188 protein-coding genes, 4 tRNA genes and 2 pseudogenes (1 of these 194 cut by a window edge) are annotated in these 230,686 nt (G+C 44.3%); 91 read left to right on the top strand and 103 right to left on the bottom strand.

Annotated features, from left to right (window positions below):
- The 3 genes in view from LZG73_RS15725 to LZG73_RS15715 are tightly spaced (at most 45 nt apart) and all read left to right on the top strand, a layout consistent with a single transcriptional unit that may run on beyond the window.
- Positions 1 to 641, top strand: the 3' portion of a protein-coding gene (locus tag LZG73_RS15725; protein WP_233851724.1) for a sensor histidine kinase. It extends 427 nt beyond the left edge of the window; 641 of the gene's 1,068 nt are visible here — the last part of the coding sequence; its start codon lies off the left edge, out of view; the stop codon is at positions 639 to 641.
- A gap of 45 nt (positions 642 to 686) precedes the next feature.
- Entirely contained in the window at positions 687 to 1,421 is a 735-nt protein-coding gene (locus LZG73_RS15720; protein ID WP_233851722.1) for a LytTR family DNA-binding domain-containing protein, read from the top strand.
- A 30-nt stretch (positions 1,422 to 1,451) separates the two neighbouring features.
- Positions 1,452 to 2,264 carry a DUF3298 and DUF4163 domain-containing protein gene (locus LZG73_RS15715; RefSeq protein ID WP_233851720.1) on the top strand — a complete coding sequence of 271 codons (813 nt, stop codon included), beginning with the start codon at positions 1,452 to 1,454 and terminating at the stop codon, positions 2,262 to 2,264.
- Here the strand turns inward: LZG73_RS15715 and radC are convergent, their stop codons facing one another.
- The 4 genes from radC to LZG73_RS15695 form a co-directional block, all read right to left on the bottom strand.
- Positions 2,265 to 2,969 carry a RadC family protein gene (radC, locus tag LZG73_RS15710; RefSeq protein WP_233851718.1) on the bottom strand — a complete coding sequence of 235 codons (705 nt, stop codon included), beginning with the start codon at positions 2,967 to 2,969 and terminating at the stop codon, positions 2,265 to 2,267.
- Positions 2,970 to 3,028: 59 nt separating this feature from the next.
- Positions 3,029 to 4,561, bottom strand: a complete 1,533-nt coding sequence (locus LZG73_RS15705; protein ID WP_233851716.1) for a hypothetical protein — start codon at positions 4,559 to 4,561, stop codon at positions 3,029 to 3,031.
- Positions 4,562 to 4,628: 67 nt separating this feature from the next.
- Positions 4,629 to 5,375 (bottom strand): zinc ribbon domain-containing protein, encoded by a 747-nt coding sequence (locus tag LZG73_RS15700; protein WP_233851712.1) that lies wholly within the window; start codon positions 5,373 to 5,375, stop codon positions 4,629 to 4,631.
- Between the two features lie 96 nt (positions 5,376 to 5,471).
- On the bottom strand, positions 5,472 to 6,572 hold the full coding sequence (locus LZG73_RS15695) for a Nif3-like dinuclear metal center hexameric protein (protein WP_233851697.1): 1,101 nt from the start codon (positions 6,570 to 6,572) through the stop codon (positions 5,472 to 5,474).
- A 162-nt stretch (positions 6,573 to 6,734) separates the two neighbouring features.
- On the opposite strand from LZG73_RS15695, the gene LZG73_RS15690 reads away from it, so the two are divergent.
- Both LZG73_RS15690 and LZG73_RS15685 read left to right on the top strand, forming a co-directional pair.
- Positions 6,735 to 6,811, top strand: a tRNA-Asp gene (locus LZG73_RS15690).
- A 33-nt stretch (positions 6,812 to 6,844) separates the two neighbouring features.
- Positions 6,845 to 6,918, top strand: a tRNA-Asp gene (locus tag LZG73_RS15685).
- A gap of 253 nt (positions 6,919 to 7,171) precedes the next feature.
- Here the strand turns inward: LZG73_RS15685 and LZG73_RS15680 are convergent.
- Entirely contained in the window at positions 7,172 to 8,881 is a 1,710-nt protein-coding gene (locus LZG73_RS15680; RefSeq protein ID WP_233851688.1) for an arylsulfatase, read from the bottom strand.
- A gap of 99 nt (positions 8,882 to 8,980) precedes the next feature.
- Here LZG73_RS15680 and LZG73_RS15675 point away from each other — a divergent pair, with 99 nt between their 5' ends.
- From LZG73_RS15675 to LZG73_RS15635, 9 genes are all read left to right on the top strand, one after another.
- Positions 8,981 to 9,340 (top strand): iron chaperone, encoded by a 360-nt coding sequence (locus tag LZG73_RS15675; RefSeq protein ID WP_233851686.1) that lies wholly within the window; start codon positions 8,981 to 8,983, stop codon positions 9,338 to 9,340.
- Positions 9,341 to 9,423: 83 nt separating this feature from the next.
- Entirely contained in the window at positions 9,424 to 12,306 is a 2,883-nt protein-coding gene (locus tag LZG73_RS15670) for a PVC-type heme-binding CxxCH protein (RefSeq protein ID WP_233851684.1), read from the top strand.
- Positions 12,307 to 12,331: 25 nt separating this feature from the next.
- On the top strand, positions 12,332 to 12,472 hold the full coding sequence (locus LZG73_RS15665) for a hypothetical protein (protein ID WP_233851682.1): 141 nt from the start codon (positions 12,332 to 12,334) through the stop codon (positions 12,470 to 12,472).
- A gap of 374 nt (positions 12,473 to 12,846) precedes the next feature.
- Positions 12,847 to 13,317: an Lrp/AsnC ligand binding domain-containing protein gene (locus LZG73_RS15660; protein WP_026630987.1), complete on the top strand. Its 471-nt coding sequence runs from the start codon at positions 12,847 to 12,849 to the stop codon at positions 13,315 to 13,317.
- A 98-nt stretch (positions 13,318 to 13,415) separates the two neighbouring features.
- Positions 13,416 to 13,769, top strand: coding sequence for a PadR family transcriptional regulator (locus LZG73_RS15655; protein ID WP_233851674.1), 354 nt, complete (start codon positions 13,416 to 13,418; stop codon positions 13,767 to 13,769).
- Between the two features lie 37 nt (positions 13,770 to 13,806).
- Positions 13,807 to 14,829 carry an energy transducer TonB gene (locus LZG73_RS15650; RefSeq protein WP_233851672.1) on the top strand — a complete coding sequence of 341 codons (1,023 nt, stop codon included), beginning with the start codon at positions 13,807 to 13,809 and terminating at the stop codon, positions 14,827 to 14,829.
- 111 nt (positions 14,830 to 14,940) lie between these two features.
- Positions 14,941 to 15,474, top strand: coding sequence for a PolC-type DNA polymerase III (locus tag LZG73_RS15645; RefSeq protein ID WP_233851670.1), 534 nt, complete (start codon positions 14,941 to 14,943; stop codon positions 15,472 to 15,474).
- A gap of 64 nt (positions 15,475 to 15,538) precedes the next feature.
- The gene (locus LZG73_RS15640) at positions 15,539 to 15,715 is read left to right on the top strand and encodes a hypothetical protein (protein WP_233851668.1); all 177 of its coding nucleotides are present in this window, start codon (positions 15,539 to 15,541) and stop codon (positions 15,713 to 15,715) included.
- Positions 15,716 to 15,839: 124 nt separating this feature from the next.
- Positions 15,840 to 15,913, top strand: a tRNA-Ala gene (locus tag LZG73_RS15635).
- Positions 15,914 to 15,998: 85 nt separating this feature from the next.
- Here the strand turns inward: LZG73_RS15635 and LZG73_RS15630 are convergent.
- The 4 genes from LZG73_RS15630 to LZG73_RS15615 all read right to left on the bottom strand — a co-directional run bounded on the left by LZG73_RS15630 (position 15,999) and on the right by LZG73_RS15615 (position 19,659).
- A complete protein-coding gene (locus LZG73_RS15630) occupies positions 15,999 to 17,870 on the bottom strand; it encodes a cbb3-type cytochrome c oxidase subunit I (RefSeq protein WP_233851666.1) in 1,872 nt (623 codons plus the stop codon).
- Positions 17,871 to 18,282: 412 nt separating this feature from the next.
- A complete protein-coding gene (locus LZG73_RS15625; protein ID WP_233851657.1) occupies positions 18,283 to 18,696 on the bottom strand; it encodes an arsenate reductase ArsC in 414 nt (137 codons plus the stop codon).
- A gap of 19 nt (positions 18,697 to 18,715) precedes the next feature.
- Entirely contained in the window at positions 18,716 to 19,276 is a 561-nt protein-coding gene (locus LZG73_RS15620) for a DUF6428 family protein (RefSeq protein WP_233851655.1), read from the bottom strand.
- Between the two features lie 53 nt (positions 19,277 to 19,329).
- Positions 19,330 to 19,659 (bottom strand): helix-turn-helix transcriptional regulator, encoded by a 330-nt coding sequence (locus tag LZG73_RS15615; RefSeq protein WP_233851653.1) that lies wholly within the window; start codon positions 19,657 to 19,659, stop codon positions 19,330 to 19,332.
- Positions 19,660 to 19,901: 242 nt separating this feature from the next.
- On the opposite strand from LZG73_RS15615, the gene gndA reads away from it, so the two are divergent.
- The 5 genes from gndA (at position 19,902) to LZG73_RS15590 (ending at position 24,741) form a co-directional block, all read left to right on the top strand.
- Positions 19,902 to 21,317 carry an NADP-dependent phosphogluconate dehydrogenase gene (gndA, locus tag LZG73_RS15610; RefSeq protein WP_233851644.1) on the top strand — a complete coding sequence of 472 codons (1,416 nt, stop codon included), beginning with the start codon at positions 19,902 to 19,904 and terminating at the stop codon, positions 21,315 to 21,317.
- Positions 21,318 to 21,329: 12 nt separating this feature from the next.
- On the top strand, positions 21,330 to 22,841 hold the full coding sequence (gene zwf, locus LZG73_RS15605) for a glucose-6-phosphate dehydrogenase (protein WP_233851642.1): 1,512 nt from the start codon (positions 21,330 to 21,332) through the stop codon (positions 22,839 to 22,841).
- A 2-nt stretch (positions 22,842 to 22,843) separates the two neighbouring features.
- Positions 22,844 to 23,563, top strand: a complete 720-nt coding sequence (gene pgl, locus LZG73_RS15600) for a 6-phosphogluconolactonase (RefSeq protein ID WP_233851640.1) — start codon at positions 22,844 to 22,846, stop codon at positions 23,561 to 23,563.
- Between the two features lie 162 nt (positions 23,564 to 23,725).
- Positions 23,726 to 23,902, top strand: coding sequence for a hypothetical protein (locus tag LZG73_RS15595; RefSeq protein ID WP_233851631.1), 177 nt, complete (start codon positions 23,726 to 23,728; stop codon positions 23,900 to 23,902).
- Complete coding sequence (locus LZG73_RS15590) at positions 23,899 to 24,741, top strand: SPFH domain-containing protein (protein ID WP_233851629.1); 843 nt, start codon at positions 23,899 to 23,901, stop codon at positions 24,739 to 24,741. Before LZG73_RS15595 ends, LZG73_RS15590 begins: the two co-directional genes overlap by 4 nt.
- Before the next feature lie 410 nt (positions 24,742 to 25,151).
- Here LZG73_RS15590 and LZG73_RS15585 read toward each other — a convergent pair whose 3' ends face one another.
- From LZG73_RS15585 to LZG73_RS15555, 7 genes are all read right to left on the bottom strand, one after another.
- Positions 25,152 to 25,823 (bottom strand): hypothetical protein, encoded by a 672-nt coding sequence (locus tag LZG73_RS15585; RefSeq protein ID WP_233851627.1) that lies wholly within the window; start codon positions 25,821 to 25,823, stop codon positions 25,152 to 25,154.
- Positions 25,824 to 25,835: 12 nt separating this feature from the next.
- Complete coding sequence (locus LZG73_RS15580) at positions 25,836 to 26,216, bottom strand: GntR family transcriptional regulator (RefSeq protein WP_233851625.1); 381 nt, start codon at positions 26,214 to 26,216, stop codon at positions 25,836 to 25,838.
- Positions 26,217 to 26,228: 12 nt separating this feature from the next.
- Positions 26,229 to 27,041 (bottom strand): hypothetical protein, encoded by an 813-nt coding sequence (locus LZG73_RS15575; RefSeq protein WP_233851616.1) that lies wholly within the window; start codon positions 27,039 to 27,041, stop codon positions 26,229 to 26,231.
- A 97-nt stretch (positions 27,042 to 27,138) separates the two neighbouring features.
- Positions 27,139 to 27,981, bottom strand: a complete 843-nt coding sequence (locus LZG73_RS15570; protein WP_233851614.1) for an ATP-binding cassette domain-containing protein — start codon at positions 27,979 to 27,981, stop codon at positions 27,139 to 27,141.
- Positions 27,982 to 28,094: 113 nt separating this feature from the next.
- Positions 28,095 to 28,694 carry an NTP transferase domain-containing protein gene (locus tag LZG73_RS15565; RefSeq protein ID WP_233851612.1) on the bottom strand — a complete coding sequence of 200 codons (600 nt, stop codon included), beginning with the start codon at positions 28,692 to 28,694 and terminating at the stop codon, positions 28,095 to 28,097.
- A 3-nt stretch (positions 28,695 to 28,697) separates the two neighbouring features.
- Positions 28,698 to 29,900 carry an XdhC family protein gene (locus LZG73_RS25590; protein ID WP_233851610.1) on the bottom strand — a complete coding sequence of 401 codons (1,203 nt, stop codon included), beginning with the start codon at positions 29,898 to 29,900 and terminating at the stop codon, positions 28,698 to 28,700.
- A complete protein-coding gene (locus LZG73_RS15555) occupies positions 29,866 to 31,044 on the bottom strand; it encodes a cysteine desulfurase family protein (RefSeq protein ID WP_233852442.1) in 1,179 nt (392 codons plus the stop codon). Before LZG73_RS15555 ends, LZG73_RS25590 begins: the two co-directional genes overlap by 35 nt.
- Positions 31,045 to 31,514: 470 nt before the next feature.
- Between LZG73_RS15555 and LZG73_RS15550 the strand changes: the two genes are divergently transcribed.
- Positions 31,515 to 32,150 carry a peroxiredoxin gene (locus LZG73_RS15550; RefSeq protein WP_233851608.1) on the top strand — a complete coding sequence of 212 codons (636 nt, stop codon included), beginning with the start codon at positions 31,515 to 31,517 and terminating at the stop codon, positions 32,148 to 32,150.
- Positions 32,151 to 32,221: 71 nt separating this feature from the next.
- Here LZG73_RS15550 and LZG73_RS15545 read toward each other — a convergent pair whose 3' ends face one another.
- Complete coding sequence (locus tag LZG73_RS15545; RefSeq protein ID WP_233851606.1) at positions 32,222 to 32,950, bottom strand: DUF6962 family protein; 729 nt, start codon at positions 32,948 to 32,950, stop codon at positions 32,222 to 32,224.
- Positions 32,951 to 33,230: 280 nt separating this feature from the next.
- Between LZG73_RS15545 and LZG73_RS15540 the strand changes: the two genes are divergently transcribed.
- Positions 33,231 to 33,932, top strand: coding sequence for an MCP four helix bundle domain-containing protein (locus LZG73_RS15540; protein WP_233851604.1), 702 nt, complete (start codon positions 33,231 to 33,233; stop codon positions 33,930 to 33,932).
- Positions 33,933 to 33,986: 54 nt separating this feature from the next.
- On the opposite strand, the gene LZG73_RS15535 is transcribed toward LZG73_RS15540, so the two are convergent.
- The gene (locus LZG73_RS15535; RefSeq protein ID WP_233851594.1) at positions 33,987 to 34,472 is read right to left on the bottom strand and encodes a hypothetical protein; all 486 of its coding nucleotides are present in this window, start codon (positions 34,470 to 34,472) and stop codon (positions 33,987 to 33,989) included.
- 308 nt (positions 34,473 to 34,780) lie between these two features.
- Here LZG73_RS15535 and htpG point away from each other — a divergent pair, with 308 nt between their 5' ends.
- On the top strand, positions 34,781 to 36,619 hold the full coding sequence (gene htpG / locus LZG73_RS15530; protein WP_233851592.1) for a molecular chaperone HtpG: 1,839 nt from the start codon (positions 34,781 to 34,783) through the stop codon (positions 36,617 to 36,619).
- 97 nt (positions 36,620 to 36,716) lie between these two features.
- Here the strand turns inward: htpG and LZG73_RS15525 are convergent, their stop codons facing one another.
- Positions 36,717 to 36,974, bottom strand: a complete 258-nt coding sequence (locus tag LZG73_RS15525; protein ID WP_233851590.1) for a hypothetical protein — start codon at positions 36,972 to 36,974, stop codon at positions 36,717 to 36,719.
- 12 nt (positions 36,975 to 36,986) lie between these two features.
- Positions 36,987 to 38,804, bottom strand: coding sequence for a transcription termination factor Rho (gene rho, locus LZG73_RS15520; protein ID WP_233851581.1), 1,818 nt, complete (start codon positions 38,802 to 38,804; stop codon positions 36,987 to 36,989).
- Positions 38,805 to 39,289: 485 nt separating this feature from the next.
- Here rho and LZG73_RS15515 point away from each other — a divergent pair, with 485 nt between their 5' ends.
- The 3 genes from LZG73_RS15515 (at position 39,290) to lptC (ending at position 41,907) form a co-directional block, all read left to right on the top strand.
- Positions 39,290 to 40,012 carry a type III pantothenate kinase gene (locus LZG73_RS15515; protein WP_233851573.1) on the top strand — a complete coding sequence of 241 codons (723 nt, stop codon included), beginning with the start codon at positions 39,290 to 39,292 and terminating at the stop codon, positions 40,010 to 40,012.
- Positions 40,013 to 40,118: 106 nt separating this feature from the next.
- Positions 40,119 to 41,318, top strand: coding sequence for a hypothetical protein (locus tag LZG73_RS15510; protein ID WP_233851556.1), 1,200 nt, complete (start codon positions 40,119 to 40,121; stop codon positions 41,316 to 41,318).
- A gap of 76 nt (positions 41,319 to 41,394) precedes the next feature.
- The gene (gene lptC / locus LZG73_RS15505; protein WP_233851554.1) at positions 41,395 to 41,907 is read left to right on the top strand and encodes an LPS export ABC transporter periplasmic protein LptC; all 513 of its coding nucleotides are present in this window, start codon (positions 41,395 to 41,397) and stop codon (positions 41,905 to 41,907) included.
- Here the strand turns inward: lptC and LZG73_RS15500 are convergent.
- From LZG73_RS15500 to LZG73_RS15450, 11 genes are all read right to left on the bottom strand, one after another.
- On the bottom strand, positions 41,901 to 42,314 hold the full coding sequence (locus LZG73_RS15500) for a cytochrome c (RefSeq protein WP_233851552.1): 414 nt from the start codon (positions 42,312 to 42,314) through the stop codon (positions 41,901 to 41,903). The two genes, lptC and LZG73_RS15500, sit on opposite strands and share 7 nt — an antisense overlap.
- 15 nt (positions 42,315 to 42,329) lie before the next feature.
- Positions 42,330 to 42,944 (bottom strand): SCO family protein, encoded by a 615-nt coding sequence (locus tag LZG73_RS15495; RefSeq protein ID WP_233851550.1) that lies wholly within the window; start codon positions 42,942 to 42,944, stop codon positions 42,330 to 42,332.
- A 50-nt stretch (positions 42,945 to 42,994) separates the two neighbouring features.
- A complete protein-coding gene (locus LZG73_RS15490; RefSeq protein ID WP_233851548.1) occupies positions 42,995 to 43,432 on the bottom strand; it encodes a viral A-type inclusion protein in 438 nt (145 codons plus the stop codon).
- A 42-nt stretch (positions 43,433 to 43,474) separates the two neighbouring features.
- A complete protein-coding gene (gene recN, locus LZG73_RS15485; protein WP_233851546.1) occupies positions 43,475 to 45,136 on the bottom strand; it encodes a DNA repair protein RecN in 1,662 nt (553 codons plus the stop codon).
- 70 nt (positions 45,137 to 45,206) lie between these two features.
- Positions 45,207 to 45,431 (bottom strand): hypothetical protein, encoded by a 225-nt coding sequence (locus LZG73_RS15480; RefSeq protein WP_233851544.1) that lies wholly within the window; start codon positions 45,429 to 45,431, stop codon positions 45,207 to 45,209.
- A 36-nt stretch (positions 45,432 to 45,467) separates the two neighbouring features.
- On the bottom strand, positions 45,468 to 46,379 hold the full coding sequence (locus tag LZG73_RS15475) for a DUF4835 family protein (protein WP_233851542.1): 912 nt from the start codon (positions 46,377 to 46,379) through the stop codon (positions 45,468 to 45,470).
- Entirely contained in the window at positions 46,376 to 47,632 is a 1,257-nt protein-coding gene (coaBC, locus tag LZG73_RS15470; protein WP_409014342.1) for a bifunctional phosphopantothenoylcysteine decarboxylase/phosphopantothenate--cysteine ligase CoaBC, read from the bottom strand. Before coaBC ends, LZG73_RS15475 begins: the two co-directional genes overlap by 4 nt.
- A gap of 103 nt (positions 47,633 to 47,735) precedes the next feature.
- Entirely contained in the window at positions 47,736 to 48,047 is a 312-nt protein-coding gene (locus tag LZG73_RS15465; RefSeq protein WP_233851540.1) for a DNA-directed RNA polymerase subunit omega, read from the bottom strand.
- A gap of 46 nt (positions 48,048 to 48,093) precedes the next feature.
- On the bottom strand, positions 48,094 to 49,017 hold the full coding sequence (locus LZG73_RS15460; protein WP_233851538.1) for an outer membrane protein assembly factor BamD: 924 nt from the start codon (positions 49,015 to 49,017) through the stop codon (positions 48,094 to 48,096).
- A gap of 74 nt (positions 49,018 to 49,091) precedes the next feature.
- On the bottom strand, positions 49,092 to 49,706 hold the full coding sequence (locus tag LZG73_RS15455) for a T9SS type A sorting domain-containing protein (protein WP_233851530.1): 615 nt from the start codon (positions 49,704 to 49,706) through the stop codon (positions 49,092 to 49,094).
- Positions 49,707 to 49,889: 183 nt separating this feature from the next.
- Positions 49,890 to 51,500, bottom strand: coding sequence for an OstA-like protein (locus LZG73_RS15450; RefSeq protein WP_233851528.1), 1,611 nt, complete (start codon positions 51,498 to 51,500; stop codon positions 49,890 to 49,892).
- 105 nt (positions 51,501 to 51,605) lie between these two features.
- Between LZG73_RS15450 and tilS the strand changes: the two genes are divergently transcribed.
- The 16 genes from tilS (at position 51,606) to LZG73_RS15375 (ending at position 72,472) form a co-directional block, all read left to right on the top strand.
- The gene (gene tilS / locus LZG73_RS15445) at positions 51,606 to 52,940 is read left to right on the top strand and encodes a tRNA lysidine(34) synthetase TilS (RefSeq protein WP_233851507.1); all 1,335 of its coding nucleotides are present in this window, start codon (positions 51,606 to 51,608) and stop codon (positions 52,938 to 52,940) included.
- Between the two features lie 215 nt (positions 52,941 to 53,155).
- Positions 53,156 to 53,833: a hypothetical protein gene (locus LZG73_RS15440; protein WP_233851499.1), complete on the top strand. Its 678-nt coding sequence runs from the start codon at positions 53,156 to 53,158 to the stop codon at positions 53,831 to 53,833.
- Positions 53,834 to 53,916: 83 nt separating this feature from the next.
- A tRNA-Ser gene (locus LZG73_RS15435) sits at positions 53,917 to 54,001 on the top strand.
- Positions 54,002 to 54,250: 249 nt separating this feature from the next.
- Positions 54,251 to 55,471: a site-specific integrase gene (locus LZG73_RS15430; protein WP_233851497.1), complete on the top strand. Its 1,221-nt coding sequence runs from the start codon at positions 54,251 to 54,253 to the stop codon at positions 55,469 to 55,471.
- Positions 55,472 to 55,759: 288 nt separating this feature from the next.
- A complete protein-coding gene (locus LZG73_RS15425) occupies positions 55,760 to 56,692 on the top strand; it encodes a hypothetical protein (protein WP_233851495.1) in 933 nt (310 codons plus the stop codon).
- A gap of 142 nt (positions 56,693 to 56,834) precedes the next feature.
- The gene (locus LZG73_RS15420) at positions 56,835 to 57,224 is read left to right on the top strand and encodes a hypothetical protein (protein ID WP_233851493.1); all 390 of its coding nucleotides are present in this window, start codon (positions 56,835 to 56,837) and stop codon (positions 57,222 to 57,224) included.
- Positions 57,225 to 57,472: 248 nt separating this feature from the next.
- Positions 57,473 to 58,075 (top strand): hypothetical protein, encoded by a 603-nt coding sequence (locus LZG73_RS15415; protein ID WP_233851491.1) that lies wholly within the window; start codon positions 57,473 to 57,475, stop codon positions 58,073 to 58,075.
- Between the two features lie 12 nt (positions 58,076 to 58,087).
- On the top strand, positions 58,088 to 58,666 hold the full coding sequence (locus tag LZG73_RS15410) for a Mu transposase domain-containing protein (protein WP_233851489.1): 579 nt from the start codon (positions 58,088 to 58,090) through the stop codon (positions 58,664 to 58,666).
- A 4-nt stretch (positions 58,667 to 58,670) separates the two neighbouring features.
- Complete coding sequence (locus LZG73_RS15405) at positions 58,671 to 59,018, top strand: hypothetical protein (RefSeq protein WP_233851487.1); 348 nt, start codon at positions 58,671 to 58,673, stop codon at positions 59,016 to 59,018.
- Positions 59,019 to 59,066: 48 nt separating this feature from the next.
- Positions 59,067 to 59,525, top strand: coding sequence for an ATP-binding protein (locus LZG73_RS15400; protein ID WP_233851485.1), 459 nt, complete (start codon positions 59,067 to 59,069; stop codon positions 59,523 to 59,525).
- Positions 59,482 to 59,805, top strand: a complete 324-nt coding sequence (locus LZG73_RS25685; protein ID WP_409014341.1) for an ATP-binding protein — start codon at positions 59,482 to 59,484, stop codon at positions 59,803 to 59,805. The genes LZG73_RS15400 and LZG73_RS25685 overlap by 44 nt, the downstream gene beginning before the upstream one ends.
- Before the next feature lie 978 nt (positions 59,806 to 60,783).
- The gene (locus LZG73_RS15395) at positions 60,784 to 63,591 is read left to right on the top strand and encodes a hypothetical protein (protein ID WP_233851483.1); all 2,808 of its coding nucleotides are present in this window, start codon (positions 60,784 to 60,786) and stop codon (positions 63,589 to 63,591) included.
- Positions 63,592 to 63,594: 3 nt separating this feature from the next.
- Entirely contained in the window at positions 63,595 to 69,717 is a 6,123-nt protein-coding gene (locus LZG73_RS15390) for a DEAD/DEAH box helicase (protein ID WP_233851481.1), read from the top strand.
- Positions 69,714 to 70,790 (top strand): PD-(D/E)XK nuclease family protein, encoded by a 1,077-nt coding sequence (locus LZG73_RS15385; RefSeq protein WP_233851472.1) that lies wholly within the window; start codon positions 69,714 to 69,716, stop codon positions 70,788 to 70,790. Before LZG73_RS15390 ends, LZG73_RS15385 begins: the two co-directional genes overlap by 4 nt.
- Positions 70,783 to 71,337: a hypothetical protein gene (locus LZG73_RS15380; protein WP_233851469.1), complete on the top strand. Its 555-nt coding sequence runs from the start codon at positions 70,783 to 70,785 to the stop codon at positions 71,335 to 71,337. Before LZG73_RS15385 ends, LZG73_RS15380 begins: the two co-directional genes overlap by 8 nt.
- Before the next feature lies 1 nt (position 71,338).
- Positions 71,339 to 72,472, top strand: coding sequence for a DNA cytosine methyltransferase (locus tag LZG73_RS15375; RefSeq protein ID WP_233851467.1), 1,134 nt, complete (start codon positions 71,339 to 71,341; stop codon positions 72,470 to 72,472).
- A 440-nt stretch (positions 72,473 to 72,912) separates the two neighbouring features.
- On the opposite strand, the gene LZG73_RS15370 is transcribed toward LZG73_RS15375, so the two are convergent.
- A complete protein-coding gene (locus LZG73_RS15370; RefSeq protein ID WP_233851465.1) occupies positions 72,913 to 73,824 on the bottom strand; it encodes an IS3 family transposase in 912 nt (303 codons plus the stop codon).
- A gap of 11 nt (positions 73,825 to 73,835) precedes the next feature.
- Positions 73,836 to 74,102: a transposase gene (locus tag LZG73_RS15365; RefSeq protein WP_233851463.1), complete on the bottom strand. Its 267-nt coding sequence runs from the start codon at positions 74,100 to 74,102 to the stop codon at positions 73,836 to 73,838.
- Positions 74,103 to 74,520: 418 nt separating this feature from the next.
- Here LZG73_RS15365 and LZG73_RS15360 point away from each other — a divergent pair, with 418 nt between their 5' ends.
- The 6 genes from LZG73_RS15360 (at position 74,521) to LZG73_RS15335 (ending at position 78,664) form a co-directional block, all read left to right on the top strand.
- Positions 74,521 to 74,922 (top strand): hypothetical protein, encoded by a 402-nt coding sequence (locus tag LZG73_RS15360; protein ID WP_233851452.1) that lies wholly within the window; start codon positions 74,521 to 74,523, stop codon positions 74,920 to 74,922.
- Positions 74,912 to 75,610 (top strand): hypothetical protein, encoded by a 699-nt coding sequence (locus LZG73_RS15355; protein ID WP_233851450.1) that lies wholly within the window; start codon positions 74,912 to 74,914, stop codon positions 75,608 to 75,610. The genes LZG73_RS15360 and LZG73_RS15355 overlap by 11 nt, the downstream gene beginning before the upstream one ends.
- Complete coding sequence (locus LZG73_RS15350; protein ID WP_233851449.1) at positions 75,603 to 76,121, top strand: hypothetical protein; 519 nt, start codon at positions 75,603 to 75,605, stop codon at positions 76,119 to 76,121. Before LZG73_RS15355 ends, LZG73_RS15350 begins: the two co-directional genes overlap by 8 nt.
- A gap of 202 nt (positions 76,122 to 76,323) precedes the next feature.
- Positions 76,324 to 76,986 carry a plasmid mobilization protein gene (locus LZG73_RS15345; RefSeq protein WP_233851447.1) on the top strand — a complete coding sequence of 221 codons (663 nt, stop codon included), beginning with the start codon at positions 76,324 to 76,326 and terminating at the stop codon, positions 76,984 to 76,986.
- Positions 76,983 to 77,828: a relaxase/mobilization nuclease domain-containing protein gene (locus tag LZG73_RS15340; RefSeq protein ID WP_233851446.1), complete on the top strand. Its 846-nt coding sequence runs from the start codon at positions 76,983 to 76,985 to the stop codon at positions 77,826 to 77,828. Before LZG73_RS15345 ends, LZG73_RS15340 begins: the two co-directional genes overlap by 4 nt.
- A gap of 278 nt (positions 77,829 to 78,106) precedes the next feature.
- Complete coding sequence (locus LZG73_RS15335; RefSeq protein WP_233851444.1) at positions 78,107 to 78,664, top strand: antirestriction protein ArdA; 558 nt, start codon at positions 78,107 to 78,109, stop codon at positions 78,662 to 78,664.
- Between the two features lie 863 nt (positions 78,665 to 79,527).
- Here LZG73_RS15335 and LZG73_RS15330 read toward each other — a convergent pair.
- The 4 genes from LZG73_RS15330 to LZG73_RS15315 form a co-directional block, all read right to left on the bottom strand.
- Positions 79,528 to 81,387 carry a hypothetical protein gene (locus tag LZG73_RS15330; protein WP_233851442.1) on the bottom strand — a complete coding sequence of 620 codons (1,860 nt, stop codon included), beginning with the start codon at positions 81,385 to 81,387 and terminating at the stop codon, positions 79,528 to 79,530.
- A 737-nt stretch (positions 81,388 to 82,124) separates the two neighbouring features.
- Positions 82,125 to 83,669 (bottom strand): SIR2 family protein, encoded by a 1,545-nt coding sequence (locus LZG73_RS15325; protein ID WP_233851433.1) that lies wholly within the window; start codon positions 83,667 to 83,669, stop codon positions 82,125 to 82,127.
- A 55-nt stretch (positions 83,670 to 83,724) separates the two neighbouring features.
- Complete coding sequence (locus LZG73_RS15320; protein WP_233851431.1) at positions 83,725 to 84,840, bottom strand: hypothetical protein; 1,116 nt, start codon at positions 84,838 to 84,840, stop codon at positions 83,725 to 83,727.
- A gap of 1 nt (position 84,841) precedes the next feature.
- The gene (locus tag LZG73_RS15315) at positions 84,842 to 85,225 is read right to left on the bottom strand and encodes an acyl carrier protein (RefSeq protein ID WP_233851429.1); all 384 of its coding nucleotides are present in this window, start codon (positions 85,223 to 85,225) and stop codon (positions 84,842 to 84,844) included.
- A 557-nt stretch (positions 85,226 to 85,782) separates the two neighbouring features.
- On the opposite strand from LZG73_RS15315, the gene rhuM reads away from it, so the two are divergent.
- The 4 genes and pseudogenes from rhuM to LZG73_RS15300 all read left to right on the top strand — a co-directional run.
- Entirely contained in the window at positions 85,783 to 86,091 is a 309-nt protein-coding gene (gene rhuM, locus LZG73_RS25680; RefSeq protein ID WP_409014340.1) for a RhuM family protein, read from the top strand.
- 497 nt (positions 86,092 to 86,588) lie between these two features.
- Positions 86,589 to 88,121: a tyrosinase family protein gene (locus LZG73_RS15310; protein ID WP_233851427.1), complete on the top strand. Its 1,533-nt coding sequence runs from the start codon at positions 86,589 to 86,591 to the stop codon at positions 88,119 to 88,121.
- Positions 88,122 to 88,141: 20 nt separating this feature from the next.
- Positions 88,142 to 88,888 carry a DUF2182 domain-containing protein gene (locus tag LZG73_RS15305; protein WP_233851424.1) on the top strand — a complete coding sequence of 249 codons (747 nt, stop codon included), beginning with the start codon at positions 88,142 to 88,144 and terminating at the stop codon, positions 88,886 to 88,888.
- Between the two features lie 426 nt (positions 88,889 to 89,314).
- A pseudogene (locus LZG73_RS15300) lies at positions 89,315 to 89,974 on the top strand (S8 family serine peptidase); the annotation flags it as partial.
- 744 nt (positions 89,975 to 90,718) lie between these two features.
- Here the strand turns inward: LZG73_RS15300 and LZG73_RS15295 are convergent.
- The 10 genes from LZG73_RS15295 to LZG73_RS15250 form a co-directional block, all read right to left on the bottom strand.
- Positions 90,719 to 91,252: a hypothetical protein gene (locus LZG73_RS15295; protein ID WP_233851422.1), complete on the bottom strand. Its 534-nt coding sequence runs from the start codon at positions 91,250 to 91,252 to the stop codon at positions 90,719 to 90,721.
- A 529-nt stretch (positions 91,253 to 91,781) separates the two neighbouring features.
- A complete protein-coding gene (locus tag LZG73_RS15290; RefSeq protein ID WP_233851420.1) occupies positions 91,782 to 92,813 on the bottom strand; it encodes a hypothetical protein in 1,032 nt (343 codons plus the stop codon).
- 66 nt (positions 92,814 to 92,879) lie between these two features.
- Positions 92,880 to 93,908, bottom strand: coding sequence for a ferritin-like protein (locus LZG73_RS15285; protein WP_233851418.1), 1,029 nt, complete (start codon positions 93,906 to 93,908; stop codon positions 92,880 to 92,882).
- 447 nt (positions 93,909 to 94,355) lie between these two features.
- Positions 94,356 to 95,384: a hypothetical protein gene (locus tag LZG73_RS15280; RefSeq protein ID WP_233851416.1), complete on the bottom strand. Its 1,029-nt coding sequence runs from the start codon at positions 95,382 to 95,384 to the stop codon at positions 94,356 to 94,358.
- A gap of 13 nt (positions 95,385 to 95,397) precedes the next feature.
- A complete protein-coding gene (locus LZG73_RS15275; RefSeq protein WP_233851414.1) occupies positions 95,398 to 98,727 on the bottom strand; it encodes an esterase-like activity of phytase family protein in 3,330 nt (1,109 codons plus the stop codon).
- 155 nt (positions 98,728 to 98,882) lie between these two features.
- On the bottom strand, positions 98,883 to 99,686 hold the full coding sequence (locus LZG73_RS15270) for a sensor histidine kinase (RefSeq protein ID WP_233851412.1): 804 nt from the start codon (positions 99,684 to 99,686) through the stop codon (positions 98,883 to 98,885).
- Positions 99,650 to 100,300 (bottom strand): hypothetical protein, encoded by a 651-nt coding sequence (locus LZG73_RS15265; protein WP_233851403.1) that lies wholly within the window; start codon positions 100,298 to 100,300, stop codon positions 99,650 to 99,652. The genes LZG73_RS15270 and LZG73_RS15265 overlap by 37 nt, the downstream gene beginning before the upstream one ends.
- A gap of 60 nt (positions 100,301 to 100,360) precedes the next feature.
- A complete protein-coding gene (locus LZG73_RS15260; protein ID WP_233851401.1) occupies positions 100,361 to 100,828 on the bottom strand; it encodes a hypothetical protein in 468 nt (155 codons plus the stop codon).
- Between the two features lie 62 nt (positions 100,829 to 100,890).
- Positions 100,891 to 102,456, bottom strand: a complete 1,566-nt coding sequence (locus LZG73_RS15255) for a DUF6734 family protein (RefSeq protein ID WP_233851399.1) — start codon at positions 102,454 to 102,456, stop codon at positions 100,891 to 100,893.
- A 224-nt stretch (positions 102,457 to 102,680) separates the two neighbouring features.
- A complete protein-coding gene (locus tag LZG73_RS15250) occupies positions 102,681 to 103,337 on the bottom strand; it encodes a response regulator transcription factor (protein ID WP_233851397.1) in 657 nt (218 codons plus the stop codon).
- A gap of 295 nt (positions 103,338 to 103,632) precedes the next feature.
- Between LZG73_RS15250 and LZG73_RS15245 the strand changes: the two genes are divergently transcribed.
- From LZG73_RS15245 to LZG73_RS15220, 6 genes are all read left to right on the top strand, one after another.
- The gene (locus LZG73_RS15245; protein ID WP_233851395.1) at positions 103,633 to 104,214 is read left to right on the top strand and encodes a hypothetical protein; all 582 of its coding nucleotides are present in this window, start codon (positions 103,633 to 103,635) and stop codon (positions 104,212 to 104,214) included.
- Between the two features lie 7 nt (positions 104,215 to 104,221).
- Positions 104,222 to 105,244, top strand: coding sequence for a serine protease (locus LZG73_RS15240; protein ID WP_233851393.1), 1,023 nt, complete (start codon positions 104,222 to 104,224; stop codon positions 105,242 to 105,244).
- Positions 105,245 to 106,203: 959 nt separating this feature from the next.
- Positions 106,204 to 107,691, top strand: coding sequence for an alpha-amylase (locus tag LZG73_RS15235; RefSeq protein ID WP_233851391.1), 1,488 nt, complete (start codon positions 106,204 to 106,206; stop codon positions 107,689 to 107,691).
- 41 nt (positions 107,692 to 107,732) lie between these two features.
- Entirely contained in the window at positions 107,733 to 107,993 is a 261-nt protein-coding gene (locus LZG73_RS15230) for a hypothetical protein (protein WP_233851389.1), read from the top strand.
- A 413-nt stretch (positions 107,994 to 108,406) separates the two neighbouring features.
- Complete coding sequence (locus LZG73_RS15225; RefSeq protein ID WP_233851387.1) at positions 108,407 to 109,429, top strand: hypothetical protein; 1,023 nt, start codon at positions 108,407 to 108,409, stop codon at positions 109,427 to 109,429.
- Positions 109,430 to 109,493: 64 nt separating this feature from the next.
- A complete protein-coding gene (locus LZG73_RS15220) occupies positions 109,494 to 109,838 on the top strand; it encodes a hypothetical protein (protein WP_233851385.1) in 345 nt (114 codons plus the stop codon).
- A gap of 12 nt (positions 109,839 to 109,850) precedes the next feature.
- Here the strand turns inward: LZG73_RS15220 and LZG73_RS15215 are convergent, their stop codons facing one another.
- On the bottom strand, positions 109,851 to 110,687 hold the full coding sequence (locus LZG73_RS15215) for an AraC family transcriptional regulator (protein ID WP_233851383.1): 837 nt from the start codon (positions 110,685 to 110,687) through the stop codon (positions 109,851 to 109,853).
- A 119-nt stretch (positions 110,688 to 110,806) separates the two neighbouring features.
- Between LZG73_RS15215 and LZG73_RS15210 the strand changes: the two genes are divergently transcribed.
- The 3 genes from LZG73_RS15210 to LZG73_RS15200 all read left to right on the top strand — a co-directional run bounded on the left by LZG73_RS15210 (position 110,807) and on the right by LZG73_RS15200 (position 113,695).
- Positions 110,807 to 111,676: a DUF1080 domain-containing protein gene (locus LZG73_RS15210; RefSeq protein WP_233851381.1), complete on the top strand. Its 870-nt coding sequence runs from the start codon at positions 110,807 to 110,809 to the stop codon at positions 111,674 to 111,676.
- A 31-nt stretch (positions 111,677 to 111,707) separates the two neighbouring features.
- Positions 111,708 to 112,106: a Dabb family protein gene (locus LZG73_RS15205; RefSeq protein ID WP_233851379.1), complete on the top strand. Its 399-nt coding sequence runs from the start codon at positions 111,708 to 111,710 to the stop codon at positions 112,104 to 112,106.
- A 116-nt stretch (positions 112,107 to 112,222) separates the two neighbouring features.
- Entirely contained in the window at positions 112,223 to 113,695 is a 1,473-nt protein-coding gene (locus tag LZG73_RS15200; protein WP_233851377.1) for a PQQ-dependent sugar dehydrogenase, read from the top strand.
- 13 nt (positions 113,696 to 113,708) lie between these two features.
- On the opposite strand, the gene LZG73_RS15195 is transcribed toward LZG73_RS15200, so the two are convergent.
- The 4 genes from LZG73_RS15195 to LZG73_RS15180 all read right to left on the bottom strand — a co-directional run bounded on the left by LZG73_RS15195 (position 113,709) and on the right by LZG73_RS15180 (position 119,005).
- Positions 113,709 to 113,915: a hypothetical protein gene (locus LZG73_RS15195; RefSeq protein WP_233851367.1), complete on the bottom strand. Its 207-nt coding sequence runs from the start codon at positions 113,913 to 113,915 to the stop codon at positions 113,709 to 113,711.
- A gap of 9 nt (positions 113,916 to 113,924) precedes the next feature.
- Positions 113,925 to 114,182: a hypothetical protein gene (locus tag LZG73_RS15190; RefSeq protein ID WP_233851365.1), complete on the bottom strand. Its 258-nt coding sequence runs from the start codon at positions 114,180 to 114,182 to the stop codon at positions 113,925 to 113,927.
- A 294-nt stretch (positions 114,183 to 114,476) separates the two neighbouring features.
- Positions 114,477 to 115,907, bottom strand: coding sequence for a RagB/SusD family nutrient uptake outer membrane protein (locus LZG73_RS15185; RefSeq protein ID WP_233851363.1), 1,431 nt, complete (start codon positions 115,905 to 115,907; stop codon positions 114,477 to 114,479).
- Positions 115,908 to 115,927: 20 nt separating this feature from the next.
- The gene (locus LZG73_RS15180) at positions 115,928 to 119,005 is read right to left on the bottom strand and encodes a TonB-dependent receptor (RefSeq protein WP_233851361.1); all 3,078 of its coding nucleotides are present in this window, start codon (positions 119,003 to 119,005) and stop codon (positions 115,928 to 115,930) included.
- 200 nt (positions 119,006 to 119,205) lie between these two features.
- Here LZG73_RS15180 and LZG73_RS15175 point away from each other — a divergent pair, with 200 nt between their 5' ends.
- From LZG73_RS15175 to LZG73_RS15125, 11 genes are all read left to right on the top strand, one after another.
- Positions 119,206 to 120,624 carry a sulfatase gene (locus LZG73_RS15175; RefSeq protein WP_233851359.1) on the top strand — a complete coding sequence of 473 codons (1,419 nt, stop codon included), beginning with the start codon at positions 119,206 to 119,208 and terminating at the stop codon, positions 120,622 to 120,624.
- A gap of 1 nt (position 120,625) precedes the next feature.
- On the top strand, positions 120,626 to 122,374 hold the full coding sequence (locus LZG73_RS15170) for an arylsulfatase (protein ID WP_233851357.1): 1,749 nt from the start codon (positions 120,626 to 120,628) through the stop codon (positions 122,372 to 122,374).
- A 36-nt stretch (positions 122,375 to 122,410) separates the two neighbouring features.
- A complete protein-coding gene (locus LZG73_RS15165; RefSeq protein WP_233851355.1) occupies positions 122,411 to 123,844 on the top strand; it encodes a sulfatase in 1,434 nt (477 codons plus the stop codon).
- Positions 123,845 to 123,857: 13 nt separating this feature from the next.
- Positions 123,858 to 125,123, top strand: coding sequence for a mandelate racemase/muconate lactonizing enzyme family protein (locus LZG73_RS15160; RefSeq protein ID WP_233851353.1), 1,266 nt, complete (start codon positions 123,858 to 123,860; stop codon positions 125,121 to 125,123).
- Between the two features lie 12 nt (positions 125,124 to 125,135).
- Entirely contained in the window at positions 125,136 to 126,533 is a 1,398-nt protein-coding gene (locus tag LZG73_RS15155) for a sulfatase (protein WP_233851351.1), read from the top strand.
- Complete coding sequence (locus LZG73_RS15150) at positions 126,530 to 128,005, top strand: sulfatase-like hydrolase/transferase (RefSeq protein ID WP_233851349.1); 1,476 nt, start codon at positions 126,530 to 126,532, stop codon at positions 128,003 to 128,005. Before LZG73_RS15155 ends, LZG73_RS15150 begins: the two co-directional genes overlap by 4 nt.
- A gap of 280 nt (positions 128,006 to 128,285) precedes the next feature.
- Positions 128,286 to 129,008 (top strand): thioredoxin domain-containing protein, encoded by a 723-nt coding sequence (locus tag LZG73_RS15145; RefSeq protein WP_233851339.1) that lies wholly within the window; start codon positions 128,286 to 128,288, stop codon positions 129,006 to 129,008.
- Positions 129,009 to 129,075: 67 nt separating this feature from the next.
- Entirely contained in the window at positions 129,076 to 130,722 is a 1,647-nt protein-coding gene (locus LZG73_RS15140) for an arylsulfatase (RefSeq protein WP_233851337.1), read from the top strand.
- A gap of 21 nt (positions 130,723 to 130,743) precedes the next feature.
- The gene (locus LZG73_RS15135; RefSeq protein WP_233851335.1) at positions 130,744 to 131,043 is read left to right on the top strand and encodes a sulfatase; all 300 of its coding nucleotides are present in this window, start codon (positions 130,744 to 130,746) and stop codon (positions 131,041 to 131,043) included.
- Positions 130,968 to 132,065, top strand: a complete 1,098-nt coding sequence (locus LZG73_RS15130; protein ID WP_233851324.1) for a sulfatase-like hydrolase/transferase — start codon at positions 130,968 to 130,970, stop codon at positions 132,063 to 132,065. The genes LZG73_RS15135 and LZG73_RS15130 overlap by 76 nt, the downstream gene beginning before the upstream one ends.
- A 29-nt stretch (positions 132,066 to 132,094) precedes the next feature.
- Entirely contained in the window at positions 132,095 to 133,567 is a 1,473-nt protein-coding gene (locus LZG73_RS15125; protein ID WP_233851315.1) for a sulfatase, read from the top strand.
- A gap of 15 nt (positions 133,568 to 133,582) precedes the next feature.
- Here LZG73_RS15125 and LZG73_RS15120 read toward each other — a convergent pair whose 3' ends face one another.
- The gene (locus tag LZG73_RS15120; RefSeq protein ID WP_233851313.1) at positions 133,583 to 134,884 is read right to left on the bottom strand and encodes a Gfo/Idh/MocA family protein; all 1,302 of its coding nucleotides are present in this window, start codon (positions 134,882 to 134,884) and stop codon (positions 133,583 to 133,585) included.
- A 355-nt stretch (positions 134,885 to 135,239) separates the two neighbouring features.
- On the opposite strand from LZG73_RS15120, the gene LZG73_RS15115 reads away from it, so the two are divergent.
- From LZG73_RS15115 to LZG73_RS15100, 4 genes are read left to right on the top strand one after another with little or no spacing between them, the layout of a single operon-like run.
- Positions 135,240 to 137,609, top strand: coding sequence for a TonB-dependent receptor (locus LZG73_RS15115; protein WP_233851311.1), 2,370 nt, complete (start codon positions 135,240 to 135,242; stop codon positions 137,607 to 137,609).
- 33 nt (positions 137,610 to 137,642) lie between these two features.
- Positions 137,643 to 138,887 (top strand): DUF4374 domain-containing protein, encoded by a 1,245-nt coding sequence (locus LZG73_RS15110; protein ID WP_233851302.1) that lies wholly within the window; start codon positions 137,643 to 137,645, stop codon positions 138,885 to 138,887.
- Positions 138,888 to 138,932: 45 nt separating this feature from the next.
- The gene (locus LZG73_RS15105) at positions 138,933 to 140,240 is read left to right on the top strand and encodes a PepSY domain-containing protein (protein ID WP_233851300.1); all 1,308 of its coding nucleotides are present in this window, start codon (positions 138,933 to 138,935) and stop codon (positions 140,238 to 140,240) included.
- Positions 140,241 to 140,272: 32 nt separating this feature from the next.
- Positions 140,273 to 140,989, top strand: coding sequence for a DUF4198 domain-containing protein (locus LZG73_RS15100; RefSeq protein WP_233851298.1), 717 nt, complete (start codon positions 140,273 to 140,275; stop codon positions 140,987 to 140,989).
- A gap of 53 nt (positions 140,990 to 141,042) precedes the next feature.
- Here LZG73_RS15100 and LZG73_RS15095 read toward each other — a convergent pair whose 3' ends face one another.
- Entirely contained in the window at positions 141,043 to 143,400 is a 2,358-nt protein-coding gene (locus tag LZG73_RS15095; protein WP_233851296.1) for an ABC transporter permease, read from the bottom strand.
- A 174-nt stretch (positions 143,401 to 143,574) separates the two neighbouring features.
- Between LZG73_RS15095 and LZG73_RS15090 the strand changes: the two genes are divergently transcribed.
- Positions 143,575 to 147,738 carry a two-component regulator propeller domain-containing protein gene (locus LZG73_RS15090; protein WP_233851287.1) on the top strand — a complete coding sequence of 1,388 codons (4,164 nt, stop codon included), beginning with the start codon at positions 143,575 to 143,577 and terminating at the stop codon, positions 147,736 to 147,738.
- Between the two features lie 10 nt (positions 147,739 to 147,748).
- Here the strand turns inward: LZG73_RS15090 and LZG73_RS15085 are convergent, their stop codons facing one another.
- Entirely contained in the window at positions 147,749 to 149,674 is a 1,926-nt protein-coding gene (locus LZG73_RS15085; protein WP_233851278.1) for a sulfatase, read from the bottom strand.
- Positions 149,675 to 149,692: 18 nt separating this feature from the next.
- Complete coding sequence (locus LZG73_RS15080; RefSeq protein ID WP_233851276.1) at positions 149,693 to 150,304, bottom strand: redoxin domain-containing protein; 612 nt, start codon at positions 150,302 to 150,304, stop codon at positions 149,693 to 149,695.
- Between the two features lie 131 nt (positions 150,305 to 150,435).
- On the opposite strand from LZG73_RS15080, the gene LZG73_RS15075 reads away from it, so the two are divergent.
- Positions 150,436 to 153,003, top strand: coding sequence for a TonB-dependent receptor (locus tag LZG73_RS15075; protein WP_233851265.1), 2,568 nt, complete (start codon positions 150,436 to 150,438; stop codon positions 153,001 to 153,003).
- Between the two features lie 82 nt (positions 153,004 to 153,085).
- Here the strand turns inward: LZG73_RS15075 and LZG73_RS15070 are convergent, their stop codons facing one another.
- Together LZG73_RS15070 and LZG73_RS15065 are read right to left on the bottom strand one after the other, a co-directional pair.
- Positions 153,086 to 153,910 carry a 5'-methylthioadenosine/adenosylhomocysteine nucleosidase gene (locus tag LZG73_RS15070; RefSeq protein ID WP_233851263.1) on the bottom strand — a complete coding sequence of 275 codons (825 nt, stop codon included), beginning with the start codon at positions 153,908 to 153,910 and terminating at the stop codon, positions 153,086 to 153,088.
- Positions 153,911 to 153,915: 5 nt separating this feature from the next.
- The gene (locus LZG73_RS15065) at positions 153,916 to 155,214 is read right to left on the bottom strand and encodes an NCS2 family permease (RefSeq protein ID WP_233851261.1); all 1,299 of its coding nucleotides are present in this window, start codon (positions 155,212 to 155,214) and stop codon (positions 153,916 to 153,918) included.
- Positions 155,215 to 155,278: 64 nt separating this feature from the next.
- Between LZG73_RS15065 and LZG73_RS15060 the strand changes: the two genes are divergently transcribed.
- Both LZG73_RS15060 and LZG73_RS15055 read left to right on the top strand, forming a co-directional pair.
- On the top strand, positions 155,279 to 155,746 hold the full coding sequence (locus LZG73_RS15060) for a GNAT family N-acetyltransferase (protein ID WP_233851259.1): 468 nt from the start codon (positions 155,279 to 155,281) through the stop codon (positions 155,744 to 155,746).
- A gap of 9 nt (positions 155,747 to 155,755) precedes the next feature.
- Entirely contained in the window at positions 155,756 to 156,586 is an 831-nt protein-coding gene (locus tag LZG73_RS15055) for a GNAT family N-acetyltransferase (protein WP_233851257.1), read from the top strand.
- On the opposite strand, the gene LZG73_RS15050 is transcribed toward LZG73_RS15055, so the two are convergent.
- The 3 genes from LZG73_RS15050 to LZG73_RS15040 form a co-directional block, all read right to left on the bottom strand.
- A complete protein-coding gene (locus LZG73_RS15050; RefSeq protein WP_233851255.1) occupies positions 156,568 to 158,436 on the bottom strand; it encodes a gamma-glutamyltransferase family protein in 1,869 nt (622 codons plus the stop codon). The genes LZG73_RS15055 and LZG73_RS15050 overlap by 19 nt on opposite strands.
- A 279-nt stretch (positions 158,437 to 158,715) precedes the next feature.
- Complete coding sequence (locus tag LZG73_RS15045; protein WP_233851253.1) at positions 158,716 to 159,363, bottom strand: 2'-5' RNA ligase family protein; 648 nt, start codon at positions 159,361 to 159,363, stop codon at positions 158,716 to 158,718.
- A gap of 200 nt (positions 159,364 to 159,563) precedes the next feature.
- Complete coding sequence (locus LZG73_RS15040) at positions 159,564 to 160,409, bottom strand: AraC family transcriptional regulator (protein WP_233851251.1); 846 nt, start codon at positions 160,407 to 160,409, stop codon at positions 159,564 to 159,566.
- 146 nt (positions 160,410 to 160,555) lie between these two features.
- Here LZG73_RS15040 and LZG73_RS15035 point away from each other — a divergent pair, with 146 nt between their 5' ends.
- Both LZG73_RS15035 and LZG73_RS15030 read left to right on the top strand, forming a co-directional pair.
- Positions 160,556 to 161,515 (top strand): phytanoyl-CoA dioxygenase family protein, encoded by a 960-nt coding sequence (locus LZG73_RS15035; protein ID WP_233851249.1) that lies wholly within the window; start codon positions 160,556 to 160,558, stop codon positions 161,513 to 161,515.
- Between the two features lie 134 nt (positions 161,516 to 161,649).
- Positions 161,650 to 162,264, top strand: coding sequence for an START domain-containing protein (locus LZG73_RS15030; protein ID WP_233851247.1), 615 nt, complete (start codon positions 161,650 to 161,652; stop codon positions 162,262 to 162,264).
- Positions 162,265 to 162,298: 34 nt separating this feature from the next.
- Here the strand turns inward: LZG73_RS15030 and LZG73_RS15025 are convergent, their stop codons facing one another.
- From LZG73_RS15025 to LZG73_RS15015, 3 genes are read right to left on the bottom strand one after another with little or no spacing between them, the layout of a single operon-like run.
- Entirely contained in the window at positions 162,299 to 163,306 is a 1,008-nt protein-coding gene (locus LZG73_RS15025) for a T9SS type A sorting domain-containing protein (RefSeq protein ID WP_233851238.1), read from the bottom strand.
- A 40-nt stretch (positions 163,307 to 163,346) separates the two neighbouring features.
- Positions 163,347 to 164,402, bottom strand: a complete 1,056-nt coding sequence (locus LZG73_RS15020; RefSeq protein WP_233851236.1) for a complement C1q domain-containing protein — start codon at positions 164,400 to 164,402, stop codon at positions 163,347 to 163,349.
- Between the two features lie 24 nt (positions 164,403 to 164,426).
- Positions 164,427 to 165,521 carry a hypothetical protein gene (locus LZG73_RS15015; protein ID WP_233851227.1) on the bottom strand — a complete coding sequence of 365 codons (1,095 nt, stop codon included), beginning with the start codon at positions 165,519 to 165,521 and terminating at the stop codon, positions 164,427 to 164,429.
- Between the two features lie 80 nt (positions 165,522 to 165,601).
- Here LZG73_RS15015 and LZG73_RS15010 point away from each other — a divergent pair, with 80 nt between their 5' ends.
- Positions 165,602 to 168,574 carry a DUF6797 domain-containing protein gene (locus tag LZG73_RS15010; protein ID WP_233851225.1) on the top strand — a complete coding sequence of 991 codons (2,973 nt, stop codon included), beginning with the start codon at positions 165,602 to 165,604 and terminating at the stop codon, positions 168,572 to 168,574.
- 63 nt (positions 168,575 to 168,637) lie between these two features.
- Positions 168,638 to 169,561, top strand: coding sequence for an NmrA family NAD(P)-binding protein (locus LZG73_RS15005; protein ID WP_233851223.1), 924 nt, complete (start codon positions 168,638 to 168,640; stop codon positions 169,559 to 169,561).
- Between the two features lie 10 nt (positions 169,562 to 169,571).
- Here LZG73_RS15005 and LZG73_RS15000 read toward each other — a convergent pair whose 3' ends face one another.
- Complete coding sequence (locus tag LZG73_RS15000; RefSeq protein ID WP_233851215.1) at positions 169,572 to 171,056, bottom strand: glycosyltransferase family 39 protein; 1,485 nt, start codon at positions 171,054 to 171,056, stop codon at positions 169,572 to 169,574.
- A 130-nt stretch (positions 171,057 to 171,186) separates the two neighbouring features.
- Between LZG73_RS15000 and LZG73_RS14995 the strand changes: the two genes are divergently transcribed.
- Entirely contained in the window at positions 171,187 to 173,361 is a 2,175-nt protein-coding gene (locus tag LZG73_RS14995; protein ID WP_233851213.1) for a xanthine dehydrogenase family protein molybdopterin-binding subunit, read from the top strand.
- A gap of 9 nt (positions 173,362 to 173,370) precedes the next feature.
- Here LZG73_RS14995 and LZG73_RS14990 read toward each other — a convergent pair whose 3' ends face one another.
- The 5 genes from LZG73_RS14990 to LZG73_RS14970 form a co-directional block, all read right to left on the bottom strand.
- Complete coding sequence (locus tag LZG73_RS14990) at positions 173,371 to 174,105, bottom strand: SDR family oxidoreductase (protein WP_233851211.1); 735 nt, start codon at positions 174,103 to 174,105, stop codon at positions 173,371 to 173,373.
- A 73-nt stretch (positions 174,106 to 174,178) separates the two neighbouring features.
- Positions 174,179 to 175,069, bottom strand: a complete 891-nt coding sequence (locus tag LZG73_RS14985) for an AraC family transcriptional regulator (RefSeq protein WP_233851209.1) — start codon at positions 175,067 to 175,069, stop codon at positions 174,179 to 174,181.
- A 96-nt stretch (positions 175,070 to 175,165) separates the two neighbouring features.
- The gene (locus LZG73_RS14980; RefSeq protein ID WP_233851193.1) at positions 175,166 to 176,347 is read right to left on the bottom strand and encodes a polysaccharide lyase; all 1,182 of its coding nucleotides are present in this window, start codon (positions 176,345 to 176,347) and stop codon (positions 175,166 to 175,168) included.
- A gap of 252 nt (positions 176,348 to 176,599) precedes the next feature.
- Complete coding sequence (locus tag LZG73_RS14975) at positions 176,600 to 177,967, bottom strand: exopolysaccharide biosynthesis polyprenyl glycosylphosphotransferase (protein ID WP_233851191.1); 1,368 nt, start codon at positions 177,965 to 177,967, stop codon at positions 176,600 to 176,602.
- 100 nt (positions 177,968 to 178,067) lie between these two features.
- Positions 178,068 to 179,003 carry a hypothetical protein gene (locus tag LZG73_RS14970; RefSeq protein WP_233851183.1) on the bottom strand — a complete coding sequence of 312 codons (936 nt, stop codon included), beginning with the start codon at positions 179,001 to 179,003 and terminating at the stop codon, positions 178,068 to 178,070.
- Positions 179,004 to 179,804: 801 nt separating this feature from the next.
- Between LZG73_RS14970 and LZG73_RS14965 the strand changes: the two genes are divergently transcribed.
- The 3 genes from LZG73_RS14965 to LZG73_RS14955 all read left to right on the top strand — a co-directional run bounded on the left by LZG73_RS14965 (position 179,805) and on the right by LZG73_RS14955 (position 181,688).
- A complete protein-coding gene (locus LZG73_RS14965; RefSeq protein WP_233851181.1) occupies positions 179,805 to 180,248 on the top strand; it encodes an oligosaccharide biosynthesis protein Alg14 in 444 nt (147 codons plus the stop codon).
- Positions 180,245 to 180,727, top strand: a complete 483-nt coding sequence (locus LZG73_RS14960; protein WP_233851179.1) for a glycosyltransferase — start codon at positions 180,245 to 180,247, stop codon at positions 180,725 to 180,727. Before LZG73_RS14965 ends, LZG73_RS14960 begins: the two co-directional genes overlap by 4 nt.
- A gap of 184 nt (positions 180,728 to 180,911) precedes the next feature.
- Positions 180,912 to 181,688, top strand: coding sequence for a polysaccharide lyase (locus LZG73_RS14955; protein ID WP_233851177.1), 777 nt, complete (start codon positions 180,912 to 180,914; stop codon positions 181,686 to 181,688).
- Positions 181,689 to 181,920: 232 nt separating this feature from the next.
- Here the strand turns inward: LZG73_RS14955 and asnB are convergent, their stop codons facing one another.
- From asnB to LZG73_RS14865, 18 genes are all read right to left on the bottom strand, one after another.
- Positions 181,921 to 183,816, bottom strand: coding sequence for an asparagine synthase (glutamine-hydrolyzing) (gene asnB / locus LZG73_RS14950; RefSeq protein ID WP_233851175.1), 1,896 nt, complete (start codon positions 183,814 to 183,816; stop codon positions 181,921 to 181,923).
- A 73-nt stretch (positions 183,817 to 183,889) separates the two neighbouring features.
- The gene (locus tag LZG73_RS14945; protein WP_233851166.1) at positions 183,890 to 184,966 is read right to left on the bottom strand and encodes a glycosyltransferase family 4 protein; all 1,077 of its coding nucleotides are present in this window, start codon (positions 184,964 to 184,966) and stop codon (positions 183,890 to 183,892) included.
- Positions 184,967 to 185,038: 72 nt separating this feature from the next.
- Entirely contained in the window at positions 185,039 to 186,037 is a 999-nt protein-coding gene (locus tag LZG73_RS14940; protein ID WP_233851164.1) for a glycosyltransferase, read from the bottom strand.
- 32 nt (positions 186,038 to 186,069) lie between these two features.
- Entirely contained in the window at positions 186,070 to 187,032 is a 963-nt protein-coding gene (locus LZG73_RS14935; RefSeq protein ID WP_233851162.1) for a glycosyltransferase, read from the bottom strand.
- Complete coding sequence (locus LZG73_RS14930; protein ID WP_233851160.1) at positions 187,029 to 188,258, bottom strand: hypothetical protein; 1,230 nt, start codon at positions 188,256 to 188,258, stop codon at positions 187,029 to 187,031. The genes LZG73_RS14935 and LZG73_RS14930 overlap by 4 nt, the downstream gene beginning before the upstream one ends.
- A gap of 18 nt (positions 188,259 to 188,276) precedes the next feature.
- Positions 188,277 to 189,503: an acyltransferase gene (locus LZG73_RS14925; RefSeq protein WP_233851158.1), complete on the bottom strand. Its 1,227-nt coding sequence runs from the start codon at positions 189,501 to 189,503 to the stop codon at positions 188,277 to 188,279.
- Positions 189,504 to 189,548: 45 nt separating this feature from the next.
- Positions 189,549 to 190,502: a glycosyltransferase family 2 protein gene (locus tag LZG73_RS14920; RefSeq protein WP_233851156.1), complete on the bottom strand. Its 954-nt coding sequence runs from the start codon at positions 190,500 to 190,502 to the stop codon at positions 189,549 to 189,551.
- Positions 190,502 to 191,608: an acyltransferase gene (locus LZG73_RS14915; protein ID WP_233851154.1), complete on the bottom strand. Its 1,107-nt coding sequence runs from the start codon at positions 191,606 to 191,608 to the stop codon at positions 190,502 to 190,504. Before LZG73_RS14915 ends, LZG73_RS14920 begins: the two co-directional genes overlap by 1 nt.
- Positions 191,609 to 191,627: 19 nt before the next feature.
- Positions 191,628 to 192,956 carry a flippase gene (locus LZG73_RS14910; protein WP_233851152.1) on the bottom strand — a complete coding sequence of 443 codons (1,329 nt, stop codon included), beginning with the start codon at positions 192,954 to 192,956 and terminating at the stop codon, positions 191,628 to 191,630.
- Positions 192,957 to 192,967: 11 nt separating this feature from the next.
- Positions 192,968 to 193,558 (bottom strand): serine O-acetyltransferase, encoded by a 591-nt coding sequence (locus LZG73_RS14905; protein ID WP_233851150.1) that lies wholly within the window; start codon positions 193,556 to 193,558, stop codon positions 192,968 to 192,970.
- A gap of 41 nt (positions 193,559 to 193,599) precedes the next feature.
- Positions 193,600 to 195,963, bottom strand: coding sequence for a tyrosine-protein kinase family protein (locus LZG73_RS14900; RefSeq protein WP_233851148.1), 2,364 nt, complete (start codon positions 195,961 to 195,963; stop codon positions 193,600 to 193,602).
- Positions 195,964 to 195,970: 7 nt separating this feature from the next.
- Complete coding sequence (locus LZG73_RS14895; RefSeq protein WP_233851139.1) at positions 195,971 to 196,747, bottom strand: polysaccharide biosynthesis/export family protein; 777 nt, start codon at positions 196,745 to 196,747, stop codon at positions 195,971 to 195,973.
- Positions 196,748 to 197,047: 300 nt separating this feature from the next.
- Entirely contained in the window at positions 197,048 to 197,950 is a 903-nt protein-coding gene (locus LZG73_RS14890) for a bestrophin family protein (RefSeq protein ID WP_233851129.1), read from the bottom strand.
- A 94-nt stretch (positions 197,951 to 198,044) separates the two neighbouring features.
- Complete coding sequence (locus LZG73_RS14885) at positions 198,045 to 201,212, bottom strand: efflux RND transporter permease subunit (RefSeq protein ID WP_233851127.1); 3,168 nt, start codon at positions 201,210 to 201,212, stop codon at positions 198,045 to 198,047.
- A 36-nt stretch (positions 201,213 to 201,248) separates the two neighbouring features.
- Complete coding sequence (locus LZG73_RS14880; RefSeq protein ID WP_233851125.1) at positions 201,249 to 202,355, bottom strand: efflux RND transporter periplasmic adaptor subunit; 1,107 nt, start codon at positions 202,353 to 202,355, stop codon at positions 201,249 to 201,251.
- A 51-nt stretch (positions 202,356 to 202,406) separates the two neighbouring features.
- Positions 202,407 to 203,768, bottom strand: a complete 1,362-nt coding sequence (locus LZG73_RS14875; RefSeq protein WP_233851123.1) for a TolC family protein — start codon at positions 203,766 to 203,768, stop codon at positions 202,407 to 202,409.
- 302 nt (positions 203,769 to 204,070) lie between these two features.
- Positions 204,071 to 205,774, bottom strand: a complete 1,704-nt coding sequence (locus tag LZG73_RS14870; RefSeq protein ID WP_233851121.1) for a sodium:solute symporter — start codon at positions 205,772 to 205,774, stop codon at positions 204,071 to 204,073.
- Positions 205,771 to 206,016 carry a hypothetical protein gene (locus LZG73_RS14865; protein ID WP_233851119.1) on the bottom strand — a complete coding sequence of 82 codons (246 nt, stop codon included), beginning with the start codon at positions 206,014 to 206,016 and terminating at the stop codon, positions 205,771 to 205,773. The genes LZG73_RS14870 and LZG73_RS14865 overlap by 4 nt, the downstream gene beginning before the upstream one ends.
- A 136-nt stretch (positions 206,017 to 206,152) precedes the next feature.
- On the opposite strand from LZG73_RS14865, the gene LZG73_RS14860 reads away from it, so the two are divergent.
- Positions 206,153 to 207,631, top strand: a complete 1,479-nt coding sequence (locus LZG73_RS14860) for a capsule assembly Wzi family protein (protein WP_233851117.1) — start codon at positions 206,153 to 206,155, stop codon at positions 207,629 to 207,631.
- A gap of 3 nt (positions 207,632 to 207,634) precedes the next feature.
- On the opposite strand, the gene rfbD is transcribed toward LZG73_RS14860, so the two are convergent.
- From rfbD to LZG73_RS14785, 15 genes are all read right to left on the bottom strand, one after another.
- Positions 207,635 to 208,498: a dTDP-4-dehydrorhamnose reductase gene (gene rfbD / locus LZG73_RS14855; protein ID WP_233851115.1), complete on the bottom strand. Its 864-nt coding sequence runs from the start codon at positions 208,496 to 208,498 to the stop codon at positions 207,635 to 207,637.
- 106 nt (positions 208,499 to 208,604) lie between these two features.
- Positions 208,605 to 209,972, bottom strand: coding sequence for a sugar transferase (locus LZG73_RS14850; protein ID WP_233851113.1), 1,368 nt, complete (start codon positions 209,970 to 209,972; stop codon positions 208,605 to 208,607).
- Positions 209,973 to 210,221: 249 nt separating this feature from the next.
- Positions 210,222 to 211,082: a glucose-1-phosphate thymidylyltransferase RfbA gene (rfbA, locus tag LZG73_RS14845; RefSeq protein WP_233851111.1), complete on the bottom strand. Its 861-nt coding sequence runs from the start codon at positions 211,080 to 211,082 to the stop codon at positions 210,222 to 210,224.
- A gap of 45 nt (positions 211,083 to 211,127) precedes the next feature.
- Positions 211,128 to 212,183 carry a dTDP-glucose 4,6-dehydratase gene (rfbB, locus tag LZG73_RS14840; RefSeq protein ID WP_233851101.1) on the bottom strand — a complete coding sequence of 352 codons (1,056 nt, stop codon included), beginning with the start codon at positions 212,181 to 212,183 and terminating at the stop codon, positions 211,128 to 211,130.
- 31 nt (positions 212,184 to 212,214) lie between these two features.
- Complete coding sequence (gene rfbC, locus LZG73_RS14835; RefSeq protein WP_233851098.1) at positions 212,215 to 212,754, bottom strand: dTDP-4-dehydrorhamnose 3,5-epimerase; 540 nt, start codon at positions 212,752 to 212,754, stop codon at positions 212,215 to 212,217.
- Positions 212,690 to 213,850, bottom strand: a complete 1,161-nt coding sequence (locus LZG73_RS14830; RefSeq protein ID WP_233851097.1) for a DUF1972 domain-containing protein — start codon at positions 213,848 to 213,850, stop codon at positions 212,690 to 212,692. The genes rfbC and LZG73_RS14830 overlap by 65 nt, the downstream gene beginning before the upstream one ends.
- A gap of 21 nt (positions 213,851 to 213,871) precedes the next feature.
- Complete coding sequence (locus tag LZG73_RS14825; protein ID WP_233851095.1) at positions 213,872 to 214,966, bottom strand: glycoside hydrolase family 99-like domain-containing protein; 1,095 nt, start codon at positions 214,964 to 214,966, stop codon at positions 213,872 to 213,874.
- A gap of 54 nt (positions 214,967 to 215,020) precedes the next feature.
- Entirely contained in the window at positions 215,021 to 216,190 is a 1,170-nt protein-coding gene (locus LZG73_RS14820; RefSeq protein ID WP_233851086.1) for a hypothetical protein, read from the bottom strand.
- Positions 216,191 to 216,221: 31 nt separating this feature from the next.
- The gene (locus LZG73_RS14815) at positions 216,222 to 217,058 is read right to left on the bottom strand and encodes a hypothetical protein (protein WP_233851084.1); all 837 of its coding nucleotides are present in this window, start codon (positions 217,056 to 217,058) and stop codon (positions 216,222 to 216,224) included.
- A gap of 27 nt (positions 217,059 to 217,085) precedes the next feature.
- Complete coding sequence (locus LZG73_RS14810) at positions 217,086 to 218,477, bottom strand: O-antigen ligase (protein ID WP_233851082.1); 1,392 nt, start codon at positions 218,475 to 218,477, stop codon at positions 217,086 to 217,088.
- Between the two features lie 33 nt (positions 218,478 to 218,510).
- Positions 218,511 to 219,977, bottom strand: coding sequence for a flippase (locus LZG73_RS14805; protein WP_233851072.1), 1,467 nt, complete (start codon positions 219,975 to 219,977; stop codon positions 218,511 to 218,513).
- 70 nt (positions 219,978 to 220,047) lie between these two features.
- Positions 220,048 to 222,438 (bottom strand): tyrosine-protein kinase, encoded by a 2,391-nt coding sequence (locus tag LZG73_RS14800; protein ID WP_233851070.1) that lies wholly within the window; start codon positions 222,436 to 222,438, stop codon positions 220,048 to 220,050.
- A 26-nt stretch (positions 222,439 to 222,464) separates the two neighbouring features.
- Positions 222,465 to 223,298, bottom strand: a complete 834-nt coding sequence (locus LZG73_RS14795; RefSeq protein ID WP_233851053.1) for a polysaccharide biosynthesis/export family protein — start codon at positions 223,296 to 223,298, stop codon at positions 222,465 to 222,467.
- 217 nt (positions 223,299 to 223,515) lie between these two features.
- The gene (locus tag LZG73_RS14790) at positions 223,516 to 224,256 is read right to left on the bottom strand and encodes a tyrosine-protein phosphatase (RefSeq protein ID WP_233851051.1); all 741 of its coding nucleotides are present in this window, start codon (positions 224,254 to 224,256) and stop codon (positions 223,516 to 223,518) included.
- A gap of 2 nt (positions 224,257 to 224,258) precedes the next feature.
- A complete protein-coding gene (locus LZG73_RS14785) occupies positions 224,259 to 225,707 on the bottom strand; it encodes a capsule assembly Wzi family protein (protein ID WP_233851049.1) in 1,449 nt (482 codons plus the stop codon).
- A gap of 390 nt (positions 225,708 to 226,097) precedes the next feature.
- Here LZG73_RS14785 and LZG73_RS14780 point away from each other — a divergent pair, with 390 nt between their 5' ends.
- The 3 genes and pseudogenes from LZG73_RS14780 to LZG73_RS14770 all read left to right on the top strand — a co-directional run.
- On the top strand, positions 226,098 to 227,735 hold the full coding sequence (locus tag LZG73_RS14780; RefSeq protein WP_233851047.1) for a DUF1800 family protein: 1,638 nt from the start codon (positions 226,098 to 226,100) through the stop codon (positions 227,733 to 227,735).
- A gap of 14 nt (positions 227,736 to 227,749) precedes the next feature.
- On the top strand, positions 227,750 to 229,279 hold the full coding sequence (locus tag LZG73_RS14775; RefSeq protein WP_233852430.1) for a DUF1501 domain-containing protein: 1,530 nt from the start codon (positions 227,750 to 227,752) through the stop codon (positions 229,277 to 229,279).
- A gap of 4 nt (positions 229,280 to 229,283) precedes the next feature.
- A pseudogene (locus LZG73_RS14770) lies at positions 229,284 to 230,686 on the top strand (T9SS C-terminal target domain-containing protein); the annotation flags it as partial.

The raw sequence follows: 230,686 nt of genomic DNA, 5'->3' as shown, positions 1-230,686 counted from the left end.
AGATTATGCTTAAAATGTCGATGCGGGAGGCTGAGGCGAAGGTTTTGCGTTCACAGCTTAATCCGCATTTCACATTCAATGCACTGAACAGCATTCGCGCGCTTGTGTTTGAAGATCCCAAAAAAGCACAGCTCAGCATAACGCAATTGTCCAATATTTTGAGAAATTCATTGCTGGCCGACAGACGGAAAACGGTTGATTTGCAGGAAGAGCTCAGAACGGTTGAGGATTATCTCGAACTCGAAAAAGTGCGTTACGAAGACCGCTTGCGCTATTCCATAACAACCGATACACAAGCCATTTACTGGCAAGTTCCGCCGATGATGCTGCAAACATTGGTTGAAAACGGCATTAAGCATGGCGTTTCCAAGGAAATGGGAGGCGGCTTTATCAATGTAAAATCAGAAATTAACAACGAATTACTGATCATCACCATTCTGAACTCGGGTAATCTTGGCGACACAGATTCGGGTGGTGTAGGGTTAAAAAATACTGCTGAGCGGCTTTCAATTTTATATGGAAAAGCCGCCACTTTCCGCATTTTTCAGGAAAAGCCTGATGTCGTTTGTTCAGAAGTAAGAATTCCAATGTTATCGGAAGGCGTGATGATGGTAGGAGAGGAGACGGGAAAAGTAGCCTGACAAGTTTTATCAATTTTAAACTTATTTATTCCTAACTATTTAGCTATGAGGACTCTGATTGTCGACGACGAACGCCTTGCAAGAAATGAATTGAAAAGATTGTTGGAGCCTTACACCAAAATCGACATTGTAGGCGAGGCCGCCAATGCTGAGGAAGCGCTGGTTATGATTGAGGAATTGCAGCCGGAGCTGCTTTTTCTGGACATTCAAATGCCTGGCAAAAATGGTTTTGAATTACTTTCATCAATTGAGGGAAAAAGCCCGGAAGTCATTTTTACAACGGCTTATGACGAATATGCGATCAAGGCTTTTGAATTCAATGCATTGGATTATTTGCTAAAACCAATTGATTCAGAAAGACTTAAAGATACAATTCACCGTATTGAAGAGAATCAGGCACAGCCAGAAACGCCTGCTCACGCGCACGAGCGTGCTGAAAAAGTGCTTGGCGAAAATGATCAGGTTTTTGTTAAAGACGGCGAGAAATGCTGGTTTGTCAAATTAGGCAAAATCAGGCTTTTCGAGTCGATGGGCAATTACGTTCGTCTGCATTTTGACGACCAGAAACCATTGGTTTTGAAATCGCTTAATAATTTAGAAGAGCGCTTGGAGCCGAACACTTATTTCCGCGCAAATCGCAAGCATATTATTAATTTGCATTGGATCGAAAAAATTGAACCCTGGTTTAGCGGCGGATTGCTGGTAACCTTGCAAGGAGGCGACAAAATCGAAATTTCACGTCGCCAGGCCATTAGGTTCAAGGAGCTTATGAGTTTGTAAGCCATCTTTTTCACTCGATCTCAACGTCATATGCGCTTAACTGCAATTTGCCTATCCCTTTTTGTCATCCTATTCATTGCCGGTTGCAACCGCTCCGGCGAGCAAAGTGGCGAATCCACAAAAAATATGCTGAGCGGAGCGCCCCGAAAAAGTGAATTCGGGGGTTGCGACAGCACAAAGAATCAGGGGATCTCGATCCGACTCAATCTGTGGGAACCAGCCGATTCTGGAAAAGTAGGCACGGCGATCAGGGACATTCTGACCACAAAATCCATTCAAAGGATCAATTCATACGGAGATTCGGCTAGCATTGCGGCCAATCCGGGAGCAAGCCGAAGCATTAAGGATGCGTATGAAGTCTTCGAGAAAAATTACAATGGCTTCAAAAAGGATTTCCCGGAAGCGCCGGGTTGCTGGGCAGTCGAGCTGAAAGGTGACACGGTTTTTTCCACGCCCAAAACGCTGTTTTATCAATTGGATCATTACGCATTCACGGGCGGTGCGCACCCCAACAGCTTTCGTTCTTATCACGCCTTCGATTTGAAAACGGGCGGCGAACTGCAATTGAAGAGCTTTGTTTCTGATTCCGTTGCCTTGACCAATCTGGTAGAAAAATATTTTAGGCAAACTGAGAAAATTGCTCCCGAAATTAACCTGGAAGAAGAAGGGTATTTCTTACTCAACAATCAGTTCGCCATTCCCGTCAGCTGGGTTTTCACGCCGAAAGGAATTTTATTTTACTATAACCCATACGAAATTGCTCCCTACGCGAGAGGCGCAATTCAATTTACGATCCCATACGCCCAGCTTGAAGGCATTATTGATAGAGAAAAGGTTTTTTAATTACATCTGACCTTCGTCTTTAAAGCTGTAATAACCATTGTCGGCAAAAATCATGTGATCCAAAACGGGCATGTCAAGCAATTGGCCTGCCTCTTTTATTTGGCGCGTGAGCTGCGCATCCGCTATGCTCGGCATCAACTGCCCGGAAGGATGGTTATGAACCAGGATCACGGAACTCGCCAGATTTTCAATGGCAAGCTTAAAAATCACCTTAATGTCCACAACAGTGCCCGAAATGCCTCCTATGCTGATTTGGAGCGTGTGCATGACATCATTTGCGCGATTTAGCAGCAATATCCAAAATTCTTCATTGGGCTTATCCAGCAGATATTGCTTCATTTCTTCATAGACGGACTTGGAATCGATGATTTTCCGTTTCTGCTTTTCGACCAGATCATCACGTCGTCTTCCGAGTTCCAGCGCGGCGAGGATTGTAATTGCCTTCGCTTCCCCAATTCCCGGATGCTTTTTAAGATCATTGACGCTCACCCGAGCCAGCTTATTAATGTTGTTGCCGACGGTTTTCATAATGATTTTCGCAAGATCGACTGCGGACATTTCTGTTGTCCCGGAGCCGATTAAAATCGCAATCAGCTCCGCGTCTGACAATGCCGTGCGGCCTTTTAATATGAATTTTTCACGTGGCCGGTCTTCTTCTGACCAGGCCAGAATCCTTCTTGGGTTTTTGTAAGCAACTTTTGTCATAATGGATTTTATAGGTTAAAATCCTTTGACGTAAATATCGAAAAAAGTAACGTTGACTTTTATTGACCCAATGTGGTCAGAGCGGCGCGGGCTTTGTTGTCAATGCTGTTTTTGTACTCGTGCTTTTTGAACGACATTGCTTTTTTGAAATAGGGGATCGCACCGGCTTTGTCATCCTTTTCGAGCAAAATGTAGCCTAATTGCAGCGCAGACGCGGCTCCAAAGCCAGCTGCCTCCGTTTTTGCCAATGTTAGCGCACGATTATAATATGGAATGGAGCGCTCACTCGACCCAGATTTTTGCAAAATGCGTCCTTTGCGATAATTGAATTCGGCTTTTTCTTCGGTTGATATAAATGATTTTTCGGTTACTGTTTCCGTAAGCTCCAATGCCGTTTTCAAGTAACCTCCGTCCGTTGCGTAACGGGCTTTGTAGAGCATTTTCTGCTGAGGGCCAATTTTTCCGGATGCGAATTCAGTCGCGATCCGCTCGGCAAACTGATCGGCTTCAATGATCGTGCTGCCGTTTATTTTCACCTTTTCAATATACACACGCGCCTGCTCATCGTCGTTGGCGAGCCAATGGCACATGAACAGTTTCAAGTTGCTGTCTTTGATGTAATTGAAACCCGTATAACTTTTCAAGAAACGCTGATAATGATCACTTGCTTTGTCATAAAGACCTTTTTGTAAATTGATTTCTCCTTTCAAATATTCAAGAAAAGGAAATGCTATGTAAGATGGGCCTGAGGGTGCGCTGTTCACGTAAAATTCAGCTTCTTCACTTTTTCCCTCCTTCATCAAAACAGTGGTTGCGAAGAAATGCAGCAGTAAATTATCCGGCTGCTCTTTCGGCCATTGTCTGATCCGCTGCTGCTGAGGGGGCGAAAGTTGCAATGTATAAGCGTGCAGCAAGAGATCGATCAATTCCGCTTCCTGCCTGAAAAGTGAAGATTCTTTTGCCGCCACACGCAGTTCTTTGATTCCGTTTTGAATATTGCCTTTCAAACCCAGCATGCGCGCAACCCAGCCATAATTTTCGGGAATGGAGCCTATCAGCACATGCAAAAGTCCCAGCGATTTCAATGTCGGAGCGAACTCGGGAAAGAGCTTTTTATTTTCTTCCAAAAGTTTGTAAGCTTTGATGATTTCCCAAGACCCGCTGATTTCGTTGCCGAATTTTAGCTTGGCAAATGCCCAATGTAAGCGGATTTCAGCCTGGAAAAAACGTTTGTAAGGTGAGTTGTCGGGCAATTTACCGACCAACTCGAGCCGAGAATCTTCCTGCTGCGAAAGCAGTTTGTAAGCTTTCTTATCTTCCGAAATCAATAAATAATGCAGATCCGCATAATTGTCGAGATAGGGCAAAAATGCATTGTTGCTTTGCGCATTTCTTTCCGAATCGAGCAGGGAGCGGGCAGCTGGTAACCGAAGCTTCTGAATTTCAAAATATGCCTTTTGGAGTTTTGGCGAAAAAGTCACTCCATATTGCAGATCATCACTTTTTACAGGATAAACAAGTGTCATCAGCAGCAACAGCGGCCCGAGCCTGAACGCGGTAAAACTATGTCGCAGTTGCATTTTAATGGTCATATTCAATATTAAAGCATAAAAAAAGGTTGCCTTTGTGAAGACAACCTTTCAATTATTATTGTAATTTCTATCGGCGTTGGTGAACCGGTTCTACGCTTTCCACATCCGCAAGGATACGTCCGCAATGTTCACAAACGATCAGTTTTTTACGTTCGCGAATGTCAGCCTGACGTTGTGGCGGAACGATGCTGAAACAGCCACCGCAAGCTCCACGCGAAACATGCACAACAGCTAGACCATTCATTGAGTTATCGCGAATTTTCTGATAAGATTTCAACAGACGATCCTCGATTTTCTTGATATGCTTTTCTCTTTCTGCAATCAGCCCTTTTTCTTCGGCCTCGCTTTCGCTCGTGATTACATTCAGTTCGCCTTTTTTCGCTTTAAGATCTTCGTTTCTTTCATTCAAAACAGACTCTGCGCGATTTGCATCGTCTTCGATCAACCGGATACGCGCTTTGGCTTCATTGATTTTTTTGTCAGCCAATTGCATATCAAGCTCTTGCAATTCTATTTCTTTGGTGATCGCATCATATTCGCGGTTATTGCGAACATTCATTTGCTGATCTTTATATTTCTTAATCAGCTTTTCACCTTCTTTCTGAGCATTTTTGAAATTGTCAATCTCGGTGTTCAGGTTCGCAATTTCACTTTTAAACTTGCTTAAACGTGTTTCAAAGCCAATAATCTCATCTTCCAGATCCCGGACTTCCTCAGGAAGATCACCACGCGTTTTTAATATTTCGTCAAGGCTTGAATCAATTTCCTGCAATTTCAGGAGAGCGTCTAATTTTTGTGCGATTGTGTTTTCCATGTATGTCTTTAATGGACTTGTTTCAATGCGTAATAAGTGAAGATAGTCAGTCGTATATTTTAACAGGAATTAGATACTAGTTGAGGAAATTACTTTCTAAACAAAATATCGTACCGGATTGGTATTGACTTCTGACAAACAGAGTGCAAAATTACTAAATTTTCCCGATAAATAGTTATACAGCAAATTTTTCGTGAAGACTTCACTCTCATAATGCCCGATATCGCAGATCATAATGCGGTCCTCAGCGTCGAAAAACTCGTGATATTTGTAATCGGCGGTTACAAATACATCGGCCTTACTCTGCAACGCGTTGGCTAACAGAAAACTGCCTGCTCCACCGCAAACCGCGACCCGCTGAACAGTTTGGGAATGCGGCGCAGTGTGCTTGATCACTTGCAGATTCATTTTTTCTTTTAACAAATGCAGAAACGCATCTGTTTCCAAGGGTTCCTGCAATTCACCATATGCGCCAGCACCGACTTCCTGGTTCTCATTTTCAAGAGAATTAATGTAGTAAGCAACTTCTTCGTAAGGATGAGCCCGTCTCAATGCTGTCATAACCGCTGATTCGAGGTAAGACGGGAAAATCAGTTCCGCTCTATGTTCCTTGACTTCCTCTTGTGCACCGTTCTTGCCAATGACGGGATTAGCGGCGTCATTTGGCATAAATGTGCCCGTTCCTTCCGTCCGGAAACTGCAATTGGAATAATTGCCAATGTTTCCTGCTCCCGCTTCATGGAGCGCTGCGAGGATGGCTTGGGTGTTTGCTATGGGCGAAAAGAAGGTGAGTTTGGAAAGGGCTTGCTTTTTCGGTGCGAGAATGCGAACGTTCTGTAATCCCAAGATTTGGGCGATGTGCCAGTTTACGCCATTGGTAACGTGATCCAGGTTTGTATGGGTGGCATAAATGGCAATGTCGTTTTTAATCGCTTTCAAGACCGTTCTTTCAACGTAATTCTTTCCATTCAGCTTTTTGAGGCCTTTGAAGACAATAGGGTGATGCGCTACAATGAGGTTGCAATTTCTATTAATGGCCTCTGCGACAACATCTTCGGTTACGTCCAGCGTCAAAAGCACTCCTGTGACTTCCTCTTGCCCTGTGCCAACAATAAGTCCTGCATTATCGTAGCTTTCCTGATATGATGGAGGAGCCAGTTGTTCCAATGCGTTGATAACTTCCTTTATAAATGTCATTTTTATGATTGGTACAACTGTTTCACTTTCAGATTCTTCATCATTTTGGCATTATTATTTTGCAAATAAAATAACTAAATTGGTGTCCCAAGTATTGCAATGGAAAATAATAATACTAGTTTTGCACCACGTTTTACAGAAAAGTGCTGTGAAATTTAAGCTGGTTTGGTAGTTCAGTTGGTTAGAATACATGCCTGTCACGCATGGGGTCGCGGGTTCGAGTCCCGTCCAGACCGCCAGTATATAAGTTAGTTTGAAGTTCTTTATTTTTTGGTTTGGTAGTTCAGTTGGTTAGAATACATGCCTGTCACGCATGGGGTCGCGGGTTCGAGTCCCGTCCAGACCGCAGAAAGCTCAGAGAAATCTGGGCTTTTTTCGTTTTCCGATAGTTCAGTTGGCTAGAATACATGCCACGCTACGGTGGCCCGGCCTGCGCAAGGTGTCACGCATGGGCGGGCCGCGTAGGCTCTCGGGCGGACGCCGCGCGGTTCGAGTCCCGCCGGGAGGCCGGCCCCGCCAGACCGCAGAAAGCTCAGAGAAATCTGGGCTTTCTGCGTTTTATTTTGCCACGGATGCACGGATTTGCACGAATGGGAATTTTATTTTTCTGGCTTGGGGAAGACTTGGTGGTTTTTGGCCCACTGGCTCCATAATGTTGAGAGTTGCTTCACTTTGTCTGGATATTTCGTTGCCAAGTTTATTGTCTCGGAATGATCGTTTGCCAGATCATACAACTGCCAGGTGGTGTCCTTGGCCAGTGAAACGAGTTTCCAGTTGCCTTTTCTCGCGGACCTTGCTCCGAAATGTTCGTTGAACAGTTCATCGTGGCCCTTAGATGGGCTTTTACCAAATGAGGTCACCAGACTTTTTCCGGTTGTCGGCGTGATCTTGTATCCGTTGAATTGTTGCGGATAATGTGCACCTGCAACTTCGCAAAATGTGCTCATCAAATCCATTACGTGACCAGTGTGGTCGCTGAAACTTCCTTTTTTTGCACTGATCCCTTTGGGCCAGAATGCAATCATTGGTGAGTTTGTGCCGCCTTCTGTCGACTCAGCTTTCCAATATCGATAAGGCGTGTTCGAGACCATTGCCCAATGCGGGCCGATGGATGCGTAACTCGTCTGCGGACCGGGTAACACTTGTTTGTCGGTTGCATACACGATTTTTCGGCCGTCGCGTGTTTCATCAGGACGATCAAATCCTGGTCCGTAATTCGCACAAACTTCAGGACTGGCGCCGTTGTCGGTTAAAAATAGAATCAATGTATTATCGAGAGTTCCGTTTTGTTTCAAAGCACTGATAATGCGTCCGATGCCTTGATCCATGCGATCGATCATGGCTGCATGGACGGCCATGGCGCGGGCGTCAAATTCTTTCGTCTTGTTATCTTCCCACCGCTCGAAATTTTTCGGGTTTTCCGGTAATTTAGTTTTGGCAGGATCGATAAGGCCGATTCTTATCATTCTCTTGTATCTGGCTTCGCGGATTGCGTCCCAGCCTACTTTGTAAGTCTCTTCATATTTTGCAATGTCCTCAGGCTTAGCCATTAATGGCCAATGCGGGGCGTTATGCGCAACGTAAAGGAAAAATGGTTTATCCGAGTTGGAGAACTGATTGATGTAGGAAACCGTCGTGTCGTTAATGGCGTCCGTGTGATAATAATCTTTGGGAACAGACGCCACTTGTTCCCTGCCATTGACCAGGCTGAACGGATCAAAAAAATCGATCACGCCCCAAATTGTCCCGAAAAATTTATCAAATCCGCGACTCGTTGGATATTGATCAATGGGTGAAAAGTTTCCGAATTCTTTCTGATGGTTGAGCCAGGCCAAATGCTCCTTTGGGTCTTTTTGAGCAAAAGTGTTGGAAACGTGCCACTTGCCGGTCATGCCAGTTTGGTAACCAGCCGATTTCAAAACTTCCGCCAAAGTCACCGCATGTTTGCTCAATCGACCTTCATAGCCAGGCTGACCTTCTGCCATAGTCATCTTACCAATGCCGGCCTGATGACTGTATAATCCTGTCAACAAGCTGGCACGCGTGGGACAGCAGCGCGACGCGTTGTAAAACTGTCGATAACGAATGCCGTTATGCGCAAGAAAATCAAGATTGGGCGTCTGGATTTCCCCTCCATAAGCGCCTAGATCAGAGTAGCCGAGGTCGTCTGCCAGGATAACGATGATGTTAGGCCGTTTTAGCTCAGCAGGATTGATCATGCTCGTTTTTCGAGCTTTCCAGGCAATTGAACCGACAATGCAAAGCGAACAAATGAGTAGAAGGAGGATGCGTTGTTTTTTATTTGTCATAACAGTTTCAAACTTTATTTTCAAAGTAAGTAAAGTCAGGTCATTACTTCGCCAGAACCTGAAAACGTTGTTGTATTTCTTGAAAATTACTCTAATCCTATGTCCGGCAAGCCTAAAACCATTGATGAATACATTGCAATGTTTCCAGCTGACGTGCAGCAGATTTTGGAAGAAATAAGGAAAACTGTGAAAAGACTGGCGCCTGATGCGGAGGAAACGATTTCTTACGATATGCCAACATTCAATTTGAACGGCACTTATCTGATATATTTTGCTGCCTGGAAAAAGCATGTTGCCTTTTATCCCGTCTCGCCGAAATTGGCGGACTGGCTTAGCGAAGATTTGTCGGGTTATAAGGGCACAAAAGGCTCCGTTCACTTCCCGCTCAACAAACCGATTCCGATGGATTTAGTCGAAAAAATAGTTGAATGGAGGTTAAAAGAGCATCAAAACATTTGATTCTGATCTTTGCTAAACAATCCATTTCCATATTTTTTCCTAATTTTAGATTGAAAAATCATAACACTATTTTCTGAACCTTTATGTCCACATCTTGCAAATTCGTCTGTTTGCTGCTCACAATTGGCCTGATTGCGAGGCAAAATCTGCTATTGGCACAATCCAAACCAGTGTCTGGTAAATCGACCACTGCAGCCGCCGATACGACAAAGTTCGACCGTGAATATGCACTGGAAGCGACGATGCTTGGTTTTTTTGCCAAAGACGGCACCCGAAACCCTACATTGAAAGCCAATAAGGGCGATAAAGTGCGGATTAAGATCACAAACGGTGAGCTGATGACCCACGACATTGCGCTCGAAAAACTGGGTATAAAGAGTAAAGTAATTCTTGAAAAGGGTTCGAGCACGAGCGTCAATTTCGTGGCACAGCAAAGCGACACTTATTTTTGTTCCGTGCCTGGCCACCGAGCAGCGGGAATGGTGGGAGCTTTTGAAGTTGTGGAAGGTGAAGTGAATGCCAAAACGGTTGCAGGCCAGCTCCCGATGAAAGATGGTCAACCTTTGAACCTGAATTTTGAAACAGGAACGTTGAAGGACTGGACGGCCACAGGTGATGCATTTGCCAACCCGCTTTTCAGTGCCGACCCATCGCCAGTTCATGAAAAGGAGATGAACATTGGTTTTGACGGAAAATATTTCCTTAGCAGCGGCGGAAATGTCAATTATAAATTGACTGGAACGCTGACCTCTGCTCCATTTAAAGTCACCCAGCCCTTTGCCGCATTCAAAGTTTCGGGCGGAGCATTGCTGGATACGCGGGTTGAACTGGTTCTGGCAGGAACGGACAGTGTTATTTATCACATTACAGGTCAGGGCAGGGCCACATTGCAGCCTGCCGTGGTGGATTTACAACCCTATTTGAATAAAGATATCTTTATCAGAATTGTCGATAATGAGACAGGCATTTCTCAGATCCCATACATTGCAAATGACAAATGGGCGCATATTAATTTTGACGAATTCCTGTTTTATCCAAGTCGGCCGGAGTTTGCTAATGAGCTGAAACAAAAGGATATCATCGTTCTCCCACCATTGGATCCCGTTCTCAATGCAGGTTTGTCGGGACAAAAAGCTGCGGCGGCAATGACGCCTCCAAAAGGATTTAAAGTGACGCTGGCTGCTTCCGAGCCGGAGGTTGTGAAGCCTATCGCATTTACGATTGATCCAAAAGGCAGATTATGGGTTGTTGAAGGCCACACTTATCCCGTTCGCGCGCCGGAAGGGCAGGGCAGGGACAGAATTCTCATTTTAGAAGACACGAATGGGGACGGGACTTTGGACAGCAAAAAGGTGTTTGCCGAAAATCTCAATCTTATTAGTGGGATTGAAGTTGGAATGGGTGGTGTTTGGCTGGGCTCGGCTCCTAATATGCTGTTTATCCCAATGGACCCAAAAACGGACAAGCCGTCCGGCCCAGCACAAATATTGCTTGATGGCTGGGGATTGCACGATACGCATGAAGTCCTAAATAGTTTCAGATGGGGGCCAGATGGCTGGCTGTATGGAACGCACGGCGTTTTTACGCATTCCTTGGTTGGAAAGCCTGGCACGCCAGAGTCTGAAAGGGCGAAAATCAACGGCGGCGTATGGCGTTATCATCCCACGCTCCACACATTTGAGGTTTTTGCGGAAGGATCAAGCAACCCCTGGGGCATCGATTTCAATGATTATGGGCATCCTTTCATCACGGTTTGCGTGATCCCGCACATGTTTCATGTGATCCAGGGCGCGCGTTACCAGCGTCAGGCGGGTCAGCACTTCAATCCTTACACATATGACGACATTAAAACAATAGGTGATCACGTGCATTGGCTGGGAGATCGCGGTCCGCACGCGGGAAACTTCCGTTCGGCTGCGGCGGGCGGTGGCCACGCGCATGCGGGGGCGATGATTTATCTTGGAAATAGTTGGCCGAAAGAATATCGCAATGAGATTTTTATGAATAACATTAACGGTGCAAGAATGAACATTGATCATTTTGAAAAGAAAGGATCGGGTTATGTTGCGTCACACCGGCCAGACTTCATGGCTATGAATGATTCGTGGTCGCAATGGTTGAATTTCAAATATGACGCGAGTGGTTCGGTTTGGGCCATTGATTGGTATGATAAAAATCAATGTCACAGTCCAAACCCGGATGTGCATGACAAAACGATGGGCCGCATTTTCAAGATCACGCATGAGAATGATAAGTGGGTTAAGGTGGATTTGACAAAAGCCTCAGACATGGAACTGGTCAATTATCAGCTGAATGATAATGATTGGTATGTGCGGCAGGCGAGAACAATATTGCAGGAACGCGGGGCTAACAAAAAAGTCCATAAAGCATTGAAAGAGATTCTTGCCAAAAATCCGGACGTAACGCGCAAGCTGCGTGCGTTATGGACGCTGCATGTAACCAAAGGATTGGAAGATAAGGACTTGATAGATTTGTTGTCCAACGAAAGTGAATATTTGAGAAGCTGGTCGATCCAGTTGCTGACTGAGGACAAATCGGTTTCTCCGGAAATATTGAAAAAGCTTACCGAAATGGCTCAGAACGACAATTCCGCAATGGTAAGACTTTATTTGGCGTCCGGGATGCTTAGACTGGATGCTGCACAGCGGTGGGATGTTGTAGAAGCATTAATGCAAAAAGACGAAGACAAAACCGACCATAACTTGCCATTAATGGTGTGGTATGCTGCGGAGCCATTGGCTGCTTTGGATATGAAGAGAGCTTTACAAATGGCAGAAAAATCGAAACTTCCAAAGATATTGCCCTATACAATTCAGCGTGTTGCTGCCATCGGAACGGAAGATTCGAAAAAGGTTTTGAAAGATCTTAATCAAAAATTAGGTCAAAACGGATCGCACGAAAATCACGAAAGCCAGATGCTGATCGGAAAAGTGCTGGATGAATAGCGAATCGAAATGCAGGGAATGGCTGATGAGGCTGCTGATAAACAATGAGGCCCGGAATGTTCCGGGCCTCATTGTTTATCAGCCTGTTGAAAAAGAAAAACACGCAGGTTTCAAAATGAACCCGCGTGTCAAATTACACTTCATCAACAAACTAAAAACCAAATAAAACTAATACGAAAATATTCGCTTGTCAAGTTTTTTTTGCTGTAGGAGGGGGATTCGAACCACCCACGGTGCGGTTAGCTACGGTACAAATACTGTTGGTGGTCCACCCCAGTCGACTTGCGTCGGCATTATGCCGCGTTTATCCCTTATTCACCACCCCCGAGACAGGAGGGCATGGCTGCCAATTTCATCACCCTACAATGTGACATTTCTCATTGCAAGAGGCATTTTATTGAGATGCCTCGTACTTTGGTTTTGCAAAACTAAAAATTCTGAACTTAAATATAAAATATTTTCATTTAAAATTGTCAAAATTTACAATTGTTTCATATTTTAGTAAGGATTATTGTGAAAAATTCAAACAATTAGCAGTAAATGCAGAAATATTCAGATATAGACAGCACCGATTTACGCATACTTTCCCTCCTGATCGAGAATGCGGCGTTGCCCTACACAGAAATCGGTAAAAGGGTGTTTGTGTCAGGCGGGACCGTGCACGTGCGCATGAAAAAGCTTGAACAGATGGGAATTGTGAAGGGCTCTCAGCTCGTTATTGATCCTGCCAAATTGGGTTGGGACATCAGCGCTTTTTTAGGAATTTACCTGGATAAGAGTTCGCTTTACGAGCAAGTCGCAACAGAGCTGGAAGGCATTCCGGAAGTGGTTAACATTCATTACACCACAGGCATCTACAGCATATTCTTGAAGATTGTTTGCCGCGACACAGGCCATTTAAGAGAAATATTGCACGATAAAATCCAAAAGGTAAATGGCATCCAGCGCACAGAAACGTTCATTTCGTTAGAGGAGAGGATTAATCGATCGATTCCCCTGGCGGAAAGTTAGAATTTCCAGGCAATCCTTTGGAACAAAAAATAAATCTTATAATTTTGTATTGTATATATAAAGAACTTATATATATTTGGTCAGAAACAAAATAACTCATGGAGAATAACGCAACCAGCAACGAGTATGTACGCGGTACATTAAAAACAATCGTATTGAACTTACTGGCAGAACATGATCGGATGTACGGATATGAAATTACGCAGGAAGTAAAGGACAGGACGGGGGGCGCGATTGCATTAACATTTGGCGCATTATATCCTGTTTTACATAAATTGGAACAGGAAGGTCTGCTTGTAACGGAGTCCGTGGAAGTGGACGGCCGTTTGAGAAAATATTATTCATTAACGACTCCTGGAAACGAGGCGGCCCGTAATAAAACCAATGACCTTGAACGTTTTATAGATGCGGTAAGATTATTACTGGCTCCAAAAAGTCTGGCAACTGAGTAACCTTTATTACATGGCTCATTTCTAAACAGATAATCCGATGAAACGCCTTCAGGAAAATCGCATCGATTTGATTAACAAATATTTGCAAGCAAGCAAGCTCAATCCAGAGTTACTTCCGGAGATTTTGGATCATCTGGCCTGCGAAGCAGAGGAGCGTCTTTGGGATGGCAAGCCGTTTGAGCAGATCTATGATAATCTCATGGAAACTGCTGATACGCAAGCCCTTCTTAACCTAAGTGTGGATCATAAAAATCTGTTAGCCATGAAAAAATCATTGAATGACGTCGTTTTCGAAGGCCGTAACAAACTTTACGGCGCTTATGACCTAAGGAAGAGTTACGGGCAAACCATTCAGCGCTCGGTGCTGATGGGTGTGACATTGTTTTTGCTCTTGGTAATGTTCCCAAATTTGTATGCAAGACTCGTGCCCGAGTCAAAACCGGAAGACATTGCTTACATTATTGAAGCAAATCCAATTGACATTGTGCCTGAAATTGCGCCAAAGCCATTGATTGAAGAGGAAGTTGCGCCGGCGCCGAAAACTGAGCGTTTTTTGCCGCCAGTTGTTTTGCCGGATGAAGACGTGATTGTTGAAAATCTGCCGCCTGCGGTTGAAGATTTGGAACATGCAGAGCCCGCAGTGGAAACGGTGGAAGGAAGTGAGGACGTGATCAACATTATTCCGCCTGCTCCGGAAGTCGTTTCATCTAAACCTGCGACAGCCGGGATTGAGCCTAAGAAAGAAGAAATTTTCGGGGTTGTTGAGCAAGCGCCTCAATATAAAGGTGGTTTGGCGGAAATGGGTGCGTTCCTGCAAAAAAACCTGCGATATCCTTCCGGAGCAGCGCGAGCTGGGATTGAAGGAAGGGTTTTCGTTGAATTTACCGTTGCATCTGATGGAAAAATTGAAAATGTAACTGCAATTAAAGGAATCGGTTTTGGTTGTGATGAAGAGGCGGTTAGAGTGGTTAAAATGATGAAAAATTGGGTTCCAGGAAAACAGGCTGGCGTTCCCGTGAAAGTTCGTTTTACATTGCCGATCATTTTTCAGCTTGACTAACTACATTTCTGAAATTGCGTGAATGCCTCCCTGTTATTGAAAAAATCCTCGCTTTGACGGGGATTTTTTCGTTTTTTTGTAATCTAATTTAAAGCAGATGTCAAGAAGTTAATGTACGCGATTGTCGATATTGAAACAACAGGTGGGGGAGGAGCAGCGCGCATTACAGAAATAGCGGTTTTCCGGCACGACGGACAGCAAATCGTCGATATATTTCATTCCCTCATTAATCCTGAGATTTACATTCCTCCATTTATAACCCGCCTCACCGGGATCGACAATGAAATGGTGCGCGATTCGCCCACATTTTATGATGTGCAAGATTCCGTTCGGGCCCTTACAAAAGATGCCTGGTTTGTTGCCCACAATGCGAAATTCGATTACGGTTTTATCAAAAGAGAATTTGGCGCAATGGACGAATATTTCCAGCGCGACTGCTTGTGTACAGTGCAACTAAGCCGAAAAATCTTTCCAGGCCTCAAATCTTATAGTCTCGGCAATCTGTGCGAAAGTCTTGAAATACTGATTGAAAACAGGCACAGGGCACATGGCGATGCGCGAGCAACTGTTCAATTGTTTGAAAAGCTCCTTACAAATGACAAACAGCGCCTCATTCCGATGGACTTCATGTTAAAAAGAGGTTAATGTGGAAATAGTGGAATGATTTTTTAGTTGAAGGGTAAAAGTTTTAACCTAAAATTTCCGATACATGAAAGCTATCATTAACTGCCTCGTCATTCTTCTGCTGACTTTAACACTTACCAGTTGTGAAGTTGTCGGCGGCATCTTCAAAGGTGGGGTTTGGACCGGCGTCATTTTAGTTGTTGCAGTGATTGCAATCGTAATATGGGCATTGTCAAAAGCATTTGGAGGCGGGAGAAGGTGACGTTTACGTCAAATTGAATTCGCTTTTTTCAATAAAAGATAAAAATTGGAACATGCTTGCTTATCAAAATTCTCCGTTTCATCTTTGCACTCCTCTAAAACAGGGCTAAGCAGAACAATGACTCGGGGGATTAGCTCAGTTGGCTAGAGCGCTTGCATGGCATGCAAGAGGTCGACGGTTCGAATCCGTTATTCTCCACGATAATTAACAGGCTTTTAAGTGTAAAAACTTAAAAGCCTGTTTTTTTTAGTCGCGCACTGCTTTTGAAATGTGATTACCCTCTTTAAAGGTGGTTAAACTGATCATTGTAATTTTGTTGTTCAATCTGCTTTTCATCCTGAATGGCATCTTTCTCGTGCGGGAAATTGGATTCGGGTGTGAGTGAATAGGGAATATTTTGCGGAATGTAATCTTCGGACGCGCCCGGTTTGCTGTAATCGTACGGCCATCGATATACAGCTGGCAACTGGCCTGGCCAATTTCCGTGTCCGGGATGGATTGGCGTAGTCCATTCGAGTGTATTGGAACGCCATGGATTAGCCGGGGCCACCTTACCATTGAAGATGCTGCTGATAAAGTTGTACAAGAATATGAGTTGTGCAACGAATGTCAGGATCGCCGCATACATGATAAATGTATTCATATCCAAAAACTTATTGGTAAAATCGTAGCTCGTGAATGCGTAATAACGTCGCGGGAAACCTGCAATCCCAATGTAATGCAATGGCACAAAAACCATGTAGACGCCCACGAATGTGAGCCAGAAATGGATTTGTCCCATTGTATAATTCATCATCCTGCCAAACATTTTGGGAAACCAATGGTAAACGCCTGCCAGCAGCCCAAATGCCGAAGCGGCTCCCATAACCAGGTGAAAGTGCGCCACAACGAAGTAAGTGTCATGCAATTGAATGTCCAATGCGCTGTTTCCCAGGATGATTCCCGTCAAACCACCCGAAACGAAGAAGGACACCAGACCAATTGCAAACAGCATGGCGGGCGTAAAAACAATATTTCCCCTCCATAAAGTTGTGATGTAATTAAAAGCCTTCACCGCAGAAGGAACGGCAATAATCAGTGTGAGAAACATGAAAATGGAGCCGAGAAACGGGTTCATGCCTGAAACAAACATATGGTGCGCCCAAACGATAAAGGAAAGAAACGCAATGCCCAGCATGGAAGCGATCATGGCGCGATAACCAAAAATAGGCTTACGAGAGTTGGTCGCGATGATCTCCGAGGTGATGCCGAGTCCGGGCAAAAGCACAATGTAAACTTCGGGATGGCCTAAGAACCAAAAGAGATGTTGAAACAAAATCGGACTGCCGCCTACATTATGCAACGCTTCGCCATTGATATAAATGTCTGAAAGATAAAAGCTTGTGCCAAAATGCCTGTCAAAAACGAGCAGTAAAACGGCCGAAAACAGCACAGGGAACGAAATCAGTCCCAAAATGGCAGTTATCAGAAATGACCAGATCGTCAGTGGGAGCTTGCTGAATGTCATTCCGCGTGTCCTCAAATTGATAACAGTGGTTATGTAATTGATCCCGCCCAGCAATTGCGAGATAATAAAAAGCGCCATACTCACAAGCCAGAGCGTCATGCCCATGCCCGATCCGGGATGCGCTTGCGGCAATGCGCTGAGTGGCGGATACACAACCCATCCGCCTCCGGCCGGGCCGGTTGACACAAACATAGAAGAAAACATCACCACACTGGCTAGAAAAAAGAACCAGTAAGAAAGCATGTTCATGAAACCCGAAGCCATATCCCGAGCGCCTATCTGCAAGGGAATGAGGAAGTTGCTGAATGTTCCACTCAATCCCGCAGTTAGAACGAAGAAGACCATAATCGTTCCGTGCATCGTCACCAGCGCCAGGTAAAAATTGGGATCAAGCTTACCGGTGGCGGTCACCCAGTCACCGAGCATGGGTTTGAGCCAGGTGAAGTTTGCATCCTGCATGCCGAGCTGAATCCGGAAAAGGATCGACATAAATAGCCCGATAATCGCCCAGAAGATGCCGGTAATCAGATATTGCTTGGCGATGGTTTTGTGATCCTGTGCGAAGACGTATTTAAACCAAAAATTTTGCGGCTTGTGGTGATGAGCCTCCTGCGAGCTGAGTAGTAATGTTTCCGATGCTGATGACATATTAAGTGAATGTTTAAATTTAGACTGCGCCTTTCCCGCAATGCAGCTGTCTGCAACTACGCTATTTCTCAACCTTATTTTTTGCTCTGAGATAAAGCAATGTGACGACGATTATCACCACCACGAGCATTCCAATGGGGACAAACATAAGTTCAGCTTTTTGGCCCAATCGAGCGTTTCGATCAGCGGTTGATAATTTGAAAACGGATAAGCGCTTATAAAAACCGTTCCAAAAAGCAGGTTTACAGCGAATTAAATGGAGTTTTGTGTTGATGGCCGTCTAGCGGCCATCAACAAGCGGTGAGCTTAGTGGAGATTTGGGTAAGATCTTTGAGAAGAGGCCGTGACAGAAAAATTGTGTCTCACGGATGCGCAGCCTGGCGGCAGCTCAATTGCTTACGGGCAGAAGCCTTTATGCAAGGATTTTTTGTTCAATAAAGTCGCGGCTATAAGCTTTGATTTCATCCCTAACCCTTCGGAATGAGGTCAATAAATCTTCGCCCTGCGTATGACCCGGATCGGAAAAGCTATGGTGGATCAGCTGACCAGCCGAAGGAAAATAAGGACATTGTTCGCGCGCATTATCGCAAACAGTGATGACGAAATCGAAATCAATGCCTGTGTATTCATTGGCATGGTTAGACGTGTGATGTGAAATGTCAATGCCATCTTCCGCCATGACCTGTATTGCCACAGGGTTAACACCTTTGGGATCAACGCCGGCGCTGTATACTTGCGCGCTGTTTCCTGCAAAATATTGCAAATAGCCCTGCGCTAACTGGCTGCGCGCAGAATTTCCCGTGCATAAAACCAAGATTTTTTTCATTTGTAAGATTGGTTATCAATTAACAGCAGCCAGAACCAGGTTTGCACACTGCGCCATCGGCTTCAATCAATTCAAGCTCTTGTTTATCAATTTCGGGGCCGCAACATGACGCGCCGGACGCATCGGGACCGCAAGTTTGGTTGCGTGAAAGCGCCTTGCATTGTGTAAAGTCTGGAACCAGGTTTACAGTCAAATGTTGCCCATCCGCTACGAATTCGCCAGGATACATTTGTCGCGTGTCAAACTTCGAGTTACCAAATTCGATTTTGACAACTGCATTCGGATTCAATGGCAGCGATTTTTCGACAAGACTTACGATTTTCAGCGCCTTGCTGACAAACATTGAATGCTCAGCTTCTTTCACGGTCGGCTCCCACAATTGCACGATGACCTCCGTCCAGCTATTCATCACCCCGCCGCAATCAACTGAGACAATCGGCGCCTGCTTAATCTCTGTGATATGAAACGAATGATCCACAAACTTGCCTGCTTCATATTCGAATTGCAAGTGCAAATCCGGGTTTTGTTCCAGTGTGCGTTTAAATGCTTGCCATGTCATTGGGTTTGATTGATCTATCATAGTTTTTAATATTAATTGTAATATTGCGATTGATTTATACAAAAAAACACCTGCTAATTACAGCAGGCAACATTGTTGATCGATTCAAGCATTTTACCAAAAGCCTGAGAAGCCTCCTCCCAAACCGCGGGATTGATGCAGTAACAAACACGAGGCGGATTGATTTCTCCTTGAATAATGCCGATCCGTTTCAATTCTTTTAAATGTTGAGAAACAGTCGCCTGCGCCAGCTCCAACTCGTCCACCAGATCGCCGCAAACGCACGCTTTCCGGGCAATCAGCAACTGCAGAATCGCGACGCGTGCCGGATGCGCAAAAGCCTTCGCCAAGTCCGCGATTCGGTTTTGTTGATCCGTGAATATCTCAGTTTTAGTTAGTCCCATGTCGCGAAGATAACGGAAAAGGTTTTGATCGCAATATTACGATTAATATTTTTCGCTGGGCGAGTTCGATTTCTAGTCTTTATAAGACAATATCAAAAAGGAAAATCCGCCTACACGGATCACTACGATGCCAAAAACACAGCTGCGAAGAATTTCCATAATTGATAAAATACGCTGTAAACCGAATCCCATAGCGTAAATTCCTTTATTATTGCATCTTCTTAATTCAAGACGCTTCAATTATGTCAAATAACGTATTCGATTTTGGAATGATCGGGCTTGGGGTGATGGGTAGAAACCTGTTGCTTAATATGGCTGATCATGGGTTCTCTGTTATCGGTTTCGATAAGGACGGGGCCAAAAACGCGGCTTTGGAATCTGCTGCAACGCCCGGAACCACCGTGAAAGGGGTGGCGGAACTTGCGCAAATGATCCAGCTTCTGCAGCGCCCGCGCAAAGTAATGATGCTCGTTCCGGCTGGTCAGCCTGTTGACGATGTGATCGCATCTTTGCTTCCATTGCTGGAAAAGGGCGATGTTGTAATTGACGGTGGAAATTCACATTATACTGATACATTGCGCCGGGTAAAATATCTGCGCGAGAAGGAAATTCATTTCATGGGCATCGGCGTCTCGGGCGGCGAGCAAGGTGCGCGTTCGGGTCCAAGCATTATGCCGGGTGGCGATCAGGCTGCTTATGAGAATGTTAGGCCAATGCTGGAAGCCATTGCGGCCAAGGTGGACGGAACGCCTTGCGTAGCTTATCTGGGAAAAGAAGGCGCCGGTCATTATGTGAAAATGGTGCATAATGGCATTGAATATGCGATTATGCAGTTGATCAGCGAGTCCTATTCTATCTTGAAACATGCGGGACTCACCAATGAGCAGCTTCATGAGGTTTTCAAAACATGGAATGAAGGCAAGCTCCAATCATTTTTAGTTGAAATTACTGCCGATATATTTCTCCAAAAGGATGACCAAAGCGATGCACACCTTGTTGACGTAATTTCCGACAAGGCTGGTTCAAAAGGAACGGGTAAATGGACTTCGCAGGATTCCATGGAACTGCCTGTTGCTGTGCCGGTTATCGATACGGCTGTTGCAATGCGGACATTATCCGGCTACAAAGACGAGCGTGTTCAGGCTGCTGAAATTTATGCAAAAGAAGGTTACGGTTCATCGGCTCCCTCGGACGAACTGATTCAGGAAGTGCACGACGCACTGTATTTTGCAACCATTATAAGTTACGCGCAGGGACTTGCCATGTTGTTCCAGGCTTCGAAAGATCTGGCGATGGACATTCCGCTTCCGAAAGTGGTTAGCGTCTGGAGAGGCGGCTGCATTATCCGCTCTTCGTTATTGGAAATCTTCACGAATGCATATACGCAAGCACCGGAATTATCCAACATTCTGCTGAACCAAGAGGTCGCCGAAGTCGTTAAGTCGGTAGAAGATAACACGCGTTCGCTCGTCGCGTTTGCAGCCAAGGCAGGTGTGCCGACAGCTGGGTTAATGTCGTCATTGGCTTACTTTGACGCGTATAAATCCAAAAGAATGCCCACCAACCTCATCCAGGCGCAACGTGATTATTTCGGAGCGCACACTTATCAACGTATCGATATCCCCGGTACTTTTCATACAGAGTGGGGTCAACAATAAATTAGGAATTTTATGCAAACTACCAAACGTCCACCTGCCTCAGTTGTCTTTATCTTCGGAGGAAGTGGCGACCTTAATTACAGGAAACTTACTCCCGCGCTCTACAATCTGTTTTTGGATAATTGGATGCCCGAGAAGTTTGCGATAGCGGGCATTGGCCGCAGTGCTTATTCCAATGAAAAATACCACGAGCATTTACTGGACGGCGTTACGAAGTTTTCGCGCAGAAAAGGAAAGCTGAATGGTCATTGGACAGAATTTTCTGAGCATGTTTCCTATTTGCAAATGGATGGCGACGATGCCGCTGCTTACCATTTAATAACCGATTTGGTAAAACAAAAAGAAGAAGAATGGGGCACTCACCCTAATGTTATATTTTACCTAGCCGTTGCGCCGCAGCTTGTTCCTTCGATTGCTCAGAAGCTGGGTGCATTAAAAATCTGTTCGGAAAAAAGCACAACAAGAATTGTTGTTGAAAAGCCTTTTGGTCACGATCTTGAAAGTGCGCATGAACTTAACAAGTTGCTTTCCAGCATGTTCGCTGAGGAGCAAATCTTCCGCATTGACCATTATTTGGGCAAAGAAACGGTTCAGAACATCCTTGCGTTGCGTTTTGCCAATGCACTTTTTGAGCCGCTTTGGAACAGAAATTACATTGATCACATTCAGATTACAGCCGCTGAAAGTGTTGGATTAGAGGGCAGGGGAGGCTATTTTGAGAATGCAGGCGCATTAAGGGATATGGTGCAAAACCATATTTTGCAAATCCTTTGTATGATTGCCATGGAGCCACCTGTTTCTTTCGACGCCAATGAAATACGTAATAAAAAGGTGGATGTGCTGAATGCAATTCGTCGCATTACCAAAGATCAGGTTCACGATGTTGCTGTCCGCGGACAATATTCGGGTGGATGGAAAAAGGGTGAAAAAGTGGTTGGATATCGTCAGGAAGAAGGCGTAAATCCGCAATCTAACATTGACACGTTCGCTGCTGCGAAGTTTTATATCGACAACTGGCGCTGGCAGGGCGTTCCGTTTTATGTGCGCACAGGCAAGTTTTTGAACCAAAAAGCCACGCATATCACATTGCAATTCAAACCGGCTCCACACTACGCATTCCCTTCCGAAGCGGCCGAAACTTGGAGATCTAACAGATTGACTATCAGCATTCAGCCTAATATGGACATCAGCATTCGTTTTCAGGCGAAGCGTCCGGGCCAGACTATGACATTGGACCCTGTAGATATGACGTTTGATTATGACGCAGTCGCTGGCGACCATGCTCCGGAAGCTTATGAAACACTGCTTTTGGATGTTATGGAGGGCGATGCGACATTATTTATGCGCAATGATCAGGTGGATGCTGCATGGAAGGTGATTATGCCAATTCTCGAAACCTGGGAAAGCAGAACGCCACAGGATTTCCCTAACTACGCGCCGGATTCTTGGGGTCCGGAGGGCGCTGACGCGCTTCTTGCACGCGACGGGCATACTTGGATCAATCTTCCTCCCGTAGTATCTTGATTATGGAAATTCATATTGCAAGCGACACCGGGCGGCTGAGTCATGACTTGGCCGCCTGGCTAAGCGGTTACATCAAAGAAGTGTTATCCAAACAGGATCGCTTCACATTTGTGCTTTCCGGGGGAAGCACACCCAAACAACTTTATGGATTACTTGCCGAATCGCCTTACAAAGAGACGATTGACTGGCAAAAAATCCATTTTTTTTGGGGCGATGAGCGCGCGGTTCCTTTTGAAGATTCTCGTAACAATGCCAAAATGTGTTATGATGAACTATTGAATAAGGTGCCGGTTAACCCTGACTTTATTCACATCATGCGCACGGACATTGAGCCTGAGGAGTCTGCTATCGCGTATGAAAAGGTTTTAAAACAATATTTTGAAGGTGATGATATAACCTTTGATTTTGTGTTGCTCGGCATGGGCGATGATGGGCATACGCTCTCACTTTTTCCTGGCACTGAGGTGATTCATGAGGAAAATGTTTGGGCAACTGCATTTTACCTGCCTGCTCAGGAAATGTTCCGGATTACTTTGACCGCTCCCATCGTTAATAATGCAGCTTGCGTTGCATTTTTGGCGGCAGGATCAGGAAAAGCGGAGACATTGAAGCATGTCTTGCAAGGTGAGCGCAATGTTGACCTCTATCCGTCGCAGATCATTGAGCCGACCAGAGGAGCATTGCATTGGTTTATAGATCAGTCGGCAGCGGCAGCGCTCTAAAATTGTCCTTCTTAAATGATCATTGAAACGTGTCCTAAGGGATGCGTTTTTTTATTTGTACTGGTTTTTGATACGTTTAAATATCCAAAGATACCACTGGATAAAATTATGATATGACTTAGTGTGCGGTTATTAAATTTACTTCAAACAAACCTCACATGCATGAAATACTTTCTCAAAATTGCGGCCGTGATCATTGTCATCACTTACGCTTTAAAACTCATCAATGCACAATCGGACCTGCTCGTTTTTGGCGGTTTGGCAATCATTTGCAGTGCGATCTATTTGCTTGCAACAGACGTTAAACACTTCTTCACATCTTCAAAATCTGAAATATGATGACGCTTGGCAGGAAAATTGTTATTGGCACAGTCAGTTTTTTCGTGGCTGTCATTGCGCTTTTTATTCAACCTTTTACATTTGAAAACATTGACGCCGGTAACGTGGGTATCCGCATTAACCTTTACGGGACGGACAAGGGCGTTGACAACATTACATTGGTAACCGGTCGCGTTTGGTATAACACCTGGACCACGAAAATCATCGAGTTTCCAACATTTACGCAAAGCGTAGACTATGACTCTTTCGTAATTACAACAAAGGACGCGGCAGAATTTAAAGTCGATCCGAAGCTTAACTATCACATTAATCCGGAAAAGGTGCCGCAGATTTACCGCCAATACAGACGACCGTTAGGGGAAATTCAGCAGGGATTTATGAAGAATACAATTTACGACGCCTATCGCATTGTTGCCAATTCATTCAGCTCTGACAGCGTAATGTCCAACCGGGAAGCATTTGAAGATCGTGTTCAGAATGTTTTAACGAAAACTTTGGGGAAGGATGGTTTTATATATGACCAATTAACCTCTGCAATTACGCCACCGCCGTCGTTGCGGCAAATGATTGATGAAAAGAACACTTCAATTCAAGCTCGCCTCAAAGCCGAAAATATGGCCAAGCAAGCCGAAGCAGAGGCAAAAGTAATTATCGCCCGCGCCGAAGGTCAGGCCAAAGCAACATTAATTAAAGCCAGGGCCGAAGCGGAAGCTAACCAGCTGCGTCAAAAAACATTAACGCCTTTGCTGATCCAGCAGGAATGGGTTTCCAAATGGAATGGCGTGTTGCCAACCACAAATGCTGGCGGAAGCACTAGTTTGATGCTGGGGATTAAATAGCATTTTGCACATATTCTTTCTTAATCCCCAGGTTGAAACCTGGGGCCGGGATATTTTTCGTGCCTGACGGCACTTTTACGTGTTGGATGTAAAAATGCCGTCAGGCATGACTGATATTTGTTGTTCTGGGTTTTAAACCAGAGCTATGATATTGAGATTGTATTTTGGCCTTAAATATATTTGATATTGTCTTATTGATTAAAATATCATCCTCACATTTTCGCTCTTAATCCCCCAGGTTGAAACCTGGGGCCGGGATATCTGTCGTGCCTGACGGCACTTTTACGTGGGGGATGTAAAAATGCCGTCAGGCATGACTGATATCATAGCTCCGGGTTTCAACCCGGAGCTATTGAATTAATAGCCTCCGAAAATCCAAGCTATAATCATTGTTCCACCATCGTTTCCAATCAAAGCTTCTTTAACAAGCTCCCGGGCATGGTCACTTGGGCCGAACTGTCAATATTGGCGCTAATGGTTTTCATCACGTCTTTTTCTACAATTATACTACTGCTGTCTGCAACTTCCAGCTTAATGTCGCCAAACACGTTGTCGGATGCAATTTTCGCATAATTCCCGGATGTAAGTTTGAGATCTACATGAGCAATTTTATTGTCGGCCAGAACGAACAAACTGCCTTTCTGGTTGATGGTGAGCGCTTCGCTTTTCCAGCCTTTTATTCTGCAAAAAGCATTGTCAGAGTCAACGCGAAGCAATTGAGGGGTGAAGATGTAAACGGATGCAACCGAATTTAGCAAATCTTCCCGCCGCGACCAAGCCTCGCTCCAATCTTTTTTGTAAGTGACAATTAAAGTGTCTTGCTTCACTTCCCATGAAAGATATTTGGGATCACTAATCAAGTCAATCTCCGATGTTGCGCCTTGCCGTATTTCCGTCACGCCGAAAGGCTTGCCCTGAAGCCGGACATATTTGAAAGGCTTAACAACTTCCTTTTTGTATCCTGCGAGCGGATCTTTCTTATTTAATTTATCAAACTCAGCTTTCAATACGAGGTTGGAGCCCAGAATCGCGAGGAAGATCATTGTCAGCAGGCATATCACCAATATATTGCTCGGTTTCATAAGTCAGGAAAATCAGTTAGTGACAGGATAATTTTCTGTAATAAATTTGTCGTAATACATTTTCAGCTCTTCTATACTAATGTTCAACAAATACATTGTCCGGAAAAGATCGGGCGATTCGATGTCAAGAAAACGCTCTTTGCGATAAGTCAAGATCCGCTCATTTGCATTGTCGCTTGCCGAATAACCAATGCCCCTTTTGTTGAAAATGATTTCTTTGTTTTGTAAAAATTCATAAGTCCGCATTACGGTGTTTGGATTGACTTCCATCATGCTAGCCAAGTCCCTGACAGACGGAATGCGCTCTCCTGGCGGCCATTTCCCGAGCAGAATCTGCTCACAGATGTAATCCGCTATTTGAAGATATATCGATTGCTTGTCTTTAAATTCCATTGAAGCGTGTGATTAAATTTGTTTCTCTTTCAGTTTCAGAAATGCGGCATACCAAAACGCCAGCGTCAGAAAAACCGGAAATGCCTGAATTAAAATGTATATGTTATCGGAAAACATCACGTGGTAAAACTTGGTATTTTGATGCATCACCGAGTTGCCTCGGATGTCATATGTCCAGACTTGCCATCCTGCAAGCGGCAGCGTGTTAATTTTAGTAGGCCGGGAAGTGAAGGCGTTGGCCAGGTAAACATGCAGGAAGAATCCGACAAGGCAAATCACAACAATAATGATGGCTGTCTTTATATAAGACGATTTTGCAAAATGGATAGAACCTAGAAAAACAAAACTGTGCATTGCAAAATAGAAATAGGTGAAGTAACGCAGGTAATCCGGATTGATATGACTGTATTTGTAAGCATTGCTGGCCGATTTTTCATTTGCTAAATCAATTGTGAAATAATGCAGCTGGGCATAAAAAATCAGGAATGGGACAATGAATATGAGGTTCGCAATGAGTGAGCTAAGAAACTTCTCGGTTCTCGAAGCGGGGATCATCAATGCGGCAATTCCTGTGTCGGTTGTCGTGTATTGCGTTAAACCGCTGCCGGTATAAAGGCTGCTTCCAAAAAGGACAATCATAAAGAGCGCCATGTAATGCAAAGCCTCCCGAAAGCCGCTCGGTTCGTTGTAAAGCGCGATTGGTGTGAGCATAAGCAGCAGCAGCACAATCAGCAAGCCAGCCATAAGCAAATAGTTTTTCCCTTTTTCAGTGAATTCCAGTTTCACCATCAGGACAAAACGGTGCAGGTTGAATGTTTGATTCATAATGTCAGATTTAAGGAAAAGAGGATCGATGTGATGAATGGCAGTTCATTTGTCAGCACTAGCAAAATGAGTGCAAGCAGCGATAAAATGATCGTTTTCATGGATTTTCACTAAAAATGTGACGAATTCGCTCCGGGTTTTCGAGCACAGCATTGAACAGTTGTTCCAGGTCAACGCGCGTCTCTTCCTGTGTGGAGTTTTCAAAAACCGCCTTGTAACCGCGCATGGAAGGCTCCGAATACAAAACGCGTTCATCATATTCAATGCTGGGCAAAGTCCCAAAACAAAGGCGCTCCGCAACAACATCCAGACTATGCCGGATCAAAATTTTGCTGTCTTCCAAAATGATAATCGAATCAATGAGATTGTCGAGGTCGCGAACCTGATGTGTGGAAATGAGCATAAGTCGATCCTTGTCCGACGCTGCCGAAACGATCTTGCGAAACTGACTTTTGGAGGGAATATCAAGTCCGTTCGTTGGTTCATCCATGATCAGCACTTTGGTGTTGGTGGCCAATGCAAATGCAATCAGAACCTTTTTCTTTTGACCGTATGACATCCCCGTAAGTTTATTACCAGCCGGAATGTCAAATTCGGCAATGTATTTCTGGAATTGGGAGTCATCAAATTTAGGGTAAAATGGCGCGAGCATATTAAGATATTGCTCCACAGTAACGGAAGGCAAATAAATTTCTTCGGGAATAAAGAAAACATCTTGCAAAAAAGCCGGCTGACGTTTTTGTGGCTCAAATCCTGAAACATTGATTTTGCCATCTAATGGAAAAAGCAGGCCAACCATGTTTCGAAGCAGACTTGATTTCCCGGCTCCGTTTTTCCCTAATAAGCCATAAATGTGCCCGGCTTCTAATCTTAGCGAGAGATCTTCAAACAGCTTTTTCTTCTTACTGTATCCAAAAGTTACATGGTCGAGCTCGATCATTTTTAGAATCGTTTAGTGTTCTAGTTAAGTAGTGCACTGTAAAAGTAGAAAATGGATTTTGATTCGCAAGACTTTTGTGAAAATATTTTGGAAAAAGTTGACTAAGCGCAGAATTAGTTGTTATTGAGCAGCTTTCGGTAATCTTCCTGCGTGTCGATGTCAATGTCGCCGAGAGGGAAGGGAACTGGCATGACATCTTCAACAAATTTTTTTACAAGCTTCTTGGCTCCTTCGGCTCCTTCCAGTTGCAAGAGGGCAGGGAAATATTTTTTAGAAAACAAAACCGGCGTTCCTTTTGTGTCGCCATAGGACGAGGCGATGATTCCAAAATCTGTTTGCGCGGCTTTTTCAATCAATGCATTGAACAATGCTGCGGTGACGAATGGCTGATCACTAACCGCCAAAATCGCTCCCGAAATATCGGGATGCATTGCCATAAGCTCCGTAATTCCAGCCACCACGGATGAGGCCATCCCGGATTCCCAAATCGGATTGTGAACAACGTGATAGGAAAGTGGACTTAGTTCCTGTTCGATCAGCGCAGCATTGGACCCGGTTACAACAATCACAAGTGCACTTTTTGCCGCCAATGCTGCCTCCGTGACATGCCGGATCAACGTTTTATCCCGATATTTCAGCAATTGCTTTGGTTCGCCAAGCCGGGATGAATTGCCGGCTGATAGAATAATGATCGCGTAATGATTTTGCGGCATGGTTCAGGATTGGGCCGTTTGAATTTCGCAAAGAAAATCTTCGCGTGTGGTTTTATGATAGTCCACTTTCTGATCGGACCGGCTGTGAATTGGATCCACTTTCTCACGAAGAGAAATCCCTGTCCGCCCATTCAACACCGCCTTGATTTCGGCCAGCACCGAAAGGGCAATTTCCTCGGAAGTTTCAGCACCCACATCCAGTCCGACGGGGCCGAAGATCTTGGCTTTTTGTGCTTCCGTCACCTTTATTCCTTCATTCAGCAAATCACCATACATTCGTTCCAGCTTCTTTTTTGGACCTAATGCGCCGATATAAATGCAATCTTCAAGGAAAATAAGCGCTTTTAATAAAGCCAGATCGTAATTGTAATTGTGGGTCATCAGCACAAAAAATGTCCGCGCATCTGCATCAATGTGATTTAACACTTCGGAAGCTTTCACGACAACAACGTTTTTAGCTTTTGGAAATCGCTGTTTTGTGGCGTGACCATTGCGCCCATCCACTACAGTCACTTCCCAACCTAGAATATGAGCCATCTCGGAAAGTGGAATGGTGTCGTTGCCAGCACCAGCGATTACAAGGGCAGGCGCAGGTTGCAGATATTCCACAAAACCAGTCAATTTCAGACCGTTCAAATCAAATGTTTTGAAAAATGACTCTTCTATTTCTTTTGACAATTCGGCCTCGAGTAATATGCTGTTTTTAAGTGTATTATCAGTCAAATTGTCAATGGTCAGATCATCCGTTTGCAGATTCAGAAAACAAGTTCCGGGCTGTTCGCTGGTGCGTGAGCCTAATGAAAACAGCGTTACCAAAACGGCAATTTGCCTTTTTTCCAGCACGCGTTTGAGGAGGGCGATCGGGTTAGTAGGGTCGGAAGCATGAATTGGCTCAAAAAGAATGTGCACAATGCCATTGCACCCCAGTTGAACGCCGAGTGTGGTGTCGTTATCGTCCGTCGTGTCGTAAGTTACAAGCTTGTTTTTTTGTTGAGAAATGGCCAGCAATGCCTTTCTTAATGCATCGCCTTCCAGACATCCGCCGCTGATTGCGCCTGTCAGCTGGCCGTCGTCCGTGACAAGCATGCGTGCGCCCGGACGCCTGTAAGAGGAGCCTTCGACGTGCACGACGGTTGCCAGGGCAGTTCGTTTCCCAGCCGCGACAGCTGCTTCATATGACTTGATGATGTCCGTAATTTCCTTCACTCCGGTGTTCTTTTACAATTTTAGAAATTACTTTAACTGCGTGATCTACTTGTTCTTCGGTTGAAAATCTGCCCAGGCTGAACCGGAATGTGTTATGGATCAATTCGTCCGAAAGTCCCATTGCTTTCAGCACATAACTTGGTTCCAAGGTGGCCGATGTACACGCCGAACTTCTTGAAAAAGCAATGTCGTTTGCAGCTTCAAAAATCAATTTTTCACCATCAATATTATGAAATGAAATGTTGGTTGCGTGAGGAAGTCGCTGCGTATGATTGCCATTTATGACAACATTGGGTAACGTAATTAATTGATTTTCAAACCGATCGCGAAGCGACGCAAGCCGCTCGCTTTCTTTCGTCAATTTTTCATTGCTGATTTCGCAGGCTTTTCCAAAAGCAACCACACCCGGCACATTAAGCGTGCCGCTGCGCATGCTGCGTTCGTGGCCGCCTCCGTCAATCTGCGCTGTGAGCGCAACCGCTGGGTTTTTTTTTCTTACATACAGCGCGCCAACGCCTTTGGGGCCATAAAGTTTGTGCGCGCTGCAAGCAAGCAAATCAATGTCATCTGCTTGCACATTGATTGCAATTTTACCCAAAGCCTGCGATGCGTCCGTGAAAAACAAAATTCCGTGCTCTTTCGCAATGGCTCCAATTTGGCGAATGGGCTGAATAACGCCTGTTTCATTATTGGCATACATCACTGCAATGAGCAGCGTGTCGGGCCTGATGGCAGCCTTTAAATCTTCCAGATTGATGATTCCATCCGTTTGGACGGGTAAATAAGTGACTGCGCCGCCGACCTTTTCAATGTGCTTGCAGGTGTCCAAAACAGCTTTATGCTCTGTCGAGACCGTGATAATATGCCTTTTTTCGGTTGTTTTACTCTCCCAAATTCCTTTTATTGCCAGGTTGACGGCCTCGGTTGCGCCGGAAGTGAACACGATTTCCTGAGGATGTGCGCCGATTAGCGCTGCAACATTTTCCCGCGCAATGTCCACTGCTTCTTCCGCTTCCCACCCGAACGAATGCGTGCGGCTGGCAGCATTGCCGAATTTCTCTAAAAAGAAAGGCAGCATTTCTTCCAAAACCAGCGGGTCCATTGGCGTTGTTGCATTATTATCCAGATAAACTGGCAATTTCAAACTCATAGCAGCTCTCTTGACATTTATTCAAAAAAGCAAAAACCGCTTTTATAGTTCAATTTAACAAAAAACCATCTCATTTTAAGCATGAGATGGTTTAGCTAACTTAAACGAACAGGCAATTGAATGAAGCGCTTCGACTTGCCATCCCGTCAATTGAACTGGTGTGCGGACCAATTCAATTTGACGCAAATGATTTTCACTGATGATGGAGCAAATTGTTGCTGCTTATTTTTCAATTATGATTCAAAAGAGCTTATAATCAATTAAAACGCAATTAAAGGAGCCTTAAAATAAGGTTAAATCGCAATCAGGCGACAGTTTTGCAGTGGCCTAAGCGACGAAAATATTTCAAAACGGTCGGTCATTTATTAATTTTCCGGCGGACCATTTTTGAAACTAATTTTTTATTTTTGCGTTAACTCTATAATATCAGTAGATTATTTATCCACTTAAAATTTTAACGAAATATGTCACTTAGACTAGGAGACATTGCCCCTGATTTCGAGGCAAATACCACACAAGGCCCGATCAAGTTTCACGAATGGTTAGGAGATAGCTGGGGAATGTTCTTTTCGCACCCTGGCGATTTCACGCCGGTCTGTACAACAGAACTTGGAAAAACTGCTCTTTTGCAAGGGGAATTTGAAAAACGCAATGTTAAAGTGCTTGCAATAAGCGTTGATGATCTGGAATCTCATAATCGCTGGATTCCGGATATTAATGAGACGAGTGGAACGGAGGTTAATTTTCCGATAATCGCTGACGAAGGCCGTAAGGTTGCTGAATTGTACGATATGATCCATCCGAATGCGAGTGAAAAATCAACCGTTCGTTCGGTGTTCATCATTGGACCTGACAAGAAAATCAAATTGACATTGACATATCCTGCTTCGACGGGCCGTAATTTCAACGAGTTGCTGCGTGTTGTAGACTCGCTGCAATTGACAGCCAACTATTCTGTCGCAACGCCTGCCGATTGGCAAAGTGGAGAAGATGTGATTGTTGTTCCGGCGGTGAACACGGAAGATGCGCAAAAGAAATTTACAAAAGGCCTTAATATCGTTAAGCCTTATCTGCGTTACACACCGCAGCCAAATATCTAAATTAGAGCAGCTTAGCTGTTTGTAATAAAAGAGAGGATGTCATTGGCATCCTCTTTTTTATGTATAGTGAATCAATTTTCGCTTTCCAAAACTTCTTCGGGCTTGATCATTTCTTCGCCATAATAAATCATATGCCTTGCTCCCTGATAATAAAACCAAATGGACAAGCCCATTGAAATGTGGCTGATGTCATTGTAGTTGAACCACGGCCCAAAACTGAATTTTAACGCATGCAAGCCTGCGGAAACCGCTCCTAATCCCGTGGCAATGAATATGTTAACACTCCCAGGATCCTTTCTCTTTTTGTAAACATAAATTTCGATCAGGAAAAGCATCAGGAACAAACCATAGAATGCGTGGATTTCAACGATCAGGAAGTTTAATGTAATGAAAGTAAGGATGAAGAAAATCGTGAGTTCGACATAATTGAGCCAGCCTAAAAATAAGCCGCCTCTGGTTGGCAAAAGTGGCTTAATGTGCCAAATGGCCGCCCGTTCGAACAATGCAACAGCAATCATGCTCGCAAACCAGCCCGGAATCTTGCCTGGCTGTCCCGTTAAATAAAGAAATCCATGTCCTAAAACGCCACCAATTGCTGTGGCAATCCCCATAAACAGGAAAAAATATTGGATTTGCATATACATCCGGTGCGCCCGGCTTAACCTGTTTAGATGAACAAATGCGTAAATGCACACAACGGTCATCATCAGACTTGTGATTACAGTGGAAGGTTCTAAAATCGTGATGCCAAAAATCTGGATCTGATGAACCTTACTGAAATCAATTGCAACGTCATTCATAGAAAGAAGAGTGTTTTAGATCAAATAACGGAGGTTGAGATCCGGTTGCTGGTTTCAAAGTAATCATAAATAATGTTCGAAATCCAGAAAACCCGGCACATTAGCAGTGTTTACCAAAATTGTACCACAACTGAAATGCAGCTGGTAAAATCAATGATGCCGGTTATTTCCACCAAAATTCAGATCTTTCGAGCCAAGTCGAACGTTATAATACGAGGTTATCTTTGTATTTTGAAAAGAAAAATAACCCTATTGATTTCAATCTTTTAAAAGTTTTGCCATGAAATGGTCTTTTGTAATCCAACAAAAATTGAAAGCGGCAATGCTTCTTGGCGGCATTATGGGATTCATTATATTGGCCACGTTGATTTCAAGGCATAATATGGAAGGGATCGACAAGTCTTTTTCGTCAATATATAAAGACCGTCTCGTCCCGGCAACAACGATTATTTACCTGACCGAAAATTTATACGGCAAGCGGCTATCGCTTGAAGAACACTTAATGTCGGGCAACGCGGCGGATAAAAGTGAAATTCAGTCGCAGCTGCGCGCGCATAACAAGAACATTGATTCGCTGATCAATGCTTTTGAAAAGACTTATCTTGTTGATGAAGAGGCGAAAAGTCTGGGTGCATTCAAGAGTGAAATTGCGGAATATGCTTTACTGGAAAAATCGGTGCTTAACCTATGCAGCGCTGGCCAGCAAGATGAAGGGAAACGGCTGTTTGCGGGATCTGGTGGAGTTACATTTGCAAGGACAGTAAGGAATTTGAATGAGCTTGCAAACATTCAATCCAATGTCGGGAAGGATTTGGTAAGGGAGTCAAAGAGTGACATTGCGAGTTTCGGAATCCTATCATTTTTGCAAATAGCGATGGCCGTTGTGATTGGATTAATGCTGCTGGTCTTAATCCAGAGTTCGGCAGTTATCAGCAAACCTAAAATAACCAGTGACAAAACGGGCTATTTCCATATGAATTAGCTAAAACGAAAAAGGTCAGGATTTCCTGACCTTTTTCGTTGATATGATTTTCGGTTACTGACCTACTTTTCTTCCTTTCAATGTTTCCCTTGAATTTTTAACCTGCTTCAAAAGGTCTTTCTTAACAAAAAGACGGGCGCCGTTTCCACCTTGCAGATCGAATGTTCTTTCTTTATACTCGAACTTGTTATTAGGCAACACATCCAAAAAATAATTTTGACCACTCAAGTTGAATTTCATTCCTTTTGTATCCTGTTGCGTGTCGTCCCAAGACACAAAAACAACGCCATTATCCGAGCTTAAAGCAACTCCTGGTGTAAATGGAAGCACATTAATAGTCTGAATGCTCTTTCCATTGCTCATCGTGATTTGTCCTTCCGGATTCACTTTAATGTCGTTAGGATCAGACACTTCCCTGCGAATGTTGATCGCCTTGTCATTGAAGAACTGCACTTTGGCTATTTCAATGTTTGCTGCTTCCAGATCGCGACGAAGATCTTCGGTAAAGACAGTATAATTGGAGAGGGGGACGGAATTCATTGTGGTGCAAGCTGAAATTCCGCTTAATAAAAGGATGCCTGCAAAAAATTTCTTGATAAGATTCATATTACTAATTGGTGTTCTTGAATGAACTGTTTTGTGATTTTAGTTGGGTTGTTTACCAGTCGCAATATTAAGAAAAAAGCCAGTCAGTTACCAGCCAATTGATTTTATGTGATGATCTGCACATTGCTGACAATCTGTCAGCCAAAGCGCTTTTAAGTTCTATTTGGAACGCATATTTGGATTGCGTATTGCAAACGCAGAAAAAACAATTCATTAATAATATAAACAAAAACGGCATAATTATGGAATCAGTGATTCAGGAAAAAGGAAACCTTAGCATTCATACCGAGAACATCTTTCCGATTATCAAAAAATTCCTTTATTCGGACCACGAAATCTTTTTACGTGAGTTAGTATCCAATGCTGTCGATGCCTCCCAAAAAATTAAAAAACTTGCTTCTTATGGCGAATTTAATGGAGAATTAGGTGATTTAAAGGTTGTTGTGAAGCTGGATAAGGACGCTAAAACCATTACGATCAGTGATAATGGGATTGGGATGACAGCCGATGAGATCAAGAAATACATTAATCAGATCGCTTTTTCAGGCGCAACCGAATTTGTCGAAAAATACAAGGACAAAGGCGAGGACGGAAAAGGCGATAAAGGCATTATCGGTCACTTCGGACTTGGATTTTACTCGGCTTACATGGTTGCTGAGAATGTCGAAATCATTACCAAATCATACAAAGAAGGCTCTGAGGCCGTTCGCTGGCAATGTGACGGTTCGACAGAGTTCGAATTGTCCCCCGCTGAAAAAGCAGATCGCGGTTCAGAGATCATCCTGCACATTGCAGCCGATTCGGAAGAGTTTCTGGATGAACATCGTCTGCGTGGCATTCTTGAAAAATATGGCAAATTCCTGCCGATCCAAATTGAGTTTGAAGAGAAGATCATCAACAATCCGAACCCGATTTGGACAAAGAATCCGGCGGATCTGAAAGACGAAGATTATCTGGCTTTTTATAAAGAACTTTATCCTTTCAGCGAAGACCCGCTTTTCTGGATTCACTTGAATGTTGATTATCCGTTTAACCTGACCGGCGTTCTTTATTTCCCGAAATTAAGAAACGACTTTCAGGGACAACGCGAAAAAATCCAGCTTTACAGCCGTCAGGTGTTCATTACGGACGAGGTGAAAGACATTGTTCCTGACTTCCTGCAACTGCTTCATGGTGTTATTGACTCGCCAGACATTCCTTTGAACGTGTCGAGAAGTTATTTGCAAGCGGACGGCAACGTGAAGAAAATCAATGGTTATATCACGCGTAAAGTGGCTGATAAACTGTCTGAAATTTTCAAAAATGACCGCGAAGGTTTTGAGAAAAAATTTGATGACATTGGTCTGTTCGTGAAATACGGAATTATCAGCGATGACAAGTTTTATGACAAAGCGAAAGATTTCTGTCTGCTAAAAAACACAGAAGGTAAATTTTTCACTTTCGACGAATATCGCGAGCACGTGAAAGACAATCAGACTGACAAAAATGACACCCTCGTTTGGCTTTACACCACAGACGAGAAAAAGCAGGATGCATTCATCCAGTCGGCCAAGAAAAGAAGTTATGATGTGCTGACATTAAGCACAGTGATCGATTCACATTTTATCAATGCATTGGAGCAGAAGCTTGAAAAAATCAATATCAAGCGTGTGGATGCAGAAACCCTGGACAAGCTGGTTGAAAAAGACGTCCAGTTGGAGAGCATTTTGTCAGACGACGATAAGGAAAAAGTGAAGAAGATTTTTGAAGATGTGGCGGGAAGCAAAAGTGCTCACGTTCAGGTTGAAGCAATGCCAGTTGACGAGTTGCCGGTTGTGATCACATTCCCTGAATTCATGCGTCGGATGACCGATATGCAGGCGACTTCGGGACAGCGTTCCATGTTCGGTGATATGCCGTTGATGTACACAGTGTCATTGAATGCAAATCATCCAGTCATCAGCCGCGTGCTGCAAACAGAAAATGAGGAAGGTCAAAAATCACTTGCAAAGCAGGTTTACGATCTTGCATTACTTTCACAAGGACTGCTTTCAGGAAGCGATCTAACGCAATTTATCCAACGCACAGTTTCGGCTTTGTAAGCTGTTCTTAAACTTTCCAAATCTTCAAGACTTGGAAAGTTATTGCATAAATAAGCCCGCTAATTTTCGGTTAGCGGGCTTTCCTTTATATGTCTAATCAGGATTCTTTACCTGACATGATCCGTTTTCTGAGTTGTTCGAGTTCGTCCCATTTTTGCTCTCTGGCCAGTAAAGCTTGCTTTGGCCAGGAAACGGGATTCTGGATCTGAAACCGCGGCCCGGCATTTTTTAAAATGGCCGAGATCCGGATGGCGGAAGTTTCGCTGAGCTGTTCAAGTGTGCGAATGCCTTCGCGGTTAAGCAACTCCTCAATTTTCGGCCCGATCCCTTCGATAATCTTCAAATCGTCTTCCATTTAACTCAATGCTTATCGGTTCATTGAGATCAGGAATTCTTCATTGCTGCGAGTGCCCTTCATGTGTTCCAGCAAGAAATCCATTGATTCCATAGCATTCATGTCAGACATGTGTTTTCTAAGAATCCACACTTTTTTCAAAGTCTCTTTATCAAGCAGCAAGTCTTCACGACGCGTTCCCGAAGCCATCACATCAATTGCAGGGAACACCCTTTTATTGGATAGTTTCCGGTCAAGCTGCAATTCCATGTTACCCGTTCCTTTGAATTCCTCAAAGATAACTTCGTCCATTTTTGAACCCGTATCAATCAACGCAGTGGCGATAATTGTAAGCGATCCACCGTGTTCCACATTTCTTGCAGCTCCGAAGAATCTTTTTGGTTTATGCAATGCATTGGCATCCACACCACCGGAAAGGATTTTACCAGATGAAGGAACGACCGTGTTATAAGCACGCGCCAGACGCGTAATAGAATCCAGCAGGATAACCACATCGTGACCGCATTCAACCATTCTTTTGGCTTTTTCCAAAACAATGCTGGCAACTTTCACGTGACGATCCGCCTGCTCATCAAATGTAGAAGCAATCACTTCCGCTCTAACGCTGCGCTGCATGTCAGTAACCTCCTCAGGACGTTCGTCGATCAGCAGTATCAAAAGGAAAACTTCCGGGTGATTGCGCGTGATAGCATTGGCAATTTCTTTTAGCAAAACAGTTTTACCCGTTTTTGGCTGCGCAACGATCATTCCACGTTGTCCTTTTCCAATAGGAGCGAACAAATCGAGAATCCGGGTTGAATATTGATCTGGACGTGAGCTAAGTTTCAGACATTCGTCAGGAAACAATGGTGTCAGATATTCAAAAGGAATACGGTCCCTGATTTCCTCTGTGGTTTTTCCATTAACTGTTTCAACACGAAGCAATGCAAAATATTTTTCACCTTCTTTCGGAGGGCGAATTTGTCCTCTAACCGTATCACCGGTTTTCAGACCGAAGAGTTTGATTTGCGAAGGAGACACATATATATCATCCGGACTAGCCAAATAATTATAATCAGCTGAGCGAAGGAATCCATATCCGCCATCCTGCATGATTTCAAGCACGCCTTCATTGACGATCAAGCCATCGAATTCTCTTACATAATTGTTGTAATTGCGCTTGATTTTCGATGAAGGATCGTCGCGGTGGGCAGGCTGTTGCGCTTGCTGTGGCTGGCGATCGTTTGCTTCGTTAGGCTGGCGAAAAGGCTTTTCTTCTTTTGTGCCGGTTGTAGTTTCTTCTGTTGTAGCCTCTGTTTTTTCCTCAGCAACTGCCTCATTTGCAGGCGCATTGTTTTCCGGAAGTGCAACTGCTTCTTCTTTGCCCAAATCATTCAATGTATCGCTGTCAGAATCAGATTCTTCACGGATATCGAAATTTTTTGGCTTGTCATTAGTCGCCTCAGGGCGATTTCTGAATGATGTGTCAAATAACGGAGCAGGAGAAGGAGTCTGCGAAGCATTGTCTTTCTTAGGTCTTGCTGATCTATTATTTACAGGCTTCATTGTATCCGCAGCAGCGGTTTCCGAAGGTCTGCGTGCTCTTTTTTTCTTTTGACCATCCAAATCCTGATCAGCACCGTTGGTTTCTGCAGAGACGGGTTCGGGCGTATTTATAACGGGAGCCGGAGCCGCTGGTGCTTCGGTTGCCGCCGCAGAATCCTGTTTTGTCAAGATCCTGTTTATTAGTTCTTTCTTGGGGAGTTTAGCATAATCTGCAACACCAAGGTTGCCAGCTATTTCTTTAAGCTCAGATAACAGCTTAATGTTCAATTCATCAATTGTAGGCATACAGACAAGGGAAAGTAAAGTAACACTTTACCGAATGGATATTAATGTTGTGAATTTTTTTTGGACTAAAACCGAGAAGCATATCTCGAAGTGACGTGATGGTCATTAAAATTGGAAAAACGATGTACAAGTCCGGGTGCGACTTTACAAACTGAAAAACTTCGTTGGATTTACGCTGAAACTTTGCAATTAGGTAAAAGAAGTAAAGACAATAAATCTGCAAGATTTGTAAACCTCGATAACGTTGAAAGTTACCGCGAGATGGAATTTGGATTTAGAAGTCGATACTGGACTTATAGCGACGAAGGTAAACAATGACTTTCGCATTTCAAAATAATGCAAGCGAAATAATGGCTTAAATGTGCCAAAACTTCATATTCGCCAGAGAATAAGGATATTGTGAAACTCTTCTCTTCATTTGTAACACCATTCGCCCTTTAAAAGTGCTAGTTTTTATGAATCAAATGTAGGAGTTTTGCAAAATTATGAACGTTGTAATTGATTCAGGAAATACATATTCTAAGATTGGATGGTTTGAAGGAGCGCAACTGATACGCTATACGACGCGCCTTACATTTGACGAATTGCTTCAAGCTGTCCGCGCAGATCTTCCCGAAAACATCTTTTTTTCATCCGTCAGTTATTCCGTTGCAGCTTTTGAGGAAGCCTTGGGGGTGCAATGCAAAATATTCAATTTGTCTCCGGAAACACCATTGCCCATCAAAAAGGATTACGAAACGCCGCAAACGCTTGGTGCTGATCGGGTTGCAGCTTCAGTGGGTGCCAATTTCCTCTATCCAAATGAAGACCTGGTTGTAATTGATATGGGAACCTGCATAACATATGACCTTGTCGATAAAGACGCCACATTTCAGGGCGGGCTTATTTCTCCGGGCGTCAAGATGCGATTCAATGCGATGCATTCGTTCACTAAACGGCTTCCGCTGGTTGAACCCGAATCAGATCCACCATTAATCGGAAAAAGCACGCGTGCTGCTATGCAAAGTGGCGTTATGAACGGGGTTCTCGCAGAAATGCAGGGAATTATTGAAATGTATCGACACAAATCGCCGGATTTGCGCGTACTATTATGTGGAGGAGACGCCGCTTTTTTTGAAAGTAGCCTGAAACCACCCATCTTTGCGGTGCCAGAATTGGTTTTAATAGGATTGAACAGAATTTTAACATATAATGTCTCGTTACAGTAGATTCAGAATACTCACATTTGCAATTGCACTTATTTGGAATTGTACATACCTTAATACGGCGCTGAAAGCACAAGGCTTGGGCAATTCTCCTTACTCATCGTTGGGTATGGGTGAGTTTTATGGAGATGCTTATTCTGATAACACAGGAATGGGACAATCCGGCGTAAGCACGAGCTCCGGCTTTCAAATCAACAATCTCAACCCGGCTTTATGGGTGCGTAACAGGTTTACGACCCTGGATATCGGCGTGATCGGGCAATATAAAGATGTAGTTTCCGGCTCGAAAAAGCAGACGAATGCTGGCGGAAATCTTGCGTATGTGTCACTTGCCTTCCCCGTTAGCCCACGCTGGGTGGTGGGAATGAGCCTCAAACCTTACACTTTCGTTGATTATACCAACCAGTCCATCCGTGATGTTCAGGGAACTCCTTTTGTCGGGGTCTATAACACAACAGGAAAAGGCGGGATTAATAAAGCGTCGATCACAACTTCCTATCAGGTTACAAAATATTTAAGCCTTGGTCTGGAAAGCTCATATTTCTTTGGAAATGTGCGTAAAACGACAGAGGTTGCGTTGATCGATTACATTAGAGCCAGGGACCCTAATTTAGATCTTACCGAAGAAGTAATGGTCAGCCTCAACGAGCGGACAACTTATTCGGATATCGCATTTCGCGCCGGCGCTGCATTACGGGTTCCAATTAAAAAAGAGAATAAGCTGAATCTGAATCTGGGCGCGGCTTACAGTTTCGGAACCTCCATCAATGCGGATCGGACCACAACTTTTGAAGTTTCACGGGATGCGCTCCCCATTATTAACCCGGATACATTGGATAATGTTTTGGGCGGCAGAATCAAAACGCCAAATCAGTTTCAGGTCGGGGCGAGTTTGGAATGGCCGTTCAAATTAATCCTTTCAGCGGACTTCAATTACCAGCAATGGTCACAATACAGAAGCTTCACCAACTCAAACGATGGCTTGAAAGATGTAGGCCGAATCAATATTGGAGCTGAATATCTGCCTCGTTTTACTTCGCTCAATTACTTCGACCTGGTAAGATATCGCGTTGGTTTCAGTTATGGCAAAACGCCTTATTCTATTGGAAACAATGATGTAAATGACACCAATGTTAGTTTAGGCTTCACTTTTCCGATGGGGCGTGGTTATCAGAACTTTCTGTCGGTTGCGCTCGTTGGTGGCCAAAGAGGGAACACCGGCAACGGCATGATCAGAGAACGTTACGGACGGGTTGTGCTGGGAGTAACGCTGCTGGAAAGGTGGTTTGTTAAACAGAAAATCGACTAAAAAGGATATGCGCATTGCATTGATTTTTAAGCAAATACTAAAAGGAGATAATTTTTTATCTCCTTTTTATCTTATAATGCCAATCGTTTTGCTCTTTTCAGCTTGTGAAGAGAAGCAGAAGAAAGAAGGCGCGTTATACACGGGTCCTTTGGAAATGGTCAATAATGTAGAGGTAAAATACAGCGAACTTGGCAAGCTCAAAGTGGTGATGAAAACGCCCAAACGATTGCGCTTCCAGAATGAAACCGAGGTTTTCCCAGACACGATTAACATTAATTTTTACGACACAACTGGCGTCATCGTAACCCGGCTCCGCTCGGATTCGGGACGATATGATAAAGCTTCTGATGTGTATATCGTGAAAGGGAATGTGCGCGTGGTTAAATCTGAAACAGAAGAATTGCTCAAAACGACGGAATTGAGTTGGAGCCCGCGCACCAGGAAAGTGTTTACCGACAAACCACTTTCAGTCATCAATAAACGGACTTCTGAAATTACGAATGCCATCGGGATGGATGCGGAGCAAGACTTTACGCGCATTAAATTCAGGAAAGCGACCGGCATTTACAAGTTTTCCGGACCTCAGTAAGCCTTACAGCTCGCAAGCGCCTTTTGCACCGTTTCGATTGGCGTATATAAGCTGTCTTTCCCAAACTTCATACTGACAAAACTCACGAGTTCAGCGATCTCGATCTCCGTAAGCTTGGGATTAGCCGGCATTGGCCGATTGAATTCCTTGCCATTTACAAGGATCGTTCCTTTCATTCCATTCTTGATAATGCAAGCCACAGCCAGCTTATCATTCAGGATCGCCGAGCCGGCCAGGGGAGGATAGAGGTTAGACATTCCTTTGCCGTCTGCCTGATGGCAATTGGCGCAATTTGTTGTGTAAAGTTGATATCCTTCAACAAAATATTGCTCGCTTTTGAGCTCTGATGCGCTTTTGCAAGAGAACATGCTCAATAAAAACAAAAGGGCAATCGCTGATTTTGTCATGAATGCTGTCGGATCTTACTTTTTATATTCTTCCAGTAACAGCTTCATATCGTCAATTAATTTCTTGGTCCCTTCCTCCGTCGTGCCGTCATACATTCCTCTTACGTGCTTTTCTTTATCAACCAAAATAAACGCACCGCTGTGGATGAATCCGCCATCTGCTGTTTTGTCTTCTTTCGCAGTTGACAAGTAATTTTTCTGGCCTATCTCGTAAATCTCATCTTTTTGGCCAGTCAAAAACTGCCATTGGTTGCCTTCGACTCCCAGATCACTTGCAAATTTCTTCAAAACCTGAGGTGTATCGTGTTCAGGATCAATAGAGTGGGAGAGGATCATCACGTCCGGATAGCCTTTGTATTCATTGTAAACCTTAATCATTTGCCGCTTCATAATGGGGCAAATGGTCGGGCAAGTGGTGAAGAAAAAGTCGGCGACGTAAATTTTCCCTTCGACAATTTTCTCGGAAACAGTGTCTCCTTCCTGATTTACAAATGAAAATGCGGGGATGGCATTGTAAATTGTGTCAACCACTTCTTTTCCGTCAACGGATTTTTTCACCCAGTCACGTTCACCCAGAATTGGCAGTTTTCTTTCCTCTTTGCAGCCAATGGTCGCAGCAGCGAGAAGCATTAGAAAAAATATGTTTATGCGCATTGCTGTCTTGCTGATTTTCATAAATGCTATTCCAGGAATGTTTTCGCTTCCTGGATCGATTTGATTGTAACTTGTTTTACTTGAAGGATTTTCTCTTTCTCGCTTTCAAAATAAGCCACCGCGTTCTCAGGCGCTAATTTTTTAGCAGAATCGCCGCGATAACCATGCATCCAGCTCATCATCAGTTTATCCGACTCATTAAGCTTTTGATTCAAGTCAACGGCTTTAATGCGTTCTTCCGCGATGGTGTTGCTGCTGATTCCTTCATTCTGCAAGCTGTCCATGCTTTGGATTTTCTTGGATAACTGCGATTTCAATGTCATGATTGCGTCCATTTGCGGCATCACTTCATCGTGGATTGTCATCACTTCTGCTTCCAATTCGGCAACCTTGTCTTTTTTTGCTTCCTTTCCGCAGCTTGCCAGGATAAAGAGAAGCAGGAAAGCTGATATTGAGTATTTCATGATTGAGGAGTTTGATATATGGTAATCTTGAATGCTTATTTATTATGCCTGTTCTTTGAGGATCATTTCGCGCGCGTTTAGCAGCACAGATTCAGATGGATTATGCCCGCCGATCATTTGCGCAATTTCCATCACACGCTCATCGACAGACAATTTTTTAACCTTGCTGACTGTCTTATCGGAAGAATGATCTTTATAAACAAAATAGTGTGCATTTCCGCTGCTTGCGATCTGGTGCAAGTGCGTGATCGCAATGATCTGGTGATTATGAGCCATGTTTAACATCATTTTGCCCATCTTCCTTGCAATTTCTCCCGAAACACCCGTGTCGATTTCATCAAAAATTATTGTAGGAAGTTTCCTTTTATCGGCAAGAATGTATTTAATCACCATCATTAACCTGGAAAATTCTCCACCCGAAGCAACCTGTTTGAGCTCCTGCGGGACGATTCCTTTGTTGCCACTAAACAAAAAAGCAACCGAGTCAATGCCGTTAAATGTTGGCGCAGTTTCTGTTATTTGAATAGACAAGCTGGCATTCGGTATCCCAAGTTCCGAAAGTCTTTCCAAGATGAGTGATTCAATTGCCTTGGTGACCTTCCTGCGCTTTTCGGAAAGCACATTAGCGCTTTTGATCAATTTTTCCCTGGCCTGCGCAGCAACTTTTTCGGCTTTGAGCAAGTCCTCATCCAAGTTCAGAACAATGCTTAATTTGCGCTGCAACGCTTCTTCAATGCTGAGCAACTGCGAAACGTCAGTCACCTGATGTTTTTTGAGTAAAGTGTAAATCAAATCGAGCCGCTCCTGAACAATCTCGGTTCTGCTCTGATCCACTTCTACGCTGCCGTTCGCCTGGTCAATTTCGTCTGCAACATCTCGAAGTTCAATTAATGCGCTTTGCACGCGTGCGCGAATGGAATCGTAAACAGGCACAAGCCGCGCGGCCTGGCCCAGCGTGTTCACTGTATTTTTAAGGAGTTCGAGAACCGAAGTTTCAGGGTTATCAAGCAGGACATGAGCGAGTTGAAGCTTTTCTCTGATCTCAACCGCGTTTTCCAGAATATTCAATTCCTGCTCTAATTTTTCCTGCTCGCCTGCTTCAAGTTTTGCATTGTCCAGTTCTTGAAACATGAATTGGTCATAGTCAAATTCCTTGCGCAATCTGACTGCTTCCTGTTGCAGGTTTTCAAATGCTTTTGCAGCTTCGCGATGGGCAGAAAAGTCCTTTTGATAAGCTTTCAGCAAAGGCGCGTTGTCGGCAAACGAATCAACAACTTGCAATTGAAACTCGTTGTTGCCCAGCATTACAGAGTCATGCTGCGAATGAATATCCAGCAGTTGGCTGCCGATTCGTTTCAGCGCGTCCAGATTCACCGGCGTGTCATTGATAAATGCGCGCGACTTTCCGGCAACTGAAATTTCGCGCCTTACAATGCATTCGTCAGCATAATCCAGATTTTCATCTTCAAAATTAGGGGCCAGATCGTAGCCCGAGAGGTTAAAACTGCCTTCGATCACACACTTTTCGCTGGAATCATACAGCGATTTCACATCAGCGCGATTGCCCAGCAGCAATCCAATGGCACCAAGCATAATCGACTTCCCAGCACCAGTTTCGCCCGTTATAATGTTCAGCCCCGGATCTGGTGACATTTCCAGTTGCTTGATCAGCGCGTAATTTTTAATCAGTAAATTCGAAAGCATATCTATACGAATATAGTTATCATATCAACAATTAGAAAATATAACCCGTTCGTATCCTGTTTTTAATTGCTTATGGCTGTCCTGCGTCATAAACGATCTCATAAAGTCCCTGCAATGCAATATTATGCGGATGATTGCGCGTGTCGCGGAGCAGCAAATGCTCCTGGGTGAAGGACTCGAGTTTACCAAAATGCGTGTTTCCATTGTTCAAAACCACGTTGATTTCTCTTCGCAGCAAGCTTTCCAATTTGGCAAAAATATCTTTCGAAGAAATGCGGATCAATCTTTTGCTCATAAACGGAAACTTCAAACGGAATTATTGGACTGAGGATTATAAAGAGAGACGTTGGTAAAGTTGCGTTTTGCTAGGATCGAGGCTCACCAGAAGATTGTAAGCTTTCGCCCGGTCTTCGGGCTGCGCTTCGATCAGGATTCGGTAAAGCTCGTCGGATTTTGAATCAAAAAATGAATTGATAACCACACTTGCCGGGCGCAGCTGGTTGACTTCTTTGGCCGTGTTGAGGACTTCCATCACTTTCGCTTGCGTCTCACCCGGGTTTTGCGTTGCCACATCCAGGCCAAGTCGATAATATTTATACATTCCCTCACGGAATGGCGTAAACTGCTGGCTCATCAGATTCTCGACCAGCCAATAACGGTTACGCGAGTCGCCATTGGAATCCCAACCGCGTTTATTAGGCGAAGAATTCCGCGCCTGATTCACCAAGTTAAATGCTTTTTGCACATAGGGAGAGCCTCCGAGTTTGCTGAAAGAGTCATAATCGAAGATCAATGCAATATTGGCATAAAAGGCCAGAATGTAGGGCAACTCTTCGGTGTAACTGTTTTCGTTGAAGTAAAGCGGCGTGTTCGGGAGATAGGTGAATGTGAAATTCTTGTCAACATATGTGAAGAGAACCGTTTCATAATTGGAATTGTAAACGGGCCTGGAAACGACGAGCTGCGCATTTCCTTCATAATTCCCCTGATTCAATGAGCGCGTCAGGTTCACATTCAGTTTACATTTTATTTTTTCCTCTTTGCCAAATTCATCATTGGTCCAGCGCGTGTTGTTGAGGAAATCATTCATGTAAGTTTGGAGCTGCGCCATTGACTGCGGGTCCGTCTTCTGTTGCGCGACAAGCTGCTCATAGTTCAGATTTACTGAAAATTGAAATTCCTGCGCGAATGTATTCGCATTGAAATTGACCAATAAAAGCAACAACGCGAATATTTTTTTCATGCTTCACTCCATTTGTTTAAGACGATTTGGAGAATATCCTGCGCCACATCTTCCTTGCTTTTAAGCTCAAAATGTGTCACATTTTTCTCCTTGTCAATAACGGTTATTTTGTTCGTATCGTGTGCAAATCCTGCACCGGCGTCATTAAGCGAATTGAGAATGATGAAGTCGAAATTTTTCCGCAAAAGCTTATCCATTGCATATTCCATTTCGTGTTCCGTTTCCAATGCAAAGCCGATTAACAGCTGTTTTTCAGTTTTGAGCTTGCCCAATGTGCCTGCTATATCTCGCGTCTTGACCAAATCCAATGCCATTTCCTCGCCTTGCTTTTTAATTTTATGCTGCGCAATCGTCTTAGCTGTATAATCGGCAACGGCCGCGGAAAATATCACCACATCGCTTAATTCAAAATGATTTTTGGTCTGTTCAAACATTTCTTCTGCACTTTCAACATTAAAGCGCTGAATGGTTTGTTCCGGAGTGGGCAAATTTGTTGGGCCGCTCACGAGCGTCACAGCCGATCCAGCGGACGCGAAAGCCGCGGCAAGTGCATAACCCATTTTACCTGATGACCGGTTGCTAATGTAACGCACCGGGTCTATCGCTTCCACCGTGGGGCCGGCGGTTATGAGGACTCTTTTACCAAAAGCAACAGATCTTTTTGCAAAAAAACTTGAAAGTGATGCGACGATCAGTTCAGGTTCCGCCATTCGTCCATCACCGATCAAACCGCTCGCCAACTCGCCATGTCCTGGCTCAATAAAGTGATTTCCGAAACTGATCAATGCTGCAACGTTCGCTTTCGTCGACGGATGCGAATACATGTCGACATCCATCGCGGGCGCAAAAAAAACCGGGCAGCGTGCCGACAAGTAAGTTGCTGTTAGCAAATCATCGCAATTTCCCGTTGCGCATTTGGATAAAGTGCGTGCAGTTGCGGGCGCGACGATAATGGCGTCAGCCCAAAGGCCAAGTTCTACATGATTGTTCCAGCTGCCATTTTCGTCAGCCGTGAATGTGCTTAGGGCAGGTTTTTTAGATAAAACAGAAAGCGTAAGCGGCGTGATAAACGCTTTGGCAGCCTCCGTCATAATGACCTGAACTTCGGCCTGGGCTTTTACCAACAATCTCACCAACAGGGCAGATTTATAAGTGGCGATGCTGCCAGAGACGGCAACCAGTATTTTTTTACCTTTGAGATTCAATCTTATTGGCTTTGGGTTGTCAACTTCGGAAGGATTCCTGTCAGCCATAAAGTTACAGAGTTAAGGCCAACATCCTAAAATCTTTAATGCCTATAAATGCAAAGCCAACCGCAGAAAAAATTTTGCGGCTGGCTTTGCATTTGGATCAGAATTATTCTTCTGTTGTTTCGCGGTAAGCGTGATATGTTTTTCCTTCGATAAATTCGTCGATTGAAATGCTTCCAGCCTTGGGCATACGCTCGTAAAACTTGGAAATTTCAATTTGTTCTCTGTTTTCAAACACCTCTTCAAGGTTGTCCACACCCGATGCAAACTCAGCAAGCTTGTTGTTAAGTTCTTCCTTCATCTTGCTGGAAATCTGACGCGCTCTTTTCGAAATGACAGAAACTGACTCGTATAAGTTACCAGTTACGTCTGCGATTTTGTCCGTATCCCGGGTAATGATTGATGGATTGGTTGCCATGCTTATGGTGATATTAGTTGAAATTAAAATCTTACTTATAATAGGACTATTGTCCTTTTGGTTCCGAAATCGCCGGCGTTGTTACTTTCGTCGGCTTGTTAGCAGGATCTGGTTGTGCCTGGATTTGTTTTTGTCTTTCCGCCTCCGTCTTTGCAATCACCTCAATTTGTTTTTGACTGTCATCAAACATCTTCTCTGCGTCTCTGTTGAATTTCCCGGTCGGGTATTTATCAATCAGCTCCTGATAAAATTTCACAACATCCTGATATCTTTCCTTCTGCTTAATACTGAAACTGTTGGCAGCAAGGTTATATTGTGATTCAACTTTCAAAAACGCGAGTTCCTCATTGTATTTCGAATCGGGAAAATCTTTGCGAAAGTTATCAATCGAAATTACCGCTGACTTCATCGACATTGGATTGAAATCGCTGATCTTGTGATACAGACGCGCTCTTTCATAAGCTTTCATTTCCAGTTTAGAACGCAACTCTAGTATGTAACGCGTACATTCTTCACGGAAAGCGCTTTCAGGATATGTATTGATAAAATCCTGCATTGCGGAAATTGCCGTGAATGTGCTGGTTTGATCCAGATTAAAAGGCGACGAATCCTTGTACAAAGAAAATGCATGCATGTAAAGCGCTTCCTGGGCGTAATCACTGCGTGCATATGTGTCATAAAACTTCTTGAACAAAAACTGGCTCGTATTATACTGGCCTTGCTGATACTGCGTGTAGGCATAATAAAACTGCGCGAGTTCAGATTCTGTGCTTCCTTTTAGTAAGGGTATAAGCTCTTCAAAGAGTAACCCGGAGCGGTAAAAATCCCCTTTTTTGTAATAAGACATTGCGGCATCATACTTTTCCTGATCCGTGCCCGTCTTTTGTAACTTCGAGAATTTACTACAAGAAGTAATTACAAGGATTGCAATAAAAAGCAAGAAATAGCTTGCTGGACTGTTTTTTCGCATATTAGGTGCAAAGGTAATAAAAAAGCTACATCATCCATAACGAATGCGTAGCTGATATAGTGTTAAAAATAAGCCTACTGCTGATGACGAACGAGCATTTTTTTTGTGGCTACTTTTTTACCGTCCAGGGATAACTGATAGAAATAAAGTCCCGTTGGCATATCCTTGGTGTTCACGCGCAGCTTTCTATCGTTTTTGCTTAGGGGCAGCTCGGCCATTTGGGAACCGAGCACATTGTAGATAATTAATTTTGCGTCGCGAATGCTGGCAGTGATGTTATAGTCAAGTTCTGCGTACTCGCTGGCAGGATTTGGGTAAATATTTGAAACCGAAATTTTATCGTTGTTGTAAAGCTGCTCTTCTGCTCTAAGCTGCGCTTCCATCGCAGGCTGTCTTCTTTCTGAATTTTTTTCCACGATTTCAGTTGCTGCCACACCGGCGCTTTCAGAAGCATTGGGTGTTGAGAACAAAAATGAGCGATAAAAACTATTCAATGCTTTTGGATTTTGCAAAGACAACAGCTTGTAACTTGAACCAGTTGCCAAGCCAGCAAATTTGATATTCTCGCCGGCAGTTGGTTTCTTTTTGCTGACCATATTCAAACGGCTTCCGTTCGAGACCGATTGGGCGTTTAAACCTTGCAGGGCCAGTGTTAGTGATAACAATAAATAAAGTATATTTCTTTTCATAGCGTCGTTTTGGGATACTTTTTGCTAATAATTTTTAGGCTGTTTTAGTTAAAAAGTACATTACAAAAATATAGAGAAATAATAGTATATTCAAAACATATTGTGTGAATGGCCTTTTTTATTTTTTGGGGATAAAAAACCATGCCCACTTTCTCTTTTTTCGATTCTACTTTCATTTATTTCTCATAATTCCTTCCATATCGTTTTATTCTTGGTTGGTTTCTCTGAAATTCTCCAACTAAACCCATCTAATTGTCTTTCAGCCGTTTTAATCTTGGTTGGCGGGATCAGTTTGCCATCCGGTTTCCCCACAAATGAGATCTTTTCTACCCGGTTATCTGTAAAAAGCAAATTCATCCTTCCACACTCTACACGATTCAATCCGATATTTTTTTGCTTATCATCGATTGCATAGTAAGCGCTTTCGCCGTTTCCATCCACGAGAACCTGTTTCAGCTTATTTCCCGTTTCAAAATACGCATTGATAATTCTGCCCTTAACCTGGTTAAATTGCCTCACCAATGTGTCCTCAGTAATGACGAATGACTTGCCTTTTAACAACATTCGGTTGATTTCATTATTTACCAAAAATGCAGTGATCGAATCCGCTTCCATCTGATAATGCTGATCACTCCACAAAATTGGTTTCCGGAAAAACCGGATTACAGAATCGGCCGTGTTGTAAGTTATTGAGTCACATTTGCCCTGAAAATCAGACTTATAGATAAACACATTCTTATTTCCGATCAGCTTTCTGGTGCTGTCACGCTGGTTTTCGTAAGAATAAAGCGTGTCTGCACGAATGTAAAGTGTGTCGTTGGAAACTACATTTCGAACATAAGCATGACCAAAAATTTTGGAATAACCTTCTTTTTTCCAGTAATAACCCTCATCGCCGTTGAGAACCGTTTTATCCTTTTTTGCGACAATCACAACATTGCCTTTTCCACGCCCGTTATTGCTTTTGCCATCAACTTCCAGTGAGTCTGCGGTGAGTGTATACGTTTCGTTGTCAACCATGGTTCGTTTCTGAAAAGCCGACTGCGCTGACTCCGTATTGTAACGCCCCTTTGTCCCTTTCACCGTGCCGTCCTTATTTGTAATCTTAGTGGAACCGGTAAAATCCGACCACTTTGTAATTGAATTATAGAGAAGGGTATCCGTGGTTAAAACATATTTTTTATTAACCAGCTTAACATTTTTGTAATAGGTAAATTCCTTGGTCCGCGTGTTATAAAAACCTTCTTTACTGGTCAGGACATTCTCTTCATCGACCGTGCGGCCAGGCGTTTTATAATTGGCAATTCCATTAGCCATGTCATACTCGATCTTCCGCGTGGTGAGCGTGCGTTTGCTGTCCTTTAAAACCGTCTTCTTGCCACTCACGATTGCCATACGCGTGTTTCCATAGTAATAAAGCGTGTCACCGGTAACCGTCACCGTGTCGCCCTGCACAATTTTAACATTGCCAAAAGCTTCAATGACATTGGTGTTGATGTTCTGAATCGCAAGCTTGCTATATAAAAGAGCGCCTTTATGCTTAAAGATGCCGTTAGTCACGCGTCGGGAATCCACACCATTTTCATTTATAATTTCCAGCTCGTCAGACTTGATAATCTCAACCAAGTCTTCACTTTGCACGGGTTTTGGTTGCGGTAAAGCCTTCTGTGCCAGCAGATAGGGTGAAGAAATCATTAAAACAAAGAACGTCAATCGGAATATATTGTCTTTGATATGGATGACGCGCAAAAGTTTAAAAGGGTTGCAGTTTGCGATGTATTTATTTTTGTTCATGTTGCCGTTCTTTCCTTTACCTTTGAAATAAGCGCTGTTTGTCGGCCGGGTAAAAGCATTTATCTTATATACGCCAAAACTACATCAAATAGGTTTCTTCGGTTCATGTTAGCTCCTTTTTTAACTTTTATTAACCAACATCAACTCGATCTTAAATCACAATCATCGCTTCTCACCGTAAGCGGCGGCGTGGATTCGATTGTCATGCTGCATTTGTTTCATAAAATGGGTTTTCCAGCCGCTGTGGCACATTGCAATTTTGGATTGAGAGGGGAGGAGTCAGAGGGCGACGAGCGGTTTGTCGAGGAGTTATCGGCAATATATGGCTTCCCGTTTTATTCCAAAAGTTTTGGTATAAAAGCATTTGCAAAACAAAACGGCGTGTCAACACAAATGGCCGCCCGAACACTGCGCTATGAATGGTTCGAGGCATTAAGAAGTGAACATGGTCACCATTGGATTGTAACCGCGCATCATGCCAGCGATTCTTTTGAAACTGTATTACTCAACTTGGTAAGAGGCACAGGATTAGCAGGGTTGCACGGCATTTCGGGTATCAATGGCCATTTGTTAAGGCCAATGCTGCTGGCTGGAAAAGACGATATTCTGGATTACGCAAACCAAAACAAGCTGCAATGGCGTGAAGACAGATCCAATGCGACCGACGATTACAAAAGAAACCTGGTCAGGCACAAGGTAATTCCGGTTTTGAAACAGTTGAATCCTTCGCTGGAAGCGACGTTCAACCAATCCCAAGCCCGGTTGAAAAGTGCAGACATTATTCTCAAAGAAGCGCTGGATGCATGGTCCGCCAGCATAATTACAATCGAAGACAACCAAGTCCGCATTTTCATTACGGCTTTAAAAGCAGAAACTGAGCCGGTTTACAGGCTTTGGTACATTTTACAGAATTACGGATTTGCGTACAACCAGATCGAAAAGATTTTCACAACGCTATCCGGTCATTCCGGGAAAATATTCCAATCCGCCACGCACACTTTGTTGGTTGACCGTGAGCATATAATCATTAAGGAAGCTGAGAAGGACTATCGGCATATAGATGTAATCGTTCATGCCGGCGAACAGCAAGTCGCCATTGGATCATTGTCAATGTTGTTGGAAAAAAAGCTTCACGACCAAGTCACAACCGTTAATCAAAATAAAAATGAAGTTTTGCTGAACGAGGAAAAGCTAATTTTCCCCTTAAGAGTGCGGAAGTGGAAAACGGGCGACACATTCCAACCATTCGGAATGAACGGCAAAAGCAAAAAGATAAGTGATTTACTAACCGACCTTAAAATGGACCGTTTCGCAAAGGACAATGTGCTGGTGCTTTTGAATGGGAACGGGGACGTTATTTGGGTGGTAGGGCAGAGGCTGGATGAACGTTACCAGATTCAGGAAGACACGGCACACATTTTGCATGCAACAGTCAGCTGATTAGACAATTCAGTATGCACATTGTATTGGATACGAATATCATACGCCAGGATTGGAGGCTGAAATCCAAGGCCTTTAGTCAACTGCTTGATTATTCCGCGAAAACCTGGATTCCCATCGTTCTGCCTGAAATTGTGAAAGTCACCGTTTCCATTTCATTGAAATGCCCAGCAAGGTAGACGGATTACCTGCCGTTTTGTTACGTTGGAAGAAGGATGTCAAACCTTTTTAGAGCAGGAAAAGACTCTTTCAGGGATGCGATTATCTGGCTTTCTGTCCTAGACTTGGCCAAGCGAGATTATGGAGGGCCAGTGATTTTCATTTCCGGTAATGTTCACGACTTTGCAGACAATGAAGGAAACAATCTTCATTCTGATTTGCAAAGTGAGATTGAAAAACTTGGACTGGATGTTAAATTTTTTCGATCATTAAACCATTTCAATGAAATTCATACAAATCACATCAGTTTCATTGACGAGCAGTGGCTTAGCATCAATCTGGATTGGGATTTTCTAAATCTGTCAGTGTTGGAAGGCGTGCGTGGCATTCACTGTGGGTATTATTTTGAAACTTTTCATAAAACGATTAGCAGGGATGATGATGGCATCTTAAATTATGATCCTTTACAAGCTGTTTATGATAAATCAATTCTGATGTTCAATGTTGGTTGGGCAGTCGAAAATCAATATAATGTGTGGATGAGGCTAGGTGGTGAAGTGTTAGTAGCGTATCTCTTGGATGACAAGCATGCCAACTTTTTAATGGTTCAATTTCACACGGAAGTTAGTATTGAGATCAAAGACAAAGTAATTGTAAGTTATGAGGCCAACTATTACGCAGAAACCTCAGGATTATCTACTCATGAGGCATATGAGGTTTGTAAATTCTCATAGTTCGTAATTTTTTAACGTCAGATCTTGCGCATAAGGATTTTGTTTTTACCTTTGCACCACGTTCGCACACGGCGAAATGATTTAGAGAGATGGCAGAGTGGTCGATTGCGACGGTCTTGAAAACCGTTGACTGTTACAGGTCCGGGGGTTCGAATCCCTCTCTCTCTGCAGGACATGATGTCAAAACATTCAAAACCCCGTTTAAAGCGTTTAAACGGGGTTTTTGCTTTTTTGGGCTACACCAAAATATTCAAAAATCCCCAATAAAAATGTAGCGATTCGTGGAAGTAAGACAACTCCAGAAAAACTTCCACGATTAGGCACTTAACTAGCTGGTTAGCAAGATGTTTACGGGGTAAACATCTTGCGTTTCAATGGTAACAATTCGATTTTTGTTCATCTTAAACATTATGTACTATGTTAGAAACAAGCTTCGGGTTGATTTTCTTTTTGAAAAGACCCAATCCAGAATTAGCAGATGGAATGCGCTATGTGTACTGCCGTGTCACTGTTAACGGCATTCCAAAAGACATCTCCACAAAACGTATCTGGCATCCGTCCAAGTGGAGCGTAGGTGCAGGGCGGGCGACCGGGAATAAGGAGGACACTAAAACATTGAATGCCTACCTCGATACTCTGACATCCAAGATTTACGAGGCAAAGCGATCGTTAATCGAGGCAAATAAAGAGGTAACCTCAGAAGCTATCAAGAATATTCTTTTAGGCAGAACGGAAAGCGGCAAGACTATCTTACCCATTTTTCGGGAGCACAATGATCAAATCGCTGCTTTAATCGGTGCCGATTTTGCGCCAGGCACCTTGGAGCGGTACGAGACTTGCCTTAAACACACTCGTGATTTCATTAAATGGAAATATCAGGCAGACGATATCGAAATCAAGAAACTTGACTACGAATTCATATCACAGTACGAATTCTGGCTGAAAGCAGTTAAAAAGATCAGCCACAATACTACGATGAAGTATATGGCCAACTTCAAAAAGATCGTGCTTCTATGTGTTAAACGAGGGTGGCTGCAACGTGATCCATTCTATGCTTTCAAATTTTCGAAGCGAGAGGTCGATCGGCAGGCATTGACTGAAGCCGAGTTGAAGAAAGTATGGGAGAAAGATATGGGTGATGGTCGCCTTGCTATTGTCAAGGACATCTTTTTGTTTTGCTGCTACACAGGGCTTGCCTATGCAGATATTTACAAGCTAAAGCGAACCGAAATCGCAGAGGGTATTGATGGAGGCAAATGGATCACAACAAAGCGGCAGAAGACTGATACTCCATCTCGCATACCTATTCTGCCGATGGCACTGGAGATTATGGAAAAGTACGAAGATCATCCTCAATGCGAAAATGAGAACCGGGTGCTGCCAGTACTTTCCAATCAAAAGATGAATGCATATTTAAAAGAGATTGCGGACTTGTGTGGGATCAAGAAGAATATCACATTTCACTTGGCACGGCACACGTTCGCGACTACCGTGACTTTGACCAATGGAGTTCCGATTGAAAGTGTGTCCAAAATGCTGGGGCATCGAAATATTAAGACTACTCAGCAGTATGCTAAGATTGTTGATCGGAAGATAAGTGATGACATGGCTAGGTTGAAAGAGATTTTACGAAAGTAATTTTTATTAAAATCCTGAGTTTTGATTTCAGCAAGATAACCCAAAGCGCCACAAAGGGCGCTTTTTTCGTTTAAAAAGTCATTTTTTCTATGCATTCAAAGATAAATTTTATTCTGATTCGATTCAGATCAAGGCAGTCGGTAACCTATTCGGTAACTCGCTTTGCTTATTAAATTAGGATACTGAACCCAAGAAAAAAACTCCAAGCTGATCCAAAAAAATAAGAATCTTGTAATAAGGCAGTCCACACTTATATTTGATTCTCCAAAAAACAAAACTCTCTTAAAGATGAGCGAATCAACCTCTGATCCTCTACAAGGTACCAGTAAAAATGTTTACATCGACAAGGAGCGGAGACTCAAACAGAACTATCTACTACTAGAATTCTCGGTGTGGGTAATATTTGCGGTACTGCCGTTGACCTACATCTACTTAAAAGAGATTGATTTTGCCAAATCCTTTCGAACGATAGTAAAGTCCTCGACAATGACTCAGGAAAAGGCACTTTTAAATCAGTTGAAATATCTCTGTTTCACACTTTCGGTGGGAATCACCCTCTTTCCATTATTGTATCGGCTGATTTTTGGATTATTTCCATTCGAAGCACTTCGAAAAAAATTTTCGAAATATGATAACCTAGATCTACCAGCCGTCCCGGTGCAAAGCAAATACGTTTTAAGTGAAGATGGACGAACTCTCGAGGATCGAGATTATAAGTATACTCATTTGATGGGAATAAAAGAGAGCATTCAAATTGCCGAACGAATATTTTCTAGGTCTGGGGTATATCTACTCGTTGGTTGCCTCATAGCCTTTGGTGGAGCAGCAATCTTCTATTCACCCTTTTTTCCGTCTAGCAGAGAAACGGATGTTTGGAAAAGACTTGTAGATTACCTCCCACGGTTTGGGGCACTATTCTTTATTGAATTTATTGCTTTCTTTTTTTTAAAACAGTACCGAATTATGCTTGAAGAGTATCGGTACTATGAGGCAGTAAAGCGAAAGCGACAGGACGATTTCAATATGATCAAATACATCTTGGACAATAAGGACAACCTGGAGATGGTCAAGCTAACGGTAGAGGTTCTATCCAAAGGCGGGGAGTCAAATAAAATGTCAAAAGATCAAACAACAGAGGTCCTAGAGCTGCAAAAACAAGTCGATCAGGACATGGATATTTTTGCCAAATTCGTAGAGGTGGTAAAATTAGTTAAAAAGTAAATCGTCATGAAAAGTTTCGATATGTTAGTTTAGTCGGCAAATCTCAGCGTGAGTCCGATCCATGCGCTGCCTAGGTTCCAACATTTGACGGAAAGGAATAGTGACGGCGGGTAGACTTTCTTAGGGTTTTCGTAAGCCAACTTTGGACATTATCATGGCGCTGATCATGCTCATCCATGTCCACATTGCGATTCTCAATAGCAATTTTATGGCCATTGACTATCTGGTAAGGATTGTACACCGTCCCCGAGAGGTGATTATCTTAACCAATCGAAACCTTCACTCAACCTTTGCTAAAAGAGCATTGGACTGCTCTACCATTCAAACTGCTGCTAATTGTTGCGTCGATTTCACATATAACCCAAAGCTTTCCGAAGACAACTCGCTGTTTGTGATGCCCAACTTCCTGTCTAAAACGGACTTCACTGGGCCAGTCATTTCGGAGTATCATGGGCCAGTCATAACGGAAATCAACGGGCCAAAATTCAGGATCATTTTCGGAGGTCGTTGGGCCAAGTTTTCGTCGGGTTAAGCTTGCTGACTTAGGTTGGAAAACGGAGGTAACTGGGCCAATAGCGATTTTAGTTTCGGAAGTCATTGGGCCAAGTCCTTCGAGTGAGAATTGGTCAGAACTTCTGAAACGGAGGTCATTGGGCCAAAATCTGCTTTAATCCGATCCTGATCTGTCAATACCGGCAATCGAACTTCTGAGAAACGGAAGTCATTGGGCCACTTTCCATGATTTATCATAGCCTTGTTTCTGAATTAAACCTCAGCGACATGGCCGGACAAAGGATCAATATCATGGAAATACGAAGCTTGATTGCATTAAAATTAAAGGGGTTAAGTAACAGGAAAGTGGCGGACCTGTTAAAGATTAACCGTAAGACCGTTGATAATTATACCAGCCGTTTTTCAGCTCTGAATCTTGGTTTTGACGAGCTTATTAACCTTACAGAACCTGATCTGCGCGATCTGTTTACCGAAGAGCCACAGACGGAAAAACAACGTTATGAACTACTTGCTGCACGTTTTTCTTACTTCGAAAAGCAGCTGCGCAAGCCAGGGTGTACTCTTCAGGCACTTTGGAAAGAATACCTGCAACAGAACCCACAGGGTTACAAATACACCCAGTTTACTTTTCATTATCGCCGATGGCGCTCCTTAAATAATCATAGCGGTAAGCTGGATCATAAGGCCGGAGAAAAGCTTTTCATAGACTTCTGTGGCAAAAGATTGTCCTACATCAATAAAACTACCGGAGAGCAGATTGAAGTAGAGGTGTTTGTAGGTGTCCTGCCGTGCAGCCAGTATACTTTTGTAAAAGCTGTTGCTTCACAAAAACGGGAGGACCTCATTCTTTGCCTGGAATCCTGTCTGTAATGGATTGGTGGCGTGCCACAGGCTATCGTATCGGATAATCTGAAAGCTGCTGTCAGCAAAGGCAGTAAATATGCCCCGGTAATTAACAGGTCGCTTACTGATTTTGCGTTGCACTATGGATGTGTTGTCGACCCGGCTCGTCCGCATCATCCCCAAGATAAGGCGCTTGTAGAGCGCAGCGTCGAACTTGTATACCAGCGGATCTTCTACCCTTTAAGCAAGTTCACATTCTTTAGTCTGGATGAACTTAATAAGTCCATTAAAGGCCTTCTGGATGAATATAATGACTATTTATTCTCTCATGGGGGCGGCACCAAACGGAGCCACTTCGTGGACCTTGAAAAAGAATATCTCCAGGCTTTACCTGCCGGCCCTTACAGCATCCGCCATTATAGAAGGGCCAAAGTCCAACGTACTGCACATATCTTCCTGAGCGAAGACCACAACTATTATAGTGTCCCATACCGCTTTACCGGCCTGTCTGTCGAAGTCCAGTATAACCACAACCATGTGGAGATCTTTTATAACCACGACCGTATTGCCCTGCATAAAAGAAGTTACAGGCCAGGCCATTACACCACTGTGGCCTGACCACATGCCTTCTACACACCGTGCTTACCAGCAATGGTCACCGCAGCATTTTGAAGACCGTGCCCGACAAGTCGGCAGCTGTACTTTGGAATATATCAGGAAGTTATTAGGTCAGTACAGCTATCCCGAAGTCGCCTATAAGCAGGCGCAGGGCATCCTGGCTTTCCTTAAACAGTATGACCGCTCACGTTTGGAAAATGCTTGCAAGCGTGCACTGCTGTACCATAAGGCGTCTTATCATACGATTGAAAACATCCTTAAAAACAACCTGGACATGGAAGAGCTCAATCAACAGCCAGAACTGACTATTCCGGAACATAACAATATCCGCGGCGGAAGCCATTACAAGTAGTATTCCGGGCTATGATGACCTCAGTGAATTTTATAAACCAAAACAATTATGAACGAACACAACACCCTGGAAAAAATGCGCCGAATGCGGATGAACGCGATGGCCACGCTCTATCATCGCTGCGTCAACGAACATCTGTACCAGGATTATTCCCTGGATGACTTCCTGTCCCTTCTAGTGGACACAGAATGGGAAAGCAGACAAAGCCGAAATATCGAAAGTCTGATCCTCAGGGCCGGTTTTAAGCAAGACGCTGCCGCGTCGGATATCGATTACCAGGCTACCAGGAACCTTGATAAAACTACCTTTGAGCGGCTGCTTAGCCTAAACTTTATTAGTAGAAAGGAAAACCTGATCATCACCGGGCCTACTGGGTCCGGTAAAAGTTTTCTCGCTCAATGTCTCGGGATCAAAGCCTGCCAACTCCTCAATAAAACCACCTACTACAATACCGCCAGATTTTTTGACATTGCAAAGCTGGCTAAACTCGAAAGGCACCTATCATAAACTGATCAAACGTATACAGAGAGCGGAGCTTTTAATCCTTGATGATTTTGGACTGGTATCTATTGATCAACCGGCCAGAAATGTCCTGCTCGATGTGATTGAAGAACGGTACGATAAATCTTCAACGATCATTGCAACCCAGATACCGGTATCTAAATGGCATGGACTGATTGGGGAGAATACTATTGCTGACGCGATTCTAGATCGAATTGTTTTCTCTTCCCACCGTATTGAGCTTGAAGGGGACTCTTTACGGAAGAAAAAACAGTTGAGTAGTTAAAGGCAAATTACTATTATTGCACGTGGAAAGTGGCCCAATGATTCCCGGAACGCTTGGCCCTATATGCTCCGAAACGCCTGCCCCCATATCTCCGAAATAGACACTTCCGGCATCTCGAACAAATGAGTTAACGGGCCTGCTATTTATCATATGGCTCTTCTCTTGGCTAATTTCTGGCCAAAACTCCAAGGTAGGAAATATTCAAATGCACGACAGGATCACCATCAACATCGCGCTTGGTAAATGTACATCTTGATCCAGGATAGTGGAGCAAAACAGATATCCATAGTGTTCTGAGGTAGGAATGTCACCTTCAAGTTTTTCGAGCGTAGTTGGTATTGGAAAGACATTTTTAGGTATCACATAGGATTGCCTGCGATCGCTTAGCCACAATGCAATAGATTTTCATAACTTCTCTGTATCTTATTCGTCATCAACATTGAAAATATACCTATGTCTGTGCTTATTCACTTTATTTCAACATTGAAAATAAGAATGGAGAGGTATCATGTCTGAAGGCACCTGGCGTAGTGACAGTCGAAAAAAAGGAGATGGAGAAGCTCATAGGGTTCTAGTTGGTGGAAAACATTCAAATAACAGCAATAGATCAGAATTCGAAGAGGGGCTCGATGTTTACTCAATCATTAACGACAAGATACACCGTTTCAAATGAAACTTAAAGGGCTTCGGATGCTTAATTGTTGATTGAAATGCTGTGCCGTCAGAGTTACTCAGATTTGATAGAGTCTTACCAATGAAACTTTTGATCCCATGCAATTAACAGTAAATGGATGCCAAGATTATTTTCAGCATACGCAACCTCACATTAATGGATTAACTATCGTGGCTTTCATTCAATGGCCAACCACTACACTTTATTGCCTACAATCTAATTTTATCTGATTTTTGTATAACTTGCTTTCCTACTTTACAACCCTGACTCTAAATTCATTAATTACATAATGGAAAGACTTGAAAATGAATTACATACAATGGAATAATGTCATATCTAGCTATTTCTTCAACACCTCAAATGCAGGTAAAAGTGTCTACCTTTATTTAACAAAAGGGGACATTATTCATTTAGCCAAACAGCACTTCCAAGATTCGGCAGACGATGCGATTTGGGTAGACTTCATCAAAGCAATTAAATGTGGGTTGCATGGATCTGCTGGGAATATTATTGAAAAGTCAAGATACACTTATAATAAACGTTTTTTGTTAAAAATTAATAATGACGAAATCAGCTATCCCCTGTACATCACTTATTTGGTATTTCTTATTCTACCATTAACAACAAAGATTGAAGGATCTTACAATGCAATTAACTACTACGATCGATTAAATGACTTCCTAGCTACCAATCAAATAAAAGAAAAAATTGGAACTTCCGATTTTCGAAATAATCAATTCAATCTATTATGGGGTGACCTGAGTGATTGGGCGAATGGGAAAAAAAAAGGTGACCTAGGTATGTTTTTGGTTATACCATTTACAAATACTAAATGGATCTACGTAGGGAAAATATTTTCTCAATGCATCTTTCCTCCAAAATCAATAAGGCGTCTTCCAGAACTGTTCTTGCATTCAGGAATGATACCTGATTCGAATTATTCCAATGCTGAATTAAAGAGGTTTATCCTACAAAATGGCTCATCAATCCTGGGACTATCTAACAATACGCTCGACTCAATAAGGAAAGATGAAAATGATGAATTGGGAAGATCTATTATTGAAACGGTAAGAAGAGAGTATACAAAGTGGACAGGTGAATCTCATACGACAGATGGATTAGTGCCTAAACGTAACGACGTAACGTCAAGAATATATTTACAAATGCAACCCTTCGATAATGAAGGACGAGTAAAGCTCTCATTTCGTATAAGGTCTATAAATGACTTTCCTGAGGATCTAACGTTCAATGGATTATTAATCAAATCAGAAACAAACAATTTCTCGAAAACAATTTATCTTCCATTTAAGTCATCGTTTCAGTTAAGGGATAACTTTAATAAGTGGGTAGCAAAGTTTTTAGATAAGGATATCTATCTTTTTGTCGGGGCAGGGACATTTCAATTAAGTTCAAGCTATTGGCTTGAGACTGATAACCTGATTAAAGCAAACTGGATGTACCTAATGTTCAGAAATTCAACCAGGGAAAAGATTTACTCTTGGATTAGTGAATATTGCTCAAAGTTTGAGGATCAAAGTGACTTTGAGGGAGTTCCAGCGGGCTATTCCCTGTTTAAAATTCTAGATCCTAACAAGGGATTGGATAACGTTCCGGAATTAACATTTATAAAGGAGAAGCGAATTGAAGTTGTTGATGCCTTAGCGGTGAATTTCCGTACATTAACTGATGATTTCATGCCGGAAGTTCAAGTTCTGAATTCTGACAGTACCGAGAAGGTTTACATACAATATAATAATAGTAGTGAAAAGTATTTACTGGAAAGGAAAATGAATAGCTTTAACCGCTGGGTTCTTCCTAAAGAGATATCGCTATATGCTGATTTTAATATAAAGGTAGACGAAAATCCATCTGATGGGGATAGTATCACCTATAAGATCGTGTCATCAGATGAATCAGCAATGTTGCTAGATGATAGTATACTTCCAATAAGGGATTCATTCGGCCTTATCAAAACAGTGGAGAATGGCCCATATTCAGTTGGAAGTAACACCATTGGCGTTTCGCAGCTTAGGCAGCAACCGTATGTTCATTTATTTCGGGGGATAAAGGAAGATTACTCTGATAACGTTTTGCATGCTGAATATAATCACACAGCTGGCAATATTCTGATTTCTTACCTTTCGCTGAAGAAGGTCACAACAGTTAGAGATTTTAATTATGCATTCGAATTTCTATATACAAAATACTACGCACATAAGATTCGTGAAGAAAATTTCAACTACTCAAGGTTGAAAAGAACAGCTTTAACATATCTTGACTATCTTGGATTTCTTGACTATGATTATGAAACAAGAGCAATAGTAATGAATCCTCCACGATTTATACTTATACCATCAAGTAAAGGAAGGAAAGTTCTATTTATTGGTGGGCGGGATAGGTTTCTTATCAAAAAAATTGTAGATGCTGCTGCGGCTTACAACTTACAAGTAGAAATCACCCAACATTTGAAGTCAAACGAGGACCTGATGTTACCTGATGTAATTACAATAAGGGCCTTCGGAGGCGTATCCAAGAATTTTGGAGAAAAGGACTTAATAGCATTTGCGACGAAAATGAATATCCCGTTTAATCCGGAAATATTGGTACAATTGAGCTTACAACACTTCTCCGCGAGCATTATGGACTACGAGAAAGACCTATTGTCTTCTAAGGAATCGTCAGTAACTTATGATGATTGGGCCAGATATATATTTAATGAAAATACTTTTTCATTAGAAAAGTTCCAATTTGATAATTTCGAAAAAAAATACTCTCTTTATGAATATCGCTTAACGCCATGGGAATTCCACCATCGTCTTTGGGTGGATGATAAATGCTACAGCGTCGATAAAAATTGGGGCAGATACCTCGTATTAAAACATCATCAAAAGAATGCCATCCTGTATAATAAAGATAATGAAAGAGTAGCAATTCCGGTTGGTCTACCATTGCCAAGGTTACTAGCGGAATCCATCATGCTGTTAAGTGGATATGCACCGGAGTATAGGCGAATTAATAATATGCCTTATAGGATTTACGAAAACATTCCGAGTATCATAATTCAAAACCTTTTTCAAAAGCTATCTCAACAGACCACCATAGTTAATTTTTAGTATATGAGAGATCCAATTGGCTCATTTGAAACAATAAAGAAGAATTTTATTCGGTATGTTGAAACTGCATTTGGAACAAAGTTTCCAGGTCTAGAAAAAGAACGATACGCCTTACTCAACTATGATAAAGTTCTATACCGAAAACCATGGATAGAGCCAATGTCCGAATATGTATCCAGTGGAAAAAAAATATCTGATCTATCCCTTCATGACCTAGGAAACGCTCTGACTGATGTCCAAGCAGAAACATTCAAGGCGCTTGTTGAGAAAGGTTTGTTTCCAACCGGTGCTAAGCTTCATGAGCATCAAGCGGAAATGTTAAGAGAGGCATTAGCCGGTAACAATTGTATTATCACTTCTGGCACAGGCTCAGGAAAAACAGAGTCATTTCTACTTCCCCTTTTCGCACAACTATCAAAGGAGTTGACAGGTTGGTCGTCTGCTAACAATAAACCAGCAACTGTAGATACGTGGTGGAAGCCAGTAGCAGATGGTGGTTTGACACCTGGCCAAATCGTTAACACTAGCAACTTTACTTTAAGCGATGCAGTGCAGCAACGGAAACACGAAACAAGGCCCTCCGGCGTCAGAGCTCTAGTCCTCTATCCGATGAATGCCTTAGTTGAAGATCAGATGAGTAGGTTAAGGAAAGCTCTTGATTCAGATGAGACGCGGATTTGGCTAAATAAAAAAGCCCGGGGTAATGCTATTTTTTTTGGAAGGTATAACGGAAGTTCACCGATTCCTGGTGAATTAAGGAAGAAAAACGAAGCTAGGCCGGATTCTATTAACGCAAAGAAAGTTAACCTTCTAAAGGATCAACTAGCCCAAATTGATATCGATGCTAGCAAAGTTAGAAAATATGTTAGGGAAAACAATCTTGAAGGTGCTGATGCAAAGGACTTGATCTCATTTTTCCAACGCCTTGATGGCGCTGAAATGCGATCCCGATTTGATATGCAGATCACTCCTCCGGATATTTTGATAACGAACTATTCTATGTTAAGTATCATGTTGATGCGGTCAATTGATTCTGGGATATTTGAACAAACAAAAAGATGGCTTGACGCAACGGATGTACAAGAATCAGAAAGGCTGGCAGCAAAGAAAGATAGGATTTTCCATTTAATAATTGATGAACTGCATCTCTATAGGGGAACACAAGGGACCGAAGTGGCCTATCTGCTTAAACTTGTGCTTAATCGTCTGGGATTGGCACCAAATCATCCGCAAGTAAGGATTCTGGCATCAAGTGCCTCACTTGAACCAGAGGACGGGGCAAGTAAAAAATTTTTAGATGATTTCTTCGGAATCGATAGTACCATAAAGCCTTTTAAAATCATTCAAGGCCATAATATTAAGATTCAAGCTCTTTCAGAAAATGAGGAAAAGTTGCCGGTAAGTGCATTCAAAGAATTGGCAAGAGCTTATGACCTAGCGTCAGGTGAAATCACGAATACTGATTTTATTGCTGCATGCGAACACTCAGCAGGCATGCTAGCAAGCCAATTTAATATAGTGGGCACGGGAAGCAATATTGAAAGGCTTTTGAGTGTTATTGCCGATCCATCGTTAAAAATAAAGGAGCGGCTATATGATGCGTGCGCTTTTTCAGTAGGAGGCCAAATCAGTTATAAAGCTGTTTGTTCTATAAGAACAAAAGGTGATCTAGAAGACACAAAGTATTTTGCAGAAACTCTATTTGGAGACACTTCTTCAAAACTGGATTTGCAAAATGCATTAAGGGGTTTGCTAATTACAAGAGCGTTATTTGATGAATCGCAATTTAGTAATATATATATTCCTGAGGAGCGGAAATTGCCCCGTTTTAGATTTCACTATTTCTTCCGTAATATCGAGGGGATGTGGGCGTCGGTTAAGGCAGATGATATTCACAGTGATTATGCAGATGATGAGAGAACTGCTGGAAAACTTTACTCAACGACTAAAATAAATTCGGAAGCTGGTAATAGAATTTTGGAATTACTATACTGTGATAACTGTGGTACGACCATGTTTGGCGGCAGTCGATTAGTATCGGAAAGCGGGACATTTGAGTTGCTTCCAATAAGCCCAAATATAGAAGGTATTCCGGAGAAAACGCCTGCTAAACTTGTTGAAAAGAGAAGTTATCAAGAATATGCTCTCTTTTGGCCACTCGGTAAACAAACCTACGATCCGGCACTATGTGAACCTCCAATTAATCAGAACAGTTTCTGGAGACAGACTACTGTCAATGGTTTTGATCAAAATAATTTCGAAGCTCAGTGGGTGGAAGCGTCTCTAAACCGGATTTCAGGTGATCTCGATACATCGTTTGAAAAGGCAGAAGTGGCTCCACGGGACTGGATAAAGGGATATTATTTTATGATCCGCGGTGACAAAGATGGAGCGCTTGTAGACATTGCCCGCCCCAATGCGATGGGCGATATTGACACTACCGAAACTCATAGGGCTTTGCCTAACGTTTGCCCTTGCTGCGGAATAAATCATCAAAAGCACAGGCAGGCGTCAGATAAAAGGAAGACTTCTTCCATTAGGGGATTTAGAACTGGTTTTGCCAAGACCACCCAAATGTTTGCGAAGGAACTTGTCTACCAGTTGCCTGCAAGTGAAACACAACGAAAACTAGTAGTTTTTTCAGACAGTCGTGAAGACGCCGCGCAGGTAGCGAATGGAATTGAAAGGAATCACTTCACTGATCTAGCAAGGGAAATTCTAATAGATGAATTGCACAAAAAGGTGCTAACAAAGTATAAAATAGTTACCGCGATTGATGCGAACGAGACCGAAAAAGTTGAGAAATTTAAAAATACGAATAAGGATGAGTTTCTTGAAGTTGAAGGGCTTATTCAACTATCGCAACTGCCAGGAAATAATCCACTTATTTTAATACAGCGATCAAACGCAAATCAACAGCTTGAAAAAATTAGGCAGAAGATTTTCAGCGTTAGAGAGCTTGTCGACATTACAAATTCAGTAAACTTGGCACCTCTTATAAAGCACCTGGTGGGTCTTGGAGTAAATCCCGGAGGAAACGATATCAATATTCAAACACGACTACTAAGTGGGCAGTTTGTGTCTTGGTACGATTTAGTAGAGTCTGCGTCGGGGTACCAATGGACAGCAGGTGCCGATCCAACGTTTATTAGAGACTTGAAAGATGGAGCATTTACTAATTTGGCTACAATTTTCTTCGGCTCCTTGTTTTATTCATTTGAGTCATCCGCATTGGGATACGTATGCATTAATCCTGATCTAGAAATAATTAGCAGGCAAGCAGCAACTGTACATTTGGGGAAATCTCAATTCTTACAAATAATTAATTCATCAATTAGGATTTTAGGAGATAAGTATAAACACAACAAAAACGATGAAGCCGATCCCTTCAATTTTACTGATTTTAATCGGTTTCCAAGGCACCTTAAACGGTACATAACGGCTGTGGCTGATAAATTATCTAAAAATCCAAGGGACTTAGGGATAGCAGTATTTAATACACTATTTGACAGTGGTATTTTAAGTGGGTCGAAAGGAATTATAATAGAGGAACTGTTTATAAAAGTTTCGGAAGGGACCGAAACCGTATGGACTAGCCCAAGAGGCAAACGGCCACATTTGCATTTAAGTGGAGGTATTTGCACTCTATCGCTGGCAGCACTTAACATGCCGGCTAACATTATCTGTGACGACATTTGGGGGAAAAATTATTTATCCTACAATGCACTAAAAGAAAACCGAGAACCAATACGGCTGCACTGTGAAGAATTGACCGGGCAAACTGACAACCAGTTCGAGCGTCAACGGCATTTTAGGAATATAATCTTGCCTGACGAAGGTAATAAGCAAGTAAAGACTATCGACGTGTTAAGCGTGACAACAACCCTAGAGGTTGGAGTTGACATTGGGGCATTACAAGCTGTAATGCTTGCCAATATGCCGCCACAGCGATTTAATTACCAGCAAAGAGTGGGACGCGCGGGGCGAAGAGGCCAAGCTTATTCAACTGTTCTCACTTTCTGCCGTGGTAGAAGCCATGATGAGTTTTTCTTTTCAAATCCGCACAAGATTACGGGGGATGCTCCTCCCACTCCATTTCTGACAATGGGGCAGGAAAGGATATTCAAGCGCTTACTTGCGAAAGAAATTTTACGTATTGCTTTTAGTAGCATACAAATTAATGTGAACAATGATGAAGATAAGCCTAGTGTCCATGGCGAGTTTGGGGCGGTTAGCAACTGGGCAGCTTATAAAATACAAATAGAAGACTGGATTATTTCAAATAGGCAATCGGTTGAAGTAGCAGTTGAGGCGCTAATTACGCCTGCCTTATTAGTACAGAAAGCCGAATTTATAAATTGGGTATGCGATACGACAGATCAGAACGGGCTTATTGAAAAAGCACATGCAGTGATTAATAATGAAGAGATATCTTCCTTGGATATTTCAGAAAAGCTGGCAGAGGGTGGAATACTCCCAATGTTTGGAATGCCCACAACAGTTAAGAACTTATACCACGGTATTAATAAAAAACTAGAGCCACTATCTATCAATAGGCAACAGTCCATGGCCATTTATGAGTTCGCCCCAGGTGCACAGAAAACAAAAGACAAAGCTATTCATACAGTTATCGGCTTTACAAGTAATTTTATTACAAAAAAAACCGGCCACATAGACAAAGTAACAAATGCGCCGACAAGCAATAACTCACCATTTTCGCTCAATAGATGGTTCGTTCGCTGTAGGTCGTGCGGTTTTTTTGAGACCTATTCAGAAGCTTCCAAAATGGAACTTGAAAGTCAAAATGCATTAGATGATTGTCCCCACTGCGGTGAGAAAGGTCCAGACAAATATCAGAAGCCAGTCAAATTGAAATCACCAAGGGCTTATCGTACAAATTTGTCAGCCGGTGATGATTCAAAAGATGATTTAGAGCTCGTACTTTCAAGACCTCCCATTTTTGCGGAGAAACAAACAGATCCTTTTAATCCGGACCAACATCAAATCTACAACAATTCTGCTTTGACTTTAAGTGACAAAGACGTCACATGGAGGATTAATACGAACGCTGATTTATACTTTACCGGGAGATTATACAGTACAAATAATAGATTTCCTTTCGATTCTAGCGGATACTGGTTTAACGATCAATGGCTCTCAAGCGATTTAGCAGCTAATTCCAACGGTTACGGTTATTCAAACGATATACGTAGAGATACTTCGCAAGATGAACAGATAGCTTTGGCAAGTACCAAGAAAACTGAAATTTTCAGAGTGGCGCCCGCCAGTGTTGCTCGTGAGCTCGATTTGAATATGTTTTCTAAAACGACAGATCTCCCCTATAACAAAGCGAAAGCTAGTGGTGTTCGGTCCGCATATTATTCTGCAGCTTTTTTATTGCAACGAGTATTGGCGGACAGGCTTGATGTCGATCCGGCCGAGATTGAGATTGCTGACATAACGATTAAAAAGCTCGATGATGGAACAGATAGGGACGTTGCAGAAATAATTTTAACAGATGAATTGCCGAATGGTTCAGGATTTGTGAGACATCTTTTCAACAATTTTGGGGCCATTCTTGGGGAAACAGTTATGCCATCAGAGCTTAAGAGCTATTTGGGGAAAATTCACGGTGACGAGCACCTCAATAACTGCAAGGATGCCTGTTATGACTGCTTGAAGGTTTTTCGAAATATGAGCTATCATAGTCTTCTTGATTGGAGATTGGGGGTGTCAATGATGCGAATAATGAATGATCCCAATTATTTGTGCGGCGCTGATGGGGAATTTCACAAGTTTATAGAGATAAGAGATTGGCTAGCATTTGCAACATCGTTACGTGACTCTTTCTTTGAATCTTTCTTTTCAAGCAATCCTGCGGCAGAGAAAAACGAGATTGATGGTCTGCCTGTAATCTATTTTTTTGGACAAAATAAGAAGCATGTTATAATGATCGCACACCCATTTTGGGACTTGAACAACGTTAGAGAAACGAATTGGCTTGCCGAGGTTAAATCGAAAATTGATAAGTATGCTGCATCAAGAAATGGAAAGGTGAGCATTATGGATACATTTAATCTTCACCGGAGGCCAGGATGGTGTTATGAAAAACTAATTGCTAGATGATCAAGAAAGTCAAAGAAGTTTCTTACAGAAAAATTAGCAGGATTTCACCAAGTCAATTTTACTCCATGAGGAATTGTGCCTATAAAATGGTGCTGGCCGAAGCTTTTGAAAAGAAACCTCTACTACCGGCCTCTCCTAACGCCTATCTTGGCACAGTGCTGCATAAAGTATTAGAAATGACTATTAACGGTATAATCAAAAACAAAATCGATTTTGACAAGGCATTTGATGAGCATATAATATTTGAGGAAGAGAGATTAATTAAAGATGGGTATGCATTCTTTGTTCCGTTGAGAAATAATGTTTTAAACTTGGGAATAAAAAAAATTCTGCTGCTAAAACATTTGAAAAGCACTTCCCAAATACCTAATAATTCTAACAAGAAAATGACGGCTTTTACTGAACGATGGCTCGAATCAGACAACAAAAAAATTGCTGGTAAAGTTGATTTAATTACGGAAGAGGCTGGACATGTCCAGATTACTGACTTTAAAACAGGTAGAATTACAGAGGAGGTAGCAGATAATACAGGCGCGCTGGTTTTCGATATTAAAAGTGAATATAAACATCAGATGAAGCTTTATGCATACTTATATTATGAGCAGAGTGGACAATGGCCTAATCAACTGGTATTAGCTGATTTAACAAAACAGAAGTTTTCGGTTGAATTTACAGCTCAAGAATGCACAACGGTTTATGAGGAGGCGATAGAATTACTTCGGTTGACAAATGAATGTATTGAAACAAAAACTTTCTCAGCTGATCCTTCGCCAAAAAAGTGCGGATGCTGTTTATACAGACCGGGATGTTCGTTTTATTTAGAGCATCTGAAAGCTGACTACTCGTTTCAGGATGTTATTGGAGTAATAACAAGCGTAGTTAGGTATTTGAATGGAAATGTCACAGTGCTTCTGCATAACAAAGACATCCCAATTACGATCACAAGCTTTCCAAGGGAAGAATATGACGAGTTTAACAAAAGAAAAGGAAAACAAATAAGTATCTTCAATGTAAAAAAGGAAAAGGCAGATTTCCTTTTCTCGGCATCAAAAAAGACAATTATATATGAGTAAAGTAATACCTTTTAATTTTCTTAAAACGTCAGATTTAATTAAAGGAGCGACATATGAGGGAGGAATTGCCTCTAATTTGTCTAGTGAACCTATTTCGAAACTGTTGCCCGTCGGTAATCAAGCCGGTATCCGTTTTATAGGAACTGTTGCCACTCCTAGATTGGTTGTACTATATACAACGTTAAATGATAGAGACTGGCCTGACGAACTAACATCTGACAAAGTCATCTATTTTGGCGACAACAAATCACCAGGAAAAGAAATACATGATACAATTGGAAATCAAGTGCTTAGGTCTATTTTTCATAGTTTTTATTTAAGAAAAAGTTATCCACCAATTCTTCTGTTTTCTAAGGGGTTCAAAGGATTTGATAGAATATTTCGGGGTATATTGGCTCCCGGATACGAAGGATTGAATGAAATGGAAGATTTAATAGCAGTTTGGAGAACGAAGGAAGGGGAACGCTTTCAAAATTATAGGGCCGTTTTCAACATATTACCTGTTGAAATTGTAGAAAGGGATACGTTAGAATCTATTATAATGTAAAATGCCGGAAATTATTCAGCCATATAATTTGCCTTTACTTTCTTTTTTTTCGGGTGGTGGATTTCTTGACATGGGTTTTGAGATGGCCGGCTTTGAAACAGTTTTTTCAAATGAGCTTGATCAGGACTTTGCTAAATTTTATAGCGAGGGAATGTCTAGTTGGTCAGGTAAAAATAGAAAAATTACAATTGTTGGTGATATTGCAGGCATTCCAAAGGAATCCCTGCCGATAAATATGAAGCGTCCATTTGGGATAATTGGTGGTCCTCCTTGCCAAGATTTCTCTATAAGGGGTCATAAGACTGGATTTGATGGATTGCGCGGCACCTTGACATATCACTTTTATGAGAAAATTATGGATTTACAGCCAACATTTTTTCTAATGGAGAATGTTCCCGGGTTGGTAATGTTGAAAAAAACAAAAGAAGCATTCAAAGAGATTTTGGAATTATTTGAAGAGGATTATTTTATCAGTATGAGTAAATTAAATTCACTTCACTTTGGTTCACCTCAATTTAGAGAGCGCCTCTTCATCTTTGGAATTAGAAGATCACTCATGTCGAAGCGTCAAGGTTCAAATGTGTCATTTACCTGGCCTAAACCACTTTTTCCGCGAGCGGAAAAAATGTATAATTGGGGCGAGCCGGAATTCAAGAAAACTGATCTTGCTATGTTAATGGAGGATCCTCCAAAAAAATTATGCGTTAGTTCCATCTTGATTGAAGGGATTAAGATGAACGAGATACCCAACGGGCAAGAATACTTTAACTTCAAGAGTTTTGAAAAGGTAGGGAGTATTTTAGAGGGTGATACTTATAGGCCATCTTTCAAAAGATTGCACAGAAATAAATATAGTCCAACGGCATGTTATGGAAATAATGAGGTTCATGTACACCCAGTGGAGCACAGAAGGATTTCTGTTAGGGAGTCCCTAAGAATTCAGGGGTTGCCTGACTCTTACATTTTGGAAACCAAAGGGAATCTAACCAAAAAATTTAAGATGATAGGAAATGGAGTTCCTGTTCCATTAGCCAGAGCAGTAGCAGATTCTATTATTATTTTTTTAAAAGAAATCGAAGTCATTAAGATGGATTGTCATTTGGTTCCAGATGATTCATCGGTGAGTAATAGCTGAGTTTTTTCACAACGATCTTAGGTTACCAATTGTTTATAAAATGTTGTTAAACATTGCTGAGTAAAGTTCTCAAGGCCATTCATGCTTGGCGGGAATTAGTTGAGTTGGTAGTTATCTATGGTAAATGGGCTTGTGTAATATTGATATAATGCTAGGCCTAACAAATTTACAACTGCTAACCCTCATGGGATTAAAAATTGGGGTCAGCTTAGGCCAATTGCCTATTGTCCAGTAAATAGCGGTTTCATTTACTTTTGCAATATTTCTACAAGCACTTTCCTTGTGTCAAGACGCCAATCTCGCTAGAGCGCCCACCTTCTATTGACTCTCAGCCTTCCAAAGCTATCTGGACTCATCAACGAGTGAATAAACATCACCAATTTCAGTCGTCATTAGATGAATTGTAATCAAAGAGCATTTTACTTGAAGGTAAGAGGTTGCTAGATGCAGGCAATAATGTAGAAACACTGTAAGCTTCCCATTTTTAGAGGGGTGGCGAGGTAGACTTGGTTGTTGATTGTAACAGTTAATTCTTCTTTTTTCACGGCATTTTCTTTCAATAGTATGTGCTTCTGATTTGGCGTTAGTCCCTTCATTGACCTGTGCGGGTGCTTACTGTTGTAATTGTCAAGCCATTTGTCTGACAAAATGCGCAGCTGTTCCAGAGAATCAAAAAAGTGTGCATCCAAGACGTCTTCGCGGTAGGTTCTGTTTAATCTTTCTTTGTAACCATTCTGCAGTGGCTTTCCCGGCTGGATGAATTTTTGCTCAATCTGCTTTTCTTCGAACCATTTAGCCAGTTTCTTGCTGATGAACTCCGGGCCATTGTCAGTTCTTATTAATAATGGCAACCCTCGTTCTAGCTCTAACTGCTGCAAAACTTGTATCACGTTACCAGCACAAATGGAATAGTCCGCATGTGCTGCAGGCGCCTCTCTGCTGGCATCATCCATGACTATTAATGTTCGTACACTTTTGCCCGAGCTAAGAGCATCACTGACAAAATCCATGCTCCAGGTTTCATTCAAAGTCTTCGCCTCAATTAAAGGCTGTTTCGGTCTTTTCATAATGCGCCTTTTTCGCTTACGCCTTAATTTGAGATCCATACTTCGATAGATTCGAAGCACTCGTTTGCGATTCCAAGGCAGGCCTCTATTCCGCAAATTGCCGTAATACCAATCGAAACCTCGGGTCGGATGTTCTTCTGCCAGCTCATTAAGCATGTCTATAACAGGCAGGTCGTTCTTGACCGTTTTGTAATAAAAAACACCCGTGCTCAACTGCAAAATTCTACATGCCCGCTCAATGCTAAATCCCGCTTCCTGAGAAGTATCGGAAGCAATTAGCCGCATCTGAGCAGGCCTTAAAGCTTTTTTTCGATGATCTCTTTTGCAAGTCTGTGATCAAGAGCTAATTCCGCATACATGTGTTTCAGACGGCGGTTCTCCTCCTTGAGTGCCTTCAATTCAGAAAGTTCCGAAGCCCCCATGCCGCTGTACTTCTTGCGCCAATTGTACAATGTAGCCTCGGAAACGCCATTTTCCCGAGCGACGTCATTTGCCTGTTTGCCAGAATCCAAGTCTTTGAGGATTTTGACGATCTGAGTTTCTGTGAATGTGTTTCGCTTCATAGCAGATTAAATTAAAAAATGTGTCTAATTCATCACCACTCTGTTTTTAGGGAAGCTTACAACACGTCTATAAAAATACATTCATTGCTTCCTAACTATCTATAAAACAACCTGTTCACTAGATAAACATCTTGTTTTGTATTGGTAGCAATTCGAAATTTGTTCGTCTAAACCAGTAGTTTTATGTTAGAAAACAATTTCGAATCAACTTTTTGTTTGAAGCTCCCAACTATCAAAAATCAAGATAGGGCGAGAATAGTCTTCATGAGTGTCACGGTGAATCGTCCCAGGGACACCATTCCTACGAGAATGTGGCATGCGTCCCAGTGGAGTGTGCCAACTAGACGTAAAATCAAAAACAGAATACCTATTAAGGATCTCAGGTCTAGTCTTATCACCCGTGTAAAACAATTTCGTGATGAAGGTCAATAAAGAAATCTTAATTGATCTATTCGAGCGAAAGGATAAGAAACGGAGAAAGATCCTTTATGAACTTTATGCGGAGTTGGTGTTAACATCGCTCTCGGCGCATTATGTCGCAGAAATGATCAGTTCGGATTTGGGAAAACCTGAGCTGATCGATGCCGATGATGTGCGCTATTGTCGATATTATTTTCGGAAAATGCCTAAGCTGTTTAAAAAGCTTCCTGGTAAGACAGAACCGCCTCTTCCTTCACCAGCTCCTGAACCTCGGCCGCGACACCCTCATGATATGAGCGTGAAAAATCCTCTTAAAGCACCCTGGTCTGATGGGGATGCAAAGGATATGCAAGACAAAATTTCAGTAAAAACTAAATTCATTAACAAAAATGAGACGTAAATTCAATTTAATACTTCAAGCAAAAGGTGGAGTTGGTAAGAGCCTGCACACTTATCTTCGGGCTTTGTCTGAGAAAGACAAAACTTCGCTTTTCGTCGATCTGGATAGTTCAACCCAAACGTCCACTCGTCAACTGGCTTTTCTGGGAGACGAGCGGTTAGAGACCATTTCGCTAATCGATAATCGCGACATGTTAGTCCGGGATCTTTTCATAGGATACATTGAGAGCCTGATGCAGACTCCTTTTGACGAAATCTTTATGGATTTTGGTGCACCCGAAAGTGAGCAGTTCCCTGCGCTTGTTTCGAGAGATCTGGACTTTAAGGAATGGTGTGATGAGGTAGATGCAGATGCTGTGTTCCATATCATAATAGGTGGCGGCGGGGCTTACCGTGCGAGCGTCGAGTATTTGCAAAAAATGATTGAGGTTCTAGAAGGCAAGTTTAGAATTTTGGTCTGGGAAAATGTGTTTAGTTTCCGACAATTCTCGCGTCTGTCAGAAGAATTGGCTAATAACTGCGCTGCACTCGGGTTGGAACACATCAGGTTTGGTGATTTCGAGGCAAACTCTTTACTCGGAAGCCAGATTTTGGATGGTATCAGGAATGGATTTCCTTTGGAAAATTATGGGCCTGGTGCGAGACTAAGGTTGAAAAAAGAAATCCGAGAAAGCTTTTGCCATGCATAGTAGAACCGAACTCAATCACATTAAGGGAAAGTACGCGCAGAAATACTCCCAGGAAATCGATGACTGGTCTGCTTTGTTGCTAGCCGAGGTTGAAGAACACTTTGAACGCATTAAGGCCGAAGTCGATCAATCCGTAGACACAATCGACAAAGCAGCAGCTGCAATAAATAGCAACCAACGACCGGTTCATTTTTCCGACAAAAAGCAAGCTTTCAATTATGGCCTGGCGGTGAGTCTTCCATGGTCTGTTGTTGCGATCGTTTGCTCGTGTTTATTTTCTTGGCTTGTCTCAACTGACGAGGAGTATCGAGAGCGTCGCAGGATTGTCGAGGCTTACGAAAATGCACCAGCCTATCGTCTTCTAATGCAGAATGGCGAGATTGTGCAGGATGAGCGTGGGAATTTTTTGAAGCTTCGACCTCAGGGCAAAAAAGGGGATGTGTTGATCGGGCGAGAATACATTTTTGACAAAAAGAGTAAGGAAATGCTCATTCCACTGGGGCGGAACTAACTCCCCGTTAGTCTGAAATCAGGCTTCGAGCATTTTCAAACAAAGACAGACAAACTCAAACATTTTCGGGAACCACGGTGGTTTTTCCACAGCCAGCTATCGCCGGTACGTCGCAAAAAGCGACTTCCCGGCGGCTGGCCATGGGAAAACCCCTGGACCCCTGCTATTCGCCTCGCGGCTCATAGCTTAAAACGCAGACGTTATGGAAAGCAAAAGAAAAGGAAGACCGCCGAAAGAGGAGAAGGTTGTGCGAAGGGACCACTTTTCTGTATGGGTTACCAAAGACGAAAAAAACAGGATCAATCAGCTCGTCGAAAAGAGCGGGCTTTCAGCAAGCCAATTCTTTCTAACACTGGCATTGGACGTTCCCATCAAACGGCCGCAAAAGAAAACATTGCCCGCCCGAACGGCAGAGATGATCCGGACACTCGAACAGCTTAGCGGCATTCTGTCACTCGCCGTTTTGAAAACAAAGGATCATCAGATGCAAAGCCGGCAATGGATGCAGAGCAGTCAACACCTGCGCTTACTTTCGCAGTTCATCACGCTCTGGATATTTGAAGATTTTGAGATCAGGACATTTCATAAGACGCTCAACAATGTGCAGGAGTGGATGCGCCAGTTGACGCTATACATTCAGCGGATCCTGCCGGAATCTCAAAACAAGACCAGTATTCTTGAAACAACTGAAAACATCTTTCGTAATGCACAAGAGCTACTGGCAAAGTATGAGAGCTACTATCAGCCAAGTGAGCTGACCGGACAGCTTCGGTTATGGAAGTCGGATGTGTCGGATCATCCCGAGCACGTGCATAGGATCATTGAAGAGAAGCTCACGGCAATGCTTAAACGTTTAGACTTATGATTGGAAAAGTCGGCTTGGGAAATTTCGCTAAGGGAATACTGGACTACTGTTATTACGAGAAGAACTTGACAGCAAAACAATCGAAGGAAGTTACGATCGACGATGTGCGGGGAGAGCTCATCTACATTCAGCACCTTGGCATCAAGACCATGCAGGATGGGAGGCTGGACCTAGATTATCTCGCAAAGCAAATGCTAGATAACAGGGATAAAAACAGGAATCTCAATAAATATGTTTGGCATCAATCGTTCAGCTTTCCACCGGGCGAAGATCCCCCCAAAGACAAGCTTACCAGCTTGGCGATAGAATTTGCAAAGGAATTTGGTTTTGCAGAAAATCAAATGCTTGTCTTCAAGCACAACGACACGAGGCATAAGCACATTCATATTGTCGCAAACCGGATCAACTACAACGGCAAAAACACCGCCGATCATTTTAAGAATTATGCGCGGACGGGCGAATTCTCAAGACGAATGGAATTGGAACTTGGACTAACTATAACTTCTGACATGAGCTTGAATCAAAAAGGAATGCAGCAAGCACCAAGGCAGGATACAGCAATTATCAACCTCCGGACTTTGGTTGACCAAGTATTGGCAAAAGCATCTTCAATCGATGAGTTCGGAAGGCAAATGCAAACGCACGGTTTTAAGACGTATATAGGAAGAGGTATAGCCTTTTTCAATATGCAAAATCGGATGAAAGTTAAAGGTTCTGATTTGGGGAAAGACTATTCACTGCAAAATCTTGAAAACCGAATAGGTATGGAGATGTCGCAAGCAATTGTGCCGGTCAAAAGGAAAAAAAAGTCTCGCCGAAAACAACAAGGATTAAGTGTCTAACGAATGTCAGAATAGAGAAGCAGCTGATAACATGTTTTCCTGAGTTTAAAACCACACGCACACTTGTCAGTCAGTGCAACGAAAGTTACGAAGTAAAAAGTGACGGCTGCAAAGTCTGCGGCTATTTACCGCGGCTAGGCGCCCCCGGCTATCGCCGCTCCTTAAACCGCCTCCCGACTTTGCACCCAAGGGGCAAGCCCCGTCACTTTTTCTTCGATTGAAAAAGGCGATTGCCCTGAGCACAAAGACAGGGCTCGTAACTTCAAAGACTTTCAATCATGAAATCATTAGAAAATGCTCCAAGGATTTATGTAGGCACTTACGGAATGTACAACAGCGGTTCACTCTTCGGGAAATGGTTTGACCTGACAAATTACACTGACGCAAAGCAGTTTTACCAGGATTGTTATGAATATCATCGGAATGAATTTGATCCAGAGCTGATGTTTCAAGACTGGGAAAACATTCCGGATTTCTTGATTTCAGAATGTTGTTTGGATGATAAGGCATTTGATTACTTCCAAGCACTGGACGAGATGGACGATGATACAGTGGAAGCTTTCAAGATCTACTGCGAACAGATTAGTAGCTGGCCTGGGAATGGTAAGGCATTAGATGCGCAGGTCGAAAGTTTTCAGGAGAGCTACCGCGGATACTTTGGAGGATCGATGAAGGATGCGAAAATAGAGTATGCTTACCAGTACGTAGAGGAAACTGGAATGTTAGCTGATGCGCCTCTGGTACTTGAACGATATTTTGATTATGAGGCTTTTGCTCGGGATTTGTTTTTAGAAGGGTATAGTGAGGTCGAAGGGTTTGTGTTTGCAGACTATTGAGTTTCCAATGCGAGTTAACCGCCAATCGCCGGTTAACTCGCTGCAAATTAACGTTTCGAATCCTTGTCAATATAAGCAAATCCAGTATGAGTCGCGAATCATGGATGGCAACTTGTTTAAGAGTTGAACTACTTGGCTAGCAAATGATTGAGGTACTCGTTCCAATCCCTCGCTTCCCTCTCTCTCTCTCTCTCTCTCTCTCTGCAAAGCATACTGTAATCAGTTAGTTTTAATTATTACACACATTTTTACACACAAATTCGAGGGCTTGGCAATTAGTTGTCAAGCTTTTTTTTAGGTAATGGAGTTCCTGAGTATGGCTTAACTGTCTATCCCCACAAAGATATAGTTGAGTGGGAATGTCTCATCCGTTTCGGTATAGATGTTAGACATTTTGATGCCATATAAATGGCCTGAAAAAGGATTAGGGTATAACAATCTGGTTTTCTTCCCTGTCGCCAACTTTTCAATGTAATATACAGCATACATTCAACAGCATCTTCCTAGCGTTCTATCTCCAAAAAAAAATACTTTTTTTGCCTTGTCAAGACTCCAGGAAAAAGTGGTCATCTGATGTGCCTTAGGCATAACGAAGATTGTTAAATCGATGTCTGTAGAGGTATTCCTGACCGCTAGATCTTGAACCGTCACAATCGCCAAGCGCACTCTGGGAATTCATTGATAACCAGAGTGCTTTCCTTATAATCCAAGGTTGTCATGATGCAGAGTTTTGACTTACGTGTTTAAAAACCTTCAACATCCGACTGTGCGTCTAGAAAAAGAGATGGTTGGATCGAGAATTGGTCCAGCCATCTCTTTGCGACCCGGATTGATAGAGAATAAATAAACTTTAAATATTCAGCCTAACCAAGCCTTCTTGGGCCCAGATCTCGTAATTTGGGCTCAGGGCTATTCCTTTCTCGCTGCGGAGACTCTCGTTGTGGCGAATCTCTTCTCTGGGGTGCCTCTCTGGGTTGGTCCTTTTCTGCACGAGGCCGATCATTGGCGTTAAAATGATCATGTTCGCGTTGCCTGTCCCTTAGTGCTCGCTCCTTTCGGCTAATTTCGTTTCTTAGTTCTTTCTCTCGATTTACCAATGAACAAAATTCATTGGAAACTTGACTGAGCTCCTGATCCTTTAGGTTGAATTTCTCAGCAAGATCCTTTATGCTATTTTCTACATCATTTAACGATTTTAGCTTTCCCTTCACAATTGACTGCAAATTCGAAAGCTTATCCATTGTTGAGTTTCGAAGTCCCTTTTTTGTAAATATCTCATTGAACTGTCGAGTAATCTCGCCTTCAATACTCTTATTATATCCATTTAATAAAGAATTGAGCTTTTTGCAATAGTTCTCCGTATTCCTGCTCTTTCCATTTTGCAATGATGCTAGCGTTGCATGATTCGCCTCTACCGGATGACCGGGAAGAGGGAAGTGCAAGCCAGCAGCTTTCGCCACTTTTACAAATAGCTCATAATTTTTGCTATTGCCTCGTATTTTATTATTGTATGGCTTACCAGCAAAACTAAAGTCAACTGCACCTCCAATTAGATGTTTTGAATCGAGAGTCTTAGTTTTGAAATCATTTTTTATTTTTGTTTGATCAGTAGCAGATCTAGCTGCGGAAATTATTTCCATTTTAGTTTTCTTCCAATCTGAAATAGTTCTTATTTCGTCATTGGTGAAATCAGTTCTCGTTGTTAAGTGCACTTCGGGATCTTTCAAAATATCATTTAGCTTATCTAATGCCTGAACCATCTCATGGTCAAGTAAAGGAGAGCCCTGTACACTGGTTCGAGGAGTATTGTATTCTTTATTTTCTATGTTTTCTTGAAGTGACTCATGCACTGGCTTTAAAATATCATTTGAGGTGCTAATTGGCTTATCGTCAACATCAAGCAATTTATATAGATCGTAATACTCCCCACGTACCATAGGTGCGATACTAAGCTGATTTGACTGATTTTGCAGCGTGGAAATTGCGCTTTGCTCACTAGCTATATCACTTCTTACCTTTAATATGTTTTTCTCAATTTCACTAATCTTTAAATTCCAAAGATCTCGCTCCTGAGTTTTCTTAATTAAAAGCTCATCGACAATAAGTTCTTCCTTAGAAACATCGGAAATATTATTGATGACCTTATCAATTTCTAAGGAAAGATTGATGATCGAAGAATCATTGTCTTGTATAAATGAAAGACTTTTGAGCAAATCTATTGCTGCTTCCTTTTCAAAATTGTCTATTAAATCAATATCAGGATAGGCGCAAACAACATGTGGAAACTGAACTGGCTGAAATACATTATAACCTAACTCAATTAGTTCTTTATATTTCTTCTTCAAATCGGATGGTGATGCAAACTTTCTATCTTTTACGTAGTCAGATTTTGAATCTATCCAAACTTCGCCATCTGGGTAGATGTAGGTTGTTAAATACCCGAGGTTATTTGCGAGTTGAAAGTCATGTGGCAGTGAAACTAGTATATCCTCTGGTAGGTAATTACATGGACGGTGAGTAACTGTATCATTGGGGAAGTGTTGGGGAAATGCTTCTGGAATAGACATACTAATCCCTCTATTCCAAAAAAACAATGTAAGAGGGAAGCCAACAATGATTACTACTCCTGTTATTATCAACCGATTTTTAAATAGAAATCCAAAAAGTTTTTTCCAGTTGATTATTGAGCCAGTTGCCGCTGTTGTGCTTTTATGGTCCTTCATACAATAATTAGCCAAATATTAAAACTAAACGTGCAGTTTACAGTAGGTTCAGGGAATTCGCGCGACTGGCTTGTAACTCATTAATAAACGTTAAGATATCAATTAAGTACAGGATTGCAACTGAACTCTAGTTTATAGAAAACTGTTTGATTTCTTGCTGATTAATACAAATTTTTATTAAACGGTATTGACGGGATTTGTCGCCGAAATAGTGTAACGATAAACTCGCACTGTTCCTACACTTTTAACTGTACGCTATTTACAAAAACGAAAGCTGCCGTCACTAAATATCATGCTGTACTGCATTTAAATTCTGACGGTAAAAGTTGGATGGTCTACTCTCTGCGGTGACCATAAGTAATTAGCCATGGTATCTCGAAAATCAAAGTCTCATTTTATTATTTCGACACTGTCGCTCGGCGGGTGAATTTTTACGCAACTGAGATGTTATTCGGATACTCTAGGGTCTCTACGGCATCGGTCGACCGCTGGTATTTAGAACCTAAATTCCCAACTTGACAGTGAGAGGAAGGTGGAGTGCGGATCACAAATGCCGAGGAGCTAAAAATGAAAGTCGGACCGCAGACCTATGATTTTAATGACGGGGATCATGTCGTTCATTTCACCACGCGAAGTAATAAGCCTTACTGTCGAAAAGGTTATCCAAGTAAAGCGGTCGGGGTGTTATCTGATCTTGGTCTTCAGCTTCAACAGACCACGATTTTGAGTATTATAGTTCAATAATTGAAACGATCCAGATGATCAGGCCCGCCTATCAGACGATTCGTAACGTATTTCCAGACAGCAGCTTCATCGTCAAGTAAAACCCGGATAATACAATGAAGTGCTTTGGCCGCACACGTAGTTGCTGAATAATTGTAATTCAGCAACCCATCTGAAAAATCTTTGGAAACAAATGCCAGAGATGAGACGATCGAAAGCGCTGCTGCTTCCAACGCCAGCCGGATTTCCCCACCTGATTCAATATCAATCTTGATTTTTTCGACCGTTTCGCGAAGCAGAATAGCTGTCGAATAATCATTTTCTCCGCTTTTTAAAAATAGATGGGCTTTCTTAACAGCGCTGCGAATATAGGTGTACTCTCCATCCCTGGGAGCAGAATGAGGGGGCTGTCTCTCAACAATTAATGCGAGAATATATTCAACGGCAATTAGCGCTACTTGTGGGGCAAGTTTATCTCCGAATTTCACCAATTCAGGTAGATAAGTTCCTAAGGATGTTCTGGGCGTTCCCCACGGACTCTGAAAACCTGAATAATCCACTGCATGTAATCGTGCAAGCTCCACGCGTGAGAAGAAGGTCAGAAGATCCTGTGCCGGCTTCATAGAAAGAGTCTCATCGGCCGCTTTAAAAAGAAGTGAATTCGAATCAATTCCCTTGTAAAAGTGAACCCGATTCATACTTGCTTTTCTGGAAAGGGCCATAACATGACTGTAATTGTTCTTGATTGCCGACTCGTCATCTTGATAAAAACACCATAACAGTTCAAGCTCGGTAGCCCGTTCTGCAAGCACTTCGCCAAGTGTATTCATTAATATGTCTTTCCAGCCACCGTAGCCGATAACGACAAGTACACAGCCTTCCAGAAGTCTTCTGATCGAACCCCTTAATTCTGATCTTGTTTTGATCAGTTGAGAAGAAGTGTGAAGGGTGTCAACACCACGCCAAAGACCATGAAGATGAACTACGTGCGTTCCCACTCCCCGGACATTTAACAATGAGCCGTCCTCCGAAAGAGAAGTAGAGTACCAAGGAACCCTGAATTTACTGAGTGCAATTTCAATCAGCGGATCGAAGTTCGTTGTCAGAATCGTCGATCCGAATTTTTCCGGGAAGTGCGCACATAACGCGGATAGTGCTCTCAATGAAGGAGGTGTACTCCATGGATCGAGATCGTTTTCCAGCCTTCGAAGTGAACCTTCCTGGTAGATTGAATCGTCATTTTGGAACGATTTAAAATCTTTTCGTGCCATTAACGTTATCTGCTGAATAACTCGATTGGCCGCAGTTTGTCCTTCCGCTCGGATGAGTTTTTTAAAAGCTTCCTGATAGCTGCTACACTCGTCAAGAAGCGGAGAAAACTTACCTTGCATGATTTTAAGGACCTCTGTTGCTCCGGGAACCCCTATTCCATTCTGGTCGGGCAGGACAACACCGGATCCCAATAGGAAAACAACTTTTTGTTTGTGTTTTAAAGAACTGGAAAGTCGATTCACTAAATCGTATTCTGAGAGGAATTGGGGTCCTTGCATTTTTTTCATATATGAAACTTATGATGGCTGATCGAAGGTATTCTTAGTCATGATTCCGGACCGGCTAAAACTTAAAACCTAACCCCACAACGATATTATTAACCTCTTCCTGGGTAATGGGAACGTTACCTTTTTGAAATTCGATTTTAAAGGTTGTATTTCGCTCTGCCCCAAAGCCGTAGGCGAATGTGGATGTGTAATATTTGCTATGTTTCTGCGGACCTGAGAACCCGTACAGATATCTGACCGCTCCACCTAATTCCACCCGCTCAAAAAATCTAAGATCGATGCCAAACTTGCCCCCAGCCCGGGTATAGGTTGAGTTACTTTTTAGCTCTTCTTTCTTTCCCTTTGATAACACATGTCCGGCTTCAGAATGGACAAAGGTCTGCAGCCTGATTTCCACAGGGCTTTTTTCCCACGGACGCCAGTACAATCCAAAAGGCTCTAGTTGCAGTACTGGCTCCCACTCTGCTTCCACCCCATATTGTGAGCTTTTAAAGTCAAAGTCGGTGCCATAGTTGGCCAGCAGTCTTATCAGATGTCTAAGAAAAATCCCTTTCCCCCGGGGCCTGAGGTAAAGGCCAAACCTTGGTACCAGTGAATTTGCCTCTTTGGTTGAATCTTTTGTGACAACTCTGTTAAAGGAGACACTAAGTGCCGTTGATACGGTTTCGTTGTGCTTAAATGGACGCATGAGTGCGCCTTTGGCGACCCAGGCATTTGCGCTTGTACCGAAATCGTGAGCATAGGAAAATATCGACGCCTTTGCTTTTGAGTTTTTCTCGGCCGCCTTGTAAGGTGAGATGTCTTCTGAGGTTTCGCGCAGTAAGATTCCGAGTGTTTTGGTTTTGCGGGGCAATGGATACAACTGGTTGACTTGGTCCAGCGAATAAGCCTGCTTATTTCCGAAGTTTCTTATAAAATCGTTCAGAAAAGCGAATAGCAAATTCTTTGTTTCCGTATCATCTACCCTGGTGTCCTTATTACTATCCGCATCAGAAATGGCCTTAAATTTGAGCTCCAGCAGATACAGCTTCAACTCTTTGATGGATAAACTATCATTTTTATCAAGATCAAATTTTTCCAGGCCGGAAGTTTTAGGGGTTTGGGCAGAAACTGTATTTGGAATGATCAGCACGTAAATAATTACCAGAATCGATAGTAGCTGTTTTTTCATGTTATCTCAGCCTTCTTAGTCTTCTCCTTGCGGATTTTGTTCTTTTGATTTCCAGCTTAAATGCGTCCATTTTAAATCCGTCACTAAACAACTGATCGATGACATTGTCAGAGTCTTTGAATCTGTCATCGATAGCGTTCCAGATAAAAAGAAATAAATCATTGACCGTCTCCAGTCCCAGCAGATCATCAGGCGTGATTTCGTCTTTTAAGAAAGGTCCGAATTCTTCCTCAATGGCGGCCAGTAATTTTTCGACTCCGGTTTCATTGAGTCCTAACTCACTTAATAAATCCCCGGCCAGGATATCTTTCTCATCTTTTCCTGTCAGATCGGCAAGTATTGCTATCAGCATTTCGTATGCAAGCGTGCGGGTAATTGTTCTCATATTACTTAGCTTAATGGTTAAAGAATCTGTTTTATAAAGTTACAATCTTCAAATATCACAAATACGTGATTTTCACCCATTTAAAGGAGTAATTATGCCCTTTTTGTGCGAAGGAATTTCATTGAAGGAAAATGTTGAATCGTCGTAATTTGGTTAAGGTTTGTACAAGCCATATTGGGAGTAGAAGTGGAATTAGACTGTCTATTTCTTAGATAATGTAATTGTATATCCTGCTCCTTAACCATTAGGTTTCAAAATGTGATGGTATGTATTTATGTTGTGCTTGTTAGGACAAATCTACGGTGCGGCAGAGTTCAAAACCGAAATAAACAACTTGAATGCTCACCTTGTTTCTGGAAAGCTGTCACGGTACCGGTTGACAGCTCGATCAGCGCCACTAGCGGCGGCTCATAAACATTTATAAATTTATTTTACTTGAATTCTAAATCCAGAAAATGCAAAATCAGATTGAAATCTACCAAAGCCAAGACGGGCAGGCTCAGATATAAGTAAAATTCGGAGAAGAAACTGTTTGGCTTGACGTACATTCCTTAGCTGTGATATTTTCGGTTCAACGTCCCGCTGTAGTTAAACATATTAACAACATATACAAATCCAGTGAGTTAGATTTCGCTGCAACCTGTTACAAAATGGAACAGGTTGCAGCTGACGGAAAGAAAAGAAAGATACACTTGTATAAACCTGGATGTCATCATATATGTTGGTCACCGGTGAATTCAACACAAGCCAATCAGTTCCGGCAGTGGGCAACAAAGTACTTAAAAGATTATCTGATTCAGGGTTATTCAATTAATGAGAAATGGCTTATGTCTGATTCCAGCAGCGAAAGTATTCCGTTGATCTAAATACTGTGTGCCCGGGTGATGGCTCCCCGGCAACTACCGGCGCCTAAGCACTGCCTGAGCTTGCCAGCTCTTTTGAGATGGGAGATACCCTCGTTGAATCTTTTCAATTCCGTCTCATTCATGATCGGTATCTTTTTAAAGCAATCCCTATAACTGTGGCAGTTTTTTTTGCAGCGGTCTGTTGAAAAGCAGAAATATCATGATGTGTCAGCAGCCATATTATCAAGACGAAACTACCGGACATTATTTTCCGCCGAGCAATTAAATCAAAACATCGTAATAAAGGAATGTGAGGTGGTCAATGACTACGGATGCAATGTCGCTTCAGGACACATCTGGCAACTTTCAGAAAGCGTATTTTTACGGTAAAAATACCGTAGATATACGGCAATTTATGAACGTTTTATTACTTAGTATTGGTCCAGCTTACACCATTTACATGGGATTGCGATTCATTTCCTATTTGAACCACAAATCTTAAATTCACAAGAAAACACATGGCTACATTTACAAGAAAGAATGCCTGGAATCAAAATGGAACATTCCACAATCCTGACCTTTTGTGGTATGCCAAAGGTGTAAGTGTAATGCAATCCCGTTCCTTAAACGACCAGACGAGTTGGTGGTTCTTCGCTGCAATACACGGAAATAGATGGCCAAATATTCCTGGTCCGCCGCTTGTGCCCACAACACCACAACCTTCTCAGGGTTTAATAGATCAATATTGGGCCCAATGCCAGCATGGTACCTGGTTTTTCCCACCCTGGCACCGCGGATACCTGTATGCAATTGAGAATATACTTAGGGAAATCATTCAGTCACTCGGGGGGCCGGGTGACTGGACCTTACCTTACTGGAACTATTTCGGCCCTGACAATCAGTACAAAATACCTCCTGCATTTACGGTGCAGAATTTACCGGATGGGGATCTGAATCCACTTTTGGTTGCGGCGCGATATGGTCCCAATAACGACGGGAATATCTTTGTTCCCTTGTCATCATGGGGAATTACCCAGGAATGCCAAAAGGATTATGATTTTGTCGGGGGTAATTCTAACGGCAACTCCGGTGATTATGGCGGTGCGGAAACGGGGTTTGAACATTTCGCGTCACTTTTTGGGGACTTGGAATGGAACCCTCATAACTTTGTCCACGCAGCAGTGGGAGGTCAGACCCCCACTGGTCGCGGCGGGTTGATGTCCAATCCGGAAACAGCAGGGTTAGACCCTATTTTCTACCTGCACCATTGCAATATTGACCGGATGTGGGCAGCCTGGAATTCATCTGGAAAAGCCAATCCGAACGACCCAAACTGGCTAAGCGGTCCTACAGCCAGCGGCGATAGGAAATTTTACATGCCAAAGCCCGATAGAACACCCTGGCAGTATGCGCCCGACGTGGTGAACGATACCGGCCAGCTTAATTATACTTATGATAATCTTTCATTAGGGATCCCCCCCGAACTGGCTGGTAGAGATGCGCTTAGATTGCGTAATTTTGGTTTGACAATGGATGAAACTAGACTGCTCAGTACTATGAATCTCAACGCTAATACGGAGTTGGTCGGTGCCAATAGTAGCATGACTACATTGGACGCTACCGGCGCCCGTACGACTGTAAAACTTGATTCGAAAGGATGGGAAACTGTGACGAAGAGTCTGACCAATACTTTTGCAGCACGTATTAATAACAGTCCGGCTGCAACCAATTTACCTGATCAGGTATACCTTCAGCTAGAAGGTGTAAAGGGAAATGAGGATTCAATTGTTTGTTCTGTCTCTATAAATCAACAGTATGTAGGGCATATTTCTCTATTCGGGCTCTACAATGCCTCTATCAAAGACAGTCAACACGGAGGGGCCGGGCTTACCATCAGGCTGGACATTACCAAGATTGTAGATCAGATGCATCTTAGCGGTATGGCTGAATTAAATTCTCTGGATGTGCTTATTCAGCCCGTAAACATAGTCGCCGAAGGCAGTGAATTGACTATTGACCGGGTGAGTGTTTACCGTAAAGGCCTCATGTAGATTTATCAAACAGTCAGGAAATGGTTCGTACTGCAATCAGCCGGGTGATTCTCGGCGTAAGTATTTTCGCTTGGGTGTTGCTTTTGATTAACCCCGGACATATCATGAGCATGGAACATTGTCATGTTTCAGATTCGGGCCCCTCGGTTTCATCACTTCATATGTTGCTGGAAATGAATCCAATTGCATCCCAATTAACTGGCTGGGGCCTGATGGTGGTTGCCATGATGTTTCCAAAATTGATCATACCAATCCAGCACATTTACGCACGGAGCCTCAGGCGTACTCGTTTCTCGGCGTCATTACTATTCGCCTTTGGCTATATGGCAGTGTGGATGGCAGTAGGTCTTCTCATGATCGGTGTGATAATGGGGCTGCACCTTTTGATGCCTGGTTCATATCTTCCGGTAACTGGGTTGGCTGTCATTGCCATTATCTGGCAATTCTCACCTGTGAAACAGCGATGCCTGAACCGGGGGCATAATCATTTAATATTAGCAACATTTGGGTGGGCTGTATATCGGGATGCATTACTATTTGGGGTGATTCATGGCATATGGTGCGTTGGGGCGGGCTGGGCATTAATGCTACTGCCAATGTTGTTGCCCAGTGGGCATACTTTTGCTATGCTCGTTGTGACCTTTATTATGCTCAGTGAGCATTTGGAGCATCCAAAAGTGCCACGCTGGCACGTGGATTTTCGAGCTAAACTGTTTCGGATGATAGTTGCCCAAATACAAATAAGATTAAAAGAAGCACAAGAATGAAGTTGATCGTTGTCAAGTAAATAGATTTTTCAAGGGCAGACTTGATAATATACCAGGCTCTAAATTTATGTTCTTCTTGTTTTTTTTTTCGCAATGTACCGGCCTACACCACTACTGATTGGTAAATACTAATTGTCCGGAAAAAAAATCAGATTGCTCCTATGACGGGACTGGGCTTGAATCTATTCAATAATACATCAGATTTGTCTCACACACCGGCAATCAGAAGCGCATGTTGCAGTAGCTGGCAATCAATCTGTAAACAGGATTTTATCCATTTGTCAGAGGCATTTGCGTAAGGCATCAAGCGATATTAGGAATTCAGAATTTGCTCTTGTGTTGGGCGGGGTTGATTGCCACATTCAGGTAAGTCCTCAATAAGGTAAAAGGCTTCGTTTTAATTGCACGCATTGCCGAACACCCGACTTAGTCGCGCCAGGGAATGATATTTTATCTACCAAGTCGAAGTTAGCACCTTTTAGAAGTTTCTGGGGACCTTATTCAACTGCCAGTTACGCATATATGGGCGGGACAAGTATGGCTGCTCCCCTGGTGTCGGGGTGCGCAGCACTGGTTCGAGAATACTATGTAGCCAACGAAGGGTGGGACCAGCCAAGTGCTGCGTTAGTAAAAGCAACCCTTATAAACGGTACTCAAATGCTGACCGGGCGTAGCGCAATTGCTGAACATGCCGATTTGCCCAATTTTCACCAGGGATTTGGATGCGTTGATATGGTCAGGACCATACCAAATTCTGCAGAGAACTTTGACCTTTGTTTTATTGACTCCTGGAATGATCCTAGTCAACATATGGTTCGAACCGGTCAGCGTTTTCGGTACGAGTTTGATCTTCCAAACACAGACTGGTTGAGAATTTGTCTTGCTTATACAGATGCTCCCGGACGCTCGATTCAAAATGACCTAAATATAACCCTGCAGTACCTGCCGGTTGCGGATCCGCCGCAAAAATGGACGGGCAATCAAGGAGCTGTTGCAAATCAGCTTCTGAAAACGCCCGATCGAAAAAATAACGTAGAACGATCCGACTTCCTCAGGCTCTTCCAGGTCGCTATATTTTACAGGTAAGTGCTTATAACTCTTTTAAAGGAGATTTTCAAGATTTTGCTTTGGTGATAACTGCTCCCACTATCAATAATATTAGGCGACTTCTGTAGTATTAATACGGGGATTTTCCGCAGGTTCAATCAATCAGCAGGGTTATTAAATCGTGTCTTTACGGTACGACGCAATCGCGAATGCTTCCCGCGGTCGCGTCAACAAGCAACGTTTTCAAAAAGTCTCATATCCATTTAATTCTGCTGATGCCTTCCAGCAAATTAAAGCCGTATCCTTTAACGGAACATACTGCCAGCCAGGCGAAACACGCAGCTCTACCCTGAAAGCAAGCTTCAACTTCGTCGAGTCCCAAATAAATCATCATGGTTTGACAACCTTCTGTCCTGAAGTCTTTGGTGAGCTTCCTTTGACAGATCGGTAGAGTAATTTGTTCATGGCAAAATGCTTTCAATGTAAAATGGGTTCTACCTTGTCTTTTTCCCGTAGTTGTTGGTACATCTGTCCGCGTTATCTCACAGTAGCAATTCTCGGTTCTATATTTCACAACATAAGAAAAATATTTCCTTTGCACCTAGATTGATTTTTATCTATGACATTCAAAAGAGTGCCTCCAAAGAAAATCGATCTGCTTTTTAGCATTAAAATCTGTTTAAATGCAGCCGGATTTCAAACCGCTACGTTCAAAAATCCGGCAACAAAGCCATTGCATCTTGAATGATATGTACAATTCTGATTACGTTCAGAGGCTCAAATTTACTTGGGCAACTCCCCTCCAAGTAACCGAATCGTATCGTCAACAGGACCGGCATAGTAAACTTCGATATACTGACACTCTGACTCAAATCGCTTATATCCGGCAATTGCCAGAGCACTTCCTTGTTTTGATGCAACTTGCAAAATCCCCTCAACCTCCTCATTGCCTGTCTTCAAGCGGTATTCCCTAGCAAAAGTATTCAGCCGAAAAACTGCGCCGTCCTGGCAAAAATCAACGCCTTCAAATCCGGAGATACGGCCAGAAAGAAATACAGGCACTTCGGCCGCTCCCTGACCACTAGTTCCGTTTGCGTCGCCAAATAAATTGGCGCCTGACCCGACTACAGCTTCAATTTTAACGGCGAGATGTGTGACTAGAATAAATCCACCGTTTGTGCCCGATATCTCTTTTAATTTCCAGCTAACCAGATCGGTGGTCAGATGCTCTTTCACTAATGCAATTGCGTTGTTTAATGCTTCATTGATGTCTCCACGTTCGGAAACTCCAGTAAAAGATTGTGCGGTTATGCTCATAAGCTGAAGTGGTTGAAGTGACAAGTTGTTAAAATTTTTATATCCCGGGATGGAACTATTAAAAATAGAGGCCAAGAATTCTCCTTAGTAACATTAATTTACAATCACCAAACTTACTCATCACGCCGATTAACAAGAGCCACACTAATTATTAACGAAACAATTTAGCTTCGGCTTCATCATTGTGGCCGTGCTGCGCCATCGGCATATTAAATACCCAACTTCTTACTGAGTTCATTAGCCTGAGGTTTTGGAACACAATTTATTTAATAAAATCTTGACAAGATGACCCGCATAAAGTTGCATCATAACTGGCCTCTGCTCAATAAACGTCGCTCTATCGCAGGCACGATTTGTGCTGCTCCGACGTACATGGGCTAACTGTCGATCAGCGGTCTCGCAGCTGTATCCCAACCTTCCCTCCAACTTGCCAAGTGCAAGAGACCGGAATCCTTGTCACTTCATTTGATTTGCAAACCCCATTCGCTTCAAAGCAACAAGAAATGCTTAACCCAATATTTTTTATCCCCTACACGTTGCCTCGTAAGAAGAATTGCGCCGCCCGCTCTTTCATCTTCTTCTGTAAGTCAGCGGCGCCCGCATTACCCCACATACGCATGACTCTTTCCTTCAGATCTGGTTCATTCTCTGCAAAATCTGGAATTGGCATACGCATTTCTAAGGGTCGATCAGCATCTTTACGGAGCAGTCCATCTGCAATTAGCCCAATTTGCCAGGCTCTGGCCATAGCCAAGTCAACTGGAGATGAGTCCGTAGCAGTCAATGTCGCATCGAGATGTGGTGCCCAATAAAACCAGTCATCAACACTATTCATCGTGTGCTTAGAACGCGCGCAACTGGATGGGTCTTCTGGAAGAAGGTTGGCGCCAAATTTCCAGAATGATTCGAATATTTCATCCTGGGAATTGCCGTAAAACTTCTGAATTAATCTTCGTTGATGTTGCCTGACATATTTGAAGCTATCCAAGTTGTCGGTATTGTGCATGTAATTCGGCCAAGCAGATTCATCACCCTCGGGAAAAACCTGTTGTATCCAAAATTGAAACGCAAGTGCATGCATTCTGTTTACATGTATCTTCGTTTCGTCGCTGGTCATGCACTGAGGTATTGGCAGAAAAAAGTCGTCGACGGCTTGCCAATAGCGGACGTGTTTCTCGTCCGGATCTTCATTACGCTTTATTTCTGAAACTAGAAAACTGTGCTCATCCCCGGCATCCCCTGGAGGGCATCCTTCCTCTATCCATGACTCAATCAGTATTAAGTCCTCCTCAGTTGCCGGCGGTCTATTTTTGGGCATTCTTGGAAAATACGAACCAGGCGTCGGGGGGGTTGCGTCAGAGCCGAACGGAGCTAAGGCCCGAAGCGATTTAATCAGGTTTGATTCAGCAGGTTGACCAATCACAACGAGTTTCAATCCATAAACGGTCAGCTCGACAAACTTGTCACGGTCAATGTCTCTCCAAAATGCGCCATGATTGGGCATAGCTCCGCCACCTAAAATGCGATCAAGGGCATTTTGAACATTTCTGAATGATGTCATATCCTAAGAATTTAAGGTTTTTTCAATTCTGAAGTTTCACTCTATTCATACAAATGATAATGCTTTCTATCGTAGAAGGCGAAAGCAAGGGCCGTAATTACCATTGCCATTGGGAAGTGGCTTTTGCATTAAGCTCACCGCGGGATCCTGTAATGTAAACATTGTAATTATTGCTGTGGACAACTCGCTAAGACTACCGAGCATCCAAGCCGCCTGCAGATGATCTAACATCGTGGTGAAATTTCGGTCAAATTCTTCAATAAGCTGCCAGACAGTTGCATCAGGTACATCGGTCTGCCTATACCCGCCGACTGGCACATCAGCCATAGGCCAAGCGTCGGGAAATGGGACTTCGGCTCCAATAAAATCCCATCTTCCAGTGGATGAATCTTTAAGCATTTTTTTGCCATGGTATATCTCCCCAAAACGGTAGTAGTGTGCTAAATCGCCAGGGCCTGTATCCTCCGGAGATTCCTGAGAACCCTCGCCCTGATGTACTATCAGCTTAATACCATTCTGAACATCAGCCAGAGTTGCAATTTTTTTAAGCCCTAGGGGTCCTTCAAGCTGTCTGGTCGTGTCTAACGGTGGATTTAAGCTTACAAACGCATCAAGTATTGCTGAATAAAATGCGCCAATAGTTGGAAATGTGTCTGCAAAGGCGACTGGCCCACCCTCAGGCAATTCTATTTCCATGAAAATCCTAACTCCCTCTCGATTCAGCCCTCTCAAGGGAACGACCAAAGTAGGATTTATACCACCAGGCAATGGTCCGGGAAACGTTGGTACACCTTCATCCGTGTTTAGGCTAGGCGTCTCGCCTAGTGCTACCAAAAGATTACACATTATTGCCATGTGTAGCATTTCCTCCTTTACAATATCCCTTATAGAAGTTGCGACAGGATTAAATGCTTCTTTGATCGACCAAGTCGCCGTCAGGTATGGTGGCATAGTGGCAAATTCGACTTTAATTGCCTCCCGAATACTCTCCACAAGCCACGCTATGTCATGCCGTTCCTGCGGAACTGCCATTAATTCGAAAATTCTTGGTTGTGAGGCCATAAACTTAATTTGTTTTTGATTTTTCCAATTCAATATTTAATTGCATTGAATAAGATAAATGGCTGGCTTTCTTCAACCATCATCATAATCTAGAAGTGTCTTAACATTCCATGGGCAGTCGATCTTAGATGCTTAAATATCAAAATTCTTTAATACGTGGATATCAATAGAGTAAGTTACTCTGCCGTAGATTGAAGTGAGTAAGTTTAATTAATATGTTTTCCACTAACTATAAAATTCTTAATGATGCAAAGGCGCTAGCTGACAATGCTTGACGTAAATCGTCGAACAAGAAAATAACACTCAATAGTTAACTTAACTTAGGGTAGTTACCATCAGATTTTTAATTACCCTGTTCTAAATATCATTCCCTATTGGGCAGGTTCAACCTTTTGGAAGTTTACGCACCCTCATATCGGTGCACCAGCGTTGAAGATGAATGCTTTTTCTTAACATATTGTGGTTTACGGTGCCAATAAATTAGTCGTCAGTAACGATGGTTAGATCCAAATTTCTCGATTTTGTGTCCGTAGATGGAGTTTTGATGGGAAAACTGATCGGATTAGGATGAATGGCATACTTTACGATCAGAGAGTCTGGGCCCATGAATTTGCCGTTTGCAGCCAGATAAAAGTCTCCAGTAGGAAGGCGTCTGAATTCGGCTTTACCATTGCTGCCTGTCCTTTGCTTCATAATGAAATTTGTGGCCTCTGCTAAAACCGATTTTGCTTGCGCCAGACTACTGAAAATATAAACGTCAATTCCAGCCAGTGCCTGATCGTTCTTAGATTTTACCGATACGGTGTAGAGGACAGGTGCTTCATAGATCCTCATTTCGAGCGGCTGTTGCAAGGTTAAATCTTTCCCTTTTGCGGTTGATTTATAAGCTGGTGAGGCGGATACCACGACGGTATCAACCAATGTGGCGGTCACAGAATCTTTTTTTCCGACAACGTAGTAGTTGTCCTGGCCAAGACCGTGAAAGAAAGCGATTGCTCTCTCATTCGATTTCATAGTCCTAATTGCACCGATCGGTGTCCCTGTTCGTGCCGCTGCTGCCAGGCTTGGATTTGTAAAAACGTAAACATTCATCCCAACAAGAGGGGCGCCGTTCACGTCATTAGTCTTCACTTTGATTAATCCCATGTTGTATTGTGGGCGCAGAATTAAGCTGTCTTTAAATCCGTCCGCATTCGCACTGGCCCTGTATAGGAGAGAAGCGCTGTCTCTGAATTCGCTAACGACTCGTATGCGGTCCTTTTGCCTCGGCTGGAAGATGAAACGGAATTTGCCCTTATCGTCTCCTGTGGTTTTTTGAAGGAAATTTTTGGTGGTATCGCCGTCATACAGGTATACGTCGAGTTTGGGGGCAAGAACGGCGCCCGTTTCCAGCATAGGATCTTTGAGATAGGTCACGCCGTTCAGTTCCTGGTTTTCAAAAACAAGGGCCTTTTCATCGTCACATGCCAGGGTAAGTACCAGAAGCAGGAGGTAATATAACTTTTTCATTGATGGAAGATGGTTAAAACAAGCTGATAAAACGGGTAACAACATTCACATCAATCGCTAATCCCATGAATCCCCTGAATCGGGCGATGTCGAAATCTTTCCGGACGATGCCGTTCACTAGCTCATACTTTTTATCAAAATAGACATTCACGCCGCCGTTGAGGCTCAGGCCCGGTACAATGTCGATACCGGCGCCCACACCGTAGTTTTTGAGAAATTTGTGTCTGACGCCCAAGCCCAGGAAAATGAATGTTTTGCCGCCGAACCCATTGCCACGGCTATGCTGATACGTACTGCCTACGGTGTTCCGGATGAATTTCGATCGCTTTGGTGTACGCGTCACATTGGAAGGACCGAAGTACCACTTGGCCCCTGCGAAGACTTCGAAGTTGTCCATCTCTGTATAAGTCTTGAAGCTGTTCGTCGTATTGTCATAAATCGCCGAAGCCCGGGAACCGAATACATAATTGACGCTGATGAATGGCCAGAACCGTACTGTTTCATAGGTTTGGTATTGGTCCTTCACGACGGGCTTGCCTTCCCCTTCTTCAAAAATTTCGTAGGATATGATATTGGTCCCGAGCGCCGAACGGCTCTCGCTAACTAGTGTCTCCTGGGAACGGTAGACGGGTCCGGAATCCGCAATGTTGAAATCGTCATAGGCTTCTTGGATTTCAGCGAGTGGCGGCTCTGTCTGCTCATTCAGCCATTCTATCATGACTTTACTTGAATTGTACAGATCCACTTCCGCTGGGCAATTTACAGGTAGTGATGCATCCGGTGCAAATTGAGATCTTCCATTTTCGGATTTTTGAAGCCTACCAACGGCCCCCTGCGACTCTTTGAACGCATCAGCCAATGGTTCCAGCTTTAAATCCAACTCGGTCCTGAGTTCTGTTTTAGTCACCTTCTCCTGCGATGTTATCTTCTGCTTGATTGCCAGGTTGTGAACCACGCCGTGGACTACATCCTTTTCATAAACTCTTTCAGGCAATGCATCACCGCCGTTCATTTTCCTGAATTCATCTTTGGCATCATAATGGTTCATCCAATGTATGATGGTGTCACTCGTAGTGTAAAGCAAAACTTTATTGATAATCTGCGCTGTCTGTGCAGTATTAGTCAACCATTTGCCCGTCTCTTCATTACGTTCATTTCCTTTTTCTTTTAATGCCTTTAAGCTGGCAATAGTTGCCACGAGTTCTGTAATGCGGGGTTTGAGCGTTTTTTCCAGATACGGAAGAGAGTCTGCCTGGTTCATTTTTGAGAACTCAGTATACATTTGCAACTGGGCCTCTGCAATGGCCAGCCGCTTGTTCAACTGACTATTAAATTCCGACACGGACACCTTGCTAAACGGATTCAGTTTCGGGCTTCCGCCGGAATACCACAGCCAGGAACGCATCCAGCATGCATTATCCTCTGCGACTCTGGTAGCCAGCGCACACAACTGGGTTTGCGAGAGTTTGATCGTTGCCAGCAGGTCGCATATTTCGCTGTCAATATCCGCCAATTTTCCAGTGTACTTCGGACAATTACACGAACTGGCGGCATTCGTCAAAAGTGATTTCTTCAACTGAAGTCGGTCTATTCTCGTCGCATACCCCCGATACTCGGCATACAAGGTATCAAAAAAATCCTTATCTCTAGCCCAGGATTTGTACTCATCCTTGGTTTGCGTAAAAACCTCTTGCAGGAATTTGTTCTCGACATTTATTTTCGTCAATGTGAGGTTTTGCCGCTCGCGATCATCCGTTGCCTTAGGAATTTTAACCGTGGTAATCCAGAGAGAATCATTGGGAGCTACATTCAGTGCGATCGGCTTTGCGTCGAGTGTGACCGTGTATCGCGCATTACCACCAAGATAGGGATCGTAAAACGTCTTTCTCTGAGTTGCAATTATAGCAGCCGCATGGCTATTGCTTTGATATTGCAGCAATTTCAGGATCGGCGACGTTTCTTTCTGTGATGTAAGAAAGTTGATACTTGTATTGAAACGTCCGTTAAGCACATATTTGGCGGTGTCATATTTGAGCGACCTGACTTCAATATTCACCTGGTCTGATGCTCTGAGAATCCTGGGGGCCTTGGATATCATATTCCCTTCCTTGGCAAATGTAATTGTACTCGGCTTGGGGGGAGTTAGACCCGGCTTGCATCCGCTGAGTTTGCAAATACACATTGCCAGCCTGCACAACAAACCGGTTTTTGGCTTTGCAACTCCTTTTTCAGAACCTTGCGACATACCGCCGGTGAGTATATCTGCTGCCTCTTTACCCTGCGGTTTCAGCATCACCAGTGTGTCACATTCAGTCAAAGTAGTGCTGTCCGAATCCAAGGGGAAATAAATCGAACTCCCCTTATCAGGCTCTTTTTCGCTCAGAACAATAAGCCTCGTTTGCTTAGACCTGTCGTTGTTGTCATCGGAAATAAGATAAATTGTTCGTGAGGAATCGTTTTCCATGGGACCGAACGCCATTCCTTCCAGGTTTCCAGGATTAAGATTATCGGGAGCATTTTTAAAATCGAACAACGTTTCTTTACGGATGATCTTATCTCCCGAAACTTTCCCTAGTACGATCCGCGCTGTATTCGTTTTGATTTCCTGATTATAGCATCTTTCCAATATCAAAAACTGATCGGGCCCGTAAGCAAGAATTTCTGAGACCCCACTGCCATTATTTCCATCAAAAGACTGTTCTTCCCCAAGGCATTCACAGCGGTTAAAATCATAGGTATATTTTTTCTGACTCTTAAAATCGAATGTTGCAGTTTTCACATCGTAACGAACCTTATAAAACGTCGTAAAAGTATCCTTTTTACAATCCGTCGAACGTCCCGATTCGTATGCATACCACATATCATTTGACCCGGGCATGAATGTGAGACTTTCAATACCCCTGTTTTTAGTAGCCGGTTGGGCGCCGGGCTTTGCGGGATACAGCCGGACAATATTATCTTTATCGATTCGGCCGATATAGCTATCGTCATCGTCCTCCACAACAACAAATTCTTTGCCCAGTGTCTTATTGAACCGATAGGACTCCACATTAGCCCGATTTAATTTTTTAAGTGGAACCCAGCTGATCTTGTTGAGATTACCTCTACCTAAATCAGGAGTAAACATATAGCTATTCATTCTATCCGCATCCCGATCCGATACAATAGTCCATTTCTTATCATCAGGATTATAATCGAGCGCAGAAAATCCGCCGACCAATTTCTTATCACACTGGATTTTCAGATAATTAAGGTAGGATACGGTTTTGAGATAAAGCGGACTTTGAGAGACGCACGGTAATGCAAAAGCTGCAAACCACAGCAGTAGTAATATTTTTTTCATAGAGGTGAGATGATTATGCCCTAAGCGTAAATGCATTGCGTTTATTATCAGCAATATTAGCTTTTGCCGAAAATTTTATCCCCGGGTATTTCCCCAATTCTTATTGCGGGTTTCGCGGTAACAATCATGGAAATCATGCACACATTTTCGGCAAATTATTTCCGGCGCGGGATAAGGATAACCACGCTCGTCCCCTTGCCCGCTGCGGAGTTTAATGTACAATGGCCTCCAAGCAAGGCCGCCCGCCGATGGATATTGCGAAGCCCCGACCCGGATTGTGTGAGGCTGTATTCACTCAATTGGTGTATGTTAAAACCGTCGCCATCGTCAATTACTGACAATTCAAATTCCTCCTCGCGGAACGCCAGTTTGACAGACAGTTCTTTGGCATGTGAATGCTTAATGCAGTTCTGGAGAACTTCCTGTACCACCCGGAACACGACAATGTCCTGCTGAGCGCCGAGGGAATAGGGCTCCCCATCAGTTTTAAGTACCGTGTTAAATATGCGCGTATTCCTGATGCGACCCAACTCCTGGGCAATACTTTCGGCCAGGCCAAAATCTTTAAGGAAGTCACTATCAAGACTTTTGCTGATCGCGCGCAGGTCAGAAAGCGACCTTTCGATAAGCCCGTTCGCTTCCCTTACCGATCCGATATTGTCTTCGTTCGGGTTTCCTTCCTCGACACTATTCAGGTGGATTCTCGCCACGGAAAGGAGCTGGCCGATATTGTCATGCAATTCCTCGGATATCCGCTGCATAGTCCGGTTCTGGACTTCAATCTGCACATGCAGAATCGCCTGATCGTAATCTTTCTGCATCTGGCTCTGTTCAAGCCTGTTGCGAAATTGTTTCTTTTGAAATTGGAGAATAACAAAGACGAAAATTGCAACAAAAAAAAGTAACAGGGCTGTTCCCAGTACTATGCTGAAAAGGACTTCTTCCGGGTAGGTTTGCATAGAAATCCGATAATGATCATAAAGTAAAATATCAGGTTTAAGTATTGAGGAACCAGCATAATGGTATTCCTCACCCCGGCATGATGTTTCGCCAGAAAATCACGGAATCCCATAATGAACATATTCCCGGAAAAAAACAGCAGCACCGCAAACGATATCCAGAAAAACGGTATCCGCAGGATAGAATCGACCACATGGTCCGTATTGATGAGCTCCACCAGATATAGAATGGCCCAAATAATCAGGAAAAAACTTTCCAGTTGAAAATCGATGAATTTTTCACTATTGAAAGATCGCGGATGCACCAGGTAGTAGGAAGTTATGACAATTATAAAAACAGGAATTGAAACAAGCATAACCGTTCGTATCGCATGACTTTTCATGTTCGCATAAAAAAGCAACGTGAGTATGATAAATTCAACAGGCTGGAAAATATGATATTGATACCAGTCGTGCGCATGCAAGAATTTACGTTGGTATTCAGTTACCAATTCGACAGAGATCGAACATATCAACAATGGACCCATCAGGAAAAGGCTTTTCCCCAAGTGTTTTCTACGACAAAGAAAAACCATAAGGCATGTGAACATCAATAAATAGTAAAGGATTTTCATACGCCTTATGGTTATTTATACTATTTGCTTAAATCGTCTTGAAAAGGAATTTCATCAGCCTCATGCGGGAGGGTTTGTGGGTCTTTTGAAGAATTCATCGAAGAGTTTAGGATCGCCATCCACGGCAAGTTTAATAGGCCAGGTTTCTTCCGCAGCGGCAAAATCCCCATCATCATCGCTGCGCAGTAATTCCTCACTACCTTCCTTCAAGCCCATCAGAATAACTGTATTTCTGAACTTTTCATACTTCCCTTCAAGCGCAAACAACGCAACCAGGTCACCACATCCTGTTTGTTTTAGGAGCATTTCCAAAGATTTTCTCTGTAAAACCAGCGCAAGATATTCTTTGCTTGACTCAATTTTCGGCCCTTCGTGGCCGAGTTGCGCAGTTGCCACCGAAGCACTTTGAATTCTCTCCTGATAGTTTTTCACCATTCCGACTATTTCGCTTGGGTCAACGGGGCCTTTAAGAGCTACTTGTTTGAACTCTTCGGACAAAAGACTGGGGACAACAATTGCAACTGCCATGGGATTAAATGTTTAAGTGAACAGAAAGGATTAGTAATATTTTTATACTAATAGAATTTTACCTATTCATTGTTAACGACCAGTACGCCGTGAAATGCAAAAAAGCGAACCCTGTCCAATAATAACTCCTCCCCCAGAACAGCGCTATTTTGCTCTTTCAACAGTTCGATGACAGATGCGACCAGGTCACTCACTGTGGTGCCTTTTCTGGCCAACTTGATGACCAATGTGTCGATCAGGTCGATCGGTTGTTCTTTGGGCGTATTTTGTTCCGGGTAGTAGTAGAGCAGCGTCGCAAAATAACCGGGGTTAAGTTTCAGATTGGTCAGATAATGATTGGTCTCGACTTCCAAAAACTCATTACACTCAACCCAATTCCACCGACTTTCAATCAACTTTGCCGATTCCGACCAGCATAATCGCCCTTCCTTCCAGTCCTCTTGCCGTATTGCCGACTGAAACCCCACAAAATCTCGGTACTTTCTCGCCGTGTAATCAGGGTCGAGCGTTGTGAAAAATTGATATCGTTCGAATTCGAAAGCGAAAACATCCTGAACAATTAAAAAATTACTTTCCCTCAGACGGCCTTTCACCTTAAGGATTGCTTCACTGAGTTTCTCAATGGATTCAAAATTCAGCGTCAGGTCCGTTAAAGACCGCCATACACGCGTCGTGCGCTGAAAAAAGTATTTTAATTTTCCGGAAGCATTACTATCGGAGTTATCCGATTGCTGTCGGGGCGCATGTTGTTTCCCTCCACGGAGTGATTTGGCGACGTGGATGCAGTGATGATAAAGTTTTTTGTCAGCGTAATACAGTGTCTTTGCGATGGATTCACAGATGGTTGGATTCGACTTATAATTCATTACATGAATATAATCCGCCCCTCGTGGCAATTGATGAAACTGATTGACCCGATATTTCTTTGAAGGCCCTATCGTGTCTTTGAGTATATATTGAAACGGCAGATCGAGGTGATTTGCCAGGCTTTTGAACATGCATTGTTCGATAAAGATGTTATCGAAGCCGTCGGGCAACAGATCCAGATGCTGTGCATTACTGATTAAAAATTCAATGACTTCGCAGTACAATTGTTGAAAGAATCCGAAATGTGCACCTCCTGCGATTCCGGCATTAACAGCCAGAGCGGATTCAGGTTTGACATTTAAATACGTTGGGACGTAAGTAAAATGCTGCTGGATCTGCGCCAGACACGTTGTGTAATAGGGCAGATTAGTTTCTTGATTTTGAGCAACCAGGGCCGCATTCTCCCAGCTTTGGTCAAGCTTTTTTAAAAAATAGACATCATTGTCAAAATGGATGAAAGGTTCCTTCACAAGCGAATATGCATATAGTTTATTGAGCGACCAATACCGGTCAAAAAGCGGTCTCACGTCGGCATCGATGCGGTCGGCTTCCAAGCATAGGTCAACTTCGGTATATTCCAATCCCAACCGGTCAACGACAATGTCGAAGCCGGTCGAGTTGGTATTCAACCGCACGGGCAAGCCCTGCTTTTTCAGGAAATGGTGACTGAGCGATATGCTGAACAACGCGAATTTTTCATCAGGCCAGTTTCCTTGAATCCGATCGTAATTTTTGAACCAGGTGGACTGAACCAATTTCATGATAAATCGCGCTTAAAAAGAATTTGAAGGTGCCCAAAATTATGCCTTACCAACTCCCGTATAAACCGGAAATTCACCGTATCCATACCGTATTAAACCTGTAATTCATGGTGTAATTATCCTTGGGGCGTTTACTCTATCAGGAAAAGCTCGTGGGTCAATAGAGAATTCGGAGAAATACGAATACCGGAAAAAGCATTGAACTGATCGAAAATAAAATAGACTCAGATGTTTCCAAGGCTGACGATATTCAATTTGATCGCCTCCAATACCATTCCAACCCGGCTTTTGATATTCATTTTCAGGAATACCGATTCGCGGTAGCCATCGACGGTACGCGGGCTTACACACATTTTATCGGCAATTTCCACGTAGGTCAGATCGCTGCATGCCAGTTCAATAAATCGCTTTTCACGGTCATTCAGCCCCAGCTGGTCAGCCGGATTGCCGTTACTTTCCGTAGTAAGGCTTTTAATAAGCTGGCTTGTAACGAAATCAGTGTAGTAGAATCCTTTTTGCGAAACGGATTCCAGTGCATGTTTGAGTTCCTGCGGCTTGCACCCTTTCAACAAATATCCACCGGCACCATTGCGAAGCATTTTAATGATTGCCTCTTCCTTATCATTCATCGAAAGTGCAAGCACCTTTATCTCGGGATAATTGGATTTCAACCAAAACGAAACTTCATAACCGTCCATATCGGGCATACTTACGTCAAGCAATACGATATCGGGGATCATGTTGATTTGGAGTCGCTGAATTAATGCAGCGCCACTTGAAACTTCGAATATGACGTCATATCCCTCGAATTTTTCGACAAGTCCCGAGAGTGCCTTGGCCATGAGCTCATGGTCGTCGACAATGGCGATTTTAGTTTTCATGCAGTACTGAGGAGAGGATTAAGGCGTGTTTACAAATTTAACCGAGTTATCTAAAAAACAAAGCGAAACCTGAAATTAAAATGACCGTTTGCCCAATAACCAGAGGTATATTGATCACGGTCACCGTTCACTGCATTATTATTTTCTCTTTCCGACGAATCAACGTACGATTTAAGGGGAAATCACCCGCCTTATTACGGGTTAATTCTCCTTTTGATCAGACCGATAGCACGCTAGTTTTGCCACAGCCCGGTACATCAGTTTACAATGCTTTTCGAATCAAAGAAGAATCATCATGAAACAGCTAATTCTATTTGCTAACCTGCTTTTTGTCTTGGGAACTAGTGTAAGCAAATCATGTAGCAGCCAGGTTCCAACAACCCCGGACTCTCTCAGAATTGAAAATCTATTGTTTAAGCTAAGTATTCTGAACGACAAACGTACAGGGACTTCTATCATAGAAGAGGGGGCCAATTTATATATTTCTCTTTCGATTACTAACCTGGGTAAACAGGAGGAAAAGCTTTGGAATTGGGACTATCCCTTAACCAGTAGCGATTTCTTCACCGTGTACCGGGTAGATACGGTAAAGAGAGATACAATCAACCTGGGCAAATCATTTGAATTGTCCGCCAATACAAAAGATTTAATCAGACAACGAATTCCACCCAACTCAGAATTGCTATACCTGGTCGCCTGGCTGCCAGCCGGGCAGTTTACCATGCCCCTATCGGATAACAAAGCTCAGCCGCTACGCCGATACAAATCCGTTGAGCCACCCAAGGAAAAACTTAAAATCGGGAAATATTTTACTACCGTTCGCATAGAGCTTAACGGCAAATCGCAAATTCTATCTAAGGTGTTCCACGTTAAATAAATGACAAATGAAAAAAGCAGTCTCTTTTATCATGCTGCTGCTGGCTTTTAGCTGCAGCACGAAATCCGGCCGCACCGACCTAGCAACAGATACGCTGATCGACACATCCTACGTAGATTCTGCCTCCGGGGGGGACCCGATGGCAGAAATGGCAGATTCATTCGGTTCCTCCGAATTACCCCAGCAAATAGACCTTCCAAGACTTAAATCCATTAGACGTGACCGTAGCCCGGAAAGACAGCCGCCTATCGTGGGCGGTGAAACAATCCCGATCAACCTGATTCCCTGGCAGGTTCTTTTGGAATTCGACGGAGATGACATTTGTGGAGGGTCGATCATCGCGGACCGATGGATAATTACGGCATGTCATTGTGTGTCATCAATCAATGACGTAAACCAATTAGCCATATTTGCCGGCCTCACTAATAAAAGACAAGATAAGCTGACGGCGCAAAAAAGGCAGGTTGTTCAGATAGTCAGGCACGATGGCTATGATAGAAACAATCCTAATTCCGCCTTCGATAACGACATTGCATTGCTGAAGCTGGACAGAGCACTTGATTTCGGCGAAAAAGTAACGCCAATCCGGCTTGCAACACCAGCCGACGAAAGGGCAGGCATCACCTCGCCAGATAAAAAAGTAAGGGTTTCCGGTTGGGGAGTAACCACCGAAAATGGAACCCCATCCAATCCCGTAAGATTTGTAGACATCGACGTGATCAGCAATACCATTGCAGCTTCCCAATACAATCGTCCACTTTTGGTCACGCCGAACATGCTGGCTGCCGGAAATCCTAGGGGTGGGCAGGATGCCTGCCAGGGTGACAGCGGAGGCCCGCTGGCGGCAAATTTTAACACAAACAATCCTGTTCTGGTAGGTGTAGTGAGTTATGGAGAAGGATGTGGAAGAGCTAATTATGCCGGTATTTACACTAGGGTATCCAAATACATAGAATGGATTCAGCAAACAACAAACATCGGTATTGCCGGCGGATCCGACCGGAGAACCATAGCGCGCGCCGATCAATAGATTCGCCTACGTGCCAGGATTGCGTAGGAAAACATCGCTTACTATTATTAAATGGTCTGCTTCCCCAGGTTGAGCTGCTCCAACCTTCCTAGAATCTCTCGGTACGTCTTCCGAATGGGTATTTTGGAAAAGGGCTTAAGAATTTTCCAGACTAGACTGCCGAAGCATTAGAAATTTATTGTAAGCAGATCAACTGGTGGCAATCGAACGGATACGTGCTGATTATCGACTGGATGTTTCCGGTGTTTCTATCAAGTTTCTTCGGTGGCTCCAGATCGCTAGGCTTGAAAATGTTTATCGATAGGTCGAGGATATAGGGATGATATGAGGGATGACCTCTACACTCGGAATAAATTTGAACCTTTGCCAAAAATTTAATTAGGATGCTTAAAGTGAAATTCAAGACATGGTTTTCGCAGATAACTAATCATTCCTTTGCTGGAATGACCGTCCGTGGCAGTGCTTCCGTTGACTAAGGCTAAATGTCTACAAAAAGCAGTGTTATTGCGGTTTGAGATCGGGAATATTATTTACCTAAGTATTTCTCAAAATCTGCTGAAAATTCCCTGTCGGACGCCCAAATTTGGATAAAAAATCTTGCCGCTGGACCGCCAATCTTTTCAGAAAATCAACTTGCTTAAATCCAATTTTTAGCAAAATTTCCACGATTTACGCACACCCCTGTTTGACTTGTGAAATGAATAGGTTAACTTTGACTGATAGTCGAAGCATTTCCTTTGATTATCAGTTAGTTAAACTATTATTTATAGGCGGGAAACAGGCATGTTTCGTGCATCATGGAACGCTTTTTTAGGATTTTTTACTAGGTTGATATTCAATTAATTAAGTCAACCGTTCGAATCCCTCTCTACCTACAGCCTCCCCACCCCCCCTGGCCAGGTTTTTTTACCTCCCCCATAAAAGACACCCAAACGCCAACTCTATCAACACAATCAAGAATGGAAAATTTTACGATGTTGCAATTTTTTGAATGGTATTATCCGGAGGATGGGAGCCTTTGGAATCATTATGCAGCAGAGGCGCAGCGGCTTAAATCTCTTGGATTCGATGCAGTTTGGCTGCCGCCTGCACACAAAGGAATGGAGGGGGGCTCGGCATCGGGATACGATTCTTATGATTTGTACGACCTCGGGGAATTTGATCAAAAAGGCTCAGTAAGAACCAAATACGGAACAAAAGACGAGTTGATCGCTGCCATCAAAGCCGGACAGCAGGCTGGCTTGCAGGTTTATTCTGACATCGTGCTCAACCACATGGGCGGCGCGGATGAGAAGGAGGTCGTTACCGTTCGAGAGGTTACGCCTGAAAATCGCAACGAGTTCGTTAGTGAGCCGAGGGAGATTGAAGCATATACGCGATTTACTTTCCCCGGTAGGGGAGGAAAATATTCCCAGTTCATATGGGACCATCAATGCTTTTCGGGTGTGGATTACAATGCTGCGACGCAGGAAACGGCGATTTATTCTATCCAAAACGAATATGGTGACGGCTGGCAGGATGTGCTTGATCTCGAAAATGGCAATTTTGATTACCTGATGCTCTCGGATATCGATTTCCGAAATCCGCACGTGCGGGAAGAATTGAAAAGATGGGGTGAGTGGTATTATGAAACCGTCGGCATGGACGGCTTCCGTCTCGATGCAATTAAACACATGGACCCGCAGTTTTTTGTGGAATGGCTCGACCACCTGCGCAACAAATACAACCGGGAATTTTACACGGTTGGCGAGTATTGGGCGCCTTACGATCTGCCCGCCATGCATGAATACATTGAAGCAACTGGGCACAGGATTTCACTTTTCGACGCACCTTTGCAAGCGAATTTCTTTCGAGCTTCCAAAGAGAGCAGCAGTTTTGACCTAAGGGCAGTTTTTGAAGATACATTGGTGCAAACGCACCCCGGACTTGCGGTTACGCTCGTAGAAAATCACGATACACAGCCCTTGCAATCGCTTGAACAAACTGTGGAGCATTGGTTCAGGCCGCTTGCTTATGCGTTGATTTTGCTAAGGGAGTCGGGTTATCCATGTGTGTTTTACACAGATTTGTACGGTTCAAAATATGCCGATAAGGGGAATGATGGTGAACTGCACGACGTGACATTGGAGAAGCTGGAAGGATTGGAAGCATTGCTTCACATCAGAAAAAACATGGCCTACGGTCAGCAAACTGATTATTTCAAAACGCAGGAAAGCATTGGTTGGGTTAGGGCAGGGGATGAGGAGCATGAGAATTCGGGCTGTGCTGTCGTGCTGTCAATCGGTGGCGAAACCGCGCGAGCTATGCAGCTTGGCGAGAAGCATGCGGGTAAAACGTTTGTCGATTATATGGGGCATTTTGATCATGAAATTGTCATTCAAGAAGACGGATGGGCCGAACTTCCCGTCAAAGGCGGCTCCGTTTCGGTGTGGGCATTGAAAGTCTAGGCGCAATCATATTAACTTTTAACAGGGATATTTATTTAAAAATGGCGAAAAAGAGCAGTTTGAAAGAGAATTACCAAAAGCTGCACGATTGGTATGAATACCGGGCAGAGGAAAACACCGGGTCATTAGAAAAATTACAAAAGTTGCTTTCCGAGCTCGATAGAAATGTGGAGGCATCTGAGGCCTATGAAAAGGATATCGACGATCTCGAATCACTGAAATTTATTTACGAAACGGGCATCCGAAAGTTCGAAAGTCAGGTGGATAAATACAGGGACTTGATCGAAAACTTTGAAGCATAGCATTGGTTTAAATAAAAGACGAAAGCGAGGTTAGCATAGGCTGACCTCGCTTTTTTACATTCAAACATCCGAACGGCCGTATCTAAACGTTGCAGATTTCTCCATAATTTGAAATCGCAAATGGCAACAATCTCTAACATTCAACTCAGCTGTCTCTCCTCCTTGTAACCGAGTGTGATATCTCGTTTATGGCAAGCCCGTCCCCACATTCGGTCTTACATCCGGTGCAAATGCGTTTATAATGGCGAAAAGCAGCGCTTAAATAAAGAATTCTTCGCAAAACGCAGCACATGGCATGATTTCTTACTGCGACCCGCGAATGTTCCAACGCCTTTGTTTTAAACTATCAAAATGGTCTTGGACTTTAAGCATCTTAAAAAAACTTTATTCTTCATTACAACAACAAACACCAAATGGAAACCAACATTTTATCTCATCAGCAAACCTACGCGCAGCCAAGCTTTTTGAAGCGGATCTCGTGGAGTGCAGTTTTTGCAGGCGTACTAATAGCACTCGTAGTTCAAATGCTGTTATCATTATTAGGACTCGGCGTCGGGCTCAGCACGATTGACGCTGTAGAAGAACAAAATCCAGCGGCGGGCCTTGGCATGGGAACGGCAATCTGGTATATCATCAGTAGTCTGGTCTCGCTTTTCATTGGCGGCTGGATCGCCGGGCGACTTGCCAGTGCTCCGCGCACTTTCGACGGCATCATTCATGGCGTGCTAACATGGTCACTTGTAACGCTTTTAACAATTTACTTTCTGACAACGACGGTTGGTAGCATTATTGGCGGCGCAGGCAGAATGCTGGGCGGACTTGTTAAATCTGCTGGTTCCGCCGTTGCTTCGGCAGCGCCGGGTGCGGCTGACAAAGTGCAGGAACAATTACAGGCCAGCGGGATTAATTTGGACGATCTGAAAGGTCAGGTGACACAGGTTTTGCGCCAAACCGGAGATCCTGCGCTGAGCCCAGACGCGTTGGGAAATAAGGCCGAGAATGCAGTGGATCAGGCTAAATCAACCGGAACAAATGCAGCTTCAAATCCGCAGGCAACAGACGAAATGGCAAGCGGACTGTTCAAAAAGCTTTTCAAGGAAGGACAAAGCACGATTAGTCAGGTTGACCGCCAGGATGCGGTGAATGTGGTCATGAAACAAACGGGCAAGAGCCAGGCCGAATCTGAGCAGATTGTCAACAACTGGATCAGCACTTACAACCAGGCGAAGGTGAAAATTGATCAAGCCAAGGAACAGGCAGAAGTGAAAGGCCGTCAGGCAGCGGATGATGCTGCGTCGGCCGCATCGAAAGCTGCGATATTTGGATTCATAGGATTAGTAATTGGTGTAGCGGCGGCAGGCTTCGGAGCCAAAAAAGGAACCGAGTCAAAAGACGAAGACAGCAAGTACGACCGTCCGGTTCACGCGACTGTTTAAGGGTTTCGGGATAACGTATGCTTACATGCGTTATCCCATTTTTTTGTTCAAAACAAATTGTCATATGAAAAGCCTTTCGGATACAACCGCTCTACTCGAAGAAACCATTTCCCAGCTAATGGGAGAGCAGGAACCGATTACACCACAAGCCGGAGTCGAGCTCATTGATCAATGGACAGGGCCGCTTTCTGAGGCGGAGAATACGCTTCCTATTGCAGAAGCCCTCCAACAGCTCAAAGGCTTACTGGCTGCGAACCCTTTAAATACGGATGCAGTCATTGGCCAAATGGGTGAAGTGGCGGCGAAAGTTGCAATGCTAGCGCCGGATATGGGCACGGAAGGCGAAATGCCTTCGCTGCTGAATGCTTTGTCAACAGCATTGCGAATGTCTCCCGTGGATCTCGAGTAACACGTCTTTTTTTTAAACCCGCATCCGAAAGGAGATTGGCGTAGTGCCTGTATATTTCCTGAATTGTTTGCAAAGATGGCTTTCATCCGTGTAACCAAATTCATCCGCTATCTCGCTCAATGTCAGTTGACTGTAAAGTAACCTTGCTTCGATGAGTTTGATTTTATGCTTAATGATAAACTGCTTGACTGATTCACCCGTGTGCTTTTTAAAAAACAGGCTGATATAAGCCGGCGCATAATGAAAGGTCTCGGCCAAATGCTCAATGGTCAGGTCTTCCGGGCGATAAATGTGTTGCTTAATGTAGATCAAAATCGCCTCAATCGAATCTTTTAAAACCGGCCTGCTCTGGGTTTGACTAAACAGGTTGCGCGCAAGAATAATCAGCATGCTCCGCATCAAGCTATCGCGGATCACTTCAAAATATTGCGACTGATCATTTGCAGATTCGGCTTCCAGAACCGCAAGCAAATGATGCAGTTTTTGCTTCTCCTGCTTATCCACAACAATCGACCCGCGGCTTTGCGACGACGTATTCAGCAATGCCCTGATGATCGGCTGCCAGGGATGGTCCTTGTCGTCCGGCAACTGCTTATGGAGCGATTCATTGAAGCGGACAAAGCTGAATTCGGTCAGTTCCGCAATTTCAAAATGATGGAAATCCTCCGGCCCTAGCAAAAAAACATCTCCCTCATCATACTGAAAAGCATTGCCATTGATGCGATGCACACCATTCCCTTTCAGTATAAAAATGATTTCAAAATACGTATGCTTGTGAACTGAATGCACCCACGTTGCCGCGTCAAAATGGTAAATGCTGAAAGGGGTGTGAAGAATGTATCGTTTCATTGTGTGCCAAGAATAACATAAACCTACCAATTAACAATGGATTTTTACAATAGAGTGCGTTGCGTGATTTCTAAATTTGCCAATGAATAATTATTTACACTACAGGTTTATAAGAAAATATGAAACGAACATTTCTACTCCTCACAGCAATGGTCGGCATTTGCGCACTTTTCTCCATGCGCACAGCTGACGAATGGACTCCACTTTTGGATAAAGATCTTACCCAATGGGAAAATTATCTAAGCTACGCGCACAAGCCAGGTTATAATGGAAAAATACCAACTGACAAAAGCGGTGCTCCCATTGCGCCCATTGGCTATAACAAGGACAACGGAAAAGTTTTCTCTGTGCTGAATGAATCCGGCGGGCCCGTGTTGCACGTCAGCGGCGAAGTCTATGGCTGTCTGTTTACGCGTAAATCATACAAGAATTACCACCTGAAACTTCAAGTGAAATGGGGGCAAAATAAGTTTGAACCCAGAAAAGACAAGCTGCGTGACTCCGGCATTTTATATCATTCCAATGGCGAAGCCGGGGCAGAATATTGGCGTTCGTGGATGCTTTCGCAGGAATTTCAGATCATGGAAGGGCATATGGGCGATTTTTGGTGCCAGGCCAATTCTGCAATTGACATTCGTTCATTCCAATCCGAAGGTGTTATGAACCGCGTTGCAGATCATAAGCAACCTTTTGGAACATTCAAAACAGGCTCGGATTACTATTGCATGCGCTCGGTTAATCACGAAAGCCCTGCTGGCGAATGGACAAACCTCGAACTCATTTGCTTTGAAGGCAAAAGTCTGCACATTGTCAACGGTAATGTGGTGATGGTGCTTAACAACTCGCGTTACATTACGCCCGATGGGAAAGAGGTTCCAATGATCAGTGGTAAAATCCAGTTGCAAAGCGAAGCTGCGGAAGTGTTTTACCGCGATGTATTGATCAAAGAAATAACTGCATTGCCAAAAGCGTACGAAAGCCTATTTTAGAATAAATTATTTTCATTCAATTAAGAAACCAATGAAGCAGCAATCGAGAAGGAATTTTGTTAAAAGCAGCCTGGGAGCTGGCCTTGTTTTAGGTTCAACCGGCGAACTGGCGGCCAAGGACGTTTTTATACACCACGTTTTGTTTTATCTCAAAAACCCTGGAAATGCAGCCGATAAAGACAAGCTGCTGGAAGGACTGAACAAACTCGCCAAATGCCCCACCATCAAAATGGTGCACATTGGCACGCCGGCAGCAACAAACCGCGATGTGATCGAACGCAGTTATGCTTATTCATGGCTGTGCTTTTTCGACAGTCCAGCCGATGAAGAAGCCTATCAAAAACACCCGATTCACGACGATTTCAGAAATAACTATGCGCATTTGTGGGAAAAAGTGGTGATCTATGACGCCGTAGGGCCAAAGCGTTAATATTGAAGCATTGCGTTTTGAAGATGCTCGGCTAACCGACTGTATTTGATCAAACTGGCACAGTTTTACTATGCGGCCGTATCGTTTTGTTGAAACTTAACTTTACGGATCTGATCATGTCGTTTTCAATGCGCTTTATATGCCTTATCATTATTATTCTTGCCTCCGCAGCAGCCGGTTTCGGTCAGAAAGCGGGGCAAGAAAAATTTAAAAAAAGAATCATTGCAAAGGGGACTTCTGATCCCTGGGAGATCGTTTTCGGACCGGACAAGCATTTGTGGGTCACCGAATCGAAAGATTACCGCGTGCTCCGAATCGATCCGGAGAGTGGGAGCAAAGATATTTTGATCGACCTGAGCGGTGAAAAGACATTCCCCAATTATGACAAGACAAGCGACTCCATTGACGGCGGCAAACCCGCGCCTCAGGGCGGGCTCATGGGCATGGCGCTCCATCCCGATTTATTGAACGGAAAGCCTTTCGTTTACCTTGTGTTTGTTTACGATTTTGAAGGAAAAGACAGGCCGGGCGATGGTCACGATCCGAAAGATCATGGCTATCACTACAAAACCAAAATTGTCCGTTACACTTACGATCCGCAGAGCCAGAAACTGCAAGATCCGCAGACGGTCAGCGATGCAATTCCCGGAAGCAATGATCACAATGGAGGCCGGTTGCTGATTTCGTCGGTGGAGGGCAAGAATTACTTGTTCTATTCCATTGGCGATATGGGTGCGGGCCAGTTCAAAAATGCCGGCCGCACCAATCACGCGCAAGATTTATCTGTGTACGAAGGAAAAGTGCTGCGCTTCAACACTGTGCCAGACACAGATCAGAACCAAAAAGATCAATGGATTCCAAACGATAACCCATTCAGCCAGGCGAAGCAAAACGCGGTGTGGTCACTCGGTCACCGCAATCCGCAGGGCCTTGCGGTTATGGATGTGAATGGCAAACAAATCATTTATTCCGCCGAACATGGCCCATTTTCTGACGACGAAGTCAACATCATCAAGCGCGGGAAAAATTATGGCCACCCGCTGATCATCGGCTATCCCGACGGCAACTATAATGGTTTTGCAGCCGCTGTCACAGACATTGACAGTTTGCCGGGCAAATGGAACACCAAATATCCGCTTATTACCAATGAGCAGGACGCCGCCAGAAAACTCAAAAATTATGAACCGCCCATCAAGAGCTTTTACCCAACCCCAAACAAGCAGCTGCTCGCATTTGGAGACACAATCCTGTCCGGCCAAAAAAGCCCCGACTGGCCAGCGCTGGCGCCATCCGGCATTGCCGCCTATAACAGCAATGCCATTCCGGGATGGAAAGGCTCATTGCTGATCACTTCATTAAAAAAAGGGAAAATCGTGCGGTTAAAGCTGAACGCCAGCGGAACGGGTGTTGCAGATGAGCTCGATTATTTTGAAAACAAAGTCCGTTACCGCGACGTCGCCGTATCGCCCGATGGCCTGAAAATCTATTTGATAACAGATAAATCCGCTGTCACATCGGGCCCATCTGCCGAAAACCCCGAAGGCTCCGCGGAACGAGGCGCAATCATTGAATTCAGTTATCAGGACTAGGAAATCGCATTGCTCAAAACCAATCCTTAACCCAGACATAACCTACAATAATTCCCACAACCAACCCGATAGGCCCGGCCACAAAGATGCTGGTCATGCCGGCTTCCATGCTGCGATCGTGGCTGTTGGAGGAGAACTTTCCGATCAGGAAGTAACTCAGGCAGGCGAGGAGGATGTAGCCTGCGAAGCCCGAGAGCATCGCAATTAAGAAGTTTTTCATGAGTTGCGTTTAATCACTGAATGATTTGATAATGAGCAGCAAAACCACGGCAAGAACCAATGCTGAGACTTTCAACCATTGGTAATTGCTCATGTTCATGGCAATTAACGAAAGCAAAAGCACGAGACCGGTTACTTTAATGATCGTTTCCACACCGGGCATTTCGTGGCTTGGCTTGGTTGCCTGAAAAAGTGCCCAGATCACATAATAACCATAAACAGCGATGAGGATCCAATTGACGACGGTTATAACTTTTGCAAAGGCCATATTATTTTATTTTTCAAGGCTGATAGATGAATAGTGTGGTATAATGTTGACGCTAATTAAAAATTTAATCCGACATCCTTCTCCTGGTCGCAAGAAGAGAAGCACATGGAGAAGCCAAATCAAAATGCTTGCGGAGAAGACATGACAAAAGTATGGCGGCCCCGAGAGGCCGCCAATTAAAATGGGTATACAAAAGGTTATACAGCCTGGAAATGAGGTGTACAAGAGGTGTACAAGGCTTTATTTATCAGAAAAAGACTGCATTTTCACCTATTTAAGGGCAACTAACATGCATTATTTGTAACCTTCATTCTGTTTCAGACTCGGATTGCGGTCAATTTCACTTTGCGGAAGCGGAAATAAAACCTGATAGTCAAATGCCACTTTTCCCCTCGCTTTGGCCAGCTCAATGAACTTGCCATGGCGGATCAGATCCTGGCGGCGCAGCTCTTCCGAGAAAAACTCCCAGCCGCGTTCTTTCAAAATATGCGCCCGGAATGCATCTTTCGTTGCGTAGCTGGCGGCTGCCAATGCGGGTAAACCAGCTTTTGCACGAACCTGATTGACCAAAGCAATTGCTTCCTGCGTCGGGCCGCTCAGCTCATTGATCGCCTCCGCTTTGCTTAAAAGAATGTCAGCATAGCGGACAACAGGAAAGTCATTTCCCATATCCGCGCCGGTTGCAGGAAGGTCCTCTTCAAATTTGAAGCTCCGCTTATCGTCCTGTCCCAGAACAATGTGCTTGCCGCTCAGGTCATCATATTCAGTCAGGAAAGCGCCTAATCGCTGATCTTTTGGATCAAATGAATCGTAAAAGCTGGACAATGTTTTGAGCTGCGTTGCATAATTTGCTTTTGCCACACCTTTGTATTTGTAGTTTGGCGGTGCAGCGTGTGGAAGATAATTGGTGCCAAGTCCAGGCTGGGCAACATGCGGCCTAACATAAATGAACTCGCTGTTTTTCTCATTTGCCAATTTGAAAAGATCCGTGCGGTTAGGCGCATCGAAAAGACTATAAGCATTCAAAGCAATGACTTTTTGCGCAGTCTCATTTGCTTTTGCCCAATCTTTGTTATTGAGATAAAACTTCGTCAGGAACGCAAGTGCGGCTCCTTTCGTGGCGCGGCCATATTGCTTGGCGGCAACAGGCAAAACTTCGCTTGCGGCAGTTAGTTCGTCGGTCACGAATTTGATAAATTCTTCCTTACTCGCGCGTGCAGGACGGTCTTCGCTTGTGCTGACGCTATTGGTAATAATAGGCGTAGGCCCAAACAAATCGTAGAGATAAATATATCCGCTAGCGCGCAGAAAGCGCGCTTCCGCGACAATTTGCTTCTTTCTTTCCTCGTCAAAATCAATGTTAGGCACATTGTCTATCACAAGGTTCGCCCGGTAAATTGCGCTGTAATAACGCGTCCAGGCCACATCAAAAAACTCGTGCGATGCATTCCAGGTGAAATCTTCCAATGGCTGCGCCAATCCGCGCAAGCCGCCTTCGCGAATAATAAGCAGGTCCGTCGTCACTTCGGCCATCACGAAAATATTGCGGAAGCCGTCCGTTCCTTGCTTTTGTTCAAGTGCATACGCAGCATTCAGCAATGCCTCCGCATCGTCGGCTGTTTTGAAAAAGTTGTTAGGGCCAAAAGAAGAGAAAACTTCTTCTTCCAAAGGCTTATCGCACGCTGCAACGCCGATAAAAAGTAACAGATAAAGTAATTTTTTCATTTTATAAATCTTAATCGTCATTAAAAGTTGATGCTCAGCCCGGCCGTGTAGGTCCGTGAAAGGGGGAATGCATTGTAGTCAGCACGGACATTGGAAGTTCCAAATGCGCTCACCTCGGGGTCGTAACCTGTGTATTTGGTGATGGTAAACAGGTTCTGTCCCGTTACATACACTTGCACGCCTTTAATGTGCCTCCACTTGGCCGAAGGGAAATTGTAAGTAAGCTGCACCGATTTCAAACGCAGGTAAGACGCGTTTTCCACAGCACGGCTGTTCACATTGCTTGTATAGGCCACAGCCACCGGAATGCCGGAAGAGTTTTCATTCGTCGGGTTCGAAGGCGTCCAGCGGTCGGTGTAACTTTCAGCAAGGCGGTTACGACGGAAGGAAATCGGGTTTTCCGACTCCGTGCGGTTCAGGTTGAAAAGCGTGCTTCCCTGCACGCCCTGGAAAAAGAATGAAAAGTTGAACGGACCATAAGTAAAATCATTATTCACACCATACGTGAAATCCGGAAATGGTGAGCCAAGAATCGTGCGGTCCTGCGAGTTGATCGTGCCATCCTTATTCACATCGCGATATTTGTATTCACCCGGACGCGCCAGCGGCTGCGCCGAAGAAGCAATGTCATCCGCCTGCTGGAAAACGCCATCCACCACATAACCATAATAAGCATTCAATGGATCGCCTTTTCTGATAATGGTAAAATCATTGGTAAATCCGGCCGAACCTCCCAGGATGAACGGCAATGTTCCCAAATCGGTAACCTCATTTTTTACAATTGAAAAGTTAACGCTCGATCTCCAAGTGAAAGGAGCAGTCACATTGATAGACGTTAACCCAAGCTCAAAACCGCTGTTTTTCAATCCGCCCACATTCTTGAATGTGGTTGTAAAACCCGTCGTGCGCGGAATAGGCAGCTGCAAAAGCAAGTCTTTGGTTTGTTTGTGAAAATAATCGAGGCTACCCGTCAGGCGGTTTTCAAAAAGTCCGAAGTCCAGACCAATGTCGAGCTGGCTCGTGGTTTCCCATTTCAAATCGGGGTTAGGAAGCTGCGTTGTGGAAATGCCCACATAAGGCGTTCCATCGAAGATGGCTTGACCTTGCGGTCCGAGCAATACCAGGGATTTGTAGCTTCCAATGTCCTGATTACCAGTGATTCCATAACTGGCCCGCAGTTTCAAATCAGTTAGTGGGGTTACGTTTTTAAGAAAAAGCTCATCCTTGATCCGCCAGCCCAATGCCACTGACGGGAAAATCCCATATTTCTTGTTATCGCCAAATCGGGACGAACCGTCGGCGCGGATGGATGCGGTCAGCAAATATTTATCCATCAAATTGTAATTCACGCGGCCCAGATAGGAGAGCAGCTGGTTTTTCGTCCGGCCCGAGCCAAGAGAAAAAGTGCTTTGCGCACCAGCCGAAAGGTTATCGGTTCCCAAAGCGTCCAGCGGAAAGTTTTGCGCACCTGCCGAAAGCGAACTCACTTCAAATTCCTGGTAAGTGTAACCGCCCAGCACTTCCAGCTGATGTATTTTATTAAATGCCTTGCTATAACGCGCCGTCAGCTCCACCAAATTATTGGACGAATTACTGGTCAGAACGCTGGCAATTCCTTTTGTTCCTTCCGCTCTTTTTGTGAGGCGGGAAGTGAAAATATCACGACGCGAATCCTGGCGATCCGTTCCAAAGTTGATTTTGGCAGAAAGCTCGGGAAGAAAAAAATATTCGGCAAAAACGCTCGCGAACGTTCGGCTGCTTTTGGCAAAATCACGCACTTCGTTGGCCAACCCAACCGGGTTTTCAAGGTTAACGATCTGCGTCTGCGTCCATGTGCCATTTGCATTTTTAATCGATAAAGTCGGGTCTTGGAAAATGGCTGTGTTGATCACGCCCGCGCCTTCGTTAACGCTAACGCCATTCGGCACAAAATCATCATTAACCTGGCTGGAATTCAGGTTGAGGCCAAATTTGAACTTGTCGTCCGTATAATTCAGGTTCACACGACCCACATATTTCTTGATGCCAGAGCTGATCACGACGCCTTTCTGATCCAGATAGTTCAGAGAAGCATAGTAAGTGAATTTGTCCTGACCGCCTGAAAAAGACAGTTGATGATTTTGTAAATATCCTTTTCTGAAAACCTGATCCTGCCAGTTTGTTCCCTGACCAACCTGCGCAATTTGTTCACTTGTAAATTCCGGCTGCTGTTTCTGGTCAGCACGCAGGTCGTTCAGCAGCGACATATATTGCTGGGCATTCAACATTGGCACCGACTTGGTAACATTGGAAACAGCTCCCGAAACAGCATAATTGACATTCAGCCTTCCTTTTATTCCTTTTTTTGTCGTGATCAAAATCACTCCATTGGCGCCACGAGACCCATAAATCGCCGTTGCAGACGCGTCTTTCAGGATTTCTACCGACTCAATGTCATTCGGATTCAATGCATTCAATGGGTTTCTGGGCGCAGCCTCGGTCACCGCAGTCGAGCTAGGAACCACGGAGGAATTGTTGACGGGCAATCCGTCAATCACATATAATGGCTCGTTGTTGGCATTGATCGAATTTGCCCCGCGAATGCGGACTGTAACGCCGCCGCCCGGTTCAGAACTGGATTGCGTAACCTGCACACCCGCCGAGCGGCCAGAAATAAGCTGGTCCACAGATGTTTGCACGCCTTTGTTGAAATCTTTACTGTCCAGCGAACTCACCGAACCAGTAATGTCGCGCTTCTTCTGCGTGCCATAACCCACCACAACGAGCTCATTCAACTGCTTTGTATCGTCACTCAGCTGAATGTCAACCTGCGAGCGTCCTTTCAATTCAATTTCCTGCGTCAAATAGCCAATCGCGGAGAAAACCAGCACAGCATTGGATTCGACCTGGATCTCAAAAATGCCGTCCGCATTCGTCGTCGTTCCGGTTGTGCTGTTTTTTACCAAAACATTGATTCCAGGCAGCGGTGACTGATCATTGACTGAAACAACTTTTCCTTTAATGGCGCCGGATTGTGCAAAACCTTGTAGAGCAACAACACTGGCCAAAATCGATGCCAGCACATAACTGCGATGGCAAAAGCGGAGAATTTTAATCATGATTACTTATTTAAGCGATTACTCTACTAATTTGATCGACAAAGTAACTTTATAATTAGTAAACAATCAATAATTCCCTTTGCCTTTTTGCAATTGTAAAGTCTTTAAATTTACTTTGTCTATAATATAACTAGATTATTCCGCATTGAGCCACCCATTTGCCGGAATGCCATTTTAGTATTGTCTCTCATTTCACCAGGATGATCTTAGAAAAAGCATTTTATCAGCATGCCCGAAAAGTGCTCAAACCAGTCGCTTTCGCTTTATTTACACTATATCATGTGCCTGGCCAAGCGGCAGCAGAAAAGCCCAATGTCGTCATCATCATGGCGGACGACCTGGACAGCAGGCAGCTGAGTTGCTATGGAGGCCAGAATCTGAAAACAACGCACATTGATAAACTTGCCGCCGAGGGCCTGAAATTCAATAACATGTATGCCTCGGAAGCCATGTGCGTGCCCACGCGTGCGTCGCTTTTCACCGGGCTCTATCCGGTTCGCCACGGATCATTTCAAAATCACAAACCCGTTTATGATCATCTGAAAAGCGTCGGACATTATCTGGCTGATTTGGGTTACCGCGTCGGTTTGACAGGAAAAGATCATGTTACCAAGCCAAAAAGCGTATTTCCATTCGATATCATTGAAGGCTTCGAGCCCAATTGCGTTTCGCCGACAGACGATTACAAGCTCGACGACGTCAAACAATACATTACGGCCAGCGAGCAGCCTTATTGCCTGTTTGTGATGAGCATTAATCCGCACACGCCGTGGACTTCTGGTGACAGCACGGAGTTCGACAAAGACAAATTAAAGCTCCCCGCCGACTGGGTCGACACGCCGGTTACACGGCGACAATATGTCAAATATCTGGCGGAAGTGAGGCGGCTGGATGATCAGGTGGGTGACATTACCAATTTGCTGCGCGAGACAGGACAGGACAAAAATACGATCGTCATTTTCCTGGGCGAACAAGGCGCGCAGTTTCCCGGAGCAAAGTGGAATCTGTGGGATTCTGGTCAAAAGAGTTCGATGATTGTAAAATGGCCCGGCAAAGTAAAAGCATCCACGCAAACAGGCGCTATTGTTCAGTATGAGGACATTACGCCAACGCTTATTGACATTGCTGGCGGACAAGCAATTGCGGGTCTGGATGGAAAAAGCTTCGTGCCCGTGTTGTCCGGAAAAAGCAATGCAGCCAGAAAATACGCATTTGGCATTCATAACAACATTCCCGAAGGCGACCCTTATCCCATCCGCAGCATCCGCGACGTTCGTTACAAGCTGATCGTCAACCTGACTCCCGACAAGCAATATTACAACCGCTTCATGATGAACCGCGACAAGCCCGATCGCAACACGGTTTGGTTTTCGTGGGTTGAAAAAGCCCAGACCGATTCTGTTTCTAAAAAGATTTTGAACCGCTTCACGAATCGCCCGCCTATTGAATTCTACGACACGCAACAAGACCCGTTCGAATCCAAAAACCTGGCCAATGATCCTGCTTACAAACAAATCATCGCAAAACTGAAACAGGAATTGGACGCATGGATGAAACAGCAGGGCGATGAAGGCGCAGCGATTGACAAAGTTTATGCCAAAAAACAACCGGAAAAATAACTTGGAAAAAAAGCTACTCACCTTGCTCTTCTTGTTTTTGGCAATGCATGTTTCGGCTCAAAAAGCTGCAAAACCCAACATTCTGCTGATCATGACCGACGATCAGGGATATGGTGATTTTGGCTTTACAGGCAATCCTTACGTCAAAACGCCCAACATTGATCGGCTCGCCGCCCGCTCCACGAGGCTGACAAATTACCACAATTCCCCCGTATGCGCACCCACGCGGTCGAGTCTGCTCACAGGTCGTTATGCGCAGCGGACAGGCGTTCGCGACACGTATAATGCAGGCGCAATGATGGCCACCGAGGAAGTTACCCTGGCCGAAATTCTGGAAAGCAATGGTTATCAAACCGGCATTATCGGTAAATGGCATTTGGGCGATAATTATCCGTTCAGACCGTCGGACCAGGGCTTTCAATACAGCGTTGTGCATGGCGGCGGCGGGGTAGGGCAGCCCGGCGACCACATTGAAAACTTCGTGCGCACCGACAGCAGTTATTTCAACACAGTGTTGTCCGAAAACAACCGCAAAGTCGAAACGAAAGGTTACTGCACGGACGTCTTCACTAATTATGCAGTGAAATTTTTGCAGGAACAAAAGGCGGCGCCATTCTTTTTATATGTTTCCTACAATGCACCACACACGCCTTTGCAACTCCCGAAAAAATACGAGGAGCTTTACGCAGACCTGAAATTCAATGCTGATTTTGATAAACAAAAAGACCAGCCCTGGGCGGCAATGACCGAGGGTGACAAAGCCGACGCGCGTAAAGTTTATGGAATGGCCACCAACATTGACGACAACGTAGGCCGGATTTTACAAGCATTGAAAGATCAGAAACTTGAAGAAAATACCATTGTGATATTTCTGACAGACAATGGCAACCAGCAGCTTCGCTATAACACAGGTTTTCGCGGTTTGAAAGGCACCATTTACGAAGGCGGAACCCGCGTTCCGTTACTGATCTCCGGCGCCGGATTATTTCAGCAGGATACAGATGTGAAAGCATTGCTCGCGCATGTCGACGTGGTTCCAACGATTTTGGAGGCGGTCAAAATTGCATTGCCGAAAAACCTGAAAATCGACGGACAGTCCGCATTCACCGTCTTGCAAGGAAAAACGGCGGCAAAACCAAGAACATTTTATAACACCTGGAATCGCGGCTGGCCGGAGCCTTACCGCAATGCGGCTTTTTACAAAGGCAAATACAAACTGACTGCATTCAATGCAGACCCAAAAGATCCGAATTCCTTCGGGCTCTTTGATCTGGAAGAAGATCCTTCTGAAAAGACAAATCTCAGCCAGAAGCATCCGCAAATTGCAAAAGACCTTAGAAAGGGCCTTGACAGTTCATTTGTAGACATTTCGGCCAGTCCCAACCTGAGCCAGCGGCGCGTCATTGTGGGTTCACCGCACGAACCTGTTTCCACATTAACCAGGCAGGATCTGGGCGGAACCTCGGTTAACTGGCTAAGTGACAAAGCGACCGGTTACTGGGCCATTACTGTGCGGCAGGATGGTTTTTATAGTTTTAAGTCGATCAATATCAAGCCGTTGTCGAAAGAAACGCGCGCATTGGTGCGGATTGGCGTGACACAGCGAAGTGTGGTCATTGAAGAAGAAAAGCCCTCAGCGGAATTTGACAAAATATTTTTGAAAAAAGGCGATTATCAGGTCGGATCCTGGTTCGAGGGGCGCGATGGCACCACAGGGCCCTACTATCTGGAAATCGCTCCAAGCAAATGAACCTGCCACATTTAATCCAATCAATGTCTTACGAATATGATTTTTACTAAACGCTTAGCAATCGCATTATCGCTGCTCATGGCTTTTCCGCTGGCCAGTGAGGCGCAGAAAAAGAAAACGCAGCAGCCCAACATTGTCCTGATCGTGTCCGACGACCATAGTGCGCCATTTTTGGGAAGTTACGGCTATCCGCAAATCAAAACACCGAACATTGATAAGCTTGCCAAAGAAGGGATTCTTTATCGGCGTGCTTACACCACCGCACCGCAATGCGTGTTGTCCCGCGCCGCGATCATGACGGGCCGCAACACGCTCGACATTCAGATGACACGCTTTTCTGCGCCTTTGGATAAGTCGGTAACTGCTTATCCGGAGCTGCTTCGCAAAGGCGGATATTACACCGGGATTTTGGGCAGGAACTTTCATTTGGACGGCAACCGCCGCGTTCCTGAAACGGTGGAGGTTTTGGAAAAATATGGTTTGGAAACATTCAAAAACCGCGTTGATTATCTCAAAGTGACTGGTAACCGCGACAGCATTTATCAGCAATACACGGAGTTTATGGATCAGGCGCCAAAAGGAAAGCCTTTTTTCGTGCAGGTGGGTTACAGCGATCCGCACCGGATTTTTAATGCAAAAGACTTTGAGCCTAATCCCGCAGACCTTTCGCTGCCCAAACATTGGCCCGACACCAAGCAGGTTCGCGAAGATTTCGCTTCCTATCTGGGCGAAATTCAGCGTCTGGATGGCGACGTAGGCCGCGTTTTGGATGATTTGGAAAAACGTGGATTGGCAAAAAATACATTGGTTGTCTTCATTGGCGACAACGGTGGCGCACTGCTCAGAGGGAAGGGAACATTGTATAATCTCGGCCTGAATGTGCCGCTGATCATGCGCCATCCCGGACTCATTAAAGCAGGGCAAACCAGCGATGCGCTCGTTTCAGGCATTGACATTGCGCCAACTTTTCTGGATGCAGCAGGCATTGCCATTCCCAAAGACATTACGGGCGCGAGTCTGGTGCCTTCATTCCAGGGCGCAGCATTCAACGGACATGAATACATTTATGCCGTTCGCGGCGCGCACGGGCAGAATCTGCCACATAATTCCGCTGACTTTGACCTGGGCAGAACTGTTTTTAACAAAAAATACAAGCTCATTTACAATGCGATCTGGCAAATTCCTTATTACCCGGTGGATTTTGCAGGACAGCCTTTCTGGCTGGATTTGAAGCAGCGCCATGCAGACGGCAAACTGGATCAGCAATTTGATAAACTGCTTTTTGCCGAGCATCGCCCGATGTTTGAAATCTATGACGAAGAAAAAGATCCTGAAGAAACGAACAACCTGGCCGGCAAGCCCGAGCTGAAAGAAACCGAACAAAAGCTTAAAACGCTCTTGCAGGAATGGATGATCCTTAACCGTGATTATCTGCCATTGCCCATTGAACCCAAAGCAGTTGCCCCCTGATTTAGTTGATCCGATGATTGAGAAAAAAACAATAAAACGAAGAAACTTTCTGGCCAGCGCAGGCCTCTTGCCCGTTTTCGGGTTGGGAGATTTTGCTGTAAAAAGGCAGGATTTTGCCAATGAAAAGCTGCTCATTACCGCATTGAATGTGCATGAAGTGAAAGTGAATGCGCGCGGCAACTGGTTTTTCATTGAGCTAAAAACTAACAAGGGAATCACGGGCCTGGGAGAAGCTTCCCAAGGATTTACAGCCGCAATGCCCGGCGGCAAAGCGCAGTTATTGAGCGATCTGAGTGCTTTTTTTGAATTGGTTAAAAATGAATCGCCCTTCGCCGTGGAGCAATTCCGTCAGCGCGGTTTGCAGAAAGCTGCGAAAAGTGGAAAAGTGGCGATAACCGCATTTAGCGCCATTGAACAGGCACTTTGGGACTTAAATGGCAAAGCGCTGGGCATTCCGGTGTATGATCTTTTGGGCGGGAAGTTGCGCGAAAAGCTGAAAGTGTATGCCAATATCAACCGCGCCACCAACGAACGCGACGCCAGTGGCAGAAGGCTCATCACGTCATTTCAGGCCAATGCAGAAAGTGCATTGAAAAGCGGTTTCAAAGCCGTAAAGCTCGCGCCGTTTGACGACATGAAGCCGCTCAAAAGTGCCGATCAGAAACAGATCGAATCGGACATTGATTATGCGGTCAATTGCGTTGAGGCCGTGCGCAAAACCATTGGGCCGGACACCGATCTGCTCATTGACGTGCACAGTCATCTCAATAAAGCATTGGCAATTGCCACAGCAAAACGGCTCGAAGCATCCAAACTTTACTGGTTTGAAGAAGCCATTGACCCGGAGAAAAATCCCGGTGACACCAAAGAAATTACCGACGCGATAACGCAGGGATCTGCGGGCGGAGAATCGATATTTGGCAGACAGGGCTTCGAAACATTGATTAACACGAGGGCATTGGACATCATTATGCCCGATGTAAAACATTGCGGAGGCATTCAGGAACTGCGTTTTATTGCAGCGCATGCAGAGACGGCTGGCAACATTTCTGTTGCTCCGCACAATCCGAGCGGACCGGTTTCCACGGCGGCAAGTGTGCAGGTTTGCGCCACCATTCCTAACTTTTCAATCCTCGAATATGCTTTCGGCGAAGTGCCCTGGCGCGCGGAGGTGATCAAACCCGCTGAGAAATTTGTCGACGGATACATTCACGTGCCGGACACCCCCGGCCTCGGACACGAATTGAACTTTGAGCTGATCAAGAAATACGCCGTTTAACCAATCAAAACTGTGAAAAGAAAACCTGATATCCATTTGACATATCTGCTGATCCTGGCATTGGCTACGCAAATAAGTCACGCGCAATCCACGCCGCAAAAAGGCAAGCCCAACATTGTCATTATCCTCGCAGACGACCTCGGTTATGGCGATATTGGCGCATTCGGCGCGACCGACATTCGCACGCCGAACATTGATAATCTGGCGGCAAAAGGCTTAAAGCTCACTTCGTTTTACTCCACATCGCCCGTTTGCAGTCCGACACGTGCAGCGCTCATCACTGGCCGTTATCCCAAAAGAATGGGCATCGACCACGTCTTTTTTCCCGAAAGCTTTACTGGAATTCCATCCGATGAGGTCACAATAGCCGAAGCATTGAAAGGCAATGGTTACACAACCGCGATTTTTGGAAAATGGCATTTGGGGCACCATAAGCAGTTTTTACCATTACAAAACGGCTTCGACGAGTATTACGGGATTCCTTACAGCAATGATATGCAAGGCGTGGCTTACCTCCGTGGCAATGATGTGGACAGCATCAAGGTCAATCAAAAATACACGACCAAAACTTACACCAATGAGGCCACGCGTTTTATCAGTCAAAACAAAAACAAGCCTTTCTTTCTTTATGTGACGCATAACATGCCGCACGTGCCGATTTACGCTTCACCCGAATTTGAGGGCAAGTCCAAGCACGGTTTGTATGGTGATGTAATCGAAGAGCTGGATTGGAGTGTGGGCGAAATTGTGAAATCTTTAAAAGCCAACGGCTTGGAAGAGAACACATTGGTCGTTTTCACCAGCGACAACGGCCCTTGGCTGATCTTTGACATTGAAGGCGGCTCGGCTGGTCCTTTACGCCAGGGAAAAGGCACCACATTTGAAGGAGGACAGCGCGTTCCGACGGTTGCTTACTGGCCTGGAAAGATCAAGCCGGGCAGCGTTTACGAGGATCTTGCCACCCAGCTAGACTTATATCCGACGATCATCAGCCTCACCAGAAGTCAGAAAACGCAAACCAAAAAGCCACTCGATGGGGAAGACATCAGCCCGGTTTTGTTTGGCACCGGCAACCGGAAAGGAACAGAATTCGCCTATTATTCCAACGGCATCATTGAAGCTTTCCGCCAGGGAGACTGGAAACTGCGCCTGCCGCAAGCAGAAGTCAAACTCAACGACATCACCATTGTTCCGGCTTCTGACACATTGTTATTCAACCTCAAAAATGACATTGGTGAAAAAAATAATCTTGTAAAAACCAATCCCGAAAAAGTAAAAGAGCTGCTTGCCGCCTGGAAGAAATACGAAAGCAACATTGGCCCAACACCGCCCGCGCTCGTCCAGCGAATGCCAGCCGACAACAGCCACATCACCAAACGGGCCGAACGCGCTAAGAAAGGCGGAAAATGAAAAAGATCCTTTATCCTGTTTTCGCATTGTCCGTTCTCCTGTTCTCATTCGGACAACAGCAGCATCACATGAAGCAGCCGAAAAAGCGTCCGAATGTGCTCTTCATTTTTGCTGATGATCAGCGTGCCGACGCACTGGGAGTTGCGGGAAACAAAATTCTCAAAACGCCAAACATTGACCAGATTGCGAGCAACGGGACACGATTTGCCAATTGCTATGTCATGGGCGGTCACATTGGAGCCATTTGTGCGCCAAGTCGCGGCATGTTAATGAGTGGAAAAAGCTTGTTTCATGTGTATGATGTGCTCAAAGGCGTTCATACAATGCCAATGCATTTTGATGAAAACGGCTATGAAACCTTTGGAACAGGCAAATGGCACAACGGCGCTGAAACATTCGAGGCATCATTTCAAAAGGGCAAAACGGTCATGCTAGGCGGCATGAGCGACCATTTTCAGGTGCCGGTGCGGGATTTGGATGGCAATCGCAAGTTAGGCGAGCCCGTCGTTAAAGGTTTTTCAACGGACGTCTTTACGTCATCAGCCATTTCGTATTTGGATGAATATGCAAAAGGTGAAAAGTCGAAGCCGTTTTTCTGTTACATCGCATACACGGCCCCGCATGATCCGCGCTCGCCGCGTGCAGATTACATAGGCATGTATGCCGACAAGGACATTCCGCTGCCAGGAAATTTCAAGAAATTTCATCCATTTAATTTCGGTGAAATGCAGGTTAGGGATGAAAATCTTGCAGCCTGGCCCCGAACGCCTGAGATTGTACAAGCCACGCTGGCGGATTACTATGCATTAATATCGCATTTGGACGCGAAGATCGGCGAGGTGATCCAGTCTTTGAAAGATAAAGGGCTTTATGAAAATACGATCATTGTTTATGCAGCTGACAATGGTCTTGCTGTGGGAAGTCATGGCTTGTTAGGAAAGCAAAGTTTGTATGAGCACAGCATGAAGGTGCCCTTTATTATCGCGGGTCCCGGCATTCCCAAAAAGCAGGTTTCGGAAGCGCTCGTTTACCTGTATGACATTTTCCCGACGCTTGCGGACGTAACAGGGCTTCCTGATCCGAAAGCAATTGATGGACTTAGTCTTGCAGACGTGATCAGCGGCAAGTCAAAAGGCGTGCGCCAAAGCCTGTTTACGGCCTATCGTCATTTTGTGCGTGCAGTCCGCGATAACGAGTGGAAGCTGATCCGCTATCCCGAGCGCGATTACACCCAATTGTTCAATCTCAAAAAAGACCCGCTCGAACTGGATAATCTGGCTGGAAAGAAGGCATTTGCGTACAAAGAGCAGCAGCTAAAAAATTTGCTGATCAAGTGGCAGAAACAAACGGGCGATACATTGTCCTACACAGCTAAAAATATTCTCCCGTTGGCGTATAACCCTGAGCTTTTCGAGCAGGTCATGGATAAAAACCAGCCCAAATACACTGAGGAAAAGTATTTTAAGAAGTAAGCCAGGAATCAGGGAGAATCTGCATTGTTTCTTTGGCATTTTAAAAACATTTACTTTAATTTGTCTATCGGTTTAATAGAGTAATATTCCAATCAGCTAACCACCGGCCGGAATATGCACTCGATGCGCAGGTGAAAACCTGGGCAAATGCTTTACTTCATTATGGTGGTTGAATTCAATCTATGCTTCGTTTTGACATTTTGTAACCCTCGCCGATGGTTACGACAGCCGCCTTGTTTTCCTTTTCAAAATCTAATAATCAATCACAATCAGAATGAAAATGAAAAATTTACGCCCAATCGGAATGCTGCTGTTTGCATTGGTTTTATCGGCCAGCGCATTTGCACAACAAAGTACAAAACGCGAATTGCTTTCGTTTGACGCGTTTGAAGCCAAGCTGAAAGCCGCCGGAAAAGATGCCCAGATCCTAGATGCACGTTTGCCCGAAGAATATGTGCAAAATCATTTGGAAGGAGCGGTTAGTTTCAGCATTGCTGACAAGGCTGATTTTGAAAAACAAAGCGCAAAGCTGGATAAGAACAAACCCACATTTATCTATTCTATTGGAAACGGACGCAGCGGCGTGCTTGCAGCCGATCTTCGCGCGGCAGGCTTCAAGGATGTGACCGAAATTCCAGGCGGTTTGAGCAAATGGATCGGACTTGGCAAACCTGTTATTTCCACAACCGGAAAAGGCCTTACACTTGGTGAATATCAGGCTTCTCTGAACAGTGACAAACTTGTTCTGGTCGACTTCGGCTCGCGCTATTGCCCGGGTTGTAAGAAACTGGACCCGACCATTGATTCTATTAAAACGGAACAGGCGTCCAATGTTAAGGTGATCAAAATTGAGGCTTACGAAAACAAAAGTCTGGTGAAAGAATTGGGCGTTGTGGGATTGCCAACATTGATTCTATACAAAAACAATGAGATTGTTTGGCAGAAAAAAGGCGGCGCTTCGAAGGCTGAGATCGAAAAAGCACTCAAAGGTCAAACACTTTGATCCAATCATCTCTTAATCCATTAAAGAATTTAACGGTGTTAAAAAGCGCATTACATTTTACCAACCTATGAAATTTCAAGTTTTCGTTGCATTAGCATTTTTAGGCTTATCTGACGGCTTTGCACAAAAAAAGCAAGCGGCTGAACAGCGCCCCAATATCATTCTGATCATGGTTGATGATCTGGGTTATTCCGACATCGGTGCTTACGGCTCTGAGATTAAAACGCCCAACCTGGATCAGCTCGCTTCGGAAGGGATTCGCTTCCGTGAGTTTTACAACAATTCTATTTGCGCGCCAACGCGGGCATCATTGATCACAGGCCAATATCCGCACAAGGCCGGCGTAGGTTATTTCAATGTAAACCTGGGACTTCCGGCTTATCAGGGTTATTTAAATAAAGAGTCACTAACCTTTGGCGAAGTGCTGCGCAATGCGGGTTACAGCACATTATTGAGCGGAAAATGGCATGTTGGAAACGACAGTCTAGCCTGGCCCAATCAGCGCGGTTTCGATCGGTTTTACGGTTTCATTGATGGCGCAAGCAATTATTTTGACATTGGTAAATATGGCCAGGCGCCACCAGTTAAACTTATTGAAAACAACAAACGGATCGATCTTCCTGCCGACAAATATTTGACCGACGAGATTACGGACCACGCGATTTCGTTTCTGGACGAGCAAAGCAAAACAGCCAAGCCATTCTTTCTTTATCTGGCCTTTAATGCGCCACATTGGCCTTTGCAAGCGCATGAGGCGGACATTGCCAAATACAAAGGGCGATACAGCATTGGCTGGGACTCGTTAAGGCAAGAGCGGCTGATTAAACAAAAGGCGATTGGCATTGCAAATCCAGGCCAGTCCATTGCGTCGCGGGACAGCGATGTAACGCCGTGGGACAATGTGCCATTTGATGAAAAGCTGCTTTGGGAAAAGAAAATGGAAATTTACGCAGCAATGGTCGACCGGGTCGATCAGAACATTGGCAAGCTGCGCGAACGGTTGAAAGCTTTGAAAAAAGATGACAACACGCTTATCGTTTTCATCTCAGACAATGGTGCACAAGGCGGTTATTCAGGCTCTGCGCCGCGCAAGCCGCAACGCAACTCGGGACCCGCAGGAACGGCAGGTTCTTATGTTTATCAGGATCAACCCTGGGCATATGTTTCGAACACGCCGCATTCGAGTTATAAAAATAACATGCACGAAGGCGGCATCAGCGCACCATTCATTGCGTGGTTCCCAAAACAGATCAAAGGAGGCAATATTGTGAAAGGAACCGGTCACCTCATCGACTTGGCACCAACATTCTATGACATTGCCAAAGCTGCGTATCCTGCTAATTTACAAGGAGTTGTAACAAATAGTCTTCCAGGGAAAAGTCTTCTACCAGTGTTAACCGGCAAAACGGAACAAGTTGAGCGCGCCGAACCGATTTTCTGGGAACGCGCAGGAAATCGTGCGGTTAGGAAGGGAAATTGGAAACTTGTTTCAACATATCCGGGCTACAAATGGGAACTCTACGACATTGAAAAAGACCGCGGCGAAACAACCGACCTCGCCGCAACCCGCACTGAAATCGTCAACGAACTTTCCGCAGATTATTTCCGCTGGGCCGAAAAGACTGGCGTGGTAGATTACGAAAAAATCAAACCCGCTAACCAGATCGGAGCGCCGATTGTCCGTCCGAATCGGCAGGCTGCCAATCTCCGATAACCCGGCGTTTATCTTTTGGTAATGACACAAAAAATAATCTTTTCAGTCCTTTTCTCATTCGTGTGTTTGTTGATTCAGGCGACAAATGCTCATGCGCAGAAACCCAATATCATCTACATTATGGCAGATGATTTGGGTTGGGCGGAATTGGGAGCTTATGGCAACAAATTTAACCAGACGCCCGTGCTGGACAGCCTGGCGAAGAATGGGATTCGCTTTACGCATGCTTACACACCTGCACCGGTTTGCTCGCCCACACGGGTGGCGCTGATGACCGGCCAGCATCCGGCGAAAGTGGCATCACTGATTATTTGGATGTGAAGGATGAAAAGTTTCTCTCACCGGATTACATCACGCTTAATGAACAGCTTGCAAAGGCTGGATATCACAGTGGACTCATTGGAAAGTGGCATTTAACCGGCGATTACGACAAGAAAAAAGGCGCTCCCGACAAGCATGGATGGGACGAGATCATTTGCTCCGAGACGCGCTACATCGCTGGCGGAGCATATTATCATCCGTACTTTTTCATGCCGGAACTGGAAGCGAAAAGTCAAGGCGAATATCTGACCGACAGACTGAACAATGAGGCCGTTGATTTTATCAAAAGAAATCAAAAACAGGCTTTTCTGCTTTATTTGTCGCATTATTCGGTGCACACCAAGTTGAAAGCCAGAACGGATAAGGTCGGTAAACATCAATCCAAGCCCGGAGCGGGAACTGACAAAAATAATCCCGAATTGGCGGCAATGCTCGAAAGCATTGATGACGGAGTAGGGCAAATTGTGCAGACTTTGCGCGCGCTTGGATTGGAAAAAAACACATTGATCATCTTCACTTCCGATAATGGCGGCGAAACGAAAGTCACCTCTAATGCGCCATTGCGCGGAGGCAAGTCGCAATTGTATGAAGGCGGAATCCGCGTTCCATTGATTGCTTACTGGCCTGAGAAAATAAAAGCGGGCGCGACGAGTAGCGTCGCGATAAATACATTGGACATTTTCCCAACTTTCTCCGAAATAGCAGGTCTGGAAGCGTCCGCTGTTACTCCATATTCAGGAACGAGCATTTGGCCATTATTATCTGGAAAAGGCGATATCAAAGCCAGAAACCTTTATTGGCATTATCCGCTTGCGAAGCCGCACTTTCTGGGTGGCCGCTCAGCGGGAGCAATCCGCAGCGGCGATTTCAAGCTGATCGAATTTTTCGATGACCAAACTGCGGAGCTTTACGACTTGAAACAAGATCCATTCGAACAGCACAATCTTGCCGCATCAAATCCTGAAAAAACAAAGGAATTAAAAAAACAATTGGCAAAGTGGCGGGAGGGGATCGCCGAATAAAGCACAGCGAATCGCATAGTCAACATATCATGAAAATTTCATTTAAATCAATCATTCTGGCTGCTTTAACCGGATTCGTGAGTGCAGCCAATGCACAAACGGCTGGCAAGGCCGCGCGGCCCAACATTGTTTTTATTTACACGGATGACCAGCGCTATGATGCATTGAGTGTGGTGCAGCAGGAGCAAGGTGACAAGGCGCGGTTTCCATGGTTTTCGACGCCCAATCTGGATAAGCTTGCCAATGAGGGCGTCCGGTTTCGGAATGCTTTTGTGATCAATTCGCTGTGCTCGCCAAGTCGATCGACATTGCTAAATAGCCGCTACAATCACCTGAATGGCATTGCCAATAACCACACAGGCCTTGCTGATACAACAGTCACTTACGCGACGGAACTGCGAAAAGCCGGATATAGCACAGCATTCTTTGGGAAGTGGCATATGGGCAATGAAACCGGCAAACGCCCGGGATTCGATTACTCGGCAAGCTTTGTGGGGCAAGGAAAATATTTCGATTGCCCCATTGAAGTAAACGGAACGCCTCAGCCAAGTCAGGGCTGGGTGGATGATGTGTCCACAACAAATGCCATTGACTACATTCGGTCCAACAAGGACAAAACGTTTCTGGTGACACTTGCATTCAAATCCGGTCACGGGCCATTTCAGCCTCCGGTTCGACATCAGGAAACTTATGCCAAAGTTTCACTGACCCAGCCCGTTAATAAAAGCAATGGCTTTCCTTACAAAGGTCAGATTGAAACGGGCAAACCCAATGCCAATGCAGCCAACGCAAAAGGCGGCACATGGACGGAGAATAATGAACAGCGCATCAGAGGCTATTTTGGCGCGCTGAAAGGCGTGGATGAAAACGTAGGACGCGTGCTCAAAACGCTCGATTCCTTTGGTTTAGACAACAATACAGTCGTTATATTTTCCAGCGACAACGGATTCTTCTTCGGCGAGCATAGCTTGGGCGACAAGCGCGCAGCGTATGAAGAATCGATCAGAATTCCGCTGCTGGTGCGCTATCCTGCCCGGTTTCCAAAAGGGAAAAAGATTGACAAAATCGTCCTGAACCTGGATGCGGCTCCATCGTTACTTGATCTGGCCGGTGTAAAAGCGCCCGCTTCGTTTCAGGGGAAAAGCTGGGTTCCGCTTGTGGAGGACAAGGCAAAAGAATGGCGCACTTCGTTCTTGTATGAGTATTTCTACGAGAAAGGTTTTGCAACGCCAACCATTAAAGCGATCCGAACCGAAAATAGCAAGCTGATCCTTTATCCAGGTGAGGAAGGCTGGTCAGAGCTTTATGATTTGAGCAAAGATCCGGGTGAGACTTCCAATTTATACAGCTCAAAAGAAGGGGAAAAACTAAAAAACCAGCTTCAAACCGAATTGACAAAACAAGAAAAGGCAGTTGGCTACACCAATCCGGCATTCGCTGATCCGCGGCCGCTGGATGACAAAGGGCAATACATTCGTCCGGCCAAGCAGGTTATCCCTTGACAGCAATGAAAGCGTCTAAGGCAGCTTGTAGCCATTTTGATAGTCCTTGTCTATAAGCTTATTTGCCTGCGCATCGTCGAATTTGCCTTTTTGCGCGTCCCAATTGAGTTTTTTGCCTGTGCGGTAGGCGATATTGCCCATTTGGGATACGATCGCGACGTTTGAACCGACCTGAATAGGCGCATTCAAATCTTCAAGTTTCCGCGAACGGATTACATCAATGAAGTTTTTTGTATGGAGGTCCAAACCATTATCAGATGCCTTCTGAATGGAGACGGCCTCCATTTTTTTCGCTTGCGGCACCACTTCCCAGCTGTTTCTATCGAGCAGAAGTGTGCCGTTGGCCCCCATGAATGCTATGCCATGCTCCCGATTGTAAATGCCGGTGCCATAGCCAATGGCATGTTCCCATTGAATGTCGAAATCATCGAATTCAAACACGGTTGTCATCGTGTCCGGCGCATCAACACCATGATTGAGCGCCATTGAACCGGCTGCCATCACGCTCTTGGGAGCGCCCGCTTTCATGCCCAACAAGGCATAATCCAGCAAATGCACGCCCCAGTCGCTCATAATGCCGCCCGCATAGTCCCAAAACCAGCGGAATGTTCCGTGAAACCGATTTTGATTAAAGGGCCGTTTCGGAGCCGGGCCCAGCCACATGTCATAATCCACTCCCGTCGGAACCGGGCCGTCGGGCAAGCTGGTAAGCGGCGTGCCATAATTGAAGTATCCCCAAACCTTAACCTGCCCGATTTTTCCAAGCTTGCCTGAATGCACAAATTCGATGGCATCCCGGAAATGCTTCTGGCTGCGTTGCCACTGGCCCACCTGCACCACGCGGTTGGTGCGTTCCTGCACTGCCACCATGCTGCGGCATTCTGCAATAGAATTTCCGATCGGTTTTTCAACATACACATCCTTACCAGCCTCGCAGGCGTCGGCCATCATCAGGCAATGCCAATGATCCGGTGAGCCGATCACGACTGCATCAATGTCCTTATCTTCCAGAAGCTTACGATAATCACCATAAGTTTTTACAACCACCCCTTTTGCTGCAAGTTCAGCTGCGCGTTTGTCCAGCACATTTTTGTCGACATCGCAAAGCGCAACGCATTGTACGCCAGGATTTTTCAGCATGGCATTAAGATCTGCCCAGCCCATTCCATTGATTCCAATTGCGGCCACACGAATGTTTTCAGCTGCTGAAAACAGAATAGGAGAAGCGGATAGGGAAGAAGGAAGAAATGCCGAAAGGCCTGCACCGGCAGCCATGGCCGAAGTTGAGCAGATAAATTGTCTCCTGGAAGTTATCATGATAGGAAAGTAGAATATTTCAAATATAAAGAAATATAATGCTATCTATATTCATTCACTGATTTGAACCTCATTAGAGCTGTGGAAGACAAGTTTTAGAAATGTGCGATTATAATTTGCTTTTCACGATTTGGCGTCTACATTTGCATAAATTATAATTAGTCTAAATAGTGATATAGGTCTCTGGTTAGTTATTCTGAAACAAATGCTGCTAAACTAACACGACTCCAATCAACCTCTAATTCCAAATTATGAGATAACATTCCATACAAACAAAAAGGCCGCACGGCGCCAACCGTACGGCCACAACACGCATAGGCGTGTTCACTTTTAAAGTCGTCAAAAATTAAAAGTAATGCAAGTTATAAAAATCTTGATTACAGGCATATTATGTGCCTGTGCATGCGCATCTTTTGCGCAAACGGCCAGTCTGAAAGGAACGGTCAGGTCTGACACGGGCGAGCCGCTTCCGGGTGCAGCCATTATCATTTCGGGTGCATCCAAAGGCACTTTTGCTGATGCAAAGGCGCATTACAGCCTTGAAAATCTCCCTGCGGGACCATTAACCATCGTCGTTTCATTCTTGGGTTTTGAGCCCGAGACCGAGAAAATCACCTTGAAAGAAGGTGAGAGCGTGCAGTCAAACTTCCGTCTGAAAGGCGTTACGCAAGAGCTTGAATCGGTTGCGGTGATCGGCCGCTCGGAGGCTAGGGAAGTGAACCGGCAAGCATACAATGTCACTGCCATTGACGCCAAAAAACTGCAAAATTCCACACTGGACTTGTCACATGCGCTTGACCGTGTTTCAGGAGTTCGTGTGCGTGAAAGCGGGGGCGTGGGTTCCAATATGAATTTTTCGCTAAATGGTTTCACGGGTCGCCAGGTGAAATTTTTCCTCGACGGCGTGCCGATGGATAACTTTGGGTCGTCTTTCCAGCTCAACAACATTCCTATCAACCTGGCCGAGCGGGTTGAGGTTTACAAAGGCGTGGTGCCAATCTGGCTGGGCTCCGATGCATTGGGAGGAGCCGTTAACATTGTAACTGGCTCGCGCCAAAACAGTTATCTCGACGCCTCCTATTCTTACGGCTCGTTCAACACACATCGAACGGGCATTAATGCAGGCTTTACAGGCAAATCCGGCTTCACTTTTCAGGTCAATGCATTCCAGAATTATTCAGATAATAATTACTGGATCAATGTGGACGTGGCCGACGTGAACACGGGCGAATATTTCCGCAACCAGCGCCTGCGCCGTTTTCACGACAATTATCACAATGAAACGCTGATTGCCAATGTGGGTGTCGTCGGAAAGAAATTTGCTGATAAATTGCTCATAGGCATCACATTAGGGCAGAACAGAGCTGAAATTCAGACCGGCGCCCGGATGGTGAGCGTATTCGGGCAGTGGCATCGCAAGGGCAACATTGTCATGCCAAGTTTGAAATATCAGAAAAAGGATTTGTTTGTCAAAGGGCTGAATGTGAGCCTTTCCGCCAACTACAATCTGGGTCAGGAGCAGAATGTGGACACGGTTTACAGACGTTACAACTGGTTTCAGCAATTCAAACAATATGAAGGCCTCGGCAGCGAACGCGAACGCTCACTTTACAAATTCCGAAATAACAATGGTCTCGTGACCGCAAATGTCACTTACCAGCTCGACGAACGCCATTCCATCACGATCAACAACGTTTATAACACCTTCAACCGGAAGGGTCGCGACGAGCTTTATCCGGATGCGGATCGCTACGAGCAGCCGCGTTTTAACACGAAGAATGTGCTCGGTTTGGGTTACAAGTTCGATTACAGCGAGCGTTGGAACACGTCCGTTTTCTTAAAACAATTTTCACAGTTTAATAAATATTCCGTCACTTACAACCCCACCGGAAACTATGGCGATGTAGCCTACAAAGTGCAGAAAAACCGTTTCGACAAGTTTGGTTACGGCATTGCCTCCACTTATTTTTTGTTTAAAAATTTACAGCTGAAAGGCTCCTACGAAAAAAGTTACCGCCTGCCTGAAACCGACGAGTTATACGGCGATTTGCTGAATCTGGAAGGCAATATTGACCTGGATCCCGAAAGCAGCGACAACTATAATCTGGGTTTCAGCTATCAGACCCATTTCAGCAAAGTGCATCGCATTAGTCTGGATGCCAATGTATTGTATCGCAATGCGCAAGGATTCATCCGCCCCAAATTGAATGCAAACCAGACCAAGCAAGTAATGGACAACCTCGCCGACGTGACCAATTTCGGTGTGGATGGTGAGGTCCGTTATTCTTTCAAACAGCTTTTTACGGCCGGTGTTAACCTCACTTATCAGGACCTGCGCAACAACACGCGTTTTGAAGACGGCTACACGACCGAAAGCCCACTTTACCGCGACCGCATTCCAAACATGCCATTCCTGTTCGGCAATGCGGATGCGTCAGTTTTTTTCAAGGATTTTGGTTCAAAAGGCAACACATTAACGCTCGGCTACAACCTGCTTTTTGTACATGCCTATTATCTGTATTGGCCGAGCCTGGGCAGCGACAAATTGGACATTCCGCGCCAGCTAAGCCACGATGTGAATGTGGTTTACGCCATGGCAAACGGGAAATACAATGTTTCCGTAGAATGCAAAAACCTGCTTGACGCGCGCCTTTACGACAATTTCAGCTTGCAAAAACCCAGTCGCGGCATTTACGCCAAGCTGCGCTATTACATCAGTAAATAATTCTTTGTCTGTATATTTTATCCCAATCCAAAAATGAAAAGCTCAATCAAAAGCCTTGCGCTGGGACTCGGTCTCGGCATATTTTTAGCTGCGTGCAGCAGCGACAGCAATGTAACGCCCGGTCCGGGAGAAGGCGGGACAGCCAAAACAAAATACGTGATTTCGGCCCTGCCCGTAGGTTCAACCGGCATAGCAGATTATTTGCTGACTGCCGAAAGCCTGACATCAGGAACTGTTTCAACCGTGGGGAATGGCAAGGAGCAGGACGGGACTTACCGTTATTATGTGACGCACAAAAACCGCTTTTTCAGTCTGCTTTACGGACAGGGAAATCCGGGAGCCGTTACCACTTACAATCTGGACGCGACAGGCGGACTGAATAAAGTATCTGATTTTCAGGCCGAAACGGTGCAGGTTTTCGCGCCGGTGAATGATGATCTGCTAACCGTTAAAGTGCCACGAAGCGGCAATGAGAGCGCCTCTTTTTACCGCATTGATGCAACGCAGTCTAAAATCGTTGGTGAAGCACAGGTTAACATTGTAAAACTTGCCGGAAATGGCGAGCGGGCACATTTTACCTGGGCCACACAAGTTGGAGATAAGGTTTACGCGCCTTATATGAGCATCAAAGGCGTTGCGCCGGATGTATTTGGAACGAGCTATCCCGACAGCGCCTGGATAGCAGTGCTTTCTTATCCTGGCCTCACGGTAGAAAAGGTCATTAAGGACAACCGCATTGGTTTCATTGGCCGCTATTTTAACAATGGTCTTGCCGTGGACGAAGAAGGCGACGTTTACGCATACTCTGCTTCCGTTGGAACAAGCAGTGGCAAGATCACCTCTACAAAACCTTCCGCTATTGTGCGCATTAAGAAAGGAACAACAGAATTTGACAAAAGTTATCTGTTCAATGTAGAGCAGGCAGCGGGTGGCTATAACATCAGCTCACAGCTTTATGTGGGAAAAGGAAATTTCATTTTGACAATGACCAGTCCTGCTGAAAAAGGTGCATATGCCGTTGGAAAACGCTTCGCGGCTGTCAATGTATACACACAAACGTTTAAATGGATCGATGGCATGCCCGACGCCGCTTCCATTTCCAATGTAACGACAATGAATTACTCACCAAAAGACGGCAAAGCGGGTTACATCGGCATTACACAAACGGACGGAACAAGTTATGTGTATGAACTCGACGCAGTTGCAGCCAAAGGAACGCGCGGCCTCAAAGTGGAAGGCGGCGTGATCACAGCCATCAATGTGCTGAATTACGAATAGACTATTTCCAATCCTTGCAATATCAACTTCAAACCAGGGCAAATCATGTCTACTTTCAAAAAAATCAACAACTGGCTGCATCTCTGGCTTGGCCTGATCTCGGGGATCATTGTCTCTATCGTCTGCATTACGGGATGCATTTGGGTTTTTAATGATGAGATTACCGGCATGTTGGAGCCTGAAACCCGCATTGAAAAACAGGATAAAGTCGTATTAATGCCTTCCCAGCTGATGAAAGTAGCCGCGGAAACGCACCCTGGTTTGAAAGTTTCCTATGCCACTTATCAGCAGGGAAGGGCCATTTACCTGGGCCTGGGCGAACGTCGCGGTCCTAATGTAACGTTGCGCGTTGATCCTTACACGGGAAAGGTTATCTCTGAAAAAGTGCACAAAAAAGGCGAAACGGACTTCTTCCGCTGGGTTTTAAATGGCCACCGCTTTCTGTGGATGCCGGTTGAAATTGGTCGGCCGATTGTCAATTACGGCACATTGGTTTTTGTGATTCTGTTGATCACCGGGCTGATCTGGTGGTATCCTAAAAAATGGTCGAAGAGCACGCGGGACAAAAGCTTCAAGATCAAATGGAGCGGCACCTGGAAACGCGTTAATCTTGATTTGCACAATGTTCTGGGATTTTACTCCCTCCTGTTTCTGCTTGCCATTGCGCTCACGGGCATGGTTTACGGAATCGAATGGTATAGCGACGGGCTGTACTGGGTAACCTCGGGCGGCGAACAACTCGAAAAGCGTGACAAGATCAAATCAGATTCGCTTAATGCACATAAATATTTCACACCAGAGCAGGCGATTGACAAAGCCTGGCTGACCATTGCGACAAGATATCCTAAATCCAAGGGATTCTATTACACTTTTCCCGACACAGCCAAAGCTGCTTCGCCTATTTTGGTGACGGTTTATCCAAGTTCCGGGCAGTTTTACAATTCACTAAGCCACGCGTTTGATCAGCATACGGTCAAAGAGTTGAAGGCCAATGCGGTTTACGGAACGCCTTTCGAGCAGGCAGGTTTTGGTGCCAAATTGCGCCGGATGAATTACGACATTCACGTCGGCAGCATTCTCGGTTTTCCAGGAAAAGTGCTTGCATTTCTGGCTTCACTGATTGGTGCGTCACTTCCCGTAACAGGTTTCATTGTCTGGTGGAACCGCAAGGGTTTTGGAACAAAAAAAGGGAAAAAAGCAAAATCAAAAGGTCTGAAAATGGACGAAAAGGCGCTTGTGCCAGGGAAGTTTGCAGTGAAAAAACCTCTAAAACCGAAAACCGCCAGGCCGGTTATGACCAGCTTTTCAACGATTAAAAACGACAATAGCAATCAGAGTGAGCGCTTTATTTAACCAATATTCAATCATTTAAAAATCCTAAAATCATGTTGAAAAAACTCATATTAATAGGCTTATTTGCTATTTGCGGTGCCGCTAATGCATTTGCCCATGCACTTTGGATCGAAACCAGCACAACCGGCAAAGCGGGGCAAAAGCAGTCGGTTAAGATCATTTACAGCGAGCCCGACGACAAGCCGGAAAAACTTGCAGACTGGTATTCCGATGTGAAGGAATTCGAGCTTTGGCTAACAGGCCCTGACAAGCAAAAAGTGAAGATTCCTGTAACCGCCGGAGAAGATCATTTTACCGCTGAATTCACACCTCAAAAAGACGGCGTTTATTCACTTTCGATTAGCAAATCGGCCAAGGATCTGGGTGGCTCAACCATTTACCAGTTCAATGCAGGCGCGATAGTGAAGGTGGGAAATTCGCTGACAGGCAATGATGCGGCCCATAATGGCAATGAAATTAGTGTATTTACCGATGCTGCGAAAGATTTTAAAGCCAATAAACCTTTGCAAATGACAACGCTTTTAAAGGGAAAACCGGCTGATAAGCTGCAAGTTAGCATTGCTTCGCCAACTGGCTGGAACCGAAATGTGAGCTCCAATGCAAGCGGTGTCGCTGAATTCACACCCATATGGGCCGGAACCTACAAACTGGAAGCATCCGCCACTGAAAAAACGGAAGGCGATCACTTCGGAAAGCCATATAAATCGATCTGGCGTTGCGCGACATTGCTGGTTAGCGTCGCAGAATAAGAGGTTAAGCATTAATAAAAAAGGTTGGCTGTCTGACAGCCAACCTTTTCATTTTACTCCGCCTTAATCGATTGAACTGGGTTGGCTGTGGCGGCTTTGATGCTTTGAAAACAGATGGTGATTAATGCGGTGATCATTGCCAGCAAGCCAGCCAGCAGGAAAATCCACCAGGGAAGTTCAACCTTGTAGGCAAAGTCTTTCAGCCAATGATCCATTGCAAACCAGGCAATCGGAGAAGCGATTACGATGGCGATGAAAACCAGTTTTAGGAAATCTTTGGAGATCAATGTTGTAATGTTCAACACCGTTGCCCCCAGCACTTTTCTAATGCCGATTTCCTTCGTGCGCTGTTCCGTTGTAAATGATGTCAACCCGAGCAACCCCAGGCAAGAAATGACAATTGCGACTCCCGCAAAGAAATTAAAAAGCTGTCCCGTTTGCTGTTCTGTCCGATAAAGCGCATTATAACTAGCGTCCAAAAATGCGTATTCGAACGGATAAGCAGGCATATATTGCTTCCACAATTGCTCCGCTTTGGCCAATGCTGCGGGCGCGAGTTGTCCGGTCGTATGCACATGCACCCGGAAATTCTGGTTTGGATGACTGTATATTACGAGCGGCATAATGGGCTCGCGAATGGTGGTAATGTTGAAATCCTTCACGACGCCAATGATAATTCCTTCCGTTTTGTCGAGTTTAAACCGTTTTCCAATCGGATCTTTTAATCCAGTTTGCTTAACAGCCGTTTCGTTCAGGATAATGGCGGTGGAATCTGCTTTGGTGCCCCTGAAATTTTGGCCGGCAAGCAGTTTTAATTTAAAATTTGGAATGAAATCATGATCCACGCCCAGCTGTGCCATAATCAGCGTCCTGTCTTTGGCTTTGCCATCCCAATCTGTTGATATCGTGCCGGTTAGAACATTCACAGGCGTATCCGTGGAAGTGCTGACGCCCAAAACACTCGATTCCTGACTCAGCGCTTGCTTAATCTGCGGTGTAAAATCGCGTCCATCGAACGTGAAAGTGTGTTTTCGGTCAAAACCCGGATCTCTTTCCCTGATAAAGCGCATCTGACTGCCAATCACAAAAGTGCCCACAATGAGCATGGTCGCCAGTGCGAACTGCGCAACGACCAACGATTTGCGCAGCATTGCGCCGCTGGCCTGGGTCGATCGTCCTTTGAGGGCCTTGATGGGATTGAATCCTGAGATTAGAAACGCCGGATAAATGCCTGCGAGCAAGAAACAGAAGGTTAACGCGCCAAACAGGAGTTGCCACGCGTGCGGATCAAAAAGTGAAAAATGACCCGACTTTCCTGTAATGCTCCTGTAAAATGGCAGAAAACCTTGCAGCAGCGCGATTGATAAAATTAAAGCCAGGCTTAATGTTAACAACGATTCCACCAAAAGCTGGATCGCAAGTTGCTTTGAACCAGCGCCAACGACTTTGCGAATGCCGATCTCTTTGGAGCGCCTCGTTGCCCGTGCGGTGGTGAGATTGACATAATTAATGCAGCCAATGCTCAGCAAAAACAAGGCAACGGCTCCCATAATGCCCACTTGACTGGCAGCTGATTCATTTCCCTCAACGCTGTAAAGATGGATTTCAGTAAGCGGCTGCAACTGGAAATCAGACGGATTTGCGGCGTCTTTGTGCGCATTAGCCTGAATCAAGGTCAGCTTTTTTGCAACGGTTAAGGGATCTGCATGGGCCGCCAATTTGACGTAAGTCCCAAATCCATAATCCTCCCAATTTTCGTCTACCGAGCGACCACCTTTTTGCGGATCAAGCGTTTTCAAAATGGCCAGGTTCACATACATATCACGTATGAACGAGGAATTGTCGGGAGCATTTTTCAAAACTGCGCTTACAATAAACGTGGCATTGCTTTCAACATTGATGAAGGTTTTGCCAATGGCGTCAGTCGTTCCGAAGAATTTTTGAGCCAGTTTTTCAGAAATCACAACTGCATTAGGAGCTGAAAAAGGGGCTTCTTTATTGCCATAAAGCACTTTGAAGCCATTGAAGACATCTAGGAAGTTCGTGTCAGCATAGGCCAGATTATCTTTTTCTGCGAATGTCTTATCGTTAACCCGAAACGTTGCCGATGGATAATCGCCCATGCGAACCGCGGTTTCTACTTCTGGCACTTGGCTTTGTGCAGCCACCGCGATGGGGCCGGGCGTGGATGTGGAAGTATATTCATCCTCACCTTTTCCAAAATGTGCATTAACCTGGTAAATCCGCTCGGCATCGGCATGGAAACGGTCGAAACTCAACTCATCCTGAACCCACCAAAATAAAAGCAGACTAACAGCCAGCACCACGGCCAGGCCGCCAATGTTTAGTGCTGAATACCAGCCTCCTGAACGCAGATTTCGAACAGCAACTTTAAAATAATTTCGGATCATGGGCCAAGAATATTAAGTATTTACTAGTAGTACTAACTTAGTAGTAGTAATGTTGCAAGAGCCTGAATGGTGACGTTGTTTTACGGGTTTTTTTGTCTTAATTGCTTTCCGATTCCAGCTCCGGAATGGCTGGGGCGTTTTGATTTTCTGCGTATTCTGAATCGTGTCAAGTAAATGAAAAAAGCGCTCTACGCTGCCTTTATCGGGATTTCAATTTTGCTATCGAATGTGTCCGTTAACTTTGGACAGGCCCTCCGCTTCAAACATTTGACCACAAATGAAGGACTTTCACAAAGTCACGTTATTTCGATCCTCAATGACAAAAAAGGTTTCATGTGGTTCGGCACCGAAGACGGGCTTAACAAATATGACGGTTACACTTTCACGCATTTTAAACACGATTTTCAGGACAAAGGCAGCATTATTGACAGCTATATCGGCGACTTGCTTGAAGACGCGGAAGGGAACCTTTGGATTGGAACTTCGAGCGGCCTGGACCATTACGACCGCGAAAAAAACAACTTTGTACATTACTCGGAAAAGGGCAGCACGCGCGAGATCAACGATATTTTCCAGGATAGCAAACACCGGATCTGGCTCGGAACAAGCGATGGACTTTTTCTATTTGATCCAAAAAAACGTTCTTTTAAATCTTACCAAAATCTGGGTGATCGCAGACAAACGCCCGTCAAAGCATTCGTCTATCGCATTGCGGAGGACCGCGACGGCTCATTATGGCTTGGAACGGAGCGTGGATTGTATCACCTTGATCCCGAAACGCTCAAATTCAGCGCTTATTTCCAGGATGCCAAGAATGCAAAAGCACTTCGCTCTGACTGGGTCAATGCGCTTTGTATTGACTTGAAAGGCAATGTTTGGATCGGGACAAAAGGCGGCGGCTTGTCGCTTTTCAACCGCAAGGACAACACTTTCCGCACTTTTTTACATGATCCATCCAATGCTAATTCTCTTGCTTACAACGACATTCTTTCCATCGCAGAAGTAAAGGAAGGGCAATTGTGGATCGGGACGGAGAATGGTGGGTTGAGCATTTATGATGTGAAAACGTCGCATTTCGAGACTTACGCTAACAATCCGAGTGAACCGGGCACACTTGGAAATAATTCGCTGTATTGCATTTATAAGGATAAAGCCGAAAATGTCTGGATCGGGACTTACGCCGGCGGCGTGGATTTTTTACCAAAAGTGGGTCCCAAATTCACGACTTACCGAAATGTCTTCAACGATCCGACGAGCCTCAGTAACAACACTGTGCTGGCTATACGCGGCGATGGCACGAGCGATCGCATTTGGGTTGGAACAGACGGCGGTGGCTTGGATGTATTTAACCGAAAAACAAAAAAGTTTGCCCATATTCGGCAAGACAAAAGCAATCCCAACTCCATCACGAATGACTATGTAATTGCCGTCATTCACTATTCAAAAGATGTGCTTTGCCTTGGGTTTCACAATGGCGGATTTGATTTTTTGAATGTCAAAACGGGCGCAGTGCAGCACCATATGCCGCGCCCGATGGGCTCCAATAGTCTGTCCATCTCGGATGTCAATAATCTGTTTAAAGACCGTGAGGGCAATCTTTGGATCGGAACTTGGAAAGGCGGACTTAATTTTTACAATCCTTCCCTGGATCAATATGTGCAGTATTTGCCCGATCCGAAAGATCCGGGAAGCATTAGCGTTTCCATAGTGACCACAGTTCATCAGGACAAAAAAGGGGAGATTTGGGTTGGCACTTACAATGGCCTCGACAAGCTGGAACCGGACCGCAAGCATTTCAAGCATTATCGCCATGATCCTAACAACAAAAACAGCATTTCGCACGCCAAAGTGCAATCCATACTGGAAGCGGAGGATGGCAATTTCTGGATCGGGACTGTGGGGGGCGGACTCAATCATTTTGACCGCAAAACGGAGACATTCAGAGCTTATACGGAAAAGGATGGACTGTCAAGCAATGTGGTTTTTGCAATGCTCAAAGATCGCCATAACAACTTGTGGCTGAGTACAAACAAAGGGATTTCGAAGTTTAACACCCAAACAAAAACATTTCGAAATTTCGGTGTGAAAGATGGGTTGCAGGGAAGCGAGTTTCGCGACAATTCTGCATTTCAGACTGCAGACGGGCAAATGTTTTTTGGTGGCGTCAGCGGCATGGATGCGTTCTATCCCGACAGTTTGCAATACAACACATTTACGCCGCCCGTTTATGTGACGGGTTTCCAAATTTTTAACAAAAAAGTGCGGGTTGGCGACAAAAACTCACCGTTGCAAAAGCACATCAGCGAAACAAGGGACATTAAGCTGTCTTATGGGCAATCCGTTTTCACTTTCGAATTCGCGGCGCTTAATTACACGGTTCCGGAAAAAAATCAATACGCGTATATCCTGGAAGGTTTCGACGCCGATTGGAATTATGTGGGCACAAAAAGAACCGCCACTTACACAAACCTGGATCCGGGCACTTACACATTCCGTGTGAAAGCATCAAACAATGACGGTTACTGGAATAACAAAGGCACATTCATCACCATCACAATCGCGCCGCCTTTCTGGCGCACATGGTGGTTTGAATTGCTATGCGTCGTTTTGTTAATTGCGCTGATTATCGGCACTTACCGGATCAGGACTTACACGATTCGCAAGCAGAAAAGAGAACTCGAAAGGCAGATTAGGGAGCGGACAAAACAGCTGGAACGCGCCATTGAGGAAGAAAAGAATGCAAAACAACGCGCTGAGCTGGCCAATCGGGCTAAAAGTTCGTTTCTGGCCGTGATGAGTCATGAAATCCGCACGCCGATGAATGGCGTCATCGGCATGGCGTCGCTGCTTGCCGAAACTTCCCTGAATGATGACCAGCTGAACTATACGAAGTCCATTCAGGCTTGCGGAGAGGATTTGCTCACCGTTATCAATGATATTCTTGATTTTTCCAAAATAGAATCGGGCAATATGGAGCTGGAAGAGAGCGATTTCAACCTCCGCGCATGCATTGAAGAAGTGATGGATCTGTTCACTTTGAAGGCAAGCGAATTGCAAATTGACCTTTTGTATAAAATCCAAAGCAATGTGCCCGCGCAGCTCATCGGCGACAGTTTGCGGCTCCGCCAGATCATCATTAATCTGGTCGGGAATGCGATCAAATTTACGCGCGAAGGAGAGGTTTATCTGCACATTTCAGTCGGTAAGCTGCTTTCTGACAATAAGTTGCAACTGAACTTTACGATTAAGGATACGGGCATTGGCATTACGGAAGACAAAATGGACCGTTTGTTCAAAGCATTTTCACAAGTGGATTCATCCACGACGCGTCAATATGGCGGCACGGGACTTGGTCTGGTGATTTGTGAAAAGCTGGTGCGGCTGATGGGCGGCGAAATTAATGTTAGCAGTCAGGCGGGGCAGGGGAGCGTTTTCAGTTTTACGGTGCAGATGAAAGCAGAAGAGCAGCAACCCGTTTCTGCTCAAAAATTCAATCATCTTGCAGGCGGAAAATATAAAATTCTGATCGTGGATGATAACAAAACGAGCCGGGAAAATCTGGCAGCGCAGCTTAGTGAATGGCAGCTGAATGTCCTGGCCGCCGAAAATGGTCAACAGGCGCTTGCTGTCTTGCGTGCCAACCGGGACATTCATTTGGTGCTGACGGACATGGATATGCCTGATATGGACGGCGCTGGGTTGGCTGAAAACATCAAGCAAAACTATCCCGAAACCCCTGTTATCCTGCTGAATTCCAGAGCATTTGATAACCAGTATTTCGAGGCAGATCTGTTTAATGCGGTGCTTTTGAAACCAGCGCGGCAGGGTTTGCTTTACAAAAGCATTAACCGTGAGTTGAGCAGACAAAAAGATGAATCGGAAAATGTGCTTTCGGAAGCGGAAGCTGTTAAAAAGAAGCTGAGCAAAGATTTTGCAACCAAATATCCATTATCAATTCTTGTCGCAGAAGATAATAAGGTTAACCAGATCGTTATCACCGACATGCTTTCCAAACTTGGTTACACAACAGATATGGTCACGGACGGCTCGCAGGCTTGGAAAATGTCTCAGCAAAAAAGCTACGATATCATATTAATGGACATTCAAATGCCATATATGGACGGATTGGAAGCAACCAGACTGATCAAAAAAGAGTCGGCGGAACTGCCATACATTATTGCCATGACAGCCAATGCAATGCAGGAAGACAGGGAACGTTGCGTGGCGGCGGGGATGGACGATTACATCAGCAAACCGCTCAAACCGGAGCAATTGATGGATCTGCTTGAAAAATGGGCAAGGCAACTGCAAGGCGCAATGCGATTGTCAAAAGAATAATGATGGCAAATTAATCTCCGGCAGTGGCGTTATTCGGAACCAGCGAAAGTATGGCCAGAAAATCAAGGCAGGCCGCTTTCACCTTGTAAGTGGCGCTTTTGTATTCGTCATCATAACGGTTTGTCGCCTGCTGAACCGATTTGATTGTTTCAATAAAAGGAGTCTTTTCCTGAATGTAGAGCAAATAATTGATAGCCATCAGCGCAATTTCTGCATTGTCCACATTGCAATGCTTTTTTAAAATTTCAGCCGCAGCCTGATCTTTAAAAACATCATAAGCAATGGCGGCGCTCGTGACGGCAACGGGAGCATATGCATCTTGCAAACTTGCCGTCAACGCACGCTGATGAGGTTTCAAAACCTCCGCGTTTTGCGATCGCAGCCCCAATGCTGCCCAGTAACGAACCGTTTTATTCTCATTTGCCAAAAGCTTAACCTGCTGTGCGGCAATGTCTTTTCCTCTTTTTCCAGACAATAAGGCAGCATTTAAAATGGCTTTTACATTGAAATTGGTGTCGCTTTTTCTAAACTCGTAAGGTGTCGTTGTTTTGGAAATGGCTGCAATTTCATATTCGGGCAGCAGCATAATGTCCCGCGCAGCGAGCATTTCTTTACTTAACAATCCCCTCATTTTGTCCGCAATGACTCTGTGTTTGGGGTCGCCGATCAAGTTTTTTGTTTCCCAAATGTCGCTTTGGGTGTCGTAAAGAAATTCGGCAGGCCGATCTTGAAAAAGTTGTTTTTGAAAGTCATTCAGCTGGTTTTCTGCCAGATCCTTCCGCATTTGCTGTTTCATTTCCGCAATTTCCATGTAACGGATGTAACGCAGTTCCGGCATGAAAGGCATGAAATTTCGGGAGTAAATGTAGCGGCCATCCGTGACGCTCCGCACCATATCAATGCCATTATCCGAACGGTCGGAAGACAGCACCAAATGATCCGCAGGCAACGTCCTGTTCGGCCCGATCAGGTTTCTGCCTTTCATATAATCAGGAACTTTGCCTCCCGCCAGACTAATCAGCGTTGGTGCAAGATCATGAAAATCAATCAGTTCCTCCGTAACCGCGCCGCTTTTGCCCCACGGGGACAAGTGCGCATACATAGGTGGAAACCAAATGACAAATGGCACGCGGTAACCCAAATCAATGCCATTGGTTTTTCCCCGTGGAATGCCTTCGCCATGGTCCGCAAACAAGAAGATAATGGTGCTATCGCGCAGCTTGTCATCCTGCAAGTGCTGCAACAATTCGCCGATCTTGTTGTCAGTCAGTTTGATCGAATTGTAGACGCGGGCAAACTGCTTCCGCATTTCGGGGCTGTCGCGATAGATCGAAGGCATCTCAAATGCGTCGTCCGCAATCTGTTCAGCATCAGGGAGTTCATTGAGCACTTCTTCGGTGTATTTCGCATAAGAATCCGTCATCGTCCGCGACTGGTGCGAATCGTTGTAATTGACCACTGCGAAAAACGGCTGGCCCGGCTTGCGGTTCCACCAACCCGCCTTGGCGCTGCTTTCGTCCCAGGCATCAGCTATGAATGCCTTATTGTTCGATACATTATAGTCCGTCTTGCTGTTATTGGAAGTATGGTAACCAGCCTCTTTTAAATAATGCGGAAAACCGTGGATGAACGACGGCAAGGCGTAATTGCTCCGGTGATTGCCTGTTCCCGTTTCATACGTTTTGACTCCCGTGATGAGGCAGGTGCGGCTTGGTGAGCACACCGAGCCCGTCGAAAAAGCATTGTTGAATCGAATGCCTTGTTGAGCAAGCTGATCAATAACCGGCGTTTTTGCGTGCTTATTTCCGTAAATTCCTATGAATCTGGGAGAAGTGTCTTCAATGGTTATCCAGAGAATGTTGGGTTTTTTTTGGGCAAATGAGCAGGCAGCAGACGCCAACAACCAAATGAACAGCACGTAAAATTTTTTCATCATTACAGCTTTTGCAATCGATTAATCTTTCCAGTGGTAGACGGCTTTCAGCACATCCTTAATTTGCGGGCGGCTATCAAAATTCTCGTCAATGAATGAATAAGTGATGCGGCGGCTTTTGGAAATGACAAACAATGCGGGTGTAAACACATCTTCGGAAATTCCCGCAACCCGCTCCCAAATGGGATGCGTGTCCGAATAAACGCCATAAGAACGTGCAACCTGATAATTTGTATCGTGATAAAACGGGAAGTCAGTTTTGTTTCTGCGCACGATCCGTTCGATTTCCTGAGGGGATTCGTTGGTAAGGACCAGCAGTTGCCCGCCAAACGCTTCTACTTTTTGCGCAGTTTCGGCCAGCATTTCCAGATGCTTGGGTGCGTAACTTCCCCAGCAATGGCAGTAAAAGCTCAAAACCAACGGCTTATGCAACACCATATCCGTTACAGATGTCGAATCGATCGACAATGCATCTTCATAAAGTGATGTCTTAAAATTTCCGTCCTCCTTGCGAAGGTGGAAATTAGGGGCTACATCTCCTGTTTTCAGTTGCGGGTTGGGGTCCAAAACCTCCTTATCCCTAAGCGTAAGCGTAGAGATGTTGCCCATTTCGTCTTCAAATTCGTAGTACATGATGCCTCAAACTTATGGTTATCGAATTGTCAAAATCAAACCTAATGATAATATACTTTATCTACAAACTTAATAGACTAAAAAACATTTCTTTTTGTACATTTGAGAATTATACCACGAACAGGATCAAAATGAAACAAATTTTAAAGTTCACCTTTCTTCTGGGGGCAATGCTCGTGCCCAGGTTCCTCGCAGCGCAGGATAACCCGATTATCAATGCCACGGTCACCGGAAAAGTGCTTGACGCGGCCAACAACGAACCGCTTATTGGTTCAACGATAACCATTAAGGGAACCACCAATGGCGCTGTTACCGACGCAAATGGCGATTTTAACCTCTTAACAGGTCAGAAACTGCCTTTTACATTAGTCGTTTCGTTTGTTGGCTACATTAAGAGAGAAGTTTTAATCAGTGAGAATCAGGTTGAGATCAAATTAGATATCAACAGCAATCAGCTCAATGACGTCATTATTTCTTCTCGCCGTCGTCAGGAATCCGCGCAGGATGTGCCTATTCCCATCTCGATTATACGCGGTGTTACTGCCGAAGATGCGGGTGCGTTCAATGTCAACCGTTTGAAAGAGCTCGTGCCCACGGTGCAGCTTTATTCATCCAATCCGCGAAACACAACATTGAATATCAGAGGCCTTGGTTCTACATTTGGGCTTACCAATGATGGGATTGACCCGGGCGTTGGTTTTTATGTGGACGGCGTTTATTTTGCGCGCCCTGCTGCTACAACGCTGGATTTCATCGACATTGAGCAAGTGGAAGTGTTGCGTGGGCCGCAGGGAACATTGTTTGGAAAAAATACCACCGCAGGCGCCTTCAATATTACAACCCGCGCGCCGAGCTTTACGCCGGGTGCAAACTTCGAAGTGAGCTATGGAAATTATGGATACATTCAGGCAAAAGCTTCTGTTACAGGACCGTTGGGCAAGAAACTCGCAGCAAGGGCTTCTTTTTCGGGAACACAGCGCGATGGTTTATTATACAATGTGCGGACCGAAAAGCCTGTGAATGACCTGAACAACCTGGGCTTTCGCGGACAATTGCTTTACACACCTTCGGAAAGAGTTAAAATTACATTGGCTGGCGACGCTTCGGCGCAAAATCCAGACGGTTATGCGCAGGTCTTAGCGGGTGTCGTCAAGACCAAGCGCGCGGCTTACCGCCAGTTTGACCAGATCATTGCAGACCTTAATTATAAGTTACCCAGCACAAATCCATTTGACCGGCTGATCGACCACGACACGCCTTGGAGATCGGGCAACGAGCTGGGCGGTGTTTCGCTGAACATTGATGCGAAAATCGGCGGAGGCACATTGACCTCGACGACGGCGTGGCGTTACTGGAATTGGGACCCGTCCAACGACCGCGATTTCACGGGCCTTCCTGTTCTTTCCAAATCCGCCGCGACTTCACGGCATGAACAATGGACGCAGGAAATTCGCTATGCAGGGAATTTTAGCTCGCGTTTGAGTGGGGTGATCGGGGTTTTCGCAATTGGCCAGGATCTCAAAACAGACCCCGTTCACACAGAAGAATCGGGTGCTGCGCAATGGCGTTTTTCGCAAAGTTCAACAAGTGCGCTTTGGAAAACACCAGGACTTTTTGAAGGATTTGGCATTAAAACGACTTCTCGTTTGAAGTCCTTCGGCGGCGCTGTTTTTGGCCAGATCGACTGGGCGATCACCGACAAGCTGCATTTGCTTCCGGGGCTTCGTTTCAATTATGATAAAAAAGATGTGGATTATGACCGGCAAACTTACGGCGGGCTGCAAACCACAGATCCGGCTTTGATCGCGCTGAAAAATCTGGTTTACACCAATCAAGCTTTTACTTTTGATGTGGAGGAAAACAACTTTTCAGGTCAGCTGACATTGGCTTACAAGCCGACCAAGCAAATCAACACATTTGTCACTTATTCAAACAGTTACAAGCCGGTTGGCGTCAATCTGGGTGGGCTTCCGACAGCAAATGGCGCCATTTTGATCGATTTAGCGCGTGTCAAGCCCGAATACGTGACGCATTACGAATTCGGGATCAAAACCCGTCCAACGCCGCAGTCGACACTGAATCTGGTGGTGCATAACACTGATATCAAGGATTATCAAACGCAGGTTCAAACCGCCGAAGTGGGCGTAAACAGGGGTTATCTGGCTAATGCTGAGCGCGTTCGCGTAATAGGTGTGGAGCTTGATGCCGGAATCCGGGTGAACAGCAATTTGTCTTTCAATGCTGCCGGTGCTTACACGGACGGGAAATACATTTCGTTCAAAAATGCGCCTGTGCCGCTTGAAGAAACGGGCGGAGAATCTGCATTCAAGGACATTTCCGGCGGAAGATTGCCCGGGATTTCGAAATGGGCTGGTTCTTTGGGCGGTGAGCTGAGCGGAGCCGGAAATCTGATCAGCTTGAAAGGAAGATATTTCTTGGCGGTTGATAGTTATTATCGCTCCTCATTCTCATCGAGCGCGTCGCCTTCGCAGTTTCTGAACATCGATGGTTATGCTTTGGTCAATGGCCGTGTCGGTTTCCGCGCATCCAACGGCATTGCAATCACTTTGTGGGGGCGTAATTTGTTTAATAAGGACTATTTTGAGCAATTGCTGCCCGCAGCAGGAAGCGCAGGTCATTATGCAGCCGTGCTGGGCGATCAGCGGACTTACGGGGTGACATTGCGTTATTCTTTCTAATGTAAGTTATTCATTACTAATATTTTGAATAAATTTATTAAGCCTTCGCTGTGATTTCAATCGCAGCGAAGGCTTTTTGCATTTATTTCGTAGGCGTCTGAATTGTCCCCAAAACAGCCATAACCAATGTTGCAGCATTGTGCGCAGCAATGTCGTAAAATGTCATGATGTCATTTTGGGCCTTATCGTTCGCGTTATCGCTCAGACTTCGGATAATCAAAAATGGTGTGTTTTGCTGAAAGCAGGTTTGGGCGATAGAAGCGCCCTCCATTTCTGTGGCGGCCGCATTAAGCTCCTTGCGCAGCCGCTCGGTAACAATTTTTGAAGAAACGAAGACGTCTCCCGTCACAATGATGCCTTTTGCGACAGCAGGCGCAAAACTTCCGCTTTCCCGCTTGATTTTGGAAAACTGCAAGCCTTTGGAAACCGCCAGTGCCTTGCTCACAAGCGACGAGTCACAGGCAAATGATCTCGGATTTTCCAGCATAGTCGCTGGATTTTTGGTAGACCAATATTGCATTCCTGCATCCTGCACCATTCCGAAATCATGATAAGTCACATGCGTCCCAATCACAATGTCGCCCGGGCCAAGCGCAGGGTCGATGCCTCCGGCAATGCCAGAAAAGACAATTTCAGCAGGCTTGAAATGATCGATCATTAATGTTGTGGTGATGGCAGCATTGACTTTGCCGATTCCTGTTTGAGCCAAAACAATCTCCCGGCCGCTTAATGTGCCTTTTGTGAAACGGATTTGCTGAATGACGGTGTCCTTTTTGTTCTCCATTTTGCTTTGTAATAAAACAAGCTCAGGTGGAAAAGCGCCGAGAACGCCGGTAATGCGCTGTGCTGAAACAGGTGTAATTTGCCAAAAAAGCAGAGAAAGTAAGATCAGTTTTTTGTTCATCATTGATTTTAAAGAATGAGTGCCAAAATGGCGAAAATGTCGATTATCCATAAGGCAAGGCCAATTTCGCGGATTTTTCCAGTGGCAATGTGCACAGCGGTCCAGCTGAGGAAGCCCCAGATAATGCCTTGCGTGATTGAGTAAGTAAAGGGAATTAGCACCATTGCAAAAAATGCAGGAAATGCCTCGCCCAGATTCCCCCAATTGATTTTAACAACGGGTTTCATCATAAAAACGCCAACAAGAACCAGCGCCGGAGCCGTGGCAATGGAGGGAATGGCGCTTAAAAGTGGAGATAGGAAAAGGAACGGAAGAAACAAAATCGCGCCTGCAATCGCGGTAAGGCCTGTTTTTCCGCCTTGTTCAATGCCCACGGCCGATTCAATGTAAGCAGTGCCTGGACTGCTGCCGACCAGTCCCGCAATGGTTGTTGAAAAAGCATCAGTGATCAGCGAACGTTTGATATTTTTCGGTTCGCCGCTTTCGTCGAGCAGGTTAGCAGCCTCGGCCAGGCCCACAAATGTGGAAAGACTGTCGAACATATCCGTAAATACAAATGCGAGAATAATGGGAGCGAGGCTCCATTTGAGGGAATTGACCAGATCCAGTTGAAATAGCAGGCTAAAATCCGGCTCGGACACGAGGTTGCCAATCGTAATAACCGTTTCTGGTCCGCCCCACCACCGTCCGATCGGCCACGCGAGCAGGCTCGTGAGCACAATGCCAATGAGAATGCTGCCTTTTACATTTCTGATCAGCAGCACGACGGTGATTAAAAGTCCGGCCGCGAAAGTCAGAGAAGACGCATTGAGTTTGCCCAGGCCGACCATTGTTGCGGGATGCGCCACGATAAATTTGGCATTGGCAAAACCGATTAATGTGATAAAAAGCCCTATTCCTGCTGCAATCGCAAACCGCAACGATTTTGGAATCGCCTTGACAATGTATGCCCTGACATTAAAAAATGACAAAAACAGGAAAAAGACGCCCGACCAGAACACAGTTCCTAACGCAACCTGCCAGCTCAATTTTTCTGTAAAAACGGCTGTGAATGTGAAGAACGCATTGAGCCCCATTCCCGGTGCAACCAAAATTGGATTGTTGGCATACAAGCCCATCATCATGCTGCTGAAAAAAGCGACCAATATCGTGGCCGTGAGCACAGCCGAAAATGGCATTCCGGTTTGGCTCAGAATGGAGGGATTGACGACAATAATGTAGGCAGTGGCAAGAAACGAAGAAACTCCGGCAAGGATTTCTGTGGAAAATGAAGTGTTGTTCTTCTTTAATTCAGCAGCGGAAAACATGGCGAATCGGTTTATTTCAAAGATATTGATATTTTTACCAATGTATCAATTATCATCCGGCAGCATGAACAATATTGTAATTCGAGAGGCAGTGCCACAAGATCTTCCAACACTGCTCGATTTCGAACAGCAGCTCATCAGTGCAGAGCGGCCCCTCGATGTGACAATGCGAACACAACATTTTCATTATTATGACATTGGTAAAATGATCACAGACCCGGAGGCCGCCGTGGTTGTGGCAGAGCTCGACGGCCGGCTGATCGCCAGTGGCCATGCCGTAATCCGGGAAGCCAAGGCCTATAACCGGTTTGATAAATATGCGTTTCTGGGTTTCCAATTCACAGTTCCGGATCAGCGTGGAAAAGGGGTTAACCAGTTAATACTCAACGCGCTGGTTGAATGGGCAAAACTCAAACAGCTGGACGAAGTAAGATTGCAGGTCTACGACGAAAATGTGCCCGCCGTTGCTGCCTACGAAAAGGTGGGTTTTAAAAAGATATTAACCGAAATGCGTTTGACAGTTCCATTTTAATATTACAAAATGGAAGCGTTTTCACAGCCGTTTTTCTCTCATGCCGAACCGGTTTTATCTGTTGCCAATGTCGGCGAAACGGTTAAATACTGGCAGGAAGTTTTGGGATTTCCCAACCAGTGGACCTGGGGTGACCCGCCCAGTTACGGCGGTGTTTCGTGGCACGGCGCATTCATTCAATTTTCTTTAAAATCAGAAGCGTCGGTTGCAGCGCAAAGCCAATCCATCTGGATCAGGGTCAGGCACATTGAAATGCTTTATCAAATGCATCAGGAGCAAAATGCAGACATCATGGTGCCGCTTGCAAGACAAGCCTATGGTTTTTCGGAATATGTTGTAAAAGACAACAATGGACACTTCATCACTTTTGCCGCGCCCGCGTCGGAGCAAAAAGACTTTTCTGAAACGCTTCCCGAAAACGTTAAGATCTCACTGAAAAAGCCAACCGTCGAGCAGTATCGCAAACTGTTTCAGGCTGTTGGGTGGAAAACTTCCGCAACGGATGCCATGTTAGAAGCTCAGCTCAATTCCCTGCAAGCCGCCATAACCGCAGAAGTTTCCGAAACCGGCGAAGTAATCGGCTGTGCTCTCCTGATCGGAGACGGATTCAGTTTCTATTATGTAAAAGACGTCATGGTGCATCCGGATTGGCAGAAAAAGCACATTGGAACCGCTATGATGCAGGAACTAACGCAATGGCTCGACACCCATGCGGCAGACAAAGCGCTCGTGGGTTTGTTTACAGGTGAGCCATTAGCGCCGTTTTATCAGCAATTCCAATTTAACCCTGCTTTCGGCATGATACGCATCATTGACCGGCATCACCAGCCTATGCCGTAATCTTCACCGTGATTACTCGACCCGCCCCAAAAGCTTTTATGTTGCCAATCGAAATAAATAGCATTGATCGGACCGCTCGTTCTGGGTTGATAATAGAGTTTGTAACCCATTCTTGAAAGTTCCTTGCGCGACCAGTCTGGCATGGATTGGTTGAGAATCAAGCCACCTGGCTCTTTTTCGTGGGCACCGAAACTGGCATACATTTGCAATGTTTTGAAGCTCGGCGCTTCGGTCGCTTCCTGGACAGTCATGCCAAATTCAACAACATTTAAAAAGAATTGAAGCAGCAACTGATCTTGTTCGTCGCCCGCTTGCTTGGCGAAGGAAAGGATGGGTTTGCCATCTTTCAACGCGAGGCTTGGCGTCAATGTTACCCGCGGACGCTTTCCTGGCTCCACCACATTGAAAGGATTTTCTTTGGCATCAAGCACAAACGATTGCATGCGCTGGCTTAAACCGACGCCCGTATTTCCAGCAATGCAAGCAGGCACCCAGCCTCCGCTTGGTGTGATGCTGACCACCCAGCCCTCTTCATCAGCGGCCTCCACCGAGGTCGTTCCGGCGGTGAATTCTTCCATGTATTTTTCATCGAGCCCATGCGCATTCCGGTTTAATGAGGCATTGAAATTTCCCCACGTTTTGATCTGGTCTGCATATGGATTTTTCTTGCCTTCAAAAGGGTAGGGATCGCCCGGAAGTGTTTTTGCATCATTACTTTCCCAATTGATCTGCTTAATCCGCTCCTTCGCATATTCCTTCGACAGCAAACCTTTCATCGGCTCCTCAGGCGCGAATGCAGGATCACCATAATAAAAGTCGCGGTCGGCAAAAGCCAGGTTCATGGTTTGATACAGCGTATGCACATAGCGCGACGAGTTGTAACCCATGCCTTTCAGATCAAAGTTTTCGAGCATATTCAATGTCTGCAAAAGCACAGGTCCCTGCGTCCATTGCTGCATTTTATAGACATCAATTCCTCGGTATGAAGTCATGAGCGGTTCCTCAATTTTGACTTTCCAAGTCGCCAAATCCTGTTCGGTGATCAAGCCGCCCTGTTCCTGCGTTGCGCGCGCGATTTCCTTTGCGATGTCGCCTTTGTAGAAGCGCTCGTAAGCTGCATAGATTGCCTCTTTTCTGTTTTTTCCCTTTTTCAAAGCCTGCTGTTCTGCGTCAACCAGCTTTTGAAGCGTTGCCAGCAAGTCTTTCTGAACGAATATTTCACCCGCATCCGGCGCCTCGCGTTTTGATCCCAAATGAGGCAAAAAGACTTTTGTAGAGTAAGGCCATTTCTTAATCTCAGCTTTGTCGCGTTCAATCGCATTCGCCGTTTGTGCTTCAATCGGGTAACCCTCAGCAAGTTGCATAGCAGGAGCAAGCACATCTTTCAGCGACATTGAACCGTACTCGGCCAGCATGGTCATCAAACCGCCGGCAGTTCCCGGCGTTGTAGCCGCCAGCGGGCCATATTCGGGCGGATATTTCATGCCCTTGTTTTTGAAAAAATCAGCCGTCGCACCCGTTGGGGCCACACCCATTGCGTTGATGGCGATCACCTTTTTTGTTTTGGGATTGTAAATCAAAGCCTGCGTTTCGCCGCCCCAACTGAGCACATCCCACATGGTGCAAGTGGCAGCAAGCATTGCGCAGGAAGCGTCAATGGCATTTCCGCCCTTGCTAAAAATCATTGCACCAGCCGTTGCCGCCAGCGGCTTGCCCGTTATCCCGATCCAATGTTTTGCATGCAAAGGAGGTTTCTGGGTCGTAACCGGAAAGTTATTGAATGATTGTCCAATCGCAGCAGTCCCAAATACGGCCAGGATGAGCGATTTGAATAGGAGATGTATTTTCATGAAAGTTATTGGTTTAGGAAATCATATTCCTAAATATAAACAAAAAACAAAGCAGGGACAATGACAAGACACAATGCACGCCATTCGCTCCGTCCGCAATTGCTATGTTTTACACCCCTGACCGATTTACACAAACAATGCACTTTCGCAGTCATTTGAAAACAAAAATCCCGGAGCAACGCCGCATCGAGCTTATCGCCTGATGCATCGTTGTCCGGGATCTGTTCATTGGTAATCGATTGCTGATGAAGTGTATATTACTGCTAATTGAAATGCTGATTAAAATAATGATCCCTGCATGTAATCGCCTGCCGGCATTCCAAGCAAAGGGAACTGGGCAATCTGTTCGTATTTTGATCCATTGACCAGGGATCTTCTGAGAAGCACCATGTTTGTGGCAGGAAACGTAGCCAGAAACTCCCGGTAGAGCCAATCCAATGTCGCCTTCGCCACTTGCAGGGCGCTCATATTCCTTGCGACGGTGAAATGTGGATCTTCACAAAAATGATATTCTCCCGGCGCCCACTGTTTTACATGCGAACCAACTTCGGTCTTTAATTTCTTCGTCAACTCAATAATCTGCTGAGACGCTTGTGATTCAAGGTCTACGTAGAATGTGCCGCGTTCATATTTGTTGAATTTGGTCAGCGAAATGTCAAAGGGCGATACATGGCGCGCAACCTTTTCAATGCCTTGTAAAATCCGGTCAACTTTGTTTTCGTGGATCGTGCATTGAAATAGCATCAGATGCGGAACGAGATTCGCGGCGTAAGAACAGCCATAATTGTCCTCAAAATAGCGCTTAACGTTGTGAATCAATGCCTCGGTAACGGGATCACATGAAAATACCAACATATATTCATACATGTGGTGCCTGATGCTGGCCAGTGTATTCCAATGGTTGTTGTTAATGTGAACGCTTTTCATTTTGATGTTGATGAAGTGTAACTCTGATGTAAAAATAATATTGTTATTTTAAATATCAAATATTTGACACTAAAAATATCTGAAATATTTTTGGTAACGTGTTGACAGGAGTTGCATTGAACACGGCGAACGCCAATTTATGCCCTTACGAGCTGCTGACGGCGCCTGGCTTTGTAGTAGAATGAACAAGCAATGCTTGATTATTTGCGATAGCGCTTTTTGAAGTCTGACGGATTTTCTTTTTCCAGACTTTTGAAGAGTTTATTGAAATAGGAAAGACTTTCAAAACCGACCGCGAAGCACGTTTCGGAAACCGTTTTATCTTGCAGAAGGAGGTTTTTTGCCTGATTAATGCGATAAACGTTTACAAAATCGGTGAAGGTCATTTTGGTATTTTTCTTAAAAAAACGGCAGAATGCGGCGGTCGTCAGGTTAACCTGTTCAGCGATGAAATTCACATCCGGCCGCTGATCGAAATGGGTTTCTACATATTTATAAATCAACTCCATCCGCTGCTGCTCTTTTTGCAAGGATTTGTTGCCGGCAGGCTTGTGGTTAAGCAGGCTAAATTCATCGGAAACAGCCAGCAATCGCAAGATTTGCAGCAAAAGCATCAACTGGTCAAAGTGATCCAGATCGGGAAGTTGCTTCAACTTTTGGGCCACAATGTCTTTTGTTTTTCCCGAAAAACTCAGTCCGAAATGGGCGTTTTCGAAAAGTTTTTTGACCGCCGTAAATTCAGGAAGATTAAGAAAATCTTTGCCCAAAAAATCCTCTTTCATCTGGACGATAACCTGCTCGCAGGAAGTCCGAACTCCGTAATCAAAGTTCAGATGCGGAATATTTGGCCCGATAAAAACCAGATCGCTACCTTCATAAACGGATGTATGATCGCCCACATGCCGCGTCCCGCTGGTGCCTTCGACGTAAACAATCTCATATTCAGGATGAAAGTGCCACAAAAAAGTGTCGTTAAGTCCCGGCGTCAGCAGCACTTTAAACGAGCTTCCAAGGTTTGGAACAACTTCTTCGCGGATAATTTTCATAAGTGAATGTAATGCTATTGACAAAAAGTTACAATCGATCTGATTATAATGTCAATAGAGAGCAAATGTTGGCTAATCGAACGGTGGAAGCGGATGCTCACGTATAATAGCTTTGTTCTATTAATTCACGCTAAATTATTATTTATATGGAACAACATACCATGGCACCCACGCAGGCGCATAAGGACATTCCCGGCAACCCATCGACGGCCAAATCGAGCAATGTGAAGCTGAATGACCGAAGCAACGGAAAACCGCTCGGCTTAATGACTGAGGAAGATTGGGACTTTTGGATTCAAAATGGTTACATCGTTATCAAAAATGCCGTTCCCAAAGAACAGGTAAAACGACTCGCAGACTTTTTATGGGAGTTTGAGGAAAAAGATCCGAACGATCCCGAAACGTGGTATGCGCCGCCGCGAGCCGAAATGCGAATGAAAGAATTGACGAACACGGGCATGGTGGAGGTTTATAATCACCAATATATGTGGGATAACCGCCAGTTTCCAAAGGTTCATCAGGCTTTTGCAGACATTTGGGGCACGGAAAAGCTTTGGGTTACCATTGACCGGGCAAACCTGAATTTGCCTTTACGTCCAGGATTTGATTACAAAGGGTTCATTCACTGGGACTATGATCCGGAAACCAAACCGCAAAATGTTCAGGGTGTTTTGGCTCTTGCCGATCAGGACGATGAAAATATGGGTGGATTTCAATGCATTCCGGAGCTGTTCAGAACCTATGACAGTTGGAAGCTCACCCAGCCGGAGGATAGGAATCATTTTCAGCCGGATACAACTGGTTTTGAGTTGGTTAAAGTTAAAATGAATGCTGGTGACCTGCTCATTTTCAATAGTTTGCAACCGCACGGCATCAGGCCGAACAAGAGCAAGGACAAGGTGCGTCTTGCGCAATATATTTCTATGATGCCAGCCCAGGAAGACGATGAGCAACTGCGGCAATGGCGCATCAATTCATGGCGCGAAAGGCAGGCTCCCGAGGGTTACGCCTTTCCGGGCGATCCAAGGAATTGGGAAAAAACGAAATATGAAACAGCGGAACTTTCACCGCTTGGAAGGAAATTGCTCGGCCTGGACCGCTGGTAACGAGCGAGTTGGCATTCAATATGAAAGCGGTTCGTCAGCTGATCCTTGCTTTCTGTCAGTTGATGCAAGCTTTATAGCGATTAATCATTTTGCGGGTTAAAATCGTGATGCAGAAATAACATTTTTGCATTGCCATGAAATACTTATCGCTCGTTATCCTGCTCGTTTGCATTCCCGCTTACGGTCAATCGGAATGGACATTAACAACTGAAAAAGAGGGCATTAAGGTGTTCTCCAAAGTTGTTAGTGATTCAAAGATCAAGGCGTTGCGGGCTGAATGTGAGATGGAGGCGACTGCTTCCGAAGTTGTTGCTTTGCTGCTGGACGTCGGTGCAGCCGAAAAGTGGGTTTGTCATACGAAGCAATGTAACCTGGTTCGCAAGATTTCACCGACTGAACTCTATTATTACGCCGAAGTTTCATTGCCCTGGCCACTTGAAAATCGTGATTTTGTGGCGCATATGCAGGTTTCAGAAGATCCTGCAACGCATATTGTAACCGTCAATGCACCTGCTGTTCCAGGCATTGTCGCGTCAAAAAAAGGAAAAGTGCGCGTTAAGCATTCCTACAACGTCTGGACAATCATTCCCATCGGCAAAAATCATGTCGAGCTCATTTACACATTACAAGTCGATCCAGGCGGGATGATTCCAGCCTGGATCGTCAACTCATTCGCCAGCCAGGGCCCAATTATCAGTTTCACCAATATGCGAAAGGAGCTGGCAACAGGGAAATATCGCGGGCGCTAGGTTTGGCACCAGTAAGTTTTGAATGGGGAAAAAGTTAGTTTTTAACGAATTTTGAAGAATGCATGGTGCCGTCCTTATCCCTGACCTGGATCACATAAATGCCTGTGCTCAAATTTTTGACGTTAATTACATTTTCTTTCAAAGTTTCCAAGTCGCCATTGTTAGCTTCGTAAACGATCTTTCCCGATTTGTTGACAATTTTCATATTAGATAATTGGCTAGCCTTCGACACATCGATCGTCAGCCAATCAACAACAGGATTCGGATGAAATGCGATGGCAAAGTCATTTTTTATCTGGATGTGTCTTATTCGACTATATGCGAAACTTCCATCATTGTCGACCATACGCAAGCGATAATAATGGTCGCCCTCTAACGGATGCTCATGTACGTACGCGTATGTTTGTTCGATCTTGCTTTCGCCGTTAGATTTCACCTCGCCCAAAGAAATCCAGGTCTTGCCGTCGACACTATACTGTATTTCAAAAAAATCGCTGTTAGCCTCGTAAGACGTGCTCCAAGCCAAGGCGACATCATTCTCTCTTGATGAAATCACAAAATCCACAAGTGTAACTGGCAACGCACTGCCGGATGATGTTGCGGTGATGAAACTAACGCTAGACCAATCACGTGTTTCATGGACGTTGTTAAGAATTTTATCCACCGTGCTTTTGTCTGTCGGAATTTGATACACCAAATTGGATCCCGCAACGGCCATTTGCAGCAAGTCTTCAGCGTTACCATTCAATTCTCCATCTAAATAAGTGATAAGCATTTTACCTTTAAATGAGAGAGGATTAGCAAGTTGGTAAACACGATTTATACTGCCGGTTGGTTTGCCCGCAACTGGCAACGCTGAATGATTTATCTCGTTATTATTAAGATTAGTCGGTTCTGTCGGGGTTAGCGACAGGGCGCTAACTGTAACCGTTGTTCCCGGCGATATAAAAAAGCTATTATCACTCGTTTTTAGTTGCGCAAAAGCTGTAAAAGTATTTAACGAGCATCCTATTAGCATTGCAGAAATCTGTTTTGCGTTCATGAAGAGGTCTTATTGATTGGTTGAACAAGCGTGAAAAACATCACAGTTTCTGTAATAATCTGCCATTGAAATGGGCTGTTGAATTCGAAGTTTCCAGATGAATGCCGTTGGTGTTAGATTTTCCCGCGACGAGTACGACATCGCCTTGTTTTAATTCACAGTCAGTCGTTATGAAGGACGTATGATGTAGAACCACTTTGGATCTAAAATCAAAAACAATGTCTGTATTCACGCCGTTACGCAATCTCACCAGTTTTAACGAAGGCTGATATATCAAATCTGGATCCGCATGAACCCATTCAACCATCGCGTCAAAATGATAGATGCCATCTACAGGGGCAGTAAAGCTGTTAGTTGCAGCGTCGTAAGCATTACCTAAATTATAGGCCACGTTTCCAAAATTGACAGTAATATAAGTTAATCCGCTAGTGGAATTAATGCTCCCACCACCATTGATCCCGAGTTCGGAAAACGCGATCATATTTACCGCTGGATCTTGCCATGATGCATTGCCATTAGCATCTGACGTTAAGAGTTTTCCTTGTGCTGGAGATTGTCCATTTCCTGCTATCTTAATTTTTCCGTTAACATTTAATGCTAGCCCGTTTGCGCTGGACGCGTGAACGCCTATGCCGTTGGTGCTGATTCCTGATACTCCTGTGCCTGAATCGGTAGAGCCACGTACAGCGACCTTCTCAGATGATCCTGCTATGGCAATGGCATCAGGCGAGCTACTCGTATTTTCAACAAAGAACAAAGCTCCCCCGCTGCTGCCCGTCTGGCTGAACGGGAGGTTTAATCTTGTCCCTATCAACCGCCATAACGGATTGTCTACATTGCCTGAGTTGTAGTAAAAACCCTCCGGGCCCATTTGAATGTTGGTGTTGTAGACAAGTAGTGCATTCGCTGGATTAGGCACAGTAAATTTGTCTGTCATGGATTGCAAAGCCACTTTTGGTAACAGGACTCCTTTGTTTGAACTATTTACATCCAGGACCGAGCTTGGGTCAGGTGTTTTTGTATTAATTCCGACACTTTGTGCCTGAATTTGGTGACAAAGACAGAAGAAAATCAGTGTGGTTAGTAAAATTTTCATGATTCTTATTTTGATTTTTAATTGTTAGTATTCTATGGCCAAGTGTCCGTTAAAGTGCGCATCTGCGTCAAATGTTGCCAGAGCAACTTGCTGTCCGTATGATCTTGCGATTACATTGACAACGTCCCCGACAAATAGCTCGCAGTCAATCGCAATATGCGATGTATGAAAGTCACTGGCTGACCATGCGCGATGCTCAGAAAGTTCTGTTGTGACACCATTTCTAATTCTGACAAGCTTATTTGTCGGCCCGTAATAGTTATCTGAATCGGCGATCTTCCATCTGACCATTGCATCAAAATGATATATTCCGTTCTTCGGGGCAATATAGGAACTGTGCGGAGACATGTTTGCTTCATTGTAGTTAGTCCCTACGTCATATTTTTGATTGGCAAACGCAATTTTCACAAAGCTACTTTCAGACATATTTTGATTTCCTCCTCCTAAGACCCCGTCTGCTAAAAAACCGTTAAAAATGTTATCGAACTCGTTAATGGGAGTTTGCCAGGAAGCATTGCCCGATCCGTCTGACGTAAGCACCTTGCCAAGTCCTGGTTGCGAGGTCCCGCCCGTAATTTTAATCTTTCCATCAACTTTTAAAGCGGTGTTGCTAGGTGAGGATGCAAAAATGCCTGTTCCAGTTCCTTCGCTAACACCTGAAATCGCTGTTCCATTGGAAGAGATTCCCGCGACTGCTTCGCCGAAACCAGCAAAGCCTCCAATCGATGCTGCTGTGGAAATGGAAGAAATGTTTGTCACGGATACAAGTGGCCCTGTGCTCACCGTTGACTGCGTAAATGGGAGTTTCAAGTTCTCCTCAATATTCTTCCAAAAAGGACTAGCCACTGTCCCAATGTTGAAATAGAAGCCTGACTTTTCTAGGAGTCCTTCATTAGTATTGAATAACAGCAGTCCTCTCTGCGGATTCGGGATAGTCCCTGCATCGGTTGTTGATTGCAGAAAAATCCTCGGCAGCAACACGCCTTTACTGGCGGCCTGAACATCAAGAACCGCGCTTGGATCGGGGTAATATGTATTTATGCCTACATTCCCGACTGTTTGTGCAAAAAGCTCGTGATGGAACCAAAAAAGGATAAAAAGTAGAATGTTTTTTTTCATAGCATAGATAGAAGGTTATGAATGAGATTGCACTGTTGTTGGTGTGTGCTTCGCTAAAATTGCGCAGATAATGCTTTACAATGCATTCCATTGTGCCTGGTGTAGGTTTCAATTATTTTAAGGCAAAAGCGGAGCAGGTTTTGATCCATCAGTCATCATCGGCGTCCTCGTTTCTTAAAATCCCCACACCTTTTTTCCCGCACATTCAAGTAACTTTTAAACCACAATGGACTTTTGGTTTTGTTAATTATTTTGCCATAAACATGCTTGATATTTTGCAGTTCAGTCGCGGGAAGCTTGGAATGATAGGGATGGGAGTGTTGTTGATTGCGTCGGTTTTTCTGGCGGGTTACACGGATAATCAGACGATTGACGCCAATAAGAAGGATTCTCTTGAACTTGGTTCTTTCGTAGAGGCTGGGTTTCCGTATATCTCTACGTCCGTCGATGCGCGTAAGCTTGGGCCTGCGTTTCCGCAGGATAATATGGCTGCCCGGACGCTGGCATTGCAGCTTGGAGATGAGGCATATGCGTGTTTTGACACGGATTTGTTGCGCTGGTCGGTGGCCTGGACGGGAAAATTCCTGCCAATGGTCCTGATGGCGCAGGTTTCCTACAAAGATTTTTTTAACAAAAATAATAAGATTGCCTCGCTCACTGGCGATGCCAAAATGGCAACGGGCTTGTATCCGGGCTGGACCTTGCAAAAGCCTTTTACAGGTGATTTGTCCAAAATTAATGAAATAAGACAGCCGACCTGGGCGCCTATGCCAGCCGATCAGGGTCGCTGGAAAGGCGTTTACGTTTATGGAAATCAGGCTGTGCTGAGTTATTCGGTGGGCGCTGCTGATGTTGCAGAATTGCCCGGAAGCGCCAAATTCGAAGATCAGGTGGCTTTTAAAAGAACATTTAAGATTGAAAATATTTCAAAAGATATCTTCCTTACATTGGCGGAGGTCAGGAATGCTGTGGGAAGTGAGGCGCGTGGAAAGTTTGCATACATTTATCAGGGTGCAAATAAAGACACCGTAACAGCGGTCGCCATTGTGGGAAATGGCGGTTTGAAACTGCAACCTGAGGTCACTGCAAATCAATTTCTTACCGTGAAGGTTCCTGCTGGCGGTCGGTCTGTTACCGAAACCGTTGTGATTTGGAAAGGTCCATCGCGGTTGAAAAAGTCATTTGAAAATTATTGCAAAAAAGCCAGGATCACCATTCCCGATTACAAAAAAGGCGGCCCTGCATTTTGGAAAGAAACGGTCGCTACGAAGGGGAAACTTTCGCCGGACACAGCCGCATTTGTGACGGATCAACTGACACTTCCGCTGCCTAATCCGTGGAAACGCAATGTGCGGGTTGCTGATGTTGCCTTTTTTAAAGATGGCCGCGCGAGTGTGGTTACATTCGAGGGGGACGTTTGGATGATCGAAGGGATTGATAAAAACCTTCAAAATCTCAAATGGACGCGTTTTGCATCGGGTTTTCATGAGCCTATGAGCATTGAAATCTTGAATGAGGCGGTTTATATTTTTGGGAGAGAAGGGATTGTCAAGCTGCACGACATAAATAAGGATGGCGTGGCGGATTTCTACGAAAATTTCTCCAATGTGATGGAACAGTCGCCGGAATCCAGGGAATGGGCTGCTGATATGGTGACTGCGCCGGATCAAAGTTTTTACATTGCCAAAGGCGGCAGTCTGGACAATGGGCCGGGCATGACTTCCAAAACAGGAAAAGGTTTTAGGTCTGGGTCAAGCCAGAATGGGGCAATCCTGAAAATAAGTCGAGACGGGTTAAGTGCGGAGGTGATTGCAACCGGACTAAGAGGCCCATATCTCGGCATGCATCCTGAAAAAGGCATACTCACAGCCTCGGATCAGCAGGGGAATTTTGTGCCTTCAACGCCTATTTATATTATAAAAAAAGGCGATTATTATGGCGTACAACCCACAGCGCACCGCTCGGACAACCCGCCGATTGCGCCTCCGCTGACCTGGATTCCGCACAGAGTCGACCGTTCCGCGATCAGCCAGGCATGGATTACTGGAAACAAAATGGGCCCTTTGAACGGGAATCTGATCCATTTTTCATTTGGCAGACCCGGTTTGTTCCGGGTTTTGATTGACAGCTCGTCCACAGTGACGCAAGGCGGCGTTTCCGCGATCCATGCGGACTATCCAGCGCCAACTTCGAAAGGCATTGTAAGTCCAGTGGATGGGCAACTTTACGTTGCAGGGTTCAATTTGTGGGGCTCAACATCAACCGGAATCAGTGCATTGCTGCGGCTGCGTTACACCGGAAAGCCCAGTTACATGCCCAACCAATTCAAAGCCGGAAAGCAAGGCATTGTGTTGGGTTTTGATGCGCCGCTTGACCCTGCATTGGCCGCAAATCCCGCTAATTTTGCTGTAAAGAGATGGAATTATCAGCGTACAGAAGAATATGGTTCCGGCCATTTTAAAATGGATGGCTCCACTGGCGAGGAAACGATGTCGGTCGCAGCATCTTATTTGTCTTTGGATCGCAAAACGCTGCTTTTACTGGTTCCGGAAATGGCTGAGGTGATGCAAATGGAAGTTTCTTACAACATTGCCGCGGCTGACGGCAAGAAAATTAATGACAGCTTTTGGTTTACCGTTAACAAAGCGGAGGATATTGATTTGAAACCTTACGGCTTTGCTGGTGTTGATCTGGCACTTTTATCGGTCAAAAAACCAGAAACTGTCGCCGTTGCGGCCAAGGAAGAGCCGGCTTCCGTAGACCGTGGCAGTGCAATTTTTGAAAAGATGGCATGCGCTGGCTGCCATTCCGCCGGACTGAAAACAGACGGAATGTATGGGCCTCCGTTCCAAAATCTGTATGGCGGCAAACGCGTTTTTGAAGACGGCACCACCGCAATAGCAGACGAAAAATACATTCGCGAATCCATCTTAAAACCAGGCGACAAAATTGTAAAAGGTTACAATGAAGAAATGCCTTCTTTTGTGGGAATTTTGACAGATTCAGACATTGAATCAGTTACAATGTACATTAAATCGCTGCGTAAAAAGTAGCCGCTGCGGCACGGGTATAATTGTTTTGAGACAGATAAATAAGCATTTTATCTCAATCGCTCTATGCCCTCAGTTCCATTGAATGTTAATTCCAAAGTCATCATCCTCGCAGGCGCCACGGGCGAGCTTGGAAATCATATCGCCAGTTTCCTGTGTGCGCGGGGCGCTGATGTCCGCGCGCTCGTACGCAAAGGCGGTTCAGGAGAAGGAATTCCTGCTTTACGAAACCTGGGCGCGCAGGTTATTGAAGTCGATTACAGCAATGCGGCGGCTTTGAAAGATGCGTGCTCGGGCGGAACCTGTGTTGTAAGCGCATTGTCGGGACTTCGTGAAGTGATCCTCGGCGCACAAACACAGCTGCTTAATGCGGCGGTGGGAGCGGGCGTTCCGCGTTTTATTCCATCTGATTTCTCTATTGATTTTACCAAATTGACGCCTGGCAGCAATCGTAATCTGGATCTTCGGCGGGAATTTCATAACATTCTCAATGCGGCTCCCATCTCCGCGACATCAGTTTTGAACGGAATGTTTACCGATTTGCTGACTGGGCAGGCGCCTGTTGTTTTATCGCCGATCAAGCGCGTAATGTATTGGGGCAATGCGGATCAGCCCATGGATTTTACCACCATTCGCGACACAGCTGCCTTCACTGCCTTGGCTGCACTGGACGATTCGACGCCAAGATATTTAAGAATTGCGGGAGAGGTCGCCACCATTCGTGACCTGCAAAGAGCTGCCAGTGAAGCGACTGGCGAAAAGTTTGGGACTTTAAGAGCAGGAAGTCTGGGTTTTCTGGCGACGATGATCAAAATAACCCGCACATTGGCGCCACAAAAAGATGTGGTTTTCCCGCCTTGGCAAGGCATGCAATATTTGCATAACATGCTCACTGGCAAGCCAAAACTTGATCCGTTGGATAATGACCGTTATCCGGAAATGCGCTGGACGCCGATTCGTGAAGTGCTCGCCACGAAAAATCAAGCGTGAACCGGCTCGGCTATTTGCGTCTGATTGCCAGGTGTGTCCCATGCACGAGCGGGATGATCTGATAATTTTTTGTATTGCTTATGGAATCAAACGTGGCCTTCGTTTCATGGTCAAAAAAGAGATATCGGGTTTCATTTGGGTCAAATGCGATCGACAAGCGGGCATATCTTTGAAAAGGCGTATGAAGCTCCGAAAACATGGTGATTGGCGGTGGTAAATAGATCCTGGCATTGGCCGGGACGTGCTTTTTGAGGTCATTTGCAATTTCACACGCGCGGTCTTTGTCGGGATTAATCAGGCGATAGACCATTGCCGAAAATAAGCAAACCGAAATCACAATCATCACAAACTGTGGCAGCCGTTCCGATTTTTGAAACAATGCAAGCAGCATTGGCACAGCGCAAGCAGCGAAAAAAAGTCCGACGAATGGCAGGGCAGGCATTAAATAATAATCGCCTTGCTTGACGCTCGCCATCATAGGAAGTAAAATGGAAATCGTGATCAGAAACGCCAGTTGCGCTGCCCGCCTGACGCTTTGCGAAAATTGAATGTCAATTTTTGAAAGTTTGTTGGTAACGAAAAGCCCGGTTACCAGCAGTAAGTGCGGAATGATGTTTTTTATCAAAAGCTTCGGTAAATAAAAATGAGCAGTCCAGTCACCACTTACTTTTTCACGCTTTTTGAGTAAAGCCATCAGGATTTGCCCTTGAAAATAGTTGCTAATTAACAGTTTTGCAGGCGGATACAACAAGATGAGCCCGGCAAGCAGGAGAAATGAACACCCGACAATTGCCAGTCCGGTTAACCCTTTTCGCCAGTTGCGTCGCTCGTAAATAATGGTGTAAATCAGCGGAAATGCGAGAGGAAAAAGGCCAACGGGTCCTTTGGTCAGACAAGCTAAGACGATCATGATGCCTGCCAAAATCCAGTAAGCGGCACGAAAACGGTTTTGGGTAAAAGCTTTTAATTGAAAATAACAGGCGGCTAGACAGAAAACGGCCATTGTCGTGTCCAGCAAGTTGTTAGGGACGCTCCACCATACGATTCTCAGTCCGTACCAAAGAAAAACGGGCAGCCAAGACTGGTTTTTTATTGCAATGTCATTTCTGAAAAGAACTTTCCAAATTGTGGAAATGAGAAAAACACTTGCAAAAAGTATGATCGCATTGTAGAGGTTTTCGACGGCTGGCGAGTCTCCGAAAATTCGAAATAACAACGATTGCATGCCAAACATTAGTGGTGGATGCTCGCAAAAAAAGGAACATAAGTTGTTGTGAGTCAGCCAGAACGAATCAGCGAAGTGTGGTTGCCAGAAGCTGCCCTGCCCAAGCGCCATATTTCGCGCAATAGAAGCATACGCCAACCCGTCGACAAACAGGACGTTGTCAAATGATCGGGGGACGAATGTCATTGCGATGAAGCAGACAGTCAGAATCCAACCCAGGCCGGGCAAACTCAGCAATGATTGCCGAATGGAGTTGTGAAGTGCTGTCATTGTACGTTTTTGCCGTAAAAATCAAATAAAATACATTAGAATTGTCACCATCGGGTATTAATAATGTATTGTTTTATCAATCGGCGCAGATCCGGCGTCTAACGGTAATGCTAAGTTTCAATCTCCGTCAATGTCAAAATCGAATAACACATTTAACCTAAATCCATCGCTTGACCGTGTCGACGGCCGTGCGAAAGTGACGGGCTCGGCCACGTATTCCGCAGAATATGATTTTGAAAATTTAGCATATGCCGTGCTGATAACGAGCACGATAGCCAAAGGGTCGATCACGAACATTGATGCGAAACGGGCCGAGAATGCACGCGGCGTTTTGGCTGTGATCAGCCATTTGAATTCGCCGGGTGTGCCGGGTTATGGACCCGCGAAACAGCCTGCGGAGCGTGCACCCATGGGCACCGCATTCCGCGTTTTTCATGATAATCTCATTTATTTCAATGGTCAGCCGATTGCGATGGTCGTGGCCAATACATTCGAACAGGCCGTGCACGCCGCGTCGCTTGTGAAGGTCACGTATGCAGCGGAGGCGCATCAGACCGATTTCGAACAAAATCTTGCAAAAGCCATTATTCCAACAGGAGTTCAGCGCAACAAGAATTCGCCTTTTCAGGATTACCAGCGCGGTGAGCCCGCCGTTATCGACAATGCTGAGGTCAAGATTGCTGCGACTTACACCATTCCCACGCAGCATCATCAGCCCATTGAGCCGCATGCAATCGTTGCAATCTGGGAGGGCGCCGACAAGTTGACGGTTTATGATAAAAATCAAGGCGTCAAATCTGCTCAGGGAAATCTGGCGCAGGCTTTCCAGATCCCTCGTGAAAATGTGCGTGTAAATGCGCAGTTTATCGGCGGCGCTTTCGGCTCGGGAATCCGCGTCTGGCCGCATACAATTGCGGCCGCATTGGCCGCTAAAAAGCTCAGTAGGCCGGTTAAGCTCGTTTTGAGCCGGGAAATGATGTTTACTTCCGTCGGTTACAGACCTTATACAATTCAAAATGTCTCCATCGGAGCCACGGCTGCGGGAAAGCTTTCGGCCATTATCCATGAAGGCACAGGGCAAACGTCTGCTTATGAAGAACATTTGGAAAGGACAATTCTGGCTTCCCGGTCCTTATATGCGTGCCCCAATGTTGCAACAAAATACAGACTCCTGAGCCTGGATGTTAACACGCCCACGTGGATGCGCGGGCCAGGAGACGCCACGGGCATGTTTGCGCTGGAATCGGCTGTGGATGAGCTAGCTTATGCATTGAAAATGGATCCGCTGCAAGTTCGTTTGCTCAATTACGCCGACACCGATCCCGAGAGGAATCTGCCTTTTTCCGCCAAGCATTTGAAAGAATGTTACGAACTGGGAGCTGAAAAATTTGGCTGGAAAAAGCGGGCAAAAGAGCCTGCTTCGATGCGGAAGGACGGCAAATTGATTGGTTACGGAATGGCTTCAAGTTTGTATGGTTTTCACCGCCACCCTAGCCAGGCCAGGGGTATGATGCTTTCCGATGGCAATGTTGTCATACAAAGCGCGACGATGGATATCGGCCCCGGGACAGCCACAGCCATGACGCAGATTGCCGCGGAAGTTTTGGAAATCGCTCCTGCAAAAATCCGTTTCGAGCTGGGCGATTCAAGCCTGCCCGATGCGCCGGGTCAAAACGGTTCATCGACCATTCCGAGTGTTGGCTCGGCGGTGCATGTGGCCTGTCAGTCTTTGAAGAAAAAGCTTGCGGAACTCGCCGAGTCCATGCCTGCCGGTGCCTCTAAAACACATGCTGATATTTTAAAATACCATCATTTACCAAAAATTGAGGTTACTGAAGAGTCGAAATCTGGCCCTGAGCGGGATCAGTATTCAATGTATTCTTTTGGGTGCCATTTTGTGGAAGTGCAGGTGAGCCCTGCGACGGGAGAGGTGCGGGTGAGCAGGGTGGTGACTTGTGCGGATGTTGGGAAGATCACTAATTACAAAACTGCACGCAGCCAGTCGATAGGCGGCATCATTGGCGGAATCGGTATGGCGCTTATGGAAGCATCCGTGATGGATCACCGTTACGGGCGGTATGTGACCAATGATTTTGCCAATTATCACATTCCCGTGCACACGGATGTCCCGCAAATCGAGGTCATCTACATTGACAAGCCTGATATGCGGGTAAATCCGATTGGTGCAAAAGGTCTGGGTGAAATCGCGATCGTGGGTGTGGCTGCTGCCATTGCGAATGCAGTGTTTCATGCCACAGGAAAACGCGTGCGCGAATTGCCTATTACGGTCGATAAACTGGTTTGAGTCAAATCATTACCAAGGACTAATGCCTGTTTCGGGTGCATTGTCATCGCTATAAAACTGGCCGGTTGGCCCATCATGTTCCAAAACAGCCGCTTTCACAACTCTTGCTGCTGCATCAGGCACCGTGCCGGGGCCGGAATGATGGTTGAAATCGGTGGCCGTGTAACCCGGATCAACTGCATTCACCTTGAATGCTGTGTCGCGCAGATCGTGGGCGAGCACAATGGTGTATGCATTGAGCGCAGCTTTGGAAGCAACATATGCAGCTGGTTTTGCATTAAAATATATCCAGGATGGATCAGTGTGCAACGCCAGTGAACCCAGGCCCGAAGTGACATTGACAATCCTTGGCTGCTCCGCCTCTTTCAGCAAATCGATAAATGCCTGCGTTACCGCAATCACTCCAAATACATTGGTTTCAAAAACCTGCTTGAAGATGCGGGGATCGGTTTCCAATGAGTTCTGCATGGTGCCGCTAATGCCTGCGTTATTGATCAGCACATCGAGCACTTTTGTTTTCTGACCAAGCACTTCGCGGGCGGCTTTGATGGACTCAATGTTGTCCACATCAATTGCGATGGCCTCCACTTCGGTCAGTCCTTCCGCATGTAACTGGTCAACTGCCTGCTGTCCTTTCTCAATGCTGCGGCTTCCCAAATACACGTAAAATCCTTGCTGTAATAATTGTCTGGCTGTTTCAAAGCCGATGCTTTTATTCGCTCCTGTAATCAATACTGTTTTCATCTTTTCGATTGTTTTTTATAACAGTACAAATGTATAGCCAGCAGGCCGCCCGGATGTGACACATCGAGCTGTATCAATGGTACATTTCGCGGATGCTGGTGCGATAATCGGCTGGCGTGATCCCGGTTTCACGTTTAAAGAAGCGGTTGAAATAAGAGGCATCCGAAAAACCGAGGTCGTAGGCGATTTCTTTCAGGGAATCTTCGGTGTGGAAAAGCATGCGGCGCGATTCCAGAACAATCCGGTCGTGAATGTGCTTAATGGCTGGCTTGCCACTTTGAATTTTGACCACATCGCTCAAATGCCCCGCAGAAATGTTGAGTAAGGAAGCATAATCGCTCACCTCGCGCAGCTCGCGGAAGCATTCATTGATTTTGGTCTGATATTTTTTTACCAAAAGCTGATCCTGCGAAGTCTGGATTTCAGTAAACTGCTCTGTATACAAGCGGCTCAAATAAGTTAGCAACACAGTAAGATAAGCACCGAGCATTCGCTGCTGCCAGGGGCTGGGATTGTGATATTCTGCATTGATCTTGGCAAGCATATCCTCCACAAATGTCACGTCATCCGCATTCAGATACAGCTTATGGCCGTTGTAAGGATTTTCGATCAAAGGCAGATTTCGCAGCGAAGCATTTTCCTGAAACGATAAAAATTCAGGCGTGAAGGCAATGGCTGTGCTCCAAAGCAATTTTGATTCCTCTTTTACAATGATCTGGTTGGGACTTGTAAACGCAATCGTGTTGGCTTCCAGCGTGAATGGAGCCATGTCAATCCATTGCCGGTTGCCTGCTTTTCTGATGAATGCGATCAAGTAATGATCCTTTCGATGCGGCACAAGCAGATCTGACCGGTGCGGCAAAGCCCCTTCCAAATGATACAATCTGAAATATTTGTTGCCAGTCGCCGGGTCGGGTTCTAAGGGATAAAGTGGTAAGCGTTGATTGTGGTTAAGCAGCTGCATTTTCCTGGATTAACATTTTAAAGCAGGATAAAGATACGATCGGAAATGATGAATCCGACGCGCGCAGCAGCATTACATAGGTGTGCAAGTGTGAACTTAAAATTTAATGCTTTTAATGCTGCTATATGCGAAAGTTTGATCTTTGTCAACCATTTTCAAGCGATAGTAACTGTTTCCTTTGGCAGGTTTCGCATCGCTGAATGCGTAGTTGGTCAGGCTTTGGCTTGCGCCTGTTGCGGATTTTTCCCCGATGCTTTTCCAGTCTTTTGCATTCGTGCTGCGTTGAATGTAAAAGCGGTCCGCATTCACTTCCTGGCTCGTGCTCCATTTTAATTTTGCAGCAGTTCCTTGTTTAGCGACGGCAAACGAGGCGATGGTCACCGGCAGCGGGCCGGATGCAAGCAGCGGTGAAACTTTGTTTAAATCTGCATTCTGGTTGCCAATGGCGATTTCATCCACATACATGGTCCGAGAGTTGATTCCTTCGGTGGATTTGGTAGACCAGTCCCATTTGTAAATTCCTATTTTGAAGTAAGGGAACATCGCATCATTATAGGAATTTGGCTGATTTAATCTGCTTAGCACCTGCTTTTTATCTTTCCAAACCTCAATAATTCCCGTGTTATCATAAGCCCACTTAATGTGAAAAACCCAGTCATGCCACGTTTCTTTGTCAACCGGGCCAAGATCCAGTCTGGTAAAGGAAAAGTCGTGGTTGGTGATCCGCTTGGCGTCGCTGCGAATTTCCAAAACGAATCGATCGTTCAGTACGCCAAGGAACAGCGGAGCGCTTCGCCATGATTCGCCTTCTTTCAGGTCGGGCAGTGAATTCCATTGCACAATGCTTTCTTCAATGGATTCTTTTACAAACGAAGAAGGAAAGTAAACGGAGAATCCATACCAGCCTTCCTTATTCATATTCGGAGCCTGGCCCAGCTCTGCACGGTGATCGTTGGGCGTGTCCTGTCTTTGCAACTCAACTTTCATCGAGCTTGTTCCTGCTCTTTTTATTGATTTGTTGAGTGTGATCGACCACGGGCAGCACGTTGAATTTTCGTACCAGTTTCCAATTTCCTGATCAAAATGATAACTGACCAGTAAAGAAGAGTCTTCGCCTATGCCCAATGCGCTGCGAGCTGGGGAGGCTGTGTTTTGGCTGGCGGCTAAATCTTGCTCCGCTATTTCGAGCACATCCAGATTTTTACAGCCAAACATCAAACCGCAAAACAAAACAATTGATAATAGACTTCTTACATGCAACCAGTGTTGAGGGATCATATTGTAGAATTATTGAGAAGGTAAATACCGTTGATATGAGTAAAATTTCATCAATAATATAAATAGTTTCGATCATTCAAACGTATATGCTATAATAATTCGATAAAAATGTAGAATAAATATGTCGAACTAATGGCTATGATATTTAATTAGCTGATAATCAACACACCATGAAAAAGTCCCAACCAGAAAACTGATTGGGACTTATAAGATGATTTTTAAAATTTATACAGAGGAACCGTAAACCGTTACCTATCTGCCTTTACCAAGCAGGATAACCTGGATCGTGAGCCAGATCAAATATAGATCTGTGGTCAGACTGTAAGTGTTTAAATAAAGAATGTCGTATCTCAGTCTGTGCAGGTTTTCAGTCGAGTTGGTCGCATAACCCACCTTAATCTGGCCAATCGACGTAATGCCCGGTCGGATGGTCAATGCTTTTTGGAAATCGTGACTGGCTTCCTGCATCAGCATTTCGACATCATATTTGTGCAGCGGGCGTGGGCCTACCACAGACATTTCGCCTTTTAAGACATTCAGAAACTGGGGAAGTTCGTCCAGACGGCTGCGTCGTAATACGTTGCCGATTGGCGTCATGCGTGGGTCATTGGCGCCTTGGGAATGTTTCAATCCAAACTTGTGCGCGTCCATGCGCATGGTGCGGAATTTGATAATTTTGAATGTTTCGCCCCATCTGCCGGTGCGTTCCTGAACAAAGAACACGGTTCCTTTGGAGGACAATTTTACGGCAAGCATAATCAAAAGAAAGACGGGAAAACCCAGGATCATGATGATGGACGAGAAGATCAAATCAAAAGCGCGTTTGGCAAATTGCTCGCTTGGACTCGAAAGTGGTTTCGTATCCACGCTGATAATGGGGTAACTCTCATTGGGTTCGAAATTGATCTTTTTCGCAGCATAACCATGAAAGTCGGGGATTAATCTAACCTGCGTTTTCTTGCGTTCAGCCAGTCTGATCACACTTTCCACCTGATCGCTGTTCATTTCGGATAAGCAGCAATAAATGTAATCGAGGCGCTCGCTTTCCATAAAATTTTCCAGATTCGCCAGCTGCGGCGTTTCGGATGTCATTTCAAAAATGCCGCAGAAATGATAGCCCGACTTCGCGCGGTTTTGATAAAAATGACTTACAGAAGCACTCAAATCACCCTTCCCGACAACTGCGTATCGTTTGAGGTTATAGCCTGACCGCAAAATGATTTGCGTTGTCAGCACAATGAGCAGGTGAGCAATCAGACACAGACCGATGAATATTTCGGCCGATGTAAAGATCAGCTTCTGGTCGAAACCAACATATGCATTGCTTGCATTTAGGAGCGCCTGCATCAGCAGCAAATGCACACATATTGCAATGAATAGTTTGGCAAAATGTTGATAACTGCTGTAAGACGGCTGGTTGAATTTGTACGGCCCGATGAAGTAAATGCAGATGATCCAGAGCAGGTTACTGCTTAGAAGCAGGTTCAAATACAGGTGGTCGGAGCTTAGCTTGGGAACGCCGGCGAGAAACCAGTAAGCCAAAGCAAAGGACAAATTGAGCAGCAAGAGGTCCACCCAAAGATAGACCTTGGAGAGGTTTAATAAAGAACTGTGTTTCATACTGTTGAGCTTCTAATCTGATGGAGGGTTTAGCACTGTTAATGCGACGGGTTTTGTAATGCGAGAGAATTCATTGAGTATTAAATTTGAATTAGTTGTATTAACGGGAGTCGCTTTGCAGCATACGCCTGAACCTGGTCACAATTCTGGTGCGCAGGCCGGGTTTTGAATGATCCCGCTTTTTGGTGTAAAGCAACTCAGGTGCGCTGTCCATCGACGTTTGCACGTTTTTGGGAGCAGCCTGCCATGCAGCAGTTTCGCTGATGTAATGTTCGGGCAGCTTGATTCCATAATTGCTCCGCTCAAAGCCGATGTTGCTAACTAAATTGACATTGGGAACGACGGCAATCCCATTGTGCTGAAAAAGAGTGTATTGCCACTGGTAATCCCAGGACCGTTTTGTAAGCTGCTCATAAACCTGGTCAAAGCGATCGTGCCAGTATTTTACGGTGTCCGTGTCGCCAAACAGCCCTTTCAATGTCTGTTTGTTTTTCATTTCGGGCAGCTGTTCCATCCAAAAGTCATATTTGCTCCAAGCGCGTTTCCACGTTGCCCAGCCCCAGACGTGCCCGATCAGGCTGAAAGAATGATCGGCTTGGTTGGTTTCACTGCATTCTTCCCAGCAAGTCCCGGAAACATGCATGACATGGGCGTCGGCCTCATATTTATCAAGCATTGTCTTGCAAAAAGTGAAAAACGACGGATGCGGGAGCAAATCATCCTGTAAAATGACAAGCTTTTCACAGGTCTCAAAAGCCCAGGTGATCGCAGAAGAGACACCGATGGCCCAACCCATGTGAGCCGTAGGATACCATCTTTCAACCATGCATTCCCAGTTGATCTGGGCGTCTGCCATTAGGCATCTGCATGTTTCAACGAGGTCAGCGTCACCAAGTTTGCCTTCTTTGGGCGCATCCGAAAAAATATAAAGTTTAGCAGGTTTTATATTTCTGATCTGTTCAAATACATGATATGTTGTTTCGGGCCGGTTGTGTACAATCAGCAATACTGGAATGTCAAACAATACTTTATTCATTCGGAAATTTTAAACGGTGTGTTGGGGTAAAAACTGTCTGGTGCATTTTGACGCATCTAAGATAGAAGCCGAAAAAAAAACACCTGATGGTTTTGGGTCAAAGTTTGACAAGTTTGGGGTGATCCTATTCTTATCGGGGGTCTTATGTTATCAATAATGTTCGTTTTAATCAATTGACTTTTATTCAAAATTGTTTTGTCATCCAATTTACTAAAAACTGAAAATCAGTTAATTATTTGCGATGAAAACGTGCTTATACAAATAGTACTACATCTTTTTAAGAAATACATTTGAAATTTATCAATCTGAAAGAAAACCCTCTTCAAAATAATTGCTTCTTAAAATTTTCACGACAGTGAATCTAAAAACCTTTGAAATATTGCACTATTGGAAGCAAAAAATAGGCTCAAATTAGAATTGAAAAACTATTTTTATATGACGACAGACTAGTAGTTTTGTGTAGCGTAGAAATACTTTTTGAATGCTAAATTTGACCTTGTAGCTCGAAAACATTGCCCCCAAATGATGCAAGTTACACCCTGATAATTGGCGGGATTACCCCAAAAATTATCAGGGTGTTTCGTTAATGAATTAACATTGTATCGTATTTCAAGAACGACATTTTGAAATGTGACACTTTAACGTTTATTCAACCTCTTTCCTCTATCAGTATGAAAACAGAAAATATGGTTTTCAGCAACCTTCTTATTAATAAATCCAGTTATCCGGATTGTCAACGTTCGGTTAATCAAATCCAATCCTGAATCCAGTTTAACCTCAATCATTATTACAATTAATTTTATGAAAATTTTAGCTATCGCTTCCGCAGGCGGTCATTGGGTTCAGTTATTACGATTGAAGCCGGCATTTGAAGGTCATGAATTGATTTTTGCGTCTACCAAAAAAAGTTTTGCCGATACTGTAAAAGGATATAAGTTTTACAGTATCCCGGACGCAAGCAGATGGAATAAGTTGAAGCTTGTTTATTCGCTTTTATGCGTTCTCAAATTGATCTTCGTTCTAAGACCTAATATTATTATCACAACCGGCGCTGCACCTGGTTTAATGGGCATTATTGCCGGCAAACTAATTGGTGCGAAAACGGTCTGGGTTGACAGCATTGCCAATGTTGAGAACTTGTCAATGAGCGGCAAAATCGCCGCTTCCATTGCCGACCGAAGCTACACGCAATGGCCGGATTTATCTAATTCAAAAATTACATTTAGCGGAAGCGTATTATCATGATATTTATCACAGTAGGAACACAAGGCCCATTTGATCGTTTAATTTCAATAATGGACGATTTGGCGCAGGAATTACCAGAAATCCCTTTTGTAGCGCAAATTTCTGAAAGCACTTACAAGGTTAAGCATATGAAACATTTTGAATTCATAGGGCCAACCGAGTTTGACAAATATTTTTCGTCTGCAAAAATAATTGTTAGTCACGCAGGAATGGGAACAATCATTTCTGCATTGGAATACAATAAGCCAATCATTATTTTTCCAAAACTTGCGAGTTTAGGCGAACACAGAAATGAGCATCAGCTGGCAACTGCGAGGAGACTTGAAAGATTAAATTATTTGCACGTTGCTTACGACAGAGAAGTTTTAAGAGAAAAAATATTAAGCATGCTGAGCGGGGAATTAAATACATTGCACAGCGTAGGAAGATATGCATCCTCTGAATTAATTGGGTCATTGCAGAACTTCATTTCAATTTAAATTTCAATATATTTTAGCCGCAAACTAAACACATTGTATTTCGATAAACTTAATTCGTGTTTGAAGCATTTTATCGTCTTCTATTTTAATAACCATAGTAAACGTAATGAAAGCCAATCGTGATTTGAGTAAGTGCAATTTGATTTTAATTTGTGGCCTTTTAATATTTGCTGCCGGTTGTAAAATGACTGACATTGACGGCCAGGGCGATGTTGCAATGGATCCGGACATCATTTATCCGCTAGACAGTTTCGTCATTGCGCACCACAATTTTGATAATCAAATTGCTAAATGGTACGAAACGAGCCTTGCTAATTCCTGGTCTGCGCAAACGAGTGATTCTGTAAAGCGTACGGGCGCAAAGTCTGTGCGTTTTGAATTGCGCAGACAAGATGCGGCCTTTGAATTTCGTTCGCAGCTGGGCCGCGCACCTAACCAGAATAAAGAAGGCTGGTTTGGTTTTTCACTTTATTTCCCGGCAGCTTTCACCAGAGATTCACTTGAAGAAAGCATTGTGGAGTGGCAGGAGCTGCCCGACTTTTCGGAGGGCGAAAAATGGCGGAGTGCTCCGTTGTTTTTGGGCGTTATGAATGACCGGTTTGTGCTGGAAGTAAGGACGGACAGCAATCGTGTCACCCAACAATACAATGACAATTTTACACGCGTAGACCTTGGGCCCGTGCAAAAGGATCGCTGGCTCGATTGGGTTTTCCACATCAAGTGGGCTTTCGATAACACAGGCATTGTGGAAGTCTGGAATCAAAATAAGCTCGTTTTCAGTAGGATAGGGAAGGGCAACCGATATAACGACGCGACTTACCCTTACTTCAAAATCGGCATCAATAAATGGGACTGGAAGAAAAGCGGCAACGGTATGGTCAATAGCAGAGTCGTTTTTGCGGATGAAGTGACCGTTGGCAATGCGAAGGCCAGTTACAAGGACGTTTATCCAGGCCGGTAAAAAACTTTTATGCACCAGTTATTTTGAAGGGCTAGTCTGCTTAGACTATGCTCTTTTTTTGTTAATGTGCTGGTGATGAAGCGAATGAATTCAGTCGTCCATGTGGGATTGTAGTTGTAATCCGCATTTAGTCAGCAATACTAAATAACAAATGCCCCGGATCATAAAGCACTTACGCTGTGATCCGGGGCATTTTAATTGAGCGCCACTTGTGAGGTGGCGCCAGATTATATCAACCGATTGCTGTCTGTAAATCAGCCTTTTGCGTGCTGAAATCACTCTTGAAAAACGATGAGTGCCACAGTTCAAGGGAAAGCAGGATGAATAATTGCTTCTTGTAATCCCTCTTCATTGTCCTGTGCTGGTGAATCATATCCTTAATGTAAGGCGTGTTGAAATACTTGCGGCTCAGCGAGTCAGAACTATCCACTAACGACAACAACGAATCCGAAAGCTCTGTCTTAAACCAGTCACCAACAGGCGTTTCAAAACCACGTTTCTTCCTGTGAATGATGGACTTAGGCAACCATTCCTCAGATGCTTTTTTATGAATGTATTTCCCTGTTTGTCCTTTTAGTTTCAAGCCAATAGGAACAGTTTCGAGGAAGTTTACAAGGTCGATGTCAAGATAAGGCACGCGATTTTCTATGGAGTTGGCCATGGTCAGCTTGTCATTGAAGAGCAGCAAATTATCCGGAAGCATGGTTCTGGTGTCCAGGAAAAGCAGTTTTGACAACGAATCAGCATCTTTGTCCGTGCGGTCAAAAGCCTTTTTAAACAGGAATTTTTGATCCACACCAATTTGATCTTGCAGTCCTGTTTGATAAAGCTTGCTTTTCAAATCAGGCGTAAACAGCGTGTAAATGGCAATAAAGCGGTCCAGTTCTTCTTTGAATTTGGCTGAATAAATGCCTCTGTCAATCGTGCTGTTATTTGGAAACAATGTAGACGCAAGCGATAATGGCAACATGGAGAGCAGCTTACGGTAATCCGAAATAAACTTTTCTCCCTTGTAACGCTTGTAACCAGCCATTGGCTCGTCCGCTCCCTGTCCGCTCAAAACGACTTTCACGTGCTTTGAAGCAAGATTTGACAAGTAAAATAGTGCAGGAATCGTCGGCTCTGCAATGGGCTCTTCGGTGTGGTAAAACGACTTATAGAAGTAATTCATATAAGTGTCTTTTTCCATGTAAATTTCATGGTGCTCCGAATTGATCAGCTGCGACGTGATTCTTGCATCGTCAAGCTCATTGTAATTTCCTTTGCCTTCAAAACCAACGGTGAATGTCTTGATTTGATAAGCAGATTTCTCTGACATAAGCTTGCCCAGAACAGCTGAATCCAGACCGCCGCTTAACAACAAACCAACCGGCACATCGCTTAGCAATTGACGCTCAACAGACTGATCCAGAAGCCTTCTGTATTCAACGAGCGCATCCTGCTCGGTCATGGTGTTGTCGATTTTCTGAACCTTCGGCCAGTAATCCGTTTGCTTTACATTGCCTCCAAGCGTGAATTCGAGATACGATGCCGCTTCCAGTTTTTTGATGCCTTTATATAGCGTTTGCGGTGCTGGATTGTAGCGGAAGGTAAGGAATGAATTTAACGAATTTTCATCAATTTCCTTTTTGTATTCCGGGTTGTTTAGGATCACTTTTATTTCTGAACTGAATAGCAATTTGTTGCCATTCAAATAATAATAAAGTGGTTTTGTTCCAAACCAGTCACGCACTAAATATATCTTTCCATTTCTGCGATCGAAAAAAGAGAAAGCGAAAATACCATTGAAATCTTTTACGCCTTCGATGCCGAATTCTCTCAAATAATAAAGAATTGTTTCCGTGTCAGACTGGCCTTTGAAGCTTACATCTGATATGCGTTGCCTTAATTGTTTGTGGTTATATATTTCACCATTGAACGTGATGCAATAGTTGCCGCAATCGGTAAACATAGGTTGACTTCCTGCTTCTGACAAGTCAAGAATGGAAAGTCTGGTATGACCGAAATAGATGCGATCGTTACCAACTTCAATGTCGATAAGGGCCTGCGAATCAGGGCCTCTATGGCTGATCAAATCAATGCTTTGATTTGTCAATTTACAATTTACACTTCCTGCAATTCCACACATAGGATTGTGATTTAGTAATGAGGTTAAAAAATAAGATCTATAAAAGCGATGTAAGAAGGCGTTTGATTTCCTTTTACACCGTCAACATTTGCTTATAAACGGATTCGAGCTTAGGAATAACTGAATTTGAATAATATGGGGTCACCATTTGTCGGGATTTTCTGCCCATTGCATCAATCAGATCTGGATTATTAATAAAAGCTTTAATGCTGCTCAAAATCGCTTCTGAATCACCGGGCTTGACCAAAAAACCATTAACATTACTGGTTAATATTTCACTAATTCCGCCGACAGATGTGGAAATGATTGGCATGCTGTGACTCATTGCTTCCAAAATTGAAATTGGCAAACCTTCATTGTAAGATGGCAGAATGTACACATCACTTTTTTGCAGCAATGCTTTTTTATCTTCTCCCGAAATCCATCCTTTAAACTTGACAATGTTTTCTAATTGATACTCTTTTATGAATGCTTCCAATTTCTTGGTTTCCCCGTTTCCACCAATGGTTAGTTCCAACTTATCGTTGAAGTATTCTTTGTTATTTTTAATGACTTCCAGCAGATCGAAAATTCCTTTCCGCTCACCGATGAATCCCAGGAATAATAGTCGCAGGTGTTGTGATCTTTCTTTTGGCAATGACGAATCGGCTGGATCAATAATATTTTCGAGAACTATGATGTTTTTCAGTTTGAAATTAGCTTCAAAGAATGTTTTCCACTGCTTTGAGAGGCATATTACAAGATCGATATTTCTGAAAAATATTTGAATCAGCTTTCTGGTCAACGGGTTTGCATTGTTATAAAATATGTGAAAGTCAGAGCCGTGGCTGTGATAGATTAGTTTTTTGCCAAACAATTTCCCGACCAAAAAAACAAGAAACTTCCGGTAGAAGCTGCCGTAATGTGCACCGTGAATGTGCACAATTTTTATCTCTGAATCCGTCAACAACTTGCCGCTCAGTTTGATAAGACTCAATGCGAAATAAAATACATTGCTGATCTTGCTGATTTGCAGGTTGTATGTCGCAACAAACTTGAAATCCGAAAAATGATTAGAATAGGTTGACAGCACACTGGATATTCCTCCAAGTGGTGGCTGAAAGCCTTCTCCTACGGTCAATATTTGTCTGGATATGGTCTTGGAAATCATTGTAATTAGCTGCTGTTATTAATTCAAAATAGGGAGGGATTTGTCTGCTTCTCGTCTTTCAAGCAATGTTGCTTACACTTTTCTGGCAACATCCGCATTAGCAAGGTTGATATATGCTTTCATCAGAACTTCATACATAACCGGGCTCGCTTTGAAAAGTTTCAATGCGTAACGATGCTTCAATTTGATCGCTCTTTTGAACATATATTGATAATAATCAACCAGATTTTCACTCGCCTGTTTGTATTCTGCAAGATATTTTTGACGCCCTGAAATGAAAATTAAATTGATCAATGAAATGTTGGTGATCAGATCAAAATATTTTGCCTCATCCAGAATTTCCGGCAGACTTTGCTCGCAGGTTTGGACCATTTGTTTAGAGAAACTCACTGTGTCCATGTATTTCGTGCTGAACTTGGTCATGCTAACCGAGTTCTCTCTCACGATGTAATTGTATTTCACCTGATCATCGAAAACGATCTTGTTAGCTTGGTTCAAAGCCTTGAAATTGTAAAACGTGTCCTCATACATGCTGCCTTCGAACTTAATGCTTCGGGCGATTTCAGCAGTGAAAATCCGGTCATTTGCACTGTGCGAAAAGTCTTTGGTAAGCAATGCTGTTATGGCACCAGCGCGGTCATATATTTTGGTTTTGCCTGTTCCGTAAAACATTTCGACTTTGTGTGGAAATATTTTGCGCGTTCCGCAAATCGAAATGTCAGCCGTATGTCTGATCGCATTGTCGATCAGCAGTTCGTACATGTCAGCTTCAAGCGTGTCGTCGCAGTCCACAAATCCAATGTATTTGCCAACGGCAATGCCCAATCCTGTGTTGCGGGCACTGGAAACACCCTGATTGTTTTGATGCACAACCAAAACCCGGTTGTCCTGCCGCGCGATGCGGTCGCAGATTGAGCCGCATTCGTCGGTCGATCCATCATTGACCAAAATCAGCTCAAAATCGGTGAACCGCTGTTTCAAAATCGACTCGATGCATGAGTCAATGTAAGCCTGCTTGTTGTAGACGGGAACAATGATCGAGAGAAGGGGCATGTTGATATTGAAGCTCATAATTAGTTAACTGTTACAGTGCTTTTCGGCAGTTATTGGGTTATTTTGATGTTTTTGGCAGATCTTGGAAGCGCCTTCAAGGCTAAATAATACATGTATATTTTTGCAGGAACCAGCAATTTCGTGGCGCCGAGTTCAGTCACTACTTTTTTGATCAATGCTGTTTTTTCGGCAATTGAAAATGAAGTTGATAGCAGCAGCGTTGAGCAGATCCATCTGAGTTTGGTGAATTCCGAGGTCGGTTCGGTGATGCCGTTGCTTTTGAAAAATTGCGTAACCCACTGCATGTAAGCCAAATTGGATTTGAGCTTGCGCTGCACGATTCCCTTGTCTTTGAAATCGGAGGAAATGTTGATGCCGCTGTCTCTGAAATAAACTGTGGATTCCGGGAGCGTGACAATTCCGTTTTTGCGTCCGAATGCAATCCAGGTTGCGTCGTCGGAACACCAGGCGAGATCAAAGTTTATAAAACCCGTCTCCGTATATATTTTTCTTGAAAAGATATATTCTACGACCGTGCTGTTGATTTCCCGATTGATTCTTTTGGAAAAGAAATCGTTAACAGCCAATTGTTTAGGAAAAGGATTGCAAGTCTGGATCACCTGGCCGAATCGGTTAATGATCCTGATGTCGAAATGAAATAAATCGACGTTTTCCTGCTTGCCAAGTCCTTCAAAAAATCGCTCAACACAGTCCGCGCCCATCACATCGTCGTCCGAAAACAGCCAGATCCAGCTTTCGTCCTGGGTCAAATCAATGCAGCGTTTCCATTGGCTCACCAGGTCCTTTCCGCCTGCATTGGTTTCAAACTTCCTGTAAGTCATCGGAATGCGCGTTTCAAATTCCTTTACAATGCTGTAAAGATCCTGCGGGCTGTTGTCGTCTCCGATATAGAGATGAAATTGCTGACAAGTCTGCGCAGCGATTGACACGAGTGCTTCCCGAAGAAATTCGGCCTTATATGCCGGAATAACGATTGCTAATTTCTCTTTCATGACAAGGCAGGTTGCAGGATTTCATTTTCAGCAACAGCTTGTTGTTGAACTATATAATATTGCTGGCTCTCATACAGATATTGATATATGTAGAGCACAAATACATTGGTAATCATAAAATTGATCGAGTAAACGGCGTCGGACGTGAGGCTCGTTACCAGCAGAAGCAGCGTATAATATTTGAGATAATAATAGTTTTCAGGCACCCGCATCCTGAATGATTTGATGAAAATGGAGATATAGGCGAGCACGGCGAAAATGCCAAACATCACATACACACCAATGATGCCTACATCCGAGAGGTAAAATCCGTACACATCTTCGAGGTAAGTCGTAAATGCTCCATAGGAAGACGTGTTGTTCGGGAGGCCATTTCCGAAGATCCGGGACAGCCAGTTTGGTGAAAAATCGTTGATAAAATAATCACCAGCAATCACACGAATGTATTTGTCTCCCTCCGAAACAGTCTCTTTCTGCGTCTCAGCCAATCCTTTGTAAATGTCGGAACCCTGCAAATAAATCAGTCCAACCACAAAAACCACGACCATTCCGAGCTTCATGGCAAGCGATGCTTTTCTGCCGTAATGATACACGATGATCACAGCTAAAAGGCCGATCGACTGCCGGGTAACTTGTAACAATGTGACACCCACGCCCATCAGCACAAATCCAATGTAAAACCACTTGTAGGCGTTTTTTTCAAGGCTTTTATTCAATGCGATGAAGAACGCGAGAAAGAAAGCGCCTGCGCCTGGAAACAGGATGCGCACAATGCCGCGGTCTTCAACGAATTCTTCTCTGAAACCGAAATAAACCGTGTCGCTATGCAGGAATTGAAAGAGATAAAGCACAATGTAAGCCACACCAAAAACCATGACGACTCGCTCCAACATGGCGATCGGATACTTTTGGTGCAACAGATAAAAGAACGAAAACCAGATCAGATAGGGGATGGAGCTCACGCTGTAACTAAATGCCTGATTCCATGAAATATACGCCATCAAAATCGAGAACAGGACCGAAAAGCAAAGCACCTGCACAGGGAAAATAAAGCCACCAGCTTTGCGGAAAAACTGCGGAATGGAAATCAGGATCGTTCCCAGCACAAATGCATAGCTCAGATTTTTGAGCACACCCGAGTTAGCGATTTTGGCTGAGAAATAGTTCAGCGAAAATAGCACCAGCAGGAAGATGAAAATGTAATGGTAATATTTAAAATTGTTCATGATCTCAGTCCGGATTGCTCAGGCTAAATGCTTGTTAAGTTCCAATGCAACTTGATTTTCGATAACGGGCTCAATTGCTCTTGGCGAACTTTTTGATTGGAAAAATGTCTCTCTGATTTTCAGAAATGGCTTTTCAATGATTTCTGTAAAGATGATCCCCGCCGCAAGCGAAAGTCCGATATAACAAGCAGCGTAAAGCAGCCATTGCGGAACGCTCGTAAATGGCGTCGCGATGCCCGCTTTTTTGAATGCCAAAAGCAGATATACATTCACAGGCACATGCCACAAGTAAATGCAATATGAATTTTGACCGATAAAAGAAATAGTGCGATTGTTGAAAATGGCAACGTGTTCTTTTTTGTAAAGCGCAGCCATCAGCAACACGCCGAAGCAAGCCGCATTGGTTGAAAGAAACACAACCGACACAATGTTGTATTCCCAGTAAGGCAAAAGGAAATTCAGCGATAATAACAGAGCGGCAACAGGCAGCATCCATTTCTGATGCGTGCTGATAAAACTTCCAAGCGCCTCTTTTCTGTAATTTAACAGGTAAGATAAGATGACGCCCAGCAGCAAAGAATCCAGCCTGAAATGCGTTTTGCCAAAATGCATCAGAAAGTCATACTGCGGATGCTGAATGTTAGCTGCCAACCTGAAAGCGATTCCTGAAATCAGCAAGGTCAGGTAAGTGATCACCAGCGTCTTTAAAGTAAGCTTTTTGAATCTGATGCAGATCAAAAACATGGCAGTCAGCAAAAAATAGAAACCTTCTTCAACATCCAGCGACCAAGTGTGCGCCCATCTTCCGCCCAGATAATTGTGCACGAAAAACAGATCTTTCAGATAAGCAGCATTGGCAAAGCTGAAATCGCTTTTCAAGAACGTGCGTTCCAGAATGAAAGTAATGAGCAACAATGCGATAAAACTCGGGTAAATTTTGAATCCGCGGCGAATCAGAAATCTTGCAGCGTCGATCTTGCCGCTTAAATGATGCTCTTTGAAAAGTAGGCCTGAAACCAGAAATCCGCTGAGCACAAAAAACAGATCCACGCCGATCCAGCCACCCGTGTTGATCACATAAAACCCGAATCCAACCAGCTTCTTGATCATCGGATCGGACTTGGCAGAAACCAATGGATACAAGTGATTCAGGATGACAAGCAGCACTGCGCACGCCCGGATGAAATCAAGCGTGTTGTTTCTGACAAAGCCGCTGGCAGGATTCTGGTTTAAGGTCTTATTCATTGGAAAAACAATCGGGGGCGTTAATGATTTTGCTTAGCTTCTGTTTCAATTTCGGGCAGCGATCCTTCTGGGTCGGTCATTGTCAAACTCGCCTTTCCAGCCATCGCGATATGCATTGAAGTGGAAGTTGATGCGCTTGTATTTGTAATCGTCGTAAAGAATGATGGCTTTTGAATCAGACAAGAATGATCTGGTCAGCATCAGCAGCATTCTGTATTTAGTCGATTTCGATTGGTTGAAAACATATTTTTTCTTGATCCAGGTCATGTTTCGCATGCCGTAATAGCGAATCCAGAGCTTGTCGAATGGCGTGCGGTAATTGACCTTGTGCAGGAATGTTTTGCGCTCGCCACTCGCAGTTGCGTTTTCCAAATGATAGATTTTCGCTTTCACGCTGACCTGCACACGGCTAACCTGATTCAAGCGAAGACAATATTCAACATCGTCATTATGGATGAAAAACTCTCTTTTTGGCAAACCAACCTGCTTAATCGCACTTGAATGCACCATTAACCCAACAAACGAGGCGAAATCGACCAGGATATCACCGTCGTTTTTCTCATTGATCGGCGTGTAAATGGATGAAGAACCCTGTGAGAAATCAAAGCATCCGCGGTGGCGTGTGTCAATGTTTCCTTCGCGGTCCACAACGAGCGGCGCGAGGCAAAGCACGTCATCCGAAGTGCGTGATGCGAGCATGTTTTCAAGGCAATCCTTGTCTGCCACGCAGTCATCATCCATCACCCAAATCCACTCATAACCTTGCTCGTAAGCTTCTTTGATGCCTGTGTAAAATCCGCCGGCACCGCCAAGATTATTCTGGTTAACCAATATCAAATCATTCTGCTCAGCCAGCCACGAGTCCGTGCCATCCGAGCTGCCATTGTTGACCACCACGATTGCATCGGGACGGACAGTCTGCTGGCGCAAGGCGTTGATACAGCCTTTAAGCAATTCTAATCGGTTGAATGTTACTACAACTGCTGCAATGTTATTCATCAGGCTTTCAGATAAGTGTAATTTTTACGGAAAATGAGTTCGACGTTGTCGGCCAGTGAGGTGAACACAGGGACAATTTTCTTCTCCACTGCAATGTGGCAAATCACGCCGATGCCGGTTGCCAGCACCATTTGCACCATCACAATGAGGTCGGCCGCTCCTGCCATGCCAATGTTGTCGTAGACCAGGCCAAGCGCAGAAAATACAATCGTGTGAACCAGATAAATCGAGTAGGAAGCGTCACCCAAAAGCAACATTTGACGGTTGCCCCACAGGCCTTTAAGTTTCGCATTGGTTTCCAAAAACACACAACCAAAAACAAGCAGAATGCTCGGAATGCCAAAATAGAACAGTCTTGCAAAGGTCACGCGGCCACTCAAAACCTCGTCCATTTCCGAAACCCTTCCGTAGCCAAACGTGATCAAAAGCACGAAGCAAACAAGGCTCGTTACAAGAGAAGCAGCCGCAAGATTTGAAGAGATCTTTTTGTTTCTCAAAACCCACCCCATTAATGCGCCCACACCGAATTCAAGAATGATCGGGTGCGTGATGAAATTGATAATCACCTGATTAGACGGCATCAGCTGACCCAGGCCAACAAGCGCAATAAGCATCGCTGTCAGGTAAAATTCTTTGTGTTGAATGCGTTTGTAGATCAAAACCGCAAACAGCATATAAAAGAACCATTCAAAGCTCAATGTCCAGCCAATGGTCAGGATCGGCCACCAGATCTGAGATCCTGGCTCGATAGGCAGAATTGTGAGCGTTTTTAAGATCGCCTTAAATGAAAATGCTCCGTGCTCGCGTTGGAGCAAAAAGCCAAATGCAACGATGCTTACTAGATAGTAATATGGATTTATTCTGATAAATCTTTTTTTCAAAAACTGATAGGTGTTGCGGCGGCCATTGATGTCGTGACCAATGAATGAGATGATGAAGCCGGAGATCACGAAAAAAATATCCACGCCGATTGCGCCGAAATCCTGTAAAAAATGGAAGCCTTGCTGATGCGAAACGGCATATTTCACTTGGAGGTCAAGTGAGTGGCAGTAGACAACAAGCAGGGCTGCCAATGCGCGTAAAAATTGAATAGAGTGAAGTTTCATAAACGGGGTTTTTTGAGGTTTATCTTACAAATAGTTTGGATTTGATCGGAGCGAGATATTCTTTGAAGCTGGACGGCGTGAAATAGCTCAGATTGATGGGGTTAATCCCTTGTCTGCGCAAAACCAGATACATGCTCAGCAGAATGAAAACTTCGGTCATCAGCCAGTTAAATGAAGTGCCTATATAGCCCCATTCCTTGATCATGAATATGTTGAAGGAAATGCTCAGCAATGATCCCAGCGCAGTAATCCGAAGGAAATATTTATCCATGCCCAGGTTCAGCATGATCTGGATCCCAAACACATTGCTCAGCGCAATGATGAGCGGAATGAGAGACAGGATTTGGAAAACAGGAATCGCCGCATCAAACTTGTGGCCATAAAAAAGGCTGATGATGATCGGTCCCAGAACGATCATTCCAAGTGTTGCAGCGCCCGTGAACAGAACAATGAGCGGGATGATTTTTTGAGCCACGCGCAGACCTTGCTGGCGATCTTCACCAAATGCTTTTCCAATAAAAGGATAAAGCGCCTGCGTAAGCGGCAATGTCAGCACCGATTGCGCGATGATGATCAAACGCTGGCCAGCCGTGTAATAGCCCGTCTGCTCCGCAGTTTGATACAAACCTAAAATGAATGTGTTCGTAGTTGTGTACAAATTGACAACGACCAGTGAGAAAAAGATCGTTCGTTCCTCCCAGATCACTTGAAGGCATCTTTTCAAGGGCACGTGTAGGAATTTGATCTTGTAACGCTTTATGGCCCAGGCGAATGCACTCAGACCGACAAGGGTTTGAATAAGTCCGAAAAGCAGTGGCTGCCAAATATAATCGTCACTCTTTTGAATGACCATTAAAATGGCGATCGTGAAAAGTATCTTGCTTAAAAGGTTGAAAATGGCCACTTTGGAAAGGTCCTGCATGGCTTGGAACAGCCAGTTTTGCGTGAAAACGGTGCTAATGCAAAGCACATAGGAGAAAATCATCACAGTCCGATCTACTTGCAGGCGCGGAACCGTGTAAACCAAAGTTAGGAATACGCAAGTTGAAAGCGCCAAAAGCAGCAGCTGCGTGAAGAAAACCTCGCTGAAAACCTTATTCCTGTTTGCTTCGTTGGTTGGATCTTTGGCAATTTTTCTGGTCGCCGTCAGGTCGAATCCGTAGCTGATGAGCAAGGTAAAATAGGCGATGAATGCCGCTGCGAAATTGATGACGCCGAACTTTTCAGGCCCGATAATGCGCGAGATAACCGGAACCGAAATCAACGGCATTCCGTAATTGGCAATCTGAACCAGCGTAAGCGAAAGAATATTGCGCGTTAACCGTTTCTGAGAATCCGCTTTGTTCACTTTAATAGATTTTAATTATATAATTCAACATTGCGAACAGACTTCCCATTGATCTTGATGACCCTGGCTGCATAGCCGACCACTGTGGCGTTTTCAGGAACATCTTTCACCACCACTGCATTGGCGCCTACAACAGAATTACTGCCAATGGTCACATTACCAAGCACTTTGGCGCCCGCGTAAATGGTGACGTTGTCCTTAATGGTCGGACTGTCTGTTGAATTGGTAAACCCGATTGTAACTTGTTGATTGATCCAGCAGTTTTTCCCGATAGACTCTGCATTGATAATGGTGCTGAATCCGTGCTGGATAAAAAGTCCTTCACCAATGACCGGCGTGTGGATGTAAAGCGTGGAGAGCTCGGGACATAAAAATTTGAAAAAGTAACGGATGAAGCCTACGCGGTAATAAAACAGGTTCCTGAACTCCGGATAGAATGAAAGCAGATAAACAAATCCGTAGGTTTTGCCGTAATCCTGGCCAAAGACTTCCAGCCATCTTTTAGCATCTGCATGAATTGCTTTCTTATTTCCATGCATATGAAACAGCACAATGTGCGGAATGCAGCGGACGAAGTTGAATAGAACGAAGAGGGATCTCACAGCTTGATTATTATGGAGGGTTGAGTAATGGCTTTTTTGGTTTAGAACCGGCTTCCAAAGTCGCTGAACATAAAGTCAAGCGGCTTGGTCTTTTTTTGCATGTAATAATTGGTGTCGTATTCGTAGCCGTAACCATATTTGGCTTTTTGAATGCCGTTGAATATGATGTTGATGTTTGTCAACTGCTTTTGGATATCCAGTTCTTTGATGAAATCAAGCTCAGATTTTTGGGTGAATCCTTGACGGATCATGTACAATGTAAGGTCTGAGACTCTGGACAAGATCATCGCGTCGGGCACCAAATGAATCGGCGGGCTGTCGATAATGATGTCGTCATACATCACGCGGAGACTTTCGATCAGCTCGCTTAATGCTTTCTTTTCAAGCAGTTCAGATGGGTTGTCCACAATTTGTCCGCTTGTTATAAAATGCAGGCTAGGCTCAACCGTTGACTGCTGAATGATCTCGTTCAGCGCAATGTGGCCATTCAAAAATTCGCTGATGCCCAGATGTGATTTTGGTAAACCAAACACTTCGGCGATCTTGGGTTTGCGCATGTCAAGCTCCAAAACAATCGTTTTTCTACCTGAGTAGGCGAGAGCGACACTGAGGTTGCTGCTTACAAAGCTCTTGCCTTCACCGGGCACGCTGGATGTCACCAGTGTAACGCGGCCATATTCTTTTTTTGCGAAAAGGTGATAAAGCTTGATGCGCAGCGCCCTAAACTGCTCACTAACGGCGGTTTGAATGTTCTGGCCAATCACAATCGTGCTCTTAGCCTGATCGTAAGGAAGTTCGAGCAGGATCGGCGTTTTCAATGTGTCCGTAATGTCTTCACGCGTCATGATTTTCGAGCTCATCATGTTTCTTACGTAGATCAGTCCTGCCGGAAGGCCCAGCCCTAAAATCAATGCAGCCGCAAATGCCAAAGCGCGTTTGCTGTTTTTGGCAGGGCCAGAATAAGCCTGGTCAATGATCTGATCATTTGCCAGGGACGAGGCGTAGCTTACGGATGCTTCTTCTCTTTTTTGAAGCAGATAAGTGTACAAATTCTCTTTCGTGGCCTGCTGTCTTTTAATGCTCACATACTCACGTTCCTGCGTTGGAAGATTTCTGATCGATGATTTCACCCGTGAGTTGATAGATTCCAATTTCATGCGTGTGCTCAGCAGCGACTTTTTAATGTTGCTGACATTCTCTTTAATAGCCAGTTTTGTGGAAGCGATCTGACGGTTGATCGGGTCGAAATCAGGGTTCGTTTCGGGCGTTGTAGCCAGGAGCTTATCGCGCTGCAATTGCAGTTCGGCAAGTTTGTCAACAAGGCGGCTAAGGCCTGGCTCGGTGATGCCGAATGTGGTTGGCGTTTCGGCAGCGCTTCTTGGCGAGTTAATGTAAGATTCAATGCCTTCAATGACGCTGAGCTGCACATTCACTTCATTCAGTTTCACATCACTGGCCTGCATATTTTCCAGGTTAATCTGCGAATCCGCAGTCAGGTCAGTCATTCCGCGGCTGCTTTTATAGCCTTCAATGCCCTTTTCAGCCTGGGTAAGCTCGCCTGCAAGCGAAGCAATTCTTTGATCCAGAAAGTCAAGCGTGTTCTTGGTTTGCTGAATTTTTCCCGTTTTACCTGCCAGATTGTAATTGTAGATCAGATTGTTAAGAATGTCTTTTCCGCGCTGTGGAACCTCGTCTTCAATCGACAAGACAAGCGCAGTGGACAACTTATTGGAAAGGCCAATGCCAATTGCGCTTTGATAAGCGAGCGTAAGCTGCTCAGGATCGGCAATGATAATGTTGATCAAAGCGCCTTTGAATTTGGAAAGCGCCGCAGTCGGTTCAAGCTTCCATGAACCGAAGCTGTCAACGAATTGGTCTTTAAAAAACATCTCCTTTTCAGTGTCATCAGGCGACACGATGAAAAATGATTTGTCGTCTTTTATTTTAATGCTTACCTGTGCATTGGTGTAATCTCCGCTTGCTTTGATCAATGTTAATTTCAGCGGGCTAATGCCATAAAGATCGCGGGAAACAAATCCTTCTTTTTGTTTGTAAATAATGCCCAGATTCAGGTCCGTCACCAACTTGGCCAGCAGCTTTTTCGATTTCAGAATTTCAATCTCATTCTCAATTAATTTTGAAGAGCTGATCACATCAATCTCGCGAAGCGGGGAATTCTGAGTCGGCGTTTTTTTCTCATCCTGAATTAGAATCGTAGCCTTTACATCATAAACCGGTCTGGTCTTTTTAACGTAAAGAAACAGCAGCGCGGCTGCAATCAACAACCCGATTGCGAACAGCGGCCAATGATACAAATATCTTTTGATCACATCCGTTATCAGAACCGCCTGGTTCTTTTTGCCCGGGAGCGGAAATGCAGTAAATGGGATTTGCTGAGTATTCATGTAATTTTTACCGGTAAATGTTTGAAAGAACGATGGCGATGATGGAAAGCCCGGAAAGTATCAAGGTTGTTACGCGATAGCCGCGATCCACAGTGGCATATTTCGTGCGGTCAGGCTGCACATATATTTCATCGTTATTCTTCAAATAGTAATAAGGAGACTCAAACAGATTTTTGGAAGTAAGGTCGATTGGGATGAAGTTTCGCTTGCCGTCCTGTTCTCTTACGAGCAGAATGTTGGTGCGCATCGCGGTAATGTTCAGGTCACCTGCTAAGCTCAGCGCCTGCGTTATCGTGGTGCGCTCGTTTTGTAATCTGTACACATCCGGGCGGGCTACATCGCCGAATACAGCAACTTTAAAATTCAGAATGCGAATGTTAACAACAGGGTCTTTGTAGTAAGTGAGAAGCGTCTGGGTGAGGCTCTCGCGCAGCTGCGAAGTGGTTAATCCCGAGACTTTCAAATTGCCGATCAGCGGAAGGTTTATTTCACCCTTTTCATCAACCAAATAGCCATTTACAGGGCTGTCTGTGGGTTGATCCATGCTTGGACCGTTTGCGCGGTTGAGATTGTAGTTGAAAATCGCAGACGATTCGGGGTTGCGGCTATTGACATTGATGCCTAAAAGATCCGATTTTTGAATGGTTACCGGAGAGAAATTGGCAACATCCTGCTGCAAAGCGGCCGTGCGGTTCAGATCCTGAAAATATGGAATGTGCTTATAAGATCCGCAAGAGGTCAGGAAGAGTAGGGTAATGATGCCAGCGGCATTTCTGATAGTCATGGGGTTGAGTATTGTACTGTCTATTGAGTCTGATTGATGATGATTGCTCATCGTAACTGGTATCAAACTTAGTACAACTGGCTCTGCCCATTAACATTTTTGGGGCTACCTACTGGATTCGCGGGGTAAGCGTGGTAAAACTGGGGTTCTTCGAAAAATGATACTTTTGGCGGCCGCTTTGGACGAAAGCAAGTGGCGAAAGGTATTCAAAATTGCCTTTTCGCAAGCCGTAAATTGCCAGAAGCAACTTAAAGTTACATCTAACTTATTGATAATCAATATTTAAGTCAAAATCCTCACTTACATTACTACGCCGCTTTTAGGTAAGATCTTTTCAGGAATTTTGGGCGCATTGATGAGCTCTAATAAATTGATTTCAATGGTTCTGGACAGGGATGTCATTGGGATGTCGTTGGGGCCATTCTCGAATGGGTTTTGCATTACATAGGCGATCCATTCAACGTAAAAAAACAGAAACGAAATGATGAATGTGATTGGAATTGCGATCCGGCCAATGCTCTCTACAAGGCCCATGGGCAGCACCAATGTGAAAATGAAAATGACAAGGACGACGAAAAAGCTGTATTGGGTGGGAAAAATCGTGTTTTTAATCCGTTCACATTTGCCCATTGCATCACAAAGCCGCTGCAAGGTTTGGTCAATATTCTGATAAAGCAGCGTTTCCATCTTTTGCTGCTCGTGCAGCTCGGCAAATTTAAACTGTATCAGATTTAAGATCGCGTTGGGAATGTTGTCCTGGCTGGCGACATAATTGTGCTCGTCTGATGTCAAATGTAGATCGGCATAAACGAGGACCTGACCTTTTCTGAGCGAATTTGTAAGGGCATAACACCAGGCAATCTGCAAATGGGCGATGTTGGATACGATAAAATCCTTCTCTTCTTTCGGGGCATTAATAAATGAAACCGATTGTCTGACCAATGTTCGGCTGTCGTTAACGATTTCTCCCCAAACCTTCCGGGCTTCCCACCATCGGTCATAGGCGGAGTTGGTCCGGAAACCCAGCAGCAGCGAAAGCGCAGTTCCAAGAATGGTGATAATGGAAATAGGAAAAGATAAGAAGTCCCATTGTTTGAAAGCAAAAAGATAAAACACCAGTGTGGCATAGCCTGTTACGGCCAAAAGTCCGGGCCAGATGCCTCCTAACAAGCGCCAAATTGAAAATACTTGCTTTACATACATAATTAGGAGCGTGTTTTGTTTTTTGAAAAGGTAACAAAAAAACACCCCGCAGAGCTAAATTTTCTGCGGGGTGCATTTATTAATGTGATTCAAACTAAGCTATTTCGGCTGCCGGGGCGTCGGGTCGGTTGTCTTGATGTTTCTTCTTGCCCATTGCGATTTTCTCAATGGCCACGAAGAGAACCGGGACTACGAAGATCGCAAGCGAGGTCGCCGCAAGCATACCGCCGAACACGGTCCAGCCAATTGTTTTACGTGATTCGGCTGCCGCGCCACTCGCAAATGCAAGCGGAAGCACACCCAGAATAAAGGCCAAAGAAGTCATGATAATGGGCCTCAAACGCAATTGAACCGCTTCCAATGTTGCTGCCACCAGCTCCATGCCGCCATCCACACGCTCCTTGGCAAACTCGACAATCAATATCGCATTCTTGGCCGCAAGACCAATCAATGTGATCAAACCGATCTGCGCGTAAATGTTATTGGACAAATTAGGCAGGAAGGTCAGCGTCAAAATGGATCCGAATGCACCAATTGGAACGGCGAAAAGAACCGAGAACGGAATGGACCAGCTTTCGTAAAGCGCTGCAAGAAAGAGGAATACAAAGACAATGGAGATGGCAAAAATCGTCGTCGTGCTGTCTCCCGCTTTGATCTCCTCGCTACTCATACCCGAGAATTCATAACTGTAACCGGCAGGGAGCGTCTGCGCAACTTCACGCAACGCATTGATTGCCTGCCCGCTACTAAAACCGGGCTTAGGCGTTCCGTTGATCTCTACCGAACGATAAATGTTATAGTGGGAGATCAATGCAGGGTTTTCAACCACTTTGGAAGTGACCAGCGAACTGAGCGGGATCATGTTTCCTTCACGGTTGCGGACGTAAAATTGCTGGATTTTTTCCAATGACGAGCGGAAACTGCTGTCTGCCTGCACCATAACGCGGAAGTTACGTCCGTAAAGGTTGAAGTCGTTTACATAACTGCTTCCCAGCAATGTTGACAGGGAGCTGAAAACATCATTAACCTGCACGCCCAGCTTTTTGGTCTTGTCACGATCTACATCGATCTGGTAACTTGGCGTTCTGGCGTTGAAGAATGTGTAAGCCATTGCAATTTCAGGTCGCTTGTTGACGGCTCCGAGGAAGTTGCGCATGACGGCTTCAAACTGCTGGATGTTATCCGTGCTGGTCGACTGTTGCAGCTGGAAGGTAAACCCGGAAGTTGAGCCCAAACCTGGAATGGCGGGCGGCGCAATGGCCAGCACGCGCGCTTCCTTAATGTCGCCAGTGCGTTTTTGGATCTCTTTAATTACAGCCTGCACGTGATGTTCAGCTCCTTTCCGATCAGCCCACGGTTTCAAGTTGACAAACATGGTGCCGACATTGGATTTATTGGAAAAACTGATAATGTTCAACCCTGCAAGTCCACCGACAACACGAACCTCGGGTATGGACGATACGCGTTGCATAATGTCTTTGATCATGGCAACGTTACGCGTCGTCGAAGTCGCTTCCTGCATTTCATAGGTCACAAAAAGACGTCCTTCATCTTCAACGGGAATGAAACCGGAAGGTTTGTTTTTGAAAAGGAAAAACAGACCTACGAAGAGACAAACCATCATTACCAACACCAATGGCGTTGCTTTGATCCATTTTGAAACTCCCCGCGTATAACCACGTGACAGTCGGTCAAACCAACTATTAAAACGGTCGAAGAATTTTTCAAGCCAATTCTTTTTCTCGTCAGCGCCTTTGGTAGGCTTCAACATGATCGAGCACAAAGCAGGCGTCAATGAAAGCGCAACAAATGCCGAAAGCAACACAGAAACGGCAATCGTGATGGCAAACTGCTGATAAAGTCGCCCTACAATACCGGGCACAAAACTCACCGGCACAAACACAGCCGCCAAAATCAATGCAATCGCAATTACAGGACCTGAAATGTCTTTCATCGCCTGAACCGTTGCGTCCTTGGGCGACATTTTTTTATCATCAATATAATGCTGCACGGCTTCCACCACAACAATCGCGTCATCGACAACTATACCAATGGCAAGCACGAATGCGAAGAGCGTCAATGTGTTGATTGTAAAACCAAACGGGATGAAGAAGATGAATGTCCCAATCAATGAAACCGGAATCGCCAGAATCGGGATTAATGTCGCGCGCCAGTTTTGCAAAAACAAAAACACAACGATCACCACCAGGATCATCGCTTCCGCAAATGTGTGAAGCACTTCCTCAATAGAAACTTTTACAACCGTGGCTGTTTCCGTCGGAATTACATAATCAAGATCTTTCGGAAAGGTCTTTTTCATTTCTGTCAAAGCCTTGATCACACCATCGTATGTTGCAAGTGCATTCGCACCGGGCGCCTGATAAATTAAGACGAACGCAGCTGGCTTGCCGCTTACAAATGCATTGATCCCATAATCAAACTTACCGAGCTCAACGCGGGCAACATCTTTCAAATAAACAACGCTTCCTTCGGCAGGTGACGACCTTACAATGATGTCTTCGAATTGCTCTTTCGTAGTCAAACGGCTGTTTGTCAACACGCTATATTCAAAACTTTGCTGATTGGGCTGCGGCGTTCCACCGATGGTTCCGGCTGCAACCTGTAAATTTTGCTCTGCAAGCGCCGCAGAAATGTCGGAAGGTGTCATGCGTAAATTGGCAAGCTTTTCAGGATTCAGCCAAATCCGCATACCAAAGTCATCCGCGCGTGAAATGATATCACCAACGCCTTTTACGCGTTGCAAGGCATCTTTCAAATAAATGTTCGCATAGTTACCAATGAACTGCGCGTCATGTGATCCATTTGGTGAGTACAATGCAAGCGCGATCATGATACTCGGTTGACGCTTTCTTACAGTCAATCCAAGCCGTTTTACAGCATCCGGCAATGTTGGCTCGGCCACACTTACACGGTTCTGCACGTCAAGGGCAGCAATGTTCACGTCCGTTCCCACATCAAATGTTACGTTGATGCTGCTTTGCCCGCTGCTCGTGGAGTTACTGGACATGTAAGTCATGCCCGGCGTTCCGTTGATCTGCGTCTCAATAGGAGTGGTCGTGGTCTGCTCGACGGTCTGGGCGTCGGCACCGGTGAAGTTACCGCTTACTGTTACAGTAGGCGGCGTTACGTCGGGATATTGCGCCACGGGAAGCGTGGTTAAGGCAATTAAGCCGACAAGTACCAGCACAACGGATGCGACAATCGCTGTGACAGGCCTTTTTATGAAAATATCTGCAATCATTTTTACTGGATTATATTATGCTAAAAGAGAAAGGAATTACTTACCGTCTTGAATAACAGCTCCTTCTCTCAGGTTTTGCACGCCTTCAACGGCGATTTTTTCACCTTCTTTAAGACCTTCTTTCACAATGATATTGGCTCCAATTGCGGTTCCGAGGACGACGCGACGCTGGCTAACTTTGCTGCTATCGCCTGCCACGTAAACGAAGAATTCACCAAGCTGCTCTGTAACAGCCTTGTTTGGAATAACCACTGACTTGGCTGCTGCATTATTAAGCACCCGAACCGTGGCGCTCATGCCTGAGCGGAGGCTGTTGTTTTTATTAGGGAAAACAAGTCTGGTTTTGATTGTTCCCGTCTGCGGATCAACGGCTCTGTCGATCAATGCAATTTTTCCAATCGCCGGATAAATGTCCGAGCCGAACTTCAATGTGAAAGTTGAATCAGCAGCTTTTGCATTTTTCATCAACTCCGAAAAACGGTAAATCTCTTTTTGATCTACATTGAAATCAACCGCAAGCTGCGTGTCCGTGGAAACCGTGTTCAAAACGGTCTGTCCCGCCGAAACGGCTGCTCCGACTTTTACCATTGAAATGCCAATAATCCCGTCAAACGGGGCAGTTACTTTGGTATAATTCACACTCGTCTGAACGGCTCTGATGTTTGCCTTTGCAGCATCCGATTGTCTTTTTGCAACTTCAAGTGCCGCATCGGCATTGTCGACAAGCTGCTTGGCAACGGCGTCATTTTTTTCAAGTTCGTGATAACGGTCAGCATCCTTTTGAGCACGCGCCAGATTCGCTTCCTGCACATTCAGGTTGGCAACGGCCTGGTCGTAATTGGCGCTGTAAAGCTGTGCATCGATGGAGTAGAGGAGTTGTCCTTTTCTCACGCGCGCGCCATCCTTGAAATGGATGCCGGTTACAAAGCCGGTCACCTGCGGGCGAAGCTCGATTTCGTTGAGCGCGGTGATGGTTGCAGGATATTCGTCGAAATAAGCCGCGTCAGATGTTTTCACTTCCACAAGCGTTACGGGCACAGCAGGGGGCGCAGTGGGCTGTTGCTGTTCTTCTTTCTTTCCGCAGGAGCTTAATATGCTCAAACACAAGGCTGCGATGTAATATGGTTTGTTATTCAAGAACATAATAGGGTAATTTTTCAATTTGATATCGTAATACAGGAATGCGCTGCGCTGTTAGTAATTCATCTGCCCCAAGGCTCGCTGAACATCTATTTTGCTGGCCAAAACCTGATATAATGCATTGTAGTAATTGATTCTTGCCAGTCTCAGGTCAGTTTCGGAAGTCACAACTTCCAGGTAAGTCTTAATGCCCGACTTGTATTGCAGTTGCAGCACGTCGTACACTTCGCGCGCGAGGTCCATATTTTCTTTTTGGGCCAAGAGATTTGTCAAATTCCCTTTATAACCTGCCAGCGCCTGCGCATATTCCGAATTCACATTCAGCTGCAAACCTTTAATGTCCCAATCCAGTCGCTTGATCTGCCATTCGGCCGCTTTTGTATTGGCCTTTCGTCTTCCCCCCTGATAAATCGGCAAAGACAACGTGAGCAGGCCAAAAGAGTTGGGGTAATTTTTGCTGTAAAGATCCGTGAATTGATTGTTCTGAAAGTTCAGGTTATAAGCTCCATTTAAGGAAATATTGGGCAAATAGCTCCATTTGTTGTATTGCAATGTTGCCTCAGCCAGATTTTTCTGTGTTGTCAAAAGCTGATATTCAATCCGCGTGTTCAGATCGACTGTTTGCAATGTGTCCAATGCAATTTCCCGCTCCATTTGCAGGGTGTCGTAGCTTATTTGCAGGGCTTGATTGGCCGGATAACCCATTAGCGATTTTAGATATTCGAGTTTTGCTTTCAAAAGCTCCTCGTTGCTTTTCCTGTTTGCCTTGGTGTTATTAAGCGAGATCATGGCGCGCTTGAAGTCAATCTTATCAGCGATTCCTGATTTATACTGATTTTCAGCATCTTTCAAACTTCTTTCCAATCGCGCAATGTCCTCATCTGCAACGTCAATTTGCTGAGAAGTGGCCAGCACATCATAAAAAGCCTTCGAAACATTAACCGCAATGTCGGTCTTATTATAAGATGTGTTTTGACTCGCCTGCAATTGAACGTCTCTCTTGGTCTGGTTTGCCAAAAGCACATCGCGGTTGAAAATCTGCTGTGAGAGCGTAAACTGCGCAGCTGAAACATTGCTAACCCCCAGCTTCACGGGATTGCCGGCGATAATGCTGGTCTGCACAATGAAGTTGTGCTGCAAGTTGTAATTAAAATTGATTTGTGGATACCAGTCAGCAAGCCTGCTTCTGATCTGATTTTCCGTGATGCGCTCGTCAATGAGGGACTGTTGAATGACGGGCTGGTTTTTGATGGCATAGTCGACAACGGCTTGCAATGTTGCCTGCTCCAATAGGGGCGCTTCTTTGGAACTTTCCTGAATGGCCTGAGAGAAAATAGGGCAAAAAGAACTAAGTGAAAGCAGTGCCGAGCTAAGCGCCAAACGCATTGTTTTTTGTGGCTTAGACCAAAACTTCATGTAATTTTTATTTATGGATAAAAAATGAAACGCGCTGCAAGAGCAGCATGAGTTTGTAAAAATTGTAAACAAACGGTGACATATATAATCCGGCTGTTCATCGCGAGGGTTGCTGGATTGCATTTATTAAGGATTTAAACCGCGGAATAGTTTCACATTGGAAGCTAAAAAATGCAGTAATCCACTCACTTTCTTTTAATAGTCAAATTTTTAACAGGAATTATGCCGAACAAGCTGAATGTAACCGCATTAGGCACCGATTGTAATATTCGTGTAACCGCTGATTTGTTGAAAAGCGAGCTTTATAATACGGCCGCGGAAGAATTTGGCTGCGGCCAGATTTTTTCAATGATCCAGGCAAACAAAATGACCAGCACACAACCGATCAAATTTAGCCATAAAAAAGCTGTGAGATCGAGCCAATAACTGATAATAACAAAAAATTCACCGACAATGCTGGCGAAAAATACAGCCCTGCTGCCGATTTTTGGAAAATAGAATGCCACCAGAAAAATGCCCAGAATGACTCCGTAAAACAGAGAACCAAGAATGTTAACAGCCTCGATCATGCTGCCCAATCGAGATGCATATTGCGCTACAGCAATACAGAACACTCCCCAGAAAAATGTTGCCCAGCGCGAGGCAGCAACATAATTGAGCGAGTCATCATCCTTGCGCACCATGCGCTTGTAAATGTCAACTATCGTGCAGGAAGCCAGCGAGTTATAAGCCGAGGCGACAGATCCCATAGAAGCAAGCAAGATGACAGCAATGAGCAATCCAACCATTCCGACGGGCAAATAATCGATCACAAACCGCAGGAAGATATAATTTACATCATTGATCTCCGCTCCGTTGGCTTTGGACAGGACCGTTTCTGCTTGCTTGCGAACGTCTTTAACCTGATTTTCGATGCCGGCCAGCGTTGTCCGTGACTGTTCGATCGCCTGCTGATTGTCGGTTTTCAATGCGCGCGTGAGCTCCATAACATGCGGATGCTTGGCAGCCTGAATGGCGTCATGCTTGTTTTCCAGAGCTTTGTATTCAGCTGCATATTGCGTTGTCCGGACTTTTTCCACCGCTGTTTTATTAAAAAACAAAGGCGGATTGGTAAATTGATAGAACGCAAAAACCAGCACACCCACCAACAAGATCAGAAACTGCATTGGGATTTTTAGCAAACCATTCATTGCGAGGCCGAGCTTACTCTGACCTTGTGAGCTGCCGGTCAGAAAGCGACCAACCTGCGACTGATCCGTTCCAAAATAGGAGAGTTGGAGAAAAAAGCCGCCTATCAGTCCAGACCATACGTTGTAACGGTTATTCAAATCGAATGTAAAATCAATGAGATTGATCTTGCCCATTTTACCCGCGACATGCAATGCGTCCGTGAATGAAACGTCGTTTGGCAAAAATCTTACAACCATCACGCCCGCAACGATCATCCCGACGGTTATAATGCCCATTTGCTGCAAATGCGTGTGCGACACCGCGCGACTGCCGCCAGCAATGGTATACAACATGACAATGCCTCCGGAAATGATGTTGGTCCACGTAATGTCCCACCCAAGAATGGCAGAAAGAATGAGCGATGGTGCGTATATGGAAAGTCCGGTGGAAAGCCCTCTTTGCAAAAGGAATAGAAAAGAGGTGAGTCCACGTGTGCGCAGGTCGAAGCGGCCTTCCAGGAATTCATAGGCCGTAAATATTTTGAGCTGACCGAATTTTGGCACGAATGTCACGCACAATACCACCATGGCCAAAGGCAATCCAAAGTAAAACTGCACAAAGCGCATGCCGTCCGTGTAGGCTTGTCCGGGAGCTGACAAAAAAGTAATGGCGCTCGCCTGCGTAGCCATGAGCGAAAGGGTTACGTGATACCAGGGAAGCGATTGTCCCGCCAGTAAAAACGAGTCCATGGTGTGCTTTTCGCGGCTGCGATAAATTCCGTAAACGACAACAAAGATGAGGGTAAGCGAAAGTACAATCCAGTCCAGCGAGCTCATTGAAAGTGGGTCATGAATAAATAGAAGAGGACGATCAGCAAAAAGAGCGTCCCAATCAGCATTATATAAAGCTGTCTCCAACTGCTTACAAATGGTGGCAGCCCATCACGGTCTCGCAGGACCCGGTCCTGCGGGCTATTTTCTTTCTTGCTCATGCGCAGCTGTGTCGGGAGTTCAGGATTATAGTGGCCGGATATTGTACCACCGGTAAAAATAGAACGGTTTTTACATTGTTTTAGCATAAAGTATGAAATTTGGGACAGACGGCCAGTCCATTCGCCGTTTTGCCGGTCTTGTTTGGCATAATGTTTTTCTTTTCATTTCTTTATTCGATTTTGCAGTAAACCTCGATCAGCATCACGTTAAACATTTCCTCTATTGAAGACTTCTATTCGCACCATTTTTATAAGCGCCTGCACATTGGTGGCAGTTTTTGGGTCTTTTGTAAATGCTTCCGCGCAGCAGGCGGATAGTCTTGCAGTCCCACAATCAAAAGCATGGGTTGAGCTTGCCGCGTATGGCTCGACAATTTCCAGAATTCCTTTCTGGCTGCATGCAAACCAATGGGGCATTGTGCCGACGTCGGGCAATGTGATCAGTCTCCGCACCGGCATTGAAGCGAGAAAGGCTTTGACAACGGATTCGAAGGGAAGGCCAAACTGGTCTGTTGCTTATGGCGCTGAGCTCGTCGGAAATGGAAGCCAGCATAGCAAGCTCCTTATTCCCCAGGCCTATGCCGGGATTGCTTTCAAAAAATTTCAGCTGACCATTGGACGTCGTAAACAATACGTCGGATTTAATGATCACGAGCTTGGCACGGGTGCTTACATGTGGTCTGGCAATGCACTGCCCGTTCCCCGAATTCAGCTTGGTTTCGAAGACTATGTTCCGCTGATTAGAAATTTTATATACTTCAAAGGCTTCTATTCCGACGGCGTTTTAGATGGGAAAAGACCTGTAACAAGTGATTTGAAACTGCATAACAAAAATCTGTTCGTGCGTCTTGGCAAGCCAACCGGCTTGATCCAGCTCTACGGAGGTTTTAATCATGCCGTGCAATGGGGAGGGAAGTCGCCCTACTTTACAGAAAACGGCCAAATGCCTACTGGCTGGGATAAATATTGGTATGTTGTGAGCGGTTTCAAGCCAAGTGGAAAGCTGGACGGCATATCGTCTTTTGACAACAATAACCGCATTGGTAACCATGTCGCCAGCCTGGACTTTGGGATGGAGCTGGATTTCAAGGCAGTCAATATCATGTTTTACAGGCAAAATTTGATTGAAGACGGATCGCTCTTTTATTTAAATAACATTGCAGATGGTCTGAATGGAGCAGCCATTCGATTTAAGAATACGGACGGAAGAAATGTCACAATAGAGCGGCTTACGCTGGAATTATTGTATACCAAAAGCCAAGGCGGCACGGAGGTTTCAGACACAAGCGCCATCCGCGGCAAAGACGATTATTTCAACAACGGACAAGTAAGAGATGGCTGGCAATATTACGGAAGAGGGTTGGGAACGCCATTCATCACACCACAATCAGAAAACAACTGGCCCAGATATGCCGACTTTTTTACCAATAATAACCGTGTTTGGGTGCTCCACGCAGGCATGCAGGGGAAGTTCAACAGCGCCATTTGGACCAGCAAGTTATCACTTTCCAGCAACGAAGGGACTTACGACCAGAAGCTCCCAAAACCATTGAATCAGTTCTCCGGCATCATATCTTTGGAACAGCCCGTCGACTGGCTTGGAGGCTCAGTCGTCAAGGGTGCAATTGCGGTTGATGCCGGAGAATTCTTCGATGATGCGATTGGTATTATGCTTTCGGTCAAAAAGAATATTTCATTTTAGCGCTCAGGACTGCTCGGCGGCGAGGCGCTGCAGGCAAACCGTCAGGCTATCTCTCCAATAAGGGATCTGCAAAGCGAATGTGCTCTTGATTTTTGACTTGTCCATCACAGAATAGGCGGGGCGAACGGCTTTGGTCACATATTCCGAAGTTTTTACAGGATTCAATTTGACTTCGGTTTTGCTGATGTCAAACACCGCTTTGGCGAAATCGTACCAAGAAGTTACGCCTTCGTTGCTGTAATGAAAGATGCCGTAAGCAGTGCTATCGGATTCGGTGATATCCAGAATTGTCCCTGCCAAATCAATCGCATAAGTAGGGGAGCCCACCTGGTCAACGATGACGCCGAGCTGATCTCTCTCTTTGCCTAAGCGGAGCATTGTTTTTACAAAATTGTTTCCGTATTCGGAGTAAAGCCAGCTTGTACGCAATGTAAAATGTGCTGGTAAAATCTCAGCAATTGCAGCTTCGCCTTCCAATTTTGTCAGACCGTAAATGTTCTCCGGTTCAGCTGGATCTGTTTCGGTCAAAAGCCCTGTAACATTGCCTTTGAACACAAAATCCGTAGAAATATGGATCAAAGCAGCTCCGTGCGCCGCGCAGGCTTTGGCAATATATGCAGCCCCGTCGCGGTTGACTTTGCGGCAAATGTCCACCTCATCCTCAGCTTTGTCAACAGCAGTATAAGCTGCGCAATTGATGACAAATGCGGGTTTTTCGGCAGCAAATAATTTATCGAGGAGCGCTTCGTCAAGAATGTTTCCATCTTGCTCGGAAGGAAATGAAATGTCTGTTATGTTTCTTTCAGCAGCAACTTTTTTAAGACAGCTGCCTAGTTGGCCGGACGCGCCGAGGACTACGATTTTCATTTGGACTTGTTTAAGCGGTAAAATAAATCTATGATAGCAATTATACAAAAAGCCCGGCAATTCAGCTGCCGGGCTTCTCTAATATAGTCAGAACATTAACATTCAATTATTGGCCTCTTCCTAAAACCATCACCTGAACGGTTCTGAAAATCAAGCGAACGTCATCAAACACGCTGTATGATTTCAGATATTGAAGGTCGTATTTCAAGCGCTCCACGTTTTTGGCAACTGTATCAGCATATCCGACATTGATCTGGCCAATAGAAGTAATTCCAGGCTTAACGGTAAGCAGACGTTGAAACTCGTGCGGTGCCGCTTCCATGAGCATGTCCACGTCGTATTTGTACAAAGGACGAGGGCCCACGACAGACATTTCACCTTTTAACACATTAATAAATTGAGGCAATTCATCCAATCTGGATTTTCTCAAAATGCGTCCGATTGGCGTTATACGCGGGTCATTGTCGCCCTGTGAATGTTGCAAACCCATTGTATGCGCGTCCACCCGCATACTGCGAAACTTATAAATGTAGAACATTTCGCCCCATCTTCCGGAACGTTGTTGTTTGAAAAATACGGGTCCGGGAGATGTGATTTTAATTGCGGCCCACACCAAAAAGAATATCGGAGCACCAAGGATCATTACAATTGCAGAGAAGATCAGATCAAAACTGCGTTTCAACGTTTGTTCATTGAAACTTGAAAACGGCTTTGTGTTTACCTGAATGATCGGATACATGTCGTGATATTCGATTGTAGCCATATTCGTCATGAAACCTCTGAAATCCGGCACAAGGCGAATCTGTGTTTTCAGGCGCTCACCAAGCTTGATCACATCCCGAACTTGCTCGTCGCTCATTTCCGATAAGCAGCAATACAAGTAATCAAGCTGATTGCGCTTCACAACGGCTTCAAGCGCGCCGATGTGGTTTTCCTGACTATCCAGCTGAAACATGCCATAAAAGCGATAGCCAAGTTCTTTTCTCTCACCGTAAAATTCACGGATAAGCGAAGCAAGATCACCCTTGCCAACGATGGCGTAGCGGTTGTAGTTGTAACCAGCCTTGCGATACACTTTCAAAAACAGCACTGCCGCTGCCCTCGAAGCAGTCGACATCACCACAAACACACCGTAAGTAGCAAGAAACTGATATCTCGAATATTCCTCACCCTGCTTGGTCAAGTACAAAAAAGCCATCATTGCTGCTCCGTGTACAAGCACAGCTTTCAGGAAATTACCGAGTTGCGTATTGAAGTGATAGGATAGGCGTGTGAATAAGTAAGTTTTTAGGATGTGTATTGTAAATATCCAAACGAGGTTGGCAACCAGGAGGAGGTTAATGTAATTGTTTGGAAGAATATCCTCACCAGAGTCGAAACGCAAGAGATAGGCCGTCAGGAAGGAAAGGTTCAGCAGAACCACATCAGTCCACAAATGGGCTTTGGGCAGCAGCCCCGAGTAGTGATTTTTCATATTGATAGACGTTGAGTGTAGTTTTTGTTTCAAGTAAACAGCAAATTAAACCGTAGTCCACACGTTTGCTTGATTAATACAAGTATACAACACTTCTTTGAATATTTCAAATCAGTCCATGAGGAAAATCTTCTAAATGTCTATTTTAAAGCTACTTGGCTAAATTATAAATTTTAGAGAACAAAAAGTTCCTGCAATTGTTCAACGGCTATTGACTTAATGATGTGCCAGAAGTCCAGTAAACATGTGCTAACCGAGAATTCTCATGAGATACGTTCCATAACCACTTTTAACGAGCGGTTTGGCGATTTCGCGCAATTGTTCAGCATTAATAAAGCCCATCCGGTAAGCAATCTCTTCAATGCAACCTACTTTGAGGCCTTGTCTTTCTTCAATTACCTGAACAAATTGTCCTGCCTGCATCAATGATTGGAATGTTCCGGTGTCAAGCCACGCTGTGCCTCGGTTCAGCACGCCGACTTTCAGCTTGCCGCGTTCCAGGTAAACCCGGTTTACATCCGTAATTTCCAGTTCGCCGCGCGGTGATGGCGGGATGGTTTTTGCAATTTCAACAACATCATTGTCATAAAAATACAATCCAGGAACTGCATAATTAGACTTCGGCTCTTCCGGTTTTTCTTCGATTGATAAAACATTATTGGCCTTATCAAATTCCACAACGCCATAACGCTCAGGGTCATGCACCTGATAAGCGAAGATCACGCCGCCATCAGGATCGTTGTTGGATTGAAGCAGCTGCGATAAACCGGAGCCGTAGAAAATGTTATCGCCTAATATTAAGGCAACTTTTTCGCCTCCGATAAATTCTTCACCAATGATAAATGCCTGCGCAAGTCCGTCCGGGCTTGGCTGCACTGCGTAAGTAAATGTGCAACCCAGGCGGCTTCCGTCGCCCAGTAATTTTTCAAAATGCGGCAGATCGTGAGGAGTCGAAATGATGAGGATTTCACGAATCCCGGCCAGCATTAAAATTGATAATGGATAATAAATCATTGGTTTATCGTAAACAGGCATAAGCTGCTTACTAACTGCCAATGTTAACGGGTGCAACCTAGTCCCGGATCCACCGGCCAGAATAATTCCTTTCATTTGTAAGATCGTAGTAATGGTAAGTAATGTGCCCTGTCCGGTTGATTATCTGTCCGAATACATTTCGGTGTAATATTTCTGGTAATTGCCCGAAGTGACGTTGTTAAGCCATTCCGTGTTGTTCAAATACCAGTCAACCGTTCTTTCCAGTCCTTCTTCAAATTGCAATGAAGGTTTCCAGCCCAGTTCTTCCGACAGTTTGGTTGCATCGATCGCGTAACGGAGGTCATGTCCGGCGCGGTCGGTCACATAAGTGATCAGTTTTTCCGTTTCACCTTGCTCACGGCCCAGTTTGCGGTCCATAATGCTGCAAAGCAACAGCACAAGATCCAGGTTTTTCCACTCGTTATGGCCGCCAATGTTGTAAGTTTCGCCGTTGCGTCCTTTGTGGAAAATCACATCGATGGCAATGGCGTGGTCTTCTACAAAAAGCCAGTCGCGGATGTTTTCGCCTTTTCCATAAACAGGAAGTGGTTTTTGCTGAATGATGTTGTGGATCATCAGCGGAATCAGCTTTTCAGGGAAGTGATTTGGGCCGTAGTTATTAGAGCAGTTGGAGATGACAACGGGTAACTTATATGTATTCTGATAAGCCCTTACAAAGTGATCCGAAGACGCTTTTGAGGCCGAGTATGGCGAGCGCGGATCGTATTTGGTCGTTTCAACAAAGAATGTTCCTGGATCATGCAGTTCACCATAAACCTCATCCGTAGAAACGTGGTAAAAACGGCGGTCTGTAAAATCGTCTTTCCAAGCTTTTTTGGCAGCATTCAAAAGATTCACCGTGCCCACCACATTGGTCATCACAAATGACATCGGATCAGAAATGGAACGGTCCACGTGCGACTCAGCGGCCAAATGAACAATGCCATGAAAATCATTTTCGCCGATCAGCTTATTAATAAATTCAGCATCAACGATATCGCCTTTTACAAATGTGTAATTAGGAGCGTTTTCAATGTCCCTTAAATTTTCAAGGTTTCCTGCGTAGGTGAGGGCATCCAGGTTATAGATGTGATAGTCCGGATGAAAGTTTACGAAACGGCGCACAACGTGTGACCCAATAAAACCTGCACCGCCTGTGATTAAGATTTTTTTCATTTTAACTTTTGTCATTGATTTGACTTATAGTTTACGCTTCTTTGAAGATGTTCTCGAATGTTGGAAGAAGCTGATCTTTTTCTGAAACAATTGGATTTTCTATTCCCCAGGAAATATTCAAGCTTGGATCATTCCAAAGAAGCCCGCCCTCCGACGCCTTGTTATATTGAGCAGTACACTTGTAATGAAATATGCTATCTTCGAGTGCAGCAAATCCATGAGCAAATCCTTCTGGTATGTAAACCATAGTCCCATTTACGCCATCAATATCGAATAGTTCATATTTTCCAAATGTTGCACTCTCAGGACGCAAATCCAATGCCAAGTCTAACACGCGACCGGATATTACCCTTACCAATTTACCTTGAGCGTAGGGAGCTAACTGAAAGTGCAAGCCTCGTACTACACCTTTCTTTGAAAAAGACTGATTGTCTTGAACGAAAGTATTAGTAAATCCTTGCTTCGCCCAACTGTCGTAGTTAAAAGATTCAAAGAAGTGGCCGCGTTCATCGTGATAGATGTTTGGCTTGATCAGGAACACGTCCTGCAGGGTTGTTTTCTCGAACTTCATGTTTCGTTGAGTAAATGGTTTTAAAATGATTTTCGTACTGTTCAATTATATTATCCCACTCGTAAATGGTTCTTATCTTGTCTAAATTATGGTCGGCAAAAGATATATAATCTTCTTTCCGGGCATTATTGACGACTGCTGTGACTTGTTCGCTGTTGGCGAAATAAAGCGCATCGCCCTCTAATATTGTAGTATTAAATTCATTCTTATTTGCACATATCAGCGTATGTGAAGCCATTGCTTCCAGGAGCGAAGGATTTGTCCCACCGACTGAATGTCCATGGAAGTATAAATTTGCAAAATGTCTGATGTTATTTAAAACATTAATGTCGTAGATCCCTCCAAGAAATTTAATGTTGTCAAACTTTTCGTACTTGGTTTTCAGGTACTCACCGTATTTGGTATTATGCTTTCCTACAACAAGGAATGGTAGCTGTTTATCTGCAAGAGAAACGCCTTCTAATATTGTATCAACATTATTTTCTGGTTCAAGTCTAGCAATTAACATATTATAATTGCCAGGATTAATATTGTAACTAGCAATTTTACTAACATCAGCCGCTTCAAAAGGATGCGCACCGTATGGTATATACGTCGAGGAAATGTTATATTCTTTTTTTAAATAATCTTGTATTCCCAGTGAATCAGAGATCCAATAATCGCTAAAAACAGTGCCCAGATATTCCGCCTTTTTTAAAAAAGCCCTCACCGGTTTGGAATATTTGCTTCGCTTCCATTCTAGACCATCCATATTAGTCGTTACAATAGACTTGTCTCTGGGAAGCATCCAGCCCCAGACCGTACTACTGGTATAACCCAATTGCAAGATGATGTCATAGGATTGAGACCTGGCATGTTTTATACAATTCAAATCATAAATAAATTGTCCGATTGTCCCCCATTTATCTTCGGGATCGTAGCAATGAATAAGCTTTACACCATTCCATTCACCTTTTTGATATGGATGCATGTGAGAATTATAAACGGTGATTTGGTGACCTCTCGCAACCAGACCCTTAGCAAGGTATTCAGCGAATTGTTCAAAACCACCGTAGTGATTCGGAATCCCACGCGTTCCTATAATAGCTATATTCATGCTTTCTACAAATTTCTAGATCTAATCTCGAACCTTACCTTGCTTGAGTCCTTCAAGTAAACTATTCTTTAATTGTTTGGATGGAGTTAACCAGGCACCCTCGCCATACTCATTCCATGCGTATAACACTGCTATGTTTCCCGCAAGGCTGCTTTTATTTTGAGACATCCAGTCTAAACATGACTTAACAGATTTATAAACTGACTGCTTTGAATATCCTTTTAAGCTTGACGATTCCCTGTTACGGGGGTCAGTAACCGCTCTTGGATCCCAGTTTAATGTAACATTTGGTATAATGCGAAGGTTGGTGGACTTCGCCATCTGATCCCAGACCCTGGCCTCTGTGGTCCTCATCACATCAATGTCATGAGTTCCAATCTGCGTCGAATCCGGAATATATTGATGAAAATTGTAACCAGTCAAAACATCAAAGCCACATGCTTCCGCCTGATTGATAATATCCAGGCGATTAAGATTAACGGCAAACGTTACGCCATTAGAACCGTTTTTAACTGCCATTGCACGTAACGAATCAAATGCTTTCTTAACATTTTCAGGCGTTTTAAAAGATTGCAAAAGGTAGTTTAGACTAAAAAATGTTATCACAGGTTTGCCATCGACAAGTAAATATCTCTTGTCCTTAAACAACTTACACCAGTAAACCGAAAGGCTGTCCCAATCATCCGGCTTAAAATTGTAGCCTTTGTGATTGGCAACCATAATGCTGAATTCAAAGTTACTATCAAGCTTCAAGAATTGCTTTAGCGCATTGTTCTTGATATCGCTGTCTACTTCGCCATTGCCTGAGTTTTTATAATACCAGCAAAAACTAAAAAAGGAAAGGCCATATTGTTTTGCCAATAACACTTGTTTTCCTATAACTTCTGGGTTACTGGTTTGCCAGCCCCATATCGGTTTTCGCTCATTGAATCTGCTAACGAGATCAGCATTCATGTGATTAGACTTTGATCCAGACCAACCATCGAAATAGTATGCTCCTAATTTTACATCTTGTGTCTGAGCTATTAGAGGAAAGCAAATTAGAGCATTCAATGTAATGAAAAGTGTGCTTTTCATTACATTGAATGCTCTAAACTGTTTAAGAATTTGTGTCATGAAAGTCACTTTTATAATGTTTTGTGAAACAGCTGATCCTTAATGCTTTCTGCATTAAAGTCTGCTCGCCAATTCAATAAATGAATCTGTTTTCGATTTCCACGAATGATCTGGAGATAAATTAATCTCAGCCTTTGCATTTACTGCCTTATCAATCAATAAAGAAAAGGATTCTTTATCATCAGCAATTAGCATAAATTCCGACAAGTCTGCCATTCCTGCACCCCTGGAACCAACTGAGGGTAATCTTGCGGCCAGGTATTCATAAGCTTTTATACTGTCTGCACCACTATCTAGATGGTTGTTAACATAAGGAATTATTCCAACATCAAAATTACAAACGTAAGCCGGGTATTTCGAATAATGCTTGTCACTGAGGTAGTGGAAGTTATCACTTTTTGAAATGTCATTAAAAACCTGCTTGTCCAGCACTTGCCCTACAATAACGAAACTTTTGTCAGGATGTTTTTCCAAACAGTAGTTATACATCTCCCAATCGAACAAGTGAGATATCTTACCACCAAACCCAATAATTGGGCGGGTAATTGTTTTCATGTCCTCGGGAACCTCGTATTTTTTTCTAAACGTTTCGAAATCAACCCCATTTTTTATTAAAACGGGAGCTGGAATGTTAAGAAGTTTAGTAAAATAATCTATATTCTTTTTTGAGTTAGTAATCCACTTGCTCGCATGCTTCGATAATGATGAATATGCCGTTTTAAGCTCTTCTTCAATAGTTTTGTTGTCCGGAAATTGTAAGAAGTTATCCCATGCATCAAACACTGATTTACTATATGAATTATTTTCAATAAATTTATACGCAAAGATATTTTTATTAAAAATTATGGGTTGCTTCATTTGCAACAGGTTCAGGCATTCCTTGTAAAAAGCACTTAACTGTTGGTCACCAAATATGTCAAAAAACCATTTTTTCTTGTTTAACGCCTGTCCCAAAATGTCAAATGTAATGTAGTCAATGACAAACATGTTTTCGGACACCTTATATAGCTTGAACCCGCCTCGCTTGTAAATGACTTGCCCTTCAATTTTTAGGGAATTGCCTTTGACCAATATTTCCAGATATGTCGTTGGCCTATTAACAACAAGCAACTTAGAAACCCTTTCATGATTTGCAAGATGATGCAGGAAATGCGCGTCTCTGGTCCTGGCTCCCTCTTTTGAAATCTTACGCCAATCGTGGTAGGGAATACTAACTAAATTCATATTATGGTTTAGGTTTAATGTATCCAAAAAACTATGACCTGATAAATCTTACATCCTTGTACTTTAAAGAAAGTTTTAGCCGGGAATATAGAGCGAAAACATAATTGAGGAATTGAGCGAATGGCCGGTCACTCAAAATGATTTGCCAAGCTTTCTGAAAATTCCTAAACCGAGGTAACAATTCTTCGGCTGTTGTTTTAGACCATAATGCCGAGTTGTGTGCAATTACACTATCCAAAACATACAGTTCCTTCTCTTTCCAAGCATAATCCAGGAGAAATTTTGTATCTATTCCATATAAAATAAGCCTCTCATCAAATTCGTAGCCTGTTCTATTAAAATATTCCTTACTTATCGTCATGCCACTTGTTACACCGATTACGTTTTTAGCTTTAATGATACCTGCTCTTGGGCTAGCCCAGTGTTTACCCTTAAAGAAATGAAAATTACCAGGACTAACTATCCGATCGCCGTTCATTACAAGGGGCAAAAACAGCTTTAAAGCAGGATTTTCTTGTATAGCATTTGATAGAGTATAGAAATATGTATCAGGTAATCCGCTGTCTTGATCAAGCAGAATGATATAATCGAAGTTATTGGAAGAAACTACCATGTTATATAATTTTGCCAAACCTGTATTAACAGGAGTGGAAATATATTCACAGGGTAGGAGGGTTTGCAATCTTTCGCTGTCCGACTTGTCGAGTCCAGCCGGACTATTATCCCATACGATATAGCGTACATTTAAATTTGCAGCTTGCTTCTGCTTCCCTAGGCTTATAATCGTTTGACACTCGTCCGGAGGGCACTTATATAAAACGACAAGAACAAGCACTTGTACGTCAGATGTTGTTTTGATTCCCGGCATAGTTCTATTATATTTTATAAAAGCACTTTAATGCGCCTCGTTTAAAACATGAGTTTCTATTCTACTACGTTGAATGGCAGCTTTTTCCTGTTGTATTTGCCTAACTAAAAGTCCCATGAGGATAAAGTAAAAACTATTTACAGGAAAGTAAAAAATACTGTCAAAAGAGAAATTCTGCAAAAACCAGATAGCAAAAAGTAATATGGCTGAATTTGAAATCTTGGTAAATCCAAGCGCCTTGTGTTTTAGACAAAATCTCACTGGATTTACAAATATTACATAGAACAGTAAGGAGAATATCCCATAGGCTGTTAATAATGTAAGGTATGCATTATCAAATACAAGAAATGAGCTGTTGAATTTGGAGTCAAGGCTGAAACCTCCATGGGCAAGTTCACTTTTAAGTGCATCAATTGAGAAACCGATTCCAAATACATTGCTCGCAAAGATATTGGCAACAACGGAATAAGCGCCAAGTCTCTGATCTACATTGGCAGTTTGAAGTCTTTTAAGCGATGTGCTATTGATAAGGTCCATGAGATACGGAAACAAAATCAATACAGTCATTGCTGCAACAACAGATGTAATCAAGAACGTACTATTTTTATATTTCTTTTCGAGGAAAATATAGATAAGTACAGAAGCAATAGCAAGAATCAATCCGGTCCTGGAAGCAGATAATATGAGGAAAGGCACACACATGATCATATTGAACCAACTCCAATGTTTCAATATAATGCCCTTTACGAATAGCGCTGCGATGTAGAAAGAAATAAATCCTGAAAATACAAGCGGGTGTCCAGTCAAACCCTTTGCACGCTGCTGCAAATCCACGAATTTTTCAGAATAAATGATTTGGTATGGCGTATAAATAAACAACACCTCCAGAATCACAAAGATGATTGTTAGGTAGAAAATCAAATCCAGCAGCGCATAGAATTGCCTGATATTAGTCCTGTCAAGAAGTGTCAGGTAATAGACACCAAAAGTAGATATCAAAAACAGAATCATTCTGACAAATTCGTCAACTGTATTATTTCTGGCCGAATTAAAAAAGGCAAATAATAGTAGTGGAAGGATTATCCATTGCGCAAAACTGAAATTATATTTTACCCTGCTTTTAGTAAATAGCCAATAGACCAAAATTATTACCACTATATACAGTGGGGCGATATATCGGGTCGCTCCCAAACCAATGGTGCTAGAAGTGGATGGGATCATCAAACTATAAGCAAATATCATCGTCGTGACTCCGGCCTTGCGAGAAAGTACCAGGTAAAAACCTAGTAAGGTTATCAGAAACAGAAGGTAAAATGAGTATTTAAAGATTAGCGACGGCACCACAGCGAATAGACCTCCTATCAGCAGCGCAGGCAGCCAGAGACTTTTATCCTTTGTTATAATACTGAAGCTATTCATTGATTTAAGTTAGAAGTCTTACACGTGATTGAGCTAAGCAAGCTTCAAATAGTGCGATTGAAATGAAATTAATTGTTTGAATAGTGTGGCACCTGAAATGATGATAACTAACACTGCAATAATAATTTTCCACGTCAAATCAGTAATTAACATTGTTCCAATTATCGGAACTATTGCCAATAATGTCACAATCAGAATTTTGTTACACGCAGGCTTGACTTCTGGTAATGTTTTTCCTGAAATAAATAATAAGAGAAAAAAGTCAATAAACATTCTGAATGACCAGGCAACTGCTGCACCCTGTACACCCCAGTCGGATAATAGCAGCCATAGTGCAAGAAGGTATAGTGGAAGTTCAATTATGTGCAACTTCGCCGTTATATCGGGACGTCCTACACTTTGCAGCAAAGCATGTGGCACTCTTGCAAGGCTATTCAGTAAAAAACCAATGGAGAGGAATTGAACAATGGCGGTACTTTCAATAGCGAAGGTTTCGCCTAGCCAAAGGCTAAGCCCCTCGTTAGCAAACAATACAAATATTACGCACACTGGAAGAATAGCATTGAGCATTACAACCGACGTTCTCCAAAATAATGAGCTACCATCTTCACGCTTTGAACTACCCCAGACATTTGCAAAAGTTGGGAACATTACTGAAATGAGTGCAGTCGGTGCGACGCTAAGTTTATTAATAGCATCAGCCGGGACAGTGTAATATGCTATTTTCGACACTGAGATAAATGATCCAATAATGAATCTGTCTAACTGTACCATTAAAGGGCTAATCACATTGCTTACTGTTACCCACGCACCATACCTGAATAGATACTTGCAATACAAAAATTTAATTTGTGCATTCCGAAAGGTTAGGATATTTAAGCGGAAGCAACGGTTTAGATATAACCCCGTTGATATAATCCTAGCAGCGGCCAATATTAATGTTACAATGTACAAGTCATTTGACCAATACAATGCGACCACTGGCCCGAGAAAGTTAAAAAGGCCTAGAAACAGTCGTATAGTACTGATAGCCCTAAATTCATTATGGGCTTCGAGCAGGCCTATTATCCCAGCTTGCAGAACCACTGTTGGTAGTGCCAACGCTAATATTTGTAACGCCTTTTGAGACTCCTCAAGCAATGCCCCTTCTATGTGTAGGAAATTGCCTAAAATTGCTTTGGAGGATAGAATCAAAACTATTCCTGCAATTATTCCCATCAGACCGATCAGAAAAACGGATGTTAAGGTCAGATCCGGAAGCTCATCTTCTTGTTCTGTACCCAGGCGCTCCGCTACCAGTTTGGTAAGTGCGCGTCCCATTCCAAAATCGAAAATGCTGAAGTAGCCAATGATCGACCATATGAGGGTCAGAAGTCCAAAACGTACATCTCCGTAACCTGCAATTAATTTTGGAATTGCATAAATTGAGACAACCAATGGAAAGATTGCTCCCAGTAAATTCCAGGAAATGTTCTGTATAAAGCCTTTTCCTTTAGCCACGTTGAGTAAGTGTTAGTATTGCTGAACCCAGATCTTACGAGCCGGGTCAGTTAGGGAAACTTGTCAGTTGTTAACTGACAAGTTTCTTGATTTTAGCTGTAACTGATGTTGCTTTTGAATCCGAATCTTCAGAGTAATATCCGTATCCGTATCCACCGTATCCGTAGCCATATCCGTATCCAGCACCGTAATTGACACCATTGAAAATCACAGATAAATTGGCAAATCGACGTGACTGGTGAATTTCTCCGATTCTTCTGAGGTGATCATGAAGTGTATAATTGTACCGAACGATATACAATGTTGCATCAACATACTGCGCTATCAAAGCGGAATCGGTTACTAACCCGTACGGTGGTGAGTCAATCAAAATGTAATCATATTGAGTCTTCAACTCCTCGAGCATTACAGGCAATTTCCCATTACTTAACAACTCTGATGGGTTCGGCGGTATGGGACCACTTGTAAGAACATCGAATTTCGGATGCACGCCAGTCGACTGGATAAAGTCACTGTAGCTGCCTTGCCCTATAAGACAATTTGACGCTCCTGTTTTATTAGACACTTGCAAACGTTCATGAAGCGTTGGCTTTCTCAAATCAAGTCCGATTAGCAATACCCGCTTATCTGAGTATGCAAGGCTGGCCGCAAGGTTCACGCTGACAAAGCTTTTACCTTCACCTCCTATCGATGACGTAAACATGATTACCCGGCAGCTTCCATCTCCAAGATATTGCAAGTTTGTTCGTAAGGCTCGGAATTGCTCTGCAACAGCACTTCTGCTGGTCATTTTGATAATTGTATCTTCTCCCTGTGGATTCTCCCCACTCTTTTTCATCTGTCCTATCTCACCTAAAATTGAGGTGTTGGTAGACTTTTCGATTTCCTCTCTTCTCTGTACAGTGTTATTCAGTAAGAAGAGGAGGTTGATAATCAAAATAGGGATAATAAATCCAGAAACTCCTGCTCCCAGCCAGATAACCGCTTTTCTCGGTTTAACCGGTCTGAAAGTTGATATTGGAGCATCGATTAGACGGCTGTCGGTAACAGTGGATGCATAAGCCAAGGCTGTTTCTTCTCTTTTCTGAAGCAGATACAGATAAAGTTCTTCCTTAATTGACTGCTGTCTCTTGATTCCGACGAACTCTCTTTCTTTTTTTGGAATGCTTCTCAATCCGGCAGAAAATCTAGTATTGATCCCCTCCAAATTTCTTTTCGTAACCGCCATTCCTCGTTTTAGATTCTGAACGTTTTCTTTAATCGATTGACGGGTTCCCGCTAGCTGGGTGTTGATTGTCTGTAGAAGTGGGTTGTTCGGAGAAGTCGTCCTGGCATATCTTTCTCTTTGAAGTTCCAGCTCATTGAATTTTGTTAACAATGACACCAAAACGGGATCATCAATCATATAAGTTGCAGGAGCAACGGCACCTTCTCCGGCATTCGAAATGTAATTGTCTACACTTTCGAGAATGCTGATTTTGGTGTTAACTTCATTCAGTTTCGAGTCGTTTTCCTTAATATTTTCAAGAAACAATTGAGATTCAGCGCTGATATCTGTAATGCCTTGAGTGGTTTTATAAGATTCAACATCTTTTTCAACATCACCCAATTCGCCAGTTATTAGTCCAAGGCGGTTTTCAATAAACTTCAGCGTATTACTTGCTTCACTATTTTTATCAGTAAGTGAAGATTGGACGTAAACGTCCAACAGTTTATTTAGTACGTCTTTAGATCTTTGAACATCCGAATCTTCAAATGTTAGTTCAAGGACGGTGCTCTTTACATTCGGTTGCTGAACAGTTAAGCGTTCAAGCATATCTTCCGCTAAGTTCTTAACTTCGGTAAAGTGCACTTCGATTTTATCAACAGAAGTATCAACTCCTGCTTTATTTTTTGTTACAATGAAAGCGCCCCAAGCGTTATTAAATCTTTGATTATAAGAGAATAGCTGCTCTTCATCATTGAATCGAAAGTGAAGGCTGTCGACAATATGGATGACCATCGCCTCTTGAAAGCCATAAGGAGTAACAACCTCTGGAACAATCGTGATAGGCGTAGTGCGGTATAAGTTAATAGTGCTTAACCCTTGTTTCGCAGTGTAGGAAACATCCAGTCGCAACTCTTTAATAACTTGCTCCATCAAGGTTTGAGATTTGATAATCTCAAGCTCATTTTCTACCAGCTTGTTTCCGCCAAATTGGGTGCTCAATTCCGATAATATATCACCTTGGGCACCACTTAAACCTTTATTCTCGTCCTTAATCAGAATGCTGGTTTTTGTGCTGTAAACAGGTTGGGTTACCTGAAGGTAAAGAAATGCCACAATAAGTGACAAAAAGATGAAAATAGGAAACAAGTACCAGTAGCGGACATACCGCAAAAGATACTCCTTCAGATTAAATTCTTGTTCCACGTGATCCATGGAATCAATTGTGGCAAGATTAGCGCTATTGTCTCTCATAAAGTGGCAAGTGTGATTTTTGTAGTTTATAAACGCACCAAATTCAAAATCAAAATTCCAAGGGTGCTTATCCCGCCGACTATGGTAACAACCAATGGGACTGTGCGAATTCTGCTATCCGTGTCAAGCATTCTGGCCTTTACAGGTTCGACATAAATGACATCATTTTTATGAATGTAGTAGTATGGAGAGTTAAAGATATCTCTGGACGTAAGGTCGATTCTCGCATATTGACGCTTGCCCTGCTCCTCTCTTATGACCATTACGTTGTTCCTATTTCCATAAATTGTCAAATCTCCTGCAAGACTTAGTACTTCCGGAAGCGATATTTTCTCGTCAGGGATTACATAAACTGCTGGCAGCTTAACTTCTCCCAATACGGAAACCTTGAAGTTTAAATTTCGCACAATGACGGAAGGCTCTTTGAGATAGTTTACCAACTTAGCCCTAATTGTATCGGCGGCATCTGTCGTTCTCATGCCTGCAACATGCATTTTACCAACCAACGGAACCTCGATATTGCCATCAACGTCAACCAGATATCCTAATGGCTGCACTCTGGGCCCACCAACATTAGAATAGTTAGTACTTGCTGTTGTAAAAGTGTTAGGGGCATTAAATACTTCATTCGCTTCAGCATTTAAGCTTCCTACTATGATGGAAAGAATGTCGCTTGTCTGAATCATCGGAACGTATTTCTGTGTAATTTCTTGTGAAGAAAAAGCAGCCGAGTCACCTTGGAAATATACAATTGACTTTGGAGATACGCAGGAGGAGTTAGTAAGAATAATTGCAGAAAAGCAGACAACGACCATAATTGCCGGAATCAGCTTCCCAAAAGTTTTGTAAGTTAAAATCATGTGATTTTATTTTGATTAAGATATATTAGGTACTGACTGACTGTTATTTAATCCACTCTATTGAGCCTGCCTCAAAACATCACAACAACGTCAAAATTGTTTGCATTTTAAAATAGCGTCAGCAACATTTGGATTGCAACTACTAGCAAACCTTAGCTATGTACAATTTATTTGTATTGTGTAACTAAGTACAAATATAAGATAAATTCAATTATGGCTACCACAAACCAACAAGTTTTTCGTTTTGAAATGGATACGTGGAAACCCATTTATGGCGGTCGCTTTGCTGGATCATATTCAAGTGCTGGATTTTGTGTGCGTCGGTTCCTATAAATGTGATCAAGTCATTACGCAGGAGCCATTCGGCGATTTTGGTGATATTGTCACCATAATAGCCGGTCAATGACAATATATTTACTTGCAGCTCACAACCTTGGTCACTCAATTTTCGGTACATAGGCAAATCTGAATGGAAATATGTGTAACGTTCGGGATGTGCCAGGACAGGCTGGTAGCCAAATTCTATAATCGAAAACAAGGTCTCCGCCAGGTTTAGCAGTGGCGTAGAGTACGGTAATTCTACGAGTAACCTGTTGCCAGGCAGGGTTAACAAAGTCTCCCTGTTGATCAGCATTTGCATGAAGTGTTCATCAATAAAATATTCCGCGGCAGCACCAATCGCTATATCCAGACCAGCAGCGAGCACGGCCTTCTTAACCTCGTCCAGTTTAGAAGAAATAATTTCCGGAGTATTCTTATAGCAATCCCAAATGATATGCGGAGTAGTGACAGCGTGGGTATAACCCAGGTCCTGCATTTTTGCAGCCATGGCAACCGATTCTTCAATAGTCTCTACACCATCATCAATTCCCGGCAATATATGAGAATGTATATCTATGCCTATATGGGCAAGATTAATCTGTTTTTTATTTTTATTTTTAAATATCCAGTCTAACATGTTTATCGAAAAGTCTTCGCAGCAGTTAAAAACATACCTTGTGAAGCGTATAGTAATTTGCCGCTGTCCGCAGCAATCGTAAGTGATAAAACAGTATCCTTCCTCAGATTTCGTACTATTTTGACATATCCCATAAATTGTGGAGTCTTTGGAAAAATGCCGTAAATCGCAGGTGTGTGTCTCTCGCCGGCAGTATGCCCATTTTCGCTGGTTCCAAAAGTCCCGTAACTATCTGAATAGGTTAACTTGGTATGGAACTGCCATAGCAAATTAGAAATTACAAGGCTTAAATGCAATGCGACAACCCTGTTATTGGTAAAGTAATCAGCTGGGTAACGCGGCAGTTCTTCCCGCATGTCGTTGGTTGTGGTAATCAGAGGGTTGCCAAGTCCTAATCCCATATAAGACCATCCCTGAGTATATAAATAGTTGTTATAATAGTCTTCATCTCCAGAAGGCGTAATCGGAGACCAAGATTCACCGCCTTGATTCCTGCTGAAAAAGAACTCCAGCAGCCCTTTGCTGACGATGAACTGCTCCGAAGGTTTCCTTTTGTTGGTAACACTGAACCCTGTTAAGCCATCCCGCAAATTCGAAAGATGTGCAAGTCCACCAACCTCGTAGAAGAACTGGCGGTACAGGAAGAACTTCATTTTGTCCGTGTCATAGTCAATCGCCGCATCCATTGATCCCATGTGATTTCCAACTTTACTGTAATTCCAGGCCTTCCCAAATACTACATGTTTGTATGTCTGCGCAGCACTCAGATCGAAATTAGCCCAAATCAGGCCCTCATTTCCAAAAAAGACTTGGTGGTTAAAACCGGCATACAACTTCATTCTCCAATTTTCAGCACCTATCCTTCCATAAAATGACTTTTGATGAAATTGCGTTTTTGCGGATTTGACTCTACCATATTGCAGTGGTAATTCTCCCAGCCATCCGTGTGCGAAGCTTCCCTTGAATGCCAGGAGCCCATTGGCAAATGGAAGCGCGTAGAAGTCTGGAATACTGAATTGCACTTTAGGTATGCCGAGAGCGTTTCCGGATATTGAAAATGCCCCTAATGAAAGGGTAGTGTCTACCAAGCCCACCACATCTCTTGTACGGCCAGCTTGTAGCTCGAATATGCCAATCTTAAAACCTGCATATCCTTGAATTAATGTGAAATTTTGCTGTCTACCAATATTGAATCGCCCTTCTACGCCAGTCTTCCACCTTAGTAAGGTTGATTTTGTTGAATCGTAATTTACCTGAGCCCTGCCAATGAGACTGACTGAAGGACCATTTAGTGGTTTGCTTCCAAATTGATTTGATCTGAGCCAGAAGGGAGCGGTTGCATTACTCGTAAAACCTGCCTGGCCTTCTAATACAGCGCTCAAACGGGATGATTGAGCTACCACAGAATTAAAAGATAACCAAGCAATGGTTATATAGGCCAATATTTTCATATCACACGTTGAGGTGCAACAAATGTAGTCACAAGAATGCAATATAAAAATTTAACAAGTCGAAATTTGAATTATTCCTGGATACTCTCAATTTTATTAAGCGTGATGAGGTACTGTTACATGCACGTTTCCTCATCTAAATGCTCCCTAGCTCGATCTGCACTTTACTTTCTTAAAGACTTTTAAGCAGCTTGAAATGCTAGGTAATAATCACATAACTGCACCATTCCTAGTAAACACGTGTGTAGAAACGACTTAGATTTATTGATTAAATGTAGAATTACTTGTAATGATATACCGAATTACCAGTATATTTGTATCAAATAGTTTTCATATAGGTATATATTTGAATTTATTGTTTTCAGGATTTTATACAACACTTTGCCGACAATGGCGTATTTAGACACGTATTCAGGAACACTGACATCAGTAACTGCTGCTCATTTGTTGCGAAGAGCAACGTTCGGTCCAACAAACCAGGAGATTGCCGATTTTACTGGAAAAACTGCTGCGCAGGCAGTAGATCTGTTAATTGCCAATTCATCCTTTCGCGCAACCCCGCCGCCGCCAGTAGAAATGGATAATACAAGAGCAGATGCTGGTCAGCCATTTTTTGGCAAACCGTTTGAAACAGAGCGGAATCCCCCTTACTATAATTATGTGAGATACTGGTGGGTAGGATTGATGACAGAGCAGCTTGGTCGTCCCTCTGTCTTGGAAAAATTAACTGCTTTTTGGCAAAATCATTTTGTCGTGACTTACGCAGCTGTTCAGGATTACAGATTTGTTGACAGGTATCTCAGGTTGCTGAGAAACAATGCACTTGGAAACTTCAGGAATCTAGTAATAGAGATTTCCAAGGATCCGGGAATGCTTGTTTTTCAAAATGGAAATGAAAACACGAAAGAACAACCCAACGAGAACTTTGCCCGGGAGCTGCAGGAACTTTTTACGGTGGGTCAAAAGGACTTCTATGGAAATCACAATTATACTGAGGGAGATGTAAAGGCCGCAGCTCAGGTATTAACCGGCTGGCAAGTCACTAACCGATTCAAAGAGCAATCCACTTCGATCGGAGTATCATTTACACCAGCACGGCACGACACAACAAATAAGGTTTTTTCTGCCAAGTATAGCAATAAAGAGATAGCCGGCCGGTCCTCTTCAACCGGAGGAGAAGAAGAGTTAGCTGAACTCGCAGACATGTTATTAAGGCATCCCGAATGTCCAAAGTTCATTTGTCGGAAGCTATATAGATGGTATGTCAATACGAATGTAACACAGGAAATTGAAGATCAGGTTATTGTTCCTCTGGCCGCTTTCTTTTCAAGTGCTGCAAATAATTATAAAGTTGAACCGGTTATCCGAAAATTGCTTTCCAGTGACATCTTTTTTGATAGCAAAAACATCGGAGCAATCATTAAGTCTCCCGCTGAATTAATGATAGGGGCTGTCAGGATTTTCGACCAAAAAGTGCCGGATCTGACAACTGACTACGCTGCGTTCCAAAAGATGATGAATTATTTGAGCTATGGAATGAGTGCGCTTCAATTGAATCTCTTAAATCAGCCTTCCGTCTTTGGCTCTCCTGCATATTATCAAACCGGTTTTTCAAAGAACTGGATCAACGAAAGCATGTTAGGTTTAAGGGGATCCAGAACGGATAGCCTGGTTTACCCTTATCTCGAGATCAAACCGGGATATATTTTAGGAGTTGATATTCTTGGCAGACTACGGAACATCCAGCCCAATTTCTCAGACGTAGCGGCCTCCCCTGCAATCACATGCGAGGAGGTGTTGGCCGAATTGTCAAAAAACATTTTTGCATTAGAACTTTCCCAATCGCAAAAGGACTTCCTAATCGATTCCATCATGATGATGAAGAGCAGCCCACGTACCACCTGGATCAGAGAATGGGATGCGTATCGCGCAACTCCTGATAATGTTTCAAGGCAGAATGCGATACTCTGGCGATGTAGAGCGCTCTTAAAGTATATGTTGAGAATGGCAGAATACCAAGTATTTTAAATCTAACAGAGATGATGAATAGAAGAGATTTTATGTCAGCCGGAGCCTCGTTGATGCTTCCTTTTATGCTGGATGGCTTTGGTATCAAGTCAATGGCAAAAGGTTCTGCGCTTGTACAGTCTTTACAGAATGCTTCAATATTCAATAGTGACAGGGTCCTTGTAATAATTTATCTAGCTGGCGGCAATGATGGATTAAATACTATCATACCGTTGGAGTTTTATTCGCAATATAATGCGTTGCGAAGCAACATTGCAATACCGGAAAGTGCTGTCCTGAAGTTGCAGGGCACTCCTGAGACAGGCTTCCACCCCGCAATGAGTGGAATGAGGAGTCTTTATGACGAGGGTAAATTAGCTATAATCAATTCCGTTTCTTATCCTAATTCAGACCAGTCGCATTACAGATCTACCGATATCTGGATGACCGGAGTCGATTCCAATCAATATGCGTCGAGTGGATGGGCGGGCCGCTTCCTAAACGATAGGTTCCCTGGTTATCCGGAAGCTTATCCTACCCAAGATATGAAAGACCCTTTGGCAGTGCAAATAGGGCAAATCAGCACACCAGCGCTATTGGGGACATCACAATCAATGGCCATCACAATTCAAGATCCAAATGTTTTTTATCAATTAATAGGGGAGTCAACTGATACGATTGCGGGAGACTTACCTTGTTGCGATGCCGGAGATTTGATTTCTTTCGTAAGACAAAAACAGGTTTCAGCAGTTGGTTATGCCTCTCAGATTAAGGCTGCCGCAGATGCAGGTAGAAATCTTGCGGCATACCCTGATGCGTTACAGAAAAATGAATTGGCCGATCAATTAAAAATCGTTGCCCGATTGATTCACGGTGGACTGAGGTCTAAAATCTATTATGTTGAATTAGGTGGCTTTGACACGCATTCCGGGCAGGTAGGAACAGCTTCTACCGAGGGGACGCATGCAGTGCTCCTGAAAAATTTGTCAGAAGCTGTAAGTGCATTTCAAAATGACTTGAAACTTCAGGGAACAGAAGACCGGGTTCTAGGCATGACGTTCTCTGACTTTGGCCGCCGCGCGACTTCAAATGCTTCCAAAGGCACTGATCATGGTGTTGGTGCACCGATGTTCTTATTTGGCACCGGAATTAAGAGACAGCTCGTAGGAACAAATCCCGATCTCATTAACGGCTTATTACCTGCTTCCCCGCCCGCGTGGGACAACAATCGGGATATAAAAATGCAGATCGATTTTCGCAGGGTGTATGCCGATATCCTGAATGAGTGGTTTGGGCTGGCCAGTTCACAAACTGAGCAGCTACTTTTCAGGAACTTCAAGACCACCTCTGTTTTTTCTGACAAGGTTCAAACCATTGCTTCTGGTGCATGGCCTAATCCGGAGATTTGGTCTCACGGCCGTGTCCCGTCAATAAAAGACATAGTACGCATCAATTCTGGCCACATCATTACTGTGGGCCAAAATATCCTAGCAAAAGATTTGAAGGTTGAATCGGGCGGAGAGCTCAGGTTTTTAGGTAACTATACGGTAAACATTACTGGGTGATCATATGAATAGATTATATAAATTCGGAATTTGGTTATTGTTACTTTGTCTTTGTTCGATTACCTGTAATGGCCAGGTTGGTATTACTAAAACCGAGCGTAATAATCCAAAAGGCATTGTAACCTTCGCTGAGTCATCGACGATCAGCGGTATTACTAACAGCAAGCATATAGACGGCTATGTCAGAAAATTAGGCCATTCAGTGTTCACGTTTCCAGTAGGACATCAGGGCTTCTATCGGCCCTTTGCGGCCGAGTCGGACGGAACAACAGGTGCTTATTTTCGTGGTGATCCGGGACAAGCAGCATTACCTGCCGGATCGCCGTTTAATCGAAACACCCGGGATAGTTCGCTGAGCGCTGTCAGTTCGGTAGAGTACTGGGATGTGATAGGCAGTGAGCCCACTAAATTGACACTAAGCTGGAATGTAGAGAGTGACTTGACAACTTTGACCGGCGGATCAGTCGATTTGGTTACGATTGCAGGATGGAATAAATCAAATGCACGATGGGAAAAGATCGCCTCTTTGCGGGACCAGAATTCTATAACCGGTGGCACCAGTACGATCTCAACTGGTTCAATCACATCAGTTCAAGCTGTTGATTTGAAAAATTATACGGCTTTTACGTTAGGATCAGGTCTGTCAGAATCTGTTGCATCCAATTTCGAAGGTAATTTTGAATCTGTTACTAATTCGGAAATAAAGGGTTGGGTTTGGGATCAAAACTATCCTAATGCTGATTTAACCATTGAACTGTACGAGGGTCAAACTGTTTATGCAAGTGTTAAGGCGAACGTATTTAGGTCAGATTTGAAGGATAATGGCAAAGGCACTGGTAACTACGGATTCAAGATTGCAATTCCTGCAACGCTTAAAGATGGAAAAGCACATCAATTGAGCGCCAGGGTAAGGGGAAGCTCGTATATACTAAACGGATCACCAAAGCAAGTTTCTTATTTGTTCGAAGGGCAGATAGAAATGTTAGATTGTTACCGGATCAAAGGATGGGTTTGGGACAAGCAGAATCCGAATTCAACTATCGATGTGGAAATGGTTGAAGGAGGTATGGTACGTGCGACCATATCCGCATCCCAGTTCAGACAAGATTTAAATAGCGCAGGGAAAGGTTCAGGTAATTATGGATTTGAAATTGCTTTGCCAACGTCGTTGAGAGATGGTAAGCCGCATCAATTTGATTTCAGGGTTAAAGGAAGCTTGTACAGCCTTGTTGGATCCCCGAAAGGTATAAATTGCATTCCTTCTCAGTATTACGGAAGCATCAATGCACTGGATTGCAGCACAGTTCAGGGCTGGGTATGGGACAAGTCATATCCAGAATCTTCGCTGACGATCGAACTCTATGAAGGCTCGACAGTGCATGCTACTGTGGTGGCCAATGCATACCG

It is taken from the genome of Dyadobacter sp. CY326 (assembly GCF_021390515.1).
Taxonomy (GTDB): Bacteria; Bacteroidota; Bacteroidia; order Cytophagales; family Spirosomataceae; genus Dyadobacter.
The sequence above is the reverse complement of the archived record's forward strand: the minus strand, read 5'-3'. Positions and strand labels throughout refer to the sequence as shown.

What these genes read in the sequence shown, in the direction of transcription:
- LZG73_RS15720 (WP_233851722.1), top strand. Translation starts at nt 687, where the DNA reads ATGAGGACTCTGATTGTCGACGACGAACGCCTTGCAAGAAATGAATTG.
- LZG73_RS15715 (WP_233851720.1), top strand. Translation starts at nt 1,452, where the DNA reads ATGCGCTTAACTGCAATTTGCCTATCCCTTTTTGTCATCCTATTCATT.
- radC (WP_233851718.1), bottom strand. Translation starts at nt 2,969, where the DNA reads ATGACAAAAGTTGCTTACAAAAACCCAAGAAGGATTCTGGCCTGGTCA.
- LZG73_RS15705 (WP_233851716.1), bottom strand. Translation starts at nt 4,561, where the DNA reads ATGACCATTAAAATGCAACTGCGACATAGTTTTACCGCGTTCAGGCTC.
- LZG73_RS15700 (WP_233851712.1), bottom strand. Translation starts at nt 5,375, where the DNA reads ATGGAAAACACAATCGCACAAAAATTAGACGCTCTCCTGAAATTGCAG.
- LZG73_RS15695 (WP_233851697.1), bottom strand. Translation starts at nt 6,572, where the DNA reads ATGACATTTATAAAGGAAGTTATCAACGCATTGGAACAACTGGCTCCT.
- LZG73_RS15680 (WP_233851688.1), bottom strand. Translation starts at nt 8,881, where the DNA reads ATGACAAATAAAAAACAACGCATCCTCCTTCTACTCATTTGTTCGCTT.
- LZG73_RS15675 (WP_233851686.1), top strand. Translation starts at nt 8,981, where the DNA reads ATGTCCGGCAAGCCTAAAACCATTGATGAATACATTGCAATGTTTCCA.
- LZG73_RS15670 (WP_233851684.1), top strand. Translation starts at nt 9,424, where the DNA reads ATGTCCACATCTTGCAAATTCGTCTGTTTGCTGCTCACAATTGGCCTG.
- LZG73_RS15665 (WP_233851682.1), top strand. Translation starts at nt 12,332, where the DNA reads ATGAGGCTGCTGATAAACAATGAGGCCCGGAATGTTCCGGGCCTCATT.
- LZG73_RS15660 (WP_026630987.1), top strand. Translation starts at nt 12,847, where the DNA reads ATGCAGAAATATTCAGATATAGACAGCACCGATTTACGCATACTTTCC.
- LZG73_RS15655 (WP_233851674.1), top strand. Translation starts at nt 13,416, where the DNA reads ATGGAGAATAACGCAACCAGCAACGAGTATGTACGCGGTACATTAAAA.
- LZG73_RS15650 (WP_233851672.1), top strand. Translation starts at nt 13,807, where the DNA reads ATGAAACGCCTTCAGGAAAATCGCATCGATTTGATTAACAAATATTTG.
- LZG73_RS15645 (WP_233851670.1), top strand. Translation starts at nt 14,941, where the DNA reads ATGTACGCGATTGTCGATATTGAAACAACAGGTGGGGGAGGAGCAGCG.
- LZG73_RS15640 (WP_233851668.1), top strand. Translation starts at nt 15,539, where the DNA reads ATGAAAGCTATCATTAACTGCCTCGTCATTCTTCTGCTGACTTTAACA.
- LZG73_RS15630 (WP_233851666.1), bottom strand. Translation starts at nt 17,870, where the DNA reads ATGTCATCAGCATCGGAAACATTACTACTCAGCTCGCAGGAGGCTCAT.
- LZG73_RS15625 (WP_233851657.1), bottom strand. Translation starts at nt 18,696, where the DNA reads ATGAAAAAAATCTTGGTTTTATGCACGGGAAATTCTGCGCGCAGCCAG.
- LZG73_RS15620 (WP_233851655.1), bottom strand. Translation starts at nt 19,276, where the DNA reads ATGATAGATCAATCAAACCCAATGACATGGCAAGCATTTAAACGCACA.
- LZG73_RS15615 (WP_233851653.1), bottom strand. Translation starts at nt 19,659, where the DNA reads ATGGGACTAACTAAAACTGAGATATTCACGGATCAACAAAACCGAATC.
- gndA (WP_233851644.1), top strand. Translation starts at nt 19,902, where the DNA reads ATGTCAAATAACGTATTCGATTTTGGAATGATCGGGCTTGGGGTGATG.
- zwf (WP_233851642.1), top strand. Translation starts at nt 21,330, where the DNA reads ATGCAAACTACCAAACGTCCACCTGCCTCAGTTGTCTTTATCTTCGGA.
- pgl (WP_233851640.1), top strand. Translation starts at nt 22,844, where the DNA reads ATGGAAATTCATATTGCAAGCGACACCGGGCGGCTGAGTCATGACTTG.
- LZG73_RS15595 (WP_233851631.1), top strand. Translation starts at nt 23,726, where the DNA reads ATGAAATACTTTCTCAAAATTGCGGCCGTGATCATTGTCATCACTTAC.
- LZG73_RS15590 (WP_233851629.1), top strand. Translation starts at nt 23,899, where the DNA reads ATGATGACGCTTGGCAGGAAAATTGTTATTGGCACAGTCAGTTTTTTC.
- LZG73_RS15585 (WP_233851627.1), bottom strand. Translation starts at nt 25,823, where the DNA reads ATGAAACCGAGCAATATATTGGTGATATGCCTGCTGACAATGATCTTC.
- LZG73_RS15580 (WP_233851625.1), bottom strand. Translation starts at nt 26,216, where the DNA reads ATGGAATTTAAAGACAAGCAATCGATATATCTTCAAATAGCGGATTAC.
- LZG73_RS15575 (WP_233851616.1), bottom strand. Translation starts at nt 27,041, where the DNA reads ATGAATCAAACATTCAACCTGCACCGTTTTGTCCTGATGGTGAAACTG.
- LZG73_RS15570 (WP_233851614.1), bottom strand. Translation starts at nt 27,981, where the DNA reads ATGATCGAGCTCGACCATGTAACTTTTGGATACAGTAAGAAGAAAAAG.
- LZG73_RS15565 (WP_233851612.1), bottom strand. Translation starts at nt 28,694, where the DNA reads ATGCCGCAAAATCATTACGCGATCATTATTCTATCAGCCGGCAATTCA.
- LZG73_RS15550 (WP_233851608.1), top strand. Translation starts at nt 31,515, where the DNA reads ATGTCACTTAGACTAGGAGACATTGCCCCTGATTTCGAGGCAAATACC.
- LZG73_RS15545 (WP_233851606.1), bottom strand. Translation starts at nt 32,950, where the DNA reads ATGAATGACGTTGCAATTGATTTCAGTAAGGTTCATCAGATCCAGATT.
- LZG73_RS15540 (WP_233851604.1), top strand. Translation starts at nt 33,231, where the DNA reads ATGAAATGGTCTTTTGTAATCCAACAAAAATTGAAAGCGGCAATGCTT.
- LZG73_RS15535 (WP_233851594.1), bottom strand. Translation starts at nt 34,472, where the DNA reads ATGAATTCCGTCCCCCTCTCCAATTATACTGTCTTTACCGAAGATCTT.
- htpG (WP_233851592.1), top strand. Translation starts at nt 34,781, where the DNA reads ATGGAATCAGTGATTCAGGAAAAAGGAAACCTTAGCATTCATACCGAG.
- LZG73_RS15525 (WP_233851590.1), bottom strand. Translation starts at nt 36,974, where the DNA reads ATGGAAGACGATTTGAAGATTATCGAAGGGATCGGGCCGAAAATTGAG.
- rho (WP_233851581.1), bottom strand. Translation starts at nt 38,804, where the DNA reads ATGCCTACAATTGATGAATTGAACATTAAGCTGTTATCTGAGCTTAAA.
- LZG73_RS15515 (WP_233851573.1), top strand. Translation starts at nt 39,290, where the DNA reads ATGAACGTTGTAATTGATTCAGGAAATACATATTCTAAGATTGGATGG.
- LZG73_RS15510 (WP_233851556.1), top strand. Translation starts at nt 40,119, where the DNA reads ATGGGTGAGTTTTATGGAGATGCTTATTCTGATAACACAGGAATGGGA.
- lptC (WP_233851554.1), top strand. Translation starts at nt 41,395, where the DNA reads ATGCCAATCGTTTTGCTCTTTTCAGCTTGTGAAGAGAAGCAGAAGAAA.
- LZG73_RS15500 (WP_233851552.1), bottom strand. Translation starts at nt 42,314, where the DNA reads ATGACAAAATCAGCGATTGCCCTTTTGTTTTTATTGAGCATGTTCTCT.
- LZG73_RS15495 (WP_233851550.1), bottom strand. Translation starts at nt 42,944, where the DNA reads ATGCTTCTCGCTGCTGCGACCATTGGCTGCAAAGAGGAAAGAAAACTG.
- LZG73_RS15490 (WP_233851548.1), bottom strand. Translation starts at nt 43,432, where the DNA reads ATGAAATACTCAATATCAGCTTTCCTGCTTCTCTTTATCCTGGCAAGC.
- recN (WP_233851546.1), bottom strand. Translation starts at nt 45,136, where the DNA reads ATGCTTTCGAATTTACTGATTAAAAATTACGCGCTGATCAAGCAACTG.
- LZG73_RS15480 (WP_233851544.1), bottom strand. Translation starts at nt 45,431, where the DNA reads ATGAGCAAAAGATTGATCCGCATTTCTTCGAAAGATATTTTTGCCAAA.
- LZG73_RS15475 (WP_233851542.1), bottom strand. Translation starts at nt 46,379, where the DNA reads ATGAAAAAAATATTCGCGTTGTTGCTTTTATTGGTCAATTTCAATGCG.
- coaBC (WP_409014342.1), bottom strand. Translation starts at nt 47,632, where the DNA reads ATGGCTGACAGGAATCCTTCCGAAGTTGACAACCCAAAGCCAATAAGA.
- LZG73_RS15465 (WP_233851540.1), bottom strand. Translation starts at nt 48,047, where the DNA reads ATGGCAACCAATCCATCAATCATTACCCGGGATACGGACAAAATCGCA.
- LZG73_RS15460 (WP_233851538.1), bottom strand. Translation starts at nt 49,017, where the DNA reads ATGCGAAAAAACAGTCCAGCAAGCTATTTCTTGCTTTTTATTGCAATC.
- LZG73_RS15455 (WP_233851530.1), bottom strand. Translation starts at nt 49,706, where the DNA reads ATGAAAAGAAATATACTTTATTTATTGTTATCACTAACACTGGCCCTG.
- LZG73_RS15450 (WP_233851528.1), bottom strand. Translation starts at nt 51,500, where the DNA reads ATGAACAAAAATAAATACATCGCAAACTGCAACCCTTTTAAACTTTTG.
- tilS (WP_233851507.1), top strand. Translation starts at nt 51,606, where the DNA reads ATGTTAGCTCCTTTTTTAACTTTTATTAACCAACATCAACTCGATCTT.
- LZG73_RS15440 (WP_233851499.1), top strand. Translation starts at nt 53,156, where the DNA reads ATGTCAAACCTTTTTAGAGCAGGAAAAGACTCTTTCAGGGATGCGATT.
- LZG73_RS15430 (WP_233851497.1), top strand. Translation starts at nt 54,251, where the DNA reads ATGTTAGAAACAAGCTTCGGGTTGATTTTCTTTTTGAAAAGACCCAAT.
- LZG73_RS15425 (WP_233851495.1), top strand. Translation starts at nt 55,760, where the DNA reads ATGAGCGAATCAACCTCTGATCCTCTACAAGGTACCAGTAAAAATGTT.
- LZG73_RS15415 (WP_233851491.1), top strand. Translation starts at nt 57,473, where the DNA reads ATGGCCGGACAAAGGATCAATATCATGGAAATACGAAGCTTGATTGCA.
- LZG73_RS15405 (WP_233851487.1), top strand. Translation starts at nt 58,671, where the DNA reads ATGCCTTCTACACACCGTGCTTACCAGCAATGGTCACCGCAGCATTTT.
- LZG73_RS15400 (WP_233851485.1), top strand. Translation starts at nt 59,067, where the DNA reads ATGAACGAACACAACACCCTGGAAAAAATGCGCCGAATGCGGATGAAC.
- LZG73_RS15395 (WP_233851483.1), top strand. Translation starts at nt 60,784, where the DNA reads ATGAATTACATACAATGGAATAATGTCATATCTAGCTATTTCTTCAAC.
- LZG73_RS15390 (WP_233851481.1), top strand. Translation starts at nt 63,595, where the DNA reads ATGAGAGATCCAATTGGCTCATTTGAAACAATAAAGAAGAATTTTATT.
- LZG73_RS15385 (WP_233851472.1), top strand. Translation starts at nt 69,714, where the DNA reads ATGATCAAGAAAGTCAAAGAAGTTTCTTACAGAAAAATTAGCAGGATT.
- LZG73_RS15380 (WP_233851469.1), top strand. Translation starts at nt 70,783, where the DNA reads ATGAGTAAAGTAATACCTTTTAATTTTCTTAAAACGTCAGATTTAATT.
- LZG73_RS15375 (WP_233851467.1), top strand. Translation starts at nt 71,339, where the DNA reads ATGCCGGAAATTATTCAGCCATATAATTTGCCTTTACTTTCTTTTTTT.
- LZG73_RS15370 (WP_233851465.1), bottom strand. Translation starts at nt 73,824, where the DNA reads ATGCGGCTAATTGCTTCCGATACTTCTCAGGAAGCGGGATTTAGCATT.
- LZG73_RS15365 (WP_233851463.1), bottom strand. Translation starts at nt 74,102, where the DNA reads ATGAAGCGAAACACATTCACAGAAACTCAGATCGTCAAAATCCTCAAA.
- LZG73_RS15360 (WP_233851452.1), top strand. Translation starts at nt 74,521, where the DNA reads ATGAAGGTCAATAAAGAAATCTTAATTGATCTATTCGAGCGAAAGGAT.
- LZG73_RS15355 (WP_233851450.1), top strand. Translation starts at nt 74,912, where the DNA reads ATGAGACGTAAATTCAATTTAATACTTCAAGCAAAAGGTGGAGTTGGT.
- LZG73_RS15350 (WP_233851449.1), top strand. Translation starts at nt 75,603, where the DNA reads ATGCATAGTAGAACCGAACTCAATCACATTAAGGGAAAGTACGCGCAG.
- LZG73_RS15345 (WP_233851447.1), top strand. Translation starts at nt 76,324, where the DNA reads ATGGAAAGCAAAAGAAAAGGAAGACCGCCGAAAGAGGAGAAGGTTGTG.
- LZG73_RS15340 (WP_233851446.1), top strand. Translation starts at nt 76,983, where the DNA reads ATGATTGGAAAAGTCGGCTTGGGAAATTTCGCTAAGGGAATACTGGAC.
- LZG73_RS15335 (WP_233851444.1), top strand. Translation starts at nt 78,107, where the DNA reads ATGAAATCATTAGAAAATGCTCCAAGGATTTATGTAGGCACTTACGGA.
- LZG73_RS15330 (WP_233851442.1), bottom strand. Translation starts at nt 81,387, where the DNA reads ATGAAGGACCATAAAAGCACAACAGCGGCAACTGGCTCAATAATCAAC.
- LZG73_RS15325 (WP_233851433.1), bottom strand. Translation starts at nt 83,669, where the DNA reads ATGAAAAAAATGCAAGGACCCCAATTCCTCTCAGAATACGATTTAGTG.
- LZG73_RS15320 (WP_233851431.1), bottom strand. Translation starts at nt 84,840, where the DNA reads ATGAAAAAACAGCTACTATCGATTCTGGTAATTATTTACGTGCTGATC.
- LZG73_RS15315 (WP_233851429.1), bottom strand. Translation starts at nt 85,225, where the DNA reads ATGAGAACAATTACCCGCACGCTTGCATACGAAATGCTGATAGCAATA.
- LZG73_RS15310 (WP_233851427.1), top strand. Translation starts at nt 86,589, where the DNA reads ATGGCTACATTTACAAGAAAGAATGCCTGGAATCAAAATGGAACATTC.
- LZG73_RS15305 (WP_233851424.1), top strand. Translation starts at nt 88,142, where the DNA reads ATGGTTCGTACTGCAATCAGCCGGGTGATTCTCGGCGTAAGTATTTTC.
- LZG73_RS15295 (WP_233851422.1), bottom strand. Translation starts at nt 91,252, where the DNA reads ATGAGCATAACCGCACAATCTTTTACTGGAGTTTCCGAACGTGGAGAC.
- LZG73_RS15290 (WP_233851420.1), bottom strand. Translation starts at nt 92,813, where the DNA reads ATGACATCATTCAGAAATGTTCAAAATGCCCTTGATCGCATTTTAGGT.
- LZG73_RS15280 (WP_233851416.1), bottom strand. Translation starts at nt 95,384, where the DNA reads ATGAAAAAGTTATATTACCTCCTGCTTCTGGTACTTACCCTGGCATGT.
- LZG73_RS15275 (WP_233851414.1), bottom strand. Translation starts at nt 98,727, where the DNA reads ATGAAAAAAATATTACTACTGCTGTGGTTTGCAGCTTTTGCATTACCG.
- LZG73_RS15270 (WP_233851412.1), bottom strand. Translation starts at nt 99,686, where the DNA reads ATGCAAACCTACCCGGAAGAAGTCCTTTTCAGCATAGTACTGGGAACA.
- LZG73_RS15265 (WP_233851403.1), bottom strand. Translation starts at nt 100,300, where the DNA reads ATGAAAATCCTTTACTATTTATTGATGTTCACATGCCTTATGGTTTTT.
- LZG73_RS15260 (WP_233851401.1), bottom strand. Translation starts at nt 100,828, where the DNA reads ATGGCAGTTGCAATTGTTGTCCCCAGTCTTTTGTCCGAAGAGTTCAAA.
- LZG73_RS15255 (WP_233851399.1), bottom strand. Translation starts at nt 102,456, where the DNA reads ATGAAATTGGTTCAGTCCACCTGGTTCAAAAATTACGATCGGATTCAA.
- LZG73_RS15250 (WP_233851397.1), bottom strand. Translation starts at nt 103,337, where the DNA reads ATGAAAACTAAAATCGCCATTGTCGACGACCATGAGCTCATGGCCAAG.
- LZG73_RS15245 (WP_233851395.1), top strand. Translation starts at nt 103,633, where the DNA reads ATGAAACAGCTAATTCTATTTGCTAACCTGCTTTTTGTCTTGGGAACT.
- LZG73_RS15240 (WP_233851393.1), top strand. Translation starts at nt 104,222, where the DNA reads ATGAAAAAAGCAGTCTCTTTTATCATGCTGCTGCTGGCTTTTAGCTGC.
- LZG73_RS15235 (WP_233851391.1), top strand. Translation starts at nt 106,204, where the DNA reads ATGGAAAATTTTACGATGTTGCAATTTTTTGAATGGTATTATCCGGAG.
- LZG73_RS15230 (WP_233851389.1), top strand. Translation starts at nt 107,733, where the DNA reads ATGGCGAAAAAGAGCAGTTTGAAAGAGAATTACCAAAAGCTGCACGAT.
- LZG73_RS15225 (WP_233851387.1), top strand. Translation starts at nt 108,407, where the DNA reads ATGGAAACCAACATTTTATCTCATCAGCAAACCTACGCGCAGCCAAGC.
- LZG73_RS15220 (WP_233851385.1), top strand. Translation starts at nt 109,494, where the DNA reads ATGAAAAGCCTTTCGGATACAACCGCTCTACTCGAAGAAACCATTTCC.
- LZG73_RS15215 (WP_233851383.1), bottom strand. Translation starts at nt 110,687, where the DNA reads ATGAAACGATACATTCTTCACACCCCTTTCAGCATTTACCATTTTGAC.
- LZG73_RS15210 (WP_233851381.1), top strand. Translation starts at nt 110,807, where the DNA reads ATGAAACGAACATTTCTACTCCTCACAGCAATGGTCGGCATTTGCGCA.
- LZG73_RS15205 (WP_233851379.1), top strand. Translation starts at nt 111,708, where the DNA reads ATGAAGCAGCAATCGAGAAGGAATTTTGTTAAAAGCAGCCTGGGAGCT.
- LZG73_RS15200 (WP_233851377.1), top strand. Translation starts at nt 112,223, where the DNA reads ATGTCGTTTTCAATGCGCTTTATATGCCTTATCATTATTATTCTTGCC.
- LZG73_RS15195 (WP_233851367.1), bottom strand. Translation starts at nt 113,915, where the DNA reads ATGAAAAACTTCTTAATTGCGATGCTCTCGGGCTTCGCAGGCTACATC.
- LZG73_RS15190 (WP_233851365.1), bottom strand. Translation starts at nt 114,182, where the DNA reads ATGGCCTTTGCAAAAGTTATAACCGTCGTCAATTGGATCCTCATCGCT.
- LZG73_RS15185 (WP_233851363.1), bottom strand. Translation starts at nt 115,907, where the DNA reads ATGAAAAAATTACTTTATCTGTTACTTTTTATCGGCGTTGCAGCGTGC.
- LZG73_RS15180 (WP_233851361.1), bottom strand. Translation starts at nt 119,005, where the DNA reads ATGATTAAAATTCTCCGCTTTTGCCATCGCAGTTATGTGCTGGCATCG.
- LZG73_RS15175 (WP_233851359.1), top strand. Translation starts at nt 119,206, where the DNA reads ATGATCTTAGAAAAAGCATTTTATCAGCATGCCCGAAAAGTGCTCAAA.
- LZG73_RS15165 (WP_233851355.1), top strand. Translation starts at nt 122,411, where the DNA reads ATGATTTTTACTAAACGCTTAGCAATCGCATTATCGCTGCTCATGGCT.
- LZG73_RS15160 (WP_233851353.1), top strand. Translation starts at nt 123,858, where the DNA reads ATGATTGAGAAAAAAACAATAAAACGAAGAAACTTTCTGGCCAGCGCA.
- LZG73_RS15150 (WP_233851349.1), top strand. Translation starts at nt 126,530, where the DNA reads ATGAAAAAGATCCTTTATCCTGTTTTCGCATTGTCCGTTCTCCTGTTC.
- LZG73_RS15145 (WP_233851339.1), top strand. Translation starts at nt 128,286, where the DNA reads ATGAAAAATTTACGCCCAATCGGAATGCTGCTGTTTGCATTGGTTTTA.
- LZG73_RS15140 (WP_233851337.1), top strand. Translation starts at nt 129,076, where the DNA reads ATGAAATTTCAAGTTTTCGTTGCATTAGCATTTTTAGGCTTATCTGAC.
- LZG73_RS15135 (WP_233851335.1), top strand. Translation starts at nt 130,744, where the DNA reads ATGACACAAAAAATAATCTTTTCAGTCCTTTTCTCATTCGTGTGTTTG.
- LZG73_RS15125 (WP_233851315.1), top strand. Translation starts at nt 132,095, where the DNA reads ATGAAAATTTCATTTAAATCAATCATTCTGGCTGCTTTAACCGGATTC.
- LZG73_RS15120 (WP_233851313.1), bottom strand. Translation starts at nt 134,884, where the DNA reads ATGATAACTTCCAGGAGACAATTTATCTGCTCAACTTCGGCCATGGCT.
- LZG73_RS15115 (WP_233851311.1), top strand. Translation starts at nt 135,240, where the DNA reads ATGCAAGTTATAAAAATCTTGATTACAGGCATATTATGTGCCTGTGCA.
- LZG73_RS15110 (WP_233851302.1), top strand. Translation starts at nt 137,643, where the DNA reads ATGAAAAGCTCAATCAAAAGCCTTGCGCTGGGACTCGGTCTCGGCATA.
- LZG73_RS15105 (WP_233851300.1), top strand. Translation starts at nt 138,933, where the DNA reads ATGTCTACTTTCAAAAAAATCAACAACTGGCTGCATCTCTGGCTTGGC.
- LZG73_RS15100 (WP_233851298.1), top strand. Translation starts at nt 140,273, where the DNA reads ATGTTGAAAAAACTCATATTAATAGGCTTATTTGCTATTTGCGGTGCC.
- LZG73_RS15095 (WP_233851296.1), bottom strand. Translation starts at nt 143,400, where the DNA reads ATGATCCGAAATTATTTTAAAGTTGCTGTTCGAAATCTGCGTTCAGGA.
- LZG73_RS15090 (WP_233851287.1), top strand. Translation starts at nt 143,575, where the DNA reads ATGAAAAAAGCGCTCTACGCTGCCTTTATCGGGATTTCAATTTTGCTA.
- LZG73_RS15085 (WP_233851278.1), bottom strand. Translation starts at nt 149,674, where the DNA reads ATGATGAAAAAATTTTACGTGCTGTTCATTTGGTTGTTGGCGTCTGCT.
- LZG73_RS15080 (WP_233851276.1), bottom strand. Translation starts at nt 150,304, where the DNA reads ATGTACTACGAATTTGAAGACGAAATGGGCAACATCTCTACGCTTACG.
- LZG73_RS15075 (WP_233851265.1), top strand. Translation starts at nt 150,436, where the DNA reads ATGAAACAAATTTTAAAGTTCACCTTTCTTCTGGGGGCAATGCTCGTG.
- LZG73_RS15070 (WP_233851263.1), bottom strand. Translation starts at nt 153,910, where the DNA reads ATGATGAACAAAAAACTGATCTTACTTTCTCTGCTTTTTTGGCAAATT.
- LZG73_RS15065 (WP_233851261.1), bottom strand. Translation starts at nt 155,214, where the DNA reads ATGTTTTCCGCTGCTGAATTAAAGAAGAACAACACTTCATTTTCCACA.
- LZG73_RS15060 (WP_233851259.1), top strand. Translation starts at nt 155,279, where the DNA reads ATGAACAATATTGTAATTCGAGAGGCAGTGCCACAAGATCTTCCAACA.
- LZG73_RS15055 (WP_233851257.1), top strand. Translation starts at nt 155,756, where the DNA reads ATGGAAGCGTTTTCACAGCCGTTTTTCTCTCATGCCGAACCGGTTTTA.
- LZG73_RS15050 (WP_233851255.1), bottom strand. Translation starts at nt 158,436, where the DNA reads ATGAAAATACATCTCCTATTCAAATCGCTCATCCTGGCCGTATTTGGG.
- LZG73_RS15045 (WP_233851253.1), bottom strand. Translation starts at nt 159,363, where the DNA reads ATGAAAAGCGTTCACATTAACAACAACCATTGGAATACACTGGCCAGC.
- LZG73_RS15040 (WP_233851251.1), bottom strand. Translation starts at nt 160,409, where the DNA reads ATGAAAATTATCCGCGAAGAAGTTGTTCCAAACCTTGGAAGCTCGTTT.
- LZG73_RS15035 (WP_233851249.1), top strand. Translation starts at nt 160,556, where the DNA reads ATGGAACAACATACCATGGCACCCACGCAGGCGCATAAGGACATTCCC.
- LZG73_RS15030 (WP_233851247.1), top strand. Translation starts at nt 161,650, where the DNA reads ATGAAATACTTATCGCTCGTTATCCTGCTCGTTTGCATTCCCGCTTAC.
- LZG73_RS15025 (WP_233851238.1), bottom strand. Translation starts at nt 163,306, where the DNA reads ATGAACGCAAAACAGATTTCTGCAATGCTAATAGGATGCTCGTTAAAT.
- LZG73_RS15020 (WP_233851236.1), bottom strand. Translation starts at nt 164,402, where the DNA reads ATGAAAATTTTACTAACCACACTGATTTTCTTCTGTCTTTGTCACCAA.
- LZG73_RS15015 (WP_233851227.1), bottom strand. Translation starts at nt 165,521, where the DNA reads ATGAAAAAAAACATTCTACTTTTTATCCTTTTTTGGTTCCATCACGAG.
- LZG73_RS15010 (WP_233851225.1), top strand. Translation starts at nt 165,602, where the DNA reads ATGCATTCCATTGTGCCTGGTGTAGGTTTCAATTATTTTAAGGCAAAA.
- LZG73_RS15005 (WP_233851223.1), top strand. Translation starts at nt 168,638, where the DNA reads ATGCCCTCAGTTCCATTGAATGTTAATTCCAAAGTCATCATCCTCGCA.
- LZG73_RS15000 (WP_233851215.1), bottom strand. Translation starts at nt 171,056, where the DNA reads ATGACAGCACTTCACAACTCCATTCGGCAATCATTGCTGAGTTTGCCC.
- LZG73_RS14995 (WP_233851213.1), top strand. Translation starts at nt 171,187, where the DNA reads ATGTCAAAATCGAATAACACATTTAACCTAAATCCATCGCTTGACCGT.
- LZG73_RS14990 (WP_233851211.1), bottom strand. Translation starts at nt 174,105, where the DNA reads ATGAAAACAGTATTGATTACAGGAGCGAATAAAAGCATCGGCTTTGAA.
- LZG73_RS14985 (WP_233851209.1), bottom strand. Translation starts at nt 175,069, where the DNA reads ATGCAGCTGCTTAACCACAATCAACGCTTACCACTTTATCCCTTAGAA.
- LZG73_RS14980 (WP_233851193.1), bottom strand. Translation starts at nt 176,347, where the DNA reads ATGATCCCTCAACACTGGTTGCATGTAAGAAGTCTATTATCAATTGTT.
- LZG73_RS14975 (WP_233851191.1), bottom strand. Translation starts at nt 177,967, where the DNA reads ATGAAACACAGTTCTTTATTAAACCTCTCCAAGGTCTATCTTTGGGTG.
- LZG73_RS14970 (WP_233851183.1), bottom strand. Translation starts at nt 179,003, where the DNA reads ATGAATAAAGTATTGTTTGACATTCCAGTATTGCTGATTGTACACAAC.
- LZG73_RS14965 (WP_233851181.1), top strand. Translation starts at nt 179,805, where the DNA reads ATGAAAATTTTAGCTATCGCTTCCGCAGGCGGTCATTGGGTTCAGTTA.
- LZG73_RS14960 (WP_233851179.1), top strand. Translation starts at nt 180,245, where the DNA reads ATGATATTTATCACAGTAGGAACACAAGGCCCATTTGATCGTTTAATT.
- LZG73_RS14955 (WP_233851177.1), top strand. Translation starts at nt 180,912, where the DNA reads ATGACTGACATTGACGGCCAGGGCGATGTTGCAATGGATCCGGACATC.
- asnB (WP_233851175.1), bottom strand. Translation starts at nt 183,816, where the DNA reads ATGTGTGGAATTGCAGGAAGTGTAAATTGTAAATTGACAAATCAAAGC.
- LZG73_RS14945 (WP_233851166.1), bottom strand. Translation starts at nt 184,966, where the DNA reads ATGATTTCCAAGACCATATCCAGACAAATATTGACCGTAGGAGAAGGC.
- LZG73_RS14940 (WP_233851164.1), bottom strand. Translation starts at nt 186,037, where the DNA reads ATGAGCTTCAATATCAACATGCCCCTTCTCTCGATCATTGTTCCCGTC.
- LZG73_RS14935 (WP_233851162.1), bottom strand. Translation starts at nt 187,032, where the DNA reads ATGAAAGAGAAATTAGCAATCGTTATTCCGGCATATAAGGCCGAATTT.
- LZG73_RS14930 (WP_233851160.1), bottom strand. Translation starts at nt 188,258, where the DNA reads ATGAACAATTTTAAATATTACCATTACATTTTCATCTTCCTGCTGGTG.
- LZG73_RS14925 (WP_233851158.1), bottom strand. Translation starts at nt 189,503, where the DNA reads ATGAATAAGACCTTAAACCAGAATCCTGCCAGCGGCTTTGTCAGAAAC.
- LZG73_RS14920 (WP_233851156.1), bottom strand. Translation starts at nt 190,502, where the DNA reads ATGAATAACATTGCAGCAGTTGTAGTAACATTCAACCGATTAGAATTG.
- LZG73_RS14915 (WP_233851154.1), bottom strand. Translation starts at nt 191,608, where the DNA reads ATGAAACTTCACTCTATTCAATTTTTACGCGCATTGGCAGCCCTGCTT.
- LZG73_RS14900 (WP_233851148.1), bottom strand. Translation starts at nt 195,963, where the DNA reads ATGAATACTCAGCAAATCCCATTTACTGCATTTCCGCTCCCGGGCAAA.
- LZG73_RS14895 (WP_233851139.1), bottom strand. Translation starts at nt 196,747, where the DNA reads ATGACTATCAGAAATGCCGCTGGCATCATTACCCTACTCTTCCTGACC.
- LZG73_RS14890 (WP_233851129.1), bottom strand. Translation starts at nt 197,950, where the DNA reads ATGTATGTAAAGCAAGTATTTTCAATTTGGCGCTTGTTAGGAGGCATC.
- LZG73_RS14885 (WP_233851127.1), bottom strand. Translation starts at nt 201,212, where the DNA reads ATGATTGCAGATATTTTCATAAAAAGGCCTGTCACAGCGATTGTCGCA.
- LZG73_RS14880 (WP_233851125.1), bottom strand. Translation starts at nt 202,355, where the DNA reads ATGTTCTTGAATAACAAACCATATTACATCGCAGCCTTGTGTTTGAGC.
- LZG73_RS14875 (WP_233851123.1), bottom strand. Translation starts at nt 203,768, where the DNA reads ATGAAGTTTTGGTCTAAGCCACAAAAAACAATGCGTTTGGCGCTTAGC.
- LZG73_RS14870 (WP_233851121.1), bottom strand. Translation starts at nt 205,774, where the DNA reads ATGAGCTCGCTGGACTGGATTGTACTTTCGCTTACCCTCATCTTTGTT.
- LZG73_RS14865 (WP_233851119.1), bottom strand. Translation starts at nt 206,016, where the DNA reads ATGCTAAAACAATGTAAAAACCGTTCTATTTTTACCGGTGGTACAATA.
- rfbD (WP_233851115.1), bottom strand. Translation starts at nt 208,498, where the DNA reads ATGAAAATCGTAGTCCTCGGCGCGTCCGGCCAACTAGGCAGCTGTCTT.
- LZG73_RS14850 (WP_233851113.1), bottom strand. Translation starts at nt 209,972, where the DNA reads ATGAAAAATCACTACTCGGGGCTGCTGCCCAAAGCCCATTTGTGGACT.
- rfbA (WP_233851111.1), bottom strand. Translation starts at nt 211,082, where the DNA reads ATGAAAGGAATTATTCTGGCCGGTGGATCCGGGACTAGGTTGCACCCG.
- rfbB (WP_233851101.1), bottom strand. Translation starts at nt 212,183, where the DNA reads ATGAAAAAAATCTTAATCACAGGCGGTGCAGGTTTTATTGGGTCACAC.
- rfbC (WP_233851098.1), bottom strand. Translation starts at nt 212,754, where the DNA reads ATGAAGTTCGAGAAAACAACCCTGCAGGACGTGTTCCTGATCAAGCCA.
- LZG73_RS14830 (WP_233851097.1), bottom strand. Translation starts at nt 213,850, where the DNA reads ATGAATATAGCTATTATAGGAACGCGTGGGATTCCGAATCACTACGGT.
- LZG73_RS14825 (WP_233851095.1), bottom strand. Translation starts at nt 214,966, where the DNA reads ATGACACAAATTCTTAAACAGTTTAGAGCATTCAATGTAATGAAAAGC.
- LZG73_RS14820 (WP_233851086.1), bottom strand. Translation starts at nt 216,190, where the DNA reads ATGAATTTAGTTAGTATTCCCTACCACGATTGGCGTAAGATTTCAAAA.
- LZG73_RS14815 (WP_233851084.1), bottom strand. Translation starts at nt 217,058, where the DNA reads ATGCCGGGAATCAAAACAACATCTGACGTACAAGTGCTTGTTCTTGTC.
- LZG73_RS14810 (WP_233851082.1), bottom strand. Translation starts at nt 218,477, where the DNA reads ATGAATAGCTTCAGTATTATAACAAAGGATAAAAGTCTCTGGCTGCCT.
- LZG73_RS14800 (WP_233851070.1), bottom strand. Translation starts at nt 222,438, where the DNA reads ATGAGAGACAATAGCGCTAATCTTGCCACAATTGATTCCATGGATCAC.
- LZG73_RS14795 (WP_233851053.1), bottom strand. Translation starts at nt 223,298, where the DNA reads ATGATTTTAACTTACAAAACTTTTGGGAAGCTGATTCCGGCAATTATG.
- LZG73_RS14790 (WP_233851051.1), bottom strand. Translation starts at nt 224,256, where the DNA reads ATGTTAGACTGGATATTTAAAAATAAAAATAAAAAACAGATTAATCTT.
- LZG73_RS14785 (WP_233851049.1), bottom strand. Translation starts at nt 225,707, where the DNA reads ATGAAAATATTGGCCTATATAACCATTGCTTGGTTATCTTTTAATTCT.
- LZG73_RS14780 (WP_233851047.1), top strand. Translation starts at nt 226,098, where the DNA reads ATGGCGTATTTAGACACGTATTCAGGAACACTGACATCAGTAACTGCT.
- LZG73_RS14775 (WP_233852430.1), top strand. Translation starts at nt 227,750, where the DNA reads ATGAATAGAAGAGATTTTATGTCAGCCGGAGCCTCGTTGATGCTTCCT.